Origin of the sequence: Streptomyces sp. NPDC006925, assembly GCF_042869575.1 — a bacterium.
Lineage (GTDB): Bacteria > Actinomycetota > Actinomycetes > Streptomycetales > Streptomycetaceae > Streptomyces.
In genome coordinates, this window is sequence record NZ_JBIAGB010000008.1 from 56,203 (window position 1) to 282,297 (window position 226,095).

Here is a 226,095-nt window from a genome sequence, read left to right on the forward strand (position 1 = left end):
GAGGGCGAGCCGCGGACGGGGACGCTGCTGCTCGCCCTGCTGCCGTCGGCGCTCGGCACCGCCGCCGTTCTGGCCGCGGCCTTCCGGGACCGCCGGCGGGAGTCGGGCCGGGCCGCGGAGCCCGGCGCGGAGTGACTCTCCGGTCCCGTCCCGCCTATCCGGGACCGGCCGCCCCCTCCGCCGTCCGCAGCTGCAGGGCCCGGAGGTCACGGCTGGTGGAGATCAGCTCCTTGGCCTCCTGTTCCGTGCTGACCATCGGCTGCGAGCCGTGCAGCGGCACGCCGGCGGTCTCCGGCATGAAACGCACGGCGAGCAGGCCGACGAGCCCGCTGACCATCAGATAGCCGCCGGGTACCAGGTTGCTGCCCGTCGCGCTGACCAGGCCCTCGGTGACCAGCGGGGTGGTTCCGCCGAAGGCGGCCACCGAGAAGTTGAAGCCGATCCCCATGGCGGCGTAGCGCACGCTCGTGGGGAAGAGCGCGGGCAGCGTGGCGGCCGACGGCGCGGCGAACCCGGCCAGCAGGGTGGCCAGGACGAGCACGCCGAGCGCGGGCAGCAGCCAGCCGTCCGAGCGCAGCAGCAGGAACGCGGGGACGGCCAGCACGATCTGGCCGACGGCGGCCCAGCGGTAGACGGGGCGCCGCCCGATCCGGTCGCTCAGCCGGCCGACGAAGGTGATGAGCAGCACCACCCACACCATGCCGACCAGCACCAGCACATCGGAGGTGGTGCCGTCCCGGCCCAGCACCTCGGTCTGGTAGGTCGGCAGATAGCCGGTCACCATGTAGTTGGTGACGTTGTAGAGCAGCACCAGGCCGATGCAGACCAGCAGCGGCTCCCGGTACCGGCGCAGGATGGTGCGGAACTCGTGCTTCTGTTCCCGCTCGGCGACGGCCTGGTCGTGCTCGTCCAACTGCTGCTGGAAGGCGGGGGACTCCTCCAGCTTGAGCCGCATGTACAGGCCGATCAGCCCCAGCGGCCCGGCGATCAGGAACGGGATGCGCCAGCCCCAGGAGAGCATCTGGCTGTCGGTCAGTGCGATGTTGAGCAGGGTGACCAGGACCGAGCCGAGGGCGTAGCCGATGAAGGTGCCGAAGTCGAGCCAGCTGCCGAGGTATCCGCGCCTGCGGTCGGGCGAGAACTCCGCGATGAAGGTGGTGGCGCCGCCGTACTCGCCGCCGGTGGAGAATCCCTGCAGCATCCGCGCGAGGAGCAGCAGGATCGGGGCCGCGATGCCGATGGTGTCGTAGTCGGGGATGAACCCGATCAGGAAGGTGCCGAAGGCCATCAGGATCATGGTCGCGGCGAGCACCTTCTGCCGCCCGAGCCTGTCGCCGAGCGGTCCGAAGAAGAGGCCGCCCAGCGGGCGGACGACGAAGGCGGCGGCGAACGTCGCGAACGAGGCCAGGAGTTGCGCCGCGTCGGAGGCGCCCGGATAGAAGACCTTGCCGATGGTGGCGGCCAGATAGCTGTAGACGCCGAAGTCGAACCACTCCATGCAGTTGCCGAGTGCGGAGGCGCTGACCGCCCGCTTGAGCATGGGCTCCTGGACGACCTGCACATCGTCCTTGGTGAACGGGCGGCCCGCGCGGCGCAGCCTGGAGACCAGTTCGTCGCGCACCTGTTGGGGCAGCGCGGCCACCGCCTGCGGTACCTGCCGGGCCGCCGCTGCGCCCCCGGACTGCCGCTTGGGGCTCTCTGTCACGTCGCTGTTCACACCCTTTGCTCCGGATAGCCGAAAAGGCCCGATCTGCTCGATCGTACGGAACTGCGGGAGCGGATCCCGGGAGCGGGTCGCCGGACTCGCCGCACCTCACACACCGTCCGCGGTGCGGACCGCGCCCGCACCGCCGGGCGTCCCGCACGCAGCACCGGGCGTCCCGCACGCAGCGCCGGGCGTCCCGTGCGGCACCCCGGCGGTGGGTGCGGCCGGTCACGTCAGCGGTCGGTACGGAACGCCCGCGCGGCGGAGGCAGGGACGGACGGACGGCCACCCTGTGTGGAGGTGTGAGGGCGCGGATCCCGCCCGGGCGGGATCCGCGGGCGGTCAGCGGGAGCGGGCCTTGAACGCGGCCTTGCGGGCGTCCTTGGCGATCCGCTTGTCCGGGTGCACCCGCCCCATCGTCTCCAGCACGTCCCCGGTCGACGGGTGCTCGACTCGCCACGCCTTGTCGAAGAAGCCGGTGTGCTGGTCGACCAGATCCCGTACCAGGTCGCGCAGTTCATCCGGTTCACCGGCGGTCGCGACCTGGGCTGCGATGGTGTCGATCGTCAGCCAGAAGACCATCTCCTCGTCCGGCTGCGGCACGTCCCCGGCACCGCGCTCGGCGAGCCAGACCCGGGCGAGCCCGCCCAACTGCCGGTCCTCCAGCACCTCGCGCAGCGCGGGCTCGGCCTCGGGTCCGGCGAGCGAGAGCGCCTGCTGGCAGGCGAGCCGCCGGACGGGCGCGGCCTCGTCGCCACCGCGTGCCGCCGCGAGCAGTTCCCGCGCGGCGGCCAACGTGCCGTCGCCGCCGGTGGGTCCGTCGGCGTTCCGGGCCGCGAACCACCCCTGGATCTCGCTGTGCGCGTTCTCCTCCGAGTAGACGGGCAGCGCGGCCAGCAGCGCGTCCGCTCCGGCGTGCGCGAGGTCGCCGACCGCGGGGACGTCCAGACCGGCCTCGCGCATCCTCTCGCGCACCCCGTACAGGCCGAGCGGGGTGAGCCGCACCATGCCGTAGCGGGAGACGTCCTCCTCGTCCGGCTCGGCGCCCGACTCCGCCGCGCCGTAGGGCTCTTCGCCCTCGTCCTCGCGGGTGAGGGCCTCGTCCACCGGCTGGTGGACGACCAGCCCGGTCGGCTCCAGCATCCGGAACTGCTCGTCCAGCCGCATCATCGTGCTGGAGACCTCTTCGAGCACGTCGTCGGTGGGCTCGTCCATGCCCTCGGGCACGGTCATCGAGGCGGCCAGCACCGGCAGCGGCACCATCGACCCGGCGGCGACGGCGGGGTCGGTGGCCGTGAGCAGGTAGAGGTTGCCCAGGGCGCTGTCCAGGGCCTCGGCCTCCTCCTCCGGGTTCCAGTCCAGCGCGTCGAGGTCGATGGTGTTCGGGTCGATCTCACCGTCCTCGCCGACGGCGCCCTCGATACCGTCCAGCAGTTCCTCGAAGCTGGGTGTCGCGGCGTCCGCGAGCACCGTCTCCAGGCCGCCGCGCCACAGCCCGAGGATCTCCTCCGGAGCGGGCGTGGGAGCTCCCTGGGCGCCGGTCAGGCCGCCCAGCTCCGGCTCCGGCGCGGCCGTGCCCACCGGGTCGTCGCTGCCCAACCCGTCGGCGGCCTCGGTACCCGCTCCGGAGTCCTCGGCCCCCTCGGCCCCCTCGGCCTCCTCGAATTCCTCGACCGCCAGCAGTCCGGTGTCCACGGCGAAGTTCCACGCGTCGGCGGCGAGTGCGGGGGCCTCCTCGTCTCCCGACAGGCCCAGGTGCGCGGCGGCCTGCTTGAGCTGCTCGGCCAGCAGTTCGCCTCCGGCACCCACCGGAATACCCGCACCCGCGGGACCGCCGGCGCGCGCCCAGCGGGTGAGTTCCACAGCGCGCGCCAGGAGCGGTGCGGCCAGTGCGTCCCGCGCCAGTTCGGCATCGGAGGGCAGCCGGACGGGCGGCAGGGTGGGACGGTCGTCACCGGTCATGTGCGGGTTCATCTCCTACAGGTGCTACGGGTTGCCGGACGGTGCGGGGACCCAGCGTAGACGGGATCTGTCCCCGGGTGCCCGAATCGTGCAGCGAGCACGTAACAAGGACGGACTCGGTCCTGGCCGGCTCGCCCCGTCCGGCCGTCGCCGGTCCCGGCCGAGCCCGGTCCGTTGCCGACCGTGTGCGGTCGCCGGTGGCCCCTCGGCTCCCGGTGCCTCGGGCCTCGCTCGGGAACGGGCGAGGGTTCCCGACCGGCGGTCCGGTGCGGGATCCTGCTCGTGCTGCACACCGGGAGCCGAGGGGCGTACCTGCCCCAGGTGCCCCGCTCCGGCTCGGGGACGGCCTGCCGGTGGCGGCCGGACCCCCGCGCAGAAGCCGCGCGGCCGGGCCAGGACGACGTTCCCTGCACTCACCTCGCGTCACCCCCGGCCGGTGCGGGGACGGTGGAGGCCGTCCGGCGGGGGGTGCGCGCGTCCAGTCGCAGGCGCAGTCGGCGCGGATGGTAGACGGTGGCCAGCGGAACCGGGCGGATGTCCATTCCTGGCTCGCAGGTGACCCGCCAGCGGCCGAGGATGGTGGCGAGCCCCAGGGCGGCCTCGGTCCGTGCGTAGAGGTCGCCGATGCACTTGCGGGCGCCGGTGCCGAACGGGACGTAGGCGTGCCGGGCGGCGGGCGCGACACGGTCCGGGAGCCAGCGGTCGGGGTCGAACGTCGTGGGGTTGTCGAAGGCGTCCTCGTACCGGGAGACCGCGGCAGGACTGAAGACGACGGTGGAGCCGGTGGGCAGCCGGCGGCCGGCGAGTTCGGTCGGGGAGGCGGTGAGCCGGGTGAACAGCCAGGCGGGCGGGTGCAGTCGCAGCGTCTCGGAGATGATCCGGTCGGTCAGGGAGAGCTTCGGCAGGTCGTCCCACTGCGGGGCACGCCCGCCGAGGACGGTGTCCATCTCCTCGTACAGCGCGGCCTCGATCTCCGGGTGCTGGGAGAGCAGGTAGAAGACCCAGGTGAGGGTGCCGGCGACGGTCTCGGTGCCGGCCGCCATCACGGTGATGACCTGGTCGTGGATCTCCCGGTCCGCGAGCCGGCCGCCGTCGTCGTCGCGGGAGGCGAGCAGGGCGGCGAGCAGGTCGTCGCGCTCGGTCCCGTCCGCACGGTAGTCGTCGATGAGCCGCTGGGTGGTCGCGTGCAGGAAGTCCAGGTTGCTCTTGTAGCGCCGGTTGGACGGCAGGGGCATCCTGCGGACGGAGGCCGGCAGGAACATCTGCCGGAACAGGCCGTTGAGCACGACATCGAAGGAACGTTCCACCTGTGCCGCCAGCTCAGGGCTGACAGGTGTGGAGTACAGGGTGCGGCCGACCGTGCGCAGGGCCATGCCGTACATCTCCTGGAAGGCGTCGACGACCATGCCGTCCTGCCACCGGGACGCCGTGGCCTCGATCTCGGCGTGCATGGCCTCGGAGTAGCGCTTGAGCTGGCCGCGGGTGAAAGCGGACTGCATCAGCCGGCGCTGCCGGCGGTGATCGGCGAACGGGCAGGTGACCAGGCCGTTGCCGGCGATGTCGCGGGCGCGGTCGTAGAAGACGCCGCCCTTGTCGAAGATGCGGTCGTTGGTCAGGACGTGCCGCAGCAGTTCGGGGTGCGTCGGCACGTAGGCCCTGGTGGGGCCGATCTTGATCTCGACCAGGTCGCCGTGGGCCGAGAGCGACGTCATGAAGTCCACGGGGTGCCGCATCATCTGAAGGGCGTGTCCCACCACGGGGAGGGCCCCGGGTGCCGTTCCCGCTGAAAAGATGCTCTCCTCGGTCATCCGATTCTCAACTTCCCGTGTGTGGCCGTTGGTTGTTCGCCCGTCCAGGCAGGAGGCCGGCTGTCCGCGGCGGCCGGGCGGAGGTGCGCGGTGCGAGGGCGGGGGCACTAGCGCGCAGTGCTGCCGAGTTCCTCCAGGTAGCCCCGGGAGCCGGCGGCGAGTGCGAACTCGGCGTCGTAGCGGCCCGAGGAGCGGTGCCAGTCGTAGGAACCGCGGATCACCGGGCGTATCGCGTCCGTGCGGTAGCGCTCCAGCGCCTCGCGCTCGTCCGGGTCGAGCCGGTAGATCTCGCCCAGCCGCGGCAGGCAGGACTCGAGCAGCAGGAACTGCTCCAGCCGGGCGTGCACCTCGTCCTGGAGGTGGGCGATGCTGCGGCTCCTGGACCAGCCGTGCTCCCGGTGCAGGATCAGGACGAGGTTGTTCTGCTCGCCGCGGGCCTCCTCCTTCTCCAGCGAGGCGATGTCGTTGAGCATCAGGTTGACGTCGACGGCGACCTGGAGCATCGCGGACAGCAGCGTGCTGTCGAAGACCCGGTGCGGCACCTCGAAGCGGCCCGCGCGCTCCGCGAGGTCCACCGTCGGCTGCACGCCGATGGTGTGCCGCCGCATGCCCAGGTACTGCGCGGCCGAATCGCACGGCCGGTTCCAGAAGCGGCTCGCCGCCTCGTCGACGTACCCGTCGAAGTAGTTGCGCCAGTGCCGGGCGCTGCGCGCACACCAGGCCGGGGTCATGCCCTCGCGGGTGCGCCGCCAGACGTCGGCGAAGCCGTGCGCGATCGGCGGCGCCTCCTCCGGCAGCGGGCCGTCCAGCGCGGCCGCCACCGCACCGGTCAGCTGCCCGGCCTTCTCGGGGTCCTCGCCGCGCGGCCCGTCGAAGAGGTCGTCGAACAGGAAGAACCACGACATCAGATCGACGCCCAGGTCGAGATCGGTGCCGGTGGCGTGCGGATAGAAGCGGGAGGCCAGGTCGGCGTAGCTGCCCCGCAGATGGCGTTCGGCCGCCATGTCGGACTTGATCAGACCGAGCGAGCGCGGCCACGCCAACTGCTCCGCCTCGGCCCGGGCATGATCGGGGCTCTGCCGGCCCGGCAGGGGTATTCGGATGTCGATGTCCTGCGGCATGGGGAAATCCTTCTCGTGGGGGAACGGGCTCGATGCCGTGCGGAAGAGGGAAAAGGGAAAGGGATATCGGGGGTGGCGGTAGGGATACGGACGTCCGGGCCGGGATCTCACCCGTCCCGGTCGACGACGAAGCGCCCGAGCGCGAGCAGCTCGTCGCGCGCACCGGCGTCCAGGTCGACGCCGAGGAGCGCGTCCTCGGCCAGCTTCATCCGCCGGGCAGCCTCGGCCAGGGCCCAGTCCCGGCCTCCGGCCCCGTCGATCAGTTCAGCCGCGCGCCGCAGCTCCTCCTCGCCTGGCTCGCCGGGGGCGGACAGCCAGGTGGCCAGCTCGACGCCGAGCGTGCCGCCCTGCTGGAGCGCGTAGCTGACGGGCAGGGACTTCTTGCGCGCGCGCAGATCGGAGTGGACCGATTTCCCGGTGACGGCCGGGTCGCCCCAGATGCCGAGGACGTCGTCGGTGAGCTGGAAGGCGCGGCCCACCTCGTCGCCGTAGCGGGCCAGCGCCTCCACCGTCGCCGCCGGTGCTCCGGCGAGGACGGCGCCGATCGCGGAGCTCGCCGACAGCAGCGCGCCCGTCTTGTCGGCGGCCATGTCGAGGCACTCGTCGACCGTGACGTACGGGCGCCGCTCGAAGGACAGGTCCTGGACCTGGCCCCGGATGAGGTGCCGGGTGGTGCGGGCCAGCAGCCGGGCGGCGGGCGCAGCCGTCGGAGTCCCGGCCTCCAGCAGCACCTCCTGGGCGAGCGTCAGCATCGCGTCACCGGTCAGGATCGCACTGGAGGAACCCCACAGCTTCCACACGGTGCGCTTGTGGCGGCGCTCCTCGTCGCCGTCCATCAGGTCGTCGTGCACCAGGGAGAAGTTGTGCACCAGCTCCACGGCGACGGCGCCGGGCAGGGCGACCTGCGGGGAGGCGCCGACCGCCTCGGCGGACAGCAGCGCGAGCGCCGGCCGGACGGCCTTGCCGGCGTCACCGTTCGTGGGCGCCCCACCGGCGGTGATCCATCCGAAGTGATAGGCCGCCTGGTGCCGTGAGCGGTGGTCCAGCCGGTCGACGGCGGCGCGCAGTGCCGGAGTGATGGTGGCCCGGCTGTGGCCGAGACACGTGGGAGCAGTGCTCATACGGCGACCTCCGCGTGCCAGGGATCGGCCGGATCGTCGAAGATGCTGACGACCTGACGCATGAGGCGCCGTTCGGCCGGGTCGAAGGGCTGCTTGGCGTGGATGGTGCCGAGTTGGTCCCACATGACGATGTCCCCGGGCTGCCAGGTGTGGGCGTAGGTGCACTCGGGCCTGCCCGCGTGCGACAGCAGTTCGTCGAGCAGCTTGCGGCTCTCGTCGGGGGCGAGGTCCACGATCCGCTTGGTGTTCAGGGTGCTGACGTAGACCGACTGGCGGCCGGTGCGCGGATTGCGGGCGATCAGCGGGTGGACGGTGGAGGTGCCGTCCTCGGGCTGGATCCGCCTGCCGCTCTCGCCGAGGGACACCTCGCCCTGCAGCTCTTCCTCGATGGTCTCCTCGTACCCGGTGCGCAGTCCGTGGCGGACCCGGTAGGAGTGCAGGCGCCGGCGCTCCTCGGGCGGCAGCGAGTCGTACAGGGCGTACATGTCGGTGAAGAGGGTCTGTCCGCCGCCGGAGGGCGGCACTTCCAGGGCCTCCAGGAAGCCGACCTGGGAGACGCGGGGGCGGAAGGAGTAGTCGGTGTGCCACGCCATCCACGCGGCGTCCCCGACGCCGATCTTGCGGCCGTTCTCCGTCAGGTTGGAGACGATCAGGATCTCGTTGTGGTCGGGATGGGCACCGCTGGTCAGGCCGGTCTTCGGGATGTGCCCGAAGCGGCGCCCGAAGGCCAGGAACTCCTCGTAGGAGGGTGTTTCGTGGCCGCGGAAGACGAGTACGAGATGCTTGTCGAGCGCCGCCCAGATCTCCTCGAACTGGGACCTGCCCATGTCGCCGGTGACATGGGAGCCGTGCACGACGGCGCCGAGAGCGGCGCCGGGGATCGGCGTGACGTCCATGGGCGTTGCCGCCTTTCGTGAAACGGTGGGGTGGTCAGCGCAGTTCGAGGCCGGCGAGGTCACCCGCCTCGCGCCAGCGCCGGAGGATGTTCACGAACTCCACGGAGCCGCCGCCGTAACTGGAGTTGAGCAGCGGCAGCCCGCCGGGATCGCCCTCGTTGTTGTACAGACCGGGTGTGCAGTTCTCCAGGAAGTCGATGTCGTTGCTGGCGAGCCGGAGGATCTCCTCGACCCATTCCTTCTCGCCGGTCCCGGACGCCTCCACGACCCGGTGGCCGCGCTCCTCCACGCACTTGACGATGTGCGCGAGGTGCCGGGCCTGCTCGCCCAGCATGTAGGCGATGTTGACGTGCCGGCCGGCCTGGATCTTGGACAGGATGAAGCAGTTGGGGAAGCCGTTCACCTGCAGCCCGTGCAGGGTGTGTGCGCCGTTCGCCCACTTCTGCGACAGCCTCAGGCCCTCGCGGCCGACGATGTCGTAGCCGGCGCGGTCGGTGTACGGGACGGCGAACTCGTGCTCGTATCCGGTGGCGAAGACCAGGCAGTCGAGCGGGTACTCCCGGCCGTTCGCGACCACCCCGGCCGCGGTGAGCCGCTCCACGCCCTGCCCCTGGGTGTCGACCAGGGTCACGTTGGGCCGGTTGAAGGTCTGCAGGTAGCTGTCGTGGAAGCAGGGCCGCTTGCAGTACACGCGGTAGTACGGCTTGAGGGCTGCGGCGGTGGCGGGGTCGGTGACGAAGCTGTCGATGCGGGCGCGCAGCTCCTCCATCTTGCGGAAGTCCGCCTGCTCGGCCGCGAGCGCCCGCTCCTTCGGGTCGCCCCCGGTGTCGCCGGTGGGCAGGATCGCGGCGGCCAGCTCGGCCGTGGTCTGGGTCCAGCGGTCCTGGACCAGGTCCTCGTCCTGCGGGATGCCGGAGGTCAGCGCGTGGAAGTTCTCCATGCGGCGCTGCTGCCAGCCCGGTTCGAGGCTGTCCGCCCAGTCCGGCTCGGTGGGCCGGTTGCCGCGGACGTCGACCGCCGCCGGGGTCCGCTGGAAGACGACGAGCTGTTCGGCCCACTCGGCGAGGTGCGGGGCGATCTGGACCGTCGTCGAGCCGGTGCCGATGACGCCGACGGTCTTGTCCGTCAGCCCGGTCAGACCGCCGGTGCTGTCGCCGCCGGTGTAGTCGAAGTCCCAGCGGCTGGTGTGGAAGGAGTGTCCGGCGAACGTCTCCAGACCCGGCAGCCCGGGGAGTTTCGGGCGGTGCATCAGGCCGATCGACATGGCCACGTACCGGGCCCGGATGACGTCCCCGCGGTCGGTCCTCACCAGCCACTTCCCGACGGCCTCGTCCCAGCGCAGCTCGGTGACGGTGGTCTGGAAGAGGGCATCGCGGTAGAGGTCGTACCTGCGGGCGATCTGCTGGAGGTGCGCGAAGATCTCGGGGCCGGTGGAGTACTTCTCGGTGGGTATCGTCCCGATCTCTTCGAGTATCGGCATGTAGATGTAGCTCTCGACGTCGCACCGGACCCCGGGGAAGCGGTTCCAGTACCAGGTACCGCCGACATCGCCCGCCTCGTCGATCAGCCGGATGCGCTCCAGGCCGGTCTCCTTGCGCAGGTGCGCGCCGGTCAGCAGGCCGCCGATGCCCGCGCCGACGACGGCGACGTCCACCTCGTCGGTGAGCGGCTCGCGTTCCTTCCGCTCGGTGTAGGGGTCGCGCGCATAGCGGCTGAAGTCACCGCGCGCGAACTGGTAGGTGCGTCCGGCGCTGCGCTTGTCGCGTTCCTGCCGGTACTTCTCCCTCACCGCTTCCAGGTCGATGGCCGGTGTCTCGTCGCTACGGTCGTCGCTGTCGGCGCGGGCCACAGCTACTCCTCGGGGGAAGGGGACGGAAGGGAAACATGACGCCATACCTCGTCGAACTGGGCACGCAGCCGCAGCGGGGCGTCGGAGTTGCTGAACAGGTAGAACCGGTCGGAGCCGAGCGCTTCCCACACGAGCCCGGCGACGTCCTCGGCGCTGACCGACGTGTCACCGCCGGCGCCGCGCGGGGCCGCGAGGCCGTGCACCATGGGGGTGTCGACACGGCCTGGGCACAGCACCGACACCAGGATCCCGGTGCCCCGCAGATCGGCCCGCAGACTGCGGGCGACCGCGAGGTCGGCGTGTTTGGAGGCGGCGTAGGCCGCGCTGCCCGCGCCGACGACGAAGGCGGACATCGAGGCGGTGTGGATCAGATGGGCCGGGCTGCCGCGCTCCAGGAGCCGGGGGACGAAGGCGCGGGCCACCAGGACGTGCGCCCAGTGGTTGGCCTCGAAGACCTGCCGCATCCGCTCCAGCGGCACCTCCCACAGCGGCTGCCCCACCGGGCCGAGCACCCCGGCGTTGTTGCACACCACGTCGATGCCGCCGAGCCGGTCGAACGCCGTGTCCGCGAGCCGGTCGACGGCGTACGGATCGGTCAGGTCGGCCGTCACCGCCGTGACCTGGGCGCCTCGTGCGGCGAGTTCGGACGCCCGGCGGTGCACCGCCTCGTCGATGTCCGCCATGACCACGCCGACGCCGGCGCGTGCGAAACGGGCACTGAGGGCGAGGCCGATGCCGCTGGCGGCGCCGGTCACCACGGCCGTCCTGGTCTGCAGGTCCACTGGGCTCTCTCCGCTCTGCGCGCGGGTGCGGCGAAGGGCAGCGCGCTGTTGCTCGCGAGAAGGTCCGTTCCGGTGGCGCCGTTCGGGAAGGAGGATGTCAGCGGGGGTCGGGGAGCTTCAGACTGATCACGAAGACGGTCGCCGCGAAGCAGGTCAGCAGGGCGAGGACGAGCACGGCCGCCGTCGCTGTCGAGAACGGGCCGTCCAGGGAGACGAAGAGGGTTCCGCCGACGGTCGTGCCCAGCGCGGTCGCCATCTGCTGGCTGGTCACCAGCACACCGCTGCCCATGCCGGCCTGCGCGGGAGGTACGTCGGCGAGGATCATCCGGAACAGCGTGGGCCCGATCAGCGCCGCACCGGCACCGAAGAGGGCGATCCCGACGAGCACGAGCGTCAGGGAGGGATGCGGCCAGCCCAGCCCCATCACCAGTGCCAGCAGCACCAGCCCCGCGCCCTGGACGAGGGCACCCAGGGCGACGATCCGGCCGCCCAGGGCCGCCACGATCTTCGGGGTGAACTGCGCCACCGCGAAGAACGCCACGGCGAACGGCGCCAGCCCCCCGCCGGAGGCCAGCCCGTGGAAGCCGAAGTGTCCCTGCGCGATCAGCGCGTAGACGAACAGGAAGGCACCGAAGCCGGCCTGGAACGGCACCACGGCCGCCAGCCCCCGGCGCGTGCCCGGATGGGACAGCACCGACGGGGACAGCAGCGGTGAGCCGCCCCGCGCCTCCAGTCCGCGCTCGACCCGCACCAGCGCCGACAATCCCGCCGCGGCGACCACGAGCAGCGCCCACAGCCACAGCGGCCAGCCCAGGTCGGGCCCCGCCACGACAACGGCCAGGACACAGACCATGGTCGCACCGAACAGCAGGGTGCCCGCCGGGTCGAAACCGGGCCTGGTCCCGGCTCTGGTCGCGGGGACCCGCCGGATCGCCAGCAGCGCGGCCACCCCGACCGGCACATTGATCAGGAAGACCGACCGCCAGCCGATCCCGGCCACGTCCAGCGAGACCAGCAGCCCGCCCAGAATCTGCCCGACGACCATGCCGAGGGCCGCGGTCACGCCGTACATGGCGATCGCACGGGCGCGCTCACGGCCCTGGCTGACCGCCTGGATCGTCGCCAGCACCTGCGGTACGAGCATGGCGGCGGCGGCCCCCTGCAGCAGCCGCGCCGTGACGAGGAACTCGATGGTCGGCGCGAGTCCGCACAGCGCCGAGGTGACGGTGAACGCCGCCAGCCCGTACGCGTACAGCTCCCGCCTGCCGAAGGCGTCGCCCAGCCGTCCGCCCAGCACCAGGCCGAGGGCGTAGGTGAGGCCGTAGCCGGACACCACCAGCTCCAGCGCTGCCGGGCCGCCGTGGAGGTCCTCCCCGATCGGCTCCAGCGCCACATTGACGATGGAGGCGTCCACGATGGACAGCGCGTACCCGATGAGGACCACCACGAGGGCGGCACCGCCGAGCCCCGCCGGCGGTTCCGGACCGGCGGAGGACCCCGGCGTCGCGTCGGGCTCCTTCGGCGGGGAGAGTCCCTCGCGATGCGTCATGTGCTGCCTGCCCAGGGGTGCGTGGGGGACGGTTGGAGAGGGTGCGGGGCCGACGTCACTCGACGGCGGTGGGAGTACCGGTGATCTTGGACATGATTCCCTTGGAGGCGTCCTTCGCGGACTCCGGCCAGGGCGTCAGCGCGTTGAACCCGCGGTGCGAGGAGGCGGGCTGGACGCGGGTGTCCATCGACATCCGCATGCGAGCCGGGTTCGCCGAGACGTTCGGGATGGACTTGTGGCACATGAAGGCGTGGAACAGGAGCACGTCACCCGGCTCCATGGGGGAGAACAGCAACTGCCCGTCCCCGCCGAACTCCTCCGTCGGGATACCGCGCACGGGGTGGCCGAACCGGCGGAAGCTCTCGGTGACGACGTGTTCGCGCGCGCCCTTCTTGTGGCTGCCGTCGGCGAGCGCGACGCCGCCTGTGTCCCGGCTCGTCGGGAGCAGCGGTATCCAGGCGGTGCGGAAGTCCTTGTTCGGGCCTATGTAGAAGCCGTCCTGGTGCAACGGCGTCAGGAAGCTCGGCTCCTCGGACCCCGCGGCGGACGGGTAGTAGCGGATCGTCGTGGACTCGAAGACGAAGACGGGCTCCCCGAGGACCTTCTCCCAGACCTTGACGGTCGAGGGGTGGTTCCACAGGTCGTCGTACTTGACGTAGTCGTGCATCGCCACCTCGTCGACCGCCTCGAAGGAGTCGATGGCGAGGTTCTCGAGCGTGGTGCCGGGTGCGGCGTGGCCGAGTGCGATCAGGCCCTGGAGCATCTGCTCGGCGGCGGTCCGCACGAGTTCAGGGTCCAGCGCGCCGCGCAGACAGACGTAGCCGTGCTCGTCGTAGAACCGCTCGAGGGCCTGATGGTCGTCGAGAAGGGGTGTGCAGTCGACGTAGTCGCTGAAAGTGTCCGTCATGGTTCCTTGTCCTCGTGATGTGGGGAAGGAGCATTGAACTTCCGAACAGACCGGCGTCTTCGACGGCGCCGGTGAGGCGGAGGCGACGCGAGGGGAGCCCACGAACGGCCGGTGCTGACATCCAGGGGTCCGAGGGCCGGGCCCGGCCGCGGGGGTGAACCCGTGAGCGAGAGGGGTGTGTGCCGGGCCGCCGGGGCCACGCGGGCGCAGGCGCACGCAGGCGCACGCCTCACCGGGCGGCCCGGTGGTGCCGGAGCGCCGCGGTCCGCGCGGCCGGCGAGGCGCCGCACCGGCGCGGGAGCCGCCCCCGGGCCGGTCTGTGCGTCCCGGGCCCGGGAACGGTGGAGGGCCGTGCGTGCGCTCGGGCGGTGCCGGTCAGAAGGTAACGGGGATCTCATCGAACCCGCCGGTGATCCGGTGCTCCTGCCAGCGCAGTTCCTCCTCGGGTACCGCGAGTCGCAGATCGGGCAGTCTGCGGAACAGCCGCTCGAACACCGCGGTCAGTTCGATCCGGGCCAGCACACGGCCGATGCAGTGCCGGGTGCCGTGCCCGAACGACAGATGCGGTCTGGGCCTGTCCCGGGTGATGTCCATCAGGTCGGGATCGGGGTACGCGTGGCCGTCGATGTTGGCCGCACCGATGGCCAGCAGCACTGCCTCCCCGGTCCGGATCACCGTGTCGCCGACGGTGATGTCGCTGTGCGCGTAGCGGGGTATGAGCGCGTTGGATCCCTTGCCGCCCACGGCCAGGCGCAGGATCTCCTCGACCGCGCCCGGGGCGAGTTCGGGCTTCTCGGCCAGCAGGGCACGCTGCTCCGGATGGCGCAGCATCAGCAGAGTGCCCAGGTCGATACGGACGATGGTGGTCTCGTAGCCGAACAGCAGCACGGCGTTGCCCAACTGGGCGATGTACTCGTCCGACAGCGAGCCGTCCTTGGCTGCGATCAGCTCGGACAGGATGTCGTCACCCGGCTCGGTGCGCTTCCGCGCCACCAGTTCCGTGGTGTAGTCGACGACCTGTTGGAAGGTCTGCGCCGAGTGCCGGCCGTCGTCGCTCTGGTCGAAGGTGCCTCTCGCCCACTGGCCGAACCGCTCCCGGTCGGCCAACGGGACTCCCAGCAGATCGCAGACCACCATGGTCGGCAGCGGAAACGACAGCGCGCGGTGCAGGTCGGCGGGCCGGGGGCCGGCGGCCAGTTGGTCGAGCAGTTCGTCCACGTGCTGCTCGATCCGGGACTTCATCATGCGCATCCGGCGCGTGGAGAACCGGGGGACGAGCAGCTCACGCATCTGCGGATGGTCGGCGGCCTCGGTCTCGTAGTCGTCCCCGGCCATCAGCGCCATCATGGTGCTCCGGGCCGTGGTCTTCGCCTGCCGCGCCGGGTAGGGGTTGCTGAGACCGAGCCGGCGGTCGGCGAGCAGCGCCCGGACCTCGTCGTAGCGGGTGACCAGCCAGGCGTCCTCACCGGCCGCCCGCACCGGCGTGATCGGCCCCTCGTGCTGCAGCGCGCGCATCCGGGGCGCGACACCGAGCACGGATGGATTGTCGAACGGCAGTGTCGGCAGTTCCTCCATGTCCCCCGTCCTCATGAGTCAGGCATGGCTTCGTCGGACATCCGGGCACGCCGACGGCATCAGTGGCGTCGGGTGCACCGCGCACCGGTTGACGGGCGCGCGGAGATGTCGGCCGCCGGTTCGGCGGACGATCATTGCTGACGTGCGGGTGGTGCGGGCGCCGGGTCGGGCTGGTGACTACAGAGACGATCCGACGAGCAGTGCCAGGTCGATGAGGCGGTTCGAGTAGCCCCACTCGTTGTCGTACCAGCCGACGACCTTGACCTGCGGGCCGGACACCCGGGTGAGCCCGGCATCGAACACGCAGGAGGCCGGGTCGCCCACGATGTCGCTGCTGACCAACGGCGCGTCCGTGTAGGACAGCACGCCCTTGTACGGTCCCGAGGCCGCCGCCGCGTACGCCTCCTTCACCTCGTCCACCGTGGTACCGCGGTGGGTGGTGACCGTGAGGTCGGTGACCGAGCCGGTCGGCACGGGCACCCGCAGTGCGAAGGCGTCCATCCGGCCGGCGAGCTCCGGCAGGACGAGGCCGATGGCCTTGGCGGCGCCGCTGGAGGTGGGCACGATGTTCATGGCCGCGGCCCGGGCCCGGCGCAGGTCCTTGTGCGGGGCGTCCTGGAGGTTCTGGTCCTGTGTGTAGGCGTGGGCCGTGGTCATCATGCCGCTGTCGATGCCGACGGCGTCGTGCAGCACCTTCGCCAGCACACCCAGGCAGTTGGTGGTGCAGGAGGCGTTGGAGATGATGGTGTGCCGCTCGGGGTCGTAGTCACCGTCGTTGACCCCCAGGACCACCGTGATGTCCTCGTCCTTGGCCGGCGCGGCGATGAGAACTTTCTTCGCGCCGCCTTCAACGTGTGAACGCGCCTTCGCGGCGTCGGTGAAGATGCCGGTGGACTCGATCACGATGTCCACTCCGAGGTCGCCCCAGGGCAGGTTGCCGGGATCGCGCTCGGCGAGAACCTTGACCGTCCGGTCCCCCACGCGGATGGCGCCCGGTTCGGCGGCCACCTCCTCGGGGAAGCGGCCCAGGATCGAGTCGTAGGCGAGCAGATGGGCCATCGTGGGCACGTCACCGAGGTCGTTGACAGCGACGACCTCCAGCTCCGAGCCCCGCGCAGCCGCCGCACGGAAGACGTTGCGACCGATGCGTCCGAAGCCGTTGATGCCGATTCGCACAGTCATGGGCGTGTTCCTCACCTAGCGCTCTAGAAGTCTTTGACGCGCCGTTGCGCCGAGGTGCAATGCAGGCCGGGTCCCGGACGGGGCTCCGGCACGCGATCAAGCACGAGCTTATATAAGTTTGCGATACATTTCCAGGGTGACTCACGCTCAGCGTGCGGACCCTGCAGCCGACTTGGAGGCAGGTGGTCCTCACCGGCGCGTTCGAGAAATCAACCGCCACCGCATCCGGCTCCCGGGTGCGGAAGCCGTCGTGGACGACACCGTGCGAGCCGTCCGGCCCGGTCGCCGGCGGTCCGAAGCGGCTGACCGACTCGCCGGGACCGAGCAGCACGGCCGGCCGGGGCTCACCCGACCGGTCACCCGATTCGCGCGCGGCGGGCCCGTGGAACGCCACCCCACTCCGGCTGAGCCGGCCGCCCGCATCGGCATCCACGGCACAAGGACCAGGATCACCTGCCGGCGTGCACCGCGGTCCGACGTTCCTCTAGCCCGAAGGGATGCGGCGAAGGAGTTGGCCGAACTGTCACGACCTTGACAACTGACGTCGGCCCGCCATGCTTTACGCGCGTAGAGAATGCCCGCGTACCGCCGTACGCGCTCCCCCATACACCCCGGAGGCCCAGGTGCCGTTCCGCTCGCCATTCCTGCCGCCCCGCTCCTCGCCGCGGCCCCGCACGCCGTTCCGGCGGCTCCGGACCGCACCGGCGGCCGTCGCCGCCGCCTGCTGCGGGCTGCTCGTGCTGCCCTCGTCCGCCGGGGCCGCCGACGCGCCCGGCACCGACTCCGCGCACGCTCCCCGCATCCACGACATCCAGGGCCGCACCCGGCTCTCCCCGCTCGCGGGCCGGGAGGTCACCGGGGTACCCGGCATCGTCACCGGGGTCCGCGACTTCGGTGCGGCCCGCGGCTTCTGGCTGCAGGACCCGCACCCCGACCGCGACCGGGCCACCAGCGAGGGGATCTACGTCTACACCGGGGGAAAGAGCCCCGGAGTCGAGGTCGGTGACGCGCTGCGGGTCACCGGGAAGGTGCAGGAGTACTACCCGGGCGGCAAGGAGGCGGGCAACCAGTCGGTCACCGAGCTGAGCGGTGCCACCTGGCGGACCACCGGCCACCGCCCGCGCGGGAGGCTGCCGAGGGCTGTCCGGCTCACCGCGCGCTCGGTACCGGAGGCGTACGCGCCGGACGCGGATGGGGGTCCCCCCGGATCCGGAGGATTTGGGGGAGGCAGCATCGAGGACCGGCCGCTGCGGCCGGGCCGTTACGCGCTGGACCGCTACGAGTCGCTGGAGGGCATGCGCGTCGCGGTGCACGACGTGCGGGTCACCGGCCCCACCAGCCGCTACCACGACCTGTGGGTGACCACCGACCCGGACCAGCACCCGACTTCGCGCGGCGGCACCCTCTACGGCTCCTACGAGGACCGCAACGGCGCCCGGATGAAGATCTCCTCGCTGCTCCCCCTCGACACGCACCCCTTCCCGGAGGCCGACGTCGGCGACGCGCTGCGCGGCACCACCGAAGGCCCGCTGGACTACGAGCAGTACGGCGGCTACACGCTGCGCGCCACCGCACTGGGCGAGCACCGGGACAACGGACTGGAGCGCGAACGGACCCGCAGGCAGCGCCGGAACGAACTGGCCGTGGCGACGTACAACGTCGAGAACCTCTCCCCCGCTTCCGAGCCCGCCAAGTTCGAGCGGCTGGCCGAGGGCCTGGTCACCAACCTCTCCTCCCCCGACATCGTCACCGTCGAGGAGGTCCAGGACGACTCGGGGCCGCAGGACGACGGCACGGTCGGCGCGGACCGGACGCTCACGAAGCTGACCGAGGCCATCCGCGAGGCGGGCGGACCCTCCTACGCGTGGCGCCAGATCGACCCGGAGGACAAGGCGGACGGCGGCCAGCCCGGCGGAAACATCCGCGTGGCCTTCCTCTACAACCCCGCCCGGGTGTCCTTCACCGACCGGCCCGGCGGCGACGCCACGACCCCGGTGCGGGTCCTGGAGCGGGGCGGCGAGCCCGCGCTGTCCGCCTCACCGGGCCGGATCGCACCGCGGGACGCCGCCTGGGAGGACAGCCGCAAGCCTCTGGCGGGCGAGTTCCGCTTCCGGGGCCGCACGGTCTTCGTGGTCGCCAACCACTTCAGCTCCAAGGGCGGCGACCAGCCGATGGAGGGCCGCTTCCAGCCGCCCGCCCGGCACTCGGAGCAGCAGCGCGTCACGCAGGCCGAGGTGGTCAACGGCTTCGTGCGCACGCTGCGCGACGTCGACCCGAAGGCCGTGGTCGTGGCGGGCGGCGACTTCAACGACTTCCCCTTCTCCCCCGCCCTGCGCACGCTGCGCTCGGGCCACGCGCTGACCAGCCCGCTCGACCGGCTGCCCCGCGACGAGCGCTACGGCTACGTCTACAACGGCAACTCCCAGACCCTGGACCATCTGCTGACCAGCCCGGGCGCCGGGCGGCCCGAGTACGACATCGTCCACATCAACGCGGAGTTCGCCGACCAGATCAGTGACCACGATCCGTCGGTGGTCCGGATCACGCGCCGCTGAACCGACGCGGTCGAGCAGCCCCGCCCCGGGCCGCTGCGGGGCGGAGCGCTCGGTGTCCCCGTCCCGCCGCGCACCGGCGGGACGGTCAGGCCCGCCGGGGCGGCTTGCCGCCCCGGGGCCCGTACGGTGGTGGAACAGCGGGCTGTCCGCCGTGCGGGGGCGCCCCGGGCACGCCGCGGGGCGGTGCCCCCGGTGCGCCGTGGGGCGGTGCCGGAGGGGTGCCGTACGGGGAGCCCGGCGCTCCGGGGACCGGGCCCGGGCGGCCGGCCGGGCCGTGGGGCGGCGCCCCCGCACCGGGCGCCGCGCCGGGGGCGCCGGGGCCGGGCCGGGTTCCGGTCAGGTCCCGCACCAGCAGGGTCGCGCCCGCCACGGCACCCGGCATCAGCGGGACGGCGAGCAGCGGCACCAGGAAGGCCAGCGCCAGCGGCACTCCGAAGCCCAGCGCGAGGGCCTTGCGCCGGCGCAGCATCGCCAGCCTCTCCCGCACCGGAACGCCCCGGCGCTGCAGCCCGACGGAGGCGAGTTCCAGGGTGAGGAAGAATCCCGCGACGCAGAAGCCGAGTGCCGGGACGACGCTCTGCCCGATCACCGGGACGAAGCCGAGGAAGAAGAGCGGGACCGTGAACAGCAGCGTGCGGAAGAGCACGTAGGCGCTGTCGCACAGCGAGGTCCACAGCTCCCGCCACAGGGGCTGGTCGACGACCTGCTCGGGCAGTCCGCCCTCGCTCTCCTCGACCCGCTCGGAGAGCTTCTCGTAGAAGGGCTCGCCGATCAGCAGGGTGACCGCCGCGAACGTCACCACGGCCAGCATCAGCACGGCGCACCACAGCATGATCGCGAAGACACCGCGGGTCAGGGCACGGCCCGTGGCGTCCCAGTCGTCGGCGAAGGGCGTGGCCCAGGCGGCCAGGTCGTCGGCGTAGAAGCCGAGCGCGACGAGGGCCGCCGCGTAGAGGACGAGGGTGATCAGCGCGGGCAGCAGCCCGAATCCGAACCACCGCCCGTGGGTGAGCACCCACCGCTGTCCCTGCCCCAAGTACCGCAGCCCGGCCCCAAGATCACGCATATGGCAAGCCTACGGCCTGCGGGCCCGGGTGCGGGACGGGTGCGCCCGCCGCCCTCCCGATCGGTTGCGCAGTTGTGACGCCGCGCCGCCGCGCCCCGCTCCAGCGGTGGCGCGGCGGCGCAGGCGCGCGGGCGGGCCTCAGTTGTGGCTGTGCAGCGCCTCGTTCAGGCCGCCCCACGAGCCGCTGCGCTGCAGGGCCTCGACGGCGCCGGTGACCGAGTTGCGGCGGAAGAGCAGGTTGTTCGCGCCGGACAGCTCCAGCGCCTTGACGATCTTCCCGTCCGGGAGGGTGACACGGGTACCGGCCGTGACATAGAGGCCGGCCTCGACGACCGAGTCGTCGCCGAGCGAGATCCCGATGCCCGCCTCCGCACCGATCAGGCAGCGCTCGCCGATGGAGACGACCTGCTTGCCGCCGCCGGAGAGAGTGCCCATGATCGAGGCGCCGCCGCCCAGGTCGGTGCCGTCGCCGAGGACGACGCCCGCGCTGATCCGGCCCTCGACCATGGAGGTGCCCAGGGTGCCGGCGTTGAAGTTGCAGAAGCCCTCGTGCATGACGGTGGTGCCCTCGGCGAGGTGCGCGCCCAGCCGGACCCGGTCGGCGTCGCCGATCCGGACGCCCTTGGGAACCACGTAGTCGGTCATCCGCGGGAACTTGTCCACGCTGGTCACCGCCAGGTGCGCGCCCGAGGCGCGGGCGGCGAGCCGGGCCTCCTCGACCTTGTCCACCGGTACCGGACCCAGGTTGGTCCAGGCGACATTGGCCAGGTGCGCGAACTGCCCTTCGAGGCTGAGGCCGTGCGGGCGTACCAGGCGGTGGCTGAGCAGGTGCAGGCGCAGATACACGTCGTGCGCGTCCAGCGGCTTGTCGTCCAGGGAAGAGATGACCGTGCGGACGGCGACGATCTCGACGCCGCGGCGCGGGTCCTCCCCGAGTGCCTGCGGCGCGGCGCTGCCGAGCAGCTCGGCGGCGCGCTCGGCGCTCAGCCGCTCGCTGCCCGCCGGGCCGGGCTCCGCGACGAGCTCCGGGCTGGGGAACCAGGTGTCCAGGACCGTGCCATCGGCGACGGTGGCGAGGCCGGCGGCGACGGCGCCGGTGGTGCGGGGAGTGGGTGCGTCGGTCATACCTCGAACGCTATCCGGATCCGGCGGGCGATGACGAACCGGTCCACGGGCCGGTCGGGGCTAGGAGCGCTCACCGTCCGCGGCCGGGCCCGGATCGCCGAGCACCCGGGCGAGCGCCGAGCGGACCTCCGTCCGGTCGAAGGGGCGGTCGGTGAGCAGGATCTGCAGCAGCAGTCCGTCGATCAGCGCCGCCAGCGCCCGGGCCGTGGCCGGGTCCGCGGTGTGCCGGCCGACGACCTCGACCCAGTCGTCGATCCAGGCGGCCGCGACCGGCTGGAGCGGCGGGCGGCGCAGGGCGGCGAGGTAGAGCTCGTACTCCAGCCGGATGCGTCCGTGCGCTCCCGAGGCGTATTCCTCCAGGATGCGCACCATCACGTCCAGCAGGGATTCCTGGCCGGACAGTTCCCGGTCCCAGGTCTCGATCTCGGACTGCGGCCCGCAGGTGACCTGCTGGAGCGCCGCGACGAGCAGATCGTCCAGGCTCCCGAAGTGGTAGGTGGTGGAGCCGAGCGGCACGTCCGCTTCGGCCGCGACCGAGCGGTGGCTGAGTGCCGAGATGCCCTTCAGCTCGACCAGCCGGATCGCGGCGTCGATGATCCGCTGCCGCCGCTCGGGGTCGTATCGCCGTCCCATCAGTGCGCGCCTCCCAGGTTGAGCACCACGACTCCGCATATCACCAGCAGCAGGCCGAGGATCTTCGCGGCGGTGACCGACTCGCCGATGAACACCATGCCGATCAGCGCGATCGCCGCCGTCCCCGCACCGGACCAGATGGCGTAGGCGGTCCCCACGGACATGCTCTTGAGCGTCTGCGCGAGGAGCACGAACGCCACCAGATAGCCGGCCGCCGTCAGCAGCGAGGGCACCAGTTTGCTGAAGCCCTCGCTGTACTTCATCGCGGTCGTCCCCAGTACCTCCGCGAGAATCGCCGCCGCCAGCGTCACATACGTCATGCGTACGAGCGTACACAACGTTGCGTACGGCCGTACACAAAAAAGTTCCGACCATGCGAACGGCCGCGCACCCCGAGGGTGCGCGGCCGTCGCCCGCCGTACGCGGAACAGCTGCCGGAGCGCTCAGACGTTGAAGCCCAGCGCCCTGAGCTGCTCACGCCCGTCGTCGGTGATCTTGTCGGGGCCCCACGGGGGCATCCAGACCCAATTGATCTTGAGTTCGTTGACGATGCCCTCGGTCGCGGACTGCGCCTGGTCCTCGATGACGTCGGTCAGCGGACAGGCCGCCGAGGTGAGCGTCATGTCGATGGTGGCGATGTTCGCGTCGTCGACGTGGATCCCGTAGATCAGGCCGAGGTTGACGACGTCGATACCCAGCTCCGGGTCGACGACGTCCATGAGCGCCTCGCGGACCTCTTCCTCGCTCGCGGGCTTGGTGGTCATCTCGGTCATGCCGTCTTCTCCTTGGCCGAGTCGGCTTCCCCCGGCTCCTGCGCGCTCGCGTCCGCCCCGCTGAACGCCTTCGATGTCGCGTCCTTCCACGCCATCCAGCTCAGCAGCGCGCACTTCACCCGCGCCGGGTACTTCGAGACCCCGGCGAACGCCACGGCGTCCTCCAGCAGGTCCTCCATGCTGTCGTCCGGCTCGAGCTGACCCTTGGACTGCATCAGCTCCAGGAACGTCTCCTGGATCCTGCGGGCCTCGGGCAGTTCCTTGCCGACCAGCAGCTCGTTCAGCACCGAGGCGCTGGCCTGGCTGATGGAACAGCCCTGGCCCTCGTACGACACATCCTCGATGGTGTCGCCGTCGTACCGCACACGCAAGGTGATCTCGTCACCGCACGTCGGGTTGACGTGGTGCACCTCGGCATCGCCGTCGCGCAGCCCGCGTCCATGCGGATGCTTGTAGTGGTCCAGGATGACTTCCTGGTACATCGAGTCCAGCTTCACCGACAGCCCCTAAGCGAAGAAATTCCGTACGTGTTCCAGCCCGTCCGCCAGGGCGTCCACCTCGGCGGGCGTGGAGTACAGATAGAACGACGCTCGCGTGGTGGCAGGAATTCCGTACCGCAGGCAGACCGGGCGGGCGCAGTGATGGCCCACCCGCACCGCGATGCCCTGCTCGTCCAGCACCTGGCCGACATCATGCGGATGGATGTCACCCAGCGTGAAGGAGATCGTGGCACCGCGGTCCTCGGCCGTGGCGGGGCCGATGATCCGCAGGTCCGGGATCTCCTGGAGCTTGCGCACCGCGTACTCCGTCAGTGCCTGCTCGTGCTGGTGGATCCGGTCCATACCGATCGCGCTGAGGTAGTCGACGGCGGCACCGAGCCCGACCGCCTGCGCGATCGGCGGGGTGCCCGCCTCGAACTTGTGCGGCGCCGGAGCGTACGTCGACGAGTGCATCGTGACGGTCTCGATCATCTCCCCGCCGCCGAGGAACGGCGGCAGGTCGTTGAGCAGCTCCTGGCGCCCCCACAGCACGCCGATGCCGGTGGGGCCGCACATCTTGTGGCCGGTGAAGGCCACGAAGTCGGCCTGGAGCGCCTGCACGTCCAGCACCATGTGCGGGGCCGCCTGCGAGGCGTCCACCACGACCAGAGCACCGACCTCCTGCGCCCGTCGCACGATCTCTTCGACGGGGTTGAAGGTGCCCATGATGTTGGAGACGAGCGTGAGCGCGACCACCTTGGTGCGCTCCGTGATCAGCTCCTCGACCCCGGCCATGTCCAGCCGGCCCTCGTCGGTGAGGCCGAACCACTTCAGTTTCGCGCCGGTGCGCTGCGAGAGCAGCTGCCACGGAACGATGTTGGAGTGGTGCTCCATCTCCGTGATGACGATCTCGGTGTCCCGCTCGACACGGTAGGGCTCATCTGCCCAGCCGAGCATGTTGGCCACCAGGTTGAGCGACTCCGAGGCGTTCTTGGTGAAGATCACCTCGTCACGGCTGGGCGCGTTGATGAACGCGGCGACCTTGTCGCGCGCGCCCTCGTACAGCGCCGTGGCCTCCTCGGCCAGCACATGCACGCCACGGTGGACGTTGGCGTTGTGCTTCTCGTAGTAGTCGGCGAGGGCGTCGAGCACCTGCGTCGGCTTCTGCGAGGTGGCGGCGTTGTCCAGGTAGACGACCTTCTGCCCGTCGTGCACCAGGCGGTCCAGGATCGGGAAGTCCTTACGGATCGCCTCGGTGTCCAGCAGACCCGGGAGCTGTGTCACGCAGTGGCACCACCCTTCACGTACTCCTCGTAGCCCTCTTCCTCCAGCTTGTCGGCCAGCTCGGCACCGCCGGACTCGGCGATCCGCCCGTTGGCGAAGACATGCACGTGGTCGGGCTTGATGTAGCGCAGGATGCGGGTGTAGTGCGTGATCAGGAGGGTGCCCACATCGCCGGTCTCCCGGACTCGGTTGACGCCCTCGGAGACGACGCGCAGCGCGTCCACGTCCAGGCCGGAGTCGGTCTCGTCCAGGATCGCGATCTTCGGCTTCAGCAGCTCCAGCTGCAGGATCTCGTGCCGCTTCTTCTCACCGCCGGAGAAGCCCTCGTTGACGTTGCGCTCGGCGAACTTCGGGTCGATCGAGAGGCGCTCCATGGCCTCCTTGACCTCCTTGACCCAGGTACGCAGCTTGGGGGCCTCACCGCGGATGGCGGTGGCGGAGGTGCGCAGGAAGTTGGAGACGGAGACACCCGGGACCTCGACCGGGTACTGCATGGCGAGGAAGACACCCGCGCGGGCGCGCTCGTCGACGGACATCTCCAGGACGTCCTCGCCGTCGAGCTTCACGGAGCCGCTGGTGACGGTGTACTTCGGGTGTCCCGCCAGCGAGTAGGCCAGCGTGGACTTGCCGGAGCCGTTCGGCCCCATGATCGCGTGCGTCTCGCCCTGCTTCACGGTCAGGTCGACGCCGCGCAGGATCTCGGTGGGGCCGCCCTCAGTTTCGACGGAGACGTGCAGGTCGTTGATCTCAAGCGTTGCCATGGGGACTTCAGGACTCCTGTGTGACGGAGACGAGCACTGCCGCATCGGGGCCGTCTCCTTCGATCTTGACGGGGTACACGGGGACGGGGCGGGTGGCGGGCAGCCCGGAGGGCTTGCCGGTGCGCAGGTCGAAGCGGGAGCCGTGCAGCCAGCACTCGATGGTGCAGTCCTCCACGTCGCCCTCCGAGAGCGACACGTTGGCGTGCGAGCAGATGTCGTTGATGGCGAACACGTCACCCTCGGTGCGCACGAGGGAGACCGGGACGCCGTCCAGCTCCACCCGCAGCGGGGTGTCCTCCTCCAGGTCGCCCAGCGAGGCGGCCCTGACGAAGCTCTCGCTCATGAGACCGACGCCTCCAGCTCCGCCTCGATCCGGGCGATGAGGCGCTCCTCCACGTCCGGAATGCCGACCTGCTGGACGAGCTCGGCGAAGAAGCCGCGCACCACCAGCCGGCGCGCCTCGCGCTCCGAGATGCCGCGCGCCATCAGGTAGAAGAGCTGCTCGTCCTCGAAACGGCCGGTCGCCGAGGCGTGCCCGGCGCCGACGATCTCGCCGGTCTCGATCTCCAGATTGGGCACCGAGTCGACGCGCGAGCCGTCCGTGAGCACCAGGTTGCGGTTCAGCTCGTAGGTGTCGGTGCCGGTGGCCGCCGCCTGGATGAGCACGTCACCGATCCACACCGCGTGCGCGTCGTCGCCCTGGAGCGCGCCCTTGTAGGCGACGTTGCTGCGGCAGTTGGGGGTGTCGTGGTCGACGAGCAGCCGGTGCTCCTGGTGCTGCCCGGCGTCGGTGAAGTACAGGCCGTACAGCTCGGCCTCGGCTCCCGGGCCGCCGTAGCTGACCCGGGGGTTGAGCCGCACCAGGTCGCCGCCGAAGGTGACCACGACCGACTTGAAGGTCGCATCCCGGCCCACCAGCGCGTTGTGCTGCGAGCAGTGCACGGCGGTGTCGTCCCAGTCCTGCACGGAGACGACGGTCACCTTGGCGCCGTCGCCGAGCACGAACTCGACATTGGCCGAGCGCACCGCGTCACCGGTGTGGTCGATGACGATGACGGCCTCGGCGAAGGCGCCGATGTCGAAGACGGTGTGGCCGTAGGTCACGCCGCCCTCGCCGTGCAGGGAGACCCGCACCGGCTCGGTCAGCACCGCGTCCTTGGGCACCGAGATGACACTGGCCTTCTCGAACGCGGAGAACGCCTGCGCCGCCACCCGGTCCACCGGCTTGCCGGCGCGGCCGATGCGCGCGTCGTCCCGCGACACCTTCTCGACGGTGACCCCGTCCGGCGCGGACACCTCGGTCTTGACCGAGCCGGTCGCCTGCGCCGTACCGTCGTGCAGGCCCTTGAGCCGGTCCAGAGGAGTGAAGCGCCACTCCTCCTCGCGGCCGTGCGGCACCGGGAAGTCCGCCACGTCGAAGGACGGCGGGGCGCTCATCCTGGTGGCGGTGGTGGACTCTGCGGCCACCGCGATGGATCCCGTGGTGTTGGAACCGACGGGGATGTTCTGGGCCTCAGCCATGGCTGTCGTGTTGCTCGCTTTCTGCCTCTTTGTGTGCGCCCGCCTCCGGGGGCTCGGGCCCGGTGCCGACGTTCGATCGTGCTCGCTCCCTCGTCATCCGGGACCCGCGCGCGTTCTCCCTTTCGGCACCGGCGCCCCCTTCGGCTCACTCACCTGGTCGGAGAAGGGGTCACGGATGACTCGGAACGGGGGCGGGCGGCGTCAGCCGACCGCTCCTTCCATCTGCAGCTCGATCAGCCGGTTCAGCTCCAGCGCATACTCCATGGGCAGCTCCTTGGCGATCGGCTCGACGAAGCCGCGCACGATCATCGCCATGGCCTCGTCCTCGGACAGACCGCGGCTCATCAGGTAGAAGAGCTGGTCGTCGCTGACCTTGGAGACGGTCGCCTCGTGGCCCATCGTCACGTCGTCCTCGCGGACGTCGACGTAGGGGTAGGTGTCGGAGCGCGAGACGGTGTCCACCAGCAGCGCGTCGCACAGCACGTTGGACTTGGAGCCCTCGGCGCCCTCACCGATCTCGATGAGCCCCCGGTAGGAGGTCCGGCCGCCGCTGCGGGCCACCGACTTCGAGACGATGTTCGAGGAGGTGCGGGGGGCCATGTGGACCATCTTGGCGCCCGCGTCCTGGTGCTGGCCCTCGCCCGCGAAGGCGACGGACAGCGTCTCGCCCTTGGCGTGCTCACCCATGAGGTAGACCGCCGGGTACTTCATCGTCACCTTGGAGCCGAGGTTGCCGTCCACCCACTCCATGGTCGCGCCCTCGTAGGCCACAGCGCGCTTGGTGACCAGGTTGTAGACGTTGTTCGACCAGTTCTGGATCGTCGTGTAGCGGCAGCGGCCGCCCTTCTTGACGATGATCTCGACGACGGCCGAGTGCAGCGAGTCCGAGTCGTAGATCGGCGCCGTGCAGCCCTCGACGTAGTGCACGTAGGCGTCCTCGTCGACGATGATCAGCGTCCGCTCGAACTGACCCATGTTCTCGGTGTTGATCCGGAAGTAGGCCTGGAGCGGGATGTCGACGTGCACGCCCGGCGGCACGTAGATGAAGGAACCACCCGACCACACCGCCGTGTTCAGCGCGGCGAACTTGTTGTCGCCGGCCGGGATGACGGTGCCGAAGTGCTCCTGGAACAGCTCGGGGTGCTCGCGCAGCGCGGTGTCCGTGTCCAGGAAGAGGACGCCCTGCTTCTCCAGGTCCTCGCGGATCTGGTGGTAGACGACCTCCGACTCGTACTGCGCGGCGACACCGGCGACCAGGCGCTGCTTCTCCGCCTCCGGGATGCCGAGCTTGTCGTAGGTGTTCTTGATGTCCTCGGGCAGGTCCTCCCAGGACTGCGCCTGCTTCTCGGTGGACCGCACGAAGTACTTGATGTTGTCGAAGTCGATGCCCGACAGGTCCGAGCCCCAGTTGGGCATCGGCTTCTTCTCGAAGAGCTTGTGCCCCTTGAGGCGCAGCTTGAGCATCCAGTCGGGCTCGTTCTTCTTCTCCGAGATGTCGCGGACGACATCCTGGGAGAGGCCGCGCTTCGCGGTTGCGCCCGCGGCGTCGGAGTCGGACCAGCCGTACTCGTACTTGCCCAGCCCCTCGAGCTCAGGGTGAGCAGTCTCCGTAGGAGCGGTCATGCGGGGTTCCTCCCGGCGTCGTTCGCGTTGGTGGCGTTGCTGGTCTTCGGTGGTCGTGCGGGGTTCCTGGCTGCCGGGGGCTGGGCCGCGGCGGTCTCGGGGTGCGGGTGTGTCCTGGGGATGAACGTCGTGCACACTCCGTCGCCGTGCGCGATGGTCGCCAGCCGCTGGACGTGCGTGCCCAGCAGCCGGGAGAAGACCTCCGTCTCCGCCTCGCACAGCTGGGGGAACTGCTCGGCCGTGTGGGCCACCGGGCAGTGGTGCTGGCAGAGCTGCTCGCCGACCTGCGCGGGCGCGTCACGCGCGGTGGCAGCGTACCCGTCCGCGGTCAGCGCCTGCGCCAGGGCCCGCACCCGGTCCTCGGGCGCGACCCGCTCCAGGGCCTCCTGGTACTTCTCCGCCTGCGCCTCCACCCGGGCGCGCGCGAAGGCCGCGACCGCGGCTTCCCCGGCCTCGCCGTCCCCGGCGGTCCGGGCGATCCAGCGCAGGGCGTCCGCGGCCAGCTCGTCGTACGCCTGATCGAAGGCGTCCCGCCCGCAGTCGGTCAGGGCGAAGACCTTGGCCGGGCGGCCCCGGCCGCGCGAGCCGTAGACCCGCTTGTCGCGGGGCTCCACGACGCCCTCGGCCACGAGCGCGTCCAGATGGCGGCGGACTGCCGCCTGGGTCAGCTCCAGCCGCAGCGCCAGTTCGGCCGCGGTGGAGGGGCCGTGGTCCAGGACGGAGCGAGCGACCTTGTTCCTCGTGCCGTGCTGTTCATCCTGCGCCGAGGGACCCGACGCGGTTCCGCCGGTGGCCGGTGCGGCCATCGGTCGGTGCTCCCGAGCCTGGTCCCTCTTTTTCACAACGTCATTGTTGCTTAATTCCGCCGACCCGGGCAAGCGACAGCTCTGACCAGCCCCGATGGAGTGCATCACGTAAGGCTGACCTAACCGGCGGGCCCGCGTCCGCCGCAGCCCGCCGCAGGGGCGCCGCGGCCCGCTCCCTAGACTGCCCTGCATGCGAAGTTCAGCGGCTGTGGAGGTCGCCGGGCTGGTGAAGCGGTACGGCAGCAGGACCGCCGTCGACGGGCTCGACCTGACCGTCGCACGGGGCACCGTCACCGCGTTCCTCGGCCCCAACGGAGCGGGTAAGACCACCACCGTCGAGACCTGCGAGGGCTACCGCCGGCCGGACTCCGGCACCGTGCGGGTGCTCGGCCTCGACCCGATCGCCCAGGGCGCCGAGCTGCGGCCCCGGATCGGGGTGATGCTCCAGAGCGGCGGTATCTACCCCACGGCCAGAGCCGAGGAGACGCTCCGCCACATGGCGGCACTGCACGCGCACCCGCTGGAGGTGCCGGCACTGATCGAACGCCTCGGCCTTGGCGGCTGCGGCCGCACCCCCTACCGCAGGCTCTCCGGCGGCCAGCAGCAGCGGCTCGGTCTCGCACTGGCCCTGGTGGGGCGCCCCGAGCTGGTCTTCCTGGACGAGCCGACCGCCGGGCTCGACCCACAGGCCCGGCACGCCACCTGGGACCTGGTGCGCGAGCTGCGCGCCGACGGGGTGACGGTGCTGCTGACCACCCACGCCATGGACGAGGCCGAGGAGCTGTCCGACGACGTCGCCATCGTCGACGGCGGCAGGGTCATCGCCCAGGGCTCCCCCGAGGAGCTGTGCCGGGGCGGCGCGGAGAACACCCTGCGCTTCACCGGACGCCCGGGGCTCGACCTGAAGTCGCTGCTCAAGGCACTGCCCCCGCAGACCGGCGCGGCCGAGCTCAGCCCGGGCAGCTACCGGCTCACCGGCACGGTCGACCCGCAGCTCCTGGCGACCGTGACGTCCTGGTGCGCGCAGAACGGCGTCCTGCCCGACCGGATCTCGGTGGAGCGCAGAACGCTGGAGGACGTCTTCCTGGAACTGACGGGGAAGGAGCTGCGCTCGTGAACGGAACCGGTACCGCCGGCGGCGGGTACGCGCCCGCGCCGGGAGCCGCGCCGCTGCCGCGCATGGTGCGGGCCCAGGCGTGGCTGGAGACCCGTACCCAGCTGCGCAACGGCGAGCAGCTGCTGCTGACCGTCGTCATCCCGACGCTGCTGCTGGTGCTCTTCAGCGCCGTCGACATCGTCGACACCGGCCGCGGCTCACGGGTCGACTTCCTGGCGCCCGGCATCCTGGCGCTGGCGGTGCTCTCCACCGCCTTCACCGGGCAGGCCATCGCCACCGGCTTCGAGCGCCGCTACGGCGTCCTCAAGCGGCTGGGCGCCTCGCCGCTGCCGCGGTGGGGGCTGATGACCGCGAAGACCTGCTCGGTGCTGGTGATCGAGGCCCTGCAGGTACTGCTGCTGAGCGTGGTGGCGCTGGTGCTGGGCTGGTCGCCGCACGGCAACCCAGCCGCTGTGCTGCTCCTCCTGCTGCTGGGCACGGCGGCCTTCTCCGGGCTCGGGCTGCTGATGGCCGGCACCCTGAGGGCGGAGGCCACGCTGGCGGCGGCCAATCTGGTGTTCATCCTGCTGCTGGTGGGCGGCGGGGTCGTCGTCCCGCTGGAGAAGTTCCCGGACGCCGCGCAGGGCGTGCTGCAGCTGCTGCCCATCTCCGCGCTCTCCGACGGGCTGCGCGAGGTGCTCCGGCACGGGACCGGGATACCCTGGGGCGATCTGGGCGTACTGGCGGTCTGGGCGGTACTGGGTCTCGGCGCCGCCGCCCGGTTCTTCAAATGGGAGTGACGTCCCCCGGGCGCCCCTCGTGAACGCGCGCACAAGCGGCCCTCTACCATGGCTTCGTGCCGAAACTGCTCGAACTCGTACGTAACCCCGTCGCGTACATCGCCGCGCGCTGGACCCCCTCGCCCCGCACCGTGGAGCGGGCGGCCCTGGCCGCGCTGCTGATGAGCATCGTCATCGTGGTGACCGGCGGCGCGGTGCGGCTGACCGGCTCGGGCCTGGGCTGCGACACCTGGCCCAAGTGCAGCGACGACAGCCTCACCGCCACCTCCGCCATGGGGGTGCACGGTGCCATCGAGTTCGGCAACCGCATGATGACCTGGGTGGTCTCGGCCGCGGTCGGCTGGACCATCATCGCCGCACGGGCGGCGAAGCCCGCCCGCAGCGGCCTGAGCCGGCTCGCCTGGGCGCAGTTCTGGGTCGTGGTGGGCAACGGCGTGCTGGGCGGCATCACGGTGTGGGTGAAGCTGAACCCCTTCGTCGTCGCCGGGCATTTCCTGGCCGCGACCGCGCTGCTGACCGTCACCACCCTCACCTGGCTGCGCGCGCGGGAGGGTGACGCGCCGCCCCGGCCGCTGGTGGGCAGCCAGGTACGCAGGCTCACCCACGTACTGGTCGCCTTCACGGCCTGCCTGGTCGTCGCGGGCACCGTCGTCACCGGAGCGGGGCCGCACGCGGGTGACAGCAGCGAGGTGGACCGGATGCCGGTCGCCGTGGAGCTGGCCACCCGCACGCACGCCGCGCTCGCCTGGATCGTGGTGCTGCTGGCCCTCGTCCTCGCCCTCGGGCTGCGCCTCATGGACGCGCCGGCCGGGCCCCGGAGGACGGTGCGGAACCTGATCCTGGTGCTGCTGGCGCAGGGCGCCCTCGGGTACGTGCAGTACGCGACCGACCTGCCCGAGGTCCTGGTCGGGCTGCACCTGCTGGGCTCGACGCTGGTATGGGTCGGAGTGCTGCGTGTGGTGCTCTCCACCCGGGAGCGCGGCCTTCCGGCGGCCGCCGGGGACACCGTTCCCGCCCCTTCCCGGGCTTCCCTGGCTTCCCGGGCCACGGCGCCTGGCGCCACCGAGCCGGAACCGGCTGCGGAACCGGCTCCGAGCCGCTGACCGGTACTCCGGTACCCCGGTACCTCTCGCCGCCTCGACTACCCACGGGTAGCATCTGGGGCATGGCAGCAGACAGCAGCAAGCGGGCGGCCCGCCTCGCCAAGCAGACCGGCGCGTTCGCGCAGCGGCACGGCGGGAGCGCCGAGGCGCAGATCGCTTACGTGGGACAGGTCGGCTTCCGGATCTCCCTGGTCGGTGCGGACGGCACCTGGGGCGATCTGATGGCCCCCTCCAAGGAGGCCGCCGAGGAAGCCGTGCGGGCCGAGGGCGTCACCCTGCGGGAGAGCTTCGACGGGGAGATGGCCGAGCACATGCGCACCGGCCGCTACGAGTGGGAGCGCATGGCCGGTATCCAACTGGGCGCACCCGGCGGCCGCTAGCAGCCGCGTGCCCCGGTCGGGGCCACACGCACGGAAGACCGGTCCCTCCCGGCGGCGGGAGGGACCGGTCTTCCGTGCGTCGAGGGTGCGCGCGTGACAGTGCGCGGCGCGCTCAGCGCACGAAGGGGTCGACGGCGACCGCGGCGAAGACCAGCGAGACGTAGGTGATCGACCAGTGGAAGAGCCGCATCTCCTTGAGCTTGGCACCGGTCAGCCCGGCCCGGGCGCGGGCCCGCAGCGCATGGGCCTCCCAGAGCCACAGTCCGCCCGCCAGCACCGCGACGAGCGGGTAGAGCCAGCCGACGTAGCCGAGGGGCCACAGCAGCAGGGAGACGGCGACCATCACCCAGCTGTAGACGACGATCTGGTTGGCCACCACGACGTTTCCCGCGACGGCCGGGAGCATCGGCACGCCGACCCGCTTGTAGTCCTCGGTGACCTTCATCGACAGCGGCCAATAGTGGGGCGGGGTCCAGAAGAACATCACCAGGAAGAGGATGACGGCGGCCCAGCTCAGCTCGTTGGTCACCGCCGACCAGCCGATGAAGACCGGCAGGCAGCCGGCGATGCCGCCCCACACGATGTTCTGCGAGGTGCGGCGCTTGAGGAGCATCGTGTAGACGACGACGTAGAAGAGCAGCGCCCCCAACGACAGCGCGGCGGACAGCCAGTTGACCAGCAGTCCGAACATCAGAGTGGAGGCCACCGCCAGGCTGATGCCGAACGCCAGGCACTCACGCGGGCTGACCATTCCGGTGACGACGGGGCGTCGCTGGGTGCGGTGCATCAGCGCGTCGATGTCCCGGTCGATGTACATGTTGAGCGCGTTGGCGCCGCCCGCCGACAGATAGCCGCCCAGGCAGGTGATCACCACGAGCCAGAGGTCGGGAACGCCCTGGGCCGCGAGGAACATGACCGGGATGGTGGTCATGAGGAGCAGCTCGATGATCCGCGGCTTGGTCAGCTCGATGAACGCCTTGACGCGGGCACCGGTCGGCCGGTGACCGCTGGGCTCCAGCGTCCCCGCAGGACGGGATTCGACGGCCGTCACGGACACCCCTGATCGCGTCATAAGGAATCAGCGAGCCCGCACCGGCGCACAGAAGGAAAAGTGCAGGCCCGGGCCAAGCTCGCGCGTACCACGCCACTTTAGACGTTGGCGATACCGCGCCTGTCATGGGGGGTCACCGTGTTGGCCCCTGGGCCCGGGCACCGCTCCGCTCCGGAGCCCGGCCCACGCGCCGGGCGGGCCCGGGCGGCGGGCGGCCCGGGCAGGGGCTCCGGGCAGCCGACTCCGGCCGGGCCGCACCCCTCCGGACGCGTATCGGAGGGACCCGGCTCCCGCCGGACCCGGCTTCCGCGGCAACCGGGTCGTGTCCGACGGGCGGATCGGGGGAACAGACGTCAGCCTGGGAGTGGTGTTCCGGCGTCGCTCGCCGCGGACCGGGAGGACGGCCGACTGTCCGGGCCCGACTCCCGGTCGTCGGCCGCGGCGCGAGGGTGACCACCCGTGACGACCATTCGTGACGACCACAGAGTGAACTGTCGAAAAGTCGCACGTCCCGGCAGAGGTACGCTCGACACCGCCCGGTGAGCGCACAGACACCGGCCATCGAACATGTGGAGAGGAGCCCTGACGCAGGGTGAGCACCAAGCCGACCACCACAGACTTTGAGTGGACCGACCTGGACCAGCAGGCCGTGGACACGGTTCGAGTCCTGGCCATGGATGCCGTGCAGAAGGTCGGTAACGGCCATCCCGGTACGGCCATGAGCCTGGCGCCCGTCGCGTACCTGCTCTACCAGAAGCTGATGCGCCACGACCCGACCGACCCGGACTGGACGGGCCGGGACCGCTTCGTCCTCTCCGCTGGCCACTCCAGCCTGACCCAGTACATCCAGCTCTTCCTGGCCGGATACGGCCTGGAGCTGGACGACCTCAAGGCGTTCCGCACCTGGGGCAGCCGCACCCCCGGGCACCCCGAGCACGGGCACACGGCGGGCGTCGAGACGACGACCGGCCCGCTGGGCCAGGGCGTCGCCAACGCGGTCGGCATGGCGATGGCGGCCCGCTACGAGCGGGGGCTCTTCGACCCGGAGGCGGCCGAGGGCGACTCCCCGTTCGACCACACGGTCTGGGTCATCGCCAGCGACGGCGACCTGGAGGAGGGCGTCTCGGCGGAGGCGTCCTCGCTCGCCGGCCACCAGCGGCTCGGCAATCTGATCGTGCTGTGGGACGACAACCACATCTCGATCGAGGGCGACACGGCGACCGCCTTCTCCGAGGACACCCTGCGGCGGTACGAGGCCTACGGCTGGCACGTGCAGCGCGTGGACCAGCAGGAGAACGGAGACCTGGACCCCGTGGCGCTGCACTCGGCGCTGGAGGCGGCGCGGGCCGAGACGGAGCGCCCTTCCTTCATCGCGATGCGCTCCATCATCGCCTGGCCGGCCCCCGACGCGCAGAACACCGCGGCGGCGCACGGCTCCGCGCTCGGCGAGGAGGAGGTCGCGGCCACCAAGCGGGTCCTGGGCTTCGACCCGGACCAGCACTTCGCCGTCTCCGACGAGGTCTTCGCGCACGTCCGCAAGGCCAGCGACCGCGGTCGCGCGATGCAGGCCGAGTGGGACAAGCGGATGGCCGTCTGGCGCACCGCCAACCCGCAGCGGGCCGCCGAGTTCGACCGGATCCGCGAGGGCCGGCTGCCCGAGGGCTGGGAGAAGGCGCTGCCCGTCTTCCCCGCCGGTGAGTCGGTGGCCACCCGCAAGGCGTCCGGCAGCGTGCTCAAGGCACTGGGCCCGATCATTCCCGAGCTGTGGGGCGGCTCCGCCGACCTGGCGGGGTCGAACAACACCACGTTCGCCGACACCTCCTTCCTGCCGGAGGGCGGCCCGCTGCCCGGCGCCGACCCGTACGGGCGTACGGTGCACTGGGGCATCCGCGAGCACGCGATGGGTTCGACGATGAACGGCATCGCGCTGCACGGGAACACCCGGATCTACGGCGGTACGTTCCTGGTCTTCTCCGACTACATGCGTCCCGCCGTCCGGCTGGCCGCGCTGCTGAAGGCGCCGGTCACCTACGTGTGGACGCACGACTCCATCGGTCTGGGCGAGGACGGTCCGACGCACCAGCCGGTCGAGCACCTGGCCGCGCTGCGCGCCATCCCCGGTCTCAACGTCGTCCGTCCTGCGGACGCCAACGAGACCTCCGAGGTGTGGGCGGAGATCATGCGCCGCCACACCAGCAAGCCGGCGCCGCACGGCCTGGCCCTCACCCGGCAGGGCGTACCGACCTACGAGGCCGACCCGGCCGCGGCCAAGGGCGGGTACGTGCTCTTCGAGGCCGAGGGCGGCCACCCGCAGGTGGTCCTGCTCGGCACCGGTTCGGAGGTGCAGCTCGCCGTCGAGGCGCGCGAGCGGCTCCAGGAGCAGGGGGTGCCCACCAGGGTCGTCTCGATGCCGTGCCTGGAGTGGTTCGAGGAGCAGGAGCAGTCCTACCGGGACAGCGTGCTGCCCCCGGACATCAAGGCGCGGGTCGCCGTCGAGGCGGGCGTGGGCCTGACCTGGCACCGGTACGTGGGCGAGGCCGGGCGGATCGTGTCGCTGGAGCACTTCGGTGCCTCGGCGGACGGCAAGGTTCTCTTCCGGGAGTTCGGCCTCACCGCCGAGGCCGTGCACCTGGCGGCGAAGGAGTCGCTGCAGGCGGCCGCACGCTGACCGGGCGGGGCACCTCCCCGGCTCCGGCCCGGAAGGTGCCCCGGCGGTCCGGCCGCCCCCGCCGGGCGTCCGGTCCCCGCGGCGCACCCGGCACAACAAGAAGCCAACAAGCACAGGAGATGCGAATCCCATGACAGACGCACTGAAGCGCCTCTCCGACGAAGGCGTCGCGATCTGGCTGGACGACCTGTCGCGCAAGCGCATCACGTCGGGCAACCTCGGCGAGCTGAAGGACGAGCAGCACGTGGTCGGTGTGACGACCAATCCGACCATCTTCCAGAAGGCGATCTCGGCGGGCGACGGCTACCAGCAGCAGGTCTCCGATCTGGCCGCCCGCCGCGTCTCGGTCGACGAGGCCGTCCGGATGATCACCACTGCGGACGTCCGCGACGCCGCCGACATCCTCCGCCCGGTCCACGAGGCGACCGGCGGCAAGGACGGCCGGGTCTCCATCGAGGTCGACCCGCGCCTGGCACACAACACGCAGGCCACCATCGCCGAGGCCCGGCAGCTCGCCTGGCTGGTGGACCGTCCGAACACGTTCATCAAGATCCCGGCCACCGAGGCCGGTCTCCCGGCCATCACCGAGACGATCGGCAAGGGCATCAGCGTCAACGTCACGCTGATCTTCTCGCTGGAGCGCTACCGCGCGGTCATGGAGGCCTACATGGCGGGCCTGGAGAAGGCCAAGGCGCTGGGCATCGACCTGTCGCAGATCCACTCCGTGGCCTCCTTCTTCGTCTCCCGCGTGGACACCGAGGTCGACAAGCGGCTGGCGGCGCTGGGCACGGACGAGGCCGCGGCGCTGAAGAGCAAGGCGGCCGTCGCCAACGCGCGGCTTGCCTACCAGGCGTACGAGGAGGTCGTCGCCTCCGACCGCTGGCAGGCGCTGGAGAAGGCCGGTGCCAACCAGCAGCGTCCGCTGTGGGCGTCGACCGGTGTGAAGGACCCCGAGCTGCCGGACACGCTGTACGTCACCGAACTGGTCGCGCCGAACACGGTCAACACCATGCCGGAGGCGACCCTGCAGGCCGTGGGCGACCACGGCGAGATCGGCGGCGACGCGGTCCGCGGCACCTACGAGGAGGCCCGGGCGGTGCTCGACGGCATCGCGAAGCTCGGCATCTCCTACGACGACGTCGTGGCGGTGCTGGAGGACGAGGGCGTCCAGAAGTTCGCGGACTCCTGGGACGACCTGCTCAAGTCCACCGAGGCCGAGCTGCAGCGCCTGGCCCCGAAGGAGGCGTAACCGAATTGAGCAGCGCGAGCGGCACAGCCAACCCGCTGCGTGACGCTCAGGACCGACGGCTCCCGCGCATCGCGGGGCCGTCGGGCCTGGTCATCTTCGGCGTCACGGGCGATTTGTCACGGAAAAAGCTGATGCCTGCGGTGTACGACCTCGCCAACCGCGGGCTTCTCCCACCGGGCTTCTCCCTCGTCGGTTTCGCCCGGCGCGACTGGGAGGACGAGGACTTCGCCCAGGTCGTGCACGACGCGGTCAAGGAGCACTCCCGCACCCCGTTCCGGGAGGAGGTCTGGCAGCAGCTGGCCCAGGGCATGCGGTTCGTCCCCGGCGAGTTCCACGACGACCAGGCGTTCGAGACCCTCCGGACCACCATCGACGAGCTGGACAAGTCCCGGGGCACCGGCGGCAACTTCGCCTTCTACCTCTCGGTACCGCCCAAGTTCTTCCCCACCGTGGTCTCCCAGCTCAAAAAGCACGGGCTCTCGGACGCCGGCCCCGACTCCTGGCGGCGCGCCGTCATCGAGAAGCCCTTCGGCCACGACCTGAAGTCGGCGCAGGAGCTGAACGCCGTCATCCACGAGGTCTTCCGGGCCAGCGAGGTCTTCCGGATCGACCACTACCTCGGCAAGGAGACGGTCCAGAACATCCTGGCCCTGCGCTTCGCCAACACGCTGTTCGAACCGCTGTGGAACCGCAGCTACGTCGACCACGTGCAGATCACCATGGCCGAGGACATCGGGATCGGGGGCCGGGCCGGCTACTACGACGGCATCGGCTCGGCCCGGGACGTCATCCAGAACCACCTGCTGCAACTGCTCGCCCTGACCGCCATGGAGGAGCCCACCTCCTTCGACGCCAAGGCGCTGCTGACCGAGAAGCTGAAGGTGCTCAACTCGGTGCGGCTGCCGAAGGACCTGGGCAAGCACACCGTGCGCGGCCAGTACGCGGCGGGCTGGCAGGGCGGCGAGAAGGTGCCCGGCTATCTCGACGAGGACGGGATCGACCCGCACTCGAAGACGGACACCTACGCGGCGATCAAACTGGAGATCGACAACCGGCGCTGGGCCGGGGTGCCGTTCTATCTGCGCACGGGCAAGCGCCTGGGCCGCCGCGTCACCGAGATCGCGGTGATGTTCCAGCGGGCGCCGCACTCCCCCTTCGACGCCACCGACACCCAGGAACTGGGCCAGAACGCGCTGGTCATCCGCGTCCAGCCGGACGAGGGCGTGACCATCCGCTTCGGCTCCAAGGTGCCCGGCACCCAGATGGAGATCCGGGACGTGACCATGGACTTCGCCTACGGCGAGTCCTTCACCGAGTCCAGCCCGGAGGCGTACGAACGCCTCATCCTGGACGTCCTGCTGGGCGACGCGAACCTCTTCCCCCGGCACCAGGAGGTCGAACGCTCCTGGGAGATCCTCGACCCCGTCGAGGAGTACTGGGACAAACACGGCAAGCCCGAGCAGTATCCCGCCGGGACCTGGGGCCCCCAGGCCGCCGACGAGATGCTCGCACGCGACGGACGGATTTGGCGGCGGCCATGAACATCGATCTGACGGACACCACGTCCAGCCGCATCAACGCCGAACTGGTCAAGGCGCGCCGCTCCCTCGGCTCGCCCGCCATGGGCATGGTGCTGACCCTCGTCATCGTCACCGACGAGGGGAACCACTACGACGCGCTCAAGGCTGCCAGCGGCGCCTCCAAGGAGCATCCCTCGCGGATCCTCGTCGTCGTCCGCCGCCCCGGCCGCTCCCCGCGCGACCGGGCGCAGCACCGGCTCGACGCGGAGGTCCGGGTCGGCGGCGACGCGCGTGAGGCGGGCTCCGGAGAAACGATCATTCTGCGGCTGCACGGCGAACTGGCCTCGCACGCCCACAGCGTGGTGCTGCCGCTGCTGCTGCCGGACGCCCCGGTCGTCGTGTGGTGGCCCGAGGACGCGCCAGAGAACCCGTCCGAGGACCCGCTGGGCAAGCTGGCCCAGCGGCGCATCACCGACGCCGCCGCGACCGAGGACCCGGTCGGCGCGCTCAGCCTGCGCGCCAGCACCTACGCGCCGGGCGACACCGACCTGTCCTGGACCCGGATCACACCCTGGCGCAGCATGCTCGCCGCCTCGGTGGACCAGAAGCAGCTCACCATCAAGTCGGCCGTCGTCGAGGGCGAGGAGTACAACCCCTCCAGCGAACTGCTCGCCCTCTGGCTCGCCGAGCGACTGCGGATCCCGGTCGAGCGCCGGATCTCCGAGGGCCCCGGCATCACGGGCGTGCAGCTGGAGACGGGCGAGGGCCAGATCTGCCTCGACCGGGCCAACGGCGCACTCGCCGAACTCGCCGTCCCGGGACAGCCCGACCGGCACGTAGCCCTCCAGCGGCGCAGCACGGCCGAGCTGCTCGCCGAGGAACTGCGGCGGCTCGACCCGGACGAGGCGTACGCCGAAGCCATCCACTTCGGCGTCAACCGGATCTCCGGCCCGGATCCGGCGCATCCCACCCCCTCCGCACCGGCTCCCGCACCGGCCGAGGCCCGGAAGAAGCCCGCTGCCGCGGGCACCGCGGCCGGCGTGGAGAAGAACGCCCGGAAAGCGGCCGGCGGCAAGCGCGGGAGCGCCGCGGCGCAGCCGGCCCCGTCCCGGTCCGCGGGGAAGGCGGAGTCATGACGGGCGCCCGCGAAGTGGTCGTGCACGCCGACAAGGACGAACTGGCCCGGTCCGCGGCTGCCCGGCTGGCCGGTCGCCTGGCCGACGCGCAGGCCGCGCACGGGACCGCGTCGGTGGTGCTGACCGGGGGCCGGAACGGCAACGGGCTGCTGGCCGCGCTCGCCGACTCGCCCGAGGCGCGCGCCCGGCTGGACTGGTCGCGGCTGGACGTGTGGTGGGGAGACGAGCGCTTCCTTCCCGAGGGGCATCCGGACCGCAACCACACCCAGGCCCGGGAGGCGCTGCTGGACGCGCTGCCGCTGGACCCGGCGCGGGTGCATGTGATGCCACCCTCCGACAGCCGGTACGCGGGGGATGCCGAAGCCGCGGCGGAGGCGTACGCGACCGAGCTCGCGGCCGCGGCGGGTGCCGACCCGACCGTGCGGGTCCCGGTGTTCGACGTGCTGCTGCTCGGCGTCGGGCCCGACACGCATGTCGCCTCGCTCTTCCCGGAGCACCCCGCGCTGCGGGAGACCGAGCGCACGGTCGTCGGCGTGCACGGGGCGCCCAAGCCGCCGCCCACCCGGTTGTCGCTGACGCTGCCCGCGATCCGTGCCGCTGAGGAGGTGTGGCTGCTCGCGGCCGGCGACGACAAGGCCGACGCGGTCGCCCTCGCCCTCGCCGCGGAACCCGGACCGCTCCAGGCGCCGGCCGCCGCGGCGTACGGGCGCTCGCGGACGCTGTGGCTGCTGGACGAGGCGGCAGCCGCCGCCCTCCCGGCGACGGGAGCCTGACCTCCTACCGGGTAATCGTCGCAGGGGCCCGCCTCCGGGAGGCGGGCCCCTGCGGTGTGCGCGGGGCTTTCACACCGGGGTCGCCCGGTCGAGCGCGCGGCTCAGGGAGTGCGGCCCCGCAGCGACCGGTAGCGGGCGACCAGCGCGGAGGTGGAGGCGTCCAGGCCCGGCACCTGCGCACCTTCGGTCAGGGCGGGTTCGAGGCGCTTGGCGAGCGCCTTGCCCAGCTCGACGCCCCACTGGTCGAAGGAGTCGATGTCCCAGATCGCGCCCTGGACGAAGACCTTGTGCTCGTAGAGCGCGATCAGCTGGCCGAGCACGGACGGGGTCAGCGCGGTGGCCAGGATGGTGGTCGTGGGCCGGTTCCCGGGGAACGTACGGTGCGGGACCTGCGCCTCGGGCACGCCTTCGGCGCGCACCTCGTCCGCGGTCCTGCCGAAGGCCAGCGCCTGGCCCTGCGCGAAGAGGTTCGCCATCAGCAGGTCGTGCTGGCCGCGCAGGCCGCCGAGTTCGGCCACCGGCTCGGCGAAGCCCAGCAGGTCGGCGGGGATCATCTTGGTGCCCTGGTGCAGGAGCTGGTAGTAGGCGTGCTGGCCGTTGGTGCCGGGTGTGCCCCACACGACGGGGCCGGTCTGCCAGTCGACCGGCCCGCCCTCGCGGGTGGTCGACTTGCCGTTGGACTCCATGTCCAACTGCTGCAGGTAGGCGGTGAACTGGGACAGATAGTGACTGTAGGGCAGTACGGCGTGCGACTGGGCGTCGTGGAAGTTGCCGTACCAGATGCCCAGCAGGCCGAGCAGCATGGGCGCGTTGGCCTCCAGGGGGGCGGAGCGGAAGTGCTCGTCCATGAGGTGGAAGCCGGCCAGCATGTCGCCGAAGCACTCCGGTCCGATGGCCACCATGAGGGAGAGGCCGATGGCCGAGTCGTAGGAGTAGCGGCCTCCGACCCAGTCCCAGAACTCGAACATGTTGTCGGTGTTGATGCCGAACTCGGCGACCTTCTCGGCGTTCGTGGAGACGGCCACGAAGTGCTGCGCGACGGCGGAGCGGTCCCCTCCGAGACCGGCCAGCAGCCACTCCCGGGCCGCCTCGGCGTTGGTGATGGTCTCCACGGTGGTGAAGGTCTTGGAGGCGACGACGAAGAGCGTCCGGGCCGGGTCCAGGTCCCGGACGGCCTCGTGCAGGTCCGCGCCGTCCACGTTGGAGACGAAGCGGAAGGTCATGTCGCGGCGGGTGTAGGGGCGCAGTGCCTCGTAGGCCATCTTGGGGCCGAGGTCGGAGCCGCCGATGCCGATGTTGACGACGTTCTCGATCCGCTCGCCGGTGTGGCCGCGCCAGTGGCCCTCGCGGATCTTGTTGGCGAAGGTGCCCATCTTGATGAGGACTTGGTGCACCTTGCCCATCACGTTCTCGCCGTCCACCCGGACGGTGGCCGACTCCGGGGTGCGCAGCGCCGTGTGCAGCACGGCGCGGTCCTCGGTGACGTTGATCTTCTCGCCCTCGAACATCGCGTCCCGCAGCCGCGTCACGCCCGCGGCCTCGGCAAGCTGCCGCAGCAGCCGCAGCGTCTCGTCGGTGACCAGGTGCTTGGAGTAGTCGATGGACAGGTCGCCGACGCGTACGGCGTACCGCTCGGCACGCTCCGGATCGTCCTCGAAGAGCTGCCGCAGGTGAGTGCCCCGGAACGCGCCGCGGTGCCGGGACAGCGCCTGCCACTCGGGCAGCTGATCGGGTCGGGTGCGGCCTTCAGCGTTCATCGCATCTCCTCTGGGTCGTCCCGCCCGTCGGGAGCGGGGAAGGATCGGGCTCCTGCCCGAGCGGCGGGGAACCGGTTCACCGGCGGAGTGACCCGTTTCGCCCCGCAGCCCGCAGTGAGCCGGGAGCCGGCATGTTCGGTTGTGCGAGGTGGCGACCGCCCGGCTGCCGCGGGCACCCCGCGCCGGGCTCCGGCCGGCGGCGGCGCGGCCTCCGGGCCTCGCCGCGCCGGGCGGCCCCGCGCTCCGCGTCGACGTGCGGACGGCGGCGGCCGCGGTCGGCGGGCGGGCCCGGACAGCGAGCGCACCGCGGCCGGCAGCGGGCAGAGGCGGTCACGAAATGTCCCGGGCCGGGGGCCGGTTCGCCTCCCGCGAGCGGCGCGCGGGCCGCGGAACCCGGCGGGAGAGGCGACCGCCGCACTCCGGCATCGGGAGCCGCGCCCGCGGCGCGCTCCGGGACCGAGCGAAACCGGCCCATTCCGCTCCTCTCGCCACGAACCCCGCCGCCCCAAACCTAGACGATGGACGGCTCGGCAACGCACCGCCCCTCGGTGCGTTGCCGAGCCGTCCATCGTTCGGTGTCCTGGCAGCGTCGGCCCAGCCGTCCGGCACCCGGCCGGCGGCGGCCTCGCGGTGTCACAGGCCCCGGGTCCCTCCCCGGGTCACCGGGGCCGGGTCCGTCAGACCTCGCCCCTGAGCTTGGCGAGTGCCTCGGCGAGGATGGCCTCGCCGTCCGCGTCGCTGCGCCGCTCCCGGACATAGGCGAGGTGGGTCTTGTACGGCTCGGTGCGCGGCGGGTCCGGGGGGTTGTCCGGGTCCTTCCCGGCGGGGAAGCCGCAGCGGGGGCAGTCCCAGGTCTCCGGGATCTGCGCGTCGCTGGCGAAGCTCGGCTGGGTCTCGTGCCCGTTGGAGCACCAGAAGGGGATGCGGAGGCGGGGCGCGGAATCGCCTCGCTCGGCCTCTCCCATGGGGCCCGCTCCGACCCGGCTGCCCCGGATCGCGTTGCCACTTGCCACGGTCGTAACTCCCTGCCTCACGGTGCCACGGAGCGTCGGCACTGCGCGCTCCGCTGCGGGCGCCCTAGTGTACGTAGGGCCCAACGCGCGCCCGGGGACCGGAGTTACTGCGTCGGTACCGGACGCGGGCCCTCATGATAGGCAGGGGGTACGACACCCTGTCAGCCGTCGTGCAGGCGGCATCTGGGAATCGGGGGCAGGGGGCCGGGGCGGTGCCGCGGCGTGCTGCGGCTCAGTTGTTGAACTTCATCAGCAGGCCGAGCACGACGATGAGGGCGAACCACACCAGGCCGACGACGACCGTGATCCGGTCGAGGTTGCGCTCGGCGACCGACGAGCCGCCGACGGAGGACTGCATACCGCCACCGAACATGTCGGAGAGGCCGCCCCCCTTGCCCTTGTGCATCAGCACCAGCAGCAACAGCAGGGCGCTGAAGACGATGAGGGCGATTGAGAACCCCATGACCACGGCTGGACCAACTCTCTCGGATCGTGGCTGGACACTTGACGTTACGAACGCTTGCGGGGACCGGAGCGCAGGTCCGGTCCCCGCAAGACTACGACGGGCGACGGCCCGGCGTCACACGCCGCGGGTCGCCCGCGGACGGATCACTGGTCGCGGAAGCGGACGATCCTGACGAACTCGTCCGTGTCCAGCGAGGCCCCGCCGACCAGCGCACCGTCGATGTCGGGCTGCGCCATGATCTTGGCGACGTTGCCGGCCTTGACGGAGCCGCCGTACTGGATGCGCACCTGCTGGGCCGTCTCGTCGTCATACAGCTCCACGAGCCGGCTGCGGATCGCACCGCAGACCTCCTGGGCGTCCTCCTCGCCGCAGACCTTGCCGGTGCCGATGGCCCAGACCGGTTCGTAGGCGATGACCAGCCCGGCCGCGGCCTCGGCCGGGACGTCCTGGAGGGCGCCGTCGAGCTGGCCGAGGGTGTGCGCGACGTGGTGGCCCGCCTCGCGGACGGCCAGTTCCTCGCCGACGCAGACGATCGGGGTCAGCCCGTGCTTGAGCGCGGCCTTCACCTTGGCGTTGACCAGCGGCTCGTCCTCACCATGGTACTGGCGGCGCTCCGAGTGGCCGATGGTGACGAAGGTGCAGTTGAGCTTCGCCAGCATCGGGCCGGAGATCTCACCGGTGTGGGCCCCGGAGTCGTGCGCGGACAGGTCCTGCGCGCCGTACCGGATGCGCAGCTTGTCGCCGTCGACCAGCGTCTGCACCGACCGCAGGTCGGTGAAGGGCGGCAGGACCGCGACCTCCACGGCCTCGTAGTCCTTGTCCGTCAGCGCGAAGGCGAGCTTCTGCACATGGGCGATGGCCTCGAGGTGGTTGAGGTTCATCTTCCAGTTGCCCGCCATCAGCGGGGTGCGGGTGGGCGGTGTCGTCATGCCCTTCCTTCCATGTTCGCTTCTCCGCTCGCGCGGCGCGGTGCCAGTCTCGTAGTTGCCCGCGGCCCGGCAGCCGCGCGTGCGACGCCCACGGCGTCAGTCCTCCAGTGCGGCCAGGCCGGGAAGCGTCTTGCCCTCGAGGTACTCGAGGCTGGCGCCGCCACCGGTCGAGATGTGTCCGAACGCATTCTCGTCGAAACCGAGCTGACGCACCGCGGCGGCACTGTCACCGCCGCCGACGACGGTGAAGGCCGGGGAGTCGAGCAGACCCTGCGCGACGGCCTTGGTGCCCTCGGCGAAGTCCGGGTGCTCGAAGACACCCATCGGACCGTTCCAGAAGACGGTGGCTGCGTCGGCGAGCTTCGCGGCGTAGAGCTTACGGCTCTCCGGGCCGATGTCCAGCCCCTCCAGCCCGGCCGGGATGGCGTCCGCCGCCACCACCTCCGGGTCGGCCGGCGCCTTGGTCTTCAGGTCGGGGAACTCCGCGGCCGCCAGCACGTCCACCGGCAGCACGAACTCCACGCCCAGCTCCTCGGCGCGCTCCAGATAGCCCTTGACCGCCGGGATCTGGTCCTCCTGCAGCAGCGACCTGCCGACCTCGTACCCCTGGGCCTTGAGGAAGGTGTAGGCCATTCCGCCGCCGATCAGCAGCCGGTCGGCCTTGCTCAGCAGATGGTCGATGACGCCGAGCTTGTCGGAGACCTTGGCGCCGCCCAGGACCACGGCGTAGGGCCGCTCGACGTCCTGGGTGAGCTTCCGCAGCACCCCCACCTCGGTGGCGATCAGATACCCGGCGGCGTGCGGGAGGCGGGCCGGCAGGTCGTAGACGGAGGCGTGCTTGCGGTGCACGGCGCCGAACCCGTCCCCCACGTACGCGTCCGCGAGCGCGGCCAGCTCGTCGGCGAAGGCACCCCGCTGGGCGTCGTCCTTGCTCGTCTCGCCGGGGTTGAAGCGGAGGTTCTCCAGCAGCGTGACCTCGCCGTCGGCGGTCCCGCCGACGGTGGCCTTCGCGCTGTCCCCCACCGTGTCGGCCGCGAAGGCGACCCGGGTGCCGAGGAGTTCACCGAGCCGCGCGGCGACCGGCGCCAGCGAGAACTGCGGGTCCGGGGCGCCCTTGGGGCGCCCCAGGTGGGAGGCTACGACCACGCGCGCACCGCTCTCGGTGAGCTTCCGGATCGTGGGGACGGCGGCCCGGATCCGGCCGTCGTCGGTGATGGTGTCGCCGTCGAGCGGGACGTTGAGGTCGGCGCGGACGAAGACCCGCTTGCCGGACACGCCTTCGCCGACGAGTTCGTCGATCGTCTTCATGGATGGCTCCTGTCGTGGGCCCGGGGCACCGGCCCCGGGAGTGCACTGCGCACGAGGCATGGGACAGGGCCCGTGCGGGGTGCACGAGCCCTGTCCGTCACCTCGGTACGCCCGGGTTCAGAGCTGGGAGCCGACGTAGCTGGTGAGGTCGACCAGCCGGTTGGAGTAGCCCCACTCGTTGTCGTACCAACCGATGATCTTGGCCTGATTGCCGTCGACCATGGTGAGCGAGGCGTCGAAGGTGCAGGACGGCGGCTGGTTGACGATGTCCGAGGAGACGATCTGGTCCTCGGTGTAGTCGACGATGCCCTGCAGCCGGCCGTCGGCGGCCTTCTTGAAGGCGGCGTTGACCTCGTCCTTGGTGGTCTCGCGCTTGAGGTCGAGCACCAGGTCGATGACCGAGCCGGTGGGGACCGGCACGCGCATGGAGATGCCGTCCAGCCGGCCCTTGAGGTGCGGGAGGACCAGCGCGGTGGCCTTCGCGGCACCGGTGGTGGTCGGAATGATGTTCTCCGCGGCGGCCCGGGCGCGGCGCAGGTCCTTGTGCGGGAAGTCCAGGATGCGCTGGTCGTTGGTGTAGGCGTGCACCGTGGTCATCAGACCGCGCTCGATGCCGAAGCTCTCGTCCATGATCTTGGCCATCGGCGCCACGCAGTTGGTGGTGCAGGAGGCATTGGAGATCACGTCGTGCCGGGCGGGGTCGTACTTGTCCTCGTTGACGCCCATCACCACGGTGATGTCCTCCTCCTTGGCCGGAGCCGAGATGAGGACCTTCTTCGCACCCGCGGAAAGGTGCTTGGCGGCGTCGTCGCGCTTGGTGAAGATACCGGTGGACTCGATCACGATGTCGGCGCCCAGCTCGCCCCACGGAAGGTTGGCCGGGTCCTTCTCCGCCATCGTCTTGAAGGTCTGCTTGCCGACCGTGATGGTGTCCTCGGTGTGGCCGACCTCGTAAGGCAGACGGCCGAGAACACTGTCGTACTTGAGCAGATGCACCAGTGTGGCGTTGTCGGTCAGGTCGTTGACACCCACGATCTGGATGTCCGCACCCTGGTCCAGCATGGCGCGGAAGTAGTTACGACCGATACGGCCGAAGCCGTTGATGCCTACGCGGATCGTCACGAACCGATCTCCTCGCTAGGTACGCCGGTCAGGAAACCGGCGAGGGCTGTTTGGGATGTCCCCGACCGACTCCGACCCTACCTCTCCGGCAGGGCGGAACTCACATCGGCCGCACGGACCGGAAACCGCCTGAACCCGCCGCTCAGTCGAGCATTTTCCCGCTCGTCGGACGAGTTTTCCACGCCACTCAGACGAGCATTTCCCCGCTCATCAGCCAACCATTTCTTCGGTCAGATTCGATTCCGTTCCCGGAATTCCAAGATCCTGCGCACGCTTGTCCGCCATGGCCAGCAGCCGCCGGATCCGCCCGGCCACCGCGTCCTTGGTCAGCGGCGGGTCGGCGAGGGCGCCCAGCTCCTCCAGCGACGCCTGCTTGTGGTCCATCCGCAGCCGCCCCGCGGCGGCCAGATGCTCGGGGACCTCCTCGCCGAGGATCTCCAGCGCCCGCTGCACCCGGGCACCGGCGGCGACCGCGGCACGCGCCGAGCGGCGCAGGTTGGCGTCGTCGAAGTTGGCGAGCCGGTTCGCGGTGGCCCGCACCTCGCGGCGCATCCGGCGCTCCTCCCACGCCAGTACCGACTCATGGGCGCCGAGTCGCGTCAACAGCGCGCCGATCGCGTCACCGTCCCGGACGACGACCCGGTCCACCCCGCGCACCTCGCGCGCCTTGGCGGCGATCTGCAGCCTGCGGGCCGCGCCGACGAGGGCCAGCGCCGCCTCCGGGCCGGGGCAGGTGACCTCCAGCGAGGAGCTGCGCCCCGGCTCGGTCAGCGACCCGTGCGCCAGGAACGCGCCGCGCCAGGCGGCCTCCGCGTCGCAGGTGGCGCCCGAGACCACCTGCGGGGGCAGCCCTCTGATCGGGCGCCCGCGGCTGTCGACGAGCCCGGTCTGCCGGGCGAGCTGGTCACCGCCGGCAACCACCCGGACGACGTAGCGGCTGTTGCGCCGGAGCCCGCTGGGGGCCATCACCACCAGGTCGGAGGAGTGCCCGAAGATCTCCAGGATGTCCTTGCGCAGCCGCCGGGCGGCGATCCCGGTGTCCAGCTCCGCCTCGATCACGATCCGCCCGCTCACCAGGTGCAGCCCACCCGCGAAGCGCAGGATCGACGAGACCTCTGACTTCCGGCAGCAGGTCCGGGTGACGGGGAGCCGGGAGATCTCGTCCTTCACCGCAGGCGTCATCGCCATGGGCCGATCCTTCCATGCATCCGAAAAATACGGTCGTACGCGGCGGCCAGCAGCTCCGGGTCGTGCCGGGGAGTCCCCTCCCCGGACTCCGTCCGGCCGGCGCCCCCGGCTGCCGCTACGGGCGCCAGCTCGACCCTCCCGCCGAGCTGATCGGCGGCCTCGCTCAGGGAGTCCTGGTCGGGCACGGCATCCTGGTCGGCCAGCACCACGTCGAAGGTGAGTTTAGGGGCGTGTCGCCCCAAAACCTCCAAATGACGCTGCGGGGAAAAGCCATCCGTTTCTCCCGGCTGCGGAGCGAGGTTGAGTGAGAGGACCTTTCGGGCCTTCGTCTCGGTCAGCGCCTCCAGCAGCTCCGGCACCAGCAGGTGCGGGATGACGGAGGAGAACCAGGAGCCGGGCCCCAGGACCACCCAGTCGGCGTCCAGCACCGCGCGGACGGCCTCGGACACGGCCGGCGGGTCGCTGGGGACCAGGTGCACCTCCTGGACCTCGCCGCGGGTGAGCGCGACGGTGGCCTGGCCCCGTACGATCGACAGCTCATCGGGGCGCGCGGGGTCATGGCCGCGCACGCTGGCGCGCAACTCCAGCGGCACGGCGGACATCGGCAGCACCCGGCCGTGCGCACCCAGCAGCTTGCCGACCAGGTCGAGCGCCTGTACGTGGTCGCCGAGCTGCTCCCACAGCGCGACGATCAGCAGATTGCCGACCGCGTGCTCGTGCAGGTCGCCGCGGCTCTCGAAGCGGTGCTGGACGACCTGGGCCCAGGTGCGGCCCCACTCGTCGTCGCCGCACAGCGCCGCGAGCGCCTTGCGCAGGTCCCCGGGGGGCAGCACCCCCAGCTCGTCGCGGAGCCGCCCGCTGGAGCCGCCGTCGTCGGCGACGGTGACCACCGCCGTGAGGTCGCCGGTGATCCGGCGCAGCGCCGTCAGCGAGGCCGACAGGCCCATGCCGCCGCCGAGCGCCACCACCTTGGGCTGCTGGGAGCTCAGACCGCGCAGCGTCGCACGCCGCCCCACCAGATGCCGCAGGCTCCTCCGGGCCATGGGCGTCACTCACGCCCCATGTCGCGGTGGACGACCACCGTCTCCACGCCCCCGTCGGAGAGTCTGCGGGCGAGCTTCTCGGACATGGCGACGCTGCGGTGCTTGCCGCCGGTGCAGCCGACGGCCACGGTGACATACCGCTTGCCCTCCCTGCGGTAGCCCGCCGCGATCAGCTGCAGCAACTCGGTGTAGCGATCCAGGAACTCCTTGGCACCGGGCTGGTTGAAGACGTAGTTGGAGACCTCCTCGCTGGTGCCCGTGTAGGGGCGCAGCTCGGGGACCCAGTGCGGGTTGGGCAGGAAGCGGCAGTCGACCACCAGGTCGGCGTCCACCGGCAGACCGTACTTGTAGCCGAAGGACATGACCGTGGCACGCAGTTCGGGCTCCTCCTCGCCCGCGAACCGCGCGTCCAGCTTGGCGCGCAGCTCGTGCACGTTGAGGCCGGAGGTGTCGATCACCAGATCGGCGTCGCCGCGCAGCTCGCGCAGCAGGTCGCGCTCGGCCGCGATGCCGTCCACGATGCGCCCGTCGCCCTGGAGCGGGTGCGGGCGGCGCACCGACTCGAAGCGGCGCACCAGGGCCTCGTCCGACGCCTCCAGGAAGACGACCCGCCGGGAGACGTGGTAGGCCGCCAGATCGGCCAGGGCGCCCTTGAGGTTGTCGAAGAAGTTGCGGCCGCGCACGTCGACCACGACGGCGATCCGCGCCACATTTCCCTGGGAGCGGGCCCCGAGCTCGACCATCGTGGGGATCAGCTCGGGCGGCAGGTTGTCGACGACGAACCAGCCGAGATCCTCCAGGCATTTGGCTGCGGTGCTGCGGCCGGCGCCCGACATCCCGGAGATGATCACCAGCTCCGGGATGGTCGCGCCCGCCTCCTCCGGCTGGGCCGGGTCGAGGGTACTCACCACTGCTCCGTCTCCGCGCTGCTCGCGTTCCGCGCTCATGCTGTCATCCCCCGATGTGTCGATCTTCGTATCGATGGCGGTCTCGGCGCCACATTTCACTCATCTTCAACGATCTCACCGGTCGCGGTGTTCACGGCCGGGCCGGTGGCGGCGCCGGAGAGCGCCGCGGCCACGGTCTCCGCCGTCTTCCGGCCCACCCCCGGGACCTCGGAGATCTCCTCCACCGAGGCCGCCCGCAGCTTCTTGACCGAGCCGAAGTGCTTGAGCAGGGCCTTCTTGCGGGTCTCGCCCAGTCCGGGGACGGCGTCCAGCGGGCTGCCGCGCAGCCGCTTGCCGCGCTTGCCGCGCTGGTAGCGGATCGCGAAGCGGTGCGCCTCGTCGCGGACGCGCTGCAGCAGGTAGAGGCCCTCGCTGCTGCGCGGCAGCACCACCGGGTCGCTCTCGCCCGGCAGCCAGACCTCCTCCAGCCGCTTGGCCAGGCCGCAGACGGCGACGTCGTCGATGCCGAGTTCGTCCAGTGCCGCCTGTGCGGCCGCCACCTGCGGCCGGCCACCGTCGACCACGATCAGTTGCGGAGGGTAGGCGAACTTCTTGGGGCGGCCGTCCTCGTCCCGGCCGGCCCCCCGGGCCGGCTGCCGCGCGGCGGTCGGCTCCGCTCCCCCGGGCGGCTCGCTCCCGGACGGCTCCGGGGCGGGCCCGGGCGGCTCCGGGGCGGGCCCGGACTCCAGCTCGCCGCCGAGCTCCTCGTCCGGCCACTCGCCGGTGCGCTGCTTCTCCACCAGGTAGCGGCGGAAGCGGCGGCTGACGACCTCGTGCATGGCGCGCACGTCGTCCTGGCCCGCGAAGGACTTGATCTGGAAGCGGCGGTACTCGCTCTTCCGCGCCAGCCCGTCCTCGAAGACCACCATGGAGGCCACCACGTCGTCGCCCTGCAGATGCGAGATGTCGAAGCACTCGACGCGCAGCGGCGCCGAGTCCAGGTCGAGCGCCTCGGCGATCTCCTCCAGGGCCCGCGAGCGGGTGGTCAGGTCCGAAGCGCGCTTGGTCTTGTGCAGCACCAGGGCGTGCTGCGCGTTGCGGTCGACCGTCTCCATCAGGGCCCGCTTGTCGCCGCGCTGCGGCACCCGCAGGCTCACCTGCGCCCCCCGGCGCTCGGAGAGCCACTGCGCTATCGGTCCGGCCGGCTCGGGCAGCGCCGGGACCAGCACCTCCTTGGGCACCCCGCCGCTGCCGCCGCCGGTGGCCGCGTCCCCCTGCTCGGCGCCGTAGAGCTGCTGCAGCGCGTGTTCGACCAGCTCGGCGGTGCCGACGGCCTCGACCTTGTCGGTGACCCAGCCGCGCTGGCCGCGCACCCGGCCGCCGCGGACGTGGAAGATCTGGACGGCCGCCTCCAGCTCGTCCTCGGCCACCGCGATCAGGTCGGCGTCGGTGGCGTCGGCGAGCACGACCGCGTTCTTCTCCATGGCGCGCTTGAGCGCGTCGATGTCGTCGCGCAGCCGCGCCGCCCGCTCGTACTCCAGCTCCTCGGCCGCCGCCTGCATCTCCCGCTCCAGGCGGCGCAGGTGGGATCCGGTGTGCCCGGCCATGAAGTCGCAGAACTCCTCGGCGAGTTCGCGGTGCTCCTCGGGGGTGATCCGGCCCACGCAGGGCGCCGAGCACTTGCCGATGTAGCCGAGCAGACAGGGCCGGCCGATCTGCGCCGACCGCTTGAAGACGCCCGCCGAACAGGTGCGCACGGGGAACACCCGCAGCATCAGGTCGACCGTCTCGCGGATGGCCCAGGCCTGCCCGTACGGGCCGAAGTAGCGCACGCCCTTCTTCTTGGGGCCGCGCATCACCTGGACGCGGGGGAACTCCTCGTTCATCGTCACCGCGAGCGACGGATAGCTCTTGTCGTCGCGGTACTTGACGTTGAACCGGGGGGCGAACTCCTGGATCCAGGTGTACTCGAGCTGGAGGGCCTCCACCTCGGTGCCGACCACCGTCCACTCGACGGAGGCGGCCGTCGTGACCATCGTGCGGGTGCGCGGGTGCAGCCCGGCGAGGTCCTGGAAGTAGTTGTTGAGCCGCTGGCGCAGGCTCTTGGCCTTGCCGACGTAGATCACCCGGCGGTGCTCGTCGCGGAAGCGGTAGACCCCGGGCGAGTCGGGGATCTCTCCCGGTTTCGGACGGTAGGTGGAGGGGTCTGCCATGTGACCCACCCTACTGGCGCCGGGTGACAGCGATCAGCGCGCGGCCGCCGGGGACGGGCGTGCGGCGGCGGTGCCGGGCGCGCGTCCCGGCACCGCCGCGCGGGCTACCAGCCGCGCTCGCGCCACTCGGCCAGGTGCGGGCGCTCGGCGCCCAGCGTCGTGTCCCCGCCGTGGCCGGGGTAGACCCAGGTCTCGTCGGGGAGTCGGTCGAACAGCTTGGTCTCCACGTCGTCGATGAGCTGGACGAAGTGGTCGGCGTCGCCGAAGGTGTTGCCCACCCCGCCGGGGAAGAGGCAGTCGCCGGTGAACAGGTGCGGGTGACCGCTCGGGTCGTCGTAGACCAGGGCGATCGAGCCGGGGGTGTGCCCGGTCAGATGGCGCGCCGTCAGCTCGACCCCGCCCACCCGCAGCGTGTCGCCGTCCTCCAGCGGCACGTCCGTGGGGACCGGGATGCCCTCCGCGTCGTACCGTCCGGCGCAGGTGCGGGCTCCGGTGGCGTCCACCACCTCCGCGAGCGCCTGCCAGTGGTCGCCGTGCCGGTGTGTGGTGACGACGGAGGCGATGCCGTCGTCACCGATGAGCTCCAGCAGGGTGCCCGCGTCGTTCGCGGCGTCGATCAGGAGCTGCTCGCCGGTGGCCCGGCAGCGCAGCAGGTACGCGTTGTTGTCCATGGGGCCGACGGCGACCTTGGAGATCATCAGGTCCCGCAGCTCGTGCACGTCCGCGGGGCCGCCGACCTGTACCGTTCCGCTGTAAGGCATGCGCCAACCCTAGAGTGCGGGCAGTGCGGGCAGCGAACCCCGCGCCGAGAGGCCGCTGCCGTTCGTCCGGCCGGTCAGCCAGCCGACCAGCGCGACGGGGCTCCCGGCGACGACGAAGGGGCCCTCGGCGCCCGGTTCCGCGGCGCCGGTGCGCCAGCTCCTGCCGTCCTCCGCGCGCAGCTCGACGGCGACGGGGATGTCGGGGTGCCCGGCGAAGCGGCGCGCCATGTTGGCCAGCTCGCGGTCCACGAAGGCGCCCGGCAGATCCTCCAGCGTGTAGCCGACCCCGAGGTCCACGTGGTGCAGCTCGACCTCGATCCAGCGGCGGAAGGGCAGCGAGGAGGCGAGGTCCGTCACACCGTTGCGGAGGGTGACGGTGCGGTTCCACTCCTCGTCGCCGAGGGCCGCGAAGGCCCGCTCCAGGCGGGCCGCGCTGGTGCGCACGTCGTCGGCGAGCGCGTCGGGGGAGCGGCCGGCCCCGTGCGCGATGTCCGCGTCGCGGGCCTCGGCACTGGCGTACATGGGTTCGCCCGCCAGCACGTTGACGAGGGCGTCGGCGTTCCGGGCGAGGTGGGTGAGCACGTGGGCGCGGGTCCAGCCGGGGAGGTGGGAGGGCTCGGCCGCCTCGGCCGCCGTCAGCCCGGCGGCGGCGGCGAGCAGGTGGCCGGTCGCGCTCCGCAGGAGTTCGGTGTCGTGGACGGGCGTGGTCGCAGGCGTGGTCATGATCCAAAGCTACTGGCGTCCCTCGTTCGAGGGGAAGACAGCCGGATCCGCCGCGATTCGAATGAACGTGCTATATGGTCGAGCCCGGCTCCCGAACCCGAGGCGAACGACACTCCGGGCGGCGCCGTCCTACTCTTGGTCGGGGACTCCCGCTCGACGCGGGCTCCCCGCCTCCCACACGAAAGGTGCCAACAGGCGTGGCCGACCGTCTTCTCGTCCGTGGCGCTCGCGAGCACAACCTCCGCAACGTCTCGATAGACCTCCCCCGCGACTCGCTCATCGTCTTCACGGGGCTCTCGGGCTCGGGCAAGTCCTCGCTCGCCTTCGACACGATCTTCGCGGAGGGCCAGCGGCGCTACGTGGAGTCGCTCTCCGCCTACGCACGGCAATTCCTCGGGCAGATGGACAAGCCCGACGTGGACTTCATCGAAGGGCTCTCCCCCGCCGTCTCCATCGACCAGAAGTCGACCTCGCGCAACCCGCGGTCGACGGTCGGCACCATCACCGAGGTCTACGACTACCTGCGGCTGCTCTACGCCCGCATCGGCAAGCCGCACTGCCCCGTCTGCGGCCGTCCGATCGCCCGCCAGTCGCCGCAGGCCATCGTGGACAAGGTGCTCGGCCTGGAGGAGGGCAGCCGCTTCCAGGTGCTCTCCCCGCTGGTGCGCGAGCGCAAGGGCGAGTTCGTCGACCTCTTCAACGAGCTGCAGACCAAGGGCTACAGCCGCGCCCGGGTCGACGGGCGGACCGTCCAGCTGTCCGAGCCGCCGAAGCTGAAGAAGCAGGAGAAGCACACGATCGAGGTGGTCGTCGACCGCCTGACCGTCAAGGGCAGCGCCAAGCGGCGGCTCACCGATTCGGTGGAGACGGCTCTCGGCCTCTCCGGCGGCATGATCATCCTCGACTTCGTCGACCTGGAGCCGGACGACCCGCAGCGCGAGCGGATGTACTCCGAGCACCTGTACTGCCCCTACGACGACCTCTCCTTCGAGGAGCTGGAGCCGCGCTCCTTCTCCTTCAACTCACCCTTCGGCGCCTGCCAGGTGTGCACCGGCATCGGCACCCGGATGGAGGTCGACCCGGAACTGATCGTCCCCGACGAGGACAAGTCGCTGGACGAGGGCGCGCTGCACCCGTGGTCGCACGGCCACACCAAGGAGTACTTCGGCCGGCTGATCGGCGCGCTGGCCGACGCGCTCGGCTTCCGTACCGACATCCCGTGGGCGGGCCTACCGGCCCGCGCCAAGAAGGCCCTGCTGCACGGCCACAAGACCCAGGTCGAGGTCCGGTACCGCAACCGGTACGGCCGCGAGCGCGCCTACACGACCGCCTTCGAGGGCGTGGTGCCGTTCGTGAAGCGCCGGCACTCCGAGGCGGAGACCGACAGCAGCCGGGAGCGCTTCGAGGGCTACATGCGCGAGGTGAACTGCCCCGCCTGCGAGGGCACCCGGCTCAAGCCGCTGGTGCTGGCCGTCACCGTGCAGAACAAGTCCATCGCGGAGGTCTCCGCGATGTCGATCACCGAGTGCGCCGACTTCCTGCGCGAGCTGACGCTGACCGGGCGCGACAAGCAGATCGCCGAGCGGGTGCTCAAGGAGGTCAATGAGCGGCTGCGCTTCCTGGTGGACGTCGGCCTGGACTACCTGACGCTCAACCGGGCCGCCGGCACCCTCTCGGGCGGGGAGGCACAGCGCATCCGGCTCGCCACCCAGATCGGCTCCGGGCTGGTCGGGGTGCTGTACGTGCTGGACGAGCCGTCCATCGGGCTGCACCAGCGCGACAACCACCGGCTGATCGAGACCCTGGTGCGGCTGCGCGACCTGGGCAACACCCTCATCGTCGTCGAGCACGACGAGGACACCATCAAGGCGGCCGACTGGGTGGTGGACATCGGTCCGGGCGCGGGCGAGCACGGCGGCAAGGTGGTGCACAGCGGCCCGTTGAAGGAGCTGCTGGCCAACGAGGACTCCGTGACGGGCGATTACCTGACCGGCAAGCGCGAGATCCCCACCCCCGACGTGCGCCGCCCCGCCGACTCCGCACGGCAGTTGACCGTCCGCGGGGCACGGGAGAACAACCTGCGCAACGTGGACGTCTCCTTCCCGCTCGGCGTGCTGACCGCCATCACGGGCGTGTCGGGCTCCGGGAAGTCGACGCTGGTCAATGACATCCTCTACACGCATCTCGCCCGCGAGCTCAACGGCGCCAAGGCGGTGCCCGGCCGGCACACCCGGGTCGAGGGCGACGACCTCGTGGACAAGGTCGTGCACGTCGACCAGTCGCCCATCGGCCGTACCCCGCGTTCCAACCCGGCCACCTACACCGGCGTCTTCGACCACGTGCGCAAGCTGTTCGCCGAGACGACCGAGGCGAAGGTGCGCGGCTACCAGCAGGGCCGGTTCTCCTTCAACGTCAAGGGCGGCCGCTGCGAGAACTGCGCCGGCGACGGCACCATCAAGATCGAGATGAACTTCCTGCCGGACGTGTACGTCCCCTGCGAGGTCTGCCACGGTGCGCGCTACAACCGGGAGACCCTGGAGGTGCATTTCAAGGGCAAGAACATCGCCGAGGTCCTGGACATGCCGATCGAGCAGGCCCTGGACTTCTTCGAGGCGGTGCCCGGCATCGCCCGGCATCTGCGGACGCTCAACGACGTCGGCCTGGGCTACGTGCGGCTCGGGCAGTCCGCACCGACCCTCTCGGGCGGTGAGGCGCAGCGGGTGAAGCTCGCCAGCGAGCTGCAGAAGCGCTCCACGGGACGTACCGTCTACGTCCTGGACGAGCCGACGACCGGCCTCCACTTCGAGGACATCAGGAAGCTGATCGGCGTCCTGGAGGGCCTGGTGGACAAGGGCAACTCGGTGATGGTGATCGAGCACAACCTCGATGTCATCAAGACCGCGGACTGGGTCGTCGACCTCGGCCCGGAGGGCGGCAACGGCGGCGGCCTGGTGGTCGCCGAGGGCACCCCGGAGCAGGTCGCGGCAGAGCCCGCCAGCCACACCGGGAAGTTCCTCCGCGACGTGCTGGGCGACCGCGTCAGCGACGCGTCCGCCCCGGTGCGGCCCGCGGCGGGGAAGGCGCCCGCGAAGAAGACGGCCGCCAAGAAGGCCCCCGCGAAGAAGGCCGCGGCCAAGAAGGCGCCCGCGAAGAAGACCGCGGCGGGGGCCACCGCCGGAAAGGCCGCCCGCAAGCGCTGACCCGGCGCACTGCCCTGACCCGTGCGTAGCGCCGGTCAGGTGCGCGGGGCGGCGGGCCGGACGTAGAGTGCGGCGCGTGACGACGAGCAAGGAATCGCCGGCCACGCGCCGCACCGTACTGTGCGGGGCCGCGCTGGCCGCGCTGGGACTGACCACCGCCGGGTGCGGCGGTGACTCCGGGAAGAACACGTCGGGGTCCGCCCCCGACGAGCCGGTCGAGCTGGGCGACGCGGAAGCCGTGCCGGTGGGCGGCGCGAAGCTGTACGCCGAGCAGAAGGTGCTGGTCGCCCAGCCCGAGAAGGGCGACTTCAAAGGATTCAGCGCGATCTGCACCCATCAGGGCAGCGTCCTGGGCGAGATCGACGGCGAGATGGCGGTCTGCCCGCTGCACGGGAGCCGCTTCCGCGTGGACTCGGGGAAGGTCGCGCAGGGTCCCGCCACCGAGGCGCTGCCGGCGGTACCGGTGAAGGTGGAGCAGGGGAAGCTCGTCGCGGGCTGAGACGCTCGCGGCGAGAGCGCGCTCCGGTCCGGGATGCCCGGTCCGGGGACGGCGGGCCACGCCCGGTACGAGGCCACGCCCGGTACGAGGCCACGCCCGGTACGAGGCCACGCCCGGTACGAGGCCACGCCCGGTACGAGGCCACGCCCGGTGCGGACCGCACCGGGCGCCCTGCGGCCGGCAGCGGTCGGCAGCAGCCCGAAGTCGGACGGTCCGCCGCTCCGCCGGGCGTGCCTGCCCTGCGGCCAACCGGTGGAAGATACGCAGCGTTTCCCCCGACTTCGCTCCGGACCTCTGGTGTAGACCGGTCCCCCTTGGGACCCTGTGCGGCACTGTGCGCAGAAAGTGCCGAGAACACTGGTCTTTGTGGGGGACGTTGTGAGACAGGTCCACGCTCGCGCAAGACTCGCCGCTCCGCTGCTCCCGGTGGCGACCGCCGCCGCGCTGCTGGCCGGCCTGCTGTCGGCCGGTACGGCCCGGGCCGCGGTGGAGCAGCACACGCCCCGGCCGGCCGCGGCCGACAGCGCCGGAGACCGGGCCGCCCCCGGGCCGGCCGGCGACGGCATGGAACTCTCCCGCACCACCCGGCCCCTCGCGCCGGGTGCGCAGCTCACCTCCTTCGACCGGCTCGAACCGGACAGCTGGCTGCGTGCGGACGCGCTCACCCTCGACCTGGGCCGGGCCCGGACGGGTACGAGTGCCGACTACCTCTCCTCCGGCAAGGTCACCGAACGCCGGACGGTCGGCGACCTCGCTGCGGAGCACGATCCCGGACCGGGACGCCGCACCATCGCGGCGCTCAACGCCGACTTCTTCGACATCAACGAGACCGGCGCCCCGCTCGGCCCCGGCGTCCGCGACGGCCGGCCCGTCCACTCCCCCGCGCCCGGGGTCTCCGAGGCGGTCGGCATCGGGCCGGACGCGGCGGGCCGCATCCTGGACCTGTACTTCGAGGGCACGGTCACCCTCCCGGCGGGCGACGTACCGCTCGGTGGCCGGGACGCCGCCGATGTCGCCGAGGACGGCATCGGGCTGTACGACGCGGACTGGGGCGGTGCCGACCGGGCGCTGACGGTCGACCAGGATCCCGAGGTCACCGAGGTGGCCGTGCGGGACGGCGACGTCACCTCGGTGGCCCGGAAGCCCGGCAAGGGCGAGATCCCGGAGGGGGTGAACGTCCTGCTGGGCCGGGGCGACGGCGCCGAGCGGCTCGCCGCGCTGCACCCGGGCGACCCGGTCGAGGTGGCCTACCGGATGCGCACCGACGACGGCTCCCCGCTGCCGCGCACGGCAGTCGGCGGACGCGGCGTGCTGGTCGAGGACGGTACCCCGCAGGACTGGGACGGCAGGCCGAACAACACGGCGGCGCCGCGCACCGCCGTGGGCTTCTCCAAAGACGGCGGCACGATGCACGTGCTGACGGTGGACGGCAGGCAGGCGGCCTCGGGCGGGGTGACGCTGACCGAACTCGCCCGGATGATGAAGAAGCTGGGCGCCTACAACGCCCTCAACCTGGACGGCGGCGGCTCCTCCACGCTGCTGGCCCGGAAGCCGGGCGGCACCGCTCTCCGCTTGGAGAACGCGCCCTCCGACGGCGAGCAGCGGGAGGTCGCGGACGCGCTGGCGCTGACGGCGCCGAAGGGTTCTGGGCGGCTGTCCGGATTCTGGGTGGAGACGGCCCTGGATTCGCGCGAGGCGGCCACGGCGGACAGCATGCCGGGCGGCCACCCCGACCGCGTCTTCCCCGGGCTGACGCGGGTGTTGACCGCCGCCCCGTACGACGAGACCTACGGCCCGGCACGAGGCGCGCCGGGCCCCCGGTGGCGGACGGCGCGGCCGGACGTCGGCCGGGTGGACGCGCAGGGCGTCTTCCGGGCCCGCCGAACGGGCAGCACCTCGGTCACCGCTCGGGCCGGCGCCGCCGAGGGCACCACGAAGCTGCGGGTCCTGGGGCCGCTGGACCGGGTACGCGCCACGACGGACCGGGTGGGTCTGGCCGACGGCGGCGCCAGCGGGTCCTTCGGGCTGGTCGGATACGACGCGCAGGGCAACAGCGCACCCGTCGAGCCCGCGGACGCGCAGCTGTCCTACGACCACGCGCTCTTCTCGGTCACCGCGGACGAGGACGCCGCCGACGGCAGGTTCACCGTCACGACCCGCTCCGGGCAGGAGTCCGCGTCCGGCACGGTGACCGTCACCGTGCGGGGGCACACGACCCGGCTGGCCGTCACCGTGGGGCTGCGGGAGCAGCCGGTGGCCGACTTCGGCGACGCGTCCGACTGGACGTTCAGCGCGGCCCGGGCCGCCGGCTCGGTGGCCCCCGAACCGGGCGGCAAGGACGGCGGTGGGCTCAAGCTCAGCTACGACTTCACCCACTCGACGGCCACCCGTGCCGCCTACGCGAACCCGCCCGCGGAGCGGGAGATCCCCGGGCAGCCGCGCAGCTTCACCCTGTGGATCAGAGGGGACGGTTCGGGTGCCTGGCCCTCGCTGCACCTCAAGGACGCGGCGGGCACCGACCAGGTGCTGCGCGGCCCGCTGGTGGAGTGGCGGGACTGGCGCCAGGTCACCTTCGAGGTCCCCGAAGGCGTGGCGTATCCGCTCACGCTGCGCCGCTTCTACCTGGCCGAGACCCGGCCCACCGCGCAGTACGAGGGTTCGGTGGTGCTGGACGAACTGGTCGCCAGGACGCCGCCGGACATCGACCTGCCGGAGGCCGGGCGCCCGCACGATCCGCTGATCTCCACGGCCGCCGACACCGCCGGGCGCGACTGGCGGTTCGCGGTGATGTCGGACGCGCAGTTCGTCGCGCGCGATCCGGACAGCGAGGCCGTGCAGCAGGCACGCCGGACCCTGCGCGAGATCCGCGCCGCCCGGCCCGACTTCCTGCTCGTCGACGGGGATCTGGTGGACGAGGGCACCCCGGCGGACCTGGCGTTCGCGCGCACGGTGCTGGAGGAGGAGTTGGGGGACGCGGTCGACTGGTACTACGTGCCGGGGAACCACGAGGTGATGGGCGGTTCGATCGACCACTTCGTCCAGGAGTTCGGGCCCGCGCAGCGCACGTTCGACCACCGCGGCACCCGGTTCATCACGCTGGACACCTCGTCGCTGACGGTGCGGGGCGGCGGCTTTGCCCAGTTCCAGGAGCTGCGCCGGCAGTTGGACGAGGCCGCCCGGGACCGCGGCATCGACTCCGTCGCCGTCGTCGAGCACGTACCGCCCCGCGATCCCACCCCGGCGCGGGCCAGCCAGCTCACGGACCGGATGGAGGCCGATCTGCTGGAGGGCTGGCTGGCCGACTTCCGGGCCCGTTCGGGCAAGGGCGCGGCCCTGGTGGCGGGGCATGTCGGCGTCTTCGACGCCTCCCGGGTGGACGGGGTCCCGTATCTGGTGAACGGGAACGCGGCCAAGGCTCCGGCCGCTCCGCCGGGCGCGGGCGGCTTCACCGGCTGGTCGCTGCTGGGTGTGGACCAGGGCCGGCAGCGCGACGGGGACTGGCTCTCGGTGCAGACCCGCGCCCACGTGGACGCGCTGCTGCTGGACGCGCCCGAGCGACTCACGGTGGGCGGGCGGGCCACCGCGTCGGCGACCGTGCGGCAGGGCAGCGGGCCGACAGCACGCCGGGTTCCGGTCGGCTGGCCGGTGAGCGCGGACTGGCCCGGCTCACGGGGGCTGTGCGTGAAGGGCGCGGTGCCCCGCGGACGCTGTGTGGCCTCCTACGATCCGGCGGACGGCACCCTGACCGGGCGCAGGCCGGGCACGGTCACCCTTGCGGTGCTGGTCAACGGGGAGCGTGCCGCACAGCGGGTGACCGTCAGCCGCTGATGCGGCGGGTCGCCGGCCGTCGGCGCCGGGCGCGGTCCCGGCCCCGCCCCCTACCGGAAGGAGTGGTGGGGCGGGGCCGGGGGACGGGGGCTCCGGGCGCTGCCGGAGGCGGGTGACCGGTCAGGGGCCGGAGGTCAGGAACCCGTACGGGTCCGCTCGTCGCGCTCGGCCTCCGCCGCGGCCCGTGCCTGCTTGCGGGAGGCCGCCAGCGAGGTGATCGTTGTGATGATCAGCACGGCGCAGATGACGCCCAGTGACACCGGGATGCTGATCTCCGGAACGTGGACCCCGCTCTCGTGCAGCGCGTGCAGCACCAGCTTGACGCCGATGAAGCCGAGGATGATCGAGAGCCCGTAGGAGAGGTGTACCAGCTTCCGCAGCAGGCCGCCGATCAGGAAGTAGAGCTGCCGCAGGCCCATCAGGGCGAACGCGTTGGCGGTGAAGACGATGTACGGGTCCTGGGTGAGGCCGAAGATCGCCGGGATGGAGTCCAGCGCGAACAGCACGTCGGTGGTGCCGATCGCCAGCATGACGATCAGCATGGGCGTCATCAGCCGCTTGCCGTTCTCGACGACGAACAGCTTGGTGCCGTGGTACTTGTCCGTCGAGGGGAAGCGCCGCTCGACGGCCTTGAGCAGCCGGTTCTCCTCGAACTCCTCCTCGTCGCCACCGGAGCGGGCCTCCTGGACGAGCTTCCACGCCGTCCAGACCAGGAAAGCGCCGAAGAGGAAGAAGACCCAGGAGAAGGTGGAGATGATCGCGGCCCCGGCGGCGATGAAGGCACCGCGCAGCACCAGCGCGATGAGCACGCCGACCATCAGCACCCGCTGCTGGTAGATCGACGGCACCGCGAACTTCGCCATGATCAGCACGAAGACGAAGAGGTTGTCGACGCTCAGGGACTTCTCGGTGATGAAGCCCGCGAAGAACTCGCCGGACGCCTGGCCGTTCCCGAACAGGAAGAGGCCGAGCCCGAAGAGTGCGGCGAGGACGATCCAGACGGTCGTCCAGATGCCCGCCTCCTTGAGGGAGACCTCGTGCGGCTTGCGGCCGCCGATGAAGAAGTCCACCGCGATGAGGGCGGACAGACCCACGATGGTCAGCGCCCAGGTGGTCATGGATATGTCCATGCGTGATCCTCCGGCTTGCATTCGAGCATGGGCCGGAGGTCTCTTCCACCCGAGGCCGCCGCCCGCAGCGGGCCGGGCCGGTGCCCCGGGGCCGTCCTGTCCGGCCCGTACTGACGGGATCACCGCATGGCTGGGAATACTCCCCTCCGATACAAGAGAGAGTAAAGTAAAACCATGTAAAGGTAAAGGGCATGGTCGAGCGGACCCCAAGACCCGCCCCCGCGAAGGCGGTCGGGCACGGTCGGGCACGGTCCCGGTCTCAGGTTTCCGCTTCCGGCCTCGGGGAAGGGAGGAGGCGGTGCTCAGCCGCCGGCCGTGCGGCGCGCGGCTGCGGCATGCCGCAACACCTGCGGCACGACCCGGCTGCCGGCGGGCACCCGCAGCGGCTCGTACGTCCAGGCGTGACCCACCCACGGATCGGCCAGATGGTCGTCCGGGACCGGGGTCAGCCGCAGCAGCGAGCGCCACAGCGGATCGAGCAGCGGACCGAAGCCGCGCGCCTCGTCCCGGTCGGCGACCAGCAGCAGGCTGACACCGACCGCGGGCCCCTCGTCCGCGAGGTAGCGCAACTGGTTGACGGCCCGGTCGTCGAAGCCGTGCGGGAAGTCGTGGACGACCAGAAGCTGGTCGGCCAGGTCCAGGTCGGGCGGAAGCGCGTCGGTGGCCCCGCTGCGCACCGCCATCCGGACGAGATCCACGCGCTGCGTCAGCCGTTCCAGGGTGCGGGCGACACCGGAGGCGCCAGCGGCGGGCGGATCCGCCAGCACGCCCGACTCCACCAGCGGAAGGAGCGCGGTGGCCGCCGCGCCCGCCGGGTCGATGACCCGGAGGGTCAGCTCGCCCGGCGGGTGCACGGCCAGGACGCGGGCGGCCAGTGCGGCGGCAGTCGTCTGCGCGAGGCGACGCAGCTCGTCCTCGTCCGCCGCTCCTGCCTCGCGGCTCCGCGAGCGGCCGCTGTCGATCCACAGGCCCCGCTCCAGGGGCAGCCGCACCAGCAGGGGAACCCGCAGCCCGGCGCGCTCCGGGAGGCTCAGATCGCCCACCCGGAGCGCCAGAGGACGCTCGGTGGGCGGCCGGTAGCCGTGCCAGACGGGGTTGTCCCAGCGGGCCATCGCCGGTGGCAGAGCCGGCTCGACCACCTCCGCCTCGGCCTCGAGCTGCGCCGCGTCCCGCTCCAGTGCGGCACGGGCCTGCTCCACCAGCGCGCTGTGCTTGGCCTCGGCCCGGGCGCGGGCCTCCGCCGCGGCCGGGCCGACCCGGGACTGCGGATCGGCGAGCACCCCGTCCAGTTCGCGCTCCCTGCGCGCGTCGGCGAAGTCCACAGCCGAGCGGTAGGCGGCCACGCTGCGGGCCAGGTCCTCGAAGATGCCCCACACCTGGTTGTGGAGCCGCTCCTCCATCGACCAGCCGGGGGCGTCGCCCGCCACCGGCTGCGCTCCCGCGTCCTCCCCGGACCCCGGTCCGATGGGGGGCGGCGGAGACCCGCCCCCCGGCTGCACGGCTCCGGTGCTCGCCGGTGCGCGGCGCGGATGGCGGTAGTCGATCGTGCCCCCGGGAGAGGCGCCATCGGCCGGAGCGGCGGACCGGCCCGACGCGGCGGCGAGAGGCGGGTCCTCCGGTGCCGGTCCGCCGCTCCGGCCCGGCGCCGCGGCGGGCCCCTCGGCCGCGCCGCGGGACACCGCGGCGTGCCGGACCTGCCCCTGCGGAGGGGGCGCGACCGCGTCGTCCGCGCCGGCCGCGACCGCCTCCTGGACGGCGGCGGCCAGCGTGCGCGCCTCGGCCAGTCCCTGGTCGGCGAACAGGGCCGCGAGGCCGTCCGCGTACCCCTGCCCGACAGCACGCACCTTCCACCCGCCCCGGCGCAGATACAGCTCCAGGGCGACGACGGCGGACTCGGTGGTGAGTCCCGTCACCGTGTAGCTGGCGATCTCGGTACCGTCCGGTCCGGTGACGGCGAGGAAGGGTGCGGGGAGGCCGGCGAACCCCGACGGAGCGCCCGGCCCGGCGGGCAGGGCCAGCAGGATGCTCACCCGCTCGACGTCCTGGGGCAGCGCCCCCGGGTCGAGGGCCAGGCGGTGCACGGCCGCCGCCCGGCGGGAGACCTCCACCCCGGGCAGCCGCGGGGCTGCCGGGTGGGCAGCCCACTCCGCCCCGCGGATCCGCCCCTGCGCATCGTTGAGCGTCGCCCCGGCGACGACCGGGGAACCCGCCGTCACCCGGATCTCCATCCGGGTACCGGGCAGCGGGTGGTTCTGCCCCCGGACCAGCTCGGCCGTCATCGTCGTGCCTCTCCCCTGCGGCTCTCGTACTCGGCGGACGGGGCCACCCGGGCCCCCGCGGACCGGGACCGCTGCCGCTCGGGCGGGCCCGGGGCGGTCGCATCGACGGTCCGGGGCCGGTCACCGCGTCGGCGGCACCGGACGGGTCACGGCCTCGGCCGGACCGGACAGGTCACGACCGGACGGGACAGGGCCTCGGCGGCAGCGCGCGGCTCACAGCTCACAGCTCACAGCTCACAGCTTCGGCAGGATCGTCGGCATCAGGTCCTGGAAGGTACGGCCGTTGGCGGGCTCGCCGATGGCGGTCATCTGCCAGCCGCTGCCCTGCCGGTGGACCTTGGCCATGATCTGCGCGGTGTACTGCCCGCCGCCGGTGAGCGTGTAGCGGGCCGTCTCCTGGCCGGTGGTCTCGTCGACGAGGCGGCAGAAGGCGTTCTCGACCTCGGCGAAGGTCTGGCCGGTGAACGAGTTGACCGTGAAGACGATCTGGTCGATGTGGACCGGGACGCGCTGCAGATCCACCAGGATCGCCTCGTCGTCGCCGCCCTCGCCCGAGCCGCCCACCAGGTTGTCACCGGTGTGCTTGACCGAGCCGTCGTCGCTCACCAGATGGCGGAAGAAGACGACGTCGACGGGCTGCTTGTCGGCGAAGAGCACCGCCGAGGCGTCGAGGTCGATCTCCTTGGTGCGCTTGCCGAACAGCCCCCGCCGCGGTGCGGCCTTCCAGCCCAGGCCCATGCGCACCGCGGTGAGGCTGGCCCCGTCGCTCTTCTGCAGGCTGATGCCCTGGCCCTTGGACAAGTTGACCGACACGTGCGTCCCCTCTCTGAACCGGGGCCGCCACAGGCCGACGGCCACCAGATGCAGCACCCTACGCAAGAGCGCGGAGCGGCCGGGAGGGCGCCCGCGACTTGTGTCGGTCTTGCAACACTCCGCGCGGCGGCCCGGCCGCGGGCACCGCTCCCGGCTACTTCAGCCCGGCCTCCTTCATCTGGCGCAGCTCCTTCTTGAGCTCCCCGACCTCGTCGCGCAGCCGTGCGGCGACCTCGAACTGGAGCTCGGCGGCGGCGGCGCGCATCCGCTCGGTCAGATCCTCGATGGTCTGGGCGAGTTCGGCGGCCGGCCGGTCGGTCAGCTCACCGGAGCCGGCACCCTTGCCCTTGCCCAGCGCGGGGGTGGGGGCCTTGCCCTTGCCCGTCTCGTCCCGCCGGCGGTAGCCGGTGTCCAGCAGCGCCTCGGTGTCGACCTCCTCGCGGGCGATGTCCGCGACGATGTCGCCGATCTTCTTGCGCAGCGGCTCCGGATCGATGCCGTGCTCTTGGTTGTAGGCGATCTGCTTCTCGCGGCGCCGGTTGGTCTCCTCGATCGCCCGCTCCATACCGGGGGTGACCTTGTCCGCGTACATATGGACCTGGCCGGAGACGTTGCGCGCCGCGCGGCCGATCGTCTGGATCAGCGAGGTGCCGGAGCGCAGGAAGCCCTCCTTGTCGGCGTCCAGGATCGCCACCAGGGAGACCTCGGGCAGGTCGAGTCCCTCTCGCAGCAGGTTGATGCCGACCAGCACGTCGTACTCGCCGGAGCGCAACTCGCGCAGCAGTTCGATGCGGCGCAGGGTGTCCACGTCGCTGTGCAGGTAGCGGACCCGGATGCCCAGTTCGACGAAGTAGTCCGTCAGATCCTCGGCCATCTTCTTGGTGAGGGTGGTGACCAGCACCCGCTCGTCGCGCTCCTCGCGCAGCCGGATCTCGTGGACCAGGTCGTCGATCTGCCCGTCGGTGGGTTTGACGACCACCTCCGGGTCGACCAGCCCGGTGGGGCGGATGACCTGTTCCACATAGCCGTCGGAGCGGGCCAGCTCGTACGGGCCGGGGGTGGCCGACAGATAGACCGTCTGGTCGGTGCGCTCCAGGAACTCCTCCCACTTCAGCGGGCGGTTGTCCAGCGCGGAGGGCAGGCGGAAGCCGTGGTCGATCAGCGTGCGCTTGCGGGCGGCGTCACCCTCGTACATGGCGCCGATCTGCGGGACCGTCTGGTGCGACTCGTCGATGACCAGCAGGAAGTCCTCGGGGAAGTAGTCCAGCAGGGTGTGCGGCGCCGTCCCCGGGTCGCGGCCGTCGATGTGCAGCGAGTAGTTCTCGATTCCCGAGCAGGTGCCGATCTGCCGCATCATCTCGATGTCGTACGTCGTCCGCATCCGCAGCCGCTGGGCCTCCAGGAGCTTGCCCTGCTTCTCCATCGACTCCAGCGTCGCGGCCAGCTCGGCCTCGATGGCCGCGACGGCGCGCTCCATCCGCTCCGGACCGGCCACATAGTGCGAGGCGGGGAAGACGTACAGCTCTTGGTCCTCGGTGATCATCTCGCCGGTGATCGGGTGGAGGGTGGAGAGCGCCTCGATCTCGTCCCCGAACATCTCGATGCGGACCGCCAGCTCCTCGTACACCGGGAAGATCTCGACGGTGTCGCCGCGGACCCGGAAGGTGCCCCTGGTGAACGACATGTCGTTGCGCTGGTACTGGATGTCCACGAAGCGCCGCAGCAGCGCGTCCCGGTCGATCTCCTCGCCGACCTTCAGCGGCACCATGCGGTCGACGTACTCCTGCGGGGTGCCCAGGCCGTAGATGCAGGAGACGGAGGCGACCACCACGACGTCACGCCGGGTGAGCAACGAGTTCGTCGCGCTGTGCCGCAGCCGTTCGACCTCCTCGTTGATCGAGGAGTCCTTCTCGATGTAGGTGTCCGTCTGCGGGACGTACGCCTCCGGCTGGTAGTAGTCGTAGTACGAGACGAAGTACTCGACCGCGTTGTTCGGGAGCAGCTCCCGGAACTCGTTCGCGAGCTGTGCGGCCAGGGTCTTGTTCGGCGCCATCACCAGCGTCGGGCGCTGCAGCTTCTCGATCATCCACGCCGTGGTGGCCGACTTGCCGGTGCCCGTGGCACCCAGCAGTACGACATCCTTCTCACCTGCGGTGACCCGCTGCGCGAGCTCCGCGATGGCGGTCGGCTGGTCGCCGCTGGGCTGGTACGGACTGACGACCTCGAAGGGCGCCACCTTGCGTTCGATCTCGGTGTTGGGCCGCATGTCCACCACGGTACGACTCGGCACTGACAACGGGGTTCCGCGCGCAAACTACGCCCCACTGGCAGATAGCTGCCAGTTTTCTTCGCCGCAGGTCAGAGGCTTGACCACGCTCCGTTCAGCACCCCGTCACTTTGTCCTGGCTTGGTTGTATTGCGCATCGGGAACTGTCTCGGCAGTCCGTGCAGGTACAAGCGAGGAGTCCCGCATGTCGATACGCCCGCTGACCGCTGCCGCCGCAGGTGCGCTGCTGGGTATGAGCGCGCTCTTCCTCACCACCGCGCCTTCCGCAGCGGCCTCACCCCGCCCGGCGGGACAGACGCCGGATCCGGTCCTAGACTTCTCCGTTTTCCCGGGCTTCGGCGACGACGAGGACCCGGACCCGGAGCTGGAGCAGCCCTCGTCCGATGCCAGAAAACCGCACCGGTCCCCGCTCCCCGTGGGCCACCGCGGGGCGTCCGCCTACGCGCCGGAGAACACGCTGGCCGCGGTCGACAAGGCGCATGATCTCGGCATCGACTGGGTCGAGAACGACGTGCAGCGCACCAAGGACGGCAAACTGCTGGTCATCCACGACACCACGCTCTCCCGCACCACGGACGTCGAACAGCGCTTCCCGGACCGCAGCCCGTGGAAGGTCTCCGACTTCACCCTCAAGGAGATCAAGACGCTGGACGCCGGAAGCTGGCTGGACAGCAAGTTCACCGGCGAGCGGATCCCCACCCTGGGCGAGTACCTGGACCGGCTCACGAGGAACGGGCAGGACCTGCTGCTGGAGCTGAAGTCGCCCGCGCTCTACCCGGGCATCGAACGCGAGACCCTCGACGAGCTCGACCGGCAGGGCTGGCTGGACCGCCGGCACACCAGGAGCAGGCTCATCGTCCAGAGCTTCGACAAGGGCGCGGTGCAGAAGGTGCACCAGCAGCGCCCCGAGGTGAAGACCGGCTTCCTGGGCACCCCCAAGGCGGCCGACCTGAAGGACTACGCCGCGTTCGCCGACCAGATCAACCCCACCCACACCGACGCCACCGCCGACTACGTGAAGGCCGTCCACGCCCTCAAGGGGCCGCACCACAAGCGAATGGAGATCTTCACCTGGACCGTCAACGACGCCGAGACCGCCCGCAAGGTCGCCGACGCGGGAGTGGACGGCATCATCTCGAACAAGCCGGACGTGGTCAGCGACGCCGTGCAGGGGTCGGGGCCCACCGGCTGAGCACCCCGGCCGGGGCGGTCCGGACGGGCGTCGGCGGCGGCTGTCGGTGGGCGCCTCTAGGGTGCCGGTATGACTGACACCCCGGTGCGGCCCACGGCCTGGACCCTGCGGGAGACGCCCATCGGACCGCTGCTGCTCGCGGCCACCGCCGAGGGCCTGGCCAACGTCGTCTTCCACGCGCGGGGACGCACGCTCGACCAGGCCCTCGCCCGGCTGCACGCGCGGCTGGGCACCGGACCGCTGCCCGCGGCGCAGGCCCCGCCGCCCGCCGCCGAGCATCTCGGTGCGGCCGCGGCCGCACTGGACGACTACTTCGCGGGCTCCCCCGCGCCCTTCACCGTGCCGCTGGACTGGTCGCTGACGGAGGGCTTCCCCGCGCGGGTGCTGCACGAGCTGGCGACCGGTGTGCCGTACGGGACGACGGTCGGCTATCAGGACCTCGCCGTGCGCGCCGGCGACCCCGGTGCGGCCCGCGCGGTCGGCGCCGCCATGGGCGCCAATCCGCTGCCGGTGGTCGTGCCCTGCCACCGGGTGCTGGAGAGCTCCGGCGCGATCGGCGGCTTCGGGGGCGGGCTGGAGACCAAGCGGGCGCTCCTCGCGCTGGAGGGCGTGCTGCCGCAGCCGCTGTTCTGAGCCGCGGACCAGCCGTAAGTCCGTGGTGGCGGACAGCGCCGGGTGCCAGACTGCACGGCGTGACTGACATTCGCGACACGGCCGACGGTGATGACACGTCGGAAGCCCCAGGAGACGGACCGGTGGGCACGGCGCCGGAGCGGACCGGCGGCCCACCCGACGCGCCCGGCGTCCCACGGCGCAGCACGCGGCCCGGGGGGCTCGCCGTGCGCGGCCCGGAGGAGCCCGCCGGGGAACCGGTGGCGGACGGCGGGATCGACCTGCGGGCCGTCCGGCGGCGGGTGCGGCTGGCCCTGGTCCTCAGCCAGATCCTCGGCGGACTGGGCGTCTCCACGGCGGTGGCGCTGGCCGCCGTACTGGCCGAGGACATCGGTGGCTCCGAGGCCGTGGCGGGGCTGGCATCCACGTCCTCGGTGATCGGGACGGCACTGCTGTCCCTGCCGTGCGCGGCGCTGATGGCGCGGCGCGGGAGGCGCGCGGGACTGACGTCCGCCTACGCCGTGGCCGCCGTCGGGGGGCTCGTCGTGGTGACCGGAGCCGCGCTGCGGAACTTCCCACTGCTGCTGGTGGGCATGGCCGCCTTCGGCGCGAGCAACACCGCCAACCTCCAGGCGCGGTTCGCAGCCGCCGACCTGGCCGAGCCGCTGCACCGGGCGCGGGCCATCTCCACCGTGGTGTGGGCGACCACGATCGGCGCGGTCCTGGGCCCGAACATCGCGGGGCCCGCCGGGAGGAGCGTGGCCGGCCTCGGGGTGCCGGAGACGGCCGGCCCCTTCCTGTGGGGCACGGCGGTCTTCCTGGTCGCCGGAGGGCTGCTGCAGGTGCTGCTGCGCCCCGACCCGCTGCTGACGGCCCGCGCACTGGCCCGGACGGCGGCGGCCGACGGCCGGTCGGTCGAAGGCGGCGGCCGGCCCGACGCGGACGGCGGACGGCAGCCGGACGAGGACGGCGGTGGCCGGTCGCTGCGGGCCGGTCTGGCCGCGGTGACGGCCTCGGCGCCCGCCCGGGTCGCGCTCGCCGCGATAGCCGGCTCGCACACCGTCATGGTCTCGGTGATGGTGATGACCCCGGTGGACCTGGGCGGGCACGGCGCCGGGGTGGAGCTGATCGGGCTCGTGCTCAGCGGCCACATCGCCGGTATGTACGCCTTCTCGCCCGTGATGGGCTGGCTCGCGGACCGGATCGGCAGGTTCAGCGTCATCCTGGTGGGCGCGGCGCTGCTCGGGTGCGCCACCGCGCTGGCCGGGACGGCGGACGGGAACCACGCGCAGTCCGCCGTCGGGCTGTTCCTGCTCGGGCTGGGCTGGTCCGCGGGACTGGTCGCCGGGTCCGCGCTGCTGACCGACTCCGTACCGCAGCGGGCCCGCGCCGCCGTGCAGGGCTTCTCCGACCTGATCATGAACTCGGCCGCCGGTGTCGGCGGCGCGCTCTCCGGCCTGGTGGTCGCCCAGGCCGGCTACGGCTGGCTCAACCTGCTGGCAGCGGCGCTGCTGATCCCCGTCACGGTGCTGACGGTGACCGTCGCAGTACGGCGCTGAGGAGGCCGTCCGCGGCGTCGGCGCGGACACCACGGCGGGGGCGGGGCCGCACGGCGTATCCGTCGTCGCGCGGCGGGGGCGGGGCCGGGTGGCAGGAGCCGGGGCAGGGCCGGGCGACCGGGGCGCCGCCCGGGTCCGCCGAGGGTCAGCGCGCGTGGAGTTCGAAGGCCACCGCGCGCCGCCCACCGTTCCTTCGGGCGTGCAGATCCAGCCCCCCGTGCACGATCGAGCGCGCGTACGTCTCGGGGTCCTCGTCGGTGAGCGCCTCGATATAGGCACGGTGCTCCAGCAGCGAGGCGACCCCCTTGCGGGTCGCCTCCTCCCCCACCGACACCGCGTGCGTGACGGCCGGTGAGGCGAAGACACCCACCCACCGCACTCCGTCCCACGGCAGGACGCCTTCCACGTCGAACTGTTCACTGAAGATCCACCGGTTGCCGGCGTCCCCCACGGCGTCGAGGACCGAGCGGCCCAGCGCGCGGTGGTCGGGGGTGTTCCACGGGCTGCCGGGGCCGCCGCCCCAGGTGTCGTGGTGGTTGAGGGTGAGGACCAGTTCGGGGCGGTGTCTGCGGATCGCCGCCGCGATGTCGCTCCGCAGCGCCGGCCCCTCCGCCAGCACTCCGTCCCGGTGGTCGAGGAACTCCACCCCGGTCACGCCCACGTGTGCGCAACCGGCCCGCTGTTCGGCCTCGCGGACCCCGGCGGCCTCCGCCGGGTCCATGGTCTCGATACCCGCCTCGCCCCGGGTCGCGAGCAGATAGGTGACGTCCTTGCCCTGCGCCGTCCACTCGGCCACGGCCGCGGCGGCGCCGTACTCCATGTCGTCCGGATGGGCGACGACCGCCAGGGCCCGGGTCCAGTCCTCCGGCATCGCCGCCAGGCGCATCCGCGCTTCCTGCTCCTCGGCGCCTCGCGCTGTGGCCGTCATGTCCGCTCCGCCTCTCGTCGCGCGCGCCCCGTCGGCGCAGCTCCTCCGTGGCAACTCCCGGGCCCCGGGCGCCTGTTCCCCGGCACGGCCCGCCGTGTCTCCGCGGGTCCCGGCATCTTCCGCGCCGACGGCCCCGCCGGCCCCCGGCGGCGCCGGTGGCTCGCCCGGCGCCGGGCCGGCGCCGATGCTGCCGGCGCTCCGGGTGGTTCCAGGGTTCCAGCCGGACGGCGGGTCGGCACGTCGGCGGCTCGGCTCGGTGCCTGGAGCTGCGGGGATGGTGCGCGGCGCCGGAGGACCTGCCCGGTACGCACACCGCGACGGCGCCGCGCGGAGGGAGCGCGGCGCCGTACGGAGGGCGTGGTTCTGCGGCGGCGGAACGGCGACCGGGAGTCAGCCGTACGGGTTGCCGCGGGGATCGGCGGGAGCACCGCCCTGCTGCTGGCCCGGGTTGCCGTAGTAGGGGCCGGGCTGCTGGGGCGGGGCCGCCGGGGCTCCGGGCGCCTGGGGCTGACCGTGGTGGGGACCGGGCTGCGGCTGGCCTCCGGGCTGGGGGTGGGCCTGCGGGGGCTGCTGCGGCGCATAGCCCTGCTGGGGCTGCGGCGCGTAACCCTGCTGCGGTGCGTAGCCCTGCTGGGGCGCGTAGCCCTGCTGGGGCGCGTAGCCCTGCTGCGGCGCGTAGCCCTGCTGCGGCTGGGCCGGAGGAGCGTACTGCTGCGGGGCGTGCCCCTGCGGAGCGCCCTGCCCGCCGCCGACCACCGCGAGCAGCTCCTCCAACTCGTTGCGCCAGATGCGGTGCACGTTGATGCGCACCGGCTTCGCCTCGCCCGGCAGCGCCATGTGGTAGAAGCTCCACAGGGGGTTGAGCTGGATCTCGCCGAAGAGCGAGCGCGCCTGGTCCCGCGGGATCGCGTGCACGATCTCCTTCGGGCGCTGCGAGAACCGGGACATCCGCTGCACCAACAGGGCCTGTTCGGTAACCGTGATGAAGTAGTACTTGATGAGGAACTGGCCGATCAGGCCGAGGAATCCGACGCTGAGCCACGGTGTGGGCCCCGCGACGGCCCCGACCGACACCAGCGGGCGGTCTCCGGGCGCCTGTTGGGCAATGGCCTCGGCCACCTGCTTCTTCATCGTCGCCTTGCGAAAGGCCATCGGACCGCTCCTCGCTCCGTTCGCCGCGGATACGGCGCTGTTCTGCGTTCGGCGCAGAGTACTCGCTCCGGGTGACAGCGCCCCTCCCGGGTCCGCGGACCGGCGGCTCGGAGCGCGCTCCGCGGGCGGGAACCGCGACCCGCGGCGCTTTCCGGCAGCCGCGACGGTCACCGCTGCCCGAGCCCGGTGAGGGCTTGCACCGGGTCGGCCGCGGAGGGGCCTTCGGGCCACCAGTCGGCGGCGTCCCCGCAGCTGTCCCGGTCGGAGCCGCCGCGGTCCGCGGGCCCCCGGCCGGAAGCGTCCCGGTACGGGTACCAGCGGCCGTCGCCGCCGAAGCGGAGCTGGACGGGGCGCGTGGTGTGGGTGAGCTGGTTGCGGTGGATGGTCATCGCTATCCCCAGGCCCGCCAGGGCGCTGCGCCCACGGTCGAAGTCGCCCGCCGGCGGGTCCCAGGCCGCCTCCAGCACGGCCAGCCCAGCGCGACCGCCCTGCCGCCAGGCCGCCGCGGCCCGGGCCAGCTCCACCGGGTCCCGGCCGACCGACCGCGCCAGACCGGCGAAGCGCACGGACAGGGTGCGGCGACCGGTCAACTGCGGGTGCGTGGCGGCGAGGCGCACCGTGTCGTGCCAGCGCGACAGGTCGGGCAACGGGTCGTGCTCCCCCACGGTGCGGGGCTCCGCGCAGTCGTGCTCCACGGGAACGGCGGAAAGCGCGCACCGGGCTCGCACTGCCGCGTCGGCCGCCAGGAAGGCGAGGGCGTCGGCGTCGGGTGCGCCGGGCAGTTCGGGATAGACACCCGGCTCGCTCGCGACGGCCGGCAGCGGCTGCGGCTCCGGGAGTGGGGGGCGCACGGAAGTGGCGAACGCCTCGGTGGCGAGCCGCGTGGCGCGCGGCCGCCGCCCGTCGAACAGCGAGCCGCCGACGTCCCCGCCGGACCGGCGCGCCGGCACCCCGCCTCCGCGCGTGCGGGGGCGCTCCGCGGACGGGTCGAGGCAGCCCGCACCGAGGCGCGTGACCTCCGCGCGCACCGCCGCCGCGCTGCGGCCCCGCATCAGCAGCAGCACCCAGGGGTCGGCGTCCAGCAGCCGTCCGGTCCCGTAGCCGAGCGCCGCCGCGTGCTTGCAGGGATGTCCGTGGTCCGGGCAACTGCACGCGGGCAACAGATCCCCGGCGCCGGGCAGCAACCGGACCCCCGCCGAGTGCGCCACGGGCACCACGTCGTAGGGGAGTTCACCGTCCAGCAGCGCCGCCGCCAGCACCGGGCGGGCGGCGACAGCCGTCAGGAAGGCCGTCCACTCCTCCTCGGACAGCACGGGCAGCCGCCATTCGGCACGGTAGGGCCGGGCGCGGCTGCCGTGCACATACGCCAGGACACGTCCCGTTCCCACCCGCGGTGCGGACACCGCACCGGCACCGGCCGCGCTCCGGGCCCCGTCCCGGCCCGGGTCCGCGTAGGCCCGGCCGCGCGCCAACCGGGCGGTGTCCCGCGCCGCGCCCTCCATCGCCCGCAGCCAGGCAGCGCCCCAACTCCCGGCGGGATGCGCCGGGGTGGCCTCTGATCCCGGTGCGGTGCCGCTCACGGCTGCCTCCGCAGCGCCACCAGATCCGCCAGTTCGGCGTCGGTCAGCTCCGTCAGCGCGGCCTCTCCCCCGCTGAGCACGGCGTCGGCCAACTGCTGCTTGGCCGTCAGCAGCCGGGCGATGCGGTCCTCGACGGTGCCCCGGGCCAGCAGCCGGTGCACCTGTACGGGCTGCGTCTGGCCGATGCGATAGGCCCGGTCGGTGGCCTGCTCCTCGACCGCCGGGTTCCACCAGCGGTCGAAGTGGACGACATGTCCCGCGCGGGTGAGGTTGAGACCGGTGCCCGCCGCCTTGAGCGACAGCAGGAAGACGGGGACCGCACCGGCCTGGAAGGCGTCCACCAGCTCCTCCCTGCGGCCCACCGGAGTCCCGCCGTGCAGGAGCTGGGCCGGGATGCGGCGTTCGGCGAGATGCGCCCGGAGCAGCCGGGCCATCTCCACGTACTGCGTGAACACCAGCACCGAACCGCCCTCGGCCAGGATGGTGCCCAGCAGTTCGTCCAGCAGCCCGAGCTTGCCGGAGCGGCCCGGGAGGCGTCCGGCGGCGCCCTCCCGCAGATACTGCGCCGGATGGTTGCAGATCTGTTTGAGCGCGGTCAGCAGCTTCATCACCAGGCCGCGCCGCTCCATGCCCGTCGCCTCCGCGATCCGCGCCAGGGTCTCGCGCACCACCGCCTCGTACAGGGACGCCTGCTCCCGGCTGAGCTCGACCGTGTGGTCCGTTTCCGTCTTGGGCGGCAGCTCGGGGACGATGCCCGGGTCGGACTTCCTGCGGCGCAGCAGGAAGGGCCGCACCAGCCGGGCCAGCCGCTGCGTCGCCTCCGGGTCCTCACCGCCCTCCACGGCTCTGGCGTGCCGGGCGCGGAAGGCCTTGAGCGGGCCGAGCAACCCGGGCGTGGTCCAGTCGAGCAGGGCCCACAGCTCGGAGAGGTTGTTCTCCACCGGTGTGCCGGTGAGGGCGATCCGGGCGGCGGCCGGAAGGGTGCGCAGCGCACGCGCCGTCGCGGAGCCCGCGTTCTTGACGTGCTGGGCCTCGTCCGCGACGACCAGCCCCCACGCCTGTCCGGCGAGCTGTTCCGCGCTGCCGCGCAGGGTGCCGTACGTCGTCAGGACGAACCCCGCGTCCGATTCCGCTCCCCCGGCTGCTCCGGGGCCGCCGCGCTCCAGCCCCTCCAGGCTGCGTCCGGGACCGTGGTAGCGGCGCACCGGCACATCGGGCGCGAACCGGGCGAGCTCCCGCTGCCAGTTGCCCAGCAGCGAGGCGGGGCAGACCACCAGCGTCGGCGCCGTCGCGCCGCGCTCGGCGCGGCGCAGATGAAGCGCGATGAGGGTGACGGTCTTGCCCAGCCCCATGTCGTCGGCGAGGCAGCCACCCAGTCCGAGCGACGTCATCGACTCCAGCCAGCCGAGCCCCTGACGCTGGTAGCCCCGCAGCCGGGCGTGCAGCCGGGCGGGGGCGGCCACCGCGGCCCGGTCCGGGTCGGTGGCGGTACGGAGAGTGTCCCGGAGCGCCGCGAGGGCACCCACCGGCACCGCCTCCACGCGTTCCCCGTCCACCTCGGCCTCCCCGGAGAGGGCCGCGGCCAGTGCGTCACCGGGCGAGAGGAGACCCAGGTGCCGCTTGCGCGCCTTGCGCACCAGCTCCGGATCGACCTGCACCCACTGGTCGCGCAGCCGCACCAGCGGGCGGTGCGCCTCCGCCAGTTCGTCCATCTCCGCCTCGGTGAGCGGATCGCCGTCCAGCGCCAGTTGCCAGCGGAACTCCAGAAGCTGCTGCTCCTTGAAGAAGCCGAACCCGTCGGCCGCCGACCCCGGCGGCTGCGGGCCCGGGCGTACCACCGCCGTGGCGCTCAACAGCTCCTGGGCCAGGGCACGCGGCCAGTGCACGGCCACCTCCGCCGCGGCCAGTTCGCGGGCGGCCCGGCCCAGCAGGTCGTCCAGCTCCGTCTCGGTCAGCGGCAGCACGTCGGGGGCGGGCCGCTCCAGCAACCGCCCCAGCGGCGGCCAGACGCGCGCGGCCCGCCGCACCGCCAGCACCGTGTCCACCCGGGCCCGTGGCCCGAGGTGCTCCGCCTCGCCCTGCCACAGCGCGGCCACGTCCGCGACCAGGGTCGGATCCACAGCACTCGTCGCCTGGACGACGGCCGCCGCGACATACGGCTCCGCCGCGCTGCCGGTCCGCTGCGGGCCGGGCTGCTCCGGGGCGCTCCGGTCCGGGTCGGTCCGTTCCCGGCCGCTCCGGTCGGGGTCGGTCCGCTCCGGGGCGAGCGGCCCGTCGGTGCCCTCCCGGCCGGCGACCGGCCGGTGGCTCTCGGGATCCTCCGGCTCGGGACCGCCGTCGAAGATGCGGTCCGCCGACAGGTCGAGCCGCAGGGAGACGCGGATACCCGCCTCGGTGCCCGCGGCAACCTCGCCCGCCCACTCCCGCAGCCGCGGATACTGCTCGGTGAGCCGCTGCCGCCCCGGGTCCGCGAACGCCGGCCCCGCCACCGCGGACCCGGCGGGCGTGCGGGGCAGCACGTCGGCGACCGCGTCCAGGAAGTCCCGCACGAGTGCCTCGGGGTCCGGGACCCGCAGCGGCTCGCCCGCCGCCCGGCTTCCGGGGTCCGCCGCATTCCGCGGGACCGGTACTGCGTACGCCTCCGGGGGCATCGCGGCGGCCACCGCCCGCAGCTGCGCGACGTCCTCCGGGTCGAGCGGGCCCGCCCGCCACACGTCCGCGTCCCCTTCGCCCAGGCCCGGCACCAGGCCTCCGCGGGCCACCAGCCGCAGTCCGTGCAGCGCCGCCGCACCCCAGCAGGCGGCCGCGGGGTGCGCGCCGTTCTCCGTACGCGCCCGCATCAGCACGGGCAGGGCCTCGCGCACCGACAGCCGACGGGCCGACACCGCGCACCGGCGCACGCCCTTCCCGTGCGGCCGCACCACCGCGAGCTCTCCCGGCTCCCCCTGCTCGGGCAACTGGCCCCCGTCGTCCCGCCAGAACGCCACGCGCCCCTGCCGGGGCACCTCGCCCGGCAGGAACACCGCAGCACACCTCAGGAGGCCCGCACCGCTCCCCGGCCCCATCCGCGCCTCGCTTCCGCCTTCGTTCCACACCGCACCGGCCGACAGCAGGCCGACGGGCCGCACACCTGGCCCGCACTCGTGGAACGAGTCTAGGAGCGGCCACTGACAAGCCCTCCGACGATCAAGGGATGCCCTGCTCGAACGGTTCCCGACACGCGGTGGAGCGGGGCGGGGCTCAGCCCGGGCCGACGCCGCCGTGGATGTCCCGGGCCTGGATCACCGGCCCCTGCACCCGCGCCGAGCCCGCGACCGTGCCGCGCACCTCGGAGCGTTCGGCCCGCAGCGCGGGGGCGTGCCGCTCGGCCCAGCCGCGCAGCAGGGCCGCGAATCCCTCGTCACCCCGCGCCTGCTCGTCCAGCCAGTCGGTGGGTGCACCGGCCTGCTCGCCGTCGGCAGGGCCGACGGCCGCCGGCCGCCCCTCGCCGGGGTCGCCGGCGGCCCTGCGGCCCGGCGGCCCGGCGGCCCGGCGGCCCGGCGGCCCGGCGGCCCGGCGGCCCGGCGGCCCGGCGGCCCGGCGGCCCGGCGGCCACCCTGCGCACGAGCGGGAGCAGGGGTTTCCCAGGCGGACTGCCCAGCAGCGGGCGGAAGCGGCGGCGGTGGTGGCGAGGCTGGGCGCGGTGGCAACGTCCACGCACCACGGCGTTCGGCCGCGGGGACCGGACCGCCGGGCCGCGCCCGGTTGTACCGTTGCCCCGTGACGGGGGAGAACACACGTACAGCGGCCGGCGCACCGGCGCGGCCGCCGGGCCCCGCCGCCCGCGCCCCGATGTCGGCGGTCGGGATCGCCGCCGAGGTGACCGCGGGCCGCGTCACGGCGCGCGAGGTGGCGCGGGAAGCGCTGGCCCGCATCGCGGAAGCCGACCCGTCCGTCAGAGCGTTCGCCTCGGTGTGGCCCGCACATGCGCTGGAGTACGCGGCGGCCGTCGACCGCGCCGTCGGGGACGGCGAGCGGCTGCCGCTGGCCGGAGTGCCGTTGGGGGTCAAGGCCACACAGCGGCTCTCGGCACCGTCCGTGGCCCGGCTGGTCGCGGCCGGTTGTGTGCCGGTCGGTGCCACGGCGACCCCCGGCCCGGGAACCCCGTGGCAGACGTGGGGAACCACCGACCGGGGCCGCACCCTCAACCCGCTGCGGGCCGACCTGAGCCCGGGCGGGTCCTCGGCCGGTTCGGCCGCGGCCGTCGCGGCCGGGATGGTCCCCCTCGCCACCGGGAGCGACGGGGCCGGCTCCGTACGGATCCCGGCCGCGTGGTGCGCGGTGCTCGGCCTGAAGCCGACGGGCGGGCTGCTGCCCCTGCCCGGCAGCCCGGCGGGACGCCCCCGGCGGAGCGTGCCCGGACCACTGGCCCGCACCGCGGCCGACACCGCCGCCTGCTTCGCCGCCCTCACCGGCGCCTCCACATCCGTCCCCGGGCCCCCGCAGCGCCCGCTGCGCACGGCGTGGTCGGCCACCCTGGGCTGCGCCGACACACGGCAACCGGTCGCCGCGACGGCGCGTGCCTTCCTGGACGGGCTGGCCCGGACCGGCGCCGTCGCCCCGCGACCCGCAGCCGTCCGGCTGCCGGATGCCGCCGACTGCTGGCGCACGCTCCGCGTCGGCCGACCGCACGGCCGCGGAGCTGATGGCCGAGCTGGACCGGGTCTTCGCCGCGGTGGATCTGCTCGCCACTCCGACCACTCCCAACCCGCCGCACGGTCACCACGGACCGGGCGGGGAGATGAGTGTCGCACTCACCTGGGCCTTCAACATCACCGGGCACCCGGCGATCAGCCTGCCAGCCGGGCGGACCGGGGCCGGTGAACCGGTCGGGCTGCAACTCGTGGCCGCGCACGGCCGGGAGGCCGACCTGCTGGCGGCCGCGGCCGCCGCCGAGACGGTGCCGCAGCCGCACTGACCCGTCCGGGCCCCGGTCGCGCTCCGCGGGTCAGTTGCCCAGGTCCGTCGTCCCGGGGCCGGGGGGCTCGAAGCTCTCGAAACCGGCGGCCTCCACGAAGTCGGGCCGGGGGTCGAGTGCGGCGGCGAGCTTGAAGTGGGCGCGGGCCTCCTCGTCCCGGGAGGCCCGCTGGAGCGTACGGGCCAGGGCGAAGTGCGCGAAGGCGTTGTCCGGCTCACGCTCCAGCACCCACTGGAACTCCTGCTCGGCCGACCGCAGCCGGGCCTCCAGGAAGTACGCGCGGGCGCGCAGCAGCCGGGCGCCCCGGTGCTCGGGGTGTTCGTCGATCACGTTGTCCAGCAGGTCGACCGCGCCGCGCGGGTCGCGCGCCGCCAGCAGCTGCTCCGCCGCGCGGAACTGGATGAGGTTCGTCTCGGGGCTCGTCACAGAACTGCCTTCCGTCGGCTGACGCCTCCGCACAACGCCGGACCGCGCGCGGCCATTCCCGCAGCGGACCTTCGGCCGAAGGCTGGGGAGCATATGCCCCTCGGCCGGGCGGCAGGAACGGACCGCCGCCGGTGGACCCCTTCCCGGGGTCGCGCCCGCCGCGCTGCCACCGGTCGCGGCGGTTCCGGCGCGACGGTCGGCAGCCGAGGCCGGCAGCCGAGGGCCGGCAGCCGAGGGCCGGTGGTCGGCAGCGGACGGGGACAGCTGCAGCGGACGGGGACAGCGGGCAGCGGGCAGCGGGCAGCGGGCAGCGGGCAGCGGGCAGCGGGTCAGCCGTGCAGCTCGCTCCAGATCTCGCGGACCCGGGGCGCCAGCTCCGCCAGCGGCCCGTTGTTGTCGATCACGAGGTCGGCGACCGCCAGCCGCTCCTCACGACCCGCCTGCGCGGCCATCCGGGCGCGCGCCTCGTCCTCGTCCGTGCCGCGCAGCCGCACCAGGCGGTCGAGCCGGGTCTCGGCGGCGGCGTCCACGACGACGACCGTGTCGTAGAGCTGCGCGAGTCCGTTCTCCACCAGCAGCGGCACGTCGTGGACGACGACCGCGTCCGGGTCGGCCTGCCGCGCCGCACGCTCCAGTTCGGCGGAGCGCTCGCCCACCAGGGGGTGCACGATCGCGTTGAGCGCCGCCCGCCGCTCCGGGTCGGCGAAGACGAGGGCGGCCAGCCGCGGTCGGTCCAGGCGTCCTTCCGGGGTCAGGACCTCCGCACCGAACTCGTCGACGATCGCCGCCAGGCCCGGGGTGCCCGGCTCCACGACCTCCCGCGCGATGCGGTCCGCGTCCACGACCACCGCTCCACACTCGGCGAACAGCCGTGCGACTTCGCTCTTGCCCGAGCCGATCCCGCCCGTCAGACCCACCTTCACCATGCGCTCCACGCTATCCGGTGACCGCACCCGGGCGGCAGCCCGTCCGCCGGGGCCGTCCGGCCCCGGAACGGAACAGGGCGACCCGCGCGGGACCGGCCCGGCTCACTCCTGGCGTCCGCCCTCGGAACCCGGGCCCTGCTGGCCTTCACGATCGGCGAGAAACTGTTCGAAGACCGCCCCCAGCTCCTCGGCGGAGGGCAGCTCGGCGGACTCGGCCACCAGATTGCCGCGGGTCTCGGCACCCGCCACCGCGTCGTACTGCTGCTCCAGGCCGCGGACGACCGAGACGAGTTCCTCGTCCCCCTCGGCCAGCTGCCGTTCGATCTCGTTCTGGGTGCGCAGCGCCTCCGTCCGCAGCGCGTGCGCCACCTCCGGGAGGACCAGGCCCGTCGCCGAGGTGATCGCCTCGGCCACGACGAGCGCGGCATCGGGATAGGTCGAGCGGGCGATGTAGTGCGGAACGTGGGCAGCTACACCGAGCACGTCGTGTCCGCTCTCCGCCAGCCTGAACTCCGTCAGCGCCGCCGCGCTGCCCGGGACCTGGGCCTCGTCGAAGGCGGACCGCTGGCCGGGCACCAGGTCGGTGCGGTTCCCGTGCGGGGTGAGCCCGACCGGACGGGTGTGCGGGACGCCCATCGGGATGCCGTGGAAGGTCACCGACAGCCGGACCCGCAGCCGCTCCACGATCTCGCCGAGTGCCGCGGTGAAGCCCTCCCACTCGCTGTCCGGCTCCGGGCCGGACAGCAGCAGGAACGGCGCGTCCGTGGCGTCCCGCAGCAGCCGCAGCTCCAGCCGGGGCGTCTCGTAGGACACCCAGTGGTCGCGGCGGAAGGTCATCATCGGCCGGCGCGCCCGGTAGTCGAGCAGGCGATCGACGTCGAAACGGGCGACGGTGCGGGCGGGCTGGCTCTCCAACAGCCGCTCCACGATCTGCTCACCGGTGTCGCCTGCGTCCATGAAGCCCTCAAGGTGGTACAGCATCACCAGCCCGGCGCTGTCCGGCTCGGCGACGATCGCGTCGACCGCGTCGAGTCCCGCCTGGTCCCAGGAGTACATCGCTTCCCGCTTCTGTGCCATACCCCTTCCAACGCCCCACCCCCGCGCCCGCATTCCCCTTTCGGACGATCGGCCGTTCCCCTTCGGCTATTCGAGGGCGCCGCCGGGCAGCCGCGCGCCGCCGAGTGCCTCCCGCAACCCGCGGATATCCGGCAGCGGGCAGGAACGGGCCGAGGCCCGCACCCCCGGAAGGGTGCGGGCCTCGGTTCCGCTCGTGTGCGCTTCGCCTCGCGGCGAGCGATCAGCTCTGGCCGCCGGCCAGCTTCTCGCGGAGCGCGGCAAGCGCCTCGTCGGAAGCCAGCGCGCCCGAGTCCTCCTCCGAACCCTCGGACGAGTAGGAGCCGCCGCCCTGGCCGCCGCCGGCACCGCCGCCCTGCGAGGCACCGGCGCCGCCGCCGGTCGCACCCTCGGCCGCGGCCTGCTCGTCGGCCTCGCGGGACTTGATGACCTGCGCCTGGTGCTGCTCGAAGCGGCTCTGGGCCTGGGCGTACTGGCCCTCCCACTCCTCGCGCTGCTTCTCGTAACCCGGCAGCCAGTCGTTGGCCTCCGGGTCGAAGCCCTCGGGGTAGATGTAGTTGCCCTGGTCGTCGTAGGACGCGGCCATGCCGTAGAGCGTCGGGTCGAACTCGACCGCGGTCGGGTCCGCACCGAAGGACTCGTTGGCCTGCTTCAGCGAGAGGCTGATGCGGCGGCGCTCCAGGTCGATGTCGATGACCTTGACGAAGATCTCGTCGTTGACCTGGACGACCTGCTCCGGGATCTCCACGTGGCGCTCGGCCAGCTCGGAGATGTGGACCAGGCCCTCGATGCCCTCGTCGACGCGGACGAACGCACCGAACGGCACCAGCTTGGTGACCTTGCCGGGGACGACCTGGCCGATCTGGTGGGTGCGGGCGAACTGCTGCCAGGGGTCTTCCTGGGTGGCCTTGAGCGACAGGGACACGCGCTCGCGGTCCATGTCGACGTCCAGCACCTCGACGGTGACCTCCTGGCCGACCTCGACGACCTCGGAGGGGTGGTCGATGTGCTTCCAGGACAGCTCCGAGACGTGCACCAGGCCGTCGACGCCGCCCAGGTCCACGAAGGCACCGAAGTTGACGATGGAGGAGACGACGCCGGAGCGCACCTGGCCCTTCTGGAGGGTGGTGAGGAAGGTCTGGCGGACCTCGCTCTGGGTCTGCTCCAGCCAGGCGCGGCGGGAGAGAACCACGTTGTTGCGGTTCTTGTCCAGCTCGATGATCTTGGCTTCGAGCTCCTTGCCGACGTACGGCTGGAGGTCGCGCACCCGGCGCATCTCGACCAGGGAGGCGGGGAGGAAGCCGCGGAGGCCGATGTCGAGGATGAGACCACCCTTGACGACCTCGATGACGGTACCGGTGACGATGCCGTCCTCTTCCTTGATCTTCTCGATGGTGCCCCAGGCACGCTCGTACTGGGCGCGCTTCTTCGAGAGGATCAGGCGTCCCTCCTTGTCCTCCTTCTGGAGGACGAGGGCCTCGATCTCGTCACCGACGGCGACGACCTCGTTCGGGTCGACGTCGTGCTTGATCGACAGCTCTCGGGAAGGGATGACACCTTCGGTCTTGTAACCGATGTCGAGCAGGACCTCGTCCCGGTCGACCTTCACGATGACGCCGTCGACGATGTCGCCGTCGTTGAAGTACTTGATCGTCTCGTCGATCGCGGCGAGGAAGGCTTCCTCGGAACCGATGTCGTTGACCGCAACCTGCGGAGTGGTGGCGGAAGTCTCGGTGCTGCTCGTCATGTGGAAAAGGGTCTCCGGTACGGACATGAAGTCGTAGGTACTGCTACGCCGAGGACCCTTCGAACGCACCACACATGCAAGTCAGCCGGACAGCCTGGAAAACCCGGAACCCGAGGGGACATACAGTCGATGCGAGCGCGGCCTGCTCGGTCCGAGGCACGCAGGCCCGCAGCGCAACTTGTAGCATACGGGGGCTGCTGGGCATGGTCAATGCGCGAAAGAGCACACCTGGGATGCAACCCCCCATACCCGGCAGAACTCGCCGCTCCGCACGGCCGGATGGCCGCGGCTGGAAGCCGGTCCGCCGGAGTCGGTCCGCCCGGCCCGAGCCCCCGGGAGCCACCCCGCGGCGCGCCGCGGGGAGACCGAGAGACCGAGAGTACGGGGAGCGCCGCAATGGAACAAAAGCACGAGGTCGGCGAGGGTGTCCATCCCCTGACCCACGGTGATCGCGCGGCCCGGTCCGGCGCCACGCCCGGCCCGGGGGACGTCGCCGGGCACACCGGGGACGCCGGGCACACCGGGCACACCGGGGACGCCGACGACGCGGAGGCCGTGCGGCGCCCGGCCGGGGACCGGGAGACCAGCCGGGCCAACCGCGGCTGGTGGGACCGGAACGCGGACGAGTACCAGAACGACCACGGCGACTTCCTCGGCGACGCGCGCTTCGTCTGGGGCCCCGAGGGCCTGGACGAGGCGGAGGCGGAGCTGCTCGGCCCGGCGGAGCAGCTCCGCGGCCTGGACGTGCTGGAGGTGGGTGCGGGCGCTGCGCAGTGCTCCCGCTGGCTGGCCGCGCAAGGCGCGCGGCCCGTGGCCCTCGATCTCTCCCACCGGCAGCTCCAGCACGCCCTGCGGATCGGCGGCGGGGATCCGGGCCGGCCGGAGTTCCCACTGGTCGAGGCGGACGCCAGGGCGCTGCCCTTCGCGGACGAGTCCTTCGATGCGGCCTGCTCGGCCTTCGGCGCGATCCCGTTCGTGGCCGACCCCGAGCGGGTGTTCGCCGAGGTGGCGCGGGTGCTGCGCCCCGGGGGCCGCTGGGTCTTCTCCCTGACCCACCCGCTGCGCTGGTCCCTGGCCGACGAACCGGGACCCGAGGGGCTGACCGTCCTCGCCTCCTACTTCGACCGCACGCCCTACGTGGAGGAGGACGGCGCGGGGCGGACGGTGTACGCGGAGCACCACCGCACCCTGGGGGACCGGGTGCGGGAGCTGGTCGGCGCCGGGTTCCGACTGGAGGATCTGGTCGAGCCGGAGTGGCCGGAGTGGAACCAGCAGGTGTGGGGAGGCTGGTCGCCGCTGCGCGGGCGGCTGGTGCCGGGCACCGCCGTCTTCGTGTGCACGCTCGCCTGACCGTCACGGAGGCGCGGCGGCTGTGCGGGCCGCCGCGCCTCGCGTATCCGCACTGCGCCCGGATACGCGGCGCCCCGTGCACGGCGGCCCGCAACCCGTGACACCCGGCTGCCCGTGTCCGCAGCCGCCCCCTCCGCCCCTTCCGCCCCCGCGCCCCGGGCGGCACGCCGGGGGCGCCGGCCGGGCACAATCGGCTGGTGCGCCATGACGACCAGTTGCAGCAGCTCCCCATAGCCGAGGCGGTCCCCCGGGTGCGCGACGCGCTCGCCGAGTGCGGAGCAGCCGTCGTGCACGCTCCGCCCGGCACCGGCAAGACGACGCTGCTGCCGCTCGCCCTGGCCGGGCTCCTGCCGGACGGCGCACCAGCGCGCACCGTCCTGGTGGCCGAGCCGCGCCGGATGGCGGCGCGGTCGGCGGCGCGCCGGATGGCCTGGCTGCTGGGCGAGCAGCCCGGCGGAAGCGTGGGCTTCACGGTGCGGGGCGAGCGCCGGGCCGGGCCCGGCACCCGGGTGGAGGTGGTGACCACGGGCGTGCTGCTCCAGCGCCTGCAGCGCGACCAGGAGCTGCCCGGTGTGGACACCGTTCTGATGGACGAGTGCCACGAGCGCCATCTGGACGCCGACACGGCGCTGGCCTTCCTGCTGGACGTGCGCGAGACGCTCCGCCCCGACCTGCATCTGATCGCCGCGTCCGCCACCCAGGACAGCGCGGCGTGGGCGCGGCTGCTGTCCGCGCGGGTCGTGCACGGCCGGGGCACGAGCCATCCGGTGGAGGTGCGGTACGCGCCGCCGCCTGCCGGACTGCGCCCGCCGCACGGCATGCGCGTCGATCCGGGACTGCTGCGCCATGTGGCGGCGACCGTCCGGCAGGCGTTGGCGGCCGAGCCGGAGGGCGACGTGCTCTGCTTCCTGCCCGGTGTCGGCGAGATCGCCCGGGTGGCGGACCTGCTGTCGGGTCTGGCGGCGCGGGTGCTCCCGCTGCACGGCCGGGCACCGGCGCGGCTGCAGGACGAGGTGCTGGGCGGCGGTACCCGCGGGGAGCGCCGGGTGATCCTCTCCACGGCGGTGGCCGAGTCGAGTCTGACGGTGCCGGGGGTGCGGGTGGTGGTGGACGCGGGGCTGGCCCGGGAGCCCCGCACGGACCACGCGCGGGGGCTCGGCTCCCTGACCACGGTGCGGGTCTCCCGCGCGGCGGCCGAGCAGCGCCGCGGCCGGGCCGGCCGTGAGGCGCCGGGCGTGGCCTACGCGTGCTGGGCGGAGGCCGAGGAGGCGGGCCGGCCACGCGCTCCGTCCCCCGGGATCGCGGTGGCCGATCTGACGGCGTTCGCCCTGCAGGCCGCCTGCTGGGGCGATCCGCGGGCGGCGCGGGTCGCCCTGCTGGACGCGCCGCCGGAGGGCGCCATGGCGGCGGCGCGGCGGACGCTGCGGGCGGTCGGCGCGCTGGACGAGCGGGACCGGGTGACCCGGCGGGGGCAGCGGATGGCCGGTCTGGGTGTGCACCCGCGGCTGGCCCGCGCGCTGCTGGACGGTGCCGTGGCCGTGGGCAGCGAGGCGGCCTGCGAGACGGTGGCGCTGCTGGGCGAGGAGCCCCCGTGGGCGTACGGGGACGATGCGGCCGAGGCCGTCCGGCGGGCCCGCGCGGCGCCGCGCGAGGACCCGTACGGAACGCGGTGGGCGGCCGAGGTGCGGCGGCTGCGGTCGCTGCTGGGCGCGCGTACGGCACCGCCGGAGGGGCTCACCCACGAGCAGGCCGTGGGCACGGTCGTGGCACTCGCGCAGCCGGAGCGGGTGGCACGGGCGCAGAGCCGCAGCGCGTATCTGATGACCGGCGGCACCCGCGCCGAGCTCGCCGCGGACAGCGCACTGCGCGGGGCCCGGTGGCTGGCCGTCGCCGTCGCGGACCGGCCGGTGGGCGCCGCCTCGGCCCGGGTGCGGATGGCGGCCGCGATCGACGAGGCGACGGCGCGGGCCGCGGCGGACGCGTTGTACAGGGTGCGCGAGGAGGTGCGCTGGGACCCCGAGCAGGGTCCGCAGGACGCGCCCGGTGACGTGGTGGCCCGTCAGGTGGAGTCCCTGGGAGCGGTGCGGCTGTCGGTGCGCCCGCTGCCCCACCCGCCGGACGAGGCGCTGCGGGAGGCCGCGCTGCAGGGGCTGCGGCAGCACGGAACGGATCTGCTGCGCTGGTCGCCGAGGGCTGTGGCGCTCCGCCGCAGGCTCGCTTTCCTGCACCGGACGCTGGGCGCGCCCTGGCCGGACGTCTCCGAGGAGGCGCTGCTGGCACAGGTGGAGGGGTGGCTGGGGCAGGTGCGCTCGCGCGCCGGCCTCGCCCGGGTCGAGGCGGGTGAGGTGCTGTCGGGGATGCTGCCGTGGGCCTCCGGTGCGGCGGCGCGGCTGGAGGAGCTGGCGCCGGAGCGCGTCGAGGTGCCGTCGGGGTCGCGGATCCGGGTCGACTACACGCCGGAGCAGCCGGTGCTGGCCGTGAAGCTCCAGGAGATGTTCGGGGCGCTGGAGACACCGCGGGTGGCGGACGGGCGGGTGCCGCTGCTGCTCCACCTGCTCTCCCCCGCCGGGCGTCCCGCGGCCGTCACCGCCGATCTCGCGTCCTTCTGGGCGGAGGGCTACCGGGGTGTGCGGGCCGAGTTGCGCGGCCGCTATCCCAAGCACCCCTGGCCGGATGATCCCGCCGCGGCCGAACCCACCGGCCGTACGAAGTCACGCGGGCGGGCGGGGTGAGCTGGTCGGGCGGGCGGTGGCCGAGCGGCCGCGGGTGCGCGCCTCCAGCGTGAGGGAGCCGGCCAGCAGGAGGCCGCCCAGGGCCAGGGAGCCCTGGGGCAGGTAGGTGGTCAGGGTGAGCACGAGCCGCCGCTGGGAGGAGACCAGGTCCACCGTCGCCTCCTGGTAGTCGGGGCGCATGCGCACATGCCCGGCGAAGGCGGTGAGCGGCTTCTTGCCGGGCTTGTCCGCCCAGCGCATCTCCTCCTCGTGGATCTCCTGGCCGTCCACCGGGGCGCCGGTGACCGGTTCGACCCAGAACATCCGCTTGGTGGTGTACCAGCGCTCCAGGCCGAGCTGTTCGACCGTTCCGGGGGTGGCGCCCAGGGGCAGCTTCTTGGGGATCTTCACCTTGGTCCAGGGGATGGTCTGCTCGAAGTAGTAGGTCTCCAGGCCGTGGACGGTGCGGGTGCCCTTGTAGTGGATGGGTGCCGAGGTGCGGGTCTGGAAGTCGAAGTACTCGTAGTCGCGCTTCTCGGTGCCGAACGGCCACTTGTACTCGATGCCGCGGCGGCGCACCGGGTCGCCGTCGACGTGCTCGCCGCCCGCGTGCACCGGTTCCTGGGTGTGGGCGTCGAAGACGTACCGCTCGGGGATGCGCGAGACCATCCTCCCCTTGTCGTCGGCCACGTAGCTGAGGGTGTCCCAGACGACGACGTCTCGTCCGGTGCGCTCGCGGACCTGCTCGGCGGCCGCCACGTCCCCTTTGAGTGTCTGCACGATGCTGACCCGGGGAACCTTCTTCGGCTTCATGGTGGTGTAGTCGAGAAGGGTGGCGTTCTTCGCCTCCAGCACCATGTCCTGGTACTGGTCGGGCGGGATCCTGGCCAGCCGCGGGAAGGCGTACCAGCGGATCAGGGGCGAGAGCGCGGCGAAGAACACCGCGAGGGCCAGCAGGACCAGGCTCGCTCTCCTGCGCATGCTGCCTCCTGCCGATGCTGCTAGGGGTGCGCGGGAACGGTGGTGTGCAGCGGCTTCTTCGACGTCTCGCCCTGGGGAGCGCCGATGGCGGTGACCGCGAGGACGAGTGCGAACGCCGCGGCCAGTCCGGCCGCGGCGGCGAGGAGAGCGCGCATGTGCTGCTTCACCCCCTGCGGTTGGCCGGACCCGGGCGGACTGACGCGAACTGAAGGCCCGTCACTTATCGCGGTCGCACCGTAGCAGCGTCCACGCGCGATGGGAACCGGCCGTGCGCCCCGGCTCCGGCCCGGCTCCGGCCCGGAGAGCGGGCGGCTCCGCACACCGAACCGCCCCCGGTGCTCGGCACCGGGGGCGGCGGGAGGCCGTCGCGCTCAGCCCTTGACGACGACCTTCACCTGCACGGTGGCGCCGCCCTCGGCCGTCAGTGTCAGCGTGTAGGTGCCGGGCCGGTCGCCGGCGAACAGCTCGGGCAGCGCGACGACACCGCCGGCGCCGGTCTTCAGGTCCGCGAGACGGCGGATCGGGGTGCCCTGCTCGTCCTTGCCGAAGTACGGGCCGGCGTCCTCGGCGTCGTCGCCGAACGCGGCCGTCAACGTGGTGTTCGCGACGGCCTTGCCCTTGCGGGTGGCCTTGACCTCCACGGCCTGGGCGAACTTCCCGCCCTTGGCGGCCTCCAGCGCGACGTCGCTCGTCCGCGCCAGGGTGTCGGCCCGCGGAGCCGTGACCGAGGCCGCGAAGTCGACACTGCCCAGCTTCTTGCCGGGAACCGTCGCGCGCACGGTGAAGGAGCCGGTCCGGCCGCCCGCGCCGAGCACGGGCGCTGTCGCGTCGCCCTGCGCGTCGGTGGTGACCGTCGCACTCCTGGCACCGCCCTCGAAGGCGGCTTCGGTCTCGCCGCGGACCTCGAACCGGACCTCGACGCCCTTGACGCCCTTGCCCTTGGCGGTCTCCACCCTGACGACGGGGTGCCCGGCGAAGTCCTCACCGGCGACCGCGGTGAACTTCCCGGCGCCGACCCGCTCGATGGCGTGCGGGCCGGTCGGGTCGGGGCTGGGGTTGCCGTCGCCGTCGTCCCCGTCGCCGGGCTTGCCGCCGCCACCGGGCTCACCCGGGTTCCCGGGCTTCCCGGGCTTGCCGGGCTTGCTGGGCTTGTTCGACTTGTTCGGCTTGCCGGGCCTGTCGTCCGCGGGGTCCGCGCCGCCGCGGCCCGCGCCCGGGCTCGAACCGCCCCCGGACTCGCCGACTCCGGGCGTGGTGGGCAGCACGGCAAGGTCGCGGTCCGGCACCGCGTGGGTGCCCTTGCGGTAGTACTCGAACCAGGCCAGGACGGTCCGCAGGTAGTCGCTGGAGTTGTTGTAGCTGAGAACGGCCCGGTCCAGCCCTGCGCCGGAGGACAGATCGCGCCCGTCCGCGCACAGATAGGCGCCCGCGGCGAGCGCGGCGTCATGGATGTTGTTGGGATCCTTGCGGCCGTCGCCGTTGCCGTCCGCGCCCCAGCGGTCCCAGGTGGAGGGGATGAACTGCAGCGGGCCGACCGCGCGGTCGTAGCCGGTGTCGCTGTCCCAGCGGCCGCCGTCGGTGTCCTTGATGTGGGCGAAGCCCTTGCCGTTGAGCACCGGACCCAGGATCGGGCGCAGCGTCGTGCCGTCCTTGTCGACGGCGCCCCCGCGGGCGTGGCCGGACTCGACCTTGCCGATCCCCGCCAGCAGCTCCCAGCGCAGCCCGCAGCCCGGAGTACGGGAAGCGAGCGACCGGGCGGCCTTCTTGTAGGCGGCCAGCACCGAGGCGGGGATGCCGGAGGTGTCTTCGGAGCCGCCGGGTTCGGACGTACCGGGCGGATGCGGCGACTCCAGCGGCGGCAGTTCCGTGGCGTAGTCGTCGTCGCCCGGCGTGCGGTCGCCCGCAGAGCCCGGCCGGTCGGCGCCGCCGTCGCCGGCGAGTTCCACCCCGGGCGCCTGCGAGGCGGTCAGCGCCGCCATGACGACGGCCGCGACGGCCGTGCCGCCCAGCCCCCTGCGGTATCTGGCACTGCGCAGCCCGCCGCGGCGCCGGTGTCCCGCCGCTGTGGTGGCCGCCCGCTGTGCGGCGTGCCGGCCCCGGATTCGCGCCATAGGTCAGTCCCGTCCTCTCCCCATCGGACGCAGTCACCGAGACCTTACGGCAGAGCCTGCCCCAAGTCAGCGGCCCTGAGGGACTTCTGGCGCTTATGACCCGCTTCGGAAGCCGGTTTTCCCGATGTTCGCCCCGCTGTTCCCCCATGTCCTTCACAGGAGCCGGCAGGCGGACGGCAGCCGGGGAGGGCGGCACCACCCGCCGTCCGCGACGCGGCCGCCCGAAGCCCGAGGGCTCCGGGACGGCGGGGCCGCGAGCCGACGCATCGCGCGCCGCCGGGGCCCGCACGCACCCGCGCCGGGTCCCGGCGCGACCGGCCGGTTCCCGCGCGGCTCAGTGCGCCGCCGACTCCCAGTCCAGGCCGACGCCCACCGACACGTCCAGCGGCGCCCGCAGGGAGACCGCCGTGGACATCTCGGAGCGGACCAGTTCCTCGACCCGCTCCCGCTCCCCCGGCGCGATCTCCAGCACGATCTCGTCGTGCACCTGGAGCAGCATCCGGGAACGCAGCCCGGCCGCCCGCAGCGCCGCGTCGACCTTGAGCATGGCGACCTTGACGATGTCGGCCGCCGTGCCCTGGATCGGGGCGTTGAGCGCCATCCGCTCGGCCATCTCGCGGCGCTGCCGGTGGTCGCTGGTCAGATCGGGCAGATAGCGGCGGCGCCCCATGATCGTGTGGGTGTAGCCGGTGGCACGGGCCTCCTCGACCGTGCGGTGCAGATAGTCGCGCACCCCGCCGAAGCGCTCGAAGTAGGTGTCCATCAGCTTCCGCGCCTCGTCGGGGGTGATGCCGAGCTGCTGCGAGAGCCCGAAGGCGGACAGCCCGTACGCCAGCCCGTAGGACATCGCCTTGATCTTGCGGCGCATCTCCGCGTCGACACCGCTCTTCTCGACGCCGAAGACCTGCGCCGCGACCGTGGTGTGCAGGTCCTCGCCGGAGGTGAACGCCTCGATCAGCCCGGCGTCCTCCGACAGATGGGCCATCACCCGCAGTTCGATCTGGCTGTAGTCGGCCGTCATCAGCGACTCGAAGTCCTCGCCGACGCGGAAGCCGCGGCGGATGGCGCGACCCTCGTCCGTGCGGACGGGGATGTTCTGCAGGTTCGGTTCGGTGGAGGAGAGCCGGCCGGTGGCGGCGACCGTCTGGTTGAACGTGGTGTGGATGCGGCCGTCGGTCGCGATCGTCTTGATCAGGCCCTCGACCGTGGTGCGCAGCTTCTGCTGCTCGCGGTAGCGCAGCATGATGACCGGCAGCTCGTGCTCGGTCTGCGTGGCCAGCCAGGCCAGCGCGTCCGCGTCGGTGGTCCAGCCCGTCTTCGTCTTCTTCGTCTTGGGTAGGCCCAGCTCGCCGAAGAGGACCTCCTGGAGCTGCTTGGGCGAGCCCAGGTTGAACTCGTGGCCCACCGAGGCGTGCGCCTCCTCGACGGCCTGCTGCACGGCGCCGGCGAACTGCTGCTCCAGCCCCGTGAACCACTCCCGGTTCGCCGCGATACCGGCCCGCTCCATCCCGGCCAGCAGCTCGGACGTCGGCAGCTCCAGCTCCCGCAGCAGGCCGGCGGCGCCCACCTGCTCCAGCCGCTCCTCGAAGGCGCTGCCCAGGTCGTGCACCGTGCGGGCCTTGACCATCAGGTCCTGCGCCTCGGCCTGCTCGTCCACCCCGAGCGCGAGCTGCCCGTCGGTCTCGGCCGCGGGACCCAGCTCGCGGCCCAGGTACTCCACCGACAGCGCGTCCAGCGCGAAGGAGCGGCGGCCCGGCTTGTCCAGGTAGGCGGCGAGCGCGGTGTCCATCCACACGCCGTCCACCCGCCAGCCGTGGTCGGCGAAGACCCGGATCACTGCCTTGGCGTCGTGCATGATCTTGCGGCGGTCCGGGGCGGACAGCCAGTCGGCGAACGCCCGCTCGTCCTCCTCCGGCAGCTCGGCCGGGTCGAACCAGAGAGCCGGGCCGGTGCCGGAGGCCAACGCAACCTCGCTGACACTGCCGGTGCCCTGCTTCCACACGTCGACCGTGGCGACACCGAGCGCGGCCGCACCGTGCTGCTCCAGCCAGGGGGCGAGCGCGCCGGCCTCGGCGACCGTTCCCTCCACCTCGACGCCCTCCGCCGGCGCGGGCTCCTCGGCCTGCGCGGCAGCCGGGTCCACCGCGAAGAGGCGGTCGCGGAAGTTCTGATGGCGGAACTCAAGGGTGTCCAGGATGACGGCGAGTGCGTCGCGGTCGTAGGGCGCGCGGGCCAGGTCCTCCGGCGCGTCGGGCAGCTCCACGTCCCGCACCAGCTCGGTCAGCCTGCGGTTGAGCAGGACCGACTCCAGGTGGGACCGCAGATTCTCGCCCGCCTTGCCCTTGACCTCGTCCGCCCGTTCGGCCAGCTCGGCCAGCGAGCCGAACTGGGTGATCCACTTGGTGGCCGTCTTCTCCCCCACCCCGGGGATGCCCGGCAGGTTGTCCGAGGGGTCGCCGCGCAGCGCGGCGAAGTCCGGGTACTGCGCCGGGGACAGACCGTACTTCTCCTGCACCTTCTCCGGGGTGTAGCGGGTCAGCTCCGAGACGCCCTTGGTCGGGTAGAGCACCGTGACGTTGTCGCTGACGAGCTGGAAGGTGTCCCGGTCGCCGGTGACGATGGACACCTTGAAGCCCTCGGCCTCGGCCCGGGTGGCGAGCGTGGCGATCACGTCGTCCGCCTCGAAGCCGTCGACCGCGTAGCGGCGCACCCGCATGGTGTCGAGCAGCTCGCCGATCAGCTCGACCTGGCCCTTGAACTCGTCCGGGCTCTTGGACCTGTTCGCCTTGTACTCCGAGAACTCCTCGGAGCGCCAGGTCTTGCGGGAGACGTCGAAGGCGACCGCGAAGTGCGTGGGCGCCTCGTCACGCAGAGTGTTGGCCAGCATCGAGACGAAGCCGTAGATCGCGTTGGTGGGCTGCCCCGAGGTGGTGTTGAAGTTCTCCGCCGGAAGCGCGAAGAACGCCCGATACGCGAGGGAATGCCCGTCCATGAGCATCAGGCGGGGTTGGTCCCCGCCGCTCTGCTGAGGGGTTGCTTCTGGTGCCGTCTTCGATGCCTTCTTAGCCACGGTGCCGATCCTCCCATGCGGGTCCGACAATCGCCGGACACGGCGCCGTGAGACGCCGCGGGACGGGGGCGTCGCGGGGCACCCGGGGCCGCGCGGCCGGACCGCCGGGGCACGGGTTCCCGGTCGGCCGCCGCGCCGTCGGGCTGCCCACGGCGGCCGATGAGTGGCACCATCCGGGGTATGACTCGGAAGGCTCCCTCCAGTGACCCTGTCCAGGACGCACCCCAGGTGGGAGAGCCCGCGCGGGCCGCGGCCGGGCTGTCGGCCGTGGGCCACTCGCTGCGGATGGCGCGGCAGCAGATGGGCGTGAAGCGCACAGCGCTCACGCTGCTGCGGGTCAATCAGAAGGACGGCTTCGACTGCCCGGGCTGCGCCTGGCCGGAGGGCGAGCAGCGGCACACCGCGGAGTTCTGCGAGAACGGGGCCAAGGCGGTCGCCGAGGAAGCCACCACCCGCCGGGTCACCCGGGACTTCTTCGCCGCGCACCCGGTGGCCGACCTGGCCGGGCGGTCCGGCTACTGGCTGGGCCAGCAGGGCCGGCTGACCGAACCGATGTACCTGCCCGAGGGCGGCGAGCGCTACGAACCGATCGGCTGGGACGCGGCCTTCGCGCTGATCGCCGAGGAACTGCGCGGCCTGGCGTCGCCCGACGAGGCGGTCTTCTACACCTCGGGCCGCACCAGCAACGAGGCCGCCTTCCTCTACCAGCTCTTCGCCCGCGAGTTCGGCACCAACAACCTGCCGGACTGCTCCAACATGTGCCACGAGTCGTCCGGCTCCGCACTGACCGAGACGCTCGGTGTCGGCAAGGGCAGCGTGCTGCTGGAGGACCTCCACCGGGCCGACCTGATCATCGTCGCGGGGCAGAACCCGGGCACCAACCACCCCCGGATGCTCTCCGCGCTGGAGAAGGCCAAGGCGGGCGGCGCACGGATCATCACCGTCAACCCGCTGCCCGAGGCGGGCATGGAGCGGTTCAAGAACCCGCAGACCGCCAAGGGCCTGGCGGCGGGCGGCACCCCGCTCACCGACCTGTTCCTGCAGATCCGGCTCGGCGGCGACCAGGCGCTCTTCCGCGCGCTGAACCGGATCGTCCTGGAGCGGGAGGGCGCCGTCGACGAGGAGTTCGTCCGCGAGCACACCCACGGCTTCGCCGAGTTCGCGCAGGCCGCGCGGGCCACCGACTGGGCTTCGACACTGGCCGCCACCGGGCTGGAGCGCGCCGAGATCGAGCGCGCCGCGGAACTGGTGCTGGCCTCGGAGCGCACCGTGGTGTGCTGGGCGATGGGGCTGACCCAGCACAAGCACGCGGTGCCCACCATCCGCGAAGTGGTCAACTTCCTGCTGCTGCGCGGGAACATCGGACGCCCGGGCGCCGGGGTCTGCCCCGTGCGCGGCCACAGCAACGTACAGGGCGACCGCACCATGGGCATCTTCGAGCGCCCCGCGCCCGCCTTCCTGGACGCGTTGGAGCAGGAGTTCGGCTTCGCGCCGCCGCGCGCCCACGGCTACGACGTCGTCCGGGCGATCCGCGCGATGCGCGACGGGCAGGTGAAGGTCTTCCTCGCGATGGGCGGCAACTTCGTGGCCGCTTCCCCGGACACCGGGGTGACCGAGGCGGCGATGCGCCGGGCCCGGCTGACCGTGCACGTCTCGACGAAGCTGAACCGCTCGCACTGTGTGACGGGCGCACGGGCGCTGATCCTGCCCACCCTGGGGCGGACCGAGCGCGACACCCGGCCCGGCGGCGACCAGTTCGTCACCGTCGAGGACTCCATGGGCATGGTGCACGCCTCGCGGGGGCGGCTGGAGCCGGCGAGCCCGCTGCTGCGCTCCGAGCCCGCGATCGTGGCCGGGCTGGCGCAGGCCGTACTGGGCAGCGGATCCACCGTCCCCTGGGCGGAGCTGGCGGACGACTACGGGCTCGTCCGCGACCGCATCGCGCGGGTGGTGCCCGGTTTCGAGGACTTCAACGCCAAGGCGGCCCGCCCCGGAGGCTTCACGCTGCCGCACGCGCCCCGCGACCGGCGGCACTTCCCCACCGCGACGGGGAAGGCGAACTTCACGGCAGCCCCTGTGGAGTACCCGCGGCTGCCCGAGGGGCGGCTGCTGCTGCAGACGCTGCGCTCCCACGACCAGTACAACACCACCGTCTACGGGCTGGACGACCGCTACCGGGGCATCCGCGACGGCCGCCGCGTGGTGTTCGTGCACCCCGCGGACGCGGCCGCGCTCGGGCTGGCGGACGGCTGCTACGCCGATCTGACCGGCGAGTGGGACGACGGGCAGGAGCGGGTGGCCCGCGGATTCCGCGTCGTGCACTACCCGACAGCGCGTGGGTGCGCCGCCGCGTACTACCCGGAGACCAACGTGCTGGTGCCGCTCGACGCCACCGCCGACACCAGCAACACACCGGCCAGCAAGTCCATCGTGATCAGGCTCACTCCCTCGGCGGCCGGCTGACGCCCGCGCGGGCTTAAGCTCGGATCGGCCGGTCGGAGACGGAGCACCGGCGGACGACGGAGGATCGGAGCAGCGGCACATGGGCGAGCAGACCACCACCGAGTTCCCCCAGGAGATCCTGGACCAGTGGAAGGGGTCGGGGGTCGACCTGCCCGCGCTGTTCTCGGCCGGGAAGCTGGGCGAGCGGATGGGGCTGCGGATCCTGCACGCGGCCCCCGAGCGGGTGGTGGGCACGCTGCCTGTCGAGGGCAACACCCAGCCCTACGGGCTGCTGCACGGCGGCGCCTCCGCCGTGCTCGCCGAGACGCTGGGCTCGGTGGGGGCGATGCTGCACGGCGGACCGGGCAAGGCCGCCGTCGGGGTGGACCTCAACTGCACCCACCACCGCGGACCGCGCTCGGGCCTGGTGACCGGAGTGGCCACCCCGGCGCACCGGGGGCGGACGATGACCAGCTACGAGATCGTCGTCACCGACGAGCAGGACCGGCGGGTGTGCTCGGCACGCCTGACCTGCCTGCTGCGTGACGCGTAGGAACCGCCGCCACACCCGGCACAGGGGACCGCATCCGCTCCCCGGTACGGCGGGACCGCCGGACCGCCACCTGCCGCGCCGCCGCCCGCCGTACCGCCAGCCGCCGCATCGGCACCCGCCGGAGCCCACCGGAGAAGGCCGCAGCCCGCCGCCACCGGTGCGGCCGCGCCACCCGGGCGTCACATTGCGTGACGAGCAGGCACGGCAGGGCCCATCGCGTCCCCCGAGGCCGTCGCGCCCGGGCGCGCACCCGCGCGGCCCGTACGGTATCCGGACCCACCGCGCGGCCCCGGTCGGCGATTCACCGGACCAACTGCGGCTTCCGGCCGCGCAACATGTCCGCCATCCGCCCGTCGCACCGGGCGGGCCACGGAGGAGCGGCCACCGGTCGACCGGTTCCGTGACGGTCATAACAAGAAAGTCACATCCTGGATCCGCCCTCTGCCCGGCGGCACCGGCAGCGCCATAGAGTCACCGCCAGTCACGCGCCGCCGGGCGCACGACAGCACCGTTCTGTACGACTCGTACGGCCCGGCGCGCGATACGGCCACTCACTCCATGGGGGCCGCGCCTCGGGGAAAGGACTGATCGTGCGTCACCGTTCCTTGCTCATACTCACCGCCACCGCCACGGTGGGAGCCCTCACCCTGTCCGCGTGCGGTTCACGCGACGACAAGAGCGGAGGCAGCGACAGCGGCTCCAGCACCACCGTCGTCATCGGGGTCGACGCCCCGCTCACCGGCGACCTGTCCGCACTGGGACAGGGCATCAAGAACTCCAGCGACCTCGCGGTCAAGACCGCCAACAAGAACCACGAGGTCAAGGGCGTCACCTTCAAACTGGAGGCGCTGGACGACCAGGCCCAGGCCGGAACCGGCCAGCAGAACGCCACCAAGCTGGTGGGCAACGACAAGGTCGTCGGGGTGGTCGGCCCCCTCAACTCGCACGTCGGCCAGTCCATGCAGAAGGTCTTCGGCAACGCCGGACTGGTGCAGGTCTCCCCCGCCAACACAGCCCCCGAGCTCAGCCAGGGCCCCAACTGGCAGAAGGGCGAGAAGAAGCGGCTGTTCGACACCTACTTCCGCACCTCCACCACCGACGCCGTACAGGGCCCCTACGCCGCCCAGTACCTGTTCGACAAGCGGAAGCTGAAGAAGGCGTACATCATCGACGACAAGAAGACCTACGGCGCCGGACTGGCCGGCACCTTCACCGACGAGTTCAAGAAGCTCGGCGGCAAGGTCGTGGGCACCGACCACATCAACCCCGACGACCGGGACTTCTCCGCCGTCGCCACCAAGGTCGCCAAGTCCAAGGCCGACTTCGTCTACTACGGCGGCGAATACCCGGCAGGCGCCCCGCTCAGCGCGCAGATCACCAAGGCCGGCTCCGACGCGCTGGTCGTCGGCGGTGACGCGCTCTACAGCGAGGAGTACATCAAGCTCGGCAAGAAGAACGTCGACGGAGACCTGGCCACCTCCGTCGGAGCACCGCTGGAGACCCTCGACACCGCCAAGACGTTCATGAAGAACTACCAGGCCGCCGACTACAAGCTGCCCTACGAGGCGTACGGCGGCTACGCCTACGACAGCACCTGGGCGATCATCCAGGCGGTCAAGGCCGTGGCCGAGAAGAACGACGGCAAGCTGCCCGGCGCCATGGACGACACCCGCAAGCAGATCACCGAGGCCATGCAGGACGTCCAGTTCAAGGGCGTCACCGGAGACGTCGCCTTCGACGAGTACGGCGACACCACCAACAAGCAGCTCTCCGTCTACGAGGTCAAGGGCGGCAAGCACGAGCCGGTGCGGACCGGCACCTTCGGCGAAGGCTGATCCGCACACCACTGCCCCAGTCGGTACCGCACGGCTGCGCGGGGGCGCCCGACGCGCCCCCGCGCAGCCGTATCTGACACCTCAAGGAGTCCCGGTGCAAGATCTGCCGGATCAGCTGGCGAACGGACTCGCACTCGGCGCGTTGTACGGCCTCATCGCGATCGGGTACACGATGGTCTACGGCATCGTCCAGCTCATCAACTTCGCCCACGGCGAGATATTCATGATCGGCGGCTTCGGCGCGCTGACCGCCTACCTGTGGCTGCCCGACGGCACCGGCATGGCCGTCGCCCTCCCCCTGATGATCCTGCTCGGCGTCGTGTGCGCCGTCCTCGTCGCCATCGGCGCCGAACGCTTCGCCTACCGGCCGCTGCGCGGCGGACCCCGGCTCTCGCCGCTGATCACCGCGATCGGGCTGTCCCTCGCGCTCCAGCAGGCCGTCTGGGCCTTCTACCCCGAGGCCAAGAAAGCCCGCCCCTTCCCGCAACTCGGCGGCGGCGACCTCGACCTGGGCTTCGTCGCCCTCTCCCGCGAAGACCTGTTCGTCTTCGTCTCCGCACCCGTGTGCATGCTCGCGCTCGGACTGTTCGTGGCCAAGACCCGCACCGGGCGCGCCATGCAGGCCACCTCGCAGGACCCCGACACCGCCAAACTGATGGGCGTCAACACCGACCGCATCATCGTGACGGCCTTCGCCATCGGAGCCGCCTTCGCCGCCGTCGCCGCCATCGCCCAGGGCTTCAAGACCGGGGAGGTCAACTTCCGGATGGGCTTCATCGCCGGACTCAAGGCGTTCACCGCCGCCGTCCTCGGCGGCATCGGCAACATCTACGGCGCCATGGTCGGCGGCCTCGTCCTCGGCGTCGGCGAAGCCATGGCCACCGCCTACATCGGCGACGTCCCCGGACTCGAACAGTTCGGCGGCGGCTCCTGGAAGGACGTATGGGCGTTCATCCTGCTCATCCTCGTCCTCCTGGTACGGCCCCAAGGAATCCTCGGCGAACGCCTCGCGGATCGGGCGTGATACCCATGACCACACAGCACACCTCGGCCCCGGCCCCCGACGCGGCGGACACCACCACCGCCACCGCGGGCCCACCGCCCCTCCCGCTCAGCCCCGACCCGCACACCAGCCGCACGCTGGGCCGGATCCTCGTCGGCACCGGAGCCCTCACCGCCTTCGCGAGCACCATGCTCCCCTGGACCTGGACCTCCGCGTTCCCCGGCAACCTGACGATCGCCATGTACCCGGCGGGCCTCCAACTCCTCACCCTCACCGCGGCCGTCCTCACCGCGGCCATGCTCCTGGCCACCGCGGGCGTCCCCGGACTGCGCTGGCTCACCCCGGGCGGCAGACACAGCGCCCTGCTGCTGCTCACCCTCGGCAACCTCGCCGCCACCTGGTACACCGCCGCCGCCATCGCCGTCGAACTCGGCGGCGTCGTCAACTTCGAACCCGGCATGTGGATCGGCGCCGCCGGCACCCTGCTGGCAGTCGTCGGCGCCCTCGCCCTGCCCACCGACCTGCCCCCGGACACCGACGCGGACCGCCCCGCGCCCGGCACCCGGCAGAGCGCGCCCTGGCAGCGGCTGCGCCGGGCCGTCGCCGCACCCCCACCGGGACCGGCAGCGCCCCTGCCCGGCTGGGCCGAGATCCTGGTGATCTGCGCCGCCTGCGCCGCCGGCCTCTATGTCTTCGCCTACGGCATCGAGGCCGAAGGCGGCCCGCCCTTCATCGGCTTCCTGATCCTGGCCGCCTTCGCCTTCCCCGCACTCGCCCGGGCCGGGCTGCCCCGGCGGCTGTCCGCGCTGACCGTCGCACACCGCACCGTCACCCTGGCCGCCACCTTCGCCGCCGCGCTGCTCTTCCCGATCACCCAGAGCAACGAGGCGTACACCAACATCGCCGTCAGCGTGCTCATCTTCGCGACCGTCGCACTCGGCCTGAACATGGTCGTCGGCCTCGCCGGCATCCTCGACCTGGGATACGTCGCGTTCCTCGGCGTCGGCGCCTACACCGCGGCCCTGGTCTCCGGAGCCGAGACCTCCTCACTCGGCATCCACGTACCGTTCTGGGCCGCCGTCCTCATCGGCGCCGCCGTCGCCCTCGTCTTCGGCCTCCTCATCGGCTTCCCCTCACTGCGCCTGCACGGCGACTACCTCGCCATCGTCACCCTCGGCTTCGGGGAGATCTTCCGCATCTCCGTACAGAACCTCGACGGCGACTCCGGCCCCAACATCACCAACGGGCCCAACGGCATCCCCAACATCCCCGACCTGAAGATCTTCGGCTTCGACCTCGGACAGCCGCACACCGTCCTCGGCTTCGAACTCGGCCGCTTCGGCAACTACTACCTGCTGATGCTGCTGTTCACCGCGATCGTCGTGACCGTCTTCCGGCGCTCCGACAACTCCCGCATCGGACGGGCCTGGATCGCCATCCGCGAGGACGAGACCGCGGCCCGCGCCATGGGCGTCAACGCCTTCCGGCTCAAACTCATGGCCTTCGCCCTCGGCGCCACCCTCGCCGGCATGGCCGGCACCGTCCTGGCCCACGTCGAGTTCTCCGTCACCCCCGAGTCCTACAAGTTCGTGCACACCGCACCGCCCAACTCCGCCTTCCTCCTCATCGCCGTCATCCTCGGCGGCATGGGCACGGTCAGCGGACCCCTCATCGGCGCGGCGCTCCTCTACCTCATCCCGGCCAAACTCCAGTTCATGGCCGACTACCAGCTCCTGCTCTTCGGCATCGCACTCGTCCTGCTGATGCGCTTCCGGCCCGAGGGCCTGATCGCCGACCGCCGCAAGCAACTCGAGTTCCACGAGCCGGAACAGCTCAGCACCCCCACGGCAGCGGCCCCCGGCCTCGGCAAGACGGAGGCGTGAGACGAGATGACCACCACGACCACCACGCCCGGCACCCCGCCGCCCGGCAGCGGCAGCGGCGGCGCCGTGCTCGACGCCTCCGGCGTCACCATGCGGTTCGGCGGCCTCACCGCCGTACGGGATGTGAACCTCGGTGTGCACGCCGGGGAGATCGTCGGCCTCATCGGGCCCAACGGCGCCGGCAAGACCACCTTCTTCAACTGCCTCACCGGGCTCTACATCCCCACCGAAGGCACCGTCCGCTATCGGGGCACCGTCCTGCCCCACCGCTCCCACCTGGTCACCCAGGCAGGCATCGCCCGCACCTTCCAGAACATCCGCCTCTTCGCCAACATGACCGTCCTGGAGAACGTCCTCGTCGGCCGGCACACCCGCACCCACGAGGGCCTCTTCTCCGCCCTCGTCCGCGGCCCCCGCTTCCGCAGAGCCGAACGGGAATCCGAGGAACGCGCCATGGACCTCCTGCGCTTCACCGGGCTGGAGACCAAACGCGAACACCTCGCACGGAACCTCCCCTACGGCGAACAGCGCAAGCTGGAGATCGCCCGCGCCCTCGCCAGCGAACCCGGACTGCTGCTCCTGGACGAGCCCACCGCGGGCATGACCGCCGTCGAGACCACCGCCACCCGCGAACTCGTCCTCGCCATCCGCGAGCAGGGCACGGCCGTACTGGTCATCGAGCACGACATGCGGTTCATCTTCAACCTCTGCGACCGCGTCGCCGTCCTGGTCCGCGGCGAGAAACTCGTCGAAGGCACCCCCGAGACCGTGCAGCGCGACGAACGCGTCGTCGCCGCCTACCTCGGCACCCCCTTCGAGGGCGAACCCGGCCAGGCCGAGGCGGCCGAAGTGCAGGCCGCGGAGGAGGCCGAAGCCGCGGCCCACCGGGACACGGCGGGCGGAGCGGACAGCGGAGACGGGGACGGGGACGGGGGCACCGCGGACCGGGCGGACACGGCCCCGGACGCGTCGGAGCCGGACCCCGCAGACCGACGGCAGGAAGGACGGACGGACTGATGGCCCTGCTCGAAGTCGAGGACCTGCGCGTCGCCTACGGCAAGATCGAAGCCGTCAAAGGCATCTCGTTCGCCGTCGAGGCGGGCGAGGTCGTCACCCTCATCGGCACCAACGGCGCCGGGAAGACCACCACCCTGCGCACCCTCTCCGGACTGCTCAAGCCCGCAACCGGGAAGATCAGCTTCGACGGGCAGCCACTCGACGGCGTCGGCGCCCACAAGATCGTCGCCATGGGGCTCGCCCACTCCCCCGAAGGACGCCGCATCTTCCCCCGCCTCAGCATCGAGGAGAACCTGCGACTCGGCGCCTTCCTCCGAAAGGACCCCGCCGGCGTCGCCGACGACATCGCCAGCGCCTACGAACGCTTCCCCATCCTGGGAGAACGCCGCAGACAGGCCGCCGGCACCCTCTCCGGCGGCGAACAGCAGATGCTCGCCATGGCACGCGCCCTGATGTCCCGCCCCAAACTGCTCATGCTCGACGAACCCTCCATGGGCCTCTCCCCGATCATGATGCAGAAGATCATGACGACCATCGGCGAGCTGAAGGCCCAGGGCACGACGATCCTCCTCGTCGAACAGAACGCCCAGGCCGCACTCTCGCTGGCCGACCACGGCCATGTGATGGAGACCGGCAGCATCACCCTCTCGGGCACCGGCGAGGAACTCATGCACGACGAGTCCGTCCGCAAGGCGTACCTCGGCGAGGACTGACGGCGCACCCGCGGCGAGCCACCGCGCACAGCGGAAGGGGGCGGGTCCGGAACGGACCCGCCCCTCCTCACGGTGCTCACTGCTGCTTGCGGCGCTCCTCCGCGTCGGCGATGACCGCCTCGGCCACCTGCTGCATCGACAGCCGCCGGTCCATCGACGTCTTCTGGATCCAGCGGAAGGCCGCCGGCTCCGTGAGCCCGTACTGGGTCTGCAGCACGCTCTTGGCCCGGTCCACCAGCTTCCGCGTCTCCAGCCGCTGGGAGAGGTCCGCGACCTCCTTCTCCAGCGCCTTCAGCTCGGTGAACCGGGAGACCGCCATCTCGATGGCCGGCACCACGTCGGTCTTGCTGAACGGCTTGACCAGATAGGCCATGGCCCCGGCGTCCCGGGCGCGCTCCACCAGCTCGCGCTGCGAGAACGCGGTGAGCATCAGCACCGGCGCGATGCCCTCCTCCGCGACCTTCTCGGCGGCGGAGATGCCGTCGAGCACCGGCATCTTCACATCGAAGATGCACAGATCGGGCCGGTGCTCGCGGGCCAGCTCCACGGCCCGCCCGCCGTCGCCGGCCTCGCCGACGACGGTGTAGCCCTCCTCCTCCAGCATCTCCTTGAGATCCATCCGGATCAGGGCCTCGTCCTCCGCGATCACGACCCGCCGCGTCGCCGGAGGCACATGCTCACTCCCGCCCGCCGGGGTCGGTTCCTCGACAGGCTCTGCACTCTGGGCACTCTCGGGCTCGGGGAAGTCCGCCGCGCTCACTTGGCTCCTCGTTTCCGCACGGGTGGGAGGGCCGAGCCTACCTAGTGACCATGGAGTCGGGTTACCCGGTACACTTTCTCCGTGGTTCCTGGCCGGGTTGGCGGAACAGGCAGACGCTGATGTCTCAAACACATCTGTCCGAAAGGACGTGCGGGTTCGAGTCCCGCACCCGGCACCAGAACAGTGCACCCGTCACTCCCAGGAGTGACGGGTGCACTGTTTTCTCCCGGCTCCCCCCGGAGTGCGTGATGCTGCCCACATGAGGCCGCACAGCAATGCGAAACGGGAACAGGCACTCGATCTGCATCGGCGAGGGGCCACCAACCGAGAAGTGGCCCGATACCTGCAGGTCCCGTACGGCACGGTCGGCTATTGGCTGCACCGAGAACGGCTCCGCCGCTCCGAGAGTGATCTACCTTCCTCCGGGGACGGGCGCAGACGGGAATGCCCGCGCTGCGAGAGCCGCTCCTTCGACAGACGCACGTACTCCTACCTGCTCGGGCTCTACCTCGGTGACGGCCACATCATCCAAAGCTCCGGACACCGGGTACCCAGCCTGATGATCGCTTGCGCAGACGCCTGGCCGGGCCTCATCGCCGAATGCGAGGACGCCATGCGGAGAGTGTTCCCGCACAACGCGGTCTCCGGGACCAGAAGGACCGGGTGCCGCAACGTGAAGGTGTACTCCCAGCACCTCTGGTGCCTGTTCCCCCAGCACGGCCCGGGAAAGAAACACGAGCGGCGCATCGAGCTGGTGTCCTGGCAGCGGGACATCGTGGACACCCACCCCTGGGGGCTGATCCGGGGACTGGTGCATTCCGACGGCTGCCGCATCACGAATTGGACCACACGCACTGTGGGTGGGGAGCGGAAGCGGTACGAATATCCGAGGTACCTGTTCGCCAATCGCTCCGAAGACATTCTGCGGATCTACGGGCACGCTCTCGACCGAGTGGGGGTCGAGTGGAAGCTCCTCCGTCGGGGCGCGGTCCCGTACAACGTCTCCGTCGCCCGGCGCGCCTCCGTGGCGCTGATGGACGCGCATGTCGGCCCGAAATACTGAGGACCCGGTGCCCGGCGCATCCGGGTGGGGCACTATGGCGCGCATGGTCGTGTTGACGCGTGCGGAAGCGCAGGGACGGGCTCGGGTCGTGCGGGTGCGGCGGTATGCCGTGGATCTTGACCTGACGCGGGGGGAGGAGGTGTTCGGGTCCACGACCGTGGTGCGGTTCACCGTGCTGGAGTCGGGCGCCGACACGTTCGTGGAGGTGCGGCCGCGGGAGTTGCTGCGGGCCGAGCTGGACGGTGCGGCACTGGATCCGGGCGCGCTGCGGGAGGGGCGGCTGCCGCTGCGGGGGCTGGCGGCCGGGGAGCACGAGCTGCGGGTCGAGGCGGTGATGCCGTACTCGCGGATGGGTGAGGGCATGCACCGGTTCACCGATCCGGAGGACGGGTGCGCCTATGTGTACACGCAGTGCTGCATGGCGGACGCGCCGCTGGTGTTCGCCTGCTTCGACCAGCCCGACCTGAAGGCGGAGTTCGCGGTGTCGGTGACGGCGCCGCGGGAGTGGACGGTGCTGGGGAACGGGGTGGCGGCCCGGGTGGAGGGGGACGAAGGCCGGTGGGAGTGTGCGCCGACGCCGCCGCTCAGCACGTATCTGATGGCGGTGGCGGCGGGGCCGTTCCACTCGGTGCGCACCGAGCACGCCGGGCTGCCGTTCGGGCTGCATGTGCGCAGGTCGCTGGGTCCGTATCTGGAGGCGGACGCGGCGGAGCTGCTGGAGGTGACGCGGCGCTGCTTCGACCGCTATCACGAGATCTTCGACGAGCCGTATCCGTTCGACTCCTACGACCAGGCGTTCGTGCCGGAGTTCAACTCGGGGGCGATGGAGAATCCGGGTCTGGTGACGTTCCGGGACGAGTTCGTCTTCCGGTCGGCGGTCACGGACACCGAGCGGCAGACGCGTGCGATGGTCGTGGCCCACGAGATGGCGCACATGTGGTTCGGCGATCTGGTGACGCTGCGCTGGTGGGACGACATCTGGCTGAACGAGTCGTTCGCCGAGTACATGGGCTACCAGGTGCTGGGCGAGGCGACGCACTTCACGGACACCTGGACGGACTTCGCGGTGGCCCGCAAGAGCTGGGGGTACGACGCGGACGAGCGGCCCTCGACGCATCCGGTGGCGCCGGATCCGGATGCGGTGCCGGACACGGCGGCGGCGCGGGGCAATTTCGACGGGATCTCGTACGCGAAGGGCGCCTCCGCGCTGCGGCAGCTGGTGGTGTGGCTGGGTGAGAAGAGTTTCCTGGCGGGGATCAACGAGCATTTCGCGCGGCACCGGTTCGGGAACGCGACGCTGGCGGAGTTCCTGGACTCGCTGGCGCGTGCGTCGGAACGGGATGTGCGGGGCTGGGCGGAGAGCTGGCTGCGGACGACGGGTGTGGACACGCTGGTGCCGCGGGTGGGCGAGTCGGAGGCCCGGCAGTGGTACGTGGATGTGGAGCACCGGGGGGAGCGTCCGCACCGGTTGGCGCTGGGGCTGTACGACCGGGCTCCGGCGGACGCGTCGCGGCTGGTGCTGCGGGAGCGGCTGGAGCGGGACGTGCCGGGCGGCGGGGGGCGGCTGACGGTGACGTTGGAGGGGCCGCGGCCGGATCTGGTGCTGGTCAACGATCTGGACTGGACGTACGCGAAGGTGCGGCTGGATCCGGTCTCGTGGGGCACGGTGCGGGCGGCGCTGTCGGGGGTGCCGGGGCAGTTGTCGCGTGCGGTGGTGTGGAACGCGGCGCGGGACATGGTGCGGGAGGGGGAGTTGGAGCCGCTGGAGTATGTGCGGACGGTGCGGGCGCATCTGCCGCGTGAGGGGGACAACGCGGTGGTGCAGGGGGTGCTGGCGTTCGCGCGGGGGCAGGCGGCGGAGCGGTTCCTGGTGGGTGCGGAGCGGCGGGAGGCGCTGGGGCTGCTGGGTGAGGTGTGCGGTGAGCTGTTGGGGGTCGGTGGCGGTGCCGGGGTGGGCGCCGGGGGTGGTGCGGTTGCCGGGGGTTCGGGGGTGCGGCTGACGGCTGCCCGGTGTTTCATCGACTGTGCGACCGATCCGGCCGAGCTGCTGGCGTGGCGGAGTGCGGGTGAGGTGCCGGGGGGCGGGCCGGCGCTGGACGCGGAGCTGCGGTGGCGGCTGCTGTTGCGGTTGTCGGTGCTGGGCGCGGTGGGGGTGGAGGAGATCGAGGAGGCGCGTGCGGCGGATCCGAGTGCGCGGGGTGTGGAGGCCGCTGCCCGGTGCCGGGCGGCGCTGCCGAGTGCGGCGGCGAAGGAGGCGGCGTGGGAGGCGATGTTCGGCCCGGCGGACGCGTTGTCGAACTATTTGTTCACGGCGACGGCGCAGGGTTTCTGGCAGCCCGAGCAGCAGGAGCTGCTGCGGGGTTATGTGGAGCGGTATTTCGCGGAGGTGGTGCCCCTTGCCGAGCGGCGGGGTGCGGCGATGGCGGAGGCCGCGGGCCGGTACGCGTTTCCTGCGGCGTTCGTGGACGAGGGGACGCTGGCGCGGGGTGAGGAGTGTCTGACCTCGGGTGGTCCGGTGCCTGCGCTGCGGCGTCGGCTGGAGGACCAGTTGGACGATCTGCGGCGGGCGTTGGGGGTGCGGGCGGCGGTGGCGTGAGGCGGGCCGTCCTGGCCGGCCCGGGTGGGGGCGGGTCTCTTATCAGATTCGCCGGGCCGTCCGGGGCGATCTACTTCGTTCGGGCGAAGTAGCGCGGAGATCGTCGGGCAGCGGGGCGCACGGCCCCTAAGTTAGGTCGCCCTAACCACCTGTGGCCGCCGTCGTGTCGGTCCGCTGTGTCCGAAGGAGCCCCCGTGTCCGCGTTCACCGTCGATGGCCTGCAGGATGTCTTTCCCGTTCCGGGGGGCCGGGCCGACCCGGAGCCGGGCCGGGAGCCGGGGCAGGCGCAGGGCCCGGAGCCGGAGTACGGGGTGCGGGACGGTGCGCTGGCGGGTGGTGCGGCCGGCCCGGCTGCGCTGCGGCCGCTGCTCGGCGCGGTGCTGGGGGCGTTGTCGCGCGGTGCGGTGGAGCGGGGCGGGCCGCTGCCGGAGGGGGGTCCCGAGGCGGTCGCGGCGCGGCTGCGTGCTGCGGTCGGTGCGGTGCTGCCGGAGCAGGGCGCCGGCGCGCGGGAGGCGCTGGAGGTGCTGGTAGGTGCGGTGGCGCGGGGTGCCGCCGATCCGGCGGAGCCGCTGTGCGCGGCACATCTGCACTGCCCGCCGCTGGCGGTGGCGGCGGCCGCGGATCTGGCGGTGAGTGCGCTGAATCCGTCGCTGGACTCGTGGGACCAGGCGCCTGCCGCTTCGGAGGTGGAGGCGCTGGTGTGCCGGGAGTTGGCGCGGCTGGTCTTCCCGGGCGCGGGTCCGCGGCCGAGTGCGGACGCGCCGGGGGAGGCCGGGAGCCCGCAGGCGGGTCCGGACGCCTTGGTGACGACCGGGGGTACGGAGGCGAACCAGCTCGGGCTGCTGCTGGCGCGGGAGCGGCAGGCCGCCGCGGGGGGCCGGGCCCGGGTGGTGTGCGGTGCGAACGCGCATCACAGTGTGCACCGTTCGGCGTGGCTGCTGGGGCTGGAGCCGCCGCAGGTGGTGCCGGCGCCGCGCGGGGTGCTGGATCCGGCTGCTCTGGAGGCGGCGTTGGGCGGTCTGGCGCGGGCGGATGCGGGGGCGCGGGCGCTGGTGGTGGCCACGGCGGGGACGACGGACACCGGTGCGGTCGATCCGCTGCCGCGGGTGGCCGAGGTGGTGCGGCGGCACGGTGCCTGGCTGCATGTGGACGCGGCGTACGGGGGTCCGCTGCTGTTCAGTGCGGCGCTGCGGGAGCTGCTGGCGGGGCTGGAGGAAGCGGACAGTGTGACGTTCGATCTGCACAAGCTGGGGTGGCAGCCGGTGGCGGCGGGTTTTCTGGCGGTGCCGGAGCGGGCGGCGCTGCAAGTTCTGGACCACCGGGCCGACTATCTGAACGCCGATGACGACACGGAGGCGGGGCTGCCGGATCTGCTGGGGCGGTCGCTGCGGACCACTCGGCGTCCGGATGTGCTGAAGGTGGCGGTGACGCTGCGGGCGCTGGGGCGGGCGGGGATGGCCCGGCTGGTGGAGCGTACCTGTGCGGCGGCGTGGGAGCTGGCGGACCGGGTGGCGCGGGACGGGCGGTTCGAGCTGTACGCGCGGCCGACGGTCTCCACGGTGGTGTTCCGTCCGGCCGGTGGGGACGACGCGCTGGTGGCGCGGGTGCGGCGGCAGTTGCTGGAGCGCGGGCAGGTGGTGCTGGGCCGGGCCGCTGTGGAGGGGCGGTTGTGGTGGAAGGTGACGGTGCTCAATCCGGCGGTGCGGGGCAGCGATCTGGCAGCGCTGCTGAAGCTGGTGGCGGAGGCGGCGGGTGTGGACTCCCGCGGCCAGGGCGAGGGCCCGGTGGAGGGGAGCCCGGTGGCCGAGGCCGGCGAGGGCGTGGGGGCGTGAGGGGCGTGGCGCGGGCGCGGCGGGCCGACGACGGGAACGGCGGGGGGAACGGCCGCGGCAACAGGGCCGGGGACCTGGAGGCGGTGGAGCCGCTGGATCTCGCGGGGGTCGGGATCGGTCCGTTCAACCTCTCGCTGGCCGCGCTGGGCGACGGGGTGGCCGGGCTGCGGTGCGCGTTCTTCGAGCAGCGGGGGGAGTTCCGCTGGCACCCGGGGCTGCTGATCGAGGGGGCGACGCTGCAGGTGCCGTTCCTGGCGGACCTGGTGACGCTGGCGGACCCGGCCAGCCCCTGGTCGTTCCTGCGGTTTCTGCGGGAGCGGGAGCGGTTGTTCCCGTTCTACTTCGCGGAGCGGTTCCACATCGAGCGGGCGGAGTACGACGCGTACTGTCGCTGGGTGAGCGAGCGGGTGCCGGGGCTGTGCTTCGGGCACCAGGTGGACGCGGTGCGCTGGAGTGCCGAACGGGGCCTGTTCGAGGTCGACTTCACCCGGTTGGAGGCGCCGGGTGAGGTGTCGGCGCCGGGCAGGTCGTACGCGCGCAACGTGGTGCTGGGGATCGGTACGGCGCCGCACGTGCCGCGGGCGCTGCGGCCGTCGGCTCAGGATGCGGCGGTGCCGGTGTACCACTCCTCGGAGTACCTGGACCGGCGGGCCGAGCTGCTGGCGGCCGGGCATGTGACGGTGATCGGATCGGGCCAGTCGGGTGCGGAGGTGTTCCTGGACCTGCTGCGCAACCGTCCGGTGGGCCGGGAGCAGCTGACCTGGCTGACGCGCAGCCCGGCGTTCGCGCCGATGGAGTACAGCAAGCTGGGGCTGGAGCACTTCACCCCGGACTACACCCGCTACTTCCACGGGTTGTCCGAGCCGGTCCGGGACGGGCTGCTGCCCCGGCAGGGGCAGTTGCACAAGGCGGTGGACGCCGGGACGCTGGCGGCCGTGCACGACGAGCTGTACCGCAGGACGCTGGAGCTGGACCGGGGCGCCGCTGACCGGGGCGGGGCCGCCGGGTGGCCCGATGTGGTGCTGACGCCCGGGGTGCGGGTGCGGACGGCGGTGCGCGGCGGCGGGTCGCGGCTGGAGCTGCATCTGGAGCACGCCGAGCGGCAGGAGCGGGGCGTACTGACGACGGATGCGGTGGTGCTGGCGACGGGCTACGCCGAGCGTCCGGCGGAGGGGCTGCTGGCGGCGCTGGAGGGATATGTGCGCCGGGACGGCTCGGGGCGTCCGCTGGTGGACGAGGAGTACCGGCTGGTGCTGGACCCCGCGGTGGGCGGTTCGGTGTTCGTGCAGAACGCGGAGCGGCACACGCACGGGGTGGGGGCGCCGGACCTGGGGCTGGCGGCACACCGCAGCGCGGTGATCCTGAACGCGGTGACGGGCCGGGAGAGTTATCCGCTGCCGCGCCGTACGGCCTTCACCACGTTCGGGCTGCGGGAGGGGGCGGCAACGACGGCGGACGGCGGCGCGGGGGCTGCCGGGCGGTCTGCCACAGTGTCCGTATGACGCAGATACCCGGAACCCCGCCGCTTCCTCCTCCGCCGCCGCCCCCGCCGCCGCACGGTGCGGGCTCCGGCGGCGCGGGCGAGGGCCCGGAGGCGGGTGCGGGTTTCGGTCCGGCGCCGGAGGACGCGGGGGCGGCGCCGTTCGGCACTCCCGAGGCGCCGCGGGTGGCGGTGCGCGGGGAGGCGAGCCTGGAGTTCGACCCGGAGTACGCGCGGATCGGTGTGGTGGTCTCCGCGCGGGGGCGGGACCGGCGCGGGGCGCTGGAGGATCTGACCCGGCGGAATGCGCATGCGCTGGAGTTGGTCAAGAGCTACGGCGACGCGGTGGAGAAGCTGTCGACGGGGGCGTTCAGTGTGCAGCCCGAGATGGTGGACGGCAGTCGGCGGGAGCGGGTGCACGCGTACCACGGGCGGGTGCGGCTGCAGGCCACCGTCACGGATTTCACGGTGCTGGGCGAGTTGACGACGCGGCTCGCCGACCTGGAGTTGACGCAGGTCGAGGGGCCGTGGTGGGGGCTGTGGCGGAACTCGCCCGCGCACCGTTCGGCGCGGCAGCAGGCGGTGCGGGAGGCGGTGACCCGGGCGCGGGAGTACGCGGAGGCGCTGGGCGCGCACCTGGTGGCGCTGGTGGAGCTGGCCGATCTGGGCGCGGAGGGCAGTGGTCCGCCGCGGCTTCCGGCGGCACCGGGCGGGATGCGGGGGTTCGCCGGGGCGCCCGCGGGTCCGCCGCCCGAGCTGGATCTGGAGCCGCAGGTGCAGACGGTGTCGGCGCAGGTGAATGCGCGGTTCGTGATGAGTCCGCCGCGATTGGGCTGAGGCGCGAGGATCGCGCGAGGTCGGCCGGGGTGTTCCGTCTCGACGGGTGGGACGGAACGGCTCGGTGGACGCTCATCAGAGCGAATACGCGCCCACTTTATTAGTTGTCCTCGGGATTCAATGGCTATTCGGTAAAGGGCGGTTGGACAATTCTCCGGCGGCGGTTCTTTACGCGCCGGTAAGTCTTAGGCTCGGGCTATGCGCCGAGCAAAGATCGTCAGCACCCTGGGCCCGTCCACCGACTCGTACGAGCAGATCAAGACGCTCGTGGAAGCGGGAATGGATGTCGCCAGGTTCAACATGAGCCACGGCACGCACGCCGAACACGAGGAGCGCTACCACCGGGTGCGCGCCGCCTCGGAGGAGACGAAGCGGAACGTGGGGGTGCTCGCGGACCTTCAAGGCCCGAAGATTCGGCTGGGCCGCTTTCAGGAAGGCCCTGTATTCCTTGAACGAGGCGACGAGTTCGCCATCACGGTCGAGGACATGGAGGGTGACCGCGTGATGTGCGGCACCACCTATCCGGGCCTGGCAGCCGACGTCACGGCGGGCGAGCGCATCCTGGTGGACGACGGCCGGGTCACCCTGGAGGTGGCCCGGGTCGAGGGTCCCGTGGTGCACACGACGGTCGTCGAGGGCGGCATGGTCTCCGACCACAAGGGCCTCAACCTGCCGGGGGTCGCCGTCTCGGTGCCCGCGCTCTCCGAGAAGGACATCGAGGACCTGCGCTGGGCGCTGCGCACGGGCGCGGACCTGATCGCGCTGTCCTTCGTCCGCAGCGGGCACGACATCAAGGAGGTGCACCGCGTCATGGCGGAGGAGGGCCGTCGGCTGCCCGTCCTCGCCAAGGTGGAGAAACCGCAGGCGGTGGCGAATCTGGAGGCCATCGTCGACGCCTTCGACGGGATCATGGTCGCCCGCGGCGACCTGGGTGTGGAGATGCCGCTGGAGCAGGTGCCGCTGGTGCAGAAGCGGGCCGTCAAGCTGTGCCGCAGGAACGCCAAGCCGGTGATCGTGGCGACCCAGATGCTGGACTCGATGATCGACGCGTCCCGGCCCACCCGGGCGGAGGCCTCGGACGTCGCGAACGCGGTGCTGGACGGCACCGACGCGGTGATGCTGTCGGGCGAGACGAGCGTGGGCAAGTACCCGATCGAGACGGTGCGCACGATGGGCCGGATCGTCGAGGCGGCCGAGGAGGACATCCTCGCCAAGGGGCTGCCGCCGCTGACCGAGCGCGGCAAGCCTAGGACACAGGGCGGCGCGGTGGCCCGGGCCGCCGCCGAGATGGGTGACTTCCTGGGCGCCAAGTATCTGGTGGCCTTCACCCAGTCGGGGGACACGGTGCGGCGGCTGTCGCGCTACCGCTCCCCCATCCCCGTGCTGGCCTTCACCCCGGACCCGGCCACCCGCGCGCAGCTCAACCTCACCTGGGGCGTGGAGGCGTTCCTCGGTCCGATGGTGTCGAGCACCGACGAGATGGTGGACCAGGTCGACGAGATGCTGCTGAAGCTGGGCCACTGCGAACAGGGCGATCTGGTGGTCATCACCGCCGGCTCGCCGCCCGGTGTGCCCGGCTCGACCAACCTGGTGCGGGTGCACCGGCTGGGCGAGGAGGACTCCTGAGCCCGGCGCCCGCGGGTCCTGCCCCGGCCGTGCGCGGGCGGGGCCGGTTCCCCGGGCGCCCGGCACGGCACGCCCGCCGGCCCGTGGCGTCCGGGTCCCCGCCGACCCGCTGAGCGGTCGGTCGGCCCGCTGAGCGGTCAGTCGGCCCGCTGTTCCGCGCCGCCCGCGAGCTGCTCGTGGTGGCGGATCACCTCGGCGATGATGAAGTTCAGCAGCTTCTCGGCGAAGGCCGGATCCAGCTTCGCGTCCTGGGCGAGTTCCCGCAGGCGGGCGATCTGCCGCGCCTCGCGGGCCGGGTCGGCCGGAGGCAGCCGGTGGTCGGCCTTGAGCCGCCCGACCCGCTGCGTGCACTTGAACCGCTCGGCGAGCATGTGCACCACAGCGGCATCGATGTTGTCGATGCTGTCGCGGAGCGCGGTCAGTTCCGCGCGCACGGCCTCGTCGGGCCCGGGATTGCTGCTGCTGGTCATCGCCCGACCCTATCCGTCCGCGGCGTCCGCCCGCGGCGTCCGTCCACGGCGTCCGTCCGCGGCGGCGGACCCGTACCCGGTACCGGGCCGGTACCGAGGCCGCGGTGCCCGGCACCGCGCAGCCCGGTCGGACGGCGCCACGCGCGGGCGCGGGTCTCAGCGGTGGTCCGGCACGGTGGTCCGGGCCGCGGACGGCCGACGGGGCGGGGCCGCACCCGCCCTCGGCCTCGATCTCGACGGTCGGTTCGGTTCCGGTCTCCGGGGTGAGGGTGCAGCCGATGCGGTGGGTGCCCGGCTCGCCGGTGACCCGGGACCGGTGTTCCTCGCCGTCGACCAGGAGGGTGCGGACCGGGTCCCGCCGGGCGTGCACGGTCCTGCCCGTCGCGCGGCCGGGTAGTCGACGACGCGGGGGAACGCCGTGTCCACGGTGACGTCGAGGAGCGGGTGTGCAGGGTCCGGGTGTGCGGCGCGGCGGCGACCGCCGCCACCACCGACCTGCGGGGGACCCGCCCGGTCCGGCCCGTGCACACCTCGCCGTTCGCCATCGTCCCGCCGACGCTCGGCCGTCGCCCCTGGGTTCGGCGTCCCAGCCTCGGTGCGGGGCGGCTGCCTATCGACAAGTGTGCGGAGGCGTTGGACTTCCCGGCACGGCGGACGGATCCGACAGGGATGGGTGGTCGGCGCCGGACGGGTGGTCGGCGCCGGACGGGTGGTCGGCGCCCGACGGGTGGTCGCGGAGCGCGTCGCGTTCGAGCTGGTGGATCAGGACGCCCTCACGCAGCGCCCAGGGGCACAGCTCCAGCGTCGGCACCTCCAGCAGCGCCATGGTGGTGTGCGCGACGACGGCTCCGGCCAGGGCCTGTCCCGCGCGGGACGGTGAGATGCCGGGCAGCGTGGCCCGTTCGGCCGCCGGCAGCCGCGCCAGCCTGCGCAGTTCGCTGCGGAGCCGGCCGCGGTGCAGGTAGCGCGGTGTGAAGGGGCCTTCGCGTCCGGGCGGCGCCCCGCACAGCCGGGCCAGTTGGTGCAGCGTGCGCGAGGTGGCCACGGCGGTGTGCGGCCGCTCCCAGCGGATCCGCGCGGCGACGTCGCGCAACTCGTGCCGCACCAGCCGCCGTACCGTCCGGAGCTGTTCGGGCGGGGGCGGGTCGGCAGTGCCGAGGTACTCGCGGGTGAGCCGGCCGGCGCCCAGGGGGAAGGAGAAGGCCAGATCGGGTACTCCGGCGCGGCCGAAGGCCACTTCGGCCGAACCTCCGCCGATGTCCAGGAGCACCATGGGCCCGGCCCGCCATCCCATCCAGCGCCGCGCGGCGAGGAAGGTCAGCTCCGCCTCCCGGCGACCGGACATCAGGCGCAGTTCCAGCCCGGAGCGTTCGCGTACGGCCGCGAGTATGCGGGCGCGGTCGGGGGCCTCCCGCACGATGGCCGTGGCGAAGGCGGTCAGCCGGGTTACGCCCCAGCCGTCGGCCTCCTGCCGGGCGGCGGCGGCTGCCTCGGCGAGCCGGCGCACGGCGGGTTCGGGCAGCCGGCCGGTGCTGTCCACGTCGTCGGCCAGCCGCAGCCGGTACTTGACGGTGTGCACGGGGAGCGGGACCGCGCCTCCGGCGTCGGCGATCTCCAGCCGCACGGTGTTGGAGCCGACGTCGAGAACCCCCACGCGCACTTCGGACCTCCGGCCGGCCGCATCCCGCCCCGGCGCGGTCCGCGGGGCGTGCGGGAGCCCGGCCGTGGGCGCCCCGCAGCGGGAGTCTCTCAGACGGTGGACACCCGTCCGGTCGCGTGGGGCCGCGAACCGGTGCGGTGCCCGGCTGCCCGGTGCCGGCCGACGGCGCAGCGGCCCTGCAGGTCCTGCAGCCCGGCCCGCACTTCGTCCCCGGTCAGTCCGGTGTGCCGGGCGATCCGGTCCACGGTGGCGGCGGTGCCCGGAGCACCGATCAGTTCCCGGACGGCGGCGCGTACCCGGTCGCGCAGTTCGACCGGCTGTTCGCGCAGTGTGCCCGTCCCGGGCTGCGGGTGCGCGTACGGGACACGGTCGTGGACGTGGCGGTGGGGTGCTGCGCACATGGGTACTCGCTCCTCCGAGTCGTGGTGTGGCTGTCCGGCGACCGCGGGAAGCGGCTCGGGTGGCACACCCGTGGTGGTCTGCGCGACCACCTCCCGCGGATATGCCTGTCCTCCCAAGCACTTGGCATCTCGTATTACCGACGACTCGGGCCGCAAACCCGGCTGTGTGGCCCGCTCGCCGGGCCCGTCGCTGTCCCGCCCGGGGCCCGGTGCGGCGCTAAGCTGGCGGTGGGCCGTGTGCTGGAGGTGCTGGGGGTTGTGGGGGTGTGGAGATGGGCGGACCGGCGACCGACCCCGTGGAACGAGGTTTTCCGCATCTGGAGACGGTGCGCGAGGCGATCACCGCGCTCTACCGGAGGCTGTCGGCGGACGGGGTACGCGGCTTCGCCTCCGATGTCGCGCCCGGCGACGTGGCCTTCGCGGACGCCGACGACCTGCACCTGGGCACGCAGCGCATCGCGGGGGTGATGGTGGCGCACCTGCGGTTGCCGGAGGCCCGGGTGATCGTCAGTTTCCGGGAGGGGATGACCCACGCGGCGAACGTCGAACTGGAGGCCGGTCCGGAGTATTTCGTCGAGCTGAACGCCCGCTTCAAGCAGCACCGCCGGGACATCGGGGCCGCCCTCGCGCACGAGGTGACGCATGTGTGGCTGCACCGACTGGGGCTGGCCTTCGAGGGCACCCGGGCCAACGAGATCCTCACCGACACCGCCGCCGCCTATCTGGGCTCGGGCTGGCTGCTGCTGGACGCCTTCCGAGAGGACGCCCTCACCTCGCAGAAGCTCGGCTACCTCACGCCCGAGGAGTTCGGCTACGTACTGGCCAAGCGCGCCCAGCTCTGCGGCGAGGACCCGGCGGTGAAGTTCACCAGCCCGCAGGCGTACGAGGCGTACGTACGGGGCCGCCGCGTCGCGGACCGGGACGAGGAGATGCCCCCGCTGGCAGCGGCCCCCTGGGGGGAGCGGCGCCGCTATGTGCGGGACCGGCGGCACGGCGCGGCGCGCGGCGGCTCCGCGGGGTACGCCTTCGAGCCGGGCGACGGTGCGGGGCCGCGCGTGTCCTTCCCCTGCCCCACCTGCCGGGTGCGGCTGCGGGTTCCGGTGCGCGGCCGGGTGCGCGCCCGGTGCCGGCTGTGCGGCGCGGTGTGGTCCTGTGACACCTAGCGCGGTCCTCCCCGCCGGATTCCACGGGGCGCCGAGGGCTCCTGCGGGCGTTGCGATGGCGTAGGTTCGAAGGTATGGCTCCCTCGATCGCTACCAACACCCGGGTCGGACTCGACGAGCTGCTGGAGTTCGTACGGCCCCGGCACCGGGCCATCCTGCTCACCCGCCGCACGGACGGCACTCCGCAGGCGTCGCCGCTGACCTGCGGGGTCGACTCCGCGGGCCGGATCGTGGTCGCGACCTACCCGGAGCGCGCCAAGACGCACAACGCGCGCCGGGAGGCCGAGGTGAGCGTGCTGGTGCTGTCCGACGAGTGGAACGGGCCGTGGGTGCAGATCGACGGTGCGGCCGAGGTGCTGGACGTGCCGGAGGCGGTGGAGCCGCTGGTCGAGTACTTCCGCGCCGTCTCGGGCGAGCATCCGGACTGGGACGAGTACCGGTCGGCCATGGTCAAGCAGGGCAAGTCGCTGATCCGGGTGACGCCGCAGCGCTGGGGCCCGATCGCCACCGGCGGCTTCCCCGCCCGCCTCGCCCTCTGAGAGCCCTGATGAAACCGCTAGGAAAGGGAGAACGCAGCCCCCACGCGGTCGATAAAGTGTGGCGGTGATGGGTGACGCAGGCAAGCTCGCATCGGCGAGTCTCTCCCCGAACGAGCCGGCGGAGATTGCCGCCGCGTTCGGGCTTGGTGATGTCCACGAGGTGTCCTATCTCGCTGCTGGACTGATGAACCGCAACTGGCGGCTCAGCTGTGACTCCGGAGTGGTGGCCCTCAAGCAGATCCTCGACGTCCCAGTGCACAAAGTGCGCCGCAGCTTGGCTGTCACCGCACAGCTGGCCGAGCTGGGGCTGCCCGTCTGCGCACCGAGAAGGACCGTGGCCGGGGAATTCCTCGCCGACGTCGAGGGCAGGACGTACTGCGTACTGCCATGGGCAGCCGGAAGTCATCGGGAAGGGCCCCAGCTGAGTCTCGATGAAGCTGCCGAGCTGGGACGGCTGCTCGGCCCCTCCGGGCCGATGATGCCGGCTGCCTCCAGCTCCGGGAGGCACGGCCGAAGGCGGCGAGGCGAACGGCGGCGCGCTGCCTCCCCCCGCGGCACGCAGCTCCTCAGGTGCAAGGCCGAGGATGCGCCGGACCCAACCTTGCATGCCGCATCCCACCCGGAATGGCGCGCCCAGGCCCAGCACCGCGTCGACTGCCTACGGGGACGCTGCGGACCGCGTCCTTGGCAGTGGGACGGCATCCTGTGAGAGCGCGGGTGCGGCTCCCGCCACCAATAGTGGGTCACCTCTTCCGGCAGAAGAGGTGACACACACAATCGGCGATCACGCCGCGGCCGCCGCACGGGGTCGTGCGCGGTCGCGGAACCGGTGGAGGACCACTGCGGGTGCGGTCACGGCGCGCCCTGCGCGCCGCCGCGGAGGGTGTGCTCCAGCAGGACGGAGGCGTCCTTGTCGCCGTCGCCCGCCGCGTTGACGGCGGCGAAGCGTTCGCGCACCGCGTCCAGGACGGGCAGCGGCGACCCGGCCTCCGCCGCGTCGCCCAGTGCGAGGCGCAGGTCCTTCTCCATCAGCGTCGACCGGAAGAAGGCGGGCTCGTAGGCGCCCTTGCGCATCAGGTCGGCGCGGAAGCGCAGCACCACCGAGCTGAAGCCGCTCTCTGCGACGGAGGCCAGCAGTTGGTCACGGTCCAGCCCGGCGGCGACGCCGTAGGCGACCGCCTCGGTGAGGGAGGCCACCTGCGCGCCGAGCAGCAGGTTGAAGATCAGCTTGAGGGTGGCGGCGGTGCCGGGTTCCCCGAGGTGGACGACCTGGCTGCCGAGGGTCTCCAGGAGGTCGCCGACCCGGGCGATGTCGGCCTCGTCGCCGCTGGTGTACACCCGCAGCTTGCCCTCGCGGGCCTGGAAGGGGTTGCCGACGACGCACGCCTCCACCCGGCGCAGTCCGAGTCCGGCCAGCCGCCGGGCGCATTCGCGGGCGTAGGCGGGGGAGACCGTCGAGGTGTCCACGACGACGGCGCCCGGTGCCAGCACCGGGGCCACCTGCCCGAACAGCACGTCCTCGACGGCCGCCTCGTCGGCCAGGCTGAGCAGTACGACGGAGCGGCCCGCCGCGGCCTCCGCGGGACTCGCAGCGAGGGTGGCACCCGCCTCGGCCAGCGGCGCGGCCTTGGCCGCTGTGCGGTTGTGGACGGTCAGGGGGTATCCCGCGTCCAGCAGGCGGCGGGCCATGCCGCCGCCCATGTTGCCCAGCCCGATGAAGGCGGGCGATTCGCTCTCCCGGGCGGCGGCGGGGGCGGTCGAGGGCGCGGCGGCTCCTCCCGGAGCGGACCCGCTGTCGGACGCGGGCGCCGGGTGCTGGGGCGCGGCGGATGCCGGCGGCAGCTCGTGGACGGTCTCGGTGACGGCCATCTCCCCGCCCCTGCGGAACGGCTGGAGCCTGCGCCGGTTCTCCACGTGCGCCTCGCTCAGCTCGAACGCGCGGAAGGAGGGCTCGTCCGTCCAGTCGGTGAGGACGTGGTAGACGCTCTTGTCCTCGACCGAACGCAGCAGCTTCTGGCCCCGGTTGGCGGGCTCGCGTGCGATACCGGTGGCCACCTGGCGCCAGGTCTCCTCGAACTCCTGCTCCTTGCCGGGATGGATCTCCATCCGCAGCATGACGCGGAACGGTGGCCGCGAATCAGCCTGCATGGTGTCCGCCTCCAATGCGTGGGAACGGCCCCCACCGTCACCATCCGCGCTCGACATCCGATCGAGGCGCGCTCCGGCTCGGGTCCGGCGCCTGGCGTCACCGCGGCCGGGAGCCCGCGGGCACGTCCCGCAGGAGCCCGGACGGGTGTGCGCCAGGCGCGGGGAGACGTCGGCTCAAGTCCTGCTCGAGGACCGTCTGCCTACCCTCGGACCAGACCCCGACCCCGGAGAGATCACGCCATGGCACACAATCCCGACGGGGGCCTCGCCGGCGCCCCGGACGCTGCTCGCGGGCCCACCCCGGGACCGGCCCCGCCCCCCTCCCCCGCACCGGGGTCGGACGGCTCCGCCACCGGGGCCCCGGCACCCGCGGTGCGCCGCTGGCCGATCGTGCTGCTGCGCGCGGTGGTGACGCTCTTCCTCCTCCTGCTGCTGGTGCAGCCGGTGCTGGCGGGCATGTTCATCAGCGGCGACGTGGACCTGCTCGAACTGCACGAGATCAATTCCCACACCATCACCTTCACCGGCTGGGTCCTGGTGCTGGCGGCGGTCCTGGTGTGGCGGCCCGGACGCGGGCCGCTGTGGCCGGCCGTGCTGGCGCTGCTGCTGAGCTTCGTCATCTCGATGCAGGCGGGTTGGGGGTACGCGCGGGAGCTGGAACTGCACATCCCGATGGGCGTGTTCCTCGTCTCCGCCGGCACCGCGCTCGTCCACTGGGCGTACGCGTACCGACCGGGCCGCGGGAGGCGAGGATGAGCGCGCCACATGAGGACGCCGACGGCGGGCCGCCCGAGCCGGGCCGCGGTCCGGCGCGGCGGCGGCTGCTGGCCCTGGCCACCGGAGCGGGCGCCGCCGCGGCGCTGGGCGGGACCGCCGGATGCGGGGCGCCGCGGGCCGGTGACGGGATCTCCGGCGAACTGCTGCGCAGCACCGCACGGCTGCCCGAGCCGTTCCAGGTGCCGCTGCCGGTGCCACCGGTGGCCGAGCCGGTGCGCACCCGGGGCGGTGCCGCGGTGTACGAGGTGGAGCAGCGCGCCGCCCGGCAGGAGATCCTGCCGGGCCTCAGGACCGAGGTGTGGGGCTACGACGGGCGGTTCCCCGGCCCCACCTTCGTCGGCGAGTCGGAGCGCGAACTGCGGCTGCGGGTGCGCAACGCGCTGGAGATGCCGACCTCCACCCATCTGCACGGCGGTGTGCAGCGGCCGGAGTCCGACGGGCATCCCACGGATCTGGTGCTGCCCGCCGGCTTCCCCGATCCGCGGCACCCCGAGGAGGCCGGGAAGGGCGAGTACAGCGGCTCGGAGATGGTGAAGCCGTCGGAGTGGACGATCTCGCGCGGGCACAAGGAGTACGTCTATCCGCTGAAGCAGCGGGCGACCACGCTGTGGTACCACGACCACCGGATGGACTTCAGCGCCCCGCAGGTGTGGCGCGGCCTGGCCGGGATGTTCCTGGTGCACGACGACGAGGAGAGCGGGCTGCCGCTGCCCGAGGACTCCCGGGACATCCCGCTGATGATCTGCGACCGGGCCTTCGAGGAGGACGGCTCGTTCCGCTACCCGTCGCTCGACCCTTCGCTCGCGGGGAAGCCCGGGGTGCGCGAGAAGTACATGGAGGGGGTGACGGGCGATGTCATCCTGGTCAACGGCGCGCCCTGGCCGGAGCTGGAGGTCAGCGCCGAGCGGTACCGCTTCCGCGTCCTCAACGCCTCCAACGCGCGCCGCTTCCGGCTCGCGCTGGATCCGGGGCCGCGGGAGGGCGCCGCGTTCGTCCAGATCGGCAGCGACGGCGGGCTGCTGGGCGCGCCGCGCGAGCACGAGGAGCTGCCGGTCTCGCCCGCCGAACGGTTCGACGTCGTCATCGACTTCGCGGCGTTCCCGGTGGGCTCGGAGGTGCGGCTCGTCAACACGCTGGGGCACGGCCGCACCCGCGACGTGATGCGGTTCCGGGTGACGCGGCGGGCGAAGCGGGGCGCGGGCGCGCCCCGGGTCCCGCGGCGGCTGGCGGACGTGCAGCGGCTGAAGGCCGGGCAGGCGGTCGTCGACCGGCAGTTCGACTTCCGGCAGAAGCAGGTGCACGGCATGCGGATGTGGACCGTCAACGGGAAGCCGTACGACCCCGGTTCGCCGCTGGCCTCGCCCCGGCTGGACTCGGTGGAACGCTGGCGCTTCACCAGCGACTTCCACCATCCGGTCCATGTCCACCTGGCCAACTTCCAGGTGCTCTCGCGCAGCGGCAAGAAGCCGCTGGACTCGGACGCGGGCTGGAAGGACACGGTGGACGTGCGGCCGTTCGAAGTCGTGGACGTCCTCATCCGGTTCGCCGGCTTCCGCGGGATGTACATGCTGCACTGCCACAACCTGGAGCACGAGGACATGGCGATGATGGCGGACTTCCGCATCGTGTGACCGGTGCCGGGCCCCGGGCCCGGTACCTGACGCCCCGGCCGGCTCCCGGCCGAAGCCCTCGGGGCCGCTCGCGTGCGCGGGCGGCCCCGAGGGCTTCCGGCTGCCCGGCTCCTGCGCTCCGTACCACCGCCCCCGTGTGCTCCGGGACCGCGCGCTGCACCTGCCACGGCGGCGCCTCGAGCGAGCAGCGACCCGCCCCCTAGCCCCCTCCGGCACCGTCGGCCGCGTCAAGGTTGGCGGCGGAAAGGGTTGGGGCTGCGATGCGGGTACTGTTCACGACCTGGGCCTGGCCCTCTCATCTGTACGCGCTGGTGCCACTGGCCTGGGCCTGCCGCAGCGCGGGGCACGAGGTGCTGGTCGTCAGCCAGCCGGAGCTGCTGCCCCTCATCGAGCGGACCGGGCTGCCGGGTGCCGCCGTCGGCAAGGACGTCGACGGGGTCGGCATGGTGCGCGGCTACGTGCTGCCCAGCGAGGACGACCCCACAGCCGACCGGCGGGCACCGCGTGCCGGGAAGGGGCCGCGGGCGCTGCGGATGTTCACCGCGCACGCCGACTCGATGGTCGAGGGCACCGCCGAGACGGCCCGGCGCTGGCAGGCCGATGTGGTGGTGTCCGAACCGACGGCGCTGGCCGGTCCGCTGGCCGCCGCCGCTGCCGGGATTCCCGCGGTACGGCTGCTGTACGGCGCCGATCTGATGGCGCGGGCCCGTCCGCTGCTGCCGGAGGCGCTGGCGCCGCTGGCCGAGCGGGTGGGCGTGGACCCGGAGGGCTACGACCCCTTCGGCGCCGTCACGATCGACCCGTGCCCGCCGGGGTTCCAGGCGCCGGACCCGGCCGGGCACCCGCGGCTGCCCATGCGGTACGTGCCGTTCAACGGGCCGGGCACGCCGCCCGATCCGCCGCTGCCGCCACCGGCACGCGGGGTCCGGCGGGCCGTGGTGACCTGGGGGCACACGATGGCGCGGCTGGACCCGGCGCTGTTCCTGGCCGGGCACGCCGCGCGAGCGCTCGCCACGCTGCCGGGGACCGAGACGGTACTGGCGGTCACGGCGGCGCAGCGGCCGCTGCTGGGCGAGCTGCCCGACGGCGTGCGGGTGGTCACCGACGCACCCCTGCACTCGGTGCTCGGCGGCGCGGACCTGGTGGTGGCGCACGGCGGGGCCGGGACGGTGCTGACCGGCCTGCGCGCGGGTGTGCCGCTGCTGCTCGTACCGCAGTTGCCGGACCATGCGGGGCACGCCGCCCGGGTGCTGGCGGCCGGTGCAGGTGAGGTCCTCACCCGGGACGAGGCGGACGCGGAGCGGCTGCGGGATGCGGCGGCCGGGCTGCTGGACCCCGCGCAGGGCGCCGGGCGGCGCGAGGCGGCACGGGCGCTGCGGGACGGGATGCTGGAGCAGCCCGCTCCCGCGTCGGTGGTCGGAGAGCTGGAGGAGCGGGTGGTCGCATGTGCGGCATAGCGGGCTGGATCGACTTCGCGCGGGAGATGCGCGAGGAGGGCAGCACCGTACGGTCGATGGCTGCCACCCTCGCCAACCGCGGGCCGGACGACGAGGCGGTGTGGACCGACGCGGACGCCGCGCTGGGGCACCGCAGGCTCGCCGTCATCGACGTGGACGACTCCGTCCAGCCGATGACCGCCGAGCACGACGGGCGCACCCTGGCCGTGCTCGTCCACAACGGCGAGATCTACAACTACCGCGAGCTGCGTTCCCGGTTGACGGCTCTGGGCCACCGGTTCCGCACGGCCGGGGACACCGAGGTGGTGCTGCGCGCCTACCTGGAGTGGGGTCCGGAGTGCGTGGAGCGGCTGGACGGCATGTTCGCGTTCGCCGTGTGGGATCCGCGCAGCAGGCAACTGCTGCTGGCCCGCGACCGGCTGGGGATCAAGCCGCTGTACTACGCGCGGACCGCGGACGGCCTGCTCTTCGGCTCCGAGCCCAAGGCGCTGCTGGCCCACCCGTCGCTGGAGTGCGTGGTGGACGCGGAGGGGCTGGCCGAGCTGCTGGCCTACATCGCGACTCCGGGGCACGCCGTCTACCGGGGGATCCGGGAGCTGCCCGCGGGGCACACGGCGCTCCTCAAGCAGGGCGCCGGCGGTGCGGTGCTGACCGAGTCGCGCTACTGGTCGCTGCCCGACCGCGAACACCCCGACACGCTGGAGCAGACCGTCGAGACGGTGCGCGGGCTGCTGCAGGACGCGGTCGGCAGCCATCTGGTCTCGGACGTCCCGCTGTGCACCCTGCTGTCGGGCGGGGTGGACTCCAGCGCGCTGGCGGCGTTCGCCGCCGGCGCCGGGGGCGGGCGGCCGCGCACCTTCGCGGTGGACTTCGAAGGGCACACGGAGCGGTTCCGCAAGGACTTCTGGCACGAGGACCCGGACGCGCCCTACGCGGCCGAGGTCGCCCGGCACGTGGGCACCGACCACGAACCGGTGGTGCTGCGCACCGCCGACCTGGCCGACCAGGTCGTGGACGCGGCGGCGTTGCGGGCCCAGGATCTGCCCCGGCCGATCCCGGACATGGACCGTTCGCTGTATCTGCTGCTGCGCGCGGTGCGGCAGCGCTCCACGGTGGCGCTGATGGGCGAGGTCGCCGACGAACTGTTCGGCGGCTACCAGTCCTTCCGCGACCCGACGCTGGTGGACACCGCGAACTTCCCCTGGGTGACGATGGGGCTGCGGGTGGCGCCGCACGGGATGAGCACCGGGCTGCTGGACCCCGGTCTGCTGCGCAAGATCGACGTGCCGGGCTACTCGGCGCAGCGCTGGGCGGAGACGGTGGCCGAGGTGCCGGCCGTGCCGGGCGAGTCGGAGACCGAGCGGGTGATGCGGCGGGTCGGGCACGCGCATCTCACCCGCTGGCTGCCGCTGCTGCTCTCCCGCGACGACCGGCTGAGCATGGCGGTCGGCCTGGAACTGCGGGTGCCTTACTGCGACCACCGGCTGGTCGAGTACGTCTACAACATCCCCTGGGCGATGAAGACGGCCGACGGCCGCGAGAAGAGCGTGCTGCGCTCGGCCGTCGCCGATCTGCTGCCCGACTCGGTGACCCAGCGCCGCAAGAGCCCCTTCCCCATCACCCAGGATCCGCACTACGGGCAGGTGCTGCGGCAGCGCTTCGACGCGGTCGTCGCCGACCCCGCCAGCCCGGTGCGGCCGCTGCTGGACGGCCCCGCCTGCGCGGAACTGGCCGCCGAGGACCGGCCGATCGCGGTCGACGGGTGGGGCGAGCGCCGCAACGTCGAGATGGTCCTCCAGCTCGACGCATGGCTGCGCCACTACCGCGTCCGGCTGGATCTGTGAGAGCGAACGGAGAGGGGCGAGAATCGATGCTGCTGAGCGATCAGCTCAAGGAGCTGGCCGCGCCGGTGCTGGAGAAGGTGCAGGCCCACCCGTTCTGGTCGGGGCTGCGGGACGGCTCCCTGCCGGGCGAGTCACTGGCGTACTTCGTGGAACAGGACACCGGGCACCTGCTGCCCGCCTACGCACGGGCGCTGGCGCGCACCGCCGCCGCCGCCGAGGCGGACGCGCACACCGCGCTGCTGGGCCGCTCGATCACCGGGACGCTGGAGGCGCGGGACCGGCTGCGCCAGAAGTACGCCGAGTGGGCGGAGGGTGCGGGGCTGCCCGCGGCCGGTACGCCGCAGGCGAGTCCGGTCACCCACGCGCACTGCGCGTTCTTCAACGCCTCCAGCGCCGCCTCCTTCACCGCCGGGGTGGGGGCGCTGCTGCCGATGGTGTGGTTCAACTTCCGGGTCTCCGACGACCTGCTGGAGCGGCACACCGCCGGTTCCCGGTACGCGGAGTGGATCGAGGCGTACCACCCCGGCGCGGGATACGGCTACGCGGTGCGGGCCTTCCTGGGACTGGCCGACGAGCTGGGCGAGACATCGTCGCGGGCCGGACGCGACCTGCTGGTCGAGCACTTCCGCACCGGGATCCGGCACGAGTGGGCGTTCGCCGAGGCCGCCTGGGACCGCCCCGAGTGGCCGGTGTGACCGGCCCGCTTCCGTCTCCCCCACCTGATCACCGCAACCCGAAGGGACAACCGTGAGCACTCAGACCCCGCCCAGGTATCCGTTCGCCTGGACCCCGCCCATGCAGGTGCCCGAAGCGCTGCGACATGTGCACAGCAGCTCCGCGATGGAGGTGACGCTGCCGAGCGGGGACGTGGCGACGCTGGTGACCCGCTACAAGGATGTGCGCGCCCTGTTCGCGGACAAGCGTCTCTCGCGCAACATCGCGCGCCCCGACTGTGCGCGGATCTCCGCGGACAACGATCTGTTCATGGACCCGGAGATCGACCCGGATCCGCCCAAGCACACCCAGGTGCGCTCGCTGGTGACCAAGGCGTTCACCGCCCGCCGGATCGAGGCGCTGCGGCCTTATGTGCAGCGCGTCGCCGACGAGCTGCTGGATGAGATGGCGGCCGGGCCGCGCCCGGTGGAGCTGAACGAGGCGCTGGCGTTCCCGCTGCCGATCATGGTGATCTGCAAGCTGCTGGGCGTGCCGGCCGAGGACCGCGACCAGTTCCGCGAGTACGTCGACGGCTTCCTGTCGGTCACCAAGCTGCCGCCCGAGGAGGTCGGGCAGTGCCGGCAGAACCTGTGGAAGTACCTGGGCGACCTGATCGACGCCAAGCGCGAGAAGCCCGGTGACGACCTGGTGAGCGAGCTGATCCGGGTCCGCGACGAGGAGGACAACCGGCTCAACGACCACGAGTTGCACTTCTGGTGCCAGGGGCTGCTGATCGCCGGCTACGTCACCACGGCCAGCCAGATCGGCACCGGCACGGCCGTGCTGCTGCACCACCCGGAGCTGGTGCGCGAGATCCAGGCGGACTGGTCGCTGGTGCCCTCCACGGTGGAGGAGCTGCTGCGCACCCAGATCATGGGCTCCTCGGTGGGCACCATGCGGTACGCCGTCGAGGACATTCCCCTCTCGGACGGTTCGGTCATCAAGAAGGGCACCAGTGTGCTGCTGTCGGAGGAGGGGGCCAACATGGACCCCGAGGTCTTCGACGAGCCCTTCGAGCTGGACATCCGCCGCCAGGAGAACCACCACATGACCTTCGGCGCAGGCATCCACTACTGCGTGGGCGCCGCACTGGCGCGGATGGAGCTCCAGGTGGCCACCGAGTCGCTGCTGCGGCGCTTCCCCGACATCAGGCTCGCGGCCCCGGCCGAGGAGCTGCCGCGGGCACTGGGCGGATTCATGGAGGGCTTCACCGAGATCCCCGTGGAGTGGTGAGCATGCTCCGCGTGACCGCGAACCCGGAGACCTGTGCGGTCAGCAGTCTGTGCGTGTACCGGCTGCCCGGCGTCTTCGACCAGGACGAGGACGGTCTGGTCGTCGTCCTGGACGAGACACCGGAGGGGCATCTGCACGAGGAGGTCCGCCGGGCGGCCCGCGGCTGCCCGACGAAGTCCATCCACGTCACCGAGGAGTGACCCCCGGACCGGTCCCGGCGCCCGCCTCCCCACGCGCACCGGGACCGGCCGCTCCGCGGCGAGCCGACGGTCATGGACCTGCGGCTAGCGGATGACGTGCGGCAGGAACCGCGCGTACTCGTCGGTGACGAGGCCGGCGGACTCGCGGATGCCCAGGCCGGCGGCCTCCCCGTCCACCACCCAGGTGCCCAGCACCGTGCGGTTGCCGTCGAACTCCGGCAGTGGGCACAGCGCCTGGTAGCAGCACGGCTCGTCGCGCACCGACGGCTCCTGACCCGGCTCGTGCAGTGTGACGCCGGCGCCCTCGCGGCCCAGCAGCGGCTTGGCCGCCCACCCGGTCGTGTCGGCCAGCTCCCGGGGCCCGTCCAGATAGGCGGGCAGCAGATTCGGGTGGCCGGGGAAGAGCTCCCACAGGATCGCCAGCAGCGCCTTGTTGGACAGCAGCATCTTCCACGCCGGTTCGATCCACAGCGTGGTGCCGGTGCCGCCGCCGTTGTCGAGGGTCTCCAGCACGTGCGGGCCGAACCGGTCGGAGGCCAGCCACTCCCACGGGTAGAGCTTGAAGCAGGCCCGCACGAACTTCAGCCGCTGGTCGACGAACCGGCCCGCGAGCCGGTCCCAGCCGATCTCCTCCACCGGTATCGCGACGGTCTCCAGTCCGGCCTGCTCGGCGGTCTCCTGGAGGTAGGCGACCGTCATCAGGTCCTCGCCCAGCTCGTCCCGGGCCGAGTGGGCGAAGTGCACGGGCGCGCCGGGCGGCAGCAGCTGGGCCTGCTTGCGCCATACGTCGACCAGCCGCTCGTGCAGCGAGTTCCACTGGTCGGCGCCGGGGAAGCGGTCCTCCATCCAGAACCACTGCGGGGACGCCGCCTCCACCAGCGAGGTGGGGGTGTCCGCGTTGTACTCCAGCAGTTTCGCCGGCCCGCCGCCCCCGTCATAGCGCAGGTCGAACCTGCCGTAGAGGCTGGGCAGTTCGGCACGCCGCCGCCAGCTCTCGGACACCCGGCGCACCAGGGCCGGGTCGGTGATGCCCAGGTCCGCGAACCGGTCGGCGGTCACGATGTGTTCCGCGGCCCGCAGGCACATGGCGTGCAGCTCCTCCACGACCTCCTCGAGGTCCTCCACCTCGGGCAGGCTGAGGGCGTAGTAGGCGCTCTCGTCCCAATAGGGGCGCAGCGAGCCGTCCGGGTACCGGGTCAGCGGGTAGATGCAGCCCTGCTCCTCGACGGTCTCCTGCCAGCCGGGACGTGGGGCGAGGGTGTGGCGTTCCACGCGGGGCTTCTCCTCTCGTCCGCGCCGTCCGCCTCAGCCGCCGTACCCGCCGCTGGTGCTGTAGCCGCCGCTGGTGCCGTAGCCGTCATCGTCGTCGTCGCAGCCGAAGCCGGCCCGCTCGACGGCGGCCGCGTGGACGAAGGTGCCGCCCATGGCGCGGCCCTCGTCCTCCCGGCCGCCGTAGTACCAGACGCTGCTCGCGCGCTCGGCCTGCTGCCCGGCGGTCCGGGCGGCGGGGAGGGCGGCGGTCGTCGCACCCTGGGTGCCGCACTGGCTCGGGGGCAGGATGCGGTAGCCGCGCACGGCGTCGTAGCTGTCGGGGTCCACGCACCGCCGGTCCGGCTCCGAGGAGTATCCGGACAGGGCGACGGCCAGCGCGCCCATGCTGCCGAGCACCACGGTCGAGGAGCGCAGCCTGCGCCGCCGTCCCGGGGCTTCCCGGTCGCTGTGCGCCGGCTCCGGCGTGCTGGTCATGCGGTCCCCCTGGATACGGCGTCAAGAATCGAACTGCAGCGCACACCCTAATGGGTGCGGTGCGGCGCCGCGGCGGGCCCCGGCGGAGGGGCCGGGTCCGCGCGGGTCCCCCTCTGGGCGGACCAGCTCGGCCCCGGCGGGCCAGGCCCGCCGGGGCACGCGAACGGGCCCGGCGGCTCTCCCGCGGGTTCAGGTGGTGGCGCGGCCGGTCGCGGTGACGGCCTCGGTGGTCCGCACACGCCGACGGCCCGCACCCGGATGGGGAGCGCACCGCCGCTTCCGTGAATCCCGCCCCTGCGGGCAAGATCAGGCGTATGCGAATTCTGGTCCTGGGCGGAACGTGGTTCCTCGGCAAAGAGATCGTCACCGGCGCGCTTCGGCGAGGGTGGGAGGTGACGACGTTCAACCGGGGCCGTTCCGGTCCCGACGCTCCCGGTGTGGCGCCCGTCCACGGTGACCGGACGGACGCTTCGGACCTCGCGCGCCTTGCTGCCGCTGGCTCCTGGGATGCGGTCATCGACACCTCCAGCTCGGACCTCCCTCCCCGTGACGTCCTCCTCGCTACGCGCGCCCTCGCCAGGCAGGCCGCCCGGTGGGTGCACATCTCTACTGTGTCCGTATACGAGGGCTGGCCGCACAATCCCCTCATGGAGGCATCCCCGCTTCTGGAGTGCCCGCCCGATGCTGACGAAACGTATGGGTACACCGGACCGGACGGCTCCCCGACCGAATACGGCTTCCAGAAGGCAGGCGGCGAACGGGCCGTGTCCGGCGTCTTCGGCGAACGGGCCGTGTTCCTGCGCCCCGGGGTGATCCTCGGCCCCGGCGAATACGTCGGCCGCCTTCCCTGGTGGCTTTCCCGCGCCCACCGGGGCGGGCGCATTCTCGCCCCCGCCCCGGCCGATCGGCGCATTCAGCCGGTCGACGTTCGCGACGTGGCTACCTTCGCCCTGGACCAGGCCGCCAGTGCCGGGACCGGCGCATACAACGTGGCCCACCCAGACGGAGTCACCTTCGCCAACTTCATCGCGGGGTGCCTCGACGTGACCGGCGGCGCCGGTCGCCCGGCGTGGGCGCCGGCGGAACTGCTGACCCGGCATGAGGTGAAGCAGTGGACCGAACTCCCCTTGTGGCGCACACACGCCGGGGTGTGGTCAGTCGACTCCTCCAAGGCGGTTGCGGCCGGTCTCGCCTGCCGACCGGTTCGCGAGACGATCGGAGACACCTGGGCATGGCTTCAAGCCGACGGCCGCCCCGTCGCGCATCCGCGTTGGGCTAAGCACGGCATCGCCCCCGAAAAGGAGGCGAAGATCGTTGCCTCTCTCGGGGGCGATGCTTCAGAAGGCTGAGGTCAGCCCTCCAACGCGGCCAGCGGACCCGCGCCGGTTCCGAGCTGGTGGGACGCAGACAGCCGGGTGAAGTCCTCGATGTGCTCTCCCAGGTCGACCGCCACCTGAGTTGTCCGGAACCGGGCGTCGGTCAGCGTACGCCGGACCCGCGCGGTGCGAGCCAGCAGGCCTGGCGACCGCTGGCCCGGCGACACGTCCCACACGGGCGTCATGGCCTCGGCTGCTCCGTCGAGATCACCACGAAGGAGCCGAGCCGTGGCCAGGTCGGCGGCAGCGCCGCCGGTCACACGCGCCGAACGTGTCGCCGCTGGCCGCGCTTCGGCGAGCGCCAGCGACCGCACCGCCGCGACCTCGGCGCCCTGGCCATCGCCCAGCAGCAGGCAAGTTGACGCGTTCGACATTGCCAGCCGCTCGACGGTGAACCCGAACTCGCCGCCCACCTCGTCATGCAGGTCATCGGTGAACCCCTGGCCGTCCGCCTGGGAGATTCCCACGGCCCGGTGCGCGGAGTCGGCATCCCCCAGATGCCCGAAGGCGCGGGCCTCGATCGCAGCCAGGCGGCGACGGGCGACGTCACCGAGCCCGGTGAACGTCTGTGCTTGATGGGCGAGCCGGGCTGCCTCAGCAGGCTGGCCCGTGAAGTACGCGATGTAGGCCAGGGTGCCGCCGGCAAAGGCGCGCAGCGGATCGAACCGTGCGGTTTCCCCATACAGTGCGGCCGAGCGGGACAGGCGCCGGGCACCGTCGAACGACCCGAGGTCGAACGCCGCAGTGGACAGCAGCGCGCACGCCTGCCCGGCGAGGATCAGCAACTCCTGCTGCTGAGTGGGCACCTGTGTACGGTCCCGCAGCTGCTCGGCCTGCTCTCGAAGTGCACGAGCCTCGCGAAAAGCGTCGAACGTCGAGGTGCTGGTGTAACCGCGGGCCATGGAGGTCACGTCGTCGCGCAACTGGTCGAGGGTGATGTCGGAGATGGATTCGGATGCTGCTGCGTTGGCCTCGTTCTGGGCGTCGCGTGCGGTCATGGCGATCTCGTCTTCCAGGTTGAACGTGGGTGTGGGTGTCACAGAGGGAGGCGCATCGAACAGCGCCGCTGCGTCGACCCCGAGAAGGTGCTCCAGCACGGTGCACGCTTCCGCCCCCGGAAGGGTCTGGACGCGCCCGGCCGTCCAGCGCCGAAACTGCGCCTCCGACACCGTCAGGCCCCGAGCCGCTTCATCGAGTACCTGGGTCGCCGCGCGGCGGAAAGCACGCTCGAAGTCCACGTAACGCCAACGCCGTTGATCCACTAAGACCTTCAGCAGCGTCTGAGGGTTCTTACTCATGTCGCTCCCTGGTCTCCCGGTGGTCTCCCGGCGCGTTCGCGCCGACTTCCCTCACCGGAAGGGGAACCGCGAACGCCTCCGCAGCGCAACACCCCAGCGCACAGAACACGTTGATGCTACCCGCGCGCTATCTAGGTCATCTGAAAGAGCGCCAGGTGACACCCCGTACAGCATGGTGACGCCACCTGACCCGGGCGGAATCTGTCAGTCGTCGCTTAAGGCTCCGCAAGCGCAAGCGCCGGAGCGCGGCGGTGTACTGCCCGGTCTCGCCTCACCCCCGAGAGGGGCGGCCTGGCATCCCCTCCATCTCTGACCACCGATGAGGCCCTCATGACCACGCGTGCATCTCAGGAGAAGTCCACCCCAACTAGCGCTACGGACGCAGTGCTGTACGTGTGCGCCGAACGGTCGCCGACCGCATCGACGCTGGCCGATGAGCGTGCCTCGGAGGAGGGGCACGCCTACGCGGAGCGGCATGGGTTGCGGATCGTGGCTGACGTCTGTGATGTGTACGGCGAGCCGGACCCGTGTCACCGCGAGGGCTGGGTGTGGGTGCGGGAGATGGCGGAGTTGGGCACGATCGCGACGGTGATCGTCCGGTGGCTTGCCGTTATCGCGCCCGGATCCGCTCACGAGCTACGCCACCGCGAGATCGAGTGGCTGCGGGAGCGTGGTGTGCAGGTTGTGTATTCGTGGGCGCCGTTGGCGTCGATGACGCTGGGGCGCCCATGAGCGGGCGTCACGTGCGGACCGAGCCGCCGTCACGTCCGGGCCTGGCCGTGTTCGTCCTCGGCGTGCTCGGTCTGACTCCGCCCGCGCTGCTCGTTGGCCCTCAGCTGGTGGACGCCCGCGCCGCGCCGGTCGGGATCGCACGGCCGGACGCCGAGCCCGGCGAGCCCGCAGACCTCGCCGCCGGCGCCATGGACGGTCCGGCTTCGCACATCGATTGCTGGGGCGGCCGCCCCACCCAATGACCCCCGGTGGGTGGGTGTTCCCCATGCCCCGCCCGCCGGTCGATCTCCGTCCCGCTGTGGCTCCCCTCCCACGCCCAGCCGCAGCCCGGGACGGCGCACCCCCGCGTCCCACCCTCGAGGGAGGCGGGACCCGCCCGGCACCAAGACCGGCCGGAGCGGGCCGGGGCCTCGGCGCTGATCATCTGCCGGAGCCCCATCCAGAGAACCGTGCACCACCCGACGAAGGGAAAGCACTGTGACCGTGGAAGCCAGTCGGCGGCGGATGCTGCCGCTGTTAACGTCCGAGCAGATCGGCAGCCTGAAGCCGGACATCGCCGACGTCATCGAGTATCGCAAGTCCGGGCTGTCCCTGAACCACGTGGTCGGCTGCCCGCTGGACTGCGGGTACTGCATCCGCCACATGGAGCGCTACAGCAACTTCGAGATGAAGACCCCGCGGGCCCTCATGCCGGATGACGAGGCTGTGAAGGCGCTCACCGGGCACCGGTACTTCCAGCCCCACGTCACCCCGGTGCAGCTCTTCAACAAGGCGACGGACCCGATGCTCCAGGCGGTGAAGCCGCACACGCTGAACACGCTGCGACTCCTGGACGAGCAAGGGCTGACTAATCACGTGTTGGTGATCACCCGGTGGCGGGTCGACCCCGAGGACTGCGCCGTCTTGAACAGCTTGAAGAACATCAAGCTGACCGTCCTGGTCACCCACTCGAATATCCAGCACGAGGGCATCGAGCCAGTCGACTCCACGATCGCCGCGAGGAGTCTGCGCACCCTGTACGAGCACGCCGAGCGCTACCGCACAGTGCTGTATTGGCGGCCGATCGTTCCCGGCTTGAACGACTCGGATGCCGATATCGCTCGCGCCCGAGAGCTGTCCCGGACCGCGCACGCGACCGTGTTCACGGGCTTGTTCTTCCGGGACGAGATCGCCGCCTACTACCGGGAAAACGGCCTGCCCGAGCCGTACGACACCACCGCGCGGCGCAAGATCATGCCTGAACAGCTCGAATCCCGGATCCTGGCCGCCTTCCGTCGGCCCGGCGACGGACAGGCCCCGTTCGGCCCGTTGTTCCGCAAGACCTCGTGCGCGGTCGCCTACGCGCACGGACGCGCGGACTACAACGGTCACTACGGCATCCGCGAACTCTGCGACATCTGCCCGAAGGCGCAAATCGGATTGTGCGCGAAGGCGTGGAAGGCACCCGATCCGGTGGACGTCGAGATCACGGCCCGCGCTCTGGGGGCAAACGGGCCCATCCAGATCACTGATCGGGCCATCATGGTCCAGGGCTTGAACGAGCCGCCGCGCTACTGCCTCCAGCACGCTTATGGCTACCAGGTCCACGCACGCGAGCACCCTCACCATCACCGCCGTCATGGCCGCGCTGACATCGGCTGGAGCGGTGAGAACGGAATCCCTGCGCAATGAACTTCACCGACTGGCCCCGCCCGCTCTACATCGTGGATGTGGAGGGCAACGGCGCCAACCCGCCGGACCTGGTAGAGGTCGCCCTGATCCCCGTGGAAGACGGCCGCGTCGTACCCGATCAGGCGCGGTCGTGGCTGATCCAGGCGCCCGTATCGATCCCGGCCCGCGTCACCCGTATCCACGGCATCACCAATGCCATGACCGAGGCTGCTCCGCGCTGGTCGCAGGTCGCCGGCGAGGTACGGGCACTGCTGGAGGGCGCGTGGATCGTCGCCCACAGTGCGAGTGTCGAGTACAACGTTCTGACCCGGCACCTGCCCGACTGGCAGCCCGCCGGTGTCGTCGACACTCTGCGCCTGGCCAAGGACGCCGACCCGGGCCAAAAGGGCTACGGCCTTGACCCGCTCACTGCCCGGCACCACATCGACCTGTCCGCAGTCCCCGGCGCCCGGCACCGCGCCGCCTACGACGCCCACGCAACCGGCCTGCTCCTGCTCCAGCTCGCCGACCACTACCCCACATGGGAAGCACTCACGGCGGCCTCCGTGCCGCCAGGACTTCCCGGCCGTCCGACCACTACCGCACCTCAACACGAGGAGACCCTGTGGTAACTCGCATAGCCGTCGCCGGTACCCACTCGACCGGCAAGACGACGCTTCTGCGCCTCCTGGAGACGGAGCTGCGGGCCACCGGCCGCACCGTGGCTCGCACCCCGGCCAGCTTCGCCGCGAAGGCCGCCGAACTCGGCTTCCCCAAGCTCCAGCAACAGAGCGCCGAATGCACGGAATGGATCATCACCGCATCCGCCGCCGCCGCGGCTGAGGCCACCTTGAGCGCTGACGTGGTCCTGGTGGATCGCTCCGCCCTCGACCCGGTGGCGTACTACCTGGCGGCCGTCGAACAAGGCTGCTACGAGCCCGACCCGGCCGCCGTGCACCGGCTCTCCGCTCTCGCCGCCATCCACGCCGGCGGATACGGGCTGCTCGTCGCGACTGTCCTTGACCCGGCCGTACGGCTCGGCGATCACCGTGACCGTGACCTGGAATACCGGGCTTCCGTCGACCGACAGCTTCACCGCCTGCTGTCCGAACTCGACATCCCGCACCAGCGGATGACCAGCACCCCCGACGACCAGGCCGCCGCTGTCAAAGCCGCCCTCACCACGGCGCAGGCTACCCGGTGACCGCTGCGACCCGACCGGCCGGTACCGTCACGATCGCCGGAAAGACTGTCTCCCGGCTCGGGTACGGCACCATGCGTCTGACCGGCCACGGCACGTGGGGCGACCCGCCCGACCCCGACCGCGCCGTACATCTGCTGCGCACTGTCGTGGACGAGGGCATCACCCACCTGGACACCGCCGACGCCTACGGCCCCCACACCGTCGAACACCTCATCCGCCGCGCTCTGTACCCCTGCCCGTCGGATGTGCTGATCGGCACGAAGGTGGGCATGGTCCGCCCGGCGCCGAACGTGTGGAAGCCGCTCGGGCGCCCTGAGTTCCTGCGGGCGATGGTCGAACAGAGTCTTCGGCGTCTGGGTGTTGAGTGCCTGGATCTGTGCTATCTCCACCGGGTCGACCCCACCGTTCCGTTCCTGGACCAGGTCGGCACGCTCGCCGAACTCCAGGGTGAGGGGAAGGTTGCGCATGTGGGTCTGTGCAAGGTGACCCCGGAGCACATCGACACGGCGTCCACCGTTGTCAGGGTCGCTGCTGTGCAGAACAAGCTGAGCATGGCCGTTTCCGGTGACACGGCCACCGTCGAGCACTGCCGCATGCGGGGCATCCCGTACGTGCCCTACGCTCCGCTGGGAGCCGGAGCCTTGGTCGGGGACGTCGGGAAGGCGCTCCGCTGGCTGCTGGACCTCGGCGATCACATCGCCCCTATCCCCGGTACCAGATCCGTGCAGCACCTCGCACAGCTCATCGAAGCAGCACGCGGACGGTGAACAACGAACCGCGCCGGCGGTCCAAGGATGACAAGCGCATCTGCTCCGGCTGACGCCCTCCACCGGGACGACACCTCGCCCCGTGGCCAAGGCGGCGGGTTCTAGTGATCCCCGCAGCACCCTGGATTTCGAGGAGTTGCGGGGATCGTGGATCTTGAGGAATTGAAGGCGAGGTTCTTCGAGGCGCTGGACCGGGAGAGCGGCAGTGTCTCGGGGGCTGCTCGGTCGGTCGGGGTGAACCGTCACACGGCGGCTGACTGGGCGCGGAAGGCCGGTGTGCGTGGTCGTGGGAAGACGGGCACGAGCGGGCATCCGGGGCGGGCGGAGTACGACCGCCTTCGCACGTCCGGGATGCGACGGCGGGATGCTGCGGCACGGGCCGGGGTCCACGAGCGCACTGCCCGGGACTGGGACCGCGGTATCCGGAAGACCGGTAACGCGCGCCTCCACCCCGATGGGCCATGCGGATGAGTCCGGAGACGATCTACCAGGCGATCTACGTCCAGGCCCGTGGCGAGCTGCGCCGCGAGGTCGCACTCGCCCTGCGCACCGGGCGCACCCGCCGCAAACCACACCGCAGTCCAGACCAGTGCACTCGCCGGTTCGTCGACGAGATGGTGATGATCTCCCAGCGTCCTGCCGAGGTCGAGGAAAGGGCGGTTCCCGGCCACTGGGAAGGCGACCTGATCGTCGGCCCCCGCAGCGAGAGCGCGATCGTGACCCTGGTCGAGCGCTCCACCCGCTACATCCTGCTCGGGCATCTGCCCGGCTCGCTGACCTGGGACCAAGGGCTGCGAAATGGCCGCGCACAAGCAGTTCACCGTCGCGACCGGGGTCCCGGTCTACTTCTGCGACCCACACACTCACCCTGGCAGCGCGGATCGAACGAGAACACACAACGGGCTGCTGCGGCAGTACTTCCCCAAGAGCACCGATCTGTCCGTGCACAGCCCCGAAGACCTCGAACACGTCGCCCAGCAACTCAACGGCCGACCACGCAAAACGCTCGGCTGGAGAACCCCAGCCGAGCGCCTGCGTGATCTACTGACGACCACGTAAGCCATCAGGTGTTGCGAGGACCCCGAGAATCCGCCAAAGCCGCCGGGCCCGGTGCGCGTCCCGCCGTCGCGGGGCGGGTCAGCGGGGCGGGTACAGCTCCCGCACCGCCGTCCGCAGGGCCGCCGCCGGGTTGGCGGTGGCACCCTCGGAGCGCCAGGCGACGAACCCGTCCGGGCGGACGAGGACGGCGCCGTCGGCCGCGATGCCGTGCTGCTCGGCCACGGCCCGGTCGTCCGCCGCGGTCAGGGTGGCTCCCGGGCCGCCCACCCGGTGGGCGTCGATCCGCACGCCGGTCTCCGCGGACACGGCCGCGGCCGCCTCCACCCACGCCTGGCCGCCCTCCGCGGTCAGCAGCACCGGCGCCCGGCCGTACAGGTCCAGGGTGGAGATGTCCTCCCCGGCCCGGTCCAGCCCGATGTGCGGGGCGCGGGTGCCGGGCTCGCCGCGCAGCGCGTGCGGCGGCACCGGCGGGCCGTCCCCGTACCGGTAGCCGAAGACGGTGGTGCTGTACGCCTCGGCGGGGTCCGGGCCCTCTCCTTCGCCGTCGCCGTCCGGGCCGGTGCGCTCCTGCATCATCCCGAGGGCCTGCTGGAGGGTCATCCAGGCCACCGGGTGGCGCTCGGTCTGGTAGGTGTCCAGCAGCTCGGGCCCGGACTCGCCGTCCAGGACGGCGGCCAGCTTCCAGGCCAGGTTTCCGGCGTCCTGGATGCCGAGGCTGGCGCCGAACCCGCCGGTGGGCGGCACCAGATGGGCGGCGTCGCCGACGAGGAAGACCCGGCCGCGCCGGTACTCGCGGGCGACCTGCGCGCCGATGATGAAGCTCAGCCACTTGGCGCCGCCGGCCGGGAGCTGCGGGATGATGCGCACGTCCAGGTCGGGCTGGCCGATGGCCGCGCGGACCAGTTCGACCGCCTGCTCCTCGGTGACCGTCTCCAGTGTCTCGCCCTCGGGCATGGCGGTGGCGAAGATCCACCGCTGCTTGCCGTCGTGCGCGAACAGGATGGTGGAGGGCGCGGGTTTGTCGAGGTAGCAGACGCCGACGTCGCGGCCCCGGGCCGCCCGGCTCAGATCCGCCTCGAAGAGCACCGAGAGGGTGGTGGCGAACTCGCCGGGTCCGTCGGTCTCGATGCCCAGCTCGCGCCGGACGGGGCTGCGGCTGCCGTCGGCCGCCACGAGGTAGGCGGCGCGCACGGTGCGCTCCTCGCCGGTGGCGGTGTCCCGGAGCACGGCGGTGACTCCGGCGTCCTCGCCCTCGCCGCTCTCCTCGAAGGACACCAGTTCGGTGCCGAAGGCCAGTTCGGCGCCGAGTTCGGCGGCGCGGCCGCGCAGCAGGTGCTCGAGCCGGTCCTGGTCGATGGGGGCCCACTCGCAGGGGCTGACGCCGCCGGTGGGGTCGGGCTGGTCGGTGGGGCCGCTGAACATCTCGGGCCCGGCGAGGGTCTCGGCCCGGATCATCAGCAACTTGCTGAAGTCGGTGGCGAGACTGGCCTCGGACCAGATGGGCCCCTCCAGCCCGACCTGCCGGTAGAGCTCGACGGTCCGCGGGTTGACGCCGCGCGAGCGCGGGTGGCTCAGCGTGTCGGGGTGGCGCTCGACGACGAGCGAGCGGATGCCGTGCCAGCCGAGGAAGACCGCGGTGGACAGCCCTGTCACCGCTCCTCCGACGATCAGTACCGGAACCTGCTGCGGGGCCTGCTGGTTAGTGCTCATGGGTACGGACTCCTCTCTCGGACGGGCCCGCTCAGGCGGCCTTGCGGCAGATCACGAGCGTGTCGTAGTCGCTCAGCGGCAGCACCTCGGTGGAGGCGAACCCGGCGCGCTCGGCGTGCGCGACGGCCTCGGAGACCGGGTACTCGGAGCCGCCGTCGGTGACCAGCAGCATGTCGAGGCTGATGACCAGGTTCTCGACGTGGTCGGGCTGGTCGTCGAGCATCCGGTCGTAGATCAGCAGCGCGCCCCCGGGATTGACGGCGTGGAAGGCCTTGGTGACCAGTTCGCCGCGCTGCTGCTCGTCCCAGTCGTGCAGCACGTGCCCGAGGGTGACCACGTCGGCGCTGGGCAGCGGGTCGGTGAAGAAGCTGCCGCCGTGGAAGGCGACCTTGCCGGTCAGCCCGTAGGAGGCGACGTGCTCCTCGAACAGCGGCTCCATCGGCGGCAGGTCGAAGACGTGTCCGGCGAGGTGCGGCTGCGCCTTGACGATGATGGAGCACAGGTTGCCGCGCGCGCCGCCGATGTCGAGCACGGAGTTGTGGCTGCTCCAGTCGAACTTGCCCACCAGTTCGGGGCCGACGACGTGGGTGAGCGCGTCCATCATGCCGACGAACTGCCGCAGGATGTGCGGGTTGCGGGTGACTTCCTCGAAGTCGCTGCCCGACTGCTGCTCACCGGTGCGCAGCGCCTCGGTGAGCTTGCCCCAGGCGGGGTAGAGGTTGCGGTTGGAGCGCTCCAGGAAGCCGCCCACGTAGCGGTTGCTGCCGCGCACCAGGTAGGTGCCGGCGCCCTCCGCGTTGCCGAACCTGCCGCCCTCCTCGCGGGTGAGCAGGCCCAGCGCCGCCAGCAGGTTGAGCCAGTCGCCCAGTCCGCGGCCGTGCAGGCCCAGCTCCTTGCGGATCTCCTCCTCGGTCGCGGGGCCCTTCTGGTCGAGGGTGGTGAACAGACCCAGTTCGACAGCGGTCAGCAGCGCCTTCGCGTCGCAGAACGCGTTGCTCAGCCGGATGATTCCGGCCGGGGTGCTGACATCCAGGCTGGTGTGCGTCATGCGCAGGACTCCTTCCGAAACGGCACATGGCCTGGCGCCAGGGCCGCTCCGGGAGGGTCACACCGCGAAGTTGAGCGCCCCTCGAACCGCGGTGGGGACGGCGTCGGGGCCGTGCGCCCCCGCCGGATCTCCAGTGGCCCTCAAGGGGCCGTGGCTACTCATCAGGGGTGCCGAAACCGGCCAAGCCCAGTTGTTCAGAGGGGACATGCATGTATGACGTGAAGATCCCGGTGCTGATCGTCGGCGGTGGTCCCGTCGGGCTCTCCACCGCGCTGTTCAGCGGGCGGCGCGGCGTCCGCACGATGCTGCTGGAGAAGCGGGACAGCACCTCCATGCTCCCCCGCGCCCCGGGCCTGCAGGCCCGCACGATGGAGCTGTTCCGCGCCGCGGGGCTCGGGAAGGAGATCCGCGCCCTGGAGAAGGGGAACTCGCACGCCTACTTCGAGGGCGGGATCATCAAGGTCGACACCTTCTCCGACATCGACAACGCCGAACTGCTGGAGTCCCCGTCGCTGGACGGCCCGACGGTCAGCCCGGAGCGGGTGATGGGCTGCGGGCAGGACCGGTACGAGAAGGTGCTGGTCGCCAAGGCCCGGGAGTACGGCGCCGATGTGCGGTTCAACACCAGGCTGGTCTCCTTCGAGGCCGACGAGGAGGGCGTCACCGCCGTGGCCGAGGAGGCCGCGACGGGGAACCGGATCACCATCCGCGCCGACTACCTGGTCGGCGCCGACGGTGCGGGCAGCCGCGTCCGCAAGGCGCTGGGTGTCGAGCGGACCGGCCGCGGGACCGTCTTCAACGCGCTGAGCATCTACTTCCGGGCGCCGGAGCTGGAGACGCTGCTCAAGGACCGCAAGTTCATCCTGTGCTACGCCTCGGCGGGGGGCTCGCTGATGGGCCTCTCCCGGCTGCACGGCTGCGACCCGTGGCTGGCGGCACCCATCTACTACCCGGAGAAGGGCGAGACGCCGGACGACTACACCGACGAGCGCTGCGTGGAGATCGTCCGCCGCGCGGCCGGCAAGGACATCGACGTCGAGATCATGGACAAGGTGCCCTGGCAGGGCGCCCAGCTGGTCTCCGAGACCTTCCGGGTGGGCCGGGTCTTCCTGGCGGGCGACGCAGCCCATGTGCACCCGCCCGCAGGCGGCTTCGGAGCCAACACCGGCATCCACGACGCGCACAACCTGTCCTGGAAGCTGGCGGCCGTGCACGACGGCTGGGGCACCGACGCGCTGCTGGACACCTACGACGCGGAGCGCCGCCCGCTGGGCACGGCCATGTCCGAGCAGGCCCTGGTGCGCAACCGGATCCGGCACGGCTACGCGACCGAGCAGGACCGGAAGGACTTCGTCGACGACGTGATCATCACGCTCGGCTACCGGTACCGCTCCGCGTCCGTCGTCGGCGCCGAGGGCTCCAAAGTGCTCACCCCCGACTTGGAGCTGACGGGCGAGCCGGGCACCCGCGCGCCGCACGTGTGGCTGACGCGTGCGGGCACTGAAGGCGCTGAGGGCACTGCGGGCGCGGAGCGGATCTCCTCCATCGACCTGTTCTGGGACGGCTTCGTCCTGCTGCACGGCCCGGACGGCGGTGCCTGGGCGAAGGCCGCGGTCAAGGCGGCCGAGCGGCTGGGCGTGCCGCTGCGCACCCACGCGGTGGGCCCGGAGGAGGAGCTGCGGCCCGAGGACCGCGACTGGGCGGCCGCCTACGGGGTGGGGCCGGGCGGCGCCGTGCTGGTGCGGCCGGACGCGTTCGTGGCCTGGCGCTCGGCGGAGGGCACCTCGACGGTGGCCGACCCGGACGCGGTGCTCGACGACGTGCTGGCGCGCGCCTCGGCGGCGGCCTCGTGACCGGGGCGGAGCGGGCCGATGACTGACGAGGTGACGGCCCGGGCCGGACAGGTGCTCGGCCAGGCCATGGCCTTCCAGCCGGCGAAGCTGGTGCTGGCCGGGGTACGGCTGGGGCTGTTCGCGGCGCTGGCCGAGGGGCCGCTGCCGGAGGAGCGGCTGCGTGAGCGGCTGGAGCTGGGGCGGCGCGGCTGCGACCACTTCCTCGCGGCACTGGCCGAACTCGGCTTCCTGGAGCGCACGGCGGACGGCGCGTGGGCCAACACGCGGGTGTCGGGGCAGTTGCTGGTGCCCGGCGATCCGGCGTCGCTCAGCGGGTTCCTGCAGCTCGCCGACCGGGTGATGTATCCGGCGTGGGACCGGCTGGCCGAGGGGCTGCGCAGCGAGGAGCCGCAGGCGGCGACCTATTCCGGCGAGGACATGTTCGATCAGCTCTACGACAGTGAGGAGAAGAAGGACGGGCTGGTGCGGATGGCCGAGGACGCCAGCAGGCCGCTGATCCCCGCGCTGGCGGAGGTCTTCGACTGGGCGTCCTACGGCTCGGTGCTGGAGCTGGGCGGCTGCCGGGGCAATGTGCTGGCCGGTCTGGTGGGCGCCCATCCGCATCTGGAGGCGCGGGTCTTCGACCTGCCGCAGTTGGAGGAGGACTTCGACGCGCACATGGCGGCGCTGGGGACGACAGGGAAGCTCGGTTTCCACGGCGGTGACTTCTTCGCCGGGCCGCTGCCCGAGGCCGATGTGCTGATGCTGGGGCACGCGCTGGTGGACTGGAACGACGACCAGCGCGCGCAGTTGGTGAAGAACGCCTTCGCCGGAGTGCGCCCCGGTGGCGCCTTCCTGGTGTGGGACCCGGTGATCGTCCCGGGCGAGGAGAGCTATCTGCGCAATCTGCTGCGCAGCCTCAACCTCCAGTTGATGACCCCGCACGGGAAGGGGTACACGCTGGCGCAGTGCACGGGGTGGATGCGCGACGCGGGCTTCGCCCGGGTCGAGCACCGCTCGCTGGGCCACGACGTCACCCTGGTGATCGCCCACAAGGGCGGCTGACCCGCGGTCCTCGCACGTCCGCCCGCCCCCGCGCCGGGGGCGGGCGGACGTGCGTGCGCAACAGGGGGATCCGGGAGCTGAGCTGGGCGGATATCACTCCATGGTGAGCACCAGCTTGCCGTCCAGTCCGCCGGCTTCCCCGGTCCGGTGAGCCTCGGCCGCCTCGGCGAGCGGGAAGGGCCTGTGGAGAGGCACCTCCAGGGTGCCGCGGCGCAGCAGCGCCAGGGCCTCGTCGAGCGCGGCGCCGGTGCGCCGGAGGCCGTCCCCGCCGCCGGAGAACCTGGCCCCGTGCGCCTGCGCGGCCTGCGGGGAGGCGAGGGTGAGGACCCGTGCGGCGCCGCCGCGGGCGAGCCGGACGGAGTCGCCCAGCACGTCGGCTCCCGAGACGTCCAGTACGGCGTCCACCCCATGCGGCGCGGCGGCCGCCACCCGCTCGGGCCAGCCCTCGCCGTAGCGGACGGGGGTGGCCCCCAGTCGGCTCAGCCGCTGGTGGACCCGCTCCGCTGCGGTGCCGACCACCTGCGCGCCCCGGGCGAGCGCGAACTGGACGGCGAGGTTGCCGACGGCGCCGCCCGCGCCGTGCACGAGCAGGGTCTCCCCCGCGGCGACGCCCAGTTCCTCCAGTGCGCGGTAGGCGGCCTCCGCGGCGGAGGGCAGCCCGGCGGCGCGGTGCACCTCCAGGTCGTCGGGGCGCAGCCGCAGCATGTCGAGGTCGGCGACGAGCAGCGTGGCGTAGGCCTGCGAGGCGTGGCCGAAGACCTCGTCGCCCGGCTCCAGGCTGCTGACACCGTCGCCCACCGCCTCGACGGTCCCCGCGAACTCCGACCCGGGGATGTGCGGCAGCGGCACCGGCATGACGGCGGCCAGGGAGCCGCTGCGCAGCTTCCAGTCCAGCGGGTTGACGCCCGCGGCCCGGACGGCGACGCGCACCTGGTCGGGGTCCGGTTCGGGGATGTCGATACCGGTGGGCCGGAGCACTTCGGGGCCGCCGTACGCGGCGAAGGCGATGGCCTCGGGCATGGCGAGCACCTGCTTCCTGTGCGTGGGGGGAACGGAACTCCCCGCCCCGCGTTCCCGGCACGCCCCTTCCCATGCCCGCCCGCCGGCCGGCACTCCCGCCGGTCGGGCGCGGGGCTGGTCGTTCCGGGCCGGTCGGGTACCGGCCCGCCGAGGGGTCAGCCCGCCTCGTCCCGCAGCCGCCGCAGGTGCCGCTCCTGGAGTTCGCGGCTGCGCCGGGCGAAGTCCAGCAGGAGCTCCAGTTCGGGCAGTGAGTAGCGCTCCAGGAGGGCCGCGCCTTCCTGCGCGAGCGGGCCGTAGAGGTCGCCGGCGCCGCGCTGGATCTGCTCGGTGGCGCGGACGACGGACTTGCGGCGGTCGTGCGGATCCGGCTCGCGGGTGAGGTAGCCGAGCCGGGCCAGCCTGTCGAGCATCGCGGTGACGCTGCCGGTGGTCAGGCCGAGCGCGGTGCCCAGCTGGCTGGGGGTGGCGCTGTCGCGCTGGGTGAGGACGTCGAGGCAGTGCAGGTCGGTGCGGTTGACGCCGAGCCGGTCGGCGGCGGCGGCGTCCACCGCGTCGGTCGCGCCCTGCAGGGCGCGGACCTCGGCGCCGAGCTGCTGCCGCAGCTCGTTCTCCTTCGGTTCGCGCGGCGGGACATCCCGTTCACTTGACATACAAGTATCTCGACTCTCAAACTAAAGGCGTCCGGTTACCTTGGCTTCCAAGATAACCGGTTCCCAAGTAATCCCACCATCGGGTTGTTGCCCGGGTTCCGGAAAGGAACACTGCGATGAGCAACCAGCACACGGAGCACACACCGGACCGTGCAGAAGAGCAGGTCGAGCAGGTCGAGCAGGTCGAGGCCTTCTACACCAATGTGAAGCGGCTGGGCCACTGGACCCGGTCCCGCACGATCGAGGTGCGCACCCGGCGCTCCTCCGTCCACCTCGACCTGCGCTCGGCGCAGCTCCCCGAGGGCGAGATCGAGCTGCGGCTGCACAGCGAGCGCAGCACCCTCAAGCTCCTGCTCCCCGAGGACGCGGTCCTCCAGGAGTCCGAGCTGACTCTGGTCGGACGCTGCAAGGTCAAGGACCGCGAACGGCACACCGAGCACCACGGCCGCGTCGTGCGGCTCACCGGGACGCTCCAGCACGGCGAGATCCGCGTCGCCCGCGGCGGAGTCGCCACGCTCAGCGCGATGTTCTCCCGCGAGTTCCTCGACGACGCCCGCACCGCGCACCGGGACGGCACCGAACCGGTACTGCCCGACCCCGGCAAGGAGCACGGGACACCGTAGACCGGGCAGCAGCGCGGGCCGCGGACGAGCCCGCCGGCCTGAGCTCTCCAACCGCCCTTGAGCACGCGCCCGTAGCCTGCCCCTCCGGCACCGGAAGCCGCCGGTCAGGGCTGGTGCGGCCGGTCGTCCGGACGACCGGCCGCATCACTCGGTACCTCCCGGTACCGCCCGGCACACGCAGGGGGCGCCCGCATGACTCCGGAGCAGGTCCAGTCCTTCTTCGCGGCGCTCGCCGCCGTCCTGGTGCTCGGCCGGCTGCTGGGCGCGGCGGCGCGCCGGCTCGGACAGCCCCCGGTGGTGGGCGAACTGCTCGCCGGGGTGCTCCTGGGGCCCACCCTCTTCGGCGGCGCGGTGGCCCGCTTCCTCTTTCCGGCCGACATCCGGCCGCTGCTCGCGGCACTGGCGGACCTGGGACTGGTGCTGTTCATGCTCCTGGTCGGCTACGAGTTGGACCTGACCCGGCTGCGCGGCACCGAACGCCTCGCGGTCTCCGTGTCCCTGTGCTCGGTGCTGGTGCCGCTGCTGCTGGGCGGGCTGCTGGCACTGCACCTCGCCGACCGGCACGCCACCGGCGGCCGCGCCGCGTTCGTGCTCTTCCTCGGCGCCGCGATGGCGGTCACCGCCTTCCCCGTGCTGGCCCGCATCCTCGCCGACAGCGGGCTGGGGCGCACCCGGATCGGCGGCATCGCGCTCGCCTGCGCCGCGCTCGACGACGTCCTCGCCTGGTCCCTGCTGGCGGTCGTCGCCACCGTCGCGGGCGGCGGCGGCCAGTGGCGGATGCTGCTGGCGCCCGGCTATCTGGCCCTCATGCTGCTCGTCGTACGGCCCGGTCTGCGGTGGCTCTTCCACCGGCCCGGCACCGCGCGCCGGGCCGGCTGGCAGGGGTGGACACGCGACCATGTGACCCCCGACCAGCTCGTCGTGGTCCTGGCCGGGCTGCTGCTCTCGTCGCTGGCCACCGCCTGGCTGGGTGCCCACTTCGCCTTCGGTGCCTTCCTGTTCGGCGCCGTGCTGCCCCGCGACACCTCCCGGCAGCTGCGCCTCCAGCTCACCGACCGGCTGGAATACCTCACCCGGCTCCTGCTGCTGCCGGCCTTCTTCGTCGTCGCCGGGCTCCAGGTGGACCTCTCCCGCACCGGAGTCCGCGGCCTGGGCGAACTCGGGCTGATCCTGCTGACCGCGGTGACCGGCAAGTTCGCCGGCGCCTACGCGGGCGCCCGGCTCAACCGGGTGCCGCCCGTGCAGAGCGGACTGCTGGCCGCGCTGCTGAACACCCGCGGCCTGACGGAGCTCGTCATCCTGACCGTAGGACTGCAACTGGGCGTCCTGGACCGCGAGCTGTACGGCCTGCTGGTCGTCATGGCCCTGCTCACCACCGCCATGACGGGCCCGCTGCTGCAGTTACTCGGCCGCCACCGCGGCGGCCTGGCGACGCTGGGCGACTTCGCCCACCCCGCGGAGCGCCCCCGGAGCGCCCGCGCCTCCCGTACGGCCTCCCGGAAGGGCTGAGCGGGCGGTGACCTCCAGGCCGGTACCGCCCGTCCCGTCGCCCCCCGGCGGATCGCGGGCACCATGGCTCCGTCCGTCTCGCCCTGCCAGACTGGCCGCCGAGTCGGCCTGAGACCCGGGGGGACAGGTGTGAACGCTGTGTGGGCGAGCGTGGTCGCAGTGGTCGGGACGCTGCTGGGGGCCCTGACCACCGGTCTGTTGCAGCGCTGGGTGACCTCCCGCGCTGAACGAGCGGCCCGGTTGCAGAGACTTCAGGAGGCCGCGACGGGCCTGGCGGACGCGTTGACCGACTACCGCGGGCGGCTCTACTGGGAGACGCGGCCGGCATCTCGGGCCGGGGCGACGCCCGAGCAGGAGGAGGCCACCCACGAGAGCTGGGCGGCCCGGTCGCGGGTGAACTACGCGATCAACCGGCTGCTCCTGGCCACGCAGGACGAACGCATCCTCCGGCTCGCGACCGAGGCCCGCAACGCGACATTCGACGTGCAGACCGGCACGTGCGCGCCGCCTGACGCCCGGGAGCAGCAGTTCGCCTTCCTGGCGACGGTCGCCGAGGCGTCGCGGAGCTGAGGAGCTGCCCCCGCGGCCGGCCGGCAGCAGACCGCCTGCTCGGGACTCCCGTTCGACGCGCCCTTCTCGAGATCGAAAAGACAACAGCTTCGAAGGCCGGTCAGGCTCGGAGAGCACCGACGCGAGCGGCGAGGCCGCGGAGATCCGATGTCGTACGTCCGGAGAGCAGCAGGCCGGAGATGAGGGCTTGGACGGCGGGGCGTGCATGGATCTCTTGCGGGGCACAGCGTTCGGCCGCCAGAAGGCTGGAGATGCACGCGTCTCTGCGCCCCCATCGGTTGTGGGCGTGGGCCATGTCCGTATACAGGCGAGCGCGTCGCTCGGTGGTGGGCAGCGCGGCGGGGTCGATGGCGTGTGCTGCGGCCAGTGCCCGTGCTGGGTCCCCGACGCTGTTCTCGGCTGAGACCAGATGCAGTTGCACGGTTGCGGGGCTGAAGCCGCCAAGGTCCCTCAGCCGGGTGTCCCCAAGGCCGGAGGCGAGAGCGGCAGCTTCGGCGGTGAGCTCACGCATCCCATCTGGGTCTCCCTTCCAGGCGGCGGTGTAGGCGGCAGACTGCACCAGCAGTCCCCGCAGTGCGGTGCCCGACCGGCCGACCTCACGCAGCTCGGGCGATTCGGCAGCGTTGAGCGCGAGGGTGAGTGCTTGGTCCTGCCACCCTGCTTTGCGTGCGAGGACGGCGAGTTGGCGTGCCGACTCGGCGACAACGAGTGGATCCCCGGCTGCCGCCGCCAGCTGCCGGGCCCGGTCGGCGGCCATCCACCCCAGTTGCTGCTCGTCCAACTTGGTCAGGAGCCGGGTTGCAAGGAGATAGCTGCGGCCCAGCAGAGCGTGGTCCTTACTGTGGGCAGCGTGTGCTGTGCTGATGAGGCGCGGCAGGCGTACGGCGAGGCTGGCATACCCGCATGTGCGGTAGTCACGGTGCGCGTGGTGGAGCTCGGCGATCACGTGCTCATGATTCTGGCTCGTGGCGGGGCTGCCGAGCCCGAGCATCGCGTCCCGCAGCCGTGCGACGAGGATCTCACCCATCTGAGCTTCGTGGGCCTGCGCAGGGGTCTCGCCGGGCGGACCCCCGACGTTCACCGCAGCAGCAGCAGCGCTGGCTGCGAGAAACTGCCGACGCCTCACGCTCTCACCGTCCTCCCTGCCCTTCAGCGTAGGCGCGGGAATGCGGGGATAGCGGCTGGTCGGTTCAGTGTGTCGGCCCGGCTGATGGGAGTCGGGGAGCGGGCCGGGAGCTCCGGACGGGATGTCGAGGGCGTCAGCGAAGGCTCGGAAGGCATCGACCGTCATCGGGGAGATGCCGCGTTCCAGACGCGAGAGCTGCGCGGCTGAGTACCCGGTCTTCTGGCCCAGTTGCTCCAGCGTGACGCCCTGCTCCCGTCTGATGACGCGAATCAATTGGCCCGAGGCCAAGTGCTCCCTCGATGGGGTGGACCGTAAACAGATGACCGGCGGCGTCACCCTGGCTGGACGCACCCTCCCGGAGCGCAGCACCGTGACCGCGCCGCACACCGCCGAGGCGCACGTGCGTCGGCAGCGGGCGTAGCTCCTGCACCGTCAGGAGTTGCCGACCCACTCCGAGCAGCGCCCGCACCCTGCGGCGGCGGCGCGATTCCTGGGAGCACGGCGTCAGCCAAGGGCGGCCTCCGCCAGGAGGTCGAGCTGGGCCGGTGCGGCGGTGCAGGGGAAGACCAGCAGCTCGTCGCAGCCGGCCGCGGCGTAGGCGGCGGCCGTCTCGCGCAGGGAGTCCGCGTCGGTGATGACGGCCTTGGCGGCCATCTCCGCCTTCGGGCCGATGAACGCGTAGTAGGCGCGCAGATAGCGCTCGGCGGTGGCGCGCGCCTCCGGACCCAGGCAGGCGTAGACGAGCGCGACCAGCCGCGGGCTGTCGCTGCGGCCCTCGGCGCGCCAGGCGGCGCGGGCCTGCTGTGCCAGGTCGGCGTAGGCCGTGGCCGAGCTGCCGCCCGCGATCCAGCCGCCCGCGTGCCGCGCTGCCCGGCGCATGGCGGCCGGGGTGTGCCCGCCAACGATCAGTTCGGGGCCCGGTGCCGCCGGGAAGGGGCCGATGCCCGCGACGCCGGTGTCGGTCTCCTTGCCGTCCCAGACGTTGCGCAGTTCGGTCAGCAGCGCGTCCAGCCGACGCCCCCGGTCGTGGTATGCGGCGCCGGTCGCCTGGAAGTCGTCCTCGCGGCCGCCCGCCGCGGCGCCGACCACCAGCCGGCCGCCGGAGATCTCGTGCAGGGTGGCGAGTTGCTTGGCCAGCAGCGCGGTGCCGGGCCGGTAGGCGGCCAGCAGGACGCTGGTCGTCAGCCGGATCCGCTCGGTGACGGCCGCGGCCGCGGTGAGCGCGGTGAGGGGTTCGTAGCTGTCGTAGACGAGCCGGTCCAGGACGCCCAGCGCCGAGAAGCCGTGCTCCTCGGCGCGGGCCGCCCACCGGACGAGGCGCCGCCCGTCGACGTCGGGCACGGTGGTGGGCAGGCCCACTCCAATCTCCACAGTCGGTCTCCTTGGGTCGTCGGGGCTGGCGGCGTGCCGTCAGGACGTGGCGGCCGCCGGTTTGCGGGCGGCCAGGAGCGTGTTGCCCAGCGGCAGCGGCCGGGAGGTCACCCCGGTGAATCCGGCCTGCTCCATCCACCCGGCGCAGTGGTCGGGGTGGTATCCGGCTCCCGCCGGGGTCATGACCAGCATGTGCAGGCTGGCGATCAGCGAGGCCAGTTCGGGCTTGTCGCCGTTCATCGGGTCGTAGACGAGCAGCGCCCCGCCCTCGTGCACGGCCGCGTACGCCTTCTCGATCAGCGCGCGGCGCTCGTCGCGGGAGAAGTCGGCCAGGACGTGGCCGATGACGACGACGTCGGCGGGCGGCAGCGGGTCGGTGAAGAAGTCGCCGCCGACGAAGCCGGTCCGGTCGGCCACCCCCAGGTCCGCGGTGTGCTCGGCGCAGGGTCCGGCGTTCTGCGGCCGGTCGAAGACGGTGGCCGTCAGCCCGGGGCGCTCGCGTACGATGCGCGCCGCCAGGTTGCCGCGGGCGCCGCCCACGTCGGTGAGGGTGGCGTACCCGGACCAGTCGAGCGCCGCCAGCAGATGCGGGATCAGCGGCTGGCTGAGCGAGTCCTGCATGGCCAGGAACATCCGGCGGGCCTGCGGATCGCTGAGCATGGCCTCGAAGTCGCCCTCGGCCTGGGGTTCCCCGGTGCGCAGCGCCTCGGTGAGCCGGCCCCAGGCCGGGTAGAGGACGAACCCCGCGCCCTCCAGGAAGCCGCCCTGGTAGTCGGGGCCGCGGACCAGGTGCTGCTGGGCGGTGTCGCTGTTGCGGTAGCGGCCGTACTGCCGCTCCAGCAGGCCGACGGCGGTCAGCGCGTCGAAGAAGTCGGAGGCGGCCCGCGGGTGCAGACCCAGCGCGGCGCGCAGCTCCTCGGCCTCCGCGCTGCCGTCGGCGGTCTGCGCGAGGGCGGAGAAGACGCCCAGCTCCAGTGCGCTCAGCAGCAGTTTGGAGGCTGCGAAGCCGAGCCCCAGCCGGGCCAGCTCCGAGGTCTGGGGGGTGTCGAGGGTGGCGGACTCGGGTGCCGGGGGCAGCGAGGTCATGCGCGGTCACCTTCCTTGACGGTCGCGGGCGCGGTGCCCTCGGGTGGTTCGTCCGCGCCCTCGGGGGCCAGCCCGCGGGCCACGGCGTGCCGCCGCAAGGCCAGGGCGCCGCCGACGGACAGCGCCAGCACCGCGAGCAGCAGGTAGTACAGCGCCTCGGGAATCACGTCGATCAGCCGGACGAGGCCGCTGCCCGCGCCGCCGCCGAGCGCCGCGAACAGCCACAGCAGCCCCAGCATGTGCGCGATGAACCGGCGCGGCAGGACGTCGGCCACGGCGGCGATGCCGACGGCGGCGACGATCAGTTCGCCGCAGGCGTGCATCAGATAGACCACCAGCAGCCACAGCGGGGAGACCTTGGTGTCGCCGGAGGCCAGCCCGGCGGCCACCGCCATGATCAGGAAGCTGACGCCGGTCAGCAGCAGGCCGGCGGAGAACTTGGCCGGGACGCCGCCACGTCCGCCGCTGTGCTTGAGCAGCAGCCAGGCGAACACCGGTGCCAGCACCAGGATGAACAGTGGGGTGGCCGACTGCAGCCAGCTGACCGGGACTTCGAATCCGAGCACGTCGCGGTCGGTGGAGTTCTTGGCGAACAGCGTGAGCGAGGAACCGTCCTGGGCGATGAGCGACCAGAACAGCGTGGAGCCGAGGAAGATCCACAGGAAGGCGCGCAGCCTCCTGCGGTCCGGCGGCCCCAGTTCGGGGCTGCGGTAGAGCACGGTGTAGGCGACGACGGGCGCGACGATGGTGACCATGCCGACCAGGGCGATGCCGCTGCCCGCCGTCAGCGCGCCGCCCGCGGCCATCCCGGACAGCAGCAGCACGAGGACGGCCGCGACGGCGCCGGTCCGGCGCTTGACGCGGCGGGCCGATGCCGCGTCCAGCGGTCGGCCGGGCAGCTCGCCCACCCCCTGGAACTGCGGCCGGGCCAGCGCCACCTGGATGGTGCCGATCAGCATCGCGGTGCCCGAGACGGCGAAGCCGAGCCGCCAGTCGACGCGCTCGCCGAGGAACCCCGCGATCAGCGGCGAGGTGAGCGCGCTGACCTGGATGCCGACGTAGATCAGCGAGATGCCCGCCTCGCGGCGGCCGCCGTCCTTGAACATCAGGTTGAGCAGGGCCTGGTGGTTGGGCTTGTACAGGCCCATGCCGACGGCCAGCAGGACGAGCGCGAGCGGCGTCAGCCACAGCAGCGGGGTGGCGAGCGCGAAGTGGCCCGCGGTGGTGACGGCGGCGCCCAGCACCAGGGTGCGCCGCGGGCCGAGCAGCCGGTCGGCGACCCAGCCGCCGGGCAGGCAGAGCATGAACGCCAGCCCGATCCAGGCGCCGAACAGCGCGGCGGCGTCCGCCTTGGCGAGCCCGAGCCCGCCCTCGTCGCGGGGCGCGACGGCGAACAGCACGAGGATCGCCTGCATGCCGAAGAAGCCGAAGCGCTCCCACAGGTCACTCATGAACAGGGTGCGGAACCAGTTGGGCCAGGGCCGCAGCGAGGTGGTGGCGGCCGGTGCGCCGTCCGCCGCGGGGGCCGGTTGCTGAGCCGTCATGCCGCCGGGCCTCCCTGGGGAGCCGCCTCGGCGGCGCCGGAGCGTGCCAGTCGCAGCTGCGGGTGGAAGGCGAGGTAGAGGCCGCCGACGGCGTTCTGCTCGCTCATCGGGGCCTGCTTCTGCTCGTGGACCTTGTTCAGGTTGGCGAGCGGGTTGGGGTCGCCGCTCTCGGCGCCGTTCAGATGGGCGTGCACGCTGGCGTACACGTCCTGTGCGTCCTCCATGTCCGCGATACCGGTGATGATCCGGTCGAAGGCGTCCTGGAGGTTGAGGTTCTCGCGCTGCGCGGAGGTGAGCTTCTGCGCGTTGTAGAAGTGGTGCTCCTTGCCGCGGTAGCTCTCGTAGAAGACCGAGACCAGCACCAGCAGCCGCTCGTAGGCGTGCTGGTAGACGGTGTTGAAGAACTGCCAGGCCTCTTCCTCCTCGACCTCGCCGCGGATGACGCTGCCGAGTGCGGCGCTGGCCAGCATCGCGCTGTAGGTGGCCAGGTGGACTCCGGTGGACAACAGCGGGTCGAGGAAGCACGCGGCGTCGCCGCACATCAGATAGCCCGGGCGGCCGAAGTTCTCCGCGGTGTAGGAGTAGTCCTGCTCGACCTTCATCTCACCGACCTGCTCGGCGCCGCCGAGCAGGTCGGTGACGGCCGGGCACTCGGCCAGCACCTGGTCGTAGACCTCTTGGACGCCGCCGAGGCGGTTGCGCTTCTCGTTGAAGATGTCCCGCCCGGTGACCAGGCCGATGCTGGTGGTGCCGTCGTGCAGCGGGATCACCCAGAACCAGCCGTCGGGTGCCGAGCAGACGGCGATGGCGCCCTCGGGGCCCCGGTCGAGCGGCTTGACGTTCTTCCAGTACGACCAGGCGGCCACGTTGCGGAAGATCTCGTGGTACTGGCGGTTCTTGACGTGCCGCGCCGCCATGACGCCGCCGCGCCCGGAGGCGTCGATGACGTAGTCGAAGGCGATGCGGCCGCTCCGGTCCGGGTCCTTGGTGCCGGCCCAGCGGGCGGCGACCGGCCGCTCCCCGTCGAACTCCAGCTCCTTGACGGTGACGTTCTCCACCACCTCGACGCCCAGGGAGGCGGCGTGCCGCAGCAGCAGCTCGTCGAACTCGGAGCGGACGACCTGCCAGGCGTTGGTGCCGTCGTCGCCCAGGCTGTCGAACTTGACCTCCCACTCCTCCGGGCCCCAGAAGAAGTAGGCACCGCCCTTGGGCTGGAAGCCGTGGGACTGCACCTTGTCCCAGACGCCGAGGAGTTCGAGTATCGGGCGGCACGAGGGGAGGATCGACTCGCCGATGTGGTAGCGGGGGAACTGGTCCCGTTCCAGCAGGGTGACCTCGAAGCCCTGCTTGGCCAGCAGTCCGGCCGCCGTGGACCCGGCAGGCCCGCCCCCGATGACGAGGATCTGGGTGGAACCGCGCATGAACTTCTCCATTCCTCCGGGGCCCAGGACAGATCGGGTGGAAGGCTCGGACCCTCCCGGGCACGGTGCGCCGGGCTGCCGGAGGAGCGGTGGAGACGGCCTCAATGCCCGGCTGCGTCGGCGGCGTTCCCCACGGGACCCCGGCGCCCCCGCGATCCCCGGCGTTCTCCCATCGATCCCCGGCGATACCCCGGCCCCCGCGATCCCCGGCGTTCTCCCGCATCGCGCGCGGGCGCCGGGGGCAGGCACAGCCGGTTCGAGAGCGGGTGGAGTCGGAACGGGGCCGCTCCAGCGGGGCTCGAGCGGGGTGGAGTCTGCTGGGCGGCGCCCGGGAGCGGCCCGGGTCAGTCGAAGCGAAGGAGACCACCATGCGTGCAAGAGCCATCCGCACCCTGGCCGTCAGCACGGCGAGCGCGGCGGTGCTGTCCGTCGGGCTGGTGGCGGGCGCCCCGAGCAGCGGCGCGCAGCCGGCCGCGGCCAAGGCGCCGTCGACGGCCGAGATCGTGCGGTACGGGCAGCCGAGCCTCTACACCCGGAACATCGACAAGATGCTGGACTTCTACCACGAGGCGTTCGGCTTCCAGGTCGACTTCCGCTTCCCGGCAGAGGGGGACGCCGTCTTCGGCACGGTCAGCCTCGGCGACAGCTACTACCTCACGTTCGCCACCTACGACGTGATCAAGCAGTCCACGCCGCTGCGGCACATCGGCCGCTCGCTGCGCAAGCAGTCCGAGATCGTGGTGATCACCAGCGATGTGGACGCGCTGTACGCCAAGGCCCGGCAGGCGGGCGCGCGGGGGCTCATGGCGCCCAAGGACCAGCCCTGGGGCGAGCGGTCGGCCTACGTCGCCGACCCGGAGGGCAACCTGGTGCAGCTCTCCACGCACAACGAGTCCTGAGCCGCGCCGGGCGGTCCGGGACAGCGGCGGAGGGGGTACGCGGACCGGGCGTACCCCCTCCGGCTGTCCGGGCCCGCACGTTCAGGCCGCGCGGCCCGCGGGTGCGGGCTGCACCTCCTCGTCCCAGTCGACGCGGTAGGAGTAGACCGGCTCGGTCGCCTTGACGCCGAGCTTGAGGAAGAACGGCAGCACCAGGTCGCGCAGGGCGCGCTGGAAGCCGTTGGCCGCCGCCTTCTGGTTGCCGGTCCGGCGCCCCTCCTTGATGATCTTCTCGACCCGGTCCTTGCGGATGTCCTGGAACGCCGCGAAGGCCCGCTCCACCTGGGGGATGTCCCGCAGGCACTTGGCCAGCACGATCGCGTCCTCCATCGCCATCGAGGCGCCCTGGCCGACGTGCGGCGAGGTGGCGTGCGCGGCGTCGCCGACCAGGCAGACCCGCCCCTTGTGCCAGGTGGGCAGCGAGGGCATGTCGTAGATGGGGTAGCCGATGATGCCGTCGGCGGTCTCCTCGATCAGCTGCGGCACCGGGTAGTGGTCCTTGCGGTGCCGCTCCAGCAGCCGGCGCTGCCACTCCTGGTGCTCGACGGCCTCGATCTCGCCGCGCGCGGGCTCCCGCTCGTGGTGGTAGTTCTCGAACCAGTAGATCTCCCCGCCGGGGGTGGTCTGGTGGCCGAAGAACCCCTCCAGGCAGAACGACATCCGCATGGTGCCGTCCTCGGGCGCCCCGTGCCGGGAGTGGGTGTACCCGGCGGTGCCGATCACTCCGGTGTAGGCGGGCTTGGGGGCGTTGGGCAGCACGGTGTAGCGGGTCTTGGAGTGGATCCCGTCGCAGCCGACGAGGAAGTCGCCCTCGGCGGTGGTGCCGTCGCGGAAGCGGACCGACACGCCCTCGTCCGTCTCGGTGACGCTCTCGAAGAACTTGCCGAACTCCATCGGCACGCCGCGCTCGACCGCCGCCTCGCGCAGCGCCTGGTTGAGCCGTCCCCGCGTCAGCAGCACGGTCTCGGCCGGATTCTGGCCGAGCTGCCGGCCCTTGTGGTTGAGGAAGGCGGTGTTGCGGGTGAGTGTTCCGCTTCCGGAGACCTCCTCGGCGATGCCCAGGGTCTCCAGGACGGCGATCCCGTTGGGCGCCAGGTTCAGAAAGGCCCCCGCGTCGTCCCTCGGCTTCTCGCTGCCCTCGTAGACGACGGCGTCCACGCCGATGCGCTGGAGGAACATGGCCAGGACGGGCCCGGCGATACCGCAGCCGATCAACAGCGCTCTGCGGGGTCGTACGGACTGGGTGCCGCTCATGGATCAACCTCGTTCTCTGCGGGGTGCGTTGGTGTGCGGGTCGGTGCGGTCGTGCAGGTTTCGAGTGTCGCCGATCGATGCCCGTCCGTCAGTCGATATCCAGACGTGGCAGGATTCGTTCCACCGGACGCGGCAGCCACCAGGCGCGCGGCCCCAGCAGCCGCAGCACGGCGGGGACGAGCAGGCAGCGGATGACGACGGCGTCCATGAAGATCGCGACGGCCAGCCCGAAGCCGAACTGGCGGAGCATCCGGTCGTCGCTGAGGAAGAACGAGCCGAAGACCACGATCATGATGGCTCCGGCTGCGGTGACGACGGCGCCGGTGCGGGCCAGTCCCTCGCGGACGGCCGCGGTGTGGTCGCCGGTGCGCAGCCACTCCTCGCGCATCCGGGAGAGCAGGAAGACCTCGTAGTCCATGGAGAGCCCGAAGACGATCGCGAAGATCATCACGGGCAGGTACGCCTCGATGGGCCCCGCCTGCTCGCCCAGCCAGCCGTTCTGGAACACCAGGGTGATGGCGCCCAGCGCGGCGCCGATGGACAGCAGGTTGAGCAGCGCGGCCTTCAGCGGGATCAGCAGCGAGCGGAAGACGGCGGCCAGCAGCAGCATGGACAGCCCCACGACGATGGCCACGAACAGCGGCATCCGGGAGGCGACCGTGTCGGAGTAGTCGATGACCGAGGCGGTGGCGCCGCCCAGCAGATAGTCGGCGCCGGTGCGCTCCGAGAGGCCGGGCAGCACCTCCTCGCGCAGCTGGTGCACCAGGTCGGTGGTCGCCTCGTCCTGCGGCGCCGTCTTCGGATAGGCCAGCACGGTGGCCGCCTCGCCGTCCCCTGTCGGGATGACCCCGCTGCTGCCCGCGATGCCGGGGGTGTCGCGCAGTGCCGTCGTCAGGGCGCGGGCCGCCTCCCGGACGTCGCCGCCCGAACCGTCGTCCTCCCGCGGCGCGACGGCGATCACCAGCGGGCCGTTGACGCCCGGGCCGAATCCGTCGGCGAGCCGGTCGTAGGCCTCCCGGCTGGTGCTGCCCTGCGCGTCGTTGCCCGCGTCGGCGAAGCCGAGCCGCATACCGAGCATCGGCGCGGCCAGCGCGCCGAGCGCGACCACGGCCAGCACCAGCACGGCGACCGGGCGGCGCTGCACGGCCGCGCCCAGCCGGCGCCAGCCCGCGCCCTCCTCGGACTTGCCCCGCTCGGCGCGTTTGGCGGCGCGGGCCCGGAACTGCCGCTCGAAGCGCTTGCCGAAGACGGCCAGCAGCGCGGGCAGCAGGGTCAGCGAGGCGAGCATCGTGACCAGGATGGTCAGCGCCACCGCCAGCGCGGCCCCGCGCAGCGCGCCCAGGCCCAGCGCGACCAGCCCCAGCAGAGCGATGATCACGGTGCAGCCGGCGACGGCGACGGTCCGCCCGGCGGTCTGCAGGGCCCGCCGCGCCGCCTCGGCGGTCTCGGCGCCGCTGGTGAGTTCGGTGCGGTACCGGGCGAAGACGAGCAGCGCGTAGTCGATGCCGACGCCGAGGCCGACGAGCATCATCACGTACGGCGCCCAGGTGGCGACGGTGAACAGATGGGAGACGAGCACGATGGCGCCGAGGGTGGTGCCCACGGCGAACAGCGCGGTGATGACGGGCAGTCCGGCGGCGACCACGGTGCCGAACATGAAGACGAGGATGACCAGCGCCGCGAGGATGCCGGCTCCCTCCGCCGCGCCGCCGGAGTCGGCCGCGAGTTCGCCGGCCGCCTCGCCGCCGAGCTCGACGCGCACGCCGTCGCCCGCCGCGGTGCGGGCGGTGTCCAGGATGCGCCGGGTGTCGGAGACCTCCATCTCCTCGGCGGGCCGGTCGAGGGTCACGGTGGCGAAGGCCGTGGTGCCGTCCGGGGAGAGCGAGGAGCGGTCGGCGAAGGCGCCGCGCACCTCGTCGACCGCTGGCAGGTCCGCGACCTTCGCCTCCATGGCGCCGACGGCCCGGCGGACCGCCTTCCCGCGCAGGCCGTCCGGGTCGTGCAGCACGATCTCCAGGGAGCCGCCGCCCTGCCCGGAGCCGTGCTCCTCCAGCAGCTCGACGGTGCGCTGGGTCTCGGTCCCGGGGATGGAGTAGTCGTCGCGGTAGCGGTCCCCGGCGCTGGAGGCCGCCGCCCATGTTCCGGCGAGCACCACGGCCCACAGGACCAGCGCGGTCCATCGGTGGCGGTGCGCGAAGACGGCGGATCTGGCGAACAGTCCACCGCCGTCCGGCTGTGCTGCCGGGGCGGTGGAGTGGGTACGGGGTGGCGTGCCGGTCACGGTTCCTCCTCGGGCACGCGGTCGGCTGGTCCGCGGCCGTGCGTACAGCCTGGCCAGAGCCGCTGGAGAACGGCTCGAGCGAGGTTGTAGCCGCTCCGGGACGCGCCGGGCAAGGGGCAGCGGCGCGCGCTCCACCGCCACTCCAGGGACAGTCGAGTCAAGCGCCGGACGCTGGCCGGATGACCGGCCACCATGGTCCGATGACCAGCGAACCGGACAACGAGCAGCGGCCGCGCCGGGCCGGGAAGAAGAAGCGCGACGCCGACGGCCGGCCGCCCTCGCGCGGCCGGCGGATCCGCCGCCGCGCCCTGCTGGCCGCGGGCGGCACGCTGGGCGCGGGAGTGGTGGTGGGCGGTGCCTATGCCGTCAACTTCGCGGTCGTCTACGGCAACCGCAAGCTGACCAACGTCGGCGATCTGACGTTCGAGAACGCGCTGCGCATCCCCCGGCTGCTGGAGGGGCGCAAGAGCGGCGGGGACCGGCTGTTCGAGCTCACCGCGCGGCCGGGCAGGAGCGAGCTGCTGCCCGGCAAGCAGACCCCGACCTGGGGCATCAACGGCGCCTTTCTGGCACCCACGCTGCGGGCCCGGCGCGGGGAGACGGTGCGGGTCGCCTACGACAACCGGCTGCCGGAGGCCACCACACTGCACTGGCACGGCATGCACCTGCCGGCGGTGATGGACGGCGGCCCGCACCAGACGGTGCAGCCGGGCGCCGTCTGGAAGCCGCACTGGAAGATCGAGCAGCCCGCCTCGACGCTCTGGTACCACCCGCACCCGCACGGGGCCACGGCCGAGCACGTGACACGCGGCATCGCGGGCATGTTCCTGGTGGACGACGAGAAGGATGCCGAGGAGCGCACGGGACTGCCGCGCGACTACGGGGTGGACGACATCCCGCTGATCGTGCAGGACCGCAGCTTCGCGGACGACGGCACGATGGAGTTGCGCGGCGCCTCCACCCTGGAGAGTTTCGCCGGGGTGGGCAGCGTGGGGGTGCTGGGCGACACGATCCTGGTCAACGGGGTGCACGATCCGCATCTGAGGGTGAGCACCACGCTGGTGCGGCTGCGGGTGCTGAACGCCTCCAACGCGCGCGTCTACAACTTCGGCTTCACCGACAACCGCGAGTTCCACCTGGTGGCCCAGGAGAACGGGCTGCTGGAGCGGCCGGTGCCGCTGCGGCGGCTGCAGCTCATGGCCGCCGAGCGCGCGGAGATCGTGGTGCGGATGGAGCCGGGCAGGAACGCGCTGCTGCGCAGCTTCCCGCCCGACCTGGGGCTCAGCTTCCCCACCGACCGGATGGACGGCGGCGAGGACACCTTCGACATCCTCCAGCTCCGCCCCGCGCGGAAGCTGACCAGGTCGCAGCCGCTGCCCGAGCGGCTGCGGGACGTGCCGCGCCCGGTCGAGGTGCCGAAGGACGCGACCGTGCGCAGGTTCCGGATGAACGGGACCCAGATCAACGGCAAGGCCATGGAGATGGCGCGGGTGGACGTGATCGCCCCCGCCGAAGCGGTTGAGGTGTGGGAGTTCACCGGCTCGAGCGATGGGATGCACAGCATCCATGTGCACGGCACCGGCTTCAACGTCCTGGAGTACCGGGGGCGGAAACCGCCCGCGCGGCTGCGGGGCCAGAAGGACACCGTCCACGTACCGGCGGGCGGCACGGTGCGGCTCGCGGTTCCGATGCCGCGCTGGGTGGACACCGAGTACCCCTACATGTACCACTGCCACGTCCTCACCCATGAGGACCAGGGCATGATGGGGCAGTTCACGATCGCCCGGCCCGGCTCCGAGTCCCAGGCCCCCCGCTGGATCTCCGACCACCACTGACCACGTGAAGAGCGTCCGCGGCGACCGGCCGCGGCACGCGCATCCGTCGAGATCCCGGAGGCCGAGATGAACAGCAGCAGCACTCCCCCGCCCGGACCGCGCACCGCGCTGGTGACCGGGGCCAACCGCGGACTCGGGCAGGCGGTGGCCGCCGCGCTGCACGAGGCCGGGCATCGGGTGGTGGTCGCCGCCCGGGACGCGGAGGCCGCCGCGAAGGCGGCCGCCGAACTGGGCGAGGGAGCACGGTCCGCGGTGCTGGACGTGACCGAGGCCGGGGCGGCCGAGCGGGCCGCCGCGCAGCTGGGCCCGGTCGACATCCTGGTCAACAACGCGGGCGTGCAGCTGGACTGGGGGGAGCGGCCAACCGCGCTGGACCTGTCGCTGGTCGAGCGCACCTTGGAGGTGAACCTGCTGGGCACCTGGCGGGTCTGCCAGTCCTTCGTCCCCGGCATGGTGGCACGGGGCTGGGGGCGGGTGGTCAACATCTCCAGCGGCACCGGCTCGTTCAGCAACGGGATCGCCGCCATGTGCCCGGCCTACTCGGTCTCCAAGACGTCCCTGAACGCGCTGACCGTGATGCTCGCCGAGGAGACCCGGGACACGGGGGTGCTGGTCAACGCGATCAACCCGGGGCTGGTGCGCACCCGGATGCGGCCGACGGCCGAGCAGAGTCCGCAGGAGGCGGCGCGGGACGTGCTGCGCGCCGCGACACTGCCCGACGACGGGCCCTCGGGGGTGTTCTTCCGCCGGGACGCCGTCATCGGCTGGTAGCGCTGCCCGTTTCCCGCCCGTTTCGGTGCCGGTGTCGCTGCCCGTTCCCGTGCCCGTGCCACCTCTGCCATCACATTTGACACATCCTTGAGCCCGCCGCAGGCGGTCACTTGTTCGCTGGGGACCGGAATTGCCCGTTCGACACGAGGAAGTGTCCGTATGCGCAACTGGAACAGGCGCCGGTTCATCAGCACGGCAGGTGGGGCAGCCGGTGCGGCTCTGCTCGCCGGGGCCGCACCGGCCGCCGCCGCTCCGGCCCAGCAGGCCGACTCGGCCGAACCGCTCCGCATCGTGACCGGCGAGGAGGACTTCATCTGCCCGAGCACGGCTCCCCCGGGGGCGACCGTCTTCCAGGTGACCGCCACCAGCTACCGGACCGGGTTCCTCGGACTGGTCCGGCTGCGCGACGGACACGAGGAGGGCGCCTTCCGCGAACTGCTGTACGCGCTCTTCTCGGCGCGGACCCCGCAGGAGACCATCGAGGCGACCCGCGGCCTCATGGCCACCGCCGAGTTGTACGGCGGGGCCGCCGTCCACCCGGGCGCGGTCTCCTACATCACCCCGGTGCTGGGGCCGGGCAGTTATCTGGTGCTGGAGTACCGGGACTTCCAAGGGCCGCTGGGCCGCGAGCCGGAGCGGGGGCAGGAGCACGTGCGCACGCTGACCGTCACGGAGCCGGTCACCGCCACGGACGCGGCGGCGGCCACCGGGAGCACGGCGACGCTGACCACGCGGGAGACCGCGGAGGGGCCGCGGTTCGAACTGCACGGGCAGCCCAGGGCCGGATCCCCGGTCCGGTGCGTCAACCACGTGACGCAGCCCGACGAGGCGATCATCTATCGCGTCCCGGACGACTCGGTCACCGAGGAGGACGTGCACGCGTTCTTCAATAGTGACATGAGCATGACACCTCCGTTCAGCATCAACGCTCCGCTGGGCACACCGCCGATCTCCCCCGATGGAGACATCTGGGTCACCATGCCGACCCAGCCCGGCCGATATGTGGCCGCCTCCTGGGTCGGCAGCCTGGAGGACGGCCGGCCGATGGCCGCGCACGGCCAGCATCTGATCTTCCACGTCACGACCTGACCCCGTACGCGGAAGGCGGCGGCCGCACCCGGCGGCCGCCGCAACCGGCCACAGGGCGGCACCGCACTCCGCGGCACGGCTCCCGCGGCCGGAACACGCCGGAGCCCCGGCCCCCCGTCGGGGCGGGGGGCCGGGGCTCGCTGCGTGCGCGGTCAGCCGCGCGCGGCGCGGCGCCTCATGTGCGGGTGTCCAGGAAGGAGGTGATGTGCCGGCCCGCCCGGAAGACCGGGTCGGCGACGATCTCGCGCAGCAGCGGGATGGTCGTGTGCACCCCCGGCCCGGCGATCCGGAACTCGGCCAGCGCCCGGTCCATCCGATCCAGCGCCTCGTCGCGCTCGGGTGCCCAGCAGACGACCTTCGCCAGCAGCGAGTCGTACTGCGGTGGCACCTTCCAGCCGGCCCGGCCGTGGGTGTCCACCCGCACGAACGGGCCGCCCGGCGGGACGAACTCCGCCAGGGTGCCGGGCGCCGGCGCGAAGTCCCGTTCCGGGTCCTCCGCGTTGACCCGGCACTCGACCGCGACGCCGCGCGGCACCAGGTCCTCCTGGGACATCCGCAGCGCCTCCCCGGAGGCGACCCGGATCTGCTCGGCGACCAGGTCGACCCCGTACACCGCCTCGGTGACCGGATGCTCCACCTGGATACGGCAGTTCATCTCCATGAAGGAGAAGCCCTCGTCGTGCACCAGGAACTCGAAGGTCCCGGCACCCGTGTAGCCGATGGCCCGGGCCCCGCGCACCGCGGCACGCGCCATGGCCGAGCGCAACTGCGGGTGCAGGCCCGGACCGGGACTCTCCTCGACCAGCTTCTGGTGCCGCCGCTGCACCGAGCAGTCCCGCTCGCCCAGGTGCAGCACGGTGCCGTGCCCGTCGGCGAGCACCTGCACCTCGATATGGCGGGCGCTGTCGCAGTACCGCTCCATGTAGACCCGGTTGTCGCCGAAGACGGCCTGCGCGGTCGCCCGCGTCTGCCGGTAGGCGGGCAGCAGGTCGGAGGCGCCGCGCACCACGGTCATCCCCCGCCCGCCGCCCCCGGCCGCGGCCTTGATGATGAGCGGATAGCCGATCCGGGACGCCAGGTCGGACGCCTCGGCGGCGCTGTCGACGGTGCCGGGGCTGCCGGGCAGCACCGGCAGCCCCGCGTCCGTCATCAGAGACCGGGCGACGGCCTTGTCGCCCAGCCTGGCCAGCACCTCGGGGCGCGGCCCGATGAAGGTCAGCCCGTTCTCCGCGCAGATCTCCGCGAAGTCCGGGTCCTCGGAGAGGAATCCGTACCCCGGGTGCACCGCGTCGGCGCCGGTGCGCAGCGCCGCCTCGACCACGGCGGGCGCCGAGAGGTACGACTTGCGGGGCGCCCCGGGCCCGATCTGCACCGCGGCGTCCGCCGCGTGCACATGGCTGCTGTCCCGGTCGGCCGTCGAGTGCACGGCCACGGTGCGGATGCCCAGCTCGCGGCAGGTCCGCATGACACGGATCGCGATCTCGCCCCGGTTGGCCACCAGGACGGTGCCGAATCCCACCGTCACACCCCCTCGTCCGAGCCGTCGGCGGGGGTGTCGTCGGGGTCGATCAGCACCAGCGGCTCGCCGTACTCGACGGGCTCGCCGTCCCCGACCAGTACCTCCACCACCCGGCCGCGCCGGGTGGCCGCCAGCGGGTTCATCAGCTTCATCGCCTCGATGATGCCGAGCTGCTGGCCCTCCTCCACATGGTCGCCCGGCTGGACGAAGGCGGGCGCGCCGGGCGCGGGAGCGGCGTAGAAGGTGCCGACGAGCGGCGCGCACTCCCGGTGCCCCTCCAGGACCTCTTCCCCGGCGCCCCCCGCGGCGCCGGGGTCGCCGTGCGGACCGAGCACGGCCTGCGCCGCCGCGGGGGCCCGCTCGTTGTCCCACTCGACCTCGACGCTGGCGGCACCGAGCGCGATCCGCACCCGGCGGGGTTTGTCGGGCCCTACGCGGACCACTTCGGCGATGCTCCGGCAGATGTCGGTCAGGGCCAGGCCGCTGTTGTCGTAGTCCAGGCCGGCGAGCGCATCGTCGGTCTGGGCGCGCGGACTGTCCTGGGTGAGTTCACTCATGAGTGCCTCTCGGTAGTACGTTGCCTTGCGACCTGTGTGCGCCGCGATGGGACCGGGCCACGGCGGCGGCGGGTGGAGGGTGCCGCCCGGCCAGGGCCCGAGGGCGCCGTCCCGGCCGTCGTGCCCGGCGTGTTCGAGTGGCCCGCCGGACACCGCTAGCCGTCCGCGAGGCCGAAGGAGCGGAAGCGGCGCCGCCGCGCGGGCACCGGGTCGGCCGTCCCCTCGGCGTCCGGCGCGGTCCGCAGCTCGCGCAGCGCCGCGACGACGGCGCGCCGCACGGCGTCGCTCAGCGCCGCGGTGTCCGTGTGACCGCCGCCCTCGGGTTCGGGTATCACCCCGTCCACCACGCCGAGCCGCAGCAGCGAGGCCGCGTCCAGCGCCAACTCGTCGGCGGCGACGGCGGCCTCCGCGGCGTTCTTCCAGAGGATGGCCGCGCAGCCTTCCGGACTGATCACCGAATAGGTCGCGTTGGCGCAGATCAGCACCCGGTCGGCGACGCCCAGCGCGAGCGCCCCACCGCTGCCGCCCTCCCCGGTGACCACGGCGACGACGGGCACCGGCAACGACCCCATCAGCCGCAGGTTCTCGGCGATGGCGCCGGACTGGCCCCTCTCCTCGGCGGTCAGCCCCGGGTAGGCGCCCGGGGTGTCGATCAGGGTGACGACGGGCAGGTCCAGCTTGGCCGCCAGCCGCATCAGCCGCCCCGCCTTGCGGTAGCCGGCGGGCGAGGGCATGCCGAAGTTGCGGCCGACCAGCTCGGCGGTGTTGTGGCCCTTCTGGTGCCCCACGACCATCACCGGCAAGCCGTCCAGGCAGCCGATCCCGCCGACGATCGCCGGGCACTCCTCGCCCGCCCGGTCGCCGTGCAGTTCGACGAAGCCGTCCAGCCAGAAGCCGATGTGCTCCAGCGCGGTGGGCCGCCCGGACTCCCGGGCGAGCTGGACGCAGTCCCAGGCGGGCAGCTGGTCCAGCAACTGGCTGTCGCGGACCACCGGATCCTGCTCGCCGCTCCCCCATGCCGCCGCCGGGCGGTCGGTGACGGTCAGCAGCCGGGCGAGCCGGGCGCGCAGTTCGCCCCGCTCCCACACGTCGTCCACCAGCCCGTGCTCGCGCAGGAACTCGGCGGTCTGGAACCCGTCGGGCAACTGCTGGCGGATGGTCTGCTCGATGACGCGCGGCCCGGCGAACCCCATCCGGGCGCCGGGCTCGGCGACCACCACGTCCGAGAGCGTGGCGAAGGACGCGGCGACCCCGCCGTAGGTCGGGTCGGTGACCAGGGTGACGGTCAGCAGCCCGGCCTCGTCCAACTGGGACAGCGCGTTGCTGGTCTTGGCCATCTGCATCAGGGACAGCGCTCCCTCCTGCATACGGGCTCCGCCGGACGCGGTGACCAGCAGCAGCGGGGTGCGGTCCCGCAGCGCGTGCTCGGCGGCGGTGGTGACCGCCTCGCCAGCCGCGACGCCCAGGCTGCCGCCGAAGAAGCGGAAGTCCATGACGGCGGCGGTCAGCGGGCGCCCCTCGATCCTGCCCCGCACCGCCAGGACCGCGTCCTGTTGGCCCGTGCGGTGGCGGGTCTGCTGGAGCCGTTCGGCGTAGGGGCGCTGATCCACGAAGTCGAGGGGATTGTGCTGGGTCGCGGGGACGTCGAGGTGCTGGACGCTGCCCTCGTCGAAGAGCTGCGCTATCCGCGCGGGCGCGTCCAGGCGGGCGTGCGCTCCGCACTCGGGGCACACGTGCAGCAGCCGCTTGTACCGCTTTCCATAGACGAGGGAGCGGCAGTTGGTGCACGAGACCCAGGAAGGCTGTTCCGTCGGCGGCGCGCCGGTGGGCGCGGTGGAAGTTGTCATGGGTGTCCCTTGCGTTCGCGGCGGCGCGCGGCGGTCAGTAGGTGGCTTCTACCTCGTAGATGCCGAACGGGACCTGCAGGCGGGTGTCCCGGTAGGGGCGCAGCGGCGCCGTGTCGTCCTTGTGCCCGGCGCCCTCCTCCCAGGCCCGGAAGGCCGCCGTGTCCGACCAGCGGCTGACGACGACGAGCGCGGTCGGGTCGGCGGGGGAGCGCAGCAGCTCGTTGCCGAGCATCCCGGGCACTTCCGCCATCCGCTTGCTGACCCGGTGGTACGCGGCGCGCACCGCGGCCAGCTGCTCGTCGTCGTAGGCCGCCTGGTACACCAGTACGCGGACCTCAGTGGGCATCCGTGCCCGCCTTGCCCGGTACGTGGGCGACGACGGTCATCGTGTTGAAGGAGCCCTGGGAGCGGAAGGGGTGCAGCCGCTCGCGGTGGGCGAGATGCGCGTCGCTGGTCTCGAACTCGCGGAACCCGGGCTCGTCCACCCAGTCGCTGACGATGTAGTAGGTGGACTCCTCGTCGGCCGACTTGGAGAGCCACTGGCCCAGGCAGGCGGGGTGGCCGGTGACGGCCTCGGTGCTGCCCCGCCACGTCTTCTCGAAGTCGGCCTCCATACCGGGGTTGATCTGCATCCGCAGCAGCACCCGGAACTGTCCCTCGGTCCTGGTTTCCGTGCTCATCAGGAAATCCCTCCGTCCACGCCGATGGTGGCGCCGGTCACGTAGCAGGAGAGGTCGCTGGCCAGCCAGAGGATGGCGCCGGCGACCTCGTCGGGGGTGCCGAGCCGGCCCAGCGCAGTCTTGGCGCTGTACCGCTCGATCATGAGCTTCTGCTGTTCCTCGGGCATCTTGTGCAGGTTCTCGGTCTCGATGACGCCGAGTGCGACGACGTTGAAGCGGATGCCCTTGCTGCCGAACTCCTTGGCCAGCGAGCGGTTCAGGCCGACCAGGGCGGCCTTGGTCGCGGTGTAGTGGGACCGCAGCGGGATGCCCGCCTCGACGGCCTTGGAGCCGATGCTGACCACCGAGGCGCCCTCGTCCAGCAGCGGCAGTGCGGCCTGGATGACCAGGTGGACGCCGGTGAGGTTGGTGTCGACGATGCGCCGCCACTCGTCCAACGGCAGTTCGGTGTAGGGGATGTGGCTGATGGCGCCGGCGTTGTTGACCACCAGGTCGAGGCGGCCCCAGCGGGTGCGGGCCTCGTCGATCAGGGCGCCGACGCTGTCGGGGTCGGAGACGTCGGCGCAGACCACGTGGTGGTCGCCGTCGGTCTCCTTGAGCGCGGCCTCCAGCGAGGCCACGGCCTCGCTCTCGTTCCGGTAGCAGGTCAGCACGTCGGCGCCGGCCTCGGCCAGGGCGAGCGCGACGCCCCGCCCCACTCCCCTGGTGCCTCCGGTGACCAGGGCCTTCTTGCCCTTGAGGCCGAGATCCATGGGTTCCTCCTTGAACGGTTCGGACGGTGGGATGTCACAGCAGCAGCGTGAGCGCGGCGCAGTTGGCGACCAGGGCGAGGACGGTCAGCGCGCTGCGGCGCTGGTTCCAGGCGCCCCAGCGCCACCGCGGATCCCGCTCGGCGAAGTCGGCGGGCAGGTTGTCCGGGTCGAGCGAGCGCACCCATCGGTTGACGGGGACGTTCTTGGTGAGCGAGATGACGACGGTGGCGGCCGCCAGTACGGCGGCCGCCGCGAACAGGCCGCGGGCCGCCGCGTGCGGACTGGCCGCCAGCAGCCAGCCGTCCCCGGCGAGGGTGCCGAGCAGGCAGATCGGCATGGCCGGGTCGTAGCGGGTGGCGAAGAAGGCGTGCGCGTGCACGTACCGGTCGGCGGGCAGCGCCGCCAGCAGCGGCCAGCCGCCGAGCTGGGTACCGAACAGCACGCCGGCGGCCAGCCCGTTGAGCAGGACGACGAGCGGTGCGAGGTAGGCGATCACTTCCGCTCCGCCGCTGCCTTCGCTCCGGGCGCCTTCGCCGCTGCCGCCGCTTCTGCCGCCTTTTCGACTTTCCCCTTGATGAGGTTCATCTGCACCGGGGTGTTGCGGTTGAGGCGCTCGGTCATGCCCTCGTCGGTGACGGGAGCGGCGTCCTTCATGTGGAAGTCCTGCACCCAGCGCATCCGCACGGCGTCGCCCTCGGGCAGGTACTCCCAGTAGATGTTCATGTACTCGAAGGGCCCGGTCTCCACCCGGTGGGCCCGCACCTGGCGCGCCGCGGGGTCGACGACCCGCTTGGAGACCCAGCTCCAGACGTTGCCGTTCTCGTCGGGGTGCATGGTGAGCCGGAAGAGGTACTCCCGGCCTTCGTCCACGTCCTTCTCCTCCAGCACCTCGACAGCCGCGTACTCGCTGTAGAGCTGCGTCCAGGACCTGAGGTCGTTCGTCATGTCCCAGACCAGGTCCATGGGCGCGTCGATGACGATGCTGTTGTCGGTGTGGCCCGCCATGGCGGTCCCTCCTCACTTCTCGTTGTCTCCCGGCACGTCCTGCTGCGGGTGGCCCAGCACGAGCGCCGCGTTGAAGCCGCCGTGGCCGCGCGCGACGACCAGCGCGGTGCGCAGTCCGGCCCGGCGGGGCTCGCCGAGCACCAGGTCGATCTCGTATCCGGACGCGGGCGCCGCCGGGCCCGCGGTGTGCGGGACGACCTGGTCGCGCAGCGCCAGCAGCGCGGTGGCGGCGTCCAGTGCCGCGCCACCGCCGTAGAGCCGTCCGGTCAGCGTCTTGGGCGCGGTCACCGGCACCCCGCGCGGTCCGAACACCTCGGCCAGCGCCGCGGCTTCGGCACGGTCGGCCTCCGGGACACCGAGCGCGTCGGCGAAGACCACGTCCACCGCGGCCGCGTCCAGTCCGGCGTCCGCGAGTGCGGAGCGCACGGTGCGGGCCAGCACCGGTCCGCGGTCGGAGCCCGGCGGCGGGTCGAACGCGGCGGCGTAGCCGAGCACCCGGCCGTAGCCGGGTCCGGCGCCGCGGGCCTCGGCCGCGTCGGCATCCTCGACGACGAGCAGCGCTCCGCCCTCGCCGGGCAGGTATCCCGACGCTTCGGCGTCGAAGGGCAGATAGGCACGCGCCGGGTCCTGCACGGTGGACAGCTGCCCGGTGGTCAGCTGCGCGGTCAGCCCGTAGGGGCAGAGCGAGGCGTCGGTGCCGCCCGTCATCACCAGCTTGGCGCCGGTGCGGATCAGCCGCCGGGCCTGGCCGATCGCGTCCAGCCCGCCGGCCTGTTCGCAGCACAGCACCCCGCAGGGTCCGCGCAGCCCGTGCCGGATGGAGATCTGGCCGGTGGTGGCCGCGTAGAACCAGGCGATGGACTGATAGGCGCCCACCCAGTCGGGGGCGTGCTGGTAGAGGTTCTCCATCTCGTGCTGGCCGAACTCGGTGCCGCCCGAGGAGCTGGAGGTGACCACGGCCATCTCGTACTCGGGCAGTTCGGCGGGGACGACCCCGGCGTCGGCGATGGCGGCCTCCGCGGCGGCCAGTCCCAGATGGGTCCAGCGGTCGGTCTGCGAGATGAGCCGGCTGGGGACCCGTTCCTTGGCCACGAACCCGGGCACCTGGCCGGCCAGCTTCACCGGGTAGGGCGCCGGGTCGAACAGGGTGATCCGGTCGATGGCGGAGCGGCCGGCCAGCACCGCGCTCCAGTGCTCCTCGGTGCCGATGCCGGTGGGCGCCAGGACGCCGAGGCCGGTGACCACGGGGGCGCGGACCGGGGTGGTGACGCCGGTCGCGGAGACCGGCGCCTGGCTGGTGGCGGTCGGAGGTGTCATGCCGCTCTCCCCTCCCCCCGGTGGTCGACGACTCCGGGCCGGGCGAGCACGGTGGCGCTCTGGAAGCCGCCGAACCCGCTGCCGACGCTGAGCACCACGTCCATCGGGTGCTCGCGTGCGGTCCGCGGGACGTAGTCCAGGTCGCATTCGGGGTCGGGGTGGTGCAGGTTGGCAGTGGGCGGTACGACCTGCCGGTCGAGCGCCAGCGCGCAGGCCGCCACCTCGATCGAGCCGATGGCGCCCAGCGAGTGGCCCACCATGGACTTGATGGAGCTGACCGGGATCCGGTAGGCGTGCTCCCCGAGGCTGCGTTTGAAGGCGGCCGTCTCGTGCCGGTCGTTCTGCTTGGTGCCGGAGCCGTGCGCGTTGATGTAGTCGACGGCGGTCGGGTCGAGCCGGGCCCGGTCCAGGCAGACCCGGATGGCCTCGGCCATCTCGCGTCCGTTGGCCTTCAGCCCGGTCATGTGGAAGGCGTTGCTGCGGCCCGCGTAGCCGACGATCTCCCCGTAGACGCGCGCCCCGCGCGCCTCGGCCGCCGACTTCTCCTCCAGGACGAGCACGGCGGCGCCCTCGCCCAGGACGAAGCCGTCCCGCTGGGCGTCGAAGGGGCGGGAGGCGTGCTCGGGGTCGTCGTTGTTGGGCGAGGTGGCCTTGATGGCGTCGAAGCAGGCCGAGGTGATCGGGGAGAGCGGCGCGTCCGTCGCCCCGGCCAGCACCACGTCGGAGCTGCCCTCCTCGATGAGCTGCACGCCGTGTCCGATGGAGTCCAGGCCCGAGGTGCAGCCGGTGGAGATCAGTGCGACCGGCCCCTCGGCGGCGACCTCCCAGGCCACCTCCACGGCGAGGGTGGAGGGCACCATGTAGCCGTACAGGTGCGGCATCCCGTAGGTGTGGTCGACCAGCCAGTGCTTCCCGGCGTCGCTGAGCAGGACGTACTCCTCCTCCAGGCCCATGGTGCAGCCCACGGCGCTGCCGATGCTCACCCCGGTGCGGGCCGGGTCGGCGGCGGCGAAGTCGTATCCGCTGTCCTCGACGGCCTCCCGGGCGCTGACGACGGCGAACTGGGCGGCCCGGTCCATCCGTCGGATCTGCCGCGCGTCCAGCCCGGCGGCCACCGGGTCGAAGTCGGCCTCGGCCGCCATCCGGGAGCGGAAGCCGGCGGGGTCGAACAAGGAGATCCGGCGGGTGGCGGTGCGGCCGTCGGACAGCAGCTTCCAGAACGCCTCCCGACCCACCCCGCCGGGCGCGACCACCCCGACCCCGGTGACCACCGCACGGCGGCCGGCGGCTGCCCCGGTGGTCACGAGGCACCGCCGACCGACGGGTTGGGCTGCTGGGGCCGGGCCACCTGCTCGGTGTCCACGTGTCCCAGGTCGGGGCGGGGCGCCAGCGGCGAGAGGTGGAAGGCGGCGTGCGCGCTCTCGGTGCCGGTGTTCACCAGCCGGTGGCGCACCCCGATGGGCACCAGCAGCGAGTCGCCCGGCCCGAGCTGCACGACCTGCCCGTCCATCGTCATCTCCAGCCGCCCGGTGACGACGTGCAGGAACTCCTCGGAGTAGGGGTGGTAGTGCTCGGTGACGTGCTCGCCCGGCGCCAGGTTCAGCACCCCGCCGAATCCGCTGGTGCATCCCGTGGTCTTCGGGCTGAGCGTGGTCCTGATGTCGCCGCCGCGCCGGGTGTTGGCCTCGACGTCGTCGGCGTGCACCCGGACGGTGCGCGTGATCTCGGTGGTCACTGACCCCGCCTCCTCATCGGCTGTCATGGGCTGGCGCTCCGCCGGGCGGCCGGTGTCTCGCCCCCGGCGTCCCGCGGGCCGCAGCGCGGTGCACCGTCGCAGCCGGGCCTAGACGGCTGCTCGAACCGGCGTCGACGCGGCGGAGCCGTGCGGGGACGCAGCGGCAAAGCCGCGCGCGGGTGCCGCCGGGGTGCGAGGGGCCCTCGAGCCACCGGCGAGCGCGGTGCGGCGAGATGGCGCCCGCGGGGGGGACCCCCCGCGTCCGCGACCTGCGAGGAGCAGCCCATGCCGTTCGCCGCCATCACCTACGACATCAAGGCGGGCCACGAGAAGGAGATCTCGGAGATCTTCGGCAACTTCCGGCGGGTGAACTCACCCGTCGTGCGGGACGGTGCGGGCGGCGAGACCGCGCGCATCCTGTCCACCGCGGTCTTCATCCGGGACGCCACGATGGTGCGGGTCATCGAGTACGAGGGCGACCTGGACGCCGTCGCCCGCCACATGGCCACCCAGCCCGGGGTGCGGGAGGTGGAGGAGAAGCTGGCCCCCTACCTGTCCCGGCCCCGGAGGACCGACACCGTCGAGGGGTTCGTCGCCACGTTCCGCCGCTCCCTGCTGACCTGCATGGCGCAGATGTCGGTCCGGGACCTCCCCGCCGCCTGACCCGGCCGCCCGGGACCCCCTTCGACCCGTATTCGACGTACAACGGGAGGAACTCTCCGTGCCCACACGCAGAAACCTGCTCCGGGCCGCCACCGCGGCCGGGGTGGCGGCGGCCGCACCGGGCGGTCTCGCCGCCGGGGCGCACGCGGCGGCCCCGCGCCTTCGCGGCCGGACGGCCGGAAAGGCCCCTTCGGCCGGGGCGCCGTTCACCGTGCCGCTGGACGTGCAGCGGCCGATCCGGCCGATCCGGCTGGCGGGCCACGACTTCTACCGGCTCACGACCCGGGAGGCGGACGTCGGTCTGCTGCCCGGCACCACGACCCGGATCCGCTCCTTCAACGGCCGGATCAGCCCGCTGATCATGGCCGAGCAGGGCAGGCCCGTGCTCGTCGAGCAGGTCAACCGGATGGACGTGCCCTTCTCGATGCACCTGCACGGCGGGCACACCCCGCAGCGCTACGACGGGCACCCCATGTACCAGCTCGAACCCGGCGAGCGGCGGCTCTTCCGCTACCCGAACGAGCAGGACGCGGCGACGCTGTGGCTGCACGACCACTCGCACGAGCAGCACGCCGAGAACATCTACCGCGGGCTGGCGGCCACCTACCTCCTCACCGACGAGTTCGAGCGGCGCCTCCCGCTGCCCAAGGGGCGCTACGACGTGGCGTTGCAGCTGCGCGACGCGCAGTTCGCGGACGACGGCGCGCTGGTGTGGGACCTGCACGGCTTCGGGGAGCGGCACACGGTGCTGGTCAACGGGCGGCCCCGGCCCTACTTCGAGGTGGCGGCACGCAAGTACCGGCTGCGGCTGGTCAACACCTCCAACGAGCGGGTGTTCAGCCTCCAGTTGGGCGAGGGCGAGGAGTTCACCCACATCGGGACCGACGGGGGGCTGCTCCCCGCGCCCGTCCCCACCCGGATGCTGCAGCTGTGGCCCGGTGAACGGCAGGAGATCGTCGTCGACTTCGCCCGCTACGGAGTGGGCCGCCGGCTGGTGCTCGGCAACGCGCACCCCTACGAGGGCGAGGCGCCGGAGGTGATGCGGTTCGACGTGGTCCGCCGGGCGAGCGACCCCAGCGAGGTGCCCGGGACCCTGCGACCGGTGCCGGACCTGGGCACCTCCGCGGTCGAACGGGAGTTCACCATGGCGTTCGACCCGAGGACGGGCCAACACCTGATCAACGGCAAGCCGTTCGACATGCACCGGGTGGACATCCGGCCCCGGCTCGGTGTCGCCGAGACCTGGAAGATCGTCAACGGCGACGGTGAGCTGGGCATCCCGCACTCGATGCATCCCCACCTGGACGGGTTCCGGATCCTGGACCGGAACGGGAAGCCGCCCGCGGCCGGCGAGGCCGGGCTGAAGGACGTGGTGGCGGTGCCCGCGGGCGAGTCGGTACGGATCCAGGTGCGCTTCACCGAGCACACGGGGCTGTACATGTACCACTGCCACATGCTCAGCCACGCGCAGATGGGCATGATGGGCCAGATGGAGATCGTCCGCTGACGGCACTCCCGGGGGAACCTCCCGGCCCCGGCATCCGCGATACGCCCGCAGCGCCCCGGACCGAGGTCCGGGGCGCTGCGGGTTTCCGGTGCCGGACACGGACCCGGCGCTGGGCCACCGGGCGGGCCGCGACCCAGGACGCGGGAGGCCGCGGCCCGGCGGGCCGGGCCGCGGCCGAGGGTCACAGCGCCGTCACCGCCACCGCGTTCAGCAGCAGCGCCGCCACCGCCAGAGCGGTGCGCAGCAGATGCCAGCGGCGCCACAGCGGCCGCGGGTCCTCCCAGTCCGCGGGCAGCACCCGCGGGTCGTCCACCGCCTTGACCCGGCGGTTGATGGGGACGTTGCACAGGTGGGAGACGGCGGAGACGCCCAGCAGCAGGACCGCGGCGGCGGCGAACAGCCCCCGGGCCGCGCCGTCGTCGGCGATCAGGGCCAGCGCGACGGCGAGCCCCGTGGAGGTGAGGACGACGATCGGCATCGTCGGGTCCCAGTTGCGGCCCAGCAGTTTGTGGGCGTGCACGTAGGTGCCGGTCTCCATGGCGAACAGCGCCGGAAGGACGCTGAGCGCCACGGCGAAGAGGACCCCCGCCGTGACGCCGCTGCCGAGGAGAACGGCCACTCCGAGGACAGCGTCCACCCTCATCGGGTCAGCTCCCGGCGGGGTGCGTGTCCACCGTCAGCTGTGCGACGGACCGCATCGTGGCGTCGCGGAAGTAGGCCGCGAACGCCTCGGGAGAGGACGTCTCGCGCCGCTCGGCGAGGTAGGGCTGGAGCTTCTCCTCCAGGACGTGGACGCCTTTCTGCCGGGCCATGTGGGCGCCGACGGCGGCGAAGTCGCCCTCGTAGTGGATGACGCGCACCATCACGTCGTCCTTGATGAAGACGCCGGTGCCCAGCAGCCGTCCGGCCGCCTCGCCGTCGTCGCCGGCCAGGTCGGGCGTGTCGACGCGCTTGAAGTGGGCGAAGATCTCCGCGATCTCGTCCTCGTACCCGGGCTTGACCCGGTAGGTGATCGCCGCGTAGGGCATCAGATTCCTCCATCGACTGTGAGCGTGGCACCGGTGACGTAGCGGGCGGTGTCCCCCGCGAGGTAGAGGACCGCGCCGGCCACGTCCGCCGCGGTGCCCAGCCGGCCCAGTGCCGTCATTCCGGCGAGGCGCTCGACGAGTTGCGGGGGCAGCCCCGCGCCCGGCTCGTCCTCGGTCGCGGTGACGCCGGGCGCGACGGTGTTGACCCGGATCCCCCGGTCGCCGACCTCCTTGCTCAGCGCCCGGCCGAAGCCCACCAGCGCCGCCTTGGAGGCGGAGTAGTGGGTGCCCAGCGGGCGCCCGCGCAGCGCCACCGAGGCGCCGACGTTGACGATCGAGGCGCCGTCGGCCAGCAGGTCGTGCACCGCCCGGGTGACCAGGTAGGCGGAGGTGACGTTGGAGTCCATCAGCCGGTGCCACTCGGCCTCGTCCAGGTCGGCGAACTTGCTGTGGCCGTCGACGCCGACGTTGTTGACGAGCACGTCCAGGCCGCCCAGCTGCGTGCGGCACTCCTCGGCGAGCCGGGCGGCGTCCTGCCCGTCGGTGACGTCGGCGGCCACCAGGTGGTGTCCGTCGCCGCGGGCCGCCAGCGCGGCCGTCAGGCTGTGCGCGTCGTCACCGGTGGTGCGGTGGGCGACGACGGTCCGGGCGCCCGCCTCGGCGAACGCCAGAGCCGTGGTCCGGCCGATGCCCCGGGTGCCGCCGGTGACCAGGACCCGTTTGCCGGCCAGCCCCGGCCCCGGCAGCACACCGGTGGCCGTACCGGCGGCGCTCATACCGCATCGGGCAGGTTGGCATTGATCATCTTGAGCAGCAGCCGCGGTGTCTCGGCCTCCACCACGGCGTCGTCGGACAGTTCGACGCCGTACTCGCGCTTGATGACGCCGGTCACCTGGAGCAGCGCGAGCGAGTCGTAGCCCAGTTCGAGGAACGGGGTGTCCAGCACCGCCTCGTCGGAGACGTCCGCGTCCTCGGCCTCGCCCGCGCACTCCAGCAGCTTCTCGGCCAGCTCACGCTGGGTGAACTCGCTCACTGGATCCTCCCTCCGTCTTTCGTCCACACGTAGAACGGGTTCGCCATCGCGTCCTTGGGTTCCTTCCAGTCCGGGTCGTAGGGCGACACGCACTGCGCGAGGCGGGTGTTGATGTCGTCGTAGAGAGGGTGACTGCGGGCGCGGTAGAGGTTGGGGGTGATGTCGTCGTCCGCCTCCACGAGGTGGAAGTACAGGTCGTGGAAGCTGAAGAGCGTCCGCCGCGCGACCCCCACCATGTGGGGCAGCTCGGTCCCGTCCGACTCCTCGAAGATGCTGGCGATGGAGTCGGCCCTGCCCGGCTCCATCCGCGCCACTATGAGCGTCCGGTGTGCCACCGTCGGCCTCCTTGGGGAAGGTGTGGAGCAGCCCGTCCCGGTCGGTCGGCGGGCCTGGCGGGCAGCGTGCCAGCGGCCTCTGGAGCCCCGCTCAATCCCACCGCGACCCCGGTGCGCCGCCCGCCCCCTCGCTTTCCACGTCCCGCGCTGCCGGGGCCGGTCCGGCGCGGTCAGCGCAGCGGACCGGTGGTCACCGTGTTCCGCAGGGCCGCCTCCTGGGAGAGCAGCAGCGGCCTGCCGACCATCCGGCCCTCCCGACGGACACCGCTGGCGTGGGCGCCGTATCCGCCGCAGGGCAGATTGCCGTCCTCGGCGTCGAAGGGGGTGGCGTCGTGCAGCACGACGGCCGTGCCCAGCGTCCGCCCGGTCAGCCGCGGCTCGCCGAGGACCGCCGCGTACATCCCGCGCTCCAGCTCCAGGGGGTGCCGGGCCCAGCAGCGCAGCATCTCCGGGTCCTCGTAGGGGACGACGCAGAAGAGCGGACCGGAGAGAGCGGGCGGATGGAAGCCGGGGTCCTCGTCGAAGACCAGCAGGGAGGGCTCGACCTGCATCCGCTCCGGGTCCGCCCCGCCCCCGGCCACCACCCGGTCGGCGTGCTCGGTCAGGAAGCGGGCCGCGCCCTCCACGGCCTCCCCGTAGGTGAGGGCGGTGAGCACGGCGTCGGGCCAGCCACGGGCACCCACCGTCAGCACGGACAGTTCGGCGCGCAACCGGTCGACCAGCGCGTCCAGCCGCAGCCGGTGGACGAACAGCACGTCGGGGCAGAGCCGGTGCTGACCGGAGTTGTAGAGCCGGGCGCGCAGCACCGCCCGGCAGGCGGCGTCCGGTTCGGCCCGGGGGCCGACGACCAGCGGGTTGGGCGCGGGCCCGGACAGCAGGAAGAGCGGGCCGTCGCCGATCTCGGTCATCAGCTTGCCGGCCGCCGAGGCGGAGCCGGTGAAGACGACGGCGTCGGACTCCGCGCAGACGGGCGTGAAGTCGCGCTGCGCGGCGTCGGTGAACCGTATCCGCGCGGCCAGCGCGGGGTCGAGGCCGCGGCTGACGGTCCGGTGCACCTCCAGGGCCGTCTCCCGGATCCGGGGCGTGGGCCGGACGACGACCTCGTCGCAGTAGAGCGCGGGCACCAGGCAGTGGCGGACGTAGGAGTAGAGCGCCGTGTCCTGCGGAAGCACGACGGAGACCCGGGTCAGCTGCGGCACTCCGGTGCGGGCCAGCTCCCAGGGCGCCCCCGCCACCGCGCGCAGCGAGCGCAGCAGTTCGTCGCGGGCACTGGCGCAGGTGGCGAGCCGGGTCAGGGCCGCCAGCAGCTCGGCGCGGCCGTCCAGCAGCGCGGCAGCCGCGCCGGTGGCCCTCTCGTGCGCCGCCTCGAGATCGGGCCACGGGCGGGTGACGGATTCCAGCACGGGCATGGAGGGCTGGGTCATGGAGGACTCCTCGGACACGGGCGGGTCCGCTCCCACCGGCTGCTTCAACCGGCGCTCGACCCCGCCGGGTTACCTTTCCCTGCGGCTCACCGCCGCATTTCCGAGGAATCACCGATTTCGTGTATGTCAGCTCTGTGACGGTGATTTCAGCGTAGGGGGGACGGAGGCGGGGTGTCGAGAGGGCCGCCTCGGACCGGGCGGCCGGACCAGGAGGGGACCCGTCCATGACGCTGACCGCCCGCACCGGACCCGCCGCCCGCACCCGGCCCGCGGAACCACCGGGGGAGACCGCGCCCTGGGAGGGGCGACCGCTGACCGACCACTGGGACGCCGTCCGCGCCCTGGTGCGCTCCGCGCACCGGCGGCGGGCCGGACCGGGCCCCGGCGACGGGCGGGACCCGGCCGGCTTCGTGCCGTACGCCGAACTCCCGGCCCTCGACGGACCGCTGCGCGGCTATCTGGCGGCGGCCGGGACGCGGGTCACCCGGCTGCCCGACCACCGGGGCGTCCGCTGGCAGTTGTTCGACCACTGCGCCGCCTCCGAGGGCCGCACGGCGCAGCCGGACGCGGCGCTGCTGCTCGTCGCGCGGGCCGTGCAGCACGCGCGGCGCACCGGCCGGCGGATCGCCCTGCTGGCGCCCTCGTCCGGCAACCTGGCGAGCACACTGCGCGAGGCGCTGCTGCGCGCCCACCGGTACGGACTGGCCCACCCGGACCAGGTGCGGGTGATCGCGCTGGTGCCCGCCGCCTCCCGGCACAAGGTGGCCGACTCGCCGCTGGCCCGCCACCCGGAGCTGCGGCGGCGCAACCCCCTGGTCGTCCACCACGGTGCGGAGCCGGGCTCGGTGCACGAACTGGCCGCCGCCTACTGCCGGGCGCACGCCCGTGCCCTGCACACCGGGACAGGAACCGCGCTGTGGTACGTCCGCGACCCCGTCGAGCACCGGGCAGCGGCCGCACTGCGCGCGTTCGTGGAGCGGGACGCGCTGGGCGCGGCGCCCGGGGCCGGCCGAGTGCACGCGCAGTCCGCCGACACCGGATCCGCGGTGCTGGGGCACCACGCGGGCAGCGCTGCCCTGACGGCGGACGGCGCCGCGGACGCGGCCGAGCCACGCCCGCTGCTGGTGCAGCAGCCGCGCACCTGCGGTCTGGTGCTCCGGCTGCTGACCGGCTCGTGCTCCCTGGAGGGCGCGCCCCGGTACCGGTACGACGCGGCGCGCCGCCTGTACCACCAGGCGGTGGGCACCCCCGACCCGCACTTCCCCCGCACGGCGCACCACCCCGAGGAGGTCGTGGAACCCGCCTTCTTCACCCGGGCGCCCGGCACGGCACCGGAGGTGAGCGCGCTGCTGCGCGCCCACGGGGGCACCGGGATCGTCGTCTCCCGCTACGAGTGCCTGGCCCGCTATCCGTCCCTGCGCGCCCAGCTGGCCCCGGCCGGTGTCGCACTGCCCGCCGACCCGGCCCGGCTGGCCGACTGGTCGCTGGTGATGGCGCTGACCGGAGCCCTGAACGCGGCAGAGCGCGGCCTGCCGGCCGCTCCGGAGGTGGTGGTGCACCGCACCGCTGCGCACAGCCCGGCGGACCGCGCCCCGGTACCCGGCGCACTGGCCCGGTACGCGGACTCCGCGGACGAACTGCACGCCGTACTGACCGGGGCGCTCGACGACCGCGGGTGGTCGCGATGACGGGCGCCGGGAGCCGTCCCACCACCGGTGGGCCGGGCCGACCCACCGCGGTGCCCGGCGAGGCCGTGCGCGCCCGCCGGGCCGCCGCGGGCCTCCCCGCGCAGGGACCGCTGCCCGCACGGCCGTTCGTGCTGCCGCGGGTCCGCTACGACGAGCTCTTCCGTACCGCGGCGGCGCTGCTGGCGCTGGTGCGCCGGGCGGTGCTGGCGCTCGGACCCACCTGGCCCGAACGGCTCGTCGCACTCGGCGCCGACCCGGCCGACCATCCCCCGCACTCGGGACTGGAGACGGTGGAGACCGACTGCTGTGCCCTGCTGGCCGGTGCCGACTTCCTGGTCGGTGCGGCCGGGCCGCAGCTGCTGGGTCTGGACACCGGCGGGACGCCCGGAAGCCCGCGGGAGACCGGGGTGCTCACCCGCGCGTGGCAGCGCGCCGCGGCCGGGCTGCCGGAGGCGCCGCTGTTCGGGCACGATCCGCGGACGGTACGCGCCGCCGCGCTCGCCGAACTCTGCGCACGGCGGGGACTGCCGCGCACGGTGGCCCTCATCGGTCCCGGATTCCACCCCGACGAGCTGCGCGATCTGCGGGCGCACGGTTTCACCGCCGACCTGCTGCCCCGCCCCGGCCCCCGGGACGGTCCGGGCCGCCGCAGCTACGCGCTGGGGCTGCTCGGCGGCGCGCCCGCGACGGCCGGCGGAGCCGCTGCCCTGCCGAAGGCGCACCGTGCGGGCCTGCTGCTGCCGCGGCCGAGCAGCGGGCTGCTGGCCGACAAGCGGGCCCTCGCGCTGGTCTCCGAAGGACTGCCCTGGATGACCAGGGGCGAGCGGACGCTGGTGGAACGCCGGCTGCCCTGGACCCGGATCACCCTGGCCGGGCGCACCACCTGGCACGGCACCGAACGGGATCTGCCGGGCCTGGTGCTCGCCGAGCCCGAACGGTTCGTGCTCAAGCGGGCGGTCGCGGGAACCGGGCCGGTCGTGGCCGGTCACGCGACGGAGCCGGAGGTCTGGGCGGCGGCGGTGCGGCGCGCCTTCGGCCTCGGCGACAGCGTGGTGCAGGAGTACGTGCCACCGGCGCCCCACCCGGTGGAGCTGAGCGACGGCGCGGCCGTGCGAACCGTGCACGGCGCCGCTGCCGTGCTCAGCCCGCTGCTGTTCGCCGGGCGGCCGGGCGGGTGCCGGGTCAGCTTCCCGGCGCCCGGCGTCCCGGCGTCCGGCGCCGGGCCCTCCCGTCTCCCGGCCGACGCCGTGCTGGCGGGCCGGGAGACGGCCGGCTGACGCCGTCAGCCGCCGCGCAGCGCCCTCAGCGGCCCCCCGCTGCCGCTGAAGGCCGCGTCGCGTGCGGCGCCGGTCAGCTCCAGTTCGACCGAGGAGTCGAGCACGGCGCACTGGAGGCGCTGCAGGTCGGGTGAGGGGTCCAGGCCCAGCTCGCGGGAGAGGACGCCGCGCAGCCGCTGGTAGACCTCCAGTGCGTTGCCGCGTCTGCCCGAGCGGTAGAGCGCGAGCATGAGCTGCGCCTGGACGCCCTCGTGCAGCGGATGCTGGGCGGCGAGCCCGGAGAGTTCGCCCACCAGCTCGTGGTGCCGGCCCAGGCTGAGGTCGACCTCGATGCGCTGGTTGAGGATGCCCAGCCGGGACTCCTCCAGCCGGGTCGCCTCGATCTCCAGCAGCGGACCGCACTGCACGTCCACCAGCGCGGGCCCGCGCCACAGCTCCAGGGCCCGGCGGAAGGAGGCGGAGGCGCCGACGCAGTCGCCGGCCTCCAGCGCCCGGTGTCCCGCACCGGAGAGCCGCTCGAACTCGCAGACGTCGACCATTCCGCCCTGGGTGTCGAGCAGATAGCCGCCGGACTCGGTGATCAGCACGCTCTTGGCGCCGTGCGGCAGATCGGGGTGGTGCCGGTCGCCCAGGGCGGCCGCGATGAGGTTGCGCAGCTGCAGCACATACGTCTGGAGCGTGGTCTGCACGCTGCGCGGCGGGGCCTCCCCCCACAGTTCCTCCACCAGGGAGGCGACGGAGACCACTTGGTCCGGGTAGAGCGCCAGCAGGGCCAGCACCTTTCTCGGTTTGACCGCGGTCGGGACGACGGAGACCCCCGACTGGACGACCCGGCAGGGTCCCAGCACACTGATGTCCATCTCTCGCTCCCTTCGGGTGCGTTCTCGGACTGCTTCGGACTAGGTGGACGGCTCGGACAGTGGTGCGGCGCCCTGCTTCGGGCCGCTGCGGCGCAGTTGTGCCGCCAGCAGCTCGGGCAGCGCGGTGTCGCGTACGAAGAAGTGGCCTCCCGGGACCGGGTGCTGCGCGAACGGGCCGCTCGCCCAGCGGCGCCATTCTGCGACGGCGGTGGCCGGGGCCGCCTCGTCCCGGACACCGGCGAACACGTGCACGGGGCAGTCGAGCGGGGTGTCCCAGTCCGGGTCCGCCGCGCCGCCGAGCGCGCGCAGGCTGGCGGCGAGCCGCAGGTCGTCGCGCATCGTGGAGAGCAGGGTGCGCAGCCAGTCCGGACGCTCGAACATGTACGAGGGCAGCGTGCCGTACCGGTTGAGCGCGGCCAACAGCGCCGTGTCGGGCAGGTCGTGCTGGTCGGTCAGCGGGGTCGGCAGGTGCGGCGGCGGGCAGGCTCCCAGCCCGACCAGCACCGGCGCCGCCCGGCCCGCGCGGCGTACCCGCTGCGCGAAGCGGTAGGCCACCAGCGCGCCGAGGCTGTGCCCGTAGAGCGCGTAGGGCTGGTCCAGCAGCGGACCGAGCTGCGCGTCGAGTTCGTCCAGCAGCACGGGCGCCTCGGTGATGCGCGGCTCACGCAGCCGGGTCTCCCGGCCGGGGAGCCGGACGGGCAGCACGCACACACTCGGGTCGAACCCGCGGCGCCAGCGCGCGAAGGTGAGCGCGCCGGCACCGGCGTGGTGGAAGCAGAACAGTCGCAGTCCGCCGTCGGCGGGCTCCCGCCCCGTGGCGGACGGTGTGCCCGTCGTGCGTGGTTCGGGAGGTGCCGCGAGATACGCGTTCATCCCTCCCCCCTTCCCCCGTCCCGATGACGGGGCCGGTCGTCGAGGGCCAGATCCTCACGACCGGCGCTGGACGACAGCTTGAAGCGGGGTGGAACCGGCCCGGGGAGGGCCCCTACCCCGCGAGGCCCGCTGCCGCGCCTGCCTCGACGCCGCGCCAGGCGGCCAGTGCGTCCTCGCCCCGGAGAATGGCCTGGTGCAGGCGGTCGATCCGGGGCGAGGGCTCCAGGCCCAGCTCCTCGACGAGGGTGGCGCGCAGCCGCCGGAAGGCGACCAGCGCGTCGGAGGAGCGGCCGTCCTGATGGAAAGCGACCATGAGCAGCGCGTGCAGGTTCTCGTAGAGCGGGTAGCGGCCGCGCAGGGCGCACAGCTCGCCCAGCACCTCGCGGTGCCGCCCCAGCCGCAGATCCGCGTCGATCCGCCGCTCCAGCGCGCCCAGCCTGCTCTCCTCCAGCCGGGTGGCCTCGATGGCGAGGTGCTTGCCGTGCGGCAGGTCGGCGAGCGCGGGACCGCGCCACAGTGCGAGTGCCTCGTCCAGCAGCCGCGCGGCCTTGGCCATGTCCCCGGCCTCGTAGGCCGCGTGCCCGTTGCGGGTGAGCTGCGCGAACTGCAGCGCGTCGACGTCGGCGTCGGCGATCTCCAGCTGGTAGCCGCCGTGCCGGGTGACGAGGATGTGCTTGTCGCCGGGCCCGAGCGGGTCGCGCGGCGCGGCGCCGGTCGCGGGCAGGGGGGCCTGGTCGCCGAGCGCCGCACGGAGCCTGCGGCGCAGTTGCAGGATGTAGGTCTGGAGCGTGGTGGGGGCGCTGCGCGGGGGCCCGGCGCCCCAGACCTCCTCCATGAGGTCGGCCACCGGGACGATGTGCCGGCTGCGGAGCGCGAGCAGGGCCAGGATCTGCCGCGGCTTGGCCGCGCTCGGCGCGATCGAGGCGCCGGCCGTCTCGGCGTGCAGAGTTCCCAGTACCCTGATGCGCATCCGAGCCTCCCCGTTGGCGGTTCCCGCTGGTGGTGTCGCTGCTTCGGTCACTGCGTACGGTTGGGAGAATCGCATCCGTACGCGCCGTGCGACAGTGAGTAACTCACGATCTCGGCGCGGATATCCGGCGGAACCGGGCATGAGATTTTCACATGGAGGGTCGTGAAGCCTCCACTGGCCCGAGCCCCGGGGGCCGCTCACACTGCTGTCCTGCGCATCGGACCCTCACGATCGGGCCACTCCCCACAGCACCGCGTCGCCCCATGAGTCCACGGGGGGCCATGGGTTCCTCTCTCCAGACGGGAGACCACGATGTCAGGTCACGCGCTCGCCAAGGTCACCGCACCCCGCACTCCGGGGGCCGCGCACTCGCTCGACCAGGACTGGCGTTTCGCCGAACTGACCGCGCAATGCTGCCTCGACCCCGCCCTCGCACTGCGCTACGCGGTCGAACCGCGCGGCGTGCTGGCCGAGTTCGGGATCGCCACCGACACGGCGACACCCGTCCCCGCCCTGCCCGCCGGACTGGGCAGCGAGGTGACGATCACCAGCCTCAACCCGAGCGACACCGTCGGGCACACCACCGACTGCTCGAGCTGGACCTACGCACCGCCGAACGAGCCGGCACCGGCCGGCGTTCCGGTCTCCCCCGCGGCATCGACACGCTGAACCGCGCCCGAGCCGACCGAACGGGGGAAACGGAATGGAGACCGGCACCACACCACCGAGACCGGGGTTCCGCAAGCACCTGCGGCCCGCCGTCGTACCGGGCGACGCCACCTACCTCGTCTCCGAACAGGGGGTCACCGCCGTGGAAGGCGCGGCGATGGCCGCCCTGGCACCACTGCTCGACGGCAGCCGGGACCTGGCGCAGCTGGCCCGGGAGACCCGCGGGGTGCTCTCGCCCGGCCAGCTCGGCAGCATCCTGGGGCAGTTGGCTCAGGCCGACCTGGTCGCCGACTTCGCCCCGGCGGCCGGGCCGGCCGGCCCGGCCGCCGGCAGCCCCGGGCACTCCGACGCCACGTCCGCGTTCTGGGAGTCCGCCGGACTCGACGGGACGCGGGCCGACGCCGAACTGTCCGCCGGCCGGGTCCGGCTGCTGACCGTCGGCGGCGACGAGGACCGACAGGCCGCCCGGGACGCCTTCCGGGCGGCCGGGATCGCACCGGCCCGGCCGGGCGAGGCCGACGCGCACACCCTCACCGTGGTGCTGTGCGAGGACTACCTCACCCCCGCGCTGGCCGACATCGACGCGGCCCAGCGCCGCACCGGCCGGCCCTGGCTGCTGGCCAAGCCCTCCGGCGTCCAGCCGTGGCTCGGCCCGATCTTCCAGCCCGGCACCGGCGCCTGCTGGCACTGCCTGCACCACCGGCTGCGCCACCACCGCTCCGCGCACAGCTACGTGGGCCGTGCGCTGGGCCTCCCGGCGCCGGTCACCCCGCCGCGCGCGCACATCGCCGCCAGCCGGGCCAGCGCCCTCCACCTGCTGGCCCTGCAGGCGGCGACCTGGCTGGGCGGCTTCCGGGACGGCCGGCAGTCGTCGGTGTGGACCCTGGACAGCCTGCGCGGCGAGGGGAGACACCATCCGGTGGAGCGCCGCCCGCAGTGCCCGGTCTGCGGCGATCCGACGCTGGTCGCGGCCCGGGCACGGCAACCCGTGGTGCTCCGCTCCCGCCCCAAGGTGCCCACCGGAGGCGGCCACCGGTCGGTCTCCGCACGGGAGATGCTGCGGCGGCATGAACACCTGGTGAGCGAGGTCACCGGGGTGGTGCGGCTGCTCAACCGCGACCCGCGCTGCCCGGAGGACCTCAACGCCTTCGTGTCCGGCAGCAATCCGGCGCTGCTCGGCGACGGGGTGCACACGCTGCGCTCGGCGCTGCGCAGCCACAGCGCCGGCAAGGGCGTCACCGAGCTCGACGCGAAGGTCGGGGCGCTGTGCGAGGCGCTGGAGAGGTACTCCGGCACCTTCCAGGGGGACGAGGAGCGGATCCCGGGACGGTACGCGGAGCTGGGCGCCGCCGCGGTGCACCCCAACACCCTCCAGCTGTACGACGAGCGGCAGTTCGCCCGTCGGCGGGAGTGGAACGCAGTGCACTCGCCGTTCCAGTTCGTCTGCGACCCGTTCGACGAGAACGCGGTGGTCGACTGGACGCCCGTGTGGTCGCTGACCGAGCGGCGGCACCGGCTGCTGCCCACCGCGATGCTCTACTTCGCCACCCCGCGGCGGGCCGGCGATCCGGAGCCGGTGCGGGCCGACTCCAACGGCAACGCGGCGGGCAGCAGCCTGGAGGACGCCGTCCTGCAGGGCTTCTACGAGCTGGTGGAGCGCGACGCGGTGGCCCTGTGGTGGTACAACCGCACCCTCCAGCCGCAGGTGGACCCGGAGTCCTTCGGCGAGGAGTGGATCGCACGGATGCGCGCCTCCTACGCCGCGCTCGGCCGGGAATTCTGGGTGCTGGATGTGACCTCGGACCTGGGGATCCCGGTGATGTGCGCGGTCTCCCGGCGCGCCCGCCGCCTCGGCGGGAAGGGGCCGGAGGAGCGCGAGGACCTCGTGTTCGGCTTCGGCTGCCACCCGGACCCGGCCCTGGCGCTGCGCCGGGCGCTGACCGAGATGACACAGATGCTGCCCGCGGTGCTGGACACCCGCAACAGCTTCGAGGACCCGGTCTTCCGCGACTGGTGCACCCGGCGCACCCTCGCCGACCAGCCCTATCTCGCGCCGGACCCGGAGGCCCGCACCCTGGGCGCCGCCGACTTCGGATACGCCCCCCGCGCCGATCTGCGCGAGGACGTGGAGGACGCGGTCGGGCTGCTGGGCCGGCACGGGATGGAGCTGCTGGTGCTGGACCAGACGCGGCCCGACCTGGGCATCCCGGTGGTGAAGGTACTGGTGCCGGGACTGCGGCACTTCTGGGCACGCTTCGCACCGGGGAGGCTCTACGACGTACCGGTCCGGCTCGGACGCCGCGCCGAGCCGGTCGACTACGACGGGCTGAACCCCATCCCGGTGTTCGTCTAGCCGCGTTCCGGTGTTCGTCCAGCCGATGGTGGCACCCGATCCCCTCGCCTATGCTGTGCACACCTTCGGCGGGGCGAGGGGAGAGCGCGAGTGAGCTCAGGGGGAAAACGAATCTCTTTACATCGGCAACGAAACGGCACGCGGCAGCCACTCGCCTACGGGGTCGACGCCGCGATGGCGCCCCGGATCGTGCTGGTGGTCTTCGTCGTCGCCATGGCCGGAATCCTGGGTGCCGCGGTGCTGCACCTGCTGACCGTCGGCGGGTCGCCGATACAGATCCTGGTCGGCACGGCGGCGATCGCGGTGATGTTCTGCACCCAGGTGGCCCGCACCACCCAGCGGGGCATGCGGCTGCACCGCACCCACCAGTTCTGGGTGCTGGGCGTGCAGATCGTCTGCACCTTCCTGCCGATGCTGCTGATGGGCACGGCCTGGGTCGGGCTGCCGGGGCTGCTGGCGGGCTCGCTGCTGCTCACCCTGCGGCCGCCCTGGTCCTGGCTGGGGGTCGCCGGGTGTGTGGCCAGCGTCCTGGCCGTCACCTGGTTCTCGGGCTGGGCACCGCTGCGGGTGGCCTACAACGGGGTGTCGGCGCTGACGACGTGCGCCGTGGTCTACGGGCTGACCAAGCTGTCCGAGATCGTCCTCCAACTGCGTGCGGCACAACAGGAGATCGCCCGGCTGGCGGTGGAGGAGGAGCGGCTGCGCTTCGCCCGGGACCTGCACGACCTGCTGGGCTACAGCCTGTCGGCGATCACCCTGCGCAGCGAGCTGGCGCACCGGCTGGTGGACGCCGACCCGCCGCGCGCCCAGAGCGAGGTGGCGCATGTGCTGGAGATCTCCCGGCAGGCGCTGGCCGATGTCCGCTCGGTGGCGCGCAGCTACCGGAACATCTCGCTGCCCGCCGAGATCTCCTCGGCCGTCTCGGTCTTCGAGGCCGCCGGGATCGACGCGGAGGTCGACTCGACGCTGGAGAGCGTCCCGGAGACGGTGGGCACCGTGCTGGCCACGGTGCTGCGGGAAGGCGTCACCAACATCCTGCGGCACAGCAAGGTGCGCCGCTGCCAGATCACGGTGTGCGGCGACGCGGACTGCGCCGTGCTGCGGCTGGTCAACGACGGCGTGCAGCCGCTGCCCGATCCGCGGGACCCCACGACGCCGCGCCCGGACGACGAGGGAGGCAGCGGGCTCGGCAATCTGGCCGCGCGGGTGAACGCGATCGGCGGCACCCTGCGGGCCGGTCTGCGGGAGGACGGCTGCTTCCGGCTGGAGGCGCGCATCCCGCCCCCTTCCCCCGGCCGTCCGGCGGGCCGGGAGGCCGGGCCCGGGCGGTGCGCGGACCGCGCGCCGGGCGGGCCGCACGGCACGGCCCGGGCGGCGGCGGTCTCCGGTGCGGCTACAGCCAGCCCTGCTCCCGGGCGATCCGCAGAGCGTCCACCCGGTTTCGGGCCCCCAGCTTGATGACGATGGCCGTCAGGTAGTTGCGCACGGTCCCCACGGACAGGAAGAGCCGCCCGGCGATGTCGGCGGCCTCGGCGCCCTCGGCCGCCAGCCGCAGCACCTCGGTCTCCCGGGAGGTGAGCGGGTTCTCCCGGGCCGACCAGGCGTCCAGGGCCAGTTCGGGGTCGATGACCCGCTCGCCGGCGCGTATCCGGCGGATGGCGTCGGCCAGCTTGCTCGGCGGCGCGTCCTTGAGCAGGAAGCCCGAGACGTGGGCCTCCAGGGCGCGGCGCAGGTTGCCGGGCTGGCCCAGGCTGGTGAGGATCAGGGTGCGGCAGGCGGGCAGCTTCTCGTGCACCTCGGCGGCCGCGGTCAGCCCGTCCACGCCCGGCAGGTCGATGTCGATGACGGCGACGTCGGGGCGGTGCGCGAGGACAGCCGGCAGGATGGCGCTGCCGGAGTCGATCTCGGCGACGATCTCGATGTCCTTCTCGATGTCGAGCAGCGCCACCAGAGCACCGCGCACCATGTGCATGTCCTCGGCGAGCACCACTGAGATCATCGTCGAGTTCCCCCGCGGACTCGGCCGGCCGGACTGGCGTTAGCGAGGCGAGAATACCGCGCCCCGTCACATGCAACACCGACTCGACCACGATTCGAGTCCAGAGTTCAACAGTCCGTTACATGGCTCAGGATTCCGCCACACCCACGCCTGCCCGCCCCTACCCCCCGCCGCGCCGCTCGGCGACCGAGGTCCCCGAGGACTACGCGCTGCTGCGCGCCGAGGAACCCGTCGCCGCCGTCACGCTCCCCAGCGGCGATCCGGGACACCTGGTCAGCCGCTACGACGACGTACGGACCCTGCTCGCCGACCCCCGCTGCTCGCGGGCGGCGACGGTGGCGCCCGAGGCGCCGAAGCTCACGGCCGTCCCGTTCGACGCGGGCGGCCTGTTCACCATGGACCCGCCCGAACACACCCGGCTGCGCGGTCTGGTCGCCCGCGCCTTCACCCCGCGCCGGGTGGAGCGGATGCGGCCCCGGCTGGAGGAGCTGGCCGTGGAGCTGGCCGACGCCATGGCCGCCGGGGACGGTGCCGGGGGCTCCCCCACCGATCTGAACGCGGCCTTCGCCTTCCCGTTCCCGATGGCCGTGATCTGTGAGCTGCTGGGGGTGCCCTTCGCGGACCGGGAGCGCTTCCGCACCTGGTCGGACGCGGTGCTGTCACTGACGGCGCATCCGCCGGAGGAGATGCTGCGGCACAAGCAGGCGCTGCTGGCCTATCTGGCGGACCTGGTGGCGGACAAGCGGCGTGCTCCCGGCACCGATCTGCTGAGCGCGCTGGTCGGCGTCCGGGACGAGGAGGGCCGGCCCGACGAGCGGGAACTGCTGGTGCTGGCGATGACGTTGCTGGTCGCCGGGCACGAGACCACGGTCGGGGTGCTGGGCACCTCCGTGCTGACCCTGCTGCGGCAGCCGGAGCGGCTCGGCCTGGTGCCGGACGGGGAGGAGGCGACGGCCGCGCTGGTGGAGGAGCTGCTGCGGCTGAACCCGATCGGGGACGGCGGGCCGCTGCGGGTCACCACGGAGCCGGTGGAGGTGGCCGGCCGGGTGCTGCCGCCGAACAGCGCCGTGATCGCGTCCGTCTGCTCAGCCAACCGGGACGGCAGCCGGTACACCGATCCGGACCGCTTCGACCCGGACCGCACCGGTGATCCGGCCCAGCCGCCGCACCTGGCCTTCGGACACGGTCCGCACTACTGCCTGGGCGCGCCGCTGGCGCGCGCCGAACTGGCCGTCGCGCTGCGGGTGCTGGCCGACCGCTTTCCCGCACTGCGGCTGGCGGTGCCCGTCGAGGAGGTCACCATGCACCGGGGGCTGCTGGTCAACCGGTTGACGGAGCTGCCCGTCCGGTGGGACTGAGCGCGGCGCCGCGGGGTCCGGCGGGAGCCGGGCCCCGGATGCGGGAGCCGTCGCGGGCCCGCGGCCCGTATCCGAAGGCGCGGTCGACGGCGATGTGGGCGAGCCAGCCGCAGGCCGCGACGCGCAGCGGACGGCTGTCCAGGACACGCGCGGTGCCGTAGAGCAGGAGCGGCACTCCCGGCGAGTGCAGCACGTTGTAGGAGCGGACCGCGTACCGGGGCAGCGGGTCGAACGCGGGGGCCGCGGCGATGCCGTGCAGCAGCGCGAGGTCGGGCAGCACCGCACAGGTCCACAGCACGCGGCTACGGGGCCCGCCCAGCCGGGCGCCCGCGTACAGCGCCGCGACCCCGACCGTGCCGCTGAGTATCCGCCCCCGCGGGGTGCACCACGTCCAGCCCCTCATGTCCGCACCCGGCCCCGGCCGCCGCGGCGCACTCCCGCGACCGCCTCCAGCACCGCCCGCCGCACCGGGTGGACGCCCAGGCCGCGGAGCGCGGAGCCGAGCAGCAGCGGGCGGACGCGGCCCAGGTGGGCCGGGGCCCCGTGCTCGTCGTCGACCACGAGCAGCCTGCAGCGCGCCGCGGGGTCCCGCAGCAGCGCGGCCGCGTCGGCGAGCGGCACGACCTCGTCCCGCAGCGCGGCGACGTAGGTGACCGGGAGGTGCGCGAGGCGGGCCAGCTCCGGCGGTGCGAGCGCCCAGTCCCGCAGTGCGGGCAGCACATCGGCGGGCGGATGTCCGGTCAGCCGCGCGAGGGTGTGCGCCGTCGTGGCCGGGATGCGGGCGTGCTGCCCGGCGTCCCGGAAGAAGTGCCGTACCGGCGCGCCCACGGTGGAGACGCCGGTGATCCGGCGGTCGGTCAGCGCGGCCCGCAGCGCCAGATGGCCGCCGAAGCTGAGCGCCACGGCATGCGTGCGGCCGACGTCCGCGCGGTCGGCAAGGTGGTCGAGCAGGGCACCGAGCATGGCGGGGGCCGCGGTGTCGTAGGGCAGGGTGTTCTCCCCCACGCCGGGCAGTTCGGTGACGGCCACGGCGGTGCCCAGCGTGGCGGCGCGGGCCAGCAGCGGGGCCCACTGCTCCTTGACCGAGACGATGCCGCCGCACACCAGGATCAGGGGACGCGGGGCGCTGCGGGAGAGCCCGGCCGTCCAGGCGGTGAACCGGCCGGTGCCGCCGGGCGGTTCGATCTCCGCCCGGCCGATGTCAGGGCGGGTGGACCGCCAGCGGTCGAAGGAGCTCACGCACAGCCGTTGGGCCCGTTCCCGCGCCGGACCGTCCGGGTGGGGGAAGCGGGCCAGCGCGTAGTGGCGGACCGCGTCCAGGTGCCTGCCGCGCGCGGCGAGCGCGTCACCCGCGCGGCTCCACACGGCGGGCCAGGAGTCGGGGCCCTCGCCGTAGGCGCTGCGGACGCGGGTGAGGACGGCGCGGCAGCGGTCGGCCGGGATGCCCTGCGCGCGGGCGTGCAGCGGTGCGAGCGCCCGGAGTTCGGCCAGACCGGGCGGGCCGGTCAGTGCTGCGGTATCGCTCATACGGGTGTCACCTCGCTGGGCGTGGGCGGCTGTTCCCGCCGGGCGGCGGGGCGCCGGCCGGGGAAGTAGGCGGGGGCCAGCACCCGGCGGCGCAGCGCGGGGCTCGTGTCCAGCGCGCGGTAGACGGTCCGGCGCAGCGCTGTCGCGGCGGGCGCCGTGAGCGCGAACATCCGCTCCTGCCGCAGCTGGAGCGCGCGCGAGCGGCGCACGTCCGGCTCCCGGCGCCGCTGGAAGAGGTCCAGCGCGGTGCGCAGGGCGCGGCCGCGGGCCCGCCGGTCGCGGCCCAGCGCCTCGGCGGCCAGCGGCGCGAGCGCGACCGCGTCGGCCAGCGCGTGGTTGACGCCCTGGCCGAGGACGGGCGAGAGGGTGTGCGCGGCATCGCCCACCAGGACGACGCCGGGCGCCGACCAGTGCGGCACATCGGCGGTGAAGATGTCCAGCAGCGCCGTGTCCGACCACGCCCGCAGACTGCCGCGGGCCGCTTCCCCGGCCTCGGGGGCCAGTCGGCCGATGCGGGCGCACAGCAGGTCGAGGCCGCCCGCGCGCAGCGCCCGCAGCCCGCCCTTGGGGATGTTGAGGCCGACCCGGACGGTGCCGTCCGCGCAGGGCAGGAACAGGCCGTGGCTGTCCCCGGCGATCCGCACCCGGTAGACGCGGCGATCCCAGCCTGCGGGGAAGGGCAGCTTCAGCCACACCACGTCGCGCTCCAGCGGCCGATGCCGCACCCGCTCCTGGAGTCCGGACAGCCGGCGCACGGCGCTGTGGCGGCCGTCCGCGCCGACGGTCAGCGGCGCCTCGACTCGCACGGTGCCGGTGGGGGTGCGCGCCCGTACGCCGGCCACGGCCGGGCCGTCGACCAGCAGTCCGACCGCGGTGGCGGGCTCCAGCACCGTGCAGGAGCCCGGCTGCCGGGCGGTCTGCTCGGCGAGCGCCGCCAGCAGCGCGTCCTGCGGCAGTTCGGCGGGGTGCCGGTAGCGGTAGGGGAAGTCGGCGAACCGCAGGTCGAGCACGCGGCGGCCCGCGTCCTGGATCTCCAGCCGGTCCACCCGGTGCGCTGCCCCGCGGACCCGCTCCCAGACGCCGAGTCCGGCCAGCAGCCGCACGCCGTCCGGTGAGACGGACTCGCCGCGGAAGGCCGGGCCCGTGCCGCGGGCCGGGTCGCGCTTCTCCAACAGCACGACGTCGAGGCCCAGCCGGGTCAGCGCCAGGGCCAGGGCCCGGCCGCCGGGGCCGCCGCCGACCACGCACACGTCGGCGCTCAGCGCGCTCCCGGCGGCTGTCCCGTCACTGCGCACGGTGCCCCTCCTCCGTCCCGTCGACCAGCGCGGCGATGAGCCCGTCGTCCAGCATGGTGGCGGCCGCGGTGTCGTCGGTGTCGCCGAAGCCGGCGTCGAAGTGGGCGACGCTGACGGTGTAGGCGCGGTCCACCAGACTGGTGTGGAAGGCCCATTCGGCGCCGGTGCCCGGCTCCCCGTCGGGCCGCAGCACCTGCACGTTGTGGTCCTGCGGGCTGAAGCCGAACTCGGTGAAGCGGAACCGCATGCCCTGTCCGATGGCCTTGCTGTACGCCTCCTTCAGGGTCCACAGCCGCACCAGCGCCGCGTTGCGCCGCTCCTCGGCGATCTGCGCGAGGGCGCTGCGCTCGTACGGTGTGCAGACCTGCTTCTCGGTGCCCAGGCCCAGCATGGGGCGGTCCTTCGCCTCGGCGTCCACCCCGATCCAGCCGCGCCGGGTGAGGCCGACGAGCAGCAGGTTCTCGGTGTGGCTGAGACTGATGTCGATCTGGTCCAGGCCGCGCAGATAGGGGCGGCCACCGGGCTTGTAGGCCAGCTCGACCGCCTCGGGCGCGGCCTCGACGACCGCGCACGCGACGTGTTTGAGCAGCAGCCGGGACGCCACGAAGCGGGCCCGCACCTGCGGGTGGCCCATCGCCCGGAAGCGGGCGTGGTCCCGGCCCAGCAGCGGGCGCAGCCGCGGGTGGTCGAGGTCGGCGGGCAGCCATTCCGGCAGCCGCCCGTACACGACGACGCTGCCGTGCCGCGCGACGGCATCACGGACCCGCTCCCAGGGTCCGTGCGGTCCGTCCATCCGCACCGGCCGGGCGAACGGCTCCGCCGTCCTGCCGTCCACCGCGGGACCCAAGGTGATCGCCATGCCAGCCCTCCAGGCGCGTCGCCGCGCCGTCGGTCGCGTCCACCGCGCGGTGGGCCGCCGGGCCCGGCGCGCGGATGCCCGGCGGCGCCTGCCGGGCGGTCGGGGTGCTCACGCGGTCACCGCCGCGGACCAGATGTCGCGCAGGCTGCGCGCCTGGAGTACGGCGTCCACCGGCACCGGACGGTCGAGTGTCTGCTCCAGCAGCCCGATCAGCCGCAGCAGGTGTACGGAGTCCCACCCGGCCAGCTCGGTCAGCTCCAGCTCGGCGTCGGCGGGTGCCAGCGCCGTGCCGAGGTGGGTGTTGGCGAGCTCGATCAGCTCCTCGACGGTGCGCATGCCTCCACCTCCGCCCCGTCAGCGGTCGGCTCGGTCGGCTGTACGGGGTCGCCGGTCAGCCGCAGCCGCAGCGTGACGTGTCCGGGGACCGGCGGGAGCGTCCGGAGCGGATGCTCGAACCGCACCTCGCCCGCGGCGCGGGACCCCGCGCCGCTCTCCTCACCGGTCTCCGCGTCGTCCCCGCGGTCGGTCCCCGCCGCGGCACCGGCGGCCGGGCCGGTCGCCGTGCCCCTGCCGGTGCCGCTGTCCGGGTGGGCACCGGGGCCGCCGACGGTCCGGAAGCCGTGCCGGGGACAGAGCGTCCGCACGGCCGCGTTGGCCCGGGTGGGGCGCCAGACGGCGTGCACGGCGGTCAGCCCGGCCTCCCGCGCCGCCGCCAGCAGCCCGCCGAGCACGGCCTCCTCGATACCGCGGCCCAGCACCCGACAGCTCAGCAGCAGGTTCTCCATCCGCAGCCGGTCGCCGTCGATCCGCGCGAAGACGGCACCGACCACGCCCTCGTCCCCGAACCGGTCGGCAGCACGCACCGCCAGCACCGCTGCGCCGGGCGCGGCGGCGCGCTGCCGCACCTGCTCGGCGTCCAGCCGCTCCCCGGTCAGGTTGAACCGGTTGGTGCGCAGGGTGAGCTGGGCCAGTCTGGCGAGTTCGTGTTCCCTGGCGGGCGAGACCTCCACCCGCAGCTCCAGGGTGTCCAGAAAGGCGCGGTGGTCGGCGGAGGCGGCCTCGGAGCTCGCCCGCGCCGCGCGCCGGGCGTAGCGCACCGGCCGGAGCCGGTCCTCGTCGGTGAGCGCCGGGGTGTCGAACCAGCCGTCCGCGAGCAGGCGTTCGGTGTGCAGCGCGGGCTCCGCTTCCAGCTCGACCACGGCGGCACCGGGCACCCCCGCGCGCACGCTCTCCCGCTCGAAGGGCGTGTCGTCGGCGAAGACGACCGCCTCCGGGGAGAGGCCAAGCCGCTCGGCGACGGTGCGCACGCCCTCGGCCTTGGAGCCCCAGTCGGCGACCACGGTCGCGAAGTCGTCCGGGCGCAACGGGAACTCGGGGTGCTCGGCCAGGGCCCGGCGGACGGCCCCGTCGTCGTTCCGGCTGCAGACGGCGAGCAGCACACCCTGCGAGGCGAGCTGTTTGACGGTGCGCTGGAAGGCGCCGAAGGCCGCGCCGCGCAGCGTACCGGCTGCCGTGACGCCCTCGGGCCCGTCCTCGGCCAGCACGCCGTCCCACAGGGTGCCGTCCAGGTCGAGCACCAGGCACTTCTTGGCTTCGCCGCGCAGCCCGCGGATCAGATGGGCGGCCTCGCGGGCGTAGTGGGCCAGCAGTTCGGCGGTGCAGTGCGCGTCGGCGTAGGCGCCCAGGCGCGGCTCGTCGGCGCGGACGCCCGCGCTGGTGACCGGTTCCAGATCGAGGACGGCGAGCCCGGCGGACGGCCGGGCCATGTGCAGCAGGTCGGCGTTGAACTGCTTCCACAGGCCGCCCAGTTCGGCGCGCTGGGTGAGGGAGGTGAGCTGGTGGGTGAAGCGGCGCAGCAGCGGCACGGTGTTCAGCACCAGGGTCGCTCCCCTCGGCGCGGAGTCCGCGTGCACCTGGGCCAGTTCGCCGAGCACCCTGCGCAGGCGCTCCGCGGCGACGCTCACCTCCAGCGGCTGCCACGGGGCCTCGACCTTGTCCCAGACGGTGAGCGGGTCCAGCACACACAGGGTGACCTCGGGCGCGTGCGCGTAGAGCGGGGAGCTCGGGTCGGCCAGGTCGCCCAGGTAGCCGCCGCTGCCGCATACCCGGGTGCGGGCCAGGATGCCGTGCCGGGCGAGCTGCGCGGTCAGTGCGGGCAGCACTTCCCCGACCGTGCCCCGCCCGGTGACGGCGACGCGGACGACGGGGGTGTCCGGGTGGTGGGCGAGGACGTCCTCGGGGTCGAGGGGGGCGAGCACCCGGCCGGCGAAGTCGAACGCGTCCCGGTCCGCGGCGGCCAGCAGTGCCCGGACGGCCGGGTACTCGGCCGCGAGCCTGCCCCGGGCGTGCAGGGTGCGCAGCGCGGCGCCCGGGGCCGGTGCGGGATCTCGGTCAGGCATCGGACGCCTCCACGGTGAAGCCGGCCCGGATCCACTTGCTGGACTCCACGGAGAGGACCAGGGCGCGCTGAGCAGGGGTGAGCAGCGGGAGCAGGCGGTCGAGTTGGTGGAGGACCAGCGCGTTGCCGGTGTTGCCGGTCTCCGCGACACAGGAGACCGGCTCCCACTCGAGCCCGCGGCCCAGCTCACTCGTGATCCGCTCGGTCATCCGGCCGCCGAGCTGGGGCGGCAGCAGGTAGTCGACGCTCTCGGGGGGCCAGTCCGCCGCGGTCAGCAGCGCGTCCCGCAGCTCGCGGGCCAGTTCCGGCACCCGCTGCTCGACGGCTTTGTAGTCCTCGCTCACCGGCGTGCGGGGGGCCGTGCCGGACCGCAGGTCCGCGGCGCCGAACCACTCGACGCGCTGCCCCGGAGGGAGTCCGAGCCCGGCCAGCCGGTGTTCGAGGTGGGTGAGCGCCGCCCGGGCGCCGGGCCGCGGCCTGCCGCTGACGACGGCCGCACCCGCGCCGTCGCCGAACAGTACGTAGTTGACCAGCGCGGCCGGCGGCAGGTCCCGGAAGTCCTGGCCCAGGTCCAGATGCTTGCTGCACACGTCGCCGCCGACCACCAGGCCCAGCCCGGCCGGGCCGAGCGACAGCAGGGCGCGGGCCACGGCGAACGCCTGGACCGCGCCGCCGCACCCGGACTGGAGCTGGTAGGCGGCGGCTCCCCGGATGCCGAGCCGGTCGGCCAGCAGGGCCGCGGTGCTGGGCATCAGCGCGTCCGGGGTGGCGGTCGCCAGCACGATGAAGCCCACCTCGGACGGGTCGGCACCGGCGTTGGCCAGGGCCCGGTCCGCCGCGTCGGTGCACAGGTCCTCCAGTGTCCAGCGCGCCCGGCCGGTGTCCAGGTCGACGGCGAAGTGCCGGGTCCGGGTGCCGATGAAGGTCTCCACCCAGGCGGAGGGGATGCCCAGGCGCTCGGCGAGCCGGTCGTTGCCGACCGGTTCGCCGGGCAGCGCCGTTCCGGTGCCCAGCAGATGCACGAGCGGCGGACCCGCGCCCGGGGCCCTCACACGGCCGCCGGTGCCGGCAGGCCGCGCAGGTACGCGGCGAGGGAACCGATGCTCACCAGACCGGCGATCATCTCGGGCAGCGACAGCTCGCCCAGCTCGGGAAAGCGCATCTCCAGCCGGTACTTGAGCTCCATCAGCATCACCGAGTCGAAGCCCAGGTCGTCGTAGAAGCGCACGTCCTCGCCGAGGTCCTCCGGCGCGCTGCCGGTCATCTCGGCCACCACGGCGCGGACTCCGGCCCCGAAGTCCGGCGGCGCCGCCGCACCGAGCGGCTCCGCACCGGACGGCTCCGCACCGGACCGCTGCCCGGGCGTGCCGTGCGGGCCCGGGCCAGTGGCGGTATCGGCGCTGCTCGTCCCGGTGGCGGTGCCCGGGCCGGTGCCGCCGTCCGGGTACGTGCCCGGGCCGGGCCCGGTCTCGTCGGCGTGCTGTACCGGCGCAGGGGCCGGGGGCGGCTGCCGCCAGGAGCGCCACCGGGTGGCGAAGACGTGCGGTGCCATCCGTACGGTGCGCCGGTCGGCGGCGGCGTACAGCCGCTCCCAGCGCGGGTCGAGGCCGTCCTCGTACAGCCGGGCCACCAGCGCGGCGAGGTCCCGGGGACCGGAGTCGGCGCCGCGGCAGGGAGTGAGCACCGGGAGACCGCGCGCGGCGCCGATCCGGCGCAGCACGGGCGCCAGTACGGGCTCCGGGCCGATCTCCACCAGGTGCGTGGGCGGATCGGCGCACAGCGAGCCGACGGCGTCCGCGAACCGGACGGTCGCGGGGATCTGCGCCGTCCAGTACGCGGCGTCCGGCGCGGCCCCCTCGGGCAGCGGTCCGCCGTGCACCGTGGAGTGGAACGGGATGCGCGGCGGCACGGCTGGCAACCCCTCGGCGGCGTCCGCGAAGTCGGCCAGCACCGGCTCCATCAGCGGTGAGTGGAAGGCGTGCGCGACCGGCAGCGGGGTGCAGCCGAAGCCGCGCCGCGCCAGCCGCTCCCGGACCCGGGCCAGGCCCGCCAGGGTGCCGGAGAGCACGGTGGCGCCGGGAGCCTCGACGGCGGCGACCGCGCACCGCGGCTCGGCCTCGACGGCGGCCTGCGCCTCCGCGGCGGCAGCCCGGGTGGCGAGCATTCCGCCGCCTGCGGGCAGCGCCTCCATCAGCGTGCCGCGCCGGGCCACCAGACGGGCGGCGTCGGCCAGTTCCAGCCCTCCGGCGACCACCGCGGCCGCGAACTCGCCGATGCCGTACCCGAGCACCGCGCAAGGCCGCACTCCCAGCTCCCGCAGGCAGGCGGCGAGCGCGTACTCGACGGCGAACAGCGCGGGCTGGGCGAGGCCGGTGCGGTGCACACGGGCGCTGCGGGACAGGAGCAGCTCGTGCACCGGCTCACCGGTCCAGGGGCGCAGCGCGGCCGACGCCTCCCGCAGGAAGCCGCGGTAGAGCGGCGAGCCCGCGTACAGCGCGGCTGTCATACCGGGGTGCTGGGAGCCCTGGCCGGGGAAGACGAAGGCCACCGCGGGCTCTTCGGACGGGGTGGCCCGGTCCGGTACGGCCTCCGCCGCGGCCCGCAGTTCCCCGGCCAGCTCCCGCGGGGTGCCGGCCACCGCGGCGAACCGGACCGGCCGCGCGGCCCGCACCCGGTTGCTCGTCCGGCACAGCGCCGCCACGTCCCGCTCGGGCAGGTCCTCGGCCGCGGCCGCCTGGACGCGGAGGTTGACGCGCAGCGCGTCCGGGGTGTCGGCGGAGAGGGTGAACACCCCGGCGGAGAACGACTCTCCGGCCGCCGACGACTCTCCGACCGCCGACGCTTCTCCGGCCGTCGGCCTCGGCTGCGGCGGCGGCCCCAGGACGAGGTGCGCGTTGGTGCCGCCCATGCCGAAGCTGGAGACGCCGACCCGGAGGCCGGGCCCGTGGGCGGCCAGCTCCAGCGGTTCGGTCAGCAGCTCCATCCGTCGCCGGGCCAGGCCCAGTCGCTCGTTCTCGGCGCCCGCGGCCGGTCCCGGCGGCACGATGCCGTGGTGCACCGCCAGCACCGCCTTCACCAGCCCCGCCATCCCCGCGGCGCCCTCGGTGTGGCCGACGGCGCTCTTCGCGGAGCCGACCGCGAGCGGCGCGGTGCGGGGCCCCTGCCGGGCGCCCAGCGCGTCGTCGAGCGCGAGCACTTCGATGAGGTCGCCGAGCGCGGTGCCGGTGCCGTGCGCCTCCACGTACCGGATCTGCCCGGGCTCGGCGCCCGCACGCAGCCGCGCGGCGGTGACCACGTCCCGCTGCGCGGCGCGGTGCGGCGCCATGATGCCGTTGCTGCGGCCGTCCTGGTTGAGGGCGCTGCCGTGCAGCACGGCGTACACCGGGTCGGCGCGCCGCACCGCGTCGTCCAGCCTGCGCAGCACCAGTACGCCCACACCCTCGCCGCGGCCGATGCCGTCGGCCGCGGCCGTGAACGGTTTGCACCGGCCGTCGGCAGCGGCGAGTCCGGCCTGCCGGTAGATCCGGTCCAGCGCGGTGCCGATGACGATGTTGACGCCGCAGGCCAGCGCCAGCTCGCACTCGTCGGCCTGCAGCGCGGCGCACGCCAGGTGCACCGCCACCAGCGACGAGGAGCAGGCGGTGTCCACGGTGAGGCTGGGGCCGCGCAGGTCGAACTGGTAGGCGAGCCGGTTGGCCAGCATGGAGCGCCCGCTGCCGGTGCCGGTGCGCGGGGTGATCCCGGCCGGGTCGGCCAGCGCCAGCCGGGCCCAGTCGTCGGACATCGCACCGACGTAGCTGCCGGTGCGGCTGCCCGCCAGCCGGGACGGCTCCAGCCCGCTGTCCTCGACCGCCCGCCAGGCGCACTGCAGCAGCAGCCGCTGCTGCGGGTCCATCGCGGTGGCCTCGGCGGTGGGGATGCCGAGGAATCCGGGGTCGAAGGCGTCGGCGTCGGCCAGGAACGCGCCCGGCGCGGCGCCCCGGAAGCGGGAGGGCGGCGGGGCGCCGACGGCGTGCGCGGTGCCGTTGAGCAGCCGCCAGTACCCGGCCGGGTCGGGCGCCCCGGGGAAGGCGCAGTCCAGGCCGACCACGGCGACGGCCCGCGGGTTCGTCCCGGGCGCCGGGGCACCGGTCCCGGCACCCGGCTGCGGCACGGCGTCCTGAAGCGGCGCGGCGTCCTGGTGCGGCATCGTCACACCTCCGCCGGTCCGTCGGCGCGGGCGGTTCCGCCGCGCGCGTACTCGTCGGCCAGGCAGCGGGCCAGCGCCTCGACCGTCGGATGGTCCCAGGCGACGGTGGGCTCCATGAAGAGCGCGAACTCGTCCTCGATGTCGCCGTAGAGGCTCAGCGCGGCCACGGAGTCCAGCCCGTACTCCGCGAAGGGCGTGCGCGGGTCGATGTCCTCGGCGGGGCGGCCCAGGAACTCCGCGAGGCGGTCGGTCAGCCACCGCGCGAACTCGCGCTCCCCCAGCTCCGCGGGGAGCGCCGCCCGGGTCGGGCCCGGCGGACGGCTCCCCGGCAGATATGGGACCCGGGCCCCGGTCGGTTGCGGCATCATGGCATGCTCCTCAGCCGGCGAGCGGGGTGTCGTACAGGTCGTAGCTGCGTCCCTCGTGGTAGCGCGCGAGCACCTCGTCCAACAGGTGCCCCTCCCCCTCGGAGGGCAGCTCGGGCAGCGGGCGACCGAGCCGTTTGACGAGCCGGGCGAGGGCGGCGGTCAGCCACCCGGGGTCGGCGAGGAAGCCGGCACCGGCCGACTGCGGCCCGGGGCTCCTGGCGGGGCTCCGGCGCCGGCCCCCGTCCGGGTCCCGGCCCTGCTGGCGCCACACCCCGAGGCAGGCGGCGGCCGCCAACAGCAGCGCGTAGCGGTCCGCGCCCGCGTAGGCGCGGGGGCTGGCCAGTACGGTGCGGTCCCTGGCGGGCATGGCCGCGCACTCCTCCTGGAGGGCGCGCAGCTCCGCCTCCAGCTCGCCCGCCAGCGCGGTCAGCGCCGGGCGGTAGGCGCCGGTGCGCGCGCCGTCGGCCGCCAATTCCCCGGCGGCTCCCACCAGGGAGCAGGCCAGCGAGTCCGACGTGGCCACGAGGGCGAGCCGTGCCGGGTCCAGCGGCGGCAGCGGATCCCGGATCCGGAACAGCCCGTCGGGCGCGGGCGGGCCGCCGTACCACGCGGTGCGGGCCAGCCGGGGCAGCTGCGGGATGATCGTCGCCTGGCAGGCAGCGGTGCCCGCATGGCCCAGGCTGATCATCGGCAGGTCCCGTACGTGCTTCTGGAAGGCGCCGTACTCGCCGCCGCGCACATAGAAGTTGGCGCCCAGCACGACGGACAGGTCGTAGGTGGTCTCCGTCAGCAGCTTGGGCAGCAGATACTTGACTGCTGCCGCGTACACGCTGGTCTCCGCTGGCAGCAGGTGGACGGCACGGGTGGCGGCCAGCGCCAGGCAGTCGCAGATCAGCAGGTCGGTGAAGGCACCGACGAGGGTGGCGCGGGCGTGCGGGATCTCCAGCACCGAGCGGTTGTAGAGCTGCCGGTCGAGGGCGAAGCCCACGGCGGTGCGCAGCGCCGTGTCGCCTCCGCCCAGGATCATCGACGGGACGACGCTGCGGGTGATCTGGAAGGATCTGAGCGCCAGTTCGACGCCGTCGCCCACCTCTCCGACGAGCGCGTCGCCGCCGACGGGGCAGTCGGTGAACTCGATGCCCGCGTTCTGGCAGCCGCGCACCCCGACGGTGTGGTAGCGCGGCAGATAGCGCAGCCGTCCGGCGGGGAGGCGGTCCTTCTCGACCAGCAGCACGGAATGGCTGCGGCTGCCCGCAGCCTCGTCGGTCCGGCTGAAGAGGACGAGCGCCTCGGCCCGTACGACGTTGTTGATGACCTGCTTGACGCCGTCGAGCCGGAACCCGCCGTCGGCGGTGGGAGTGGCGCGGAACTCGTTCCGTACGAAGTCGTTGCCGTGCGCCAGCTCGTGATACGCAATGGCCAGCCGACCGCCGTTCAACAGGAGTTCGGCGACCCGGCGGCGCTGGTCCTCGGTCCCGGCCGCCCAGACCGCCACGGCCGCCAGGAACGTGGTGGCGCCGTAGCCCAGGCCCAGGCTGGCGTCCCGGCGGAAGACGGTGCGCAGCACCCGGCCCAGGGTGTCGATCCGGTCGAGCCGGCCGCCCCGCTCCCGGGGCACGAACTCGGCGTTGAGCCGGAAGGCGGTGAGCACGTCCTCCGCTTCGGCGAGCAGTTCCCCGCGCTCGTCGGCGGCCAGCAGGGCTGCGGTGCCCAGCGGGTTGCCCGGATCGTCCGGAGCACCGAAGCGGCGTTCCAGATCGGCGATCCGGTGCTGGACCCGGAGCTCCTCGTCGGCCCCGGTGGCCTCGCCCTCGGCCTTGCGCTCGGTCGGCGTCAGCATGGCGGTCCCTCCGCTGTGCGGCAGGGGAACAGCGAGAACAGCTCCCCCGCCGCGTACTGTGCGGCCATCCGTTCCAGCAGCCGCTCGTACAGCGGCTCCCGCGCCTCCTCCTCCACCCCCCGGGGCCGCGGCAACGGCCCCGTACTGCCGGGTACAGCCTCCTCCAGCCCGCTCGAGAGCCGGTCCAGGACCGCATGGAGCCACAGCGGCGACGGTGCGGCCCTTCCTTCGCCGTCCCCGCCGTCCCCGCCGTCCCCGCCGTCTCCGCCGTCCCCGCCGTACCGCCACAGCCCCAGCGCGCAGGCGGCAGCCAGGCAGCCGCTGTAGCCGCGGGCCAGGTCGAAGCTCTCCACGGGGGCACCGCCGGGCAGCAGCCGGGCAGCGCCCATCCGGGTGTGCAGCGCGCGGCAGGCGGCGGTGAGGGTGCGGGCCGCGCGCGCCGCGGGCACCAGCCGGACGTCGTCCGCGGCGGCGCGGGCGAGTACCGCGGTACTTCCGGGAAGCGAGGCGGCGAGCGCGCTGCCGTGCCGGGCCAGCAGGCTCAGCGCCTCCGGCCGCAGCGGAGGCAGCGGCCGGTCCGGGGAGAAGGTGGCGGCCTCCCACGCCCCGTGCCGGGCCGGGCCGCTGCCGGCCGGTGCCGCGAACCCGCGTGCCAGCGTGCGGAACTGGGCGGTGAGCGCGTACAGGTTCACCATCGTGTTGCCGTCGAAGATCCCCACGATGCGGTGGTCGCGCTCCAGCTTCTGGAAGCGCCCGTGCGCGTGGTGGTCGCTGAGGAACGCGCGCGCCCCCAGCACACCGCGCAGCCGCAGCAGGATCCGGTCCACCGTCGTGGGCACCAGGTACTTGGCGACCGCGGAGGTGACACTCAGTTCCTCGGGCAGCGTGTGGATGCTGCGGGCCGCGACCAGGCTGAGCGCCTCGACGGCCAGCAGGTCGGCGTAGCACTCCGCCAGCGTCCGCCGCACCAGGGGCAGGTCCAGCATCCGCCGCCCGTACAGTTCGCGCCCCGCGGCGAAACCGTAGGCCAGCCGCAGCCCGTGGTCGGCGGCGCCCAGCGACAGCCCGGTGCACAGCGAGCGGGTGATCTGCAGCGCCTTCAGCACGGTTTCGGGGCCCTCACCCTCCCGGCCGACCAGCCCGTCCCGGCCGACCGGCGCCGCGTCGAAGGCGATACCGCTGATGTCGGCACCGCGGATGCCCAGCGTGCGCACCTTGGGCAGCGGGCGCCAGGTGCCGTGCGGCAACCGCGCCTTGTCCACGAGCAGCAGGCTGAAGCCCCGCGGCCCGCCCTCCGGCGCGGTGCGGGCCAGCAGGCACACCAGCCGGCCCCGGGTGGCGTTGTTGATCAGCCACTTCTCGCCGGTGATGCGGTAGCCCTCCGGCACCGCCTCGGCCACGACCTCGCCCGCCATCAGGTCACTGCCGTGGGCGCGTTCGGTGAGCCCGAGCGAGACCAGTTCCCCGGCGCGCACCAGGCCGGCCAGCCGCGCGGTCCCCGCGTTCTCCTCGGCGACCCAGACGCAGACGGCGCCCAGGAAGGTCTTGCCGTGCGCCACGGCACTGGTCAGATCCCGCCGGGCCAGGGTGCGGACCACCTCCAGGAGCTGCGGCAGCCCGGTGAGCGCGCCGCCGTACCGCGCGGGTACGTAGTAGTGCTGCACTCCGATCCGGTCGAGTGCGGCGCAGGCGGCCGCCGGGAACTCCTCGGCGGCGTCCCGGCGGGCGGCGGCCGCGTAGCCGAGCGGCCCCGTACCGTCCTCGGGGTCGCCGAGCAGGGCGTCCAGGCGCTCGGCCAGCGGCAGCCCCGCGGCCGGTTCCGGGTGCGCCGTTTCGGGTGCCGGTTCCTCGGGGCCGGGTGCGGGTGCCGGGTCCGACGGTTCCTCGTGTTCCTCCGGTTCCTCCGTGTCCGCCGGTTCCTCGTGTTCCTCCGTGTCCGCCGGTTCCTCCGTGTCCGCCGACGAAGCGGCCCCGGGGACGCGCTCCTCCGCGGACCCGGACGACGGTGCCGGTGCCGGTGCCGGTGCCGGTGCCGGTGCCGGTGCGGATGCGGGGGGCGGGGAACCGGCCGCGGACGGGCCACGCTGCGGCGTCCGCCGCCCGCGCACCACCGTCACCCTCGCTCCCGCGCGCCGCGGCGGCTGTCGGCCCGCGCGTCGGCCGCGGCCTCCACGAGCTTGCGCACCTCGGGCGCGACCACCTCGTGCAGCGGATGGATCTGGCCCTCCAGGAACATCTGCCGCATGGCGCGGCGCTGCAGCTTGCCGCTGGTGGTCCGGCGCACCGTGCCGGGGCGCACCAGCAGCACGTTCTCGGCGGCGACCTCGAACTCGCTGGCCACGCGCTGCTGCACGTCCGCCGCCAGGGACGCCAGCCGGGTGTCGTAGCTGCGGCTGGTGCGCACTTCCTGGACGACGACCACGTGGTCGCGCTCCGACTCCACCGAGAACGCGGCGCTGGACCCGAAGAGGGCGCTGACCTGCTGCACGCTGCGCTCGATGTCCTGCGGGTACAGATTGCGCCCGGAGACGATCATGATGTCCTTGAGCCGCCCGGTGACGAACAGCTCCCCGCCCTCCCGTACCCCCAGGTCCCCGGTGCGCAGGAAGCCGTCGGTACCGTCGGCCAGGGTGGCGCGGAAGGCGTGCGCGTTGTCCAGCGGCCGGTTCCAGTAGCCGTGCGCCACGCTCTCCCCGCGCACCCAGATCTCGCCGACCCGGCGGTCCGGCAGCGGCGCGTGGCTCTCCGGGTCCACGATCCGCACCTCGCAGCCGCGCGGGATGCCGGAGCTGACCAGGGTGCGGCTCGGCCTGCCCGGCCGCGCCGCGCGCACGGTGTGATGCTCCAGGTCGGCGCTGTCCACGGTGCGCTCCAGCGCGGGCGCTCCGGGCGACCCGCCGGAGACCAGCAGCGTGGCCTCGGCCAGCCCGTAGCAGGGGTAGAACGCCTCGCGGCGGAAGCCGGTGGGGGCGAACCGCTCGGCGAACGCGTCCATGGTCTCCGCGCGCACCGGCTCGGCTCCGTTGACGGCCGTCGTCCAGCGGGAGAGGTCCAGCCCCGCCAACTGCTCGTCGGTGACCCGGCGCAGGCACAGGTCGTAGCCCAGGTTCGGGCCGCCGCCGGTGGTGATGCCGTAGGTGTCGATCATCCGCAGCCAGTTGACCGGTCGCTTGACGAAGCTGATCGGCGGCAGCAGCACACCTCTGCCGCCCAGCCACAGCGGGTGCAGCAGGTGGCCCGCCAGGCCCATGTCGTGGTGGAACGGCAGCCAGCCGCCGACCACCGAGTCCGCCGTGGTCCGCATCCCCTGCTGGATGGCCTCCTGATTGGCGAGCAGGTTGCGGTGGGTCACCATGACGCCCTTGGGATCGCTGACCGACCCGGAGGTGTACTGCAGGTAGGCGACGTCGTCGGGGAACAGTCCGGGCTCGTGCCACTGCGGCTCCCGGCCACCGGCCTCCGAAGCGCCCGGCGCACCGGCCACCGCCCGGTCGGTGGCCAGGCAGACGACCTCGGGGTGGCCGATGGAGGCCAGTAACTGGGAGACCGCGGAGGCGTTGGCCGAGTCCGTCATCAGATAGCTGACGGCGGCGTCCTTGATGATGTTGGCGACCCGCTCCACGTTCTGCCGGGCGCCACCGGGCGGCGGCGCCGGGACGGCCACCGCTCCGGCGAACAGGCAGCCGAGGAAGCTGGTGACGAACTGGGCGCCGTCGGTGTGCAGGATCAGCACCCGCTGGCCGTGGCAGCCGCGCGCCTGGAGCCAGGCGGCCAGGCGCAGGGAGCGCGCGCCCACCTCCCCGTAGCTGAGGGAGTCGGCCTCGAGCCGGTCGTCGTGTCCGGCCCGGACGAACTGGTAGGCGGTCGCGTCGGGCCGCTCGTGGATCCTGCGCAGTGCGAGTTGCGTGAAGTTCCTGGGCACAGCAATCATCGCCCCCATAGCCCCGTTGGCGACCCGCCCGACGGGCGGGCCTTTGCAGACGACCGCGAACGTGTCATCTCTGGCGAGAGCTTGACGCGGGCTTCTCAAGTCCCCCTTTATTCACCGTGGACCGGGCCTGTTCCTCCTCCGTCATGTCGAAGTGCGGCACCACCCAGATCAGTCCGTACGTGGACAGCGCCCGCCACACCGCCGCCAACACCTTGCGCACCCACACCGTGGCCTCCCGGGATTCCGAAACAGGCGCCCAGGATGCGCGCGCCCGCTCGACGACGACTCCAGAAGTCCGCAGCGCCCGCGCCGCCCCACCGTGCGCACACGGCCCGCCGAAACGACTCCGGAACTGCGCCCGCCCGGCCAGTCGTGCGCACACCCAGCCCAGGCGGGTCAGCTCCCGGGACCGGGCCGGGCCTCGCCGCCCCGAAACCCCCTCCACGATCCGCACCAGGCACGATGCGGCACGGCGGCGGGGCGGCATGAAGTCGACGACGCGCACGGTGCCGGGGTGTCCCACTCGGTCTCCAGCACCAGAAAGTCGCCCCGGTAGCGGCGGCGGGCCGCGACGGCGGGCCCGGCACCTCCGGCGGCGGGCGCCAGCCGCCAGAACCCGTTGTCGCCGGTGCCGAGGAGACCGGCGAAGACCGCCGGGGAGTCGAACCGCGGCAGGCACAACCGGTCCACCGAGCAGTCCCGGGCCACCAGCGCGGCGGTCTGCATGTCCCCGATGTGCGCGTAGTCCTCGATCAGTGTCGCCACCCGGCCTCCCCAAACCGTCTGCGGATCCACGGCTCCGCCAGCACAGACCGTCGCCGTGGAGCCCCGCTGGAGCGCCGCTGGGGTGCGGTCGCCGCGGCACCGGCGCGGCCCGCGGGAGGGGAGGGGGAGGCCGGGGCGCCCGGTGCCGGGACCGGGTCAGCGGCGGGGCGGCGGTGCCGCATGCGGGACGCCTTCCTCGGCCGCCAGCACAAGGGTGAGCAACCGCTGGCGGGCAGGGGAGAGCCGGCCCCGGTTCCAGTGCGAGGCGGTGAAGCAGGCCGCGGCCGTCCGGGGTCCGACGGTGGCCCTGCCCGCCTCGAAATACCCGTCCCGCCAGCGGGCCGCCACTTTGCGCACCGCCTCGGCGTGCCGGGCCAGCGCGACGCGGTGCTCCTCGGGAAAGGCGTGCAGCGCCTCTTCGCGCGGAATGCGCCAGTACGCGGCGATACGGGCGGCGGCCTGCTCCCGTGCAACCCGGGCGCCGCCCGCCGCGAAGCCTCGGGGGCCGTTTCCGGCCTGGCGGCTCAGCGCGTGCCACACCCCGCGGTGCTCCCGGCCGACGATGCCCAGCCCGGCGAAGAGCTCGCGCAGGATCAGCAGCGAGTGCCGCCAGGCCGCGGCCCGGTCCTCCCCGCCGGGGTGCCGGGCATGGTGGTCCAGCCAGGCGAAGGAGTCGATGCTGAAGAGATCGTGCGCATACGGCATCGAAGCCGGACCGCCGAACAGGTAGTGCTCGTGCTCGTAGACCACCGGCACCGGCCGGTTGCGCGCGCCCTGGCACCGTGCGAACCGGTGCAGCAGCGCGGTGCGCAGCTCGGCGGCGTCCTGCGGCCCGAACGCCTGGAAGCGCACCCGGACCGCGGGATCCTGATGCGTGAAGAAGAAGTTCCGCGCCCGCTCGGCGCCCAGGAACTCCCGTGCGATGACGCCGAGTTCGGCGCAGAACTCGGCCCGGGCCCGCGCGTCCCGCGCCACGGTCAGATTGACCTGCGCCCAGGGCGCTCCGGCCCCGGCGTCCCGGGCGGCGGCGAGCCCGGCGGTGATCCCCGCCGACAGCGCCGCCCGGCCCCGCGACCGCAGCTCCCGAAGCCGCCCCACGGCTGCGGGCCGGGCACGCCCAGGACGCAGCAGATACCAACCCTCGGGCAATTCCCGCCCCCTTCACCAGTGACCGCGCCGCCCGCAATCACATCCTGGAAGGGAGGTGCCCGACCTCCGGAGCATCCAACGACCGCCCCCTATTCTTCATATGACCGGCAGTTGTACGCCGGTGCGGAGTGGCGGAGCAGCGGGCGCCGGAGCGTTCGCAGTACCCGGCCGCGGCGCGGGCGGCGCCCGACCCGGTGCCAGGCGCCCGAAGCGGGCACGAGTGCTCGCCGCTCCCGGCGCACCCCACGCAGGCGAGGCCGGCCGACGCAGGTGAGAGCACCGGACGCGGGCGAGAGCACCCAGCCCAGGCAAGAGCACCTGGCCCAGGCAAGAGCACCCGATACCAGTAGGGCCGGCGGACGCAGGCGAGAGCACCCGACGCCAGGAGGCACCATCCGGCACAGAGCCGGCCTCCCGGCACCGACGCGCAGGCGACGCGGGCGAGAGCACCCAGCCCAGGCGAGAACCCCGGCACACCGTCGAACACCCGGACCGAACAGGACCACCCGGCGCAGACCGGACCGCCCGGCACCGACGAGAGCACCCGTCGCAGAAGAGAGCGCCTCAGCGCGCCTCCGCTCCGGGGGCGGCACTCTCGGCGGCGACCGCGGGGCCGTCGTCCTGCGCGCTGCTCCTGCCGGGTGCTGCCAGGGCTGCGGCCCGTGCGCGTGCGGTGGCCGCCAGGGCCGACCGGCCGACCGCATCGGCGAGCCGGGCCTGGCCGAGCCAGTTGTAGGGGCTGGTGGGGCGCAGGGCGAGGCGTTCGCTCAGCAGGGTGCGGGCCAGGTCCAGCCGCCCGGCGCGCAGCGCCGCCTCCAGGAGGGTGCGCTGCACCGCGTCCCGCTGCGCGTGGCTGCCGCCGAACGTCGCGAACCGGCCGCGCAGCGGGAAGAGCAGGTCGACGGCGTCCTCGTACCGCTCCTGGGTGAAGGCGACGAGCGCCCGGCAGACCGGCAGCCCGATCTCGGCCGTCATGGTGTGGTTGGTGACGCCCGGATGCGGATGCGTCGCCCACCCCTCGCGGTCGGCCAGCAGGGCTTCGGCCTCGCGCACCCGCCCCGCGCCGAGGTAGGCCATGACGGCGTGGGTGTCGTTGAAGGCGTAGTGCGGTCCGTCGCGGCGGGCGGCCCAGGCATCGGCCAGCGGGGCCCACCGGTCCCCGACCGCCGAGCGGTCGTCGTCGCCTCCCAGGTGGAACCGCCACAGCAGCGAGGAGGCGTCCAGCAGTTCGAGGGCGAGTCCGCTGGTGACCGCGGGGTCGAGCGCGGCGTCGTAGATCTCCAGCACCCGGCGCGTGTCGCCCGCCTCCAGCGCGTAGAGGGCGTAGTGCCACCAGTTGTGCACCGCCATCATGTTGTCGGCGCCCCACTCCCGCCTGCGGGCGTCGAGAAAGCGGAAACCCTCCGCGAACCTGCCCTGCATCTCCAGGGTGTGCACGACGGCGTGGATCCCCCACACGTCGCCCGGCTGCCGCTCCACGGCCGCCCGGGCGGTCTCCTCGGCCCGGGCGTAGTGCCCGGACTCCTCCAGTCCGAAGCCGAGCATGCCCAGCAGCGGGCCGTAGTGCGGATCCTCCTCGTCCCAGGCCGTCAGCGCTCCGGCGATCCGGTCGCGCAGCGCGGCGGCGTTCCCCGTGAAGAAGTCGATCTGGTGTCCGACGGCCAGCGCCAGGGCGTCCCGGGGCCAGGCGACGGCAATCTCGCGCAGCACCGCACCGGCCCGCGCGATGTCCCCGTCCAGCCAGGCGGCAGCGGCGGTCAGATGCGCCTGTTCGCGTGCCGTGCAGGCCCCCTCGTCCGCCGCGGCCCGGAAGCGCGCGAACTCCTGGCGTGCCGCGGCCGCCTGGCTCTCCTCGGTGCCGAGCAGTCCGAGATAGGCGGCGAACGCCTGGCCCAGCGGCGCGTCGGGCGCCAGTCGGCGCAGCTCCGCGACGGACTCCGCGACGTCGCCGCGGAAGAAGAGCAGCGAGTCGACGGCACTCTCGTACCAGGTGGCCGCGGCCTCGCCCGCCTCTCCGCTGCCGAGCCCGCTCGCCTCCAGCCCGTGCCGGTCCCGCCGCCCAGAGGGGCGGCCCCCGGCAGCAGCCCCGTTCGCGCCGTGCGTGCGGGAGGAGACCGAAGTGCGCGCGTCAGCCGCTACCGCCTCGCGCTGTACGGCGTCAGCCGGCACCGCCCCAGCCGACACAGCGTCAGCCGATACCGCGTCAGCCGGTGCTGCCTCCGGGCCCTCCGGTGCCGTGGCCGCCGTCCGTCCCGCCCTTCCGTCCGCCGCGTCCCCCGCGCCCGGTACGCCGCCCATTGCTGCTCCTCCCACCGAGACCGCTGCCCCCGCCGACCGGGGCGGCCTTCCCCGGCGGCCTACCCCGTGCCCGGTGCGGAGCCTCGTGCCGCGCGGGTGAAGATCCGGACGGCCAGTGGACAGGACGGGTCAGTGCGCCGGGGACGGTGGTGGTCCCGTCGCCGTGGGCGGCGTTCAGTTGCGGCTGGGTCAGGAAGAGCGCGTCCGACAAGTCGGCGCCCCGCAGATCGGCGTCGCGCAGATCGGCGCCCAGCAGGTCGGCCCGGTGCAGATCGGCCCCGCGCAGGTCGGCGGCGATGAGCAGCGCGCCGCGCAGCGTGGTTCCGCGCAGTTGCCCGTCCCGCAGCCGCGCGCCCACCAGGTCGGCGTGCCGCAGGTCGCGTCCGCCGAGGCCGCGCCGCACCCGTTCGCTGACCTCTTCGAGCACCGGCCCCACGCGCGCCCGCCAGGCGGTCACGTCCACACCGCGCAGCTCCGCCGCGTCCCCGTCGACCAGCGCCTCGATCTCCGCGATCAGGGGGCGCGCCGCACCGCCGTGCCCGGTCGCCGCGGCTTCGGTGAGCAGCCACAGCAGTTCGTGCAGCGGCCTCGTCACCCGGAAGACGGCGAACATTTCCGGCCCCGGTGTCAGCTCGGGCCGCGCGGTCACCCGCTGCCCGGCCCCGTAGCAGTCGAAGACGGCGCAGCCGGTGAACCCGCTCTCGCGCAGCGCCGCATGGATCGAGCACCGGTTCTCCGCGGTCAGGTTCGTGCACCGCTGACCGGCCGGCTTGTCGGCGGCGAAGTCCGCCGAGGCGGTGAACGGCAGCGCCACGCAGCACAGCCCCGCGCACCGCTCGCAGTCGGCCCGCAACCGCTGCCCGCTCCCCTGGCTTCCTGACCCGCTCATCCCTCCAACCTAACCCGTCCCGAGCAGGATCGATCACGCACCGGAGGGTCGAGCACCAGGCCGGGGGGCCGAGCACCAGGGGCCCCGGGGCCGGTCCCGCACCGGGCGGCCGGGTGCCGGTCAGGGCTTGCGTGCCACGGCGCCGAACTGGGCGACGCTCTTCTCGTCCTCCGCCGCGTATCCGGGGCGCCAGCGCGCGCACGAGACGATTCCGGGCTCCAGCAGCTCCAGTCCCTGGAAGAAGCGGGCGACCTCGGCGCGGGTGCGGGCGGTGATGGGCGGCGTGGCGTTCTCGTTCCAGAACTCCATCGCCTCGACGTTGGCCTCGCCCCCCAGTTCGAGCGTGGGATGGGTGAGGGCCAGATAGCTGCCGGAGGGTACGGCCGACATCAGGGTCCGCACGATCTGCGCGGCCTCGTCCGTGTCGGCGACGAAGTTCAGGATGCCCAGCAGTATGACGGCGACCGGCCGGGTGAAGTCCAGGGTGTCCTCGGCGGCGTCCAGGATCGCCCCGGGCTGGTGGGCGTCGGCCGCGACGTAGTCCGTCGCCCCCTCCGGGGAGCCGACGAGGAGAGCGCGGGCGTGGGTGAGGACGGTGGGGTCGTTGTCGACGTAGACGATCCGCGCGGTGGGCGCCGTCCGCTGCGCCACCTGGTGGGTGTTGTCCACGGTGGGCAGGCCGGTGCCGATGTCGAGGAACTGGCGGATGCCCGCGTTGCCCGCCAGATACCGCACGGCGCGGCCGAGGAAGGCGCGGTCCGCACGGGCCACCTCGCGGATGCTGGGGTACATGGTGGTGATGTGGTCACCGACCTGCTGGTCGACGTCGTAGTAGTCCTTGCCGCCCAGCCAGTAGTTCCACACCCTGGCGTTCTGCGCGACGTGCGCGACGGGGGGCGGCTCTCCCGGCGGGTCGCTGCGTTCGCTCACGTTGGCGCCCTCTCCACTCGACGGCTGCACTGGAGCTGTCACCGAGTCTAGGCCGCCCCGCCGGTACTCCGGCAGCGCAGCGCGGCGGACGGCCCCGGCGGACTGACCACGGCGGACGACTCCGGCCGGAAGCCGAGCCCGCCGAGGGTTGGCACTTCCTCCAGTCGAGGCTGGCAGATGCTATAGGAACGGCGCTCACGCATTGCAGATGCGAGCACAGAACCCATACGTTGACGCACATGCAGTCGTACACGATCGGCCAGGCGGCGCGCCTGCTCGGCGTCAGCCCGGACACGGCCAGACGCTGGGCGGACGCGGGGCGGGTCGCCACCCACCGCGACGAGAGCGGGCGCCGTGTGATCCAGGGGCGCGATCTGGCGGCCTTCTCCGTCGCGCTCGGCCAGCACACCGGCGAGGACGAGGAGGCGCCCTACACCTCGGCCCGCAACGCGTTCCCCGGCATCGTCACCGCCATCAAGCTGGGCGATGTCGCGGCACAGGTCGAGATCCAGGCGGGGCCGCACCGGCTGGTCTCGCTGCTGACCCGGGAGGCCGTGGAGGAGCTGGGGCTGGAGGTCGGCATGCAGGCCACCGCCCGGGTGAAGTCGACGAACGTGCACATCGACCGCCCCTGAGCGCTGCGGGCGCAGGCCGCCGTCCCGTCCGCGCCCGCAGCCCCGCCCGCGCCCGCAGCCCCGCCCACCTCCACAGCCACGCCCCGCACCGCCGCCGCCCGTTCCGCCGCGTCCTCCGCACGCGCCGCCCCAGGAGTCGCCGTATGCCTTCCCCGGCCTTTTCCGCTCCGACACCGCGCCGGGCACTCGCCGCGCTCGGCGCCACCGCCCTGCTCCTCCCCCTCGCCGCGTGCGGCGAGGACAGCGCCGACAGCAGCGGCGGCAGCGGTGGAAAGACCGAGCTGACGGTGCTCGGTGCCGCGTCCCTCACCGACGTCTTCAAAGCGGCGGGCAAGGCGTACGAGAAGGAGCACCCCGGCACCCGGGTGAAGTTCTCCTTCGCCGGTTCGCAGGCGCTGGCGGCGCAGGTCGAGCAGGGCGTGCCCGCGGACGTGCTGGCCACCGCGGACACCACCACCATGCGCGGTGTGCGCGGCGAGACCGGCACGCCCGCGGTCTTCGCCAAGAACCGGCTGGTCATCGCGACGGGCGAGGGCAACCCGAAGGAGGTGAAGGGCCTGGCGGACCTGACCGACAGCTCGCTCAAGGTGGTGCTGGCCGCACCCGAGGTCCCCGTCGGGCGCTACGGCAAGCAGGTGCTGGAGGCGCAGAAGCTGAAGGTGGAGCCCGTCTCGCAGGAGCCGGACGTCCGGGCCGTGCTCAGCAAGGTGGAACTGGGCGAGGCGGACGCCGGACTGGTCTACAGGACCGACGCGGCCACGGTGCCCGGGAAGGTCGACGCCGTCGGCATACCCGACCGGCAGAACGCCATCGCCTCCTATCCCGCCGCCACCTTGAAGAGTTCCGAACACCGCAAGGAGGCGACGGCGTTCGTCCGCTGGCTGAGCACTCCCCCGGCGCAGAAACTGCTGCGCAAGGCCGGTTTCCAGCACCCGTGAACGGCTCGCACCCGCCCGCGCACCGGCCCGGCCCGCACCCGTCCGCGCCCGGCCCGTATGCGCCTGCGTCCGCGCCCGCGCACGACCCGCGTCCGGACCGGCGTCCGCGTATCGGCAGGCGCCGCACCGGGCCCCGGACGCCGCTCGCGCTGGCGGTCCCGGCGCTGCTGGCGACGGGGTTCCTGCTGGTACCCCTGCTCGGCATCCTGGCGCGTACGCAGTGGGGGGCACTCGGCTCCCATCTGGGCAGCGAGGGCGTCATCGACGCGGTGCGGCTCTCGCTGCTGGTCTCCGTCGGCGCACTCGCGCTCTCCCTGGTACTGGGTGTGCCGCTGGCCTGGCTGCTGGCGCGGGTGGACTTCCCGGGCAAGGCCCTGGTGCGGTCGCTGGTGCTGCTGCCGATGGTGCTGCCGCCGACCGTGGGCGGAGTGGCGCTGCTGCTCGGCTTCGGACGGCGGGGGCTGCTGGGCCCCTGGCTGGAGGACTCCTTCGGCGTCGTCCTGCCGTTCCACACCTCGGGCGCCGTGGTGGCGGCGACGTTCGTGTCGATGCCGTTCCTGGTGATCAGCCTGGAGGGGACCCTCGCGGGGCTGCGGCCCGCCTACGAGGAGACGGCCGCCTCGCTGGGGGCCGGGCCGCTGCGGGTGTTCGGCACCGTGACGCTGCCGCTGGTGGCCCCGGGCCTGGCCGCGGGGGCGGCACTGACCTGGGCCCGGGCACTGGGCGAGTTCGGGGCGACGATCACCTTCGCCGGGAATCTGCCGGAGTCGACGCAGACCCTGCCGCTCCAGGTGTACCTGCTGCTCCAGAACGAGCCGGAAGCGGCGACGTCGGTCTCGCTGCTGCTGCTCGCCATCGCCATGGCGGTGCTGATCGGGCTGCGCGGCCGCTGGACCGGCGCCGGCGGCTCCCCCTCCGCAGGCGGTCGGCCCCGTCGCCGCCCCGGGCGGCGGGGGCGCCTGGCGGAGGAGGCGCCGCAGGCCGCACCGGTCCCCGGCGGCACACCGGCGCCCGGCACCGGCGATCCCGGCACCGGCGTCCCCGGCAGCCCCGGCGTCCCGGGAGCCCGCGAACCGGGCGCCTTCCCGGACCCCGGCAGCCGGGCCGGGACCTGGCCGCTGCACGCCCGGGTCACCGGGTTCACCGAGCTCACACTGGAGGCCGCGCCCGGCACCACCGTGGCGGTCGTCGGCCCCAACGGCGCGGGCAAGACGACACTGCTGCGGGCCCTCCTCGGCCTGACCCCGCGCGCCCGCGCCGAACTGGCGCTCGGCGACAGCGAGGTCGGCTCGCTGCCCCCGCACCGGCGCGGGGTGGCCTGGGTCCCGCAGGACGGCGCCCTCTTCCCGCATCTGACCGCACTGTCGAACACGGCCTACGGGCTGCGCGCACAGGGCGTGGGACGCGCCGAGGCACTCCGCCGGGCGCAGGAGTGGCTGTCGCGGCTGGGGGTCGGGCACCTGGCACACCGCAGGCCGGGCCAGCTCTCCGGCGGCCAGGCGGGCCGGGTGGCGCTGGCCCGCGCACTGGCGGCCCGGCCCCGGCTGCTGCTGCTCGACGAGCCGCTGGCCGCACTCGACCAGACGACGCGCGCGCAGGTGCGGCACACCCTGCGCGGCCATCTCTCCGGTTTCGGCGGGGTGTGCATGCTGGTCACACACGATCCGGTGGAGGCGGTGTCGCTGGCCGACCGGGTGCTGGTGCTGGAGGACGGCCGGGCTCTCCAGGACGCTCCGCCCGCCGAGGTGACCCGGCATCCGCGTTCGCCGTGGGTGGCCCGGATGCTGGGCCGCAACGCGCTGCCGGGGACCGGCACGGGCGGCAGCACCCTGGACCTGGACGACGGCGGCACCCTGGTGGCCGCGGACCCGGTGCCCGAGGGCGCCGCCGTCCTGGCGGTCATCGCGCCCGAGGCGGTCGCCCTGCACCGCGAGCGGCCGCACGGCAGCCCCCGCAACGTACGGCGTGGAACGGTACGCGAGATCACCGCGGTCGGCAGCCGACTGCGGGTGCTGGTCGCGGCACAGCCCGGCACGGGCGGCCCGGCGGCCGAGGACGACCCGGCAGGCGGCCCGGTACGCGACCCGGCAGGCGGCCCGGCGCACGGCCCGGCAGGCGGCGGCCCGGACCTGGTGGCCGAGATCACCGCGGAGGCCGCCGCCGAACTCGGACTGGCGGACGGCGCCGAGGTGTTCACCAGTGTCAAGGCCACGGAGATCACCCTCGTGGAGCGGTGACCGGCGGCCCGGCGGGTACGCGGCCCGGCGGGAGCGGCCGACGCGAACAGGCGGCGGGCGCCCGCGGTCCGGTACGGGCGGCCGACGGCTGCGGTCCGGTGACCCGGCGGGCTCCGGCCTCCGCCGCACCGTTCGGGATAATGACCGGGACCGGGCGGCGGTCGTTCCGTATAACGAACAGAGCATCGCGAGGAAGGAGGGGACGTGAGCGGTCCCCAGAGGTCGATCAGGAGCATGCTGGCACTCAACCTGAAGCGGGTGCGGGCCCGGCGCGGACTGTCGATCTCCGAGCTCTCCCGCCGGTCGAGGATCGGCAAGGCGACGCTGTCCCAGTTGGAGTCGGGCACCGGCAATCCCACGATCGAGACCGTCTTCAGCCTCTCGCGCGTCCTGGAGGTGCCGATCTCCGACCTGCTGGACACCCAGCGGCCGGCGGGGCTGCGCGTGGTCCGGGGCGAGGACGTCGAGGTGCTCAGCGGCGAGGGAGTCGACCTGCGCCCGCTGCAGCGGATCGAGTCGGGAGAGGCCGTCTTCGAGGTGTACGACCAGCAGTTCAGAGCCGGTGAGCGGCGGGACTCGCCGGGCCATGTGGGCATCGAGCACACCGTGGTGCAGGCCGGGCGGCTGGACGTGGTGGTCGACGGCGAGGAGGTGGAGCTGACGGCCGGGGACTACGTCGCCTTCGACGCGGCGCTGCCGCACAGCTACGCCGCCGCGGAGGGGACGGTGCGCTCGGTGCTGCTCCTCCAGTACCGGACGGACCAGCGGCTGCATCCGAGCACGCCGCACGCGCTGCCCGAGGCGGACGCCCCGCACGGCGCGTGAGCCCCTGCCCGCGCAGCAGGCCCGCCGTACGGGCAGCAGCACCCGTGCACCGCCCTCCGGCACCCGGCTGCACATCCGTTGACACGCCCCGGGCGCTGACATAGCGTCCCTTTCGTTCGCTTTGCCGAACAGGGAGGTTCGATGGACCGAACGCGGGTCGCGGTGCTCGGCGCCGGCATCATCGGAGTGGCCTGCGCGCGGGAACTGGCCCTGGCCGGGCTGGACGTGACGCTGCTCGACCGCGGCGGCGCGGGCGCGGCCACCACGTCGCACGGCGAGGGCAACGTCCTCGTCTCCGACAAGGGCCCAGGACCCGAACTGCGGCTCGCCCAGCTCTCCCGGCGACTGTGGCCCGAGGTGCTGGCCGCCGTCGCGGAGCGCTCCCGGGCCGGGCGGCGGGCGGTCGAGGCCGCCGAATGGGACCCGAAGGGCGGCATCGTCGTCGCCACCACCGACGCCGGGGCCCGCGGCCTGACGGAGTTCTCCGCGGCCCAGCGCACCGCCGGAGTGCGGGCCGAGGAGCTGACCGCCGACGCGCTCCGCACGGCCGAGCCCTTCGTCACCTCCGCGCACACGGCAGCCGTCCACTATCCCCAGGACGCCCAGGTGCAGCCCGCGGGCGCGGCGGCGGCGCTGCTCACCGACGCGCGCGCGGCGGGCGCCGAACTGCGTACCGGCGAGGAGGTGCTGGCCGGGGTCGTGCACGGCGGCCGGCTGACCGGGGTCCGCACCTGCGGCGGGCTGCTGGAGGCCGATCTGTTCGTCGACGCGGCCGGACCGTGGTCGGGGGTGCTCTCCGCCCGGCTCGGGGCGCCGGTCGCCGTGACACCGCGCCGGGGCGACGTGCTGGTGACGACGCCGCTGCCGCCGACCGTCTTCCACAAGGTGTACGACGCGGACTACGTGGGCGCGGTCGGCAGCAGCGAGGAGGAGTTGCAGACCGCCGCCGTGGTGGAGTCCACCGCGGCGGGCAGCGTGCTGATCGGGTCCTCGCGGCGCCGGACGGGCTTCGACGACCGGCTGCGACCCGAGGCCCTGTCGGCGGTCGCCGCCAAGGCGCTGCGCCTCTTCCCCTCCCTGGCGGGAGTACCGGTGATGCGGGCGTACGGCGGGTTCCGGCCGTATGTGCCGGACCATCTGCCGATCATCGGTGCCGATCCGCGGCTGCCGGGACTCTGGCACGCGACCGGCCACGAAGGGGCCGGGATCGGGCTGTCGGTGGGCACCGCGCGGCTGCTGCGGCAGCTGGTGCTGGGCGAGCCGACCGGTGTCGGGAGTCATGCCTTCCGGGTGGACCGCCCGGCCGTGTCGGCGTCCGCGGCCCGGCAGCAGGAGCAGCCGCCGACCTCCCTCCGGCAGGAGCGGCAACAGGGACAGGAGGAGAGATGAGTCCGAGACGTCTACCGACCCACGGTGCCGCCGACGGCCGGGGGGAGCGCCCGCTGCGGATCACCGTCGACGGCCGGCCCCTCGACGGCGTCGCGGGGCAGACGGTGGCCGGTGTGCTGCTCGCCGCCGGCCGCACCGCGTGGCGCGGCGGGCCCTCCGGTGCCGTGCGCGGGGTGTTCTGCGGCATCGGCGTCTGCTTCGACTGCCTGGTGACCGTCAACGGCGACCGCGACGTACGCGCCTGCCTGCGGCGCGCCGCGGACGGCGACGAGGTGCGCACCCAGTCCCGGGCCCGGCCCGGTACCGGCGGGGCACGGCCCGCGGACACCGGGGCGGGCGGGTCCGCGGAGCACGGGGAGGCGGCCGGATGACCCGCCGTCATGTCGTGGTGACCGGAGCCGGGCCGGCCGGGCTGGCCGCCGCGTACGCCGCGCTGGCGGCGGGCGCCCGGGTGACGCTGATCGACTCCGCCGAACAGCCCGGTGGCCAGTACCACCGGATGCCGCCCGAGGCGCACGCCGAGCACCCCGGCACGCTCCGGCGCGGCCGGGCCGCCTTCCTCCGGCGGCGCCACCGGGTGCTGACGCATCCGCGCTGCAGCTGGCTGCCGGAGACCTCAGTGTGGGCCCTGGAGCGTACCGGCCCCGGCGACGGCGCCCCGGCTGCGCGAACCCCCGCGGCGGGAGGCTTCGGACCGCCGCCGCGGGTGCACCTGCTGTGCGGCGGCCCCGCGGACGGCTCCGGACGCACCCGGCGCACGCTGGACGCGGACGCGCTCGTGCTGGCGACCGGCGCACACGACCGGGTGCTGCCCTTCCCCGGCTGGGAGTTGCCGGGCGTCTGCACCGCCGGGGCCGCGCAGGCGCTGGTGAAGGGCGAACGCCTGGTGGTCGGCGACCACGTCGTCGTCGCGGGCAGCGGGCCCTTCCTGCTCGCGGTCGCCGCGTCACTGCTGGAGGCGGGTGCGGGGGTGCGGGAGGTGCTGGAGGCCGGCACCTTCCCCACCCTCGGCCGCAACTGGCTGGACCGGACGTGGGAGTTGGCGGCACAGCTCGGCAAGACGGCCGAACTCGCCGGAAGCGCGGCGGCTCTGGTGCGCCACCGAGTGCCCTACCGGATCGGCCGTACGGTCGTGGAGGCGCGCGGTGACGGCCGGGTGGAGGAGGTCGTCACGGCGCGGCTGCGCCCGGACTGGTCGGTGGTCGCCGGGACGGAGCGCACGGTGCCGGTGGACGCGCTGTGCGTCGGGCACGGGTTCAGCCCCCGCCTGGAGCTCCCGCTGGCCGCGGGCTGCGCGTTGCGGGACGCACCGGCCGGTACCGGTGGCGGCGCCGGATCGTTCGTGGTCGTGGACGGGGAGCAGCGCACCAGCGTGCCGGGCGTCTTCGCCGCCGGGGAGATCACCGGTATCGCCGGGGCTCCGGCCGCCCGGGCCGAGGGCGCCGTCGCGGGTTGGGCGGCCGCCGGAGGCGACCGTTCGGTGCCCGCGCTGCGGGCGCTGCGGCGCAGCCGGGACCAGGGGCGGGCCTTCGCCCGCAGGCTGGCCCGGGCGCATCCGATCGGTGCGGGCTGGCCCGGCTGGCTGCGCCAGGACACGGTCGTGTGCCGCTGCGAGGAGACCGACTACGGCACGCTGTGCGCGGCGTTCGGCGACCCGGCGCAGGCGGCGCCGCGGGTCGCCAAGCTGAGCACCCGGGCCGGACTCGGCCCGTGCCAGGCCCGGGTCTGCGGCCCCACCGTCGCCGAGCTGCGCGCGCGTTCCGGCGCCGCCGGGTCCGCGGACCGCGGTACGGCCGCGGAGCCGCCCGAGCACACCCCGCACCGCAGACCGCTGGCCCAGCCCCTCCGCCTCGGCGAACTGGCCGCCCCGCCGGTTCCGTTCGCCGTCCCGGAGGACCCGCCGGACCGGGACGACGGGTCGAAGCCGCCCGGCGCGGCTGACCGGAGCGCCTCGTGCGGCCCGCGGTCCCCGTCCGGCCCGGCGGCCGAATCCGCCCCGCAGGCCCCGTTCCGAACGCCCCGACCGTCCGACCCGACCGACCAGAGGTGAGACGCTCATGACCGGCGACAACCGAGCCGCCCGCCCCCCGCGGCCGCAGCGGACCCCGCAGGGTCTCGGCGGTGTGCTGGTGGCGACCGCGCTGCCCTACCGCGAGGACGCCTCGGCCCCCGCGGGCCTGGCCGTGGACCACGACCGCTACGCCGCGCACTGCCGGTGGCTGGTGGAGAACGGCTGCGACGGCGTCGGGCCCAACGGCTCGCTGGGCGAGTACTCCTCCCTCACCGACCGGGAGCGCCGGGAGGTGGCCCGCACCGCGATCGAGGCGGTGGGCGGTACGGGCACCGTCGTCGTCGGGGTGCACGGTGTCGGCTCGCACCAGGCCCGCCGCTGGGCGGAGGCCGCAGCGGAGGACGGCGCGGACGGGGTGCTCTGCCTGCCGCCCACGATGTACCGCGCCAACCGGGGCGAGGTGCTGGCCCACTTCGCGGAGGTGGCCGCTGTGGGTCTCCCGGTGATGGTCTACAACAACCCGATCGACACCAAGGTGGATCTGACCCCGGAACTGGTCGCGGAGATCGCGCAGATCGACAACGTCGTGGCCGTCAAGGAGTTCTCCGGGGACGTGCGGCGCGTGCTGGAGATCAGGGAGCGGACCGCGGGAACCGGGCTGGAGGTCGTCAGCGGCGCCGACGACGTGGTGCTGGAGAGTGTGCTGATGGGGGCGACCGGCTGGTTCGCCGGGTTCCCCAACGTCTTCCCGGCCGAGTCGGCGCAGCTTTTCGAACTGGCCGCGGCGGGCAAGCTGGAGGAGGCGCGGGCCCTGTACGAGCCGCTGGTGGCTGCCTTCCGCTGGGACTCGCGCACCGAGTTCGTCCAGGCGATCAAGCTCGGCATGGAGCAGGTCGGCAGGTTCGGCGGCCCGTGCCGCCCGCCGCGCGGACCGCTGAGCCCGGCGCAGCGGGAGCAGGTCGAGGCCGACATGGCGCGCGCGGTCGCCGCACTCGCACGGCGGGGGGCCTGATGCGCTCGGTCCGTTCGCTCAGTGCCGTCGACTCGCACACCGAGGGCATGCCGACCAGGGTCGTGACCGGCGGGGTGCCGCCGATCCCGGGTGCCACGATGGCCGAGCGCCGCCGCTGGGCCGTCGCGCACCTGGACGAGCTGCGCAGGTTCCTGGTGGACGAGCCGCGCGGGCACCCGGCGATGAGCGGCGCGCTGCTGCAGCCGCCGCTCCGCCCGGAGGCCGACTGGGGTGTGGTCTACGTCGAGGTGAGCGGCTTCCTGCCGATGTGCGGACACGGCACCATCGGGGTGGCGACGGTGCTGGTGGAGACCGGCATGGTGGAGGTGACCGAGCCCGAGACCACGGTCCGGCTGGACACCCCCGCCGGTCTGGTGGAGGCGCGGGTGACCGTGCGGGACGGAGCGGCCGAGCGGGTCACGCTGCGGAACGTGGACGCGTTCGCGCTGGAGCTGGACGCCGTCGTCCGGGTGCCGGGGCTGGGCGAGGTCGGCTACGACATGGCGTACGGGGGCAACTTCTACGCCATCACCGAACTCGACCAGCTCGGCCTGCCGTTCGACCGGGCGCGGAAGGACGACATCCTCGCCGCGGGCCTCGCCCTGATGGACGCCGTCAACGAGCACAACCGGCCGGTCCACCCGGCCGACCCCGCGATCAGCGGCTGCAAGCACGTGCAGTTCCTGGCGCCGGGCTCGGACGGGCGGCACTCGCGCAACGCCATGGCCATCCACCCCGGCTGGTTCGACCGCTCGCCCTGCGGCACCGGCACCTCGGCGCGGATGGCGCAACTGCACGCACGCGGCGCGTTGCCGCTGCGCAGGGAGTTCGTGAACGAGTCGTTCATCGGCACCAGGTTCACCGGACAGCTGCTGGAGACCACCGAGGTCGGCGGAGTGCCCGCGGTCGTACCGGAGTTCTCCGGCCGCGCCTGGATCACCGGTATGGCCACCTATCTCCTCGACCCCCGGGACCCGTTCCCGCACGGCTTCGTCCTCTAGCCGACCGGACGGACCACCGGACCGCGCGACCGCAAACCCCAGGCCGGCAGGCCAGCGGCCGGAGCGGCGGGCTGCCGTTCCGGCCGCCGCCGTCGGGGCGGTCCGCCGACGGCGGAATCGCCCGCAGCGGAACGCCGTGACAAGGGCGGTGGCCGGCGGGCAGGCTCGGGCCATGGAGAGACCTGAGTTCATCGAAGTCCTGCGCGCGGAGGCCCGGTTGTTCGCCGACGCGGTCGGCCGGGCCGAGCCCGATACGCCGGTGCCGACCTGCCCGGAGTGGACCGTACGTGACCTGGCCCTGCACCTGGGTACGGTGCACCGCTGGGCGGCCGGGATGGTGCGCGAGGGCCGCACGGAACCCGTACGGCCCTCGCCGCCGGCCGGACTGGCCGACGAGGCGCTCGCCCCCTGGCTGCTGGAGGGCGCCGAACTGCTGGTCGAGGTGCTGGAGGCGGCGCCGGAGGACCTGGATTGCTGGACGTTCCTGCCCGCCCGGTCCGCGGCGGCCTTCTGGACCCGCAGGCAGGCCCACGAGACGGCGGTGCACCGGGTGGACGCCGAGGCGGCGCTCGGGGCGCCGCTCTCCCCGCTGCCCGCCGGGTTCGCCGCCGACGGGGTCGACGAGCTGCTGTGCGGCTTCTATCCGCGGCGCGGCGCGCCGGAGGGCTTCGCCGCCGATCCCCGCACCCTGCACCTCCGGGCGACGGACGTCGCCGGCGCCGCCTGGACCGCGGTCCTGGGCGACCCGGCGCGGGCGGAGCGCGCCACCGCGCCGCCGACAGCGCCGGACTGCGTGTACGAGGGCACGGCACAGGACCTCTACCTCGCCCTGTGGAACCGGCTGCCGCTCTCGGAGCTGACCCTCAGCGGTGAGGTGTCCGTGGCGCACCGGTGGCGGGAGGTGTTCCGGCCGTGACCGCTGCCGCTGCCCGACGCCGCCGGATCTCGCCCCGGGTGGCGACGGCCTGCGCCGCCCCGCCCACCACCCATGCGAGCAGCGCCAGGAGGGCGCTGATCCACAGCGGGCCGCGGTAGCCGGATCCGCTGCTCAGCGCGAGGCCCCCGGCCCAGGGGCCCAGCGCAGCCCCGACGTTGAGCGCCGCCGTCGCGAAACCGCCCGCGAGGGAGGGTGCCTGGGCGGCGGCGTACAGCGCCTGGGAGATCAGTGTGGAGCCGACGGCGAACGACAGCGCGCCCTGGACCGGCACGAGGACGACGGCCGCGTACGGGTGCCCGGCCGTCAGCGCGAACAGGGCCCACCCGAGCGGCAGTGCGGCGCCGCCCGCGACCAGCAGCCGCAGCGGGTGCCGGTCGGCGAACCGGCCCGCGGCGGCGGTGCCCAGGAAGGAGCCGAGGCCGAAGAGGGCCAGCAGCCCCGGCACCCAGCCGTCCGCGAACCCGGCCACCTCGGTGATCAGCGGAGCGAGGTAGGTGAAGGAGCAGAAGGTGGCGCCGTTGACCAGGGCGCCCAGCAGCAGCGTCACCAGCAGCCGCGGCCCGCGCAAGGCCCGCAGTTCCCGGCGGACACCGGTGGTCGGTGCGGCCTCCGGGTGCGCGGGCCGCGGTGCGTCCGGTCGCGCTCCGGGCTGCGAGCGGACGAGGGCCGCGAGGGCCGGCGCCGAGAGCAGTGCCACGGCCCAGAACGCCGCGCGCCACCCCCACACCTGCCCCAGCAGGGCGCCGGCGGGCACCCCGGCGACGCAGGCGAGTGTGACCCCGCCGAGCAGTACGGAGACGGCCCGCCCCTTGGCGCCGGGCGGCACCATCGCGGCCGCGGCGGCCAACGCGACAGCGAGGAACCCCGCGTTGGCCAGCGCTCCCACCACCCGGGTGGTGACCAGGACGGCGAAACTCGTCGTCGACGCGCCCACGACATGGGCCAGCAGGAACACACACAGGAAGCACAGCAGTGCCCTGCGCCTGTCCCAGCGGCTGCCGAGGGCCGCCATCAGCGGCGCGCCCACGACCATTCCGACGGCGAACGCCGAGGTCAGCGAACCGGCTGCGGCGACAGAAACCCCTATTCCGGCGGCGAGGTCCGGCACCAGCCCGGACAGCATGAACTCCGACATCCCCTGCGCGAATACCGCCAGCGCAAGTACGTACAGCACAAAAGGCATGAAAACCCGCAATCCTCACTTGGATCGGAAAGGACGGCGGCAGGCACGCGGCACCGGCGGCGGGGCCTGACGGAGGCAGCCTGAGCAGGCTTCACGGCACCTCGTGCGGAGGTGCCCGGGTCAGGAGGGATCCGGCCCGGCCGGGCGCGTGGCGGCACTGCCGCGGAACAGCGCGGGGCACGGCGATCGGGTGGCGTTCGGCGAACGCGGAAGCAGACGGCACGAGACAGCCACCGGAGAGCCGGTGGCTAGCGTCTGGATGCCTCGGGGCTGGACATGCCCGCACCCTAACCGCACGGGTCGCCGCGCTCCACGGGATTCCCGGGCGGCGCCGCGCGGACGACGCGGCGCGGGGTACGGCAGGCTGCGCGCCTGTGCGGACGGCACGGGGACGGCGAGCGGGAGCGACCGTCCGGGCCTCGGTCACCCGGAGGCGGGCGCCCCGGAGTCGGCGGTACCGATGGACCGGCCGCCGCCCCCCGGACCGAGGAGTCTGGCGGTGAAGGCGGCGAGTTGGGCCCGCGCCTGCTCGCGCCCTGTCCGCTCCTGCCCCACGAGATGTTCGACGAGGTCGGCGCGGGTGGCGGCGAGCAGCACATGGGCGGCGAATCCGCCGTCGTCGAGTCCGGGCACCTGGGCGAGCAGGTCCCGGAGCGTGCGGTGCCACTTCTCGTAATGCGGCGCCTGGTAGGGGCTGTCGCTCCCGGTTCCCTCCAGGGCCAGCGCAAGGTGCCGGTTGTCGAGCTTGAAGCAGAGGACCGCGTCCAGCAGCGCGGGCACCCGCTCCAGCGGCGGGGCCGCCGGGCCGAGTGGCGGCTCCCCCTCCTCCACCGCCGTCCTGACCGGTTCGAGACGGGCTTCGAACAGGGTTCGGATCAGGCCGGTGCGGTCCCCGAAGGCTCGGAAC

General features: G+C 73.1%; 190 protein-coding genes, 1 tRNA gene and 4 pseudogenes (2 of these 195 cut by a window edge). 81 read left to right on the forward strand and 114 right to left on the reverse strand.

Annotated elements, in window-relative coordinates; genetic code table 11:
• Positions 1–135, forward strand: the end of a protein-coding gene (locus ACFYNS_RS13580; RefSeq protein ID WP_360303413.1) for a DUF1648 domain-containing protein. The gene continues 453 nt to the left of window position 1, outside the view; only the last 135 of its 588 coding nucleotides appear in the window; its start codon lies beyond the left edge, outside the window; its stop codon occupies positions 133–135.
• 19 nt (positions 136–154) lie between these two features.
• Here the strand turns inward: ACFYNS_RS13580 and ACFYNS_RS13585 are convergent, their stop codons facing one another.
• From ACFYNS_RS13585 to gap (ACFYNS_RS13640), 12 genes are all read right to left on the reverse strand, one after another.
• Positions 155–1,705, reverse strand: a complete 1,551-nt coding sequence (locus tag ACFYNS_RS13585) for an MFS transporter (RefSeq protein ID WP_360303412.1) — start codon at positions 1,703–1,705, stop codon at positions 155–157.
• 342 nt (positions 1,706–2,047) lie between these two features.
• Positions 2,048–3,667 carry a hypothetical protein gene (locus ACFYNS_RS13590; protein ID WP_388602731.1) on the reverse strand — a complete coding sequence of 540 codons (1,620 nt, stop codon included), beginning with the start codon at positions 3,665–3,667 and terminating at the stop codon, positions 2,048–2,050.
• 413 nt (positions 3,668–4,080) lie between these two features.
• On the reverse strand, positions 4,081–5,475 hold the full coding sequence (gene ptlI / locus ACFYNS_RS13595; RefSeq protein ID WP_360300420.1) for a pentalenene oxygenase: 1,395 nt from the start codon (positions 5,473–5,475) through the stop codon (positions 4,081–4,083).
• Positions 5,476–5,582: 107 nt separating this feature from the next.
• A complete protein-coding gene (gene ptlA / locus ACFYNS_RS13600; protein ID WP_388602733.1) occupies positions 5,583–6,596 on the reverse strand; it encodes a pentalenene synthase in 1,014 nt (337 codons plus the stop codon).
• Positions 6,597–6,703: 107 nt separating this feature from the next.
• Positions 6,704–7,717 (reverse strand): polyprenyl synthetase family protein, encoded by a 1,014-nt coding sequence (locus ACFYNS_RS13605; protein WP_360300415.1) that lies wholly within the window; start codon positions 7,715–7,717, stop codon positions 6,704–6,706.
• Positions 7,714–8,613: a neopentalenolactone/pentalenolactone F synthase gene (ptlD, locus tag ACFYNS_RS13610; protein ID WP_360300413.1), complete on the reverse strand. Its 900-nt coding sequence runs from the start codon at positions 8,611–8,613 to the stop codon at positions 7,714–7,716. The genes ACFYNS_RS13605 and ptlD overlap by 4 nt, the downstream gene beginning before the upstream one ends.
• Before the next feature lie 34 nt (positions 8,614–8,647).
• Positions 8,648–10,462 carry a neopentalenolactone/pentalenolactone D synthase gene (gene ptlE, locus ACFYNS_RS13615; protein WP_388602737.1) on the reverse strand — a complete coding sequence of 605 codons (1,815 nt, stop codon included), beginning with the start codon at positions 10,460–10,462 and terminating at the stop codon, positions 8,648–8,650.
• 2 nt (positions 10,463–10,464) lie between these two features.
• Positions 10,465–11,244, reverse strand: coding sequence for a 1-deoxy-11-beta-hydroxypentalenate dehydrogenase (ptlF, locus tag ACFYNS_RS13620; RefSeq protein WP_360300410.1), 780 nt, complete (start codon positions 11,242–11,244; stop codon positions 10,465–10,467).
• Between the two features lie 97 nt (positions 11,245–11,341).
• A complete protein-coding gene (locus ACFYNS_RS13625) occupies positions 11,342–12,793 on the reverse strand; it encodes an MFS transporter (protein WP_388602740.1) in 1,452 nt (483 codons plus the stop codon).
• 55 nt (positions 12,794–12,848) lie between these two features.
• Positions 12,849–13,700, reverse strand: coding sequence for a 1-deoxypentalenic acid 11-beta-hydroxylase (gene ptlH / locus ACFYNS_RS13630; RefSeq protein WP_388602742.1), 852 nt, complete (start codon positions 13,698–13,700; stop codon positions 12,849–12,851).
• Positions 13,701–14,075: 375 nt separating this feature from the next.
• The gene (penM, locus tag ACFYNS_RS13635; protein ID WP_360300402.1) at positions 14,076–15,275 is read right to left on the reverse strand and encodes a pentalenolactone synthase; all 1,200 of its coding nucleotides are present in this window, start codon (positions 15,273–15,275) and stop codon (positions 14,076–14,078) included.
• Between the two features lie 177 nt (positions 15,276–15,452).
• Positions 15,453–16,457, reverse strand: a complete 1,005-nt coding sequence (gap, locus tag ACFYNS_RS13640) for a type I glyceraldehyde-3-phosphate dehydrogenase (RefSeq protein ID WP_388602745.1) — start codon at positions 16,455–16,457, stop codon at positions 15,453–15,455.
• Between the two features lie 623 nt (positions 16,458–17,080).
• Between gap (ACFYNS_RS13640) and ACFYNS_RS13645 the strand changes: the two genes are divergently transcribed.
• Positions 17,081–19,012 carry an endonuclease/exonuclease/phosphatase family protein gene (locus ACFYNS_RS13645; RefSeq protein WP_388602748.1) on the forward strand — a complete coding sequence of 644 codons (1,932 nt, stop codon included), beginning with the start codon at positions 17,081–17,083 and terminating at the stop codon, positions 19,010–19,012.
• An 85-nt stretch (positions 19,013–19,097) separates the two neighbouring features.
• On the opposite strand, the gene ACFYNS_RS13650 is transcribed toward ACFYNS_RS13645, so the two are convergent.
• The 12 genes from ACFYNS_RS13650 to ACFYNS_RS13705 form a co-directional block, all read right to left on the reverse strand.
• Positions 19,098–20,078, reverse strand: a complete 981-nt coding sequence (locus ACFYNS_RS13650) for an EI24 domain-containing protein (RefSeq protein WP_388602750.1) — start codon at positions 20,076–20,078, stop codon at positions 19,098–19,100.
• Between the two features lie 138 nt (positions 20,079–20,216).
• The gene (gene dapD / locus ACFYNS_RS13655; RefSeq protein ID WP_360296919.1) at positions 20,217–21,203 is read right to left on the reverse strand and encodes a 2,3,4,5-tetrahydropyridine-2,6-dicarboxylate N-succinyltransferase; all 987 of its coding nucleotides are present in this window, start codon (positions 21,201–21,203) and stop codon (positions 20,217–20,219) included.
• Between the two features lie 60 nt (positions 21,204–21,263).
• Positions 21,264–21,836, reverse strand: coding sequence for a TetR family transcriptional regulator (locus ACFYNS_RS13660; protein ID WP_360296916.1), 573 nt, complete (start codon positions 21,834–21,836; stop codon positions 21,264–21,266).
• Positions 21,836–22,156, reverse strand: coding sequence for a multidrug efflux SMR transporter (locus tag ACFYNS_RS13665; RefSeq protein WP_360296913.1), 321 nt, complete (start codon positions 22,154–22,156; stop codon positions 21,836–21,838). The genes ACFYNS_RS13660 and ACFYNS_RS13665 overlap by 1 nt, the downstream gene beginning before the upstream one ends.
• Positions 22,157–22,279: 123 nt before the next feature.
• Positions 22,280–22,609, reverse strand: coding sequence for a metal-sulfur cluster assembly factor (locus tag ACFYNS_RS13670; RefSeq protein ID WP_027759495.1), 330 nt, complete (start codon positions 22,607–22,609; stop codon positions 22,280–22,282).
• Entirely contained in the window at positions 22,606–23,106 is a 501-nt protein-coding gene (gene sufU, locus ACFYNS_RS13675; RefSeq protein ID WP_276474694.1) for a Fe-S cluster assembly sulfur transfer protein SufU, read from the reverse strand. Before sufU ends, ACFYNS_RS13670 begins: the two co-directional genes overlap by 4 nt.
• 9 nt (positions 23,107–23,115) lie before the next feature.
• Entirely contained in the window at positions 23,116–24,372 is a 1,257-nt protein-coding gene (locus tag ACFYNS_RS13680; protein WP_276474695.1) for a cysteine desulfurase, read from the reverse strand.
• Positions 24,369–25,133 carry a Fe-S cluster assembly ATPase SufC gene (gene sufC, locus ACFYNS_RS13685; protein WP_360296909.1) on the reverse strand — a complete coding sequence of 255 codons (765 nt, stop codon included), beginning with the start codon at positions 25,131–25,133 and terminating at the stop codon, positions 24,369–24,371. The genes ACFYNS_RS13680 and sufC overlap by 4 nt, the downstream gene beginning before the upstream one ends.
• A gap of 7 nt (positions 25,134–25,140) precedes the next feature.
• Positions 25,141–25,476 carry a non-heme iron oxygenase ferredoxin subunit gene (locus ACFYNS_RS13690; RefSeq protein WP_360296906.1) on the reverse strand — a complete coding sequence of 112 codons (336 nt, stop codon included), beginning with the start codon at positions 25,474–25,476 and terminating at the stop codon, positions 25,141–25,143.
• A complete protein-coding gene (gene sufD, locus ACFYNS_RS13695; protein WP_360296903.1) occupies positions 25,473–26,654 on the reverse strand; it encodes a Fe-S cluster assembly protein SufD in 1,182 nt (393 codons plus the stop codon). The genes ACFYNS_RS13690 and sufD overlap by 4 nt, the downstream gene beginning before the upstream one ends.
• A 201-nt stretch (positions 26,655–26,855) precedes the next feature.
• On the reverse strand, positions 26,856–28,277 hold the full coding sequence (sufB, locus tag ACFYNS_RS13700; RefSeq protein ID WP_360296900.1) for a Fe-S cluster assembly protein SufB: 1,422 nt from the start codon (positions 28,275–28,277) through the stop codon (positions 26,856–26,858).
• Positions 28,274–29,083: an ArsR family transcriptional regulator gene (locus ACFYNS_RS13705; RefSeq protein ID WP_360296897.1), complete on the reverse strand. Its 810-nt coding sequence runs from the start codon at positions 29,081–29,083 to the stop codon at positions 28,274–28,276. The genes sufB and ACFYNS_RS13705 overlap by 4 nt, the downstream gene beginning before the upstream one ends.
• Positions 29,084–29,273: 190 nt before the next feature.
• On the opposite strand from ACFYNS_RS13705, the gene ACFYNS_RS13710 reads away from it, so the two are divergent.
• The 4 genes from ACFYNS_RS13710 (at position 29,274) to ACFYNS_RS13725 (ending at position 32,462) form a co-directional block, all read left to right on the forward strand.
• Positions 29,274–30,200, forward strand: a complete 927-nt coding sequence (locus tag ACFYNS_RS13710; RefSeq protein ID WP_360296894.1) for an ABC transporter ATP-binding protein — start codon at positions 29,274–29,276, stop codon at positions 30,198–30,200.
• Positions 30,201–30,262: 62 nt separating this feature from the next.
• A complete protein-coding gene (locus ACFYNS_RS13715) occupies positions 30,263–30,979 on the forward strand; it encodes an ABC transporter permease (protein ID WP_360296925.1) in 717 nt (238 codons plus the stop codon).
• Between the two features lie 56 nt (positions 30,980–31,035).
• Positions 31,036–32,082, forward strand: coding sequence for a COX15/CtaA family protein (locus ACFYNS_RS13720; RefSeq protein WP_360296891.1), 1,047 nt, complete (start codon positions 31,036–31,038; stop codon positions 32,080–32,082).
• A 62-nt stretch (positions 32,083–32,144) separates the two neighbouring features.
• Positions 32,145–32,462 (forward strand): hypothetical protein, encoded by a 318-nt coding sequence (locus tag ACFYNS_RS13725; RefSeq protein ID WP_074998111.1) that lies wholly within the window; start codon positions 32,145–32,147, stop codon positions 32,460–32,462.
• Positions 32,463–32,574: 112 nt separating this feature from the next.
• Here ACFYNS_RS13725 and ACFYNS_RS13730 read toward each other — a convergent pair whose 3' ends face one another.
• Positions 32,575–33,519, reverse strand: coding sequence for a heme o synthase (locus ACFYNS_RS13730; protein WP_360296888.1), 945 nt, complete (start codon positions 33,517–33,519; stop codon positions 32,575–32,577).
• A gap of 586 nt (positions 33,520–34,105) precedes the next feature.
• Between ACFYNS_RS13730 and tkt the strand changes: the two genes are divergently transcribed.
• From tkt to pgl, 5 genes are all read left to right on the forward strand, one after another.
• The gene (gene tkt, locus ACFYNS_RS13735) at positions 34,106–36,181 is read left to right on the forward strand and encodes a transketolase (protein ID WP_360296885.1); all 2,076 of its coding nucleotides are present in this window, start codon (positions 34,106–34,108) and stop codon (positions 36,179–36,181) included.
• Positions 36,182–36,311: 130 nt separating this feature from the next.
• On the forward strand, positions 36,312–37,430 hold the full coding sequence (tal, locus tag ACFYNS_RS13740; RefSeq protein ID WP_388602757.1) for a transaldolase: 1,119 nt from the start codon (positions 36,312–36,314) through the stop codon (positions 37,428–37,430).
• Positions 37,431–37,435: 5 nt separating this feature from the next.
• Positions 37,436–38,971: a glucose-6-phosphate dehydrogenase gene (gene zwf, locus ACFYNS_RS13745; protein ID WP_360296879.1), complete on the forward strand. Its 1,536-nt coding sequence runs from the start codon at positions 37,436–37,438 to the stop codon at positions 38,969–38,971.
• On the forward strand, positions 38,968–40,086 hold the full coding sequence (opcA, locus tag ACFYNS_RS13750; protein WP_360296876.1) for a glucose-6-phosphate dehydrogenase assembly protein OpcA: 1,119 nt from the start codon (positions 38,968–38,970) through the stop codon (positions 40,084–40,086). Before zwf ends, opcA begins: the two co-directional genes overlap by 4 nt.
• Positions 40,083–40,859, forward strand: a complete 777-nt coding sequence (gene pgl / locus ACFYNS_RS13755; protein ID WP_360296873.1) for a 6-phosphogluconolactonase — start codon at positions 40,083–40,085, stop codon at positions 40,857–40,859. The genes opcA and pgl overlap by 4 nt, the downstream gene beginning before the upstream one ends.
• Before the next feature lie 101 nt (positions 40,860–40,960).
• On the opposite strand, the gene pgi is transcribed toward pgl, so the two are convergent.
• From pgi to ACFYNS_RS13815, 12 genes are all read right to left on the reverse strand, one after another.
• Entirely contained in the window at positions 40,961–42,616 is a 1,656-nt protein-coding gene (gene pgi / locus ACFYNS_RS13760; protein WP_388602760.1) for a glucose-6-phosphate isomerase, read from the reverse strand.
• 677 nt (positions 42,617–43,293) lie between these two features.
• Positions 43,294–43,629 carry an RNA polymerase-binding protein RbpA gene (locus tag ACFYNS_RS13765; protein WP_078565500.1) on the reverse strand — a complete coding sequence of 112 codons (336 nt, stop codon included), beginning with the start codon at positions 43,627–43,629 and terminating at the stop codon, positions 43,294–43,296.
• 232 nt (positions 43,630–43,861) lie between these two features.
• Positions 43,862–44,092, reverse strand: coding sequence for a preprotein translocase subunit SecG (secG, locus tag ACFYNS_RS13770; protein WP_074998704.1), 231 nt, complete (start codon positions 44,090–44,092; stop codon positions 43,862–43,864).
• Between the two features lie 146 nt (positions 44,093–44,238).
• Positions 44,239–44,994 (reverse strand): triose-phosphate isomerase, encoded by a 756-nt coding sequence (gene tpiA / locus ACFYNS_RS13775; protein ID WP_360293877.1) that lies wholly within the window; start codon positions 44,992–44,994, stop codon positions 44,239–44,241.
• A 126-nt stretch (positions 44,995–45,120) separates the two neighbouring features.
• Positions 45,121–46,332 carry a phosphoglycerate kinase gene (locus ACFYNS_RS13780; RefSeq protein ID WP_388602762.1) on the reverse strand — a complete coding sequence of 404 codons (1,212 nt, stop codon included), beginning with the start codon at positions 46,330–46,332 and terminating at the stop codon, positions 45,121–45,123.
• Positions 46,333–46,449: 117 nt separating this feature from the next.
• Entirely contained in the window at positions 46,450–47,454 is a 1,005-nt protein-coding gene (gene gap / locus ACFYNS_RS13785; protein ID WP_360293867.1) for a type I glyceraldehyde-3-phosphate dehydrogenase, read from the reverse strand.
• Between the two features lie 210 nt (positions 47,455–47,664).
• Positions 47,665–48,642: a DNA-binding protein WhiA gene (gene whiA, locus ACFYNS_RS13790; protein WP_360293864.1), complete on the reverse strand. Its 978-nt coding sequence runs from the start codon at positions 48,640–48,642 to the stop codon at positions 47,665–47,667.
• The gene (yvcK, locus tag ACFYNS_RS13795) at positions 48,633–49,685 is read right to left on the reverse strand and encodes a uridine diphosphate-N-acetylglucosamine-binding protein YvcK (protein ID WP_360293861.1); all 1,053 of its coding nucleotides are present in this window, start codon (positions 49,683–49,685) and stop codon (positions 48,633–48,635) included. Before yvcK ends, whiA begins: the two co-directional genes overlap by 10 nt.
• Positions 49,686–49,690: 5 nt before the next feature.
• The gene (gene rapZ, locus ACFYNS_RS13800) at positions 49,691–50,632 is read right to left on the reverse strand and encodes an RNase adapter RapZ (protein ID WP_074998124.1); all 942 of its coding nucleotides are present in this window, start codon (positions 50,630–50,632) and stop codon (positions 49,691–49,693) included.
• 56 nt (positions 50,633–50,688) lie between these two features.
• Complete coding sequence (uvrC, locus tag ACFYNS_RS13805) at positions 50,689–52,785, reverse strand: excinuclease ABC subunit UvrC (protein WP_360293858.1); 2,097 nt, start codon at positions 52,783–52,785, stop codon at positions 50,689–50,691.
• A gap of 104 nt (positions 52,786–52,889) precedes the next feature.
• On the reverse strand, positions 52,890–53,546 hold the full coding sequence (locus ACFYNS_RS13810) for an MBL fold metallo-hydrolase (RefSeq protein ID WP_360293855.1): 657 nt from the start codon (positions 53,544–53,546) through the stop codon (positions 52,890–52,892).
• Positions 53,547–53,555: 9 nt separating this feature from the next.
• Positions 53,556–54,269, reverse strand: a complete 714-nt coding sequence (locus ACFYNS_RS13815) for a maleylpyruvate isomerase family mycothiol-dependent enzyme (protein ID WP_360293853.1) — start codon at positions 54,267–54,269, stop codon at positions 53,556–53,558.
• Between the two features lie 197 nt (positions 54,270–54,466).
• On the opposite strand from ACFYNS_RS13815, the gene uvrA reads away from it, so the two are divergent.
• From uvrA to ACFYNS_RS13830, 3 genes are all read left to right on the forward strand, one after another.
• On the forward strand, positions 54,467–57,469 hold the full coding sequence (gene uvrA, locus ACFYNS_RS13820; RefSeq protein WP_388602767.1) for an excinuclease ABC subunit UvrA: 3,003 nt from the start codon (positions 54,467–54,469) through the stop codon (positions 57,467–57,469).
• A gap of 67 nt (positions 57,470–57,536) precedes the next feature.
• Complete coding sequence (locus ACFYNS_RS13825; protein WP_388602769.1) at positions 57,537–57,968, forward strand: Rieske (2Fe-2S) protein; 432 nt, start codon at positions 57,537–57,539, stop codon at positions 57,966–57,968.
• A 426-nt stretch (positions 57,969–58,394) separates the two neighbouring features.
• Positions 58,395–61,796: a phosphodiester glycosidase family protein gene (locus ACFYNS_RS13830; protein WP_388602771.1), complete on the forward strand. Its 3,402-nt coding sequence runs from the start codon at positions 58,395–58,397 to the stop codon at positions 61,794–61,796.
• Between the two features lie 134 nt (positions 61,797–61,930).
• On the opposite strand, the gene ACFYNS_RS13835 is transcribed toward ACFYNS_RS13830, so the two are convergent.
• The 4 genes from ACFYNS_RS13835 to uvrB all read right to left on the reverse strand — a co-directional run bounded on the left by ACFYNS_RS13835 (position 61,931) and on the right by uvrB (position 68,284).
• On the reverse strand, positions 61,931–62,926 hold the full coding sequence (locus tag ACFYNS_RS13835) for a TerC family protein (RefSeq protein ID WP_388602774.1): 996 nt from the start codon (positions 62,924–62,926) through the stop codon (positions 61,931–61,933).
• 302 nt (positions 62,927–63,228) lie between these two features.
• Positions 63,229–65,205: a TerD family protein gene (locus ACFYNS_RS13840; protein WP_360293838.1), complete on the reverse strand. Its 1,977-nt coding sequence runs from the start codon at positions 65,203–65,205 to the stop codon at positions 63,229–63,231.
• A gap of 234 nt (positions 65,206–65,439) precedes the next feature.
• Positions 65,440–66,018, reverse strand: coding sequence for a TerD family protein (locus ACFYNS_RS13845; RefSeq protein WP_026004936.1), 579 nt, complete (start codon positions 66,016–66,018; stop codon positions 65,440–65,442).
• A gap of 154 nt (positions 66,019–66,172) precedes the next feature.
• Positions 66,173–68,284: an excinuclease ABC subunit UvrB gene (uvrB, locus tag ACFYNS_RS13850; RefSeq protein WP_388602776.1), complete on the reverse strand. Its 2,112-nt coding sequence runs from the start codon at positions 68,282–68,284 to the stop codon at positions 66,173–66,175.
• Between the two features lie 205 nt (positions 68,285–68,489).
• On the opposite strand from uvrB, the gene ACFYNS_RS13855 reads away from it, so the two are divergent.
• From ACFYNS_RS13855 to ACFYNS_RS13865, 3 genes are all read left to right on the forward strand, one after another.
• The gene (locus ACFYNS_RS13855; protein WP_360293832.1) at positions 68,490–69,497 is read left to right on the forward strand and encodes a glycerophosphodiester phosphodiesterase family protein; all 1,008 of its coding nucleotides are present in this window, start codon (positions 68,490–68,492) and stop codon (positions 69,495–69,497) included.
• Positions 69,498–69,566: 69 nt separating this feature from the next.
• Entirely contained in the window at positions 69,567–70,130 is a 564-nt protein-coding gene (locus ACFYNS_RS13860; RefSeq protein WP_388602780.1) for a methylated-DNA--[protein]-cysteine S-methyltransferase, read from the forward strand.
• A gap of 206 nt (positions 70,131–70,336) precedes the next feature.
• Positions 70,337–71,668 carry an MFS transporter gene (locus ACFYNS_RS13865; RefSeq protein WP_388602958.1) on the forward strand — a complete coding sequence of 444 codons (1,332 nt, stop codon included), beginning with the start codon at positions 70,337–70,339 and terminating at the stop codon, positions 71,666–71,668.
• Positions 71,669–71,813: 145 nt separating this feature from the next.
• Here the strand turns inward: ACFYNS_RS13865 and ACFYNS_RS13870 are convergent, their stop codons facing one another.
• The 5 genes from ACFYNS_RS13870 to ACFYNS_RS13890 all read right to left on the reverse strand — a co-directional run bounded on the left by ACFYNS_RS13870 (position 71,814) and on the right by ACFYNS_RS13890 (position 79,024).
• Positions 71,814–72,596: a PIG-L deacetylase family protein gene (locus ACFYNS_RS13870; RefSeq protein WP_360293826.1), complete on the reverse strand. Its 783-nt coding sequence runs from the start codon at positions 72,594–72,596 to the stop codon at positions 71,814–71,816.
• 390 nt (positions 72,597–72,986) lie between these two features.
• A complete protein-coding gene (locus ACFYNS_RS13875) occupies positions 72,987–73,748 on the reverse strand; it encodes a hypothetical protein (protein ID WP_360293823.1) in 762 nt (253 codons plus the stop codon).
• A gap of 167 nt (positions 73,749–73,915) precedes the next feature.
• Positions 73,916–75,328: an SWIM zinc finger family protein gene (locus ACFYNS_RS13880; RefSeq protein WP_388602782.1), complete on the reverse strand. Its 1,413-nt coding sequence runs from the start codon at positions 75,326–75,328 to the stop codon at positions 73,916–73,918.
• Positions 75,325–78,393: an SNF2-related protein gene (locus tag ACFYNS_RS13885; protein WP_388602960.1), complete on the reverse strand. Its 3,069-nt coding sequence runs from the start codon at positions 78,391–78,393 to the stop codon at positions 75,325–75,327. The genes ACFYNS_RS13880 and ACFYNS_RS13885 overlap by 4 nt, the downstream gene beginning before the upstream one ends.
• A 175-nt stretch (positions 78,394–78,568) precedes the next feature.
• Positions 78,569–79,024 (reverse strand): hypothetical protein, encoded by a 456-nt coding sequence (locus ACFYNS_RS13890; protein ID WP_388602784.1) that lies wholly within the window; start codon positions 79,022–79,024, stop codon positions 78,569–78,571.
• Positions 79,025–79,159: 135 nt separating this feature from the next.
• On the opposite strand from ACFYNS_RS13890, the pseudogene ACFYNS_RS13895 reads away from it, so the two are divergent.
• Positions 79,160–79,858 (forward strand): annotated as a pseudogene (locus ACFYNS_RS13895) (amidase family protein); the annotation flags it as partial.
• A gap of 97 nt (positions 79,859–79,955) precedes the next feature.
• Positions 79,956–80,285, forward strand: coding sequence for an amidase family protein (locus ACFYNS_RS13900; RefSeq protein WP_388602786.1), 330 nt, complete (start codon positions 79,956–79,958; stop codon positions 80,283–80,285).
• 30 nt (positions 80,286–80,315) lie between these two features.
• On the opposite strand, the gene ACFYNS_RS13905 is transcribed toward ACFYNS_RS13900, so the two are convergent.
• From ACFYNS_RS13905 to rpsA, 4 genes are all read right to left on the reverse strand, one after another.
• Positions 80,316–80,711: a tetratricopeptide repeat protein gene (locus ACFYNS_RS13905; RefSeq protein ID WP_177214168.1), complete on the reverse strand. Its 396-nt coding sequence runs from the start codon at positions 80,709–80,711 to the stop codon at positions 80,316–80,318.
• Positions 80,712–81,040: 329 nt separating this feature from the next.
• Complete coding sequence (gene coaE, locus ACFYNS_RS13910) at positions 81,041–81,637, reverse strand: dephospho-CoA kinase (RefSeq protein ID WP_360303180.1); 597 nt, start codon at positions 81,635–81,637, stop codon at positions 81,041–81,043.
• 102 nt (positions 81,638–81,739) lie between these two features.
• Positions 81,740–82,714 (reverse strand): PAC2 family protein, encoded by a 975-nt coding sequence (locus tag ACFYNS_RS13915; RefSeq protein WP_388602789.1) that lies wholly within the window; start codon positions 82,712–82,714, stop codon positions 81,740–81,742.
• Between the two features lie 220 nt (positions 82,715–82,934).
• A complete protein-coding gene (rpsA, locus tag ACFYNS_RS13920) occupies positions 82,935–84,458 on the reverse strand; it encodes a 30S ribosomal protein S1 (protein WP_360303182.1) in 1,524 nt (507 codons plus the stop codon).
• A 396-nt stretch (positions 84,459–84,854) separates the two neighbouring features.
• Between rpsA and ACFYNS_RS13925 the strand changes: the two genes are divergently transcribed.
• Together ACFYNS_RS13925 and hrpB are read left to right on the forward strand one after the other, a co-directional pair.
• Positions 84,855–85,808 carry a class I SAM-dependent methyltransferase gene (locus ACFYNS_RS13925; RefSeq protein WP_388602791.1) on the forward strand — a complete coding sequence of 318 codons (954 nt, stop codon included), beginning with the start codon at positions 84,855–84,857 and terminating at the stop codon, positions 85,806–85,808.
• Positions 85,809–86,005: 197 nt separating this feature from the next.
• Positions 86,006–88,540 (forward strand): ATP-dependent helicase HrpB, encoded by a 2,535-nt coding sequence (gene hrpB, locus ACFYNS_RS13930; RefSeq protein WP_388602793.1) that lies wholly within the window; start codon positions 86,006–86,008, stop codon positions 88,538–88,540.
• Here the strand turns inward: hrpB and ACFYNS_RS13935 are convergent.
• The 4 genes from ACFYNS_RS13935 to polA form a co-directional block, all read right to left on the reverse strand.
• Positions 88,520–89,500, reverse strand: coding sequence for a DUF3068 domain-containing protein (locus tag ACFYNS_RS13935; RefSeq protein ID WP_360301651.1), 981 nt, complete (start codon positions 89,498–89,500; stop codon positions 88,520–88,522). The genes hrpB and ACFYNS_RS13935 overlap by 21 nt on opposite strands.
• Before the next feature lie 20 nt (positions 89,501–89,520).
• A complete protein-coding gene (locus ACFYNS_RS13940) occupies positions 89,521–89,655 on the reverse strand; it encodes an SPW_0924 family protein (RefSeq protein ID WP_360301654.1) in 135 nt (44 codons plus the stop codon).
• 216 nt (positions 89,656–89,871) lie between these two features.
• Positions 89,872–91,611: a lytic murein transglycosylase gene (locus ACFYNS_RS13945; RefSeq protein WP_388602796.1), complete on the reverse strand. Its 1,740-nt coding sequence runs from the start codon at positions 91,609–91,611 to the stop codon at positions 89,872–89,874.
• A 334-nt stretch (positions 91,612–91,945) separates the two neighbouring features.
• A complete protein-coding gene (gene polA, locus ACFYNS_RS13950; RefSeq protein ID WP_388602962.1) occupies positions 91,946–94,609 on the reverse strand; it encodes a DNA polymerase I in 2,664 nt (887 codons plus the stop codon).
• Between the two features lie 252 nt (positions 94,610–94,861).
• On the opposite strand from polA, the gene ACFYNS_RS13955 reads away from it, so the two are divergent.
• The 7 genes from ACFYNS_RS13955 (at position 94,862) to ACFYNS_RS13985 (ending at position 104,127) form a co-directional block, all read left to right on the forward strand.
• Positions 94,862–97,144, forward strand: a complete 2,283-nt coding sequence (locus tag ACFYNS_RS13955) for an FdhF/YdeP family oxidoreductase (protein ID WP_388602798.1) — start codon at positions 94,862–94,864, stop codon at positions 97,142–97,144.
• A gap of 79 nt (positions 97,145–97,223) precedes the next feature.
• Complete coding sequence (locus ACFYNS_RS13960; protein WP_019358390.1) at positions 97,224–97,676, forward strand: PaaI family thioesterase; 453 nt, start codon at positions 97,224–97,226, stop codon at positions 97,674–97,676.
• Positions 97,677–98,266: 590 nt separating this feature from the next.
• Positions 98,267–99,511: a branched-chain amino acid ABC transporter substrate-binding protein gene (locus ACFYNS_RS13965; RefSeq protein WP_360303647.1), complete on the forward strand. Its 1,245-nt coding sequence runs from the start codon at positions 98,267–98,269 to the stop codon at positions 99,509–99,511.
• A 94-nt stretch (positions 99,512–99,605) separates the two neighbouring features.
• The gene (locus ACFYNS_RS13970; RefSeq protein ID WP_388602800.1) at positions 99,606–100,535 is read left to right on the forward strand and encodes a branched-chain amino acid ABC transporter permease; all 930 of its coding nucleotides are present in this window, start codon (positions 99,606–99,608) and stop codon (positions 100,533–100,535) included.
• Positions 100,536–100,540: 5 nt separating this feature from the next.
• Entirely contained in the window at positions 100,541–102,397 is a 1,857-nt protein-coding gene (locus ACFYNS_RS13975; RefSeq protein WP_388602803.1) for a branched-chain amino acid ABC transporter permease, read from the forward strand.
• A 6-nt stretch (positions 102,398–102,403) separates the two neighbouring features.
• Positions 102,404–103,414, forward strand: coding sequence for an ABC transporter ATP-binding protein (locus ACFYNS_RS13980; protein WP_388602805.1), 1,011 nt, complete (start codon positions 102,404–102,406; stop codon positions 103,412–103,414).
• Positions 103,411–104,127, forward strand: a complete 717-nt coding sequence (locus ACFYNS_RS13985) for an ABC transporter ATP-binding protein (protein WP_360301245.1) — start codon at positions 103,411–103,413, stop codon at positions 104,125–104,127. Before ACFYNS_RS13980 ends, ACFYNS_RS13985 begins: the two co-directional genes overlap by 4 nt.
• Before the next feature lie 76 nt (positions 104,128–104,203).
• Here ACFYNS_RS13985 and ACFYNS_RS13990 read toward each other — a convergent pair whose 3' ends face one another.
• The gene (locus ACFYNS_RS13990; protein ID WP_019358396.1) at positions 104,204–104,887 is read right to left on the reverse strand and encodes a response regulator; all 684 of its coding nucleotides are present in this window, start codon (positions 104,885–104,887) and stop codon (positions 104,204–104,206) included.
• A gap of 91 nt (positions 104,888–104,978) precedes the next feature.
• Here ACFYNS_RS13990 and ACFYNS_RS13995 point away from each other — a divergent pair.
• The 7 genes from ACFYNS_RS13995 (at position 104,979) to pyk (ending at position 114,321) form a co-directional block, all read left to right on the forward strand.
• Positions 104,979–105,065, forward strand: a tRNA-Leu gene (locus tag ACFYNS_RS13995).
• 81 nt (positions 105,066–105,146) lie between these two features.
• A complete protein-coding gene (locus ACFYNS_RS14000) occupies positions 105,147–105,950 on the forward strand; it encodes a helix-turn-helix domain-containing protein (protein ID WP_388602808.1) in 804 nt (267 codons plus the stop codon).
• Positions 105,951–105,993: 43 nt separating this feature from the next.
• Positions 105,994–108,546 carry an aminopeptidase N gene (gene pepN, locus ACFYNS_RS14005; RefSeq protein ID WP_388602809.1) on the forward strand — a complete coding sequence of 851 codons (2,553 nt, stop codon included), beginning with the start codon at positions 105,994–105,996 and terminating at the stop codon, positions 108,544–108,546.
• Between the two features lie 311 nt (positions 108,547–108,857).
• Positions 108,858–110,378, forward strand: a complete 1,521-nt coding sequence (locus ACFYNS_RS14010) for a pyridoxal phosphate-dependent decarboxylase family protein (RefSeq protein ID WP_388602966.1) — start codon at positions 108,858–108,860, stop codon at positions 110,376–110,378.
• A gap of 83 nt (positions 110,379–110,461) precedes the next feature.
• Positions 110,462–111,880, forward strand: coding sequence for a lysine N(6)-hydroxylase/L-ornithine N(5)-oxygenase family protein (locus ACFYNS_RS14015; RefSeq protein WP_388602968.1), 1,419 nt, complete (start codon positions 110,462–110,464; stop codon positions 111,878–111,880).
• Positions 111,877–112,695: an SIMPL domain-containing protein gene (locus ACFYNS_RS14020; protein ID WP_388602810.1), complete on the forward strand. Its 819-nt coding sequence runs from the start codon at positions 111,877–111,879 to the stop codon at positions 112,693–112,695. The genes ACFYNS_RS14015 and ACFYNS_RS14020 overlap by 4 nt, the downstream gene beginning before the upstream one ends.
• A 198-nt stretch (positions 112,696–112,893) precedes the next feature.
• Positions 112,894–114,321: a pyruvate kinase gene (gene pyk, locus ACFYNS_RS14025; RefSeq protein WP_388602813.1), complete on the forward strand. Its 1,428-nt coding sequence runs from the start codon at positions 112,894–112,896 to the stop codon at positions 114,319–114,321.
• Between the two features lie 137 nt (positions 114,322–114,458).
• Here the strand turns inward: pyk and ACFYNS_RS14030 are convergent, their stop codons facing one another.
• From ACFYNS_RS14030 to ACFYNS_RS14040, 3 genes are all read right to left on the reverse strand, one after another.
• Positions 114,459–114,791, reverse strand: coding sequence for a chorismate mutase (locus ACFYNS_RS14030; protein ID WP_360303697.1), 333 nt, complete (start codon positions 114,789–114,791; stop codon positions 114,459–114,461).
• A 610-nt stretch (positions 114,792–115,401) separates the two neighbouring features.
• Complete coding sequence (locus ACFYNS_RS14035) at positions 115,402–116,451, reverse strand: Ppx/GppA family phosphatase (protein ID WP_388602817.1); 1,050 nt, start codon at positions 116,449–116,451, stop codon at positions 115,402–115,404.
• Positions 116,452–116,540: 89 nt separating this feature from the next.
• Positions 116,541–116,852 (reverse strand): hypothetical protein, encoded by a 312-nt coding sequence (locus tag ACFYNS_RS14040; RefSeq protein WP_360299418.1) that lies wholly within the window; start codon positions 116,850–116,852, stop codon positions 116,541–116,543.
• A 272-nt stretch (positions 116,853–117,124) separates the two neighbouring features.
• Here ACFYNS_RS14040 and ACFYNS_RS14045 point away from each other — a divergent pair, with 272 nt between their 5' ends.
• The 3 genes from ACFYNS_RS14045 (at position 117,125) to ACFYNS_RS14055 (ending at position 119,263) form a co-directional block, all read left to right on the forward strand.
• Positions 117,125–118,015 carry a hypothetical protein gene (locus tag ACFYNS_RS14045; protein WP_360299421.1) on the forward strand — a complete coding sequence of 297 codons (891 nt, stop codon included), beginning with the start codon at positions 117,125–117,127 and terminating at the stop codon, positions 118,013–118,015.
• Between the two features lie 74 nt (positions 118,016–118,089).
• On the forward strand, positions 118,090–118,554 hold the full coding sequence (locus ACFYNS_RS14050) for a PPOX class F420-dependent oxidoreductase (RefSeq protein WP_360299424.1): 465 nt from the start codon (positions 118,090–118,092) through the stop codon (positions 118,552–118,554).
• Between the two features lie 67 nt (positions 118,555–118,621).
• Positions 118,622–119,263 carry a phosphotransferase enzyme family protein gene (locus tag ACFYNS_RS14055; RefSeq protein ID WP_388602970.1) on the forward strand — a complete coding sequence of 214 codons (642 nt, stop codon included), beginning with the start codon at positions 118,622–118,624 and terminating at the stop codon, positions 119,261–119,263.
• A gap of 143 nt (positions 119,264–119,406) precedes the next feature.
• Here ACFYNS_RS14055 and ACFYNS_RS14060 read toward each other — a convergent pair whose 3' ends face one another.
• Positions 119,407–120,702 carry an NAD(P)-binding domain-containing protein gene (locus tag ACFYNS_RS14060; RefSeq protein WP_388602822.1) on the reverse strand — a complete coding sequence of 432 codons (1,296 nt, stop codon included), beginning with the start codon at positions 120,700–120,702 and terminating at the stop codon, positions 119,407–119,409.
• A 240-nt stretch (positions 120,703–120,942) separates the two neighbouring features.
• Here ACFYNS_RS14060 and ACFYNS_RS14065 point away from each other — a divergent pair, with 240 nt between their 5' ends.
• The 7 genes from ACFYNS_RS14065 to ACFYNS_RS14095 all read left to right on the forward strand — a co-directional run bounded on the left by ACFYNS_RS14065 (position 120,943) and on the right by ACFYNS_RS14095 (position 128,558).
• The gene (locus ACFYNS_RS14065; protein WP_360299429.1) at positions 120,943–121,458 is read left to right on the forward strand and encodes a hypothetical protein; all 516 of its coding nucleotides are present in this window, start codon (positions 120,943–120,945) and stop codon (positions 121,456–121,458) included.
• The gene (locus ACFYNS_RS14070) at positions 121,455–123,110 is read left to right on the forward strand and encodes a multicopper oxidase family protein (RefSeq protein ID WP_360299431.1); all 1,656 of its coding nucleotides are present in this window, start codon (positions 121,455–121,457) and stop codon (positions 123,108–123,110) included. Before ACFYNS_RS14065 ends, ACFYNS_RS14070 begins: the two co-directional genes overlap by 4 nt.
• Before the next feature lie 260 nt (positions 123,111–123,370).
• The gene (locus ACFYNS_RS14075; protein WP_360299433.1) at positions 123,371–124,567 is read left to right on the forward strand and encodes a nucleotide disphospho-sugar-binding domain-containing protein; all 1,197 of its coding nucleotides are present in this window, start codon (positions 123,371–123,373) and stop codon (positions 124,565–124,567) included.
• Positions 124,555–126,411 carry an asparagine synthase (glutamine-hydrolyzing) gene (asnB, locus tag ACFYNS_RS14080; RefSeq protein WP_360299436.1) on the forward strand — a complete coding sequence of 619 codons (1,857 nt, stop codon included), beginning with the start codon at positions 124,555–124,557 and terminating at the stop codon, positions 126,409–126,411. The genes ACFYNS_RS14075 and asnB overlap by 13 nt, the downstream gene beginning before the upstream one ends.
• Before the next feature lie 26 nt (positions 126,412–126,437).
• Complete coding sequence (locus tag ACFYNS_RS14085) at positions 126,438–127,106, forward strand: TenA family transcriptional regulator (protein ID WP_360299439.1); 669 nt, start codon at positions 126,438–126,440, stop codon at positions 127,104–127,106.
• A gap of 52 nt (positions 127,107–127,158) precedes the next feature.
• Positions 127,159–128,358, forward strand: a complete 1,200-nt coding sequence (locus ACFYNS_RS14090; protein WP_388602826.1) for a cytochrome P450 — start codon at positions 127,159–127,161, stop codon at positions 128,356–128,358.
• Between the two features lie 2 nt (positions 128,359–128,360).
• Positions 128,361–128,558 (forward strand): ferredoxin, encoded by a 198-nt coding sequence (locus ACFYNS_RS14095; RefSeq protein ID WP_388602828.1) that lies wholly within the window; start codon positions 128,361–128,363, stop codon positions 128,556–128,558.
• 84 nt (positions 128,559–128,642) lie between these two features.
• On the opposite strand, the gene ACFYNS_RS14100 is transcribed toward ACFYNS_RS14095, so the two are convergent.
• Complete coding sequence (locus tag ACFYNS_RS14100) at positions 128,643–129,830, reverse strand: glutathionylspermidine synthase family protein (protein WP_388602830.1); 1,188 nt, start codon at positions 129,828–129,830, stop codon at positions 128,643–128,645.
• Positions 129,831–129,863: 33 nt separating this feature from the next.
• Complete coding sequence (locus tag ACFYNS_RS14105; RefSeq protein ID WP_388602832.1) at positions 129,864–130,304, reverse strand: hypothetical protein; 441 nt, start codon at positions 130,302–130,304, stop codon at positions 129,864–129,866.
• A 314-nt stretch (positions 130,305–130,618) separates the two neighbouring features.
• On the opposite strand from ACFYNS_RS14105, the gene ACFYNS_RS14110 reads away from it, so the two are divergent.
• Positions 130,619–131,653, forward strand: a complete 1,035-nt coding sequence (locus ACFYNS_RS14110) for an NAD-dependent epimerase/dehydratase family protein (RefSeq protein WP_388602834.1) — start codon at positions 130,619–130,621, stop codon at positions 131,651–131,653.
• Between the two features lie 2 nt (positions 131,654–131,655).
• Here ACFYNS_RS14110 and ACFYNS_RS14115 read toward each other — a convergent pair whose 3' ends face one another.
• Positions 131,656–132,978: a DNA-binding protein gene (locus tag ACFYNS_RS14115; protein WP_388602837.1), complete on the reverse strand. Its 1,323-nt coding sequence runs from the start codon at positions 132,976–132,978 to the stop codon at positions 131,656–131,658.
• 330 nt (positions 132,979–133,308) lie between these two features.
• On the opposite strand from ACFYNS_RS14115, the gene ACFYNS_RS14120 reads away from it, so the two are divergent.
• The 7 genes and pseudogenes from ACFYNS_RS14120 to ACFYNS_RS14150 form a co-directional block, all read left to right on the forward strand.
• Positions 133,309–133,710, forward strand: coding sequence for a hypothetical protein (locus ACFYNS_RS14120; RefSeq protein ID WP_388602838.1), 402 nt, complete (start codon positions 133,309–133,311; stop codon positions 133,708–133,710).
• Complete coding sequence (locus ACFYNS_RS14125; RefSeq protein ID WP_388602840.1) at positions 133,707–133,952, forward strand: hypothetical protein; 246 nt, start codon at positions 133,707–133,709, stop codon at positions 133,950–133,952. The genes ACFYNS_RS14120 and ACFYNS_RS14125 overlap by 4 nt, the downstream gene beginning before the upstream one ends.
• Positions 133,953–134,187: 235 nt before the next feature.
• Positions 134,188–135,381, forward strand: a complete 1,194-nt coding sequence (locus ACFYNS_RS14130) for a radical SAM protein (protein ID WP_388602842.1) — start codon at positions 134,188–134,190, stop codon at positions 135,379–135,381.
• Complete coding sequence (locus ACFYNS_RS14135) at positions 135,378–135,992, forward strand: exonuclease domain-containing protein (protein ID WP_388602844.1); 615 nt, start codon at positions 135,378–135,380, stop codon at positions 135,990–135,992. Before ACFYNS_RS14130 ends, ACFYNS_RS14135 begins: the two co-directional genes overlap by 4 nt.
• Entirely contained in the window at positions 135,986–136,564 is a 579-nt protein-coding gene (locus tag ACFYNS_RS14140) for an AAA family ATPase (protein ID WP_388602846.1), read from the forward strand. The genes ACFYNS_RS14135 and ACFYNS_RS14140 overlap by 7 nt, the downstream gene beginning before the upstream one ends.
• Positions 136,561–137,331, forward strand: coding sequence for an aldo/keto reductase (locus ACFYNS_RS14145; protein ID WP_388602849.1), 771 nt, complete (start codon positions 136,561–136,563; stop codon positions 137,329–137,331). Before ACFYNS_RS14140 ends, ACFYNS_RS14145 begins: the two co-directional genes overlap by 4 nt.
• Before the next feature lie 446 nt (positions 137,332–137,777).
• Positions 137,778–138,390, forward strand: a pseudogene (locus tag ACFYNS_RS14150) (IS30 family transposase); the annotation flags it as partial.
• A gap of 78 nt (positions 138,391–138,468) precedes the next feature.
• On the opposite strand, the gene ACFYNS_RS14155 reads toward ACFYNS_RS14150, so the two are convergent.
• Positions 138,469–140,100, reverse strand: a complete 1,632-nt coding sequence (locus ACFYNS_RS14155; RefSeq protein WP_388602850.1) for an FAD-dependent monooxygenase — start codon at positions 140,098–140,100, stop codon at positions 138,469–138,471.
• A 31-nt stretch (positions 140,101–140,131) separates the two neighbouring features.
• Positions 140,132–141,148 carry a methyltransferase gene (locus tag ACFYNS_RS14160; protein ID WP_360302473.1) on the reverse strand — a complete coding sequence of 339 codons (1,017 nt, stop codon included), beginning with the start codon at positions 141,146–141,148 and terminating at the stop codon, positions 140,132–140,134.
• Positions 141,149–141,357: 209 nt separating this feature from the next.
• Here ACFYNS_RS14160 and ACFYNS_RS14165 point away from each other — a divergent pair, with 209 nt between their 5' ends.
• Together ACFYNS_RS14165 and ACFYNS_RS14170 are read left to right on the forward strand one after the other, a co-directional pair.
• Positions 141,358–143,001 carry an FAD-dependent monooxygenase gene (locus ACFYNS_RS14165; protein WP_388602853.1) on the forward strand — a complete coding sequence of 548 codons (1,644 nt, stop codon included), beginning with the start codon at positions 141,358–141,360 and terminating at the stop codon, positions 142,999–143,001.
• Between the two features lie 18 nt (positions 143,002–143,019).
• Entirely contained in the window at positions 143,020–144,045 is a 1,026-nt protein-coding gene (locus tag ACFYNS_RS14170) for a methyltransferase (protein WP_388602854.1), read from the forward strand.
• Positions 144,046–144,138: 93 nt separating this feature from the next.
• Here the strand turns inward: ACFYNS_RS14170 and ACFYNS_RS14175 are convergent, their stop codons facing one another.
• Together ACFYNS_RS14175 and ACFYNS_RS14180 are read right to left on the reverse strand one after the other, a co-directional pair.
• Entirely contained in the window at positions 144,139–145,065 is a 927-nt protein-coding gene (locus ACFYNS_RS14175; protein WP_388602856.1) for an NADP-dependent oxidoreductase, read from the reverse strand.
• A gap of 155 nt (positions 145,066–145,220) precedes the next feature.
• Complete coding sequence (locus ACFYNS_RS14180; RefSeq protein WP_360302461.1) at positions 145,221–145,715, reverse strand: MarR family transcriptional regulator; 495 nt, start codon at positions 145,713–145,715, stop codon at positions 145,221–145,223.
• A gap of 116 nt (positions 145,716–145,831) precedes the next feature.
• Here ACFYNS_RS14180 and ACFYNS_RS14185 point away from each other — a divergent pair, with 116 nt between their 5' ends.
• From ACFYNS_RS14185 to ACFYNS_RS14195, 3 genes are all read left to right on the forward strand, one after another.
• Positions 145,832–146,338: a hypothetical protein gene (locus ACFYNS_RS14185; RefSeq protein ID WP_388602859.1), complete on the forward strand. Its 507-nt coding sequence runs from the start codon at positions 145,832–145,834 to the stop codon at positions 146,336–146,338.
• Between the two features lie 192 nt (positions 146,339–146,530).
• Entirely contained in the window at positions 146,531–147,847 is a 1,317-nt protein-coding gene (locus ACFYNS_RS14190) for a cation:proton antiporter (RefSeq protein ID WP_360295472.1), read from the forward strand.
• Positions 147,848–147,976: 129 nt separating this feature from the next.
• A complete protein-coding gene (locus tag ACFYNS_RS14195; protein ID WP_388602862.1) occupies positions 147,977–148,417 on the forward strand; it encodes a hypothetical protein in 441 nt (146 codons plus the stop codon).
• Between the two features lie 100 nt (positions 148,418–148,517).
• On the opposite strand, the gene ACFYNS_RS14200 is transcribed toward ACFYNS_RS14195, so the two are convergent.
• Together ACFYNS_RS14200 and ACFYNS_RS14205 are read right to left on the reverse strand one after the other, a co-directional pair.
• Positions 148,518–149,444: an XRE family transcriptional regulator gene (locus ACFYNS_RS14200; RefSeq protein ID WP_360295531.1), complete on the reverse strand. Its 927-nt coding sequence runs from the start codon at positions 149,442–149,444 to the stop codon at positions 148,518–148,520.
• Positions 149,445–149,720: 276 nt separating this feature from the next.
• Positions 149,721–149,879: pseudogene (locus ACFYNS_RS14205) on the reverse strand (helix-turn-helix domain-containing protein); the annotation flags it as partial.
• Here ACFYNS_RS14205 and ACFYNS_RS14210 point away from each other — a divergent pair.
• Entirely contained in the window at positions 149,803–149,964 is a 162-nt protein-coding gene (locus tag ACFYNS_RS14210; protein ID WP_360295537.1) for a hypothetical protein, read from the forward strand. The pseudogene ACFYNS_RS14205 and the gene ACFYNS_RS14210 sit on opposite strands and share 77 nt — an antisense overlap.
• Before the next feature lie 83 nt (positions 149,965–150,047).
• On the opposite strand, the gene ACFYNS_RS14215 is transcribed toward ACFYNS_RS14210, so the two are convergent.
• The 4 genes from ACFYNS_RS14215 to ACFYNS_RS14230 are packed head-to-tail and all read right to left on the reverse strand — an operon-like array spanning position 150,048 to position 154,965.
• The gene (locus ACFYNS_RS14215; RefSeq protein ID WP_360295477.1) at positions 150,048–150,914 is read right to left on the reverse strand and encodes an LLM class flavin-dependent oxidoreductase; all 867 of its coding nucleotides are present in this window, start codon (positions 150,912–150,914) and stop codon (positions 150,048–150,050) included.
• Positions 150,915–150,953: 39 nt separating this feature from the next.
• On the reverse strand, positions 150,954–152,000 hold the full coding sequence (locus ACFYNS_RS14220) for a methyltransferase (RefSeq protein WP_388602865.1): 1,047 nt from the start codon (positions 151,998–152,000) through the stop codon (positions 150,954–150,956).
• Positions 151,997–153,544, reverse strand: a complete 1,548-nt coding sequence (locus ACFYNS_RS14225; protein ID WP_360295483.1) for a peptide MFS transporter — start codon at positions 153,542–153,544, stop codon at positions 151,997–151,999. Before ACFYNS_RS14225 ends, ACFYNS_RS14220 begins: the two co-directional genes overlap by 4 nt.
• Positions 153,541–154,965, reverse strand: a complete 1,425-nt coding sequence (locus ACFYNS_RS14230; RefSeq protein WP_360295486.1) for an NAD(P)/FAD-dependent oxidoreductase — start codon at positions 154,963–154,965, stop codon at positions 153,541–153,543. Before ACFYNS_RS14230 ends, ACFYNS_RS14225 begins: the two co-directional genes overlap by 4 nt.
• 368 nt (positions 154,966–155,333) lie before the next feature.
• On the opposite strand from ACFYNS_RS14230, the gene ACFYNS_RS14235 reads away from it, so the two are divergent.
• Positions 155,334–155,864, forward strand: coding sequence for a VOC family protein (locus ACFYNS_RS14235; RefSeq protein ID WP_388544899.1), 531 nt, complete (start codon positions 155,334–155,336; stop codon positions 155,862–155,864).
• Positions 155,865–155,945: 81 nt separating this feature from the next.
• Here ACFYNS_RS14235 and ACFYNS_RS14240 read toward each other — a convergent pair whose 3' ends face one another.
• Both ACFYNS_RS14240 and ACFYNS_RS14245 read right to left on the reverse strand, forming a co-directional pair.
• The gene (locus ACFYNS_RS14240; RefSeq protein ID WP_388602868.1) at positions 155,946–157,157 is read right to left on the reverse strand and encodes an FAD-dependent oxidoreductase; all 1,212 of its coding nucleotides are present in this window, start codon (positions 157,155–157,157) and stop codon (positions 155,946–155,948) included.
• 88 nt (positions 157,158–157,245) lie between these two features.
• Positions 157,246–159,438, reverse strand: a complete 2,193-nt coding sequence (locus tag ACFYNS_RS14245) for an MMPL family transporter (RefSeq protein ID WP_360295493.1) — start codon at positions 159,436–159,438, stop codon at positions 157,246–157,248.
• 200 nt (positions 159,439–159,638) lie between these two features.
• On the opposite strand from ACFYNS_RS14245, the gene ACFYNS_RS14250 reads away from it, so the two are divergent.
• The 3 genes from ACFYNS_RS14250 (at position 159,639) to ACFYNS_RS14260 (ending at position 163,133) form a co-directional block, all read left to right on the forward strand.
• Positions 159,639–161,273, forward strand: coding sequence for a multicopper oxidase family protein (locus ACFYNS_RS14250; RefSeq protein WP_388602870.1), 1,635 nt, complete (start codon positions 159,639–159,641; stop codon positions 161,271–161,273).
• Between the two features lie 66 nt (positions 161,274–161,339).
• Positions 161,340–162,044, forward strand: coding sequence for an SDR family NAD(P)-dependent oxidoreductase (locus ACFYNS_RS14255; RefSeq protein ID WP_360295499.1), 705 nt, complete (start codon positions 161,340–161,342; stop codon positions 162,042–162,044).
• 159 nt (positions 162,045–162,203) lie between these two features.
• Entirely contained in the window at positions 162,204–163,133 is a 930-nt protein-coding gene (locus tag ACFYNS_RS14260) for a hypothetical protein (RefSeq protein WP_388602873.1), read from the forward strand.
• Between the two features lie 175 nt (positions 163,134–163,308).
• On the opposite strand, the gene ACFYNS_RS14265 is transcribed toward ACFYNS_RS14260, so the two are convergent.
• The 11 genes from ACFYNS_RS14265 to ACFYNS_RS14315 all read right to left on the reverse strand — a co-directional run bounded on the left by ACFYNS_RS14265 (position 163,309) and on the right by ACFYNS_RS14315 (position 172,545).
• Entirely contained in the window at positions 163,309–164,658 is a 1,350-nt protein-coding gene (locus ACFYNS_RS14265; protein ID WP_360295504.1) for an acetyl-CoA carboxylase biotin carboxylase subunit, read from the reverse strand.
• Positions 164,655–165,209 carry an acetyl-CoA carboxylase biotin carboxyl carrier protein subunit gene (locus ACFYNS_RS14270; RefSeq protein WP_360295506.1) on the reverse strand — a complete coding sequence of 185 codons (555 nt, stop codon included), beginning with the start codon at positions 165,207–165,209 and terminating at the stop codon, positions 164,655–164,657. Before ACFYNS_RS14270 ends, ACFYNS_RS14265 begins: the two co-directional genes overlap by 4 nt.
• A gap of 155 nt (positions 165,210–165,364) precedes the next feature.
• On the reverse strand, positions 165,365–167,056 hold the full coding sequence (accD, locus tag ACFYNS_RS14275) for an acetyl-CoA carboxylase, carboxyltransferase subunit beta (RefSeq protein WP_388602877.1): 1,692 nt from the start codon (positions 167,054–167,056) through the stop codon (positions 165,365–165,367).
• Positions 167,057–167,090: 34 nt separating this feature from the next.
• Complete coding sequence (locus tag ACFYNS_RS14280; RefSeq protein ID WP_019358445.1) at positions 167,091–167,402, reverse strand: antibiotic biosynthesis monooxygenase; 312 nt, start codon at positions 167,400–167,402, stop codon at positions 167,091–167,093.
• Positions 167,392–167,736 (reverse strand): antibiotic biosynthesis monooxygenase family protein, encoded by a 345-nt coding sequence (locus ACFYNS_RS14285; protein ID WP_360295512.1) that lies wholly within the window; start codon positions 167,734–167,736, stop codon positions 167,392–167,394. Before ACFYNS_RS14285 ends, ACFYNS_RS14280 begins: the two co-directional genes overlap by 11 nt.
• On the reverse strand, positions 167,736–168,488 hold the full coding sequence (locus ACFYNS_RS14290) for an SDR family NAD(P)-dependent oxidoreductase (RefSeq protein WP_388602881.1): 753 nt from the start codon (positions 168,486–168,488) through the stop codon (positions 167,736–167,738). Before ACFYNS_RS14290 ends, ACFYNS_RS14285 begins: the two co-directional genes overlap by 1 nt.
• 34 nt (positions 168,489–168,522) lie before the next feature.
• Positions 168,523–168,984 carry an anthrone oxygenase family protein gene (locus ACFYNS_RS14295; RefSeq protein WP_360295517.1) on the reverse strand — a complete coding sequence of 154 codons (462 nt, stop codon included), beginning with the start codon at positions 168,982–168,984 and terminating at the stop codon, positions 168,523–168,525.
• Entirely contained in the window at positions 168,981–169,493 is a 513-nt protein-coding gene (locus tag ACFYNS_RS14300; protein ID WP_360295520.1) for an SRPBCC family protein, read from the reverse strand. Before ACFYNS_RS14300 ends, ACFYNS_RS14295 begins: the two co-directional genes overlap by 4 nt.
• 12 nt (positions 169,494–169,505) lie before the next feature.
• The gene (locus ACFYNS_RS14305) at positions 169,506–170,810 is read right to left on the reverse strand and encodes a ketosynthase chain-length factor (protein ID WP_360295522.1); all 1,305 of its coding nucleotides are present in this window, start codon (positions 170,808–170,810) and stop codon (positions 169,506–169,508) included.
• Positions 170,807–172,114 (reverse strand): beta-ketoacyl-[acyl-carrier-protein] synthase family protein, encoded by a 1,308-nt coding sequence (locus ACFYNS_RS14310; protein ID WP_360295524.1) that lies wholly within the window; start codon positions 172,112–172,114, stop codon positions 170,807–170,809. The genes ACFYNS_RS14305 and ACFYNS_RS14310 overlap by 4 nt, the downstream gene beginning before the upstream one ends.
• The gene (locus ACFYNS_RS14315) at positions 172,111–172,545 is read right to left on the reverse strand and encodes a cupin domain-containing protein (protein WP_074998191.1); all 435 of its coding nucleotides are present in this window, start codon (positions 172,543–172,545) and stop codon (positions 172,111–172,113) included. Before ACFYNS_RS14315 ends, ACFYNS_RS14310 begins: the two co-directional genes overlap by 4 nt.
• A gap of 285 nt (positions 172,546–172,830) precedes the next feature.
• On the opposite strand from ACFYNS_RS14315, the gene ACFYNS_RS14320 reads away from it, so the two are divergent.
• Both ACFYNS_RS14320 and ACFYNS_RS14325 read left to right on the forward strand, forming a co-directional pair.
• Positions 172,831–173,208, forward strand: a complete 378-nt coding sequence (locus tag ACFYNS_RS14320; RefSeq protein ID WP_388602887.1) for a SchA/CurD-like domain-containing protein — start codon at positions 172,831–172,833, stop codon at positions 173,206–173,208.
• A gap of 58 nt (positions 173,209–173,266) precedes the next feature.
• Complete coding sequence (locus ACFYNS_RS14325) at positions 173,267–174,715, forward strand: multicopper oxidase domain-containing protein (protein WP_360295528.1); 1,449 nt, start codon at positions 173,267–173,269, stop codon at positions 174,713–174,715.
• Between the two features lie 181 nt (positions 174,716–174,896).
• On the opposite strand, the gene ACFYNS_RS14330 is transcribed toward ACFYNS_RS14325, so the two are convergent.
• The 6 genes from ACFYNS_RS14330 to ACFYNS_RS14355 form a co-directional block, all read right to left on the reverse strand.
• Positions 174,897–175,358 carry an anthrone oxygenase family protein gene (locus ACFYNS_RS14330; protein WP_360293951.1) on the reverse strand — a complete coding sequence of 154 codons (462 nt, stop codon included), beginning with the start codon at positions 175,356–175,358 and terminating at the stop codon, positions 174,897–174,899.
• A gap of 4 nt (positions 175,359–175,362) precedes the next feature.
• Positions 175,363–175,743, reverse strand: coding sequence for a SchA/CurD-like domain-containing protein (locus ACFYNS_RS14335; RefSeq protein ID WP_360293948.1), 381 nt, complete (start codon positions 175,741–175,743; stop codon positions 175,363–175,365).
• The gene (locus ACFYNS_RS14340; protein ID WP_360293946.1) at positions 175,743–176,519 is read right to left on the reverse strand and encodes an SDR family oxidoreductase; all 777 of its coding nucleotides are present in this window, start codon (positions 176,517–176,519) and stop codon (positions 175,743–175,745) included. Before ACFYNS_RS14340 ends, ACFYNS_RS14335 begins: the two co-directional genes overlap by 1 nt.
• Complete coding sequence (locus ACFYNS_RS14345) at positions 176,516–176,776, reverse strand: acyl carrier protein (RefSeq protein WP_019358458.1); 261 nt, start codon at positions 176,774–176,776, stop codon at positions 176,516–176,518. The genes ACFYNS_RS14340 and ACFYNS_RS14345 overlap by 4 nt, the downstream gene beginning before the upstream one ends.
• Positions 176,773–177,111, reverse strand: a complete 339-nt coding sequence (locus tag ACFYNS_RS14350) for a TcmI family type II polyketide cyclase (RefSeq protein ID WP_388602893.1) — start codon at positions 177,109–177,111, stop codon at positions 176,773–176,775. Before ACFYNS_RS14350 ends, ACFYNS_RS14345 begins: the two co-directional genes overlap by 4 nt.
• A gap of 170 nt (positions 177,112–177,281) precedes the next feature.
• Entirely contained in the window at positions 177,282–178,535 is a 1,254-nt protein-coding gene (locus tag ACFYNS_RS14355) for an aldehyde dehydrogenase family protein (RefSeq protein WP_360293942.1), read from the reverse strand.
• Positions 178,536–178,759: 224 nt separating this feature from the next.
• Between ACFYNS_RS14355 and ACFYNS_RS14360 the strand changes: the two genes are divergently transcribed.
• Both ACFYNS_RS14360 and ACFYNS_RS14365 read left to right on the forward strand, forming a co-directional pair.
• Positions 178,760–180,223, forward strand: coding sequence for a DUF6002 family protein (locus ACFYNS_RS14360; protein WP_360293939.1), 1,464 nt, complete (start codon positions 178,760–178,762; stop codon positions 180,221–180,223).
• Entirely contained in the window at positions 180,220–181,500 is a 1,281-nt protein-coding gene (locus tag ACFYNS_RS14365) for a hypothetical protein (protein WP_360293936.1), read from the forward strand. Before ACFYNS_RS14360 ends, ACFYNS_RS14365 begins: the two co-directional genes overlap by 4 nt.
• 5 nt (positions 181,501–181,505) lie before the next feature.
• Here the strand turns inward: ACFYNS_RS14365 and ACFYNS_RS14370 are convergent, their stop codons facing one another.
• From ACFYNS_RS14370 to ACFYNS_RS14380, 3 genes are all read right to left on the reverse strand, one after another.
• Positions 181,506–182,360, reverse strand: coding sequence for an AfsR/SARP family transcriptional regulator (locus tag ACFYNS_RS14370; protein WP_360293933.1), 855 nt, complete (start codon positions 182,358–182,360; stop codon positions 181,506–181,508).
• A gap of 39 nt (positions 182,361–182,399) precedes the next feature.
• Entirely contained in the window at positions 182,400–183,233 is an 834-nt protein-coding gene (locus ACFYNS_RS14375) for a thioesterase domain-containing protein (RefSeq protein ID WP_360293930.1), read from the reverse strand.
• Between the two features lie 112 nt (positions 183,234–183,345).
• Positions 183,346–184,203 carry an AfsR/SARP family transcriptional regulator gene (locus tag ACFYNS_RS14380; RefSeq protein WP_360293927.1) on the reverse strand — a complete coding sequence of 286 codons (858 nt, stop codon included), beginning with the start codon at positions 184,201–184,203 and terminating at the stop codon, positions 183,346–183,348.
• Positions 184,204–184,515: 312 nt separating this feature from the next.
• Between ACFYNS_RS14380 and ACFYNS_RS14385 the strand changes: the two genes are divergently transcribed.
• From ACFYNS_RS14385 to ACFYNS_RS14395, 3 genes are all read left to right on the forward strand, one after another.
• Positions 184,516–184,872 carry a hypothetical protein gene (locus ACFYNS_RS14385; RefSeq protein ID WP_360293924.1) on the forward strand — a complete coding sequence of 119 codons (357 nt, stop codon included), beginning with the start codon at positions 184,516–184,518 and terminating at the stop codon, positions 184,870–184,872.
• A 34-nt stretch (positions 184,873–184,906) separates the two neighbouring features.
• Positions 184,907–187,225 carry a TOMM precursor leader peptide-binding protein gene (locus ACFYNS_RS14390; RefSeq protein WP_360293922.1) on the forward strand — a complete coding sequence of 773 codons (2,319 nt, stop codon included), beginning with the start codon at positions 184,907–184,909 and terminating at the stop codon, positions 187,223–187,225.
• 174 nt (positions 187,226–187,399) lie between these two features.
• Complete coding sequence (locus ACFYNS_RS14395; RefSeq protein WP_388602898.1) at positions 187,400–188,683, forward strand: sensor histidine kinase; 1,284 nt, start codon at positions 187,400–187,402, stop codon at positions 188,681–188,683.
• On the opposite strand, the gene ACFYNS_RS14400 is transcribed toward ACFYNS_RS14395, so the two are convergent.
• On the reverse strand, positions 188,619–189,224 hold the full coding sequence (locus ACFYNS_RS14400) for a response regulator (protein WP_019358469.1): 606 nt from the start codon (positions 189,222–189,224) through the stop codon (positions 188,619–188,621). The genes ACFYNS_RS14395 and ACFYNS_RS14400 overlap by 65 nt on opposite strands.
• Positions 189,225–189,346: 122 nt before the next feature.
• On the opposite strand from ACFYNS_RS14400, the gene ACFYNS_RS14405 reads away from it, so the two are divergent.
• Positions 189,347–190,582, forward strand: coding sequence for a cytochrome P450 (locus ACFYNS_RS14405; RefSeq protein ID WP_388602900.1), 1,236 nt, complete (start codon positions 189,347–189,349; stop codon positions 190,580–190,582).
• Here ACFYNS_RS14405 and ACFYNS_RS14410 read toward each other — a convergent pair.
• The 17 genes and pseudogenes from ACFYNS_RS14410 to ACFYNS_RS14490 all read right to left on the reverse strand — a co-directional run bounded on the left by ACFYNS_RS14410 (position 190,545) and on the right by ACFYNS_RS14490 (position 213,020).
• Positions 190,545–190,985 (reverse strand): DUF4260 family protein, encoded by a 441-nt coding sequence (locus ACFYNS_RS14410; RefSeq protein WP_388602902.1) that lies wholly within the window; start codon positions 190,983–190,985, stop codon positions 190,545–190,547. The two genes, ACFYNS_RS14405 and ACFYNS_RS14410, sit on opposite strands and share 38 nt — an antisense overlap.
• Positions 190,982–192,109 carry an alpha/beta fold hydrolase gene (locus ACFYNS_RS14415; protein ID WP_388602905.1) on the reverse strand — a complete coding sequence of 376 codons (1,128 nt, stop codon included), beginning with the start codon at positions 192,107–192,109 and terminating at the stop codon, positions 190,982–190,984. Before ACFYNS_RS14415 ends, ACFYNS_RS14410 begins: the two co-directional genes overlap by 4 nt.
• Positions 192,106–193,404, reverse strand: a complete 1,299-nt coding sequence (locus tag ACFYNS_RS14420; protein ID WP_388602907.1) for an FAD-dependent monooxygenase — start codon at positions 193,402–193,404, stop codon at positions 192,106–192,108. Before ACFYNS_RS14420 ends, ACFYNS_RS14415 begins: the two co-directional genes overlap by 4 nt.
• Complete coding sequence (locus ACFYNS_RS14425) at positions 193,394–194,263, reverse strand: 4'-phosphopantetheinyl transferase superfamily protein (protein ID WP_360293904.1); 870 nt, start codon at positions 194,261–194,263, stop codon at positions 193,394–193,396. Before ACFYNS_RS14425 ends, ACFYNS_RS14420 begins: the two co-directional genes overlap by 11 nt.
• A gap of 108 nt (positions 194,264–194,371) precedes the next feature.
• A complete protein-coding gene (locus ACFYNS_RS14430; RefSeq protein WP_360293902.1) occupies positions 194,372–194,599 on the reverse strand; it encodes an acyl carrier protein in 228 nt (75 codons plus the stop codon).
• On the reverse strand, positions 194,578–196,662 hold the full coding sequence (locus tag ACFYNS_RS14435; protein ID WP_388602911.1) for an HAD-IIIC family phosphatase: 2,085 nt from the start codon (positions 196,660–196,662) through the stop codon (positions 194,578–194,580). The genes ACFYNS_RS14430 and ACFYNS_RS14435 overlap by 22 nt, the downstream gene beginning before the upstream one ends.
• Positions 196,655–197,713 (reverse strand): 3-oxoacyl-ACP synthase III family protein, encoded by a 1,059-nt coding sequence (locus ACFYNS_RS14440; protein WP_360293897.1) that lies wholly within the window; start codon positions 197,711–197,713, stop codon positions 196,655–196,657. The genes ACFYNS_RS14435 and ACFYNS_RS14440 overlap by 8 nt, the downstream gene beginning before the upstream one ends.
• Complete coding sequence (locus ACFYNS_RS14445; RefSeq protein WP_388602914.1) at positions 197,710–200,850, reverse strand: type I polyketide synthase; 3,141 nt, start codon at positions 200,848–200,850, stop codon at positions 197,710–197,712. The genes ACFYNS_RS14440 and ACFYNS_RS14445 overlap by 4 nt, the downstream gene beginning before the upstream one ends.
• Before the next feature lie 2 nt (positions 200,851–200,852).
• Positions 200,853–201,218, reverse strand: coding sequence for an acyl carrier protein (locus ACFYNS_RS14450; RefSeq protein WP_360293893.1), 366 nt, complete (start codon positions 201,216–201,218; stop codon positions 200,853–200,855).
• Between the two features lie 10 nt (positions 201,219–201,228).
• Positions 201,229–203,058 carry an acyl-CoA dehydrogenase family protein gene (locus tag ACFYNS_RS14455; protein ID WP_388602917.1) on the reverse strand — a complete coding sequence of 610 codons (1,830 nt, stop codon included), beginning with the start codon at positions 203,056–203,058 and terminating at the stop codon, positions 201,229–201,231.
• The gene (locus ACFYNS_RS14460; RefSeq protein ID WP_388602919.1) at positions 203,052–205,175 is read right to left on the reverse strand and encodes an acyl-CoA dehydrogenase; all 2,124 of its coding nucleotides are present in this window, start codon (positions 205,173–205,175) and stop codon (positions 203,052–203,054) included. The genes ACFYNS_RS14455 and ACFYNS_RS14460 overlap by 7 nt, the downstream gene beginning before the upstream one ends.
• Positions 205,172–206,989, reverse strand: coding sequence for a fatty acyl-AMP ligase (locus tag ACFYNS_RS14465; protein WP_388602922.1), 1,818 nt, complete (start codon positions 206,987–206,989; stop codon positions 205,172–205,174). The genes ACFYNS_RS14460 and ACFYNS_RS14465 overlap by 4 nt, the downstream gene beginning before the upstream one ends.
• A 382-nt stretch (positions 206,990–207,371) precedes the next feature.
• A pseudogene (locus tag ACFYNS_RS14470) lies at positions 207,372–207,754 on the reverse strand (trehalase-like domain-containing protein); the annotation flags it as partial.
• 156 nt (positions 207,755–207,910) lie between these two features.
• Complete coding sequence (locus ACFYNS_RS14475) at positions 207,911–208,903, reverse strand: thiopeptide-type bacteriocin biosynthesis protein (RefSeq protein WP_360293882.1); 993 nt, start codon at positions 208,901–208,903, stop codon at positions 207,911–207,913.
• A 564-nt stretch (positions 208,904–209,467) separates the two neighbouring features.
• Complete coding sequence (locus ACFYNS_RS14480; RefSeq protein WP_388602924.1) at positions 209,468–211,201, reverse strand: tetratricopeptide repeat protein; 1,734 nt, start codon at positions 211,199–211,201, stop codon at positions 209,468–209,470.
• Positions 211,107–212,090, reverse strand: a complete 984-nt coding sequence (locus tag ACFYNS_RS14485) for a pentapeptide repeat-containing protein (protein ID WP_388602927.1) — start codon at positions 212,088–212,090, stop codon at positions 211,107–211,109. The genes ACFYNS_RS14480 and ACFYNS_RS14485 overlap by 95 nt, the downstream gene beginning before the upstream one ends.
• 120 nt (positions 212,091–212,210) lie before the next feature.
• Entirely contained in the window at positions 212,211–213,020 is an 810-nt protein-coding gene (locus tag ACFYNS_RS14490) for an SAM-dependent methyltransferase (RefSeq protein ID WP_360303036.1), read from the reverse strand.
• Positions 213,021–213,250: 230 nt separating this feature from the next.
• Between ACFYNS_RS14490 and ACFYNS_RS14495 the strand changes: the two genes are divergently transcribed.
• The 10 genes from ACFYNS_RS14495 to ACFYNS_RS14540 all read left to right on the forward strand — a co-directional run bounded on the left by ACFYNS_RS14495 (position 213,251) and on the right by ACFYNS_RS14540 (position 223,984).
• Positions 213,251–213,655: a molybdopterin-binding protein gene (locus tag ACFYNS_RS14495; protein ID WP_074998215.1), complete on the forward strand. Its 405-nt coding sequence runs from the start codon at positions 213,251–213,253 to the stop codon at positions 213,653–213,655.
• Positions 213,656–213,798: 143 nt separating this feature from the next.
• A complete protein-coding gene (modA, locus tag ACFYNS_RS14500; RefSeq protein WP_360303034.1) occupies positions 213,799–214,593 on the forward strand; it encodes a molybdate ABC transporter substrate-binding protein in 795 nt (264 codons plus the stop codon).
• Between the two features lie 110 nt (positions 214,594–214,703).
• Positions 214,704–216,830, forward strand: a complete 2,127-nt coding sequence (locus ACFYNS_RS14505; RefSeq protein ID WP_388602974.1) for an ABC transporter permease — start codon at positions 214,704–214,706, stop codon at positions 216,828–216,830.
• Positions 216,831–217,034: 204 nt separating this feature from the next.
• Positions 217,035–217,655: a helix-turn-helix domain-containing protein gene (locus tag ACFYNS_RS14510; protein ID WP_388602930.1), complete on the forward strand. Its 621-nt coding sequence runs from the start codon at positions 217,035–217,037 to the stop codon at positions 217,653–217,655.
• Positions 217,656–217,796: 141 nt separating this feature from the next.
• The gene (locus ACFYNS_RS14515) at positions 217,797–219,044 is read left to right on the forward strand and encodes an NAD(P)/FAD-dependent oxidoreductase (protein ID WP_388602933.1); all 1,248 of its coding nucleotides are present in this window, start codon (positions 217,797–217,799) and stop codon (positions 219,042–219,044) included.
• On the forward strand, positions 219,041–219,415 hold the full coding sequence (locus tag ACFYNS_RS14520) for a (2Fe-2S)-binding protein (protein ID WP_388602935.1): 375 nt from the start codon (positions 219,041–219,043) through the stop codon (positions 219,413–219,415). The genes ACFYNS_RS14515 and ACFYNS_RS14520 overlap by 4 nt, the downstream gene beginning before the upstream one ends.
• Positions 219,412–221,094 carry an FAD-dependent oxidoreductase gene (locus ACFYNS_RS14525; protein ID WP_388602937.1) on the forward strand — a complete coding sequence of 561 codons (1,683 nt, stop codon included), beginning with the start codon at positions 219,412–219,414 and terminating at the stop codon, positions 221,092–221,094. Before ACFYNS_RS14520 ends, ACFYNS_RS14525 begins: the two co-directional genes overlap by 4 nt.
• Positions 221,095–221,101: 7 nt before the next feature.
• Positions 221,102–222,067, forward strand: a complete 966-nt coding sequence (locus ACFYNS_RS14530; protein WP_360302312.1) for a dihydrodipicolinate synthase family protein — start codon at positions 221,102–221,104, stop codon at positions 222,065–222,067.
• Positions 222,067–223,068, forward strand: coding sequence for a proline racemase family protein (locus tag ACFYNS_RS14535; RefSeq protein ID WP_360302315.1), 1,002 nt, complete (start codon positions 222,067–222,069; stop codon positions 223,066–223,068). The genes ACFYNS_RS14530 and ACFYNS_RS14535 overlap by 1 nt, the downstream gene beginning before the upstream one ends.
• A gap of 172 nt (positions 223,069–223,240) precedes the next feature.
• Positions 223,241–223,984, forward strand: a complete 744-nt coding sequence (locus tag ACFYNS_RS14540) for a maleylpyruvate isomerase family mycothiol-dependent enzyme (RefSeq protein WP_388602941.1) — start codon at positions 223,241–223,243, stop codon at positions 223,982–223,984.
• Here ACFYNS_RS14540 and ACFYNS_RS14545 read toward each other — a convergent pair.
• Positions 223,932–225,188, reverse strand: coding sequence for a Cmx/CmrA family chloramphenicol efflux MFS transporter (locus ACFYNS_RS14545; protein WP_388602943.1), 1,257 nt, complete (start codon positions 225,186–225,188; stop codon positions 223,932–223,934). The two genes, ACFYNS_RS14540 and ACFYNS_RS14545, sit on opposite strands and share 53 nt — an antisense overlap.
• Positions 225,189–225,611: 423 nt before the next feature.
• Positions 225,612–226,095: the 3' portion of a TetR/AcrR family transcriptional regulator gene (locus ACFYNS_RS14550; RefSeq protein ID WP_388602945.1), read on the reverse strand. Its footprint extends 149 nt past the window's final position; 484 of the gene's 633 nt are visible here — the last part of the coding sequence; the start codon falls outside the window, past its right edge; it ends in the stop codon at positions 225,612–225,614.

What these genes read in the sequence shown, in the direction of transcription:
- ACFYNS_RS13925 (WP_388602791.1), top strand. Translation starts at nt 84,855, where the DNA reads ATGGAACAAAAGCACGAGGTCGGCGAGGGTGTCCATCCCCTGACCCAC.
- ACFYNS_RS13810 (WP_360293855.1), bottom strand. Translation starts at nt 53,546, where the DNA reads ATGCCTTACAGCGGAACGGTACAGGTCGGCGGCCCCGCGGACGTGCAC.
- ACFYNS_RS13960 (WP_019358390.1), top strand. Translation starts at nt 97,224, where the DNA reads ATGGGCGAGCAGACCACCACCGAGTTCCCCCAGGAGATCCTGGACCAG.
- ACFYNS_RS14320 (WP_388602887.1), top strand. Translation starts at nt 172,831, where the DNA reads ATGCCGTTCGCCGCCATCACCTACGACATCAAGGCGGGCCACGAGAAG.
- ACFYNS_RS14415 (WP_388602905.1), bottom strand. Translation starts at nt 192,109, where the DNA reads ATGAGCGATACCGCAGCACTGACCGGCCCGCCCGGTCTGGCCGAACTC.
- pyk (WP_388602813.1), top strand. Translation starts at nt 112,894, where the DNA reads ATGCGCCGAGCAAAGATCGTCAGCACCCTGGGCCCGTCCACCGACTCG.
- ACFYNS_RS14285 (WP_360295512.1), bottom strand. Translation starts at nt 167,736, where the DNA reads ATGAGCACGGAAACCAGGACCGAGGGACAGTTCCGGGTGCTGCTGCGG.
- modA (WP_360303034.1), top strand. Translation starts at nt 213,799, where the DNA reads ATGCCTTCCCCGGCCTTTTCCGCTCCGACACCGCGCCGGGCACTCGCC.
- ACFYNS_RS14220 (WP_388602865.1), bottom strand. Translation starts at nt 152,000, where the DNA reads ATGACCTCGCTGCCCCCGGCACCCGAGTCCGCCACCCTCGACACCCCC.
- ACFYNS_RS13725 (WP_074998111.1), top strand. Translation starts at nt 32,145, where the DNA reads ATGGCAGCAGACAGCAGCAAGCGGGCGGCCCGCCTCGCCAAGCAGACC.
- ptlI (WP_360300420.1), bottom strand. Translation starts at nt 5,475, where the DNA reads ATGACCGAGGAGAGCATCTTTTCAGCGGGAACGGCACCCGGGGCCCTC.
- ACFYNS_RS13605 (WP_360300415.1), bottom strand. Translation starts at nt 7,717, where the DNA reads ATGAGCACTGCTCCCACGTGTCTCGGCCACAGCCGGGCCACCATCACT.
- ACFYNS_RS14400 (WP_019358469.1), bottom strand. Translation starts at nt 189,224, where the DNA reads ATGATCTCAGTGGTGCTCGCCGAGGACATGCACATGGTGCGCGGTGCT.
- ACFYNS_RS13710 (WP_360296894.1), top strand. Translation starts at nt 29,274, where the DNA reads ATGCGAAGTTCAGCGGCTGTGGAGGTCGCCGGGCTGGTGAAGCGGTAC.
- ACFYNS_RS14485 (WP_388602927.1), bottom strand. Translation starts at nt 212,090, where the DNA reads ATGAGCGGGTCAGGAAGCCAGGGGAGCGGGCAGCGGTTGCGGGCCGAC.
- opcA (WP_360296876.1), top strand. Translation starts at nt 38,968, where the DNA reads ATGAACATCGATCTGACGGACACCACGTCCAGCCGCATCAACGCCGAA.
- ACFYNS_RS14110 (WP_388602834.1), top strand. Translation starts at nt 130,619, where the DNA reads ATGCGAATTCTGGTCCTGGGCGGAACGTGGTTCCTCGGCAAAGAGATC.
- ACFYNS_RS14210 (WP_360295537.1), top strand. Translation starts at nt 149,803, where the DNA reads ATGACGCGAATCAATTGGCCCGAGGCCAAGTGCTCCCTCGATGGGGTG.
- ACFYNS_RS14055 (WP_388602970.1), top strand. Translation starts at nt 118,622, where the DNA reads ATGGGTGACGCAGGCAAGCTCGCATCGGCGAGTCTCTCCCCGAACGAG.
- sufC (WP_360296909.1), bottom strand. Translation starts at nt 25,133, where the DNA reads ATGGCAACGCTTGAGATCAACGACCTGCACGTCTCCGTCGAAACTGAG.
- ACFYNS_RS13875 (WP_360293823.1), bottom strand. Translation starts at nt 73,748, where the DNA reads ATGGCCTTTCGCAAGGCGACGATGAAGAAGCAGGTGGCCGAGGCCATT.
- ACFYNS_RS14030 (WP_360303697.1), bottom strand. Translation starts at nt 114,791, where the DNA reads ATGACCAGCAGCAGCAATCCCGGGCCCGACGAGGCCGTGCGCGCGGAA.
- ACFYNS_RS13840 (WP_360293838.1), bottom strand. Translation starts at nt 65,205, where the DNA reads ATGACGGCCGAGCTGGTCCGGGGGCAGAACCACCCGCTGCCCGGTACC.
- ACFYNS_RS14290 (WP_388602881.1), bottom strand. Translation starts at nt 168,488, where the DNA reads ATGGATCTCGGCCTCAAGGGCAAGAAGGCCCTGGTCACCGGAGGCACC.
- ACFYNS_RS14450 (WP_360293893.1), bottom strand. Translation starts at nt 201,218, where the DNA reads ATGATGCCGCAACCGACCGGGGCCCGGGTCCCATATCTGCCGGGGAGC.
- ACFYNS_RS14155 (WP_388602850.1), bottom strand. Translation starts at nt 140,100, where the DNA reads ATGAGCACTAACCAGCAGGCCCCGCAGCAGGTTCCGGTACTGATCGTC.
- ACFYNS_RS14060 (WP_388602822.1), bottom strand. Translation starts at nt 120,702, where the DNA reads ATGCAGGCTGATTCGCGGCCACCGTTCCGCGTCATGCTGCGGATGGAG.
- ACFYNS_RS14375 (WP_360293930.1), bottom strand. Translation starts at nt 183,233, where the DNA reads ATGAACGCGTATCTCGCGGCACCTCCCGAACCACGCACGACGGGCACA.
- ACFYNS_RS14395 (WP_388602898.1), top strand. Translation starts at nt 187,400, where the DNA reads ATGGCGCCCCGGATCGTGCTGGTGGTCTTCGTCGTCGCCATGGCCGGA.
- ACFYNS_RS13665 (WP_360296913.1), bottom strand. Translation starts at nt 22,156, where the DNA reads ATGACGTATGTGACGCTGGCGGCGGCGATTCTCGCGGAGGTACTGGGG.
- ACFYNS_RS14520 (WP_388602935.1), top strand. Translation starts at nt 219,041, where the DNA reads ATGAGTCCGAGACGTCTACCGACCCACGGTGCCGCCGACGGCCGGGGG.
- pepN (WP_388602809.1), top strand. Translation starts at nt 105,994, where the DNA reads ATGGTCGTGTTGACGCGTGCGGAAGCGCAGGGACGGGCTCGGGTCGTG.
- ACFYNS_RS14305 (WP_360295522.1), bottom strand. Translation starts at nt 170,810, where the DNA reads ATGACACCTCCGACCGCCACCAGCCAGGCGCCGGTCTCCGCGACCGGC.
- ACFYNS_RS14515 (WP_388602933.1), top strand. Translation starts at nt 217,797, where the DNA reads ATGGACCGAACGCGGGTCGCGGTGCTCGGCGCCGGCATCATCGGAGTG.
- ACFYNS_RS14255 (WP_360295499.1), top strand. Translation starts at nt 161,340, where the DNA reads ATGAACAGCAGCAGCACTCCCCCGCCCGGACCGCGCACCGCGCTGGTG.
- ACFYNS_RS14445 (WP_388602914.1), bottom strand. Translation starts at nt 200,850, where the DNA reads ATGCCGCACCAGGACGCCGCGCCGCTTCAGGACGCCGTGCCGCAGCCG.
- ACFYNS_RS14340 (WP_360293946.1), bottom strand. Translation starts at nt 176,519, where the DNA reads ATGAGCGCCGCCGGTACGGCCACCGGTGTGCTGCCGGGGCCGGGGCTG.
- ACFYNS_RS14270 (WP_360295506.1), bottom strand. Translation starts at nt 165,209, where the DNA reads ATGAGTGAACTCACCCAGGACAGTCCGCGCGCCCAGACCGACGATGCG.
- ACFYNS_RS14160 (WP_360302473.1), bottom strand. Translation starts at nt 141,148, where the DNA reads ATGACGCACACCAGCCTGGATGTCAGCACCCCGGCCGGAATCATCCGG.
- ACFYNS_RS13915 (WP_388602789.1), bottom strand. Translation starts at nt 82,714, where the DNA reads ATGGCACAGAAGCGGGAAGCGATGTACTCCTGGGACCAGGCGGGACTC.
- gap (WP_388602745.1), bottom strand. Translation starts at nt 16,457, where the DNA reads ATGACTGTGCGAATCGGCATCAACGGCTTCGGACGCATCGGTCGCAAC.
- uvrB (WP_388602776.1), bottom strand. Translation starts at nt 68,284, where the DNA reads ATGCGGCCCAACACCGAGATCGAACGCAAGGTGGCGCCCTTCGAGGTC.
- ACFYNS_RS13860 (WP_388602780.1), top strand. Translation starts at nt 69,567, where the DNA reads ATGACTGACACCCCGGTGCGGCCCACGGCCTGGACCCTGCGGGAGACG.
- ACFYNS_RS14235 (WP_388544899.1), top strand. Translation starts at nt 155,334, where the DNA reads ATGCGTGCAAGAGCCATCCGCACCCTGGCCGTCAGCACGGCGAGCGCG.
- ACFYNS_RS14425 (WP_360293904.1), bottom strand. Translation starts at nt 194,263, where the DNA reads ATGGCGATCACCTTGGGTCCCGCGGTGGACGGCAGGACGGCGGAGCCG.
- ACFYNS_RS13945 (WP_388602796.1), bottom strand. Translation starts at nt 91,611, where the DNA reads ATGGCGCGAATCCGGGGCCGGCACGCCGCACAGCGGGCGGCCACCACA.
- ACFYNS_RS13835 (WP_388602774.1), bottom strand. Translation starts at nt 62,926, where the DNA reads ATGGACATATCCATGACCACCTGGGCGCTGACCATCGTGGGTCTGTCC.
- ACFYNS_RS13705 (WP_360296897.1), bottom strand. Translation starts at nt 29,083, where the DNA reads ATGGCCGCACCGGCCACCGGCGGAACCGCGTCGGGTCCCTCGGCGCAG.
- asnB (WP_360299436.1), top strand. Translation starts at nt 124,555, where the DNA reads ATGTGCGGCATAGCGGGCTGGATCGACTTCGCGCGGGAGATGCGCGAG.
- ACFYNS_RS14200 (WP_360295531.1), bottom strand. Translation starts at nt 149,444, where the DNA reads ATGGGTGAGATCCTCGTCGCACGGCTGCGGGACGCGATGCTCGGGCTC.
- ACFYNS_RS14455 (WP_388602917.1), bottom strand. Translation starts at nt 203,058, where the DNA reads ATGCTGACGCCGACCGAGCGCAAGGCCGAGGGCGAGGCCACCGGGGCC.
- ACFYNS_RS13885 (WP_388602960.1), bottom strand. Translation starts at nt 78,393, where the DNA reads ATGGGGCCGGGGAGCGGTGCGGGCCTCCTGAGGTGTGCTGCGGTGTTC.
- sufD (WP_360296903.1), bottom strand. Translation starts at nt 26,654, where the DNA reads ATGGCTGAGGCCCAGAACATCCCCGTCGGTTCCAACACCACGGGATCC.
- ptlD (WP_360300413.1), bottom strand. Translation starts at nt 8,613, where the DNA reads ATGGACGTCACGCCGATCCCCGGCGCCGCTCTCGGCGCCGTCGTGCAC.
- ACFYNS_RS14385 (WP_360293924.1), top strand. Translation starts at nt 184,516, where the DNA reads ATGTCAGGTCACGCGCTCGCCAAGGTCACCGCACCCCGCACTCCGGGG.
- ptlH (WP_388602742.1), bottom strand. Translation starts at nt 13,700, where the DNA reads ATGACGGACACTTTCAGCGACTACGTCGACTGCACACCCCTTCTCGAC.
- ACFYNS_RS13650 (WP_388602750.1), bottom strand. Translation starts at nt 20,078, where the DNA reads ATGCGTGATCTTGGGGCCGGGCTGCGGTACTTGGGGCAGGGACAGCGG.
- ACFYNS_RS13975 (WP_388602803.1), top strand. Translation starts at nt 100,541, where the DNA reads ATGACCACACAGCACACCTCGGCCCCGGCCCCCGACGCGGCGGACACC.
- ACFYNS_RS14535 (WP_360302315.1), top strand. Translation starts at nt 222,067, where the DNA reads ATGCGCTCGGTCCGTTCGCTCAGTGCCGTCGACTCGCACACCGAGGGC.
- ACFYNS_RS13780 (WP_388602762.1), bottom strand. Translation starts at nt 46,332, where the DNA reads ATGAAGACGATCGACGAACTCGTCGGCGAAGGCGTGTCCGGCAAGCGG.
- ACFYNS_RS14175 (WP_388602856.1), bottom strand. Translation starts at nt 145,065, where the DNA reads ATGCCCGAGGCCATCGCCTTCGCCGCGTACGGCGGCCCCGAAGTGCTC.
- ACFYNS_RS14230 (WP_360295486.1), bottom strand. Translation starts at nt 154,965, where the DNA reads ATGCGCGGTTCCACCCAGATCCTCGTCATCGGGGGCGGGCCTGCCGGG.
- secG (WP_074998704.1), bottom strand. Translation starts at nt 44,092, where the DNA reads ATGGGGTTCTCAATCGCCCTCATCGTCTTCAGCGCCCTGCTGTTGCTG.
- ACFYNS_RS14050 (WP_360299424.1), top strand. Translation starts at nt 118,090, where the DNA reads ATGGCTCCCTCGATCGCTACCAACACCCGGGTCGGACTCGACGAGCTG.
- ACFYNS_RS13855 (WP_360293832.1), top strand. Translation starts at nt 68,490, where the DNA reads ATGTCGATACGCCCGCTGACCGCTGCCGCCGCAGGTGCGCTGCTGGGT.
- ACFYNS_RS13980 (WP_388602805.1), top strand. Translation starts at nt 102,404, where the DNA reads ATGACCACCACGACCACCACGCCCGGCACCCCGCCGCCCGGCAGCGGC.
- ACFYNS_RS14435 (WP_388602911.1), bottom strand. Translation starts at nt 196,662, where the DNA reads ATGCCTGACCGAGATCCCGCACCGGCCCCGGGCGCCGCGCTGCGCACC.
- yvcK (WP_360293861.1), bottom strand. Translation starts at nt 49,685, where the DNA reads ATGGCCCGGAGGAGCCTGCGGCATCTGGTGGGGCGGCGTGCGACGCTG.
- ACFYNS_RS14075 (WP_360299433.1), top strand. Translation starts at nt 123,371, where the DNA reads ATGCGGGTACTGTTCACGACCTGGGCCTGGCCCTCTCATCTGTACGCG.
- ACFYNS_RS14040 (WP_360299418.1), bottom strand. Translation starts at nt 116,852, where the DNA reads ATGTGCGCAGCACCCCACCGCCACGTCCACGACCGTGTCCCGTACGCG.
- ACFYNS_RS14335 (WP_360293948.1), bottom strand. Translation starts at nt 175,743, where the DNA reads ATGCCCTACGCGGCGATCACCTACCGGGTCAAGCCCGGGTACGAGGAC.
- tal (WP_388602757.1), top strand. Translation starts at nt 36,312, where the DNA reads ATGACAGACGCACTGAAGCGCCTCTCCGACGAAGGCGTCGCGATCTGG.
- tpiA (WP_360293877.1), bottom strand. Translation starts at nt 44,994, where the DNA reads ATGGCGGGCAACTGGAAGATGAACCTCAACCACCTCGAGGCCATCGCC.
- ACFYNS_RS14365 (WP_360293936.1), top strand. Translation starts at nt 180,220, where the DNA reads ATGACGGGCGCCGGGAGCCGTCCCACCACCGGTGGGCCGGGCCGACCC.
- ACFYNS_RS14085 (WP_360299439.1), top strand. Translation starts at nt 126,438, where the DNA reads ATGCTGCTGAGCGATCAGCTCAAGGAGCTGGCCGCGCCGGTGCTGGAG.
- polA (WP_388602962.1), bottom strand. Translation starts at nt 94,609, where the DNA reads ATGCTCATGGACGGGCATTCCCTCGCGTATCGGGCGTTCTTCGCGCTT.
- ACFYNS_RS14530 (WP_360302312.1), top strand. Translation starts at nt 221,102, where the DNA reads ATGACCGGCGACAACCGAGCCGCCCGCCCCCCGCGGCCGCAGCGGACC.
- ACFYNS_RS14225 (WP_360295483.1), bottom strand. Translation starts at nt 153,544, where the DNA reads ATGACGGCTCAGCAACCGGCCCCCGCGGCGGACGGCGCACCGGCCGCC.
- ACFYNS_RS14165 (WP_388602853.1), top strand. Translation starts at nt 141,358, where the DNA reads ATGTATGACGTGAAGATCCCGGTGCTGATCGTCGGCGGTGGTCCCGTC.
- ACFYNS_RS14045 (WP_360299421.1), top strand. Translation starts at nt 117,125, where the DNA reads ATGGGCGGACCGGCGACCGACCCCGTGGAACGAGGTTTTCCGCATCTG.
- ACFYNS_RS14405 (WP_388602900.1), top strand. Translation starts at nt 189,347, where the DNA reads ATGGCTCAGGATTCCGCCACACCCACGCCTGCCCGCCCCTACCCCCCG.
- ACFYNS_RS14125 (WP_388602840.1), top strand. Translation starts at nt 133,707, where the DNA reads ATGAGCGGGCGTCACGTGCGGACCGAGCCGCCGTCACGTCCGGGCCTG.
- ACFYNS_RS14000 (WP_388602808.1), top strand. Translation starts at nt 105,147, where the DNA reads ATGAGGCCGCACAGCAATGCGAAACGGGAACAGGCACTCGATCTGCAT.
- ACFYNS_RS14360 (WP_360293939.1), top strand. Translation starts at nt 178,760, where the DNA reads ATGACGCTGACCGCCCGCACCGGACCCGCCGCCCGCACCCGGCCCGCG.
- ACFYNS_RS14525 (WP_388602937.1), top strand. Translation starts at nt 219,412, where the DNA reads ATGACCCGCCGTCATGTCGTGGTGACCGGAGCCGGGCCGGCCGGGCTG.
- rapZ (WP_074998124.1), bottom strand. Translation starts at nt 50,632, where the DNA reads ATGAGCGCGGAACGCGAGCAGCGCGGAGACGGAGCAGTGGTGAGTACC.
- ptlA (WP_388602733.1), bottom strand. Translation starts at nt 6,596, where the DNA reads ATGCCGCAGGACATCGACATCCGAATACCCCTGCCGGGCCGGCAGAGC.
- coaE (WP_360303180.1), bottom strand. Translation starts at nt 81,637, where the DNA reads ATGGTGAAGGTGGGTCTGACGGGCGGGATCGGCTCGGGCAAGAGCGAA.
- ACFYNS_RS13670 (WP_027759495.1), bottom strand. Translation starts at nt 22,609, where the DNA reads ATGACCGAGATGACCACCAAGCCCGCGAGCGAGGAAGAGGTCCGCGAG.
- ACFYNS_RS14355 (WP_360293942.1), bottom strand. Translation starts at nt 178,535, where the DNA reads ATGACCCAGCCCTCCATGCCCGTGCTGGAATCCGTCACCCGCCCGTGG.
- ACFYNS_RS13900 (WP_388602786.1), top strand. Translation starts at nt 79,956, where the DNA reads ATGCCGCCGACTGCTGGCGCACGCTCCGCGTCGGCCGACCGCACGGCC.
- penM (WP_360300402.1), bottom strand. Translation starts at nt 15,275, where the DNA reads ATGGAGGAACTGCCGACACTGCCGTTCGACAATCCATCCGTGCTCGGT.
- ACFYNS_RS14250 (WP_388602870.1), top strand. Translation starts at nt 159,639, where the DNA reads ATGACCAGCGAACCGGACAACGAGCAGCGGCCGCGCCGGGCCGGGAAG.
- ACFYNS_RS13815 (WP_360293853.1), bottom strand. Translation starts at nt 54,269, where the DNA reads ATGACCACGCCTGCGACCACGCCCGTCCACGACACCGAACTCCTGCGG.
- ACFYNS_RS14545 (WP_388602943.1), bottom strand. Translation starts at nt 225,188, where the DNA reads ATGCCTTTTGTGCTGTACGTACTTGCGCTGGCGGTATTCGCGCAGGGG.
- ACFYNS_RS14410 (WP_388602902.1), bottom strand. Translation starts at nt 190,985, where the DNA reads ATGAGGGGCTGGACGTGGTGCACCCCGCGGGGGCGGATACTCAGCGGC.
- ACFYNS_RS13590 (WP_388602731.1), bottom strand. Translation starts at nt 3,667, where the DNA reads ATGACCGGTGACGACCGTCCCACCCTGCCGCCCGTCCGGCTGCCCTCC.
- ACFYNS_RS14240 (WP_388602868.1), bottom strand. Translation starts at nt 157,157, where the DNA reads ATGAGCGGCACCCAGTCCGTACGACCCCGCAGAGCGCTGTTGATCGGC.
- ACFYNS_RS14370 (WP_360293933.1), bottom strand. Translation starts at nt 182,360, where the DNA reads ATGGACATCAGTGTGCTGGGACCCTGCCGGGTCGTCCAGTCGGGGGTC.
- ACFYNS_RS14065 (WP_360299429.1), top strand. Translation starts at nt 120,943, where the DNA reads ATGGCACACAATCCCGACGGGGGCCTCGCCGGCGCCCCGGACGCTGCT.
- ACFYNS_RS14260 (WP_388602873.1), top strand. Translation starts at nt 162,204, where the DNA reads ATGCGCAACTGGAACAGGCGCCGGTTCATCAGCACGGCAGGTGGGGCA.
- ACFYNS_RS14190 (WP_360295472.1), top strand. Translation starts at nt 146,531, where the DNA reads ATGACTCCGGAGCAGGTCCAGTCCTTCTTCGCGGCGCTCGCCGCCGTC.
- pgl (WP_360296873.1), top strand. Translation starts at nt 40,083, where the DNA reads ATGACGGGCGCCCGCGAAGTGGTCGTGCACGCCGACAAGGACGAACTG.
- ACFYNS_RS13870 (WP_360293826.1), bottom strand. Translation starts at nt 72,596, where the DNA reads ATGACGGCCACAGCGCGAGGCGCCGAGGAGCAGGAAGCGCGGATGCGC.
- ACFYNS_RS13940 (WP_360301654.1), bottom strand. Translation starts at nt 89,655, where the DNA reads ATGCGCGCTCTCCTCGCCGCCGCGGCCGGACTGGCCGCGGCGTTCGCA.
- sufB (WP_360296900.1), bottom strand. Translation starts at nt 28,277, where the DNA reads ATGACCGCTCCTACGGAGACTGCTCACCCTGAGCTCGAGGGGCTGGGC.
- ACFYNS_RS14185 (WP_388602859.1), top strand. Translation starts at nt 145,832, where the DNA reads ATGAGCAACCAGCACACGGAGCACACACCGGACCGTGCAGAAGAGCAG.
- ACFYNS_RS13935 (WP_360301651.1), bottom strand. Translation starts at nt 89,500, where the DNA reads ATGCGCAGGAGAGCGAGCCTGGTCCTGCTGGCCCTCGCGGTGTTCTTC.
- ACFYNS_RS14070 (WP_360299431.1), top strand. Translation starts at nt 121,455, where the DNA reads ATGAGCGCGCCACATGAGGACGCCGACGGCGGGCCGCCCGAGCCGGGC.
- ACFYNS_RS14115 (WP_388602837.1), bottom strand. Translation starts at nt 132,978, where the DNA reads ATGAGTAAGAACCCTCAGACGCTGCTGAAGGTCTTAGTGGATCAACGG.
- pgi (WP_388602760.1), bottom strand. Translation starts at nt 42,616, where the DNA reads ATGAACGCTGAAGGCCGCACCCGACCCGATCAGCTGCCCGAGTGGCAG.
- ACFYNS_RS13625 (WP_388602740.1), bottom strand. Translation starts at nt 12,793, where the DNA reads ATGACGCATCGCGAGGGACTCTCCCCGCCGAAGGAGCCCGACGCGACG.
- uvrC (WP_360293858.1), bottom strand. Translation starts at nt 52,785, where the DNA reads ATGGCAGACCCCTCCACCTACCGTCCGAAACCGGGAGAGATCCCCGAC.
- ACFYNS_RS14120 (WP_388602838.1), top strand. Translation starts at nt 133,309, where the DNA reads ATGACCACGCGTGCATCTCAGGAGAAGTCCACCCCAACTAGCGCTACG.
- rpsA (WP_360303182.1), bottom strand. Translation starts at nt 84,458, where the DNA reads ATGACGAGCAGCACCGAGACTTCCGCCACCACTCCGCAGGTTGCGGTC.
- ACFYNS_RS14170 (WP_388602854.1), top strand. Translation starts at nt 143,020, where the DNA reads ATGACTGACGAGGTGACGGCCCGGGCCGGACAGGTGCTCGGCCAGGCC.
- ACFYNS_RS14020 (WP_388602810.1), top strand. Translation starts at nt 111,877, where the DNA reads ATGACGCAGATACCCGGAACCCCGCCGCTTCCTCCTCCGCCGCCGCCC.
- ACFYNS_RS14465 (WP_388602922.1), bottom strand. Translation starts at nt 206,989, where the DNA reads ATGATTGCTGTGCCCAGGAACTTCACGCAACTCGCACTGCGCAGGATC.
- ACFYNS_RS14105 (WP_388602832.1), bottom strand. Translation starts at nt 130,304, where the DNA reads ATGACCAGCACGCCGGAGCCGGCGCACAGCGACCGGGAAGCCCCGGGA.
- ACFYNS_RS14095 (WP_388602828.1), top strand. Translation starts at nt 128,361, where the DNA reads ATGCTCCGCGTGACCGCGAACCCGGAGACCTGTGCGGTCAGCAGTCTG.
- ACFYNS_RS14380 (WP_360293927.1), bottom strand. Translation starts at nt 184,203, where the DNA reads ATGCGCATCAGGGTACTGGGAACTCTGCACGCCGAGACGGCCGGCGCC.
- ACFYNS_RS13690 (WP_360296906.1), bottom strand. Translation starts at nt 25,476, where the DNA reads ATGAGCGAGAGCTTCGTCAGGGCCGCCTCGCTGGGCGACCTGGAGGAG.
- whiA (WP_360293864.1), bottom strand. Translation starts at nt 48,642, where the DNA reads ATGGCGATGACGCCTGCGGTGAAGGACGAGATCTCCCGGCTCCCCGTC.
- ACFYNS_RS14480 (WP_388602924.1), bottom strand. Translation starts at nt 211,201, where the DNA reads ATGGGCGGCGTACCGGGCGCGGGGGACGCGGCGGACGGAAGGGCGGGA.
- ACFYNS_RS14280 (WP_019358445.1), bottom strand. Translation starts at nt 167,402, where the DNA reads ATGCCCACTGAGGTCCGCGTACTGGTGTACCAGGCGGCCTACGACGAC.
- ACFYNS_RS14540 (WP_388602941.1), top strand. Translation starts at nt 223,241, where the DNA reads ATGGAGAGACCTGAGTTCATCGAAGTCCTGCGCGCGGAGGCCCGGTTG.
- ACFYNS_RS14390 (WP_360293922.1), top strand. Translation starts at nt 184,907, where the DNA reads ATGGAGACCGGCACCACACCACCGAGACCGGGGTTCCGCAAGCACCTG.
- ACFYNS_RS13955 (WP_388602798.1), top strand. Translation starts at nt 94,862, where the DNA reads ATGACTCGGAAGGCTCCCTCCAGTGACCCTGTCCAGGACGCACCCCAG.
- ACFYNS_RS14430 (WP_360293902.1), bottom strand. Translation starts at nt 194,599, where the DNA reads ATGCGCACCGTCGAGGAGCTGATCGAGCTCGCCAACACCCACCTCGGC.
- ACFYNS_RS14180 (WP_360302461.1), bottom strand. Translation starts at nt 145,715, where the DNA reads ATGTCAAGTGAACGGGATGTCCCGCCGCGCGAACCGAAGGAGAACGAG.
- ACFYNS_RS14330 (WP_360293951.1), bottom strand. Translation starts at nt 175,358, where the DNA reads ATGAGGGTGGACGCTGTCCTCGGAGTGGCCGTTCTCCTCGGCAGCGGC.
- ACFYNS_RS14300 (WP_360295520.1), bottom strand. Translation starts at nt 169,493, where the DNA reads ATGGCGGGCCACACCGACAACAGCATCGTCATCGACGCGCCCATGGAC.
- dapD (WP_360296919.1), bottom strand. Translation starts at nt 21,203, where the DNA reads ATGACCGACGCACCCACTCCCCGCACCACCGGCGCCGTCGCCGCCGGC.
- ACFYNS_RS13715 (WP_360296925.1), top strand. Translation starts at nt 30,263, where the DNA reads ATGGTGCGGGCCCAGGCGTGGCTGGAGACCCGTACCCAGCTGCGCAAC.
- accD (WP_388602877.1), bottom strand. Translation starts at nt 167,056, where the DNA reads ATGACAACTTCCACCGCGCCCACCGGCGCGCCGCCGACGGAACAGCCT.
- ACFYNS_RS14135 (WP_388602844.1), top strand. Translation starts at nt 135,378, where the DNA reads ATGAACTTCACCGACTGGCCCCGCCCGCTCTACATCGTGGATGTGGAG.
- ACFYNS_RS13660 (WP_360296916.1), bottom strand. Translation starts at nt 21,836, where the DNA reads ATGGGACGGCGATACGACCCCGAGCGGCGGCAGCGGATCATCGACGCC.